This window comes from Roseomonas sp. WA12 (assembly GCF_054165765.1).
In genome coordinates this window covers 3,595,480-3,817,149 of the sequence record NZ_CM135108.1, presented here as the reverse complement: position 1 = coordinate 3,817,149, position 221,670 = coordinate 3,595,480, and the positions used below count along the sequence as shown (strand labels likewise).

203 protein-coding genes and 1 pseudogene (1 of these 204 only partly in view) are annotated in these 221,670 nt (G+C 70.4%); 113 read left to right on the top strand and 91 right to left on the bottom strand.

The window, feature by feature from the left end; all coding sequences use genetic code 11:
- Nucleotides 1–10: 10 nt before the first annotated feature.
- From ACVBD7_RS18180 to ACVBD7_RS18165, 4 genes are read right to left on the bottom strand one after another with little or no spacing between them, the layout of a single operon-like run.
- Nucleotides 11–2,083, bottom strand: a complete 2,073-nt coding sequence (locus ACVBD7_RS18180) for an acetate--CoA ligase family protein (protein ID WP_458094650.1) — start codon at nt 2,081–2,083, stop codon at nt 11–13.
- Nucleotides 2,080–2,886 (bottom strand): enoyl-CoA hydratase/isomerase family protein, encoded by an 807-nt coding sequence (locus ACVBD7_RS18175; protein WP_458094649.1) that lies wholly within the window; start codon nt 2,884–2,886, stop codon nt 2,080–2,082. Before ACVBD7_RS18175 ends, ACVBD7_RS18180 begins: the two co-directional genes overlap by 4 nt.
- Before the next feature lie 11 nt (nt 2,887–2,897).
- Entirely contained in the window at nt 2,898–3,854 is a 957-nt protein-coding gene (locus ACVBD7_RS18170) for a D-2-hydroxyacid dehydrogenase family protein (RefSeq protein WP_458094648.1), read from the bottom strand.
- Between the two features lie 10 nt (nt 3,855–3,864).
- Nucleotides 3,865–4,833 (bottom strand): Bug family tripartite tricarboxylate transporter substrate binding protein, encoded by a 969-nt coding sequence (locus ACVBD7_RS18165; RefSeq protein ID WP_458094647.1) that lies wholly within the window; start codon nt 4,831–4,833, stop codon nt 3,865–3,867.
- Between the two features lie 182 nt (nt 4,834–5,015).
- Here ACVBD7_RS18165 and ACVBD7_RS18160 point away from each other — a divergent pair, with 182 nt between their 5' ends.
- On the top strand, nt 5,016–5,894 hold the full coding sequence (locus tag ACVBD7_RS18160; RefSeq protein WP_458094646.1) for a LysR substrate-binding domain-containing protein: 879 nt from the start codon (nt 5,016–5,018) through the stop codon (nt 5,892–5,894).
- Between the two features lie 274 nt (nt 5,895–6,168).
- On the opposite strand, the gene ACVBD7_RS18155 is transcribed toward ACVBD7_RS18160, so the two are convergent.
- Genes ACVBD7_RS18155 through ACVBD7_RS18145 form a run of 3 tightly spaced genes read right to left on the bottom strand, consistent with a single transcriptional unit; the run spans nt 6,169 to nt 8,750 of the window.
- Nucleotides 6,169–7,143 carry a pirin family protein gene (locus ACVBD7_RS18155; RefSeq protein ID WP_458094645.1) on the bottom strand — a complete coding sequence of 325 codons (975 nt, stop codon included), beginning with the start codon at nt 7,141–7,143 and terminating at the stop codon, nt 6,169–6,171.
- 13 nt (nt 7,144–7,156) lie between these two features.
- Nucleotides 7,157–7,774: an alpha/beta hydrolase gene (locus ACVBD7_RS18150; RefSeq protein WP_458094644.1), complete on the bottom strand. Its 618-nt coding sequence runs from the start codon at nt 7,772–7,774 to the stop codon at nt 7,157–7,159.
- Between the two features lie 52 nt (nt 7,775–7,826).
- The gene (locus ACVBD7_RS18145) at nt 7,827–8,750 is read right to left on the bottom strand and encodes a ring-cleaving dioxygenase (protein ID WP_458094643.1); all 924 of its coding nucleotides are present in this window, start codon (nt 8,748–8,750) and stop codon (nt 7,827–7,829) included.
- Between the two features lie 197 nt (nt 8,751–8,947).
- Between ACVBD7_RS18145 and ACVBD7_RS18140 the strand changes: the two genes are divergently transcribed.
- From ACVBD7_RS18140 to ACVBD7_RS18130, 3 genes are all read left to right on the top strand, one after another.
- Nucleotides 8,948–9,385, top strand: coding sequence for a DoxX family protein (locus ACVBD7_RS18140; RefSeq protein ID WP_458094642.1), 438 nt, complete (start codon nt 8,948–8,950; stop codon nt 9,383–9,385).
- 76 nt (nt 9,386–9,461) lie between these two features.
- Complete coding sequence (locus tag ACVBD7_RS18135) at nt 9,462–10,382, top strand: LysR family transcriptional regulator (protein WP_458094641.1); 921 nt, start codon at nt 9,462–9,464, stop codon at nt 10,380–10,382.
- A gap of 301 nt (nt 10,383–10,683) precedes the next feature.
- Nucleotides 10,684–12,003, top strand: a complete 1,320-nt coding sequence (locus tag ACVBD7_RS18130; RefSeq protein ID WP_458094640.1) for an NtaA/DmoA family FMN-dependent monooxygenase — start codon at nt 10,684–10,686, stop codon at nt 12,001–12,003.
- Nucleotides 12,004–12,044: 41 nt separating this feature from the next.
- Here ACVBD7_RS18130 and ACVBD7_RS18125 read toward each other — a convergent pair whose 3' ends face one another.
- On the bottom strand, nt 12,045–12,917 hold the full coding sequence (locus ACVBD7_RS18125) for a manganese catalase family protein (RefSeq protein ID WP_458094639.1): 873 nt from the start codon (nt 12,915–12,917) through the stop codon (nt 12,045–12,047).
- Here ACVBD7_RS18125 and ACVBD7_RS18120 point away from each other — a divergent pair.
- The gene (locus ACVBD7_RS18120; protein WP_458094638.1) at nt 12,916–13,251 is read left to right on the top strand and encodes a hypothetical protein; all 336 of its coding nucleotides are present in this window, start codon (nt 12,916–12,918) and stop codon (nt 13,249–13,251) included. The genes ACVBD7_RS18125 and ACVBD7_RS18120 overlap by 2 nt on opposite strands.
- Before the next feature lie 43 nt (nt 13,252–13,294).
- Here ACVBD7_RS18120 and ACVBD7_RS18115 read toward each other — a convergent pair whose 3' ends face one another.
- The gene (locus ACVBD7_RS18115) at nt 13,295–14,083 is read right to left on the bottom strand and encodes a DUF2243 domain-containing protein (RefSeq protein ID WP_458094637.1); all 789 of its coding nucleotides are present in this window, start codon (nt 14,081–14,083) and stop codon (nt 13,295–13,297) included.
- A 217-nt stretch (nt 14,084–14,300) separates the two neighbouring features.
- Between ACVBD7_RS18115 and ACVBD7_RS18110 the strand changes: the two genes are divergently transcribed.
- The gene (locus tag ACVBD7_RS18110; protein ID WP_458094636.1) at nt 14,301–14,501 is read left to right on the top strand and encodes a hypothetical protein; all 201 of its coding nucleotides are present in this window, start codon (nt 14,301–14,303) and stop codon (nt 14,499–14,501) included.
- Between the two features lie 24 nt (nt 14,502–14,525).
- On the top strand, nt 14,526–15,641 hold the full coding sequence (locus ACVBD7_RS18105) for a patatin-like phospholipase family protein (RefSeq protein ID WP_458094635.1): 1,116 nt from the start codon (nt 14,526–14,528) through the stop codon (nt 15,639–15,641).
- A gap of 6 nt (nt 15,642–15,647) precedes the next feature.
- Here ACVBD7_RS18105 and ACVBD7_RS18100 read toward each other — a convergent pair whose 3' ends face one another.
- From ACVBD7_RS18100 to ACVBD7_RS18090, 3 genes are read right to left on the bottom strand one after another with little or no spacing between them, the layout of a single operon-like run.
- The gene (locus ACVBD7_RS18100) at nt 15,648–16,310 is read right to left on the bottom strand and encodes a DUF2161 family putative PD-(D/E)XK-type phosphodiesterase (protein WP_458094634.1); all 663 of its coding nucleotides are present in this window, start codon (nt 16,308–16,310) and stop codon (nt 15,648–15,650) included.
- A gap of 59 nt (nt 16,311–16,369) precedes the next feature.
- Complete coding sequence (locus ACVBD7_RS18095) at nt 16,370–17,638, bottom strand: hypothetical protein (protein WP_458094633.1); 1,269 nt, start codon at nt 17,636–17,638, stop codon at nt 16,370–16,372.
- On the bottom strand, nt 17,635–18,774 hold the full coding sequence (locus ACVBD7_RS18090) for a hypothetical protein (RefSeq protein WP_458094632.1): 1,140 nt from the start codon (nt 18,772–18,774) through the stop codon (nt 17,635–17,637). The genes ACVBD7_RS18095 and ACVBD7_RS18090 overlap by 4 nt, the downstream gene beginning before the upstream one ends.
- Before the next feature lie 510 nt (nt 18,775–19,284).
- On the opposite strand from ACVBD7_RS18090, the gene ACVBD7_RS18085 reads away from it, so the two are divergent.
- On the top strand, nt 19,285–20,502 hold the full coding sequence (locus tag ACVBD7_RS18085; protein WP_458094631.1) for a family 1 glycosylhydrolase: 1,218 nt from the start codon (nt 19,285–19,287) through the stop codon (nt 20,500–20,502).
- 387 nt (nt 20,503–20,889) lie between these two features.
- Here the strand turns inward: ACVBD7_RS18085 and ACVBD7_RS18080 are convergent, their stop codons facing one another.
- Nucleotides 20,890–22,281, bottom strand: coding sequence for a glycosyltransferase (locus tag ACVBD7_RS18080; protein ID WP_458094630.1), 1,392 nt, complete (start codon nt 22,279–22,281; stop codon nt 20,890–20,892).
- A gap of 232 nt (nt 22,282–22,513) precedes the next feature.
- On the opposite strand from ACVBD7_RS18080, the gene ACVBD7_RS18075 reads away from it, so the two are divergent.
- Nucleotides 22,514–22,771, top strand: coding sequence for a hypothetical protein (locus ACVBD7_RS18075; RefSeq protein ID WP_458094629.1), 258 nt, complete (start codon nt 22,514–22,516; stop codon nt 22,769–22,771).
- A 340-nt stretch (nt 22,772–23,111) separates the two neighbouring features.
- The gene (locus ACVBD7_RS18070) at nt 23,112–24,635 is read left to right on the top strand and encodes an alkaline phosphatase D family protein (RefSeq protein ID WP_458094628.1); all 1,524 of its coding nucleotides are present in this window, start codon (nt 23,112–23,114) and stop codon (nt 24,633–24,635) included.
- A 4-nt stretch (nt 24,636–24,639) separates the two neighbouring features.
- On the opposite strand, the gene ACVBD7_RS18065 is transcribed toward ACVBD7_RS18070, so the two are convergent.
- On the bottom strand, nt 24,640–26,529 hold the full coding sequence (locus tag ACVBD7_RS18065) for an ABC transporter ATP-binding protein/permease (RefSeq protein ID WP_458094627.1): 1,890 nt from the start codon (nt 26,527–26,529) through the stop codon (nt 24,640–24,642).
- Between the two features lie 313 nt (nt 26,530–26,842).
- Here ACVBD7_RS18065 and ACVBD7_RS18060 point away from each other — a divergent pair, with 313 nt between their 5' ends.
- A complete protein-coding gene (locus tag ACVBD7_RS18060; protein ID WP_458094626.1) occupies nt 26,843–27,055 on the top strand; it encodes a hypothetical protein in 213 nt (70 codons plus the stop codon).
- A gap of 47 nt (nt 27,056–27,102) precedes the next feature.
- On the opposite strand, the gene ACVBD7_RS18055 is transcribed toward ACVBD7_RS18060, so the two are convergent.
- On the bottom strand, nt 27,103–28,041 hold the full coding sequence (locus ACVBD7_RS18055) for a LysR family transcriptional regulator (RefSeq protein WP_458094625.1): 939 nt from the start codon (nt 28,039–28,041) through the stop codon (nt 27,103–27,105).
- A gap of 111 nt (nt 28,042–28,152) precedes the next feature.
- Between ACVBD7_RS18055 and ACVBD7_RS18050 the strand changes: the two genes are divergently transcribed.
- A complete protein-coding gene (locus tag ACVBD7_RS18050) occupies nt 28,153–29,172 on the top strand; it encodes an amidohydrolase family protein (RefSeq protein WP_458094624.1) in 1,020 nt (339 codons plus the stop codon).
- A gap of 57 nt (nt 29,173–29,229) precedes the next feature.
- Nucleotides 29,230–30,201 (top strand): tripartite tricarboxylate transporter substrate binding protein, encoded by a 972-nt coding sequence (locus tag ACVBD7_RS18045; protein ID WP_458094623.1) that lies wholly within the window; start codon nt 29,230–29,232, stop codon nt 30,199–30,201.
- A 3-nt stretch (nt 30,202–30,204) separates the two neighbouring features.
- Here ACVBD7_RS18045 and ACVBD7_RS18040 read toward each other — a convergent pair whose 3' ends face one another.
- The 3 genes from ACVBD7_RS18040 to ACVBD7_RS18030 all read right to left on the bottom strand — a co-directional run bounded on the left by ACVBD7_RS18040 (nt 30,205) and on the right by ACVBD7_RS18030 (nt 33,048).
- Complete coding sequence (locus ACVBD7_RS18040; RefSeq protein ID WP_458094622.1) at nt 30,205–30,549, bottom strand: AtuA-related protein; 345 nt, start codon at nt 30,547–30,549, stop codon at nt 30,205–30,207.
- The gene (locus tag ACVBD7_RS18035; protein ID WP_458094621.1) at nt 30,546–31,925 is read right to left on the bottom strand and encodes an acyclic terpene utilization AtuA family protein; all 1,380 of its coding nucleotides are present in this window, start codon (nt 31,923–31,925) and stop codon (nt 30,546–30,548) included. The genes ACVBD7_RS18040 and ACVBD7_RS18035 overlap by 4 nt, the downstream gene beginning before the upstream one ends.
- Before the next feature lie 142 nt (nt 31,926–32,067).
- Nucleotides 32,068–33,048: a Bug family tripartite tricarboxylate transporter substrate binding protein gene (locus ACVBD7_RS18030; RefSeq protein WP_458094620.1), complete on the bottom strand. Its 981-nt coding sequence runs from the start codon at nt 33,046–33,048 to the stop codon at nt 32,068–32,070.
- 107 nt (nt 33,049–33,155) lie between these two features.
- Here ACVBD7_RS18030 and ACVBD7_RS18025 point away from each other — a divergent pair, with 107 nt between their 5' ends.
- Nucleotides 33,156–34,091: a LysR family transcriptional regulator gene (locus tag ACVBD7_RS18025; RefSeq protein WP_458094619.1), complete on the top strand. Its 936-nt coding sequence runs from the start codon at nt 33,156–33,158 to the stop codon at nt 34,089–34,091.
- Nucleotides 34,092–34,211: 120 nt separating this feature from the next.
- Here ACVBD7_RS18025 and ACVBD7_RS18020 read toward each other — a convergent pair whose 3' ends face one another.
- From ACVBD7_RS18020 to ACVBD7_RS18010, 3 genes are all read right to left on the bottom strand, one after another.
- Nucleotides 34,212–35,198: a Bug family tripartite tricarboxylate transporter substrate binding protein gene (locus ACVBD7_RS18020; RefSeq protein WP_458094618.1), complete on the bottom strand. Its 987-nt coding sequence runs from the start codon at nt 35,196–35,198 to the stop codon at nt 34,212–34,214.
- 61 nt (nt 35,199–35,259) lie between these two features.
- Entirely contained in the window at nt 35,260–35,688 is a 429-nt protein-coding gene (locus ACVBD7_RS18015; protein ID WP_458094617.1) for a cupin domain-containing protein, read from the bottom strand.
- 40 nt (nt 35,689–35,728) lie between these two features.
- Nucleotides 35,729–36,718, bottom strand: a complete 990-nt coding sequence (locus tag ACVBD7_RS18010) for a Bug family tripartite tricarboxylate transporter substrate binding protein (protein ID WP_458094616.1) — start codon at nt 36,716–36,718, stop codon at nt 35,729–35,731.
- Between the two features lie 108 nt (nt 36,719–36,826).
- Here ACVBD7_RS18010 and ACVBD7_RS18005 point away from each other — a divergent pair, with 108 nt between their 5' ends.
- From ACVBD7_RS18005 to ACVBD7_RS17995, 3 genes are all read left to right on the top strand, one after another.
- Entirely contained in the window at nt 36,827–37,630 is an 804-nt protein-coding gene (locus ACVBD7_RS18005) for a GntR family transcriptional regulator (RefSeq protein WP_458094615.1), read from the top strand.
- A 67-nt stretch (nt 37,631–37,697) separates the two neighbouring features.
- Complete coding sequence (locus ACVBD7_RS18000; protein ID WP_458094614.1) at nt 37,698–38,693, top strand: amidohydrolase family protein; 996 nt, start codon at nt 37,698–37,700, stop codon at nt 38,691–38,693.
- Nucleotides 38,694–38,696: 3 nt separating this feature from the next.
- Nucleotides 38,697–39,773 (top strand): Ldh family oxidoreductase, encoded by a 1,077-nt coding sequence (locus ACVBD7_RS17995; protein WP_458094613.1) that lies wholly within the window; start codon nt 38,697–38,699, stop codon nt 39,771–39,773.
- 20 nt (nt 39,774–39,793) lie between these two features.
- On the opposite strand, the gene ACVBD7_RS17990 is transcribed toward ACVBD7_RS17995, so the two are convergent.
- Both ACVBD7_RS17990 and ACVBD7_RS17985 read right to left on the bottom strand, forming a co-directional pair.
- Nucleotides 39,794–41,842: a TonB-dependent receptor plug domain-containing protein gene (locus ACVBD7_RS17990; protein ID WP_458094612.1), complete on the bottom strand. Its 2,049-nt coding sequence runs from the start codon at nt 41,840–41,842 to the stop codon at nt 39,794–39,796.
- 2 nt (nt 41,843–41,844) lie between these two features.
- A complete protein-coding gene (locus ACVBD7_RS17985; RefSeq protein WP_458094611.1) occupies nt 41,845–42,444 on the bottom strand; it encodes a YfiR/HmsC family protein in 600 nt (199 codons plus the stop codon).
- Nucleotides 42,445–42,714: 270 nt separating this feature from the next.
- Here ACVBD7_RS17985 and ACVBD7_RS17980 point away from each other — a divergent pair, with 270 nt between their 5' ends.
- The gene (locus tag ACVBD7_RS17980; RefSeq protein WP_458097720.1) at nt 42,715–44,553 is read left to right on the top strand and encodes a putative bifunctional diguanylate cyclase/phosphodiesterase; all 1,839 of its coding nucleotides are present in this window, start codon (nt 42,715–42,717) and stop codon (nt 44,551–44,553) included.
- Nucleotides 44,554–44,632: 79 nt separating this feature from the next.
- On the opposite strand, the gene ACVBD7_RS17975 is transcribed toward ACVBD7_RS17980, so the two are convergent.
- Nucleotides 44,633–45,628, bottom strand: coding sequence for a Bug family tripartite tricarboxylate transporter substrate binding protein (locus tag ACVBD7_RS17975; protein WP_458094610.1), 996 nt, complete (start codon nt 45,626–45,628; stop codon nt 44,633–44,635).
- A 226-nt stretch (nt 45,629–45,854) separates the two neighbouring features.
- Here ACVBD7_RS17975 and ACVBD7_RS17970 point away from each other — a divergent pair, with 226 nt between their 5' ends.
- From ACVBD7_RS17970 to ACVBD7_RS17930, 9 genes are all read left to right on the top strand, one after another.
- Nucleotides 45,855–47,624, top strand: a complete 1,770-nt coding sequence (locus ACVBD7_RS17970) for an IlvD/Edd family dehydratase (protein WP_458094609.1) — start codon at nt 45,855–45,857, stop codon at nt 47,622–47,624.
- 8 nt (nt 47,625–47,632) lie between these two features.
- A complete protein-coding gene (locus tag ACVBD7_RS17965) occupies nt 47,633–48,763 on the top strand; it encodes a LacI family DNA-binding transcriptional regulator (RefSeq protein WP_458094608.1) in 1,131 nt (376 codons plus the stop codon).
- On the top strand, nt 48,760–49,725 hold the full coding sequence (locus ACVBD7_RS17960; RefSeq protein WP_458094607.1) for a sugar kinase: 966 nt from the start codon (nt 48,760–48,762) through the stop codon (nt 49,723–49,725). Before ACVBD7_RS17965 ends, ACVBD7_RS17960 begins: the two co-directional genes overlap by 4 nt.
- Nucleotides 49,722–50,360, top strand: a complete 639-nt coding sequence (gene eda, locus ACVBD7_RS17955) for a bifunctional 4-hydroxy-2-oxoglutarate aldolase/2-dehydro-3-deoxy-phosphogluconate aldolase (protein ID WP_458094606.1) — start codon at nt 49,722–49,724, stop codon at nt 50,358–50,360. Before ACVBD7_RS17960 ends, eda begins: the two co-directional genes overlap by 4 nt.
- A 377-nt stretch (nt 50,361–50,737) precedes the next feature.
- Complete coding sequence (locus ACVBD7_RS17950; protein ID WP_458094605.1) at nt 50,738–51,727, top strand: Bug family tripartite tricarboxylate transporter substrate binding protein; 990 nt, start codon at nt 50,738–50,740, stop codon at nt 51,725–51,727.
- 95 nt (nt 51,728–51,822) lie between these two features.
- Nucleotides 51,823–52,800, top strand: a complete 978-nt coding sequence (locus ACVBD7_RS17945) for a D-2-hydroxyacid dehydrogenase family protein (protein ID WP_458094604.1) — start codon at nt 51,823–51,825, stop codon at nt 52,798–52,800.
- A 179-nt stretch (nt 52,801–52,979) separates the two neighbouring features.
- Entirely contained in the window at nt 52,980–54,695 is a 1,716-nt protein-coding gene (locus tag ACVBD7_RS17940; RefSeq protein ID WP_458094603.1) for a methyl-accepting chemotaxis protein, read from the top strand.
- A 96-nt stretch (nt 54,696–54,791) separates the two neighbouring features.
- Nucleotides 54,792–56,093, top strand: a complete 1,302-nt coding sequence (locus ACVBD7_RS17935; protein WP_458094602.1) for a hypothetical protein — start codon at nt 54,792–54,794, stop codon at nt 56,091–56,093.
- A 4-nt stretch (nt 56,094–56,097) separates the two neighbouring features.
- On the top strand, nt 56,098–56,568 hold the full coding sequence (locus ACVBD7_RS17930; RefSeq protein WP_458094601.1) for a TadE/TadG family type IV pilus assembly protein: 471 nt from the start codon (nt 56,098–56,100) through the stop codon (nt 56,566–56,568).
- Nucleotides 56,569–56,580: 12 nt separating this feature from the next.
- On the opposite strand, the gene ACVBD7_RS17925 is transcribed toward ACVBD7_RS17930, so the two are convergent.
- Nucleotides 56,581–57,024 carry a TadE/TadG family type IV pilus assembly protein gene (locus tag ACVBD7_RS17925; protein ID WP_458094600.1) on the bottom strand — a complete coding sequence of 148 codons (444 nt, stop codon included), beginning with the start codon at nt 57,022–57,024 and terminating at the stop codon, nt 56,581–56,583.
- Nucleotides 57,025–57,310: 286 nt separating this feature from the next.
- Between ACVBD7_RS17925 and ACVBD7_RS17920 the strand changes: the two genes are divergently transcribed.
- The 10 genes from ACVBD7_RS17920 (at nt 57,311) to ACVBD7_RS17875 (ending at nt 66,144) form a co-directional block, all read left to right on the top strand.
- Nucleotides 57,311–57,481, top strand: coding sequence for a Flp family type IVb pilin (locus ACVBD7_RS17920; RefSeq protein WP_458094599.1), 171 nt, complete (start codon nt 57,311–57,313; stop codon nt 57,479–57,481).
- An 83-nt stretch (nt 57,482–57,564) separates the two neighbouring features.
- Complete coding sequence (locus tag ACVBD7_RS17915; protein ID WP_458094598.1) at nt 57,565–58,062, top strand: prepilin peptidase; 498 nt, start codon at nt 57,565–57,567, stop codon at nt 58,060–58,062.
- A 6-nt stretch (nt 58,063–58,068) separates the two neighbouring features.
- Complete coding sequence (cpaB, locus tag ACVBD7_RS17910) at nt 58,069–58,908, top strand: Flp pilus assembly protein CpaB (RefSeq protein ID WP_458094597.1); 840 nt, start codon at nt 58,069–58,071, stop codon at nt 58,906–58,908.
- Entirely contained in the window at nt 58,905–60,464 is a 1,560-nt protein-coding gene (locus ACVBD7_RS17905; RefSeq protein ID WP_458094596.1) for a type II and III secretion system protein family protein, read from the top strand. The genes cpaB and ACVBD7_RS17905 overlap by 4 nt, the downstream gene beginning before the upstream one ends.
- Nucleotides 60,464–60,739, top strand: a complete 276-nt coding sequence (locus ACVBD7_RS17900) for a hypothetical protein (RefSeq protein WP_458094595.1) — start codon at nt 60,464–60,466, stop codon at nt 60,737–60,739. The genes ACVBD7_RS17905 and ACVBD7_RS17900 overlap by 1 nt, the downstream gene beginning before the upstream one ends.
- Nucleotides 60,729–61,961 carry an AAA family ATPase gene (locus ACVBD7_RS17895; protein ID WP_458094594.1) on the top strand — a complete coding sequence of 411 codons (1,233 nt, stop codon included), beginning with the start codon at nt 60,729–60,731 and terminating at the stop codon, nt 61,959–61,961. The genes ACVBD7_RS17900 and ACVBD7_RS17895 overlap by 11 nt, the downstream gene beginning before the upstream one ends.
- Nucleotides 61,962–61,971: 10 nt before the next feature.
- A complete protein-coding gene (locus ACVBD7_RS17890; RefSeq protein WP_458094593.1) occupies nt 61,972–63,387 on the top strand; it encodes a CpaF family protein in 1,416 nt (471 codons plus the stop codon).
- Between the two features lie 3 nt (nt 63,388–63,390).
- Nucleotides 63,391–64,344, top strand: coding sequence for a type II secretion system F family protein (locus tag ACVBD7_RS17885; protein ID WP_458094592.1), 954 nt, complete (start codon nt 63,391–63,393; stop codon nt 64,342–64,344).
- Between the two features lie 8 nt (nt 64,345–64,352).
- The gene (locus ACVBD7_RS17880; protein ID WP_458094591.1) at nt 64,353–65,297 is read left to right on the top strand and encodes a type II secretion system F family protein; all 945 of its coding nucleotides are present in this window, start codon (nt 64,353–64,355) and stop codon (nt 65,295–65,297) included.
- Nucleotides 65,284–66,144 carry a tetratricopeptide repeat protein gene (locus tag ACVBD7_RS17875; RefSeq protein WP_458094590.1) on the top strand — a complete coding sequence of 287 codons (861 nt, stop codon included), beginning with the start codon at nt 65,284–65,286 and terminating at the stop codon, nt 66,142–66,144. The genes ACVBD7_RS17880 and ACVBD7_RS17875 overlap by 14 nt, the downstream gene beginning before the upstream one ends.
- 13 nt (nt 66,145–66,157) lie before the next feature.
- Here the strand turns inward: ACVBD7_RS17875 and ACVBD7_RS17870 are convergent, their stop codons facing one another.
- Nucleotides 66,158–66,724 carry a DNA-3-methyladenine glycosylase gene (locus ACVBD7_RS17870; RefSeq protein WP_458094589.1) on the bottom strand — a complete coding sequence of 189 codons (567 nt, stop codon included), beginning with the start codon at nt 66,722–66,724 and terminating at the stop codon, nt 66,158–66,160.
- Nucleotides 66,725–66,911: 187 nt separating this feature from the next.
- Between ACVBD7_RS17870 and ACVBD7_RS17865 the strand changes: the two genes are divergently transcribed.
- Genes ACVBD7_RS17865 through ACVBD7_RS17820 form a run of 10 tightly spaced genes read left to right on the top strand, consistent with a single transcriptional unit; the run spans nt 66,912 to nt 78,218 of the window.
- A complete protein-coding gene (locus tag ACVBD7_RS17865; RefSeq protein WP_458094588.1) occupies nt 66,912–67,583 on the top strand; it encodes a cytochrome c3 family protein in 672 nt (223 codons plus the stop codon).
- 24 nt (nt 67,584–67,607) lie between these two features.
- Nucleotides 67,608–70,415 carry a 4Fe-4S dicluster domain-containing protein gene (locus ACVBD7_RS17860; RefSeq protein WP_458094587.1) on the top strand — a complete coding sequence of 936 codons (2,808 nt, stop codon included), beginning with the start codon at nt 67,608–67,610 and terminating at the stop codon, nt 70,413–70,415.
- Nucleotides 70,412–71,734 (top strand): NrfD/PsrC family molybdoenzyme membrane anchor subunit, encoded by a 1,323-nt coding sequence (nrfD, locus tag ACVBD7_RS17855; RefSeq protein WP_458094586.1) that lies wholly within the window; start codon nt 70,412–70,414, stop codon nt 71,732–71,734. The genes ACVBD7_RS17860 and nrfD overlap by 4 nt, the downstream gene beginning before the upstream one ends.
- Nucleotides 71,731–72,270, top strand: coding sequence for a DUF3341 domain-containing protein (locus ACVBD7_RS17850; protein WP_458094585.1), 540 nt, complete (start codon nt 71,731–71,733; stop codon nt 72,268–72,270). Before nrfD ends, ACVBD7_RS17850 begins: the two co-directional genes overlap by 4 nt.
- A complete protein-coding gene (locus ACVBD7_RS17845) occupies nt 72,267–72,680 on the top strand; it encodes a c-type cytochrome (protein ID WP_458094584.1) in 414 nt (137 codons plus the stop codon). The genes ACVBD7_RS17850 and ACVBD7_RS17845 overlap by 4 nt, the downstream gene beginning before the upstream one ends.
- Complete coding sequence (locus ACVBD7_RS17840) at nt 72,677–73,597, top strand: hypothetical protein (RefSeq protein WP_458094583.1); 921 nt, start codon at nt 72,677–72,679, stop codon at nt 73,595–73,597. The genes ACVBD7_RS17845 and ACVBD7_RS17840 overlap by 4 nt, the downstream gene beginning before the upstream one ends.
- Nucleotides 73,598–73,625: 28 nt before the next feature.
- Entirely contained in the window at nt 73,626–74,345 is a 720-nt protein-coding gene (locus ACVBD7_RS17835) for a cytochrome c oxidase assembly protein (protein ID WP_458094582.1), read from the top strand.
- On the top strand, nt 74,342–75,331 hold the full coding sequence (gene coxB / locus ACVBD7_RS17830; protein WP_458094581.1) for a cytochrome c oxidase subunit II: 990 nt from the start codon (nt 74,342–74,344) through the stop codon (nt 75,329–75,331). Before ACVBD7_RS17835 ends, coxB begins: the two co-directional genes overlap by 4 nt.
- On the top strand, nt 75,328–77,853 hold the full coding sequence (locus ACVBD7_RS17825; RefSeq protein ID WP_458094580.1) for a cbb3-type cytochrome c oxidase subunit I: 2,526 nt from the start codon (nt 75,328–75,330) through the stop codon (nt 77,851–77,853). Before coxB ends, ACVBD7_RS17825 begins: the two co-directional genes overlap by 4 nt.
- Nucleotides 77,853–78,218 carry a hypothetical protein gene (locus ACVBD7_RS17820; protein WP_458094579.1) on the top strand — a complete coding sequence of 122 codons (366 nt, stop codon included), beginning with the start codon at nt 77,853–77,855 and terminating at the stop codon, nt 78,216–78,218. The genes ACVBD7_RS17825 and ACVBD7_RS17820 overlap by 1 nt, the downstream gene beginning before the upstream one ends.
- A gap of 3 nt (nt 78,219–78,221) precedes the next feature.
- Here ACVBD7_RS17820 and ACVBD7_RS17815 read toward each other — a convergent pair whose 3' ends face one another.
- From ACVBD7_RS17815 to ACVBD7_RS17800, 4 genes are all read right to left on the bottom strand, one after another.
- A complete protein-coding gene (locus tag ACVBD7_RS17815; protein WP_458094578.1) occupies nt 78,222–78,683 on the bottom strand; it encodes a c-type cytochrome in 462 nt (153 codons plus the stop codon).
- Nucleotides 78,684–78,771: 88 nt separating this feature from the next.
- Nucleotides 78,772–78,957 carry a hypothetical protein gene (locus ACVBD7_RS17810; RefSeq protein WP_458094577.1) on the bottom strand — a complete coding sequence of 62 codons (186 nt, stop codon included), beginning with the start codon at nt 78,955–78,957 and terminating at the stop codon, nt 78,772–78,774.
- The gene (locus tag ACVBD7_RS17805; protein WP_458094576.1) at nt 78,954–80,375 is read right to left on the bottom strand and encodes an amidase; all 1,422 of its coding nucleotides are present in this window, start codon (nt 80,373–80,375) and stop codon (nt 78,954–78,956) included. Before ACVBD7_RS17805 ends, ACVBD7_RS17810 begins: the two co-directional genes overlap by 4 nt.
- Entirely contained in the window at nt 80,372–81,064 is a 693-nt protein-coding gene (locus ACVBD7_RS17800) for a hypothetical protein (protein WP_458094575.1), read from the bottom strand. Before ACVBD7_RS17800 ends, ACVBD7_RS17805 begins: the two co-directional genes overlap by 4 nt.
- Nucleotides 81,065–81,082: 18 nt before the next feature.
- Between ACVBD7_RS17800 and ACVBD7_RS17795 the strand changes: the two genes are divergently transcribed.
- On the top strand, nt 81,083–81,760 hold the full coding sequence (locus ACVBD7_RS17795; protein ID WP_458094574.1) for an EAL domain-containing protein: 678 nt from the start codon (nt 81,083–81,085) through the stop codon (nt 81,758–81,760).
- Between the two features lie 21 nt (nt 81,761–81,781).
- On the opposite strand, the gene ACVBD7_RS17790 is transcribed toward ACVBD7_RS17795, so the two are convergent.
- The 15 genes from ACVBD7_RS17790 to ACVBD7_RS17720 all read right to left on the bottom strand — a co-directional run bounded on the left by ACVBD7_RS17790 (nt 81,782) and on the right by ACVBD7_RS17720 (nt 98,065).
- Complete coding sequence (locus tag ACVBD7_RS17790) at nt 81,782–82,651, bottom strand: metallophosphoesterase (protein WP_458094573.1); 870 nt, start codon at nt 82,649–82,651, stop codon at nt 81,782–81,784.
- Nucleotides 82,652–82,805: 154 nt separating this feature from the next.
- Nucleotides 82,806–85,208, bottom strand: a complete 2,403-nt coding sequence (locus tag ACVBD7_RS17785; RefSeq protein WP_458094572.1) for a putative bifunctional diguanylate cyclase/phosphodiesterase — start codon at nt 85,206–85,208, stop codon at nt 82,806–82,808.
- 85 nt (nt 85,209–85,293) lie between these two features.
- Nucleotides 85,294–85,614 (bottom strand): cupredoxin domain-containing protein, encoded by a 321-nt coding sequence (locus ACVBD7_RS17780; protein WP_458094571.1) that lies wholly within the window; start codon nt 85,612–85,614, stop codon nt 85,294–85,296.
- On the bottom strand, nt 85,611–86,627 hold the full coding sequence (locus ACVBD7_RS17775; RefSeq protein ID WP_458094570.1) for a catalase family peroxidase: 1,017 nt from the start codon (nt 86,625–86,627) through the stop codon (nt 85,611–85,613). Before ACVBD7_RS17775 ends, ACVBD7_RS17780 begins: the two co-directional genes overlap by 4 nt.
- Before the next feature lie 186 nt (nt 86,628–86,813).
- Nucleotides 86,814–87,407: a DNA polymerase III subunit epsilon gene (locus ACVBD7_RS17770; RefSeq protein ID WP_458094569.1), complete on the bottom strand. Its 594-nt coding sequence runs from the start codon at nt 87,405–87,407 to the stop codon at nt 86,814–86,816.
- 310 nt (nt 87,408–87,717) lie between these two features.
- Nucleotides 87,718–88,680, bottom strand: a complete 963-nt coding sequence (locus tag ACVBD7_RS17765) for a Bug family tripartite tricarboxylate transporter substrate binding protein (protein WP_458094568.1) — start codon at nt 88,678–88,680, stop codon at nt 87,718–87,720.
- A gap of 172 nt (nt 88,681–88,852) precedes the next feature.
- Nucleotides 88,853–90,694: a molecular chaperone HtpG gene (htpG, locus tag ACVBD7_RS17760; protein WP_458094567.1), complete on the bottom strand. Its 1,842-nt coding sequence runs from the start codon at nt 90,692–90,694 to the stop codon at nt 88,853–88,855.
- Nucleotides 90,695–90,778: 84 nt separating this feature from the next.
- A complete protein-coding gene (locus ACVBD7_RS17755; protein ID WP_458094566.1) occupies nt 90,779–91,753 on the bottom strand; it encodes a TIGR03885 family FMN-dependent LLM class oxidoreductase in 975 nt (324 codons plus the stop codon).
- Between the two features lie 198 nt (nt 91,754–91,951).
- Nucleotides 91,952–92,656, bottom strand: coding sequence for a 4-carboxy-4-hydroxy-2-oxoadipate aldolase/oxaloacetate decarboxylase (locus tag ACVBD7_RS17750; RefSeq protein WP_458094565.1), 705 nt, complete (start codon nt 92,654–92,656; stop codon nt 91,952–91,954).
- A complete protein-coding gene (locus ACVBD7_RS17745) occupies nt 92,653–93,375 on the bottom strand; it encodes a PIG-L deacetylase family protein (protein ID WP_458094564.1) in 723 nt (240 codons plus the stop codon). Before ACVBD7_RS17745 ends, ACVBD7_RS17750 begins: the two co-directional genes overlap by 4 nt.
- Before the next feature lie 11 nt (nt 93,376–93,386).
- Entirely contained in the window at nt 93,387–94,253 is an 867-nt protein-coding gene (locus ACVBD7_RS17740) for an amidohydrolase family protein (RefSeq protein ID WP_458094563.1), read from the bottom strand.
- A 2-nt stretch (nt 94,254–94,255) separates the two neighbouring features.
- Nucleotides 94,256–95,227: a Bug family tripartite tricarboxylate transporter substrate binding protein gene (locus ACVBD7_RS17735; protein WP_458094562.1), complete on the bottom strand. Its 972-nt coding sequence runs from the start codon at nt 95,225–95,227 to the stop codon at nt 94,256–94,258.
- Between the two features lie 19 nt (nt 95,228–95,246).
- Nucleotides 95,247–96,128: a DUF1932 domain-containing protein gene (locus tag ACVBD7_RS17730; RefSeq protein ID WP_458094561.1), complete on the bottom strand. Its 882-nt coding sequence runs from the start codon at nt 96,126–96,128 to the stop codon at nt 95,247–95,249.
- 10 nt (nt 96,129–96,138) lie between these two features.
- Nucleotides 96,139–97,023, bottom strand: coding sequence for an ABC transporter substrate-binding protein (locus tag ACVBD7_RS17725; RefSeq protein WP_458094560.1), 885 nt, complete (start codon nt 97,021–97,023; stop codon nt 96,139–96,141).
- Between the two features lie 34 nt (nt 97,024–97,057).
- Nucleotides 97,058–98,065 carry a LysR family transcriptional regulator gene (locus ACVBD7_RS17720; protein WP_458094559.1) on the bottom strand — a complete coding sequence of 336 codons (1,008 nt, stop codon included), beginning with the start codon at nt 98,063–98,065 and terminating at the stop codon, nt 97,058–97,060.
- A gap of 123 nt (nt 98,066–98,188) precedes the next feature.
- On the opposite strand from ACVBD7_RS17720, the gene ACVBD7_RS17715 reads away from it, so the two are divergent.
- The 3 genes from ACVBD7_RS17715 to ACVBD7_RS17705 all read left to right on the top strand — a co-directional run bounded on the left by ACVBD7_RS17715 (nt 98,189) and on the right by ACVBD7_RS17705 (nt 101,683).
- On the top strand, nt 98,189–99,205 hold the full coding sequence (locus tag ACVBD7_RS17715; protein ID WP_458094558.1) for a Bug family tripartite tricarboxylate transporter substrate binding protein: 1,017 nt from the start codon (nt 98,189–98,191) through the stop codon (nt 99,203–99,205).
- Between the two features lie 127 nt (nt 99,206–99,332).
- Nucleotides 99,333–100,313: a Bug family tripartite tricarboxylate transporter substrate binding protein gene (locus ACVBD7_RS17710; RefSeq protein ID WP_458094557.1), complete on the top strand. Its 981-nt coding sequence runs from the start codon at nt 99,333–99,335 to the stop codon at nt 100,311–100,313.
- A 92-nt stretch (nt 100,314–100,405) separates the two neighbouring features.
- The gene (locus ACVBD7_RS17705) at nt 100,406–101,683 is read left to right on the top strand and encodes a hydroxymethylglutaryl-CoA reductase, degradative (RefSeq protein WP_458094556.1); all 1,278 of its coding nucleotides are present in this window, start codon (nt 100,406–100,408) and stop codon (nt 101,681–101,683) included.
- 235 nt (nt 101,684–101,918) lie between these two features.
- Here the strand turns inward: ACVBD7_RS17705 and ACVBD7_RS17700 are convergent, their stop codons facing one another.
- The 6 genes from ACVBD7_RS17700 to ltnD all read right to left on the bottom strand — a co-directional run bounded on the left by ACVBD7_RS17700 (nt 101,919) and on the right by ltnD (nt 108,525).
- Nucleotides 101,919–103,307 (bottom strand): aminotransferase-like domain-containing protein, encoded by a 1,389-nt coding sequence (locus ACVBD7_RS17700; protein WP_458094555.1) that lies wholly within the window; start codon nt 103,305–103,307, stop codon nt 101,919–101,921.
- Nucleotides 103,308–103,369: 62 nt separating this feature from the next.
- Nucleotides 103,370–104,290 (bottom strand): L,D-transpeptidase family protein, encoded by a 921-nt coding sequence (locus ACVBD7_RS17695; protein ID WP_458094554.1) that lies wholly within the window; start codon nt 104,288–104,290, stop codon nt 103,370–103,372.
- Nucleotides 104,291–104,717: 427 nt separating this feature from the next.
- Nucleotides 104,718–105,350, bottom strand: a complete 633-nt coding sequence (gene otnC, locus ACVBD7_RS17690; RefSeq protein ID WP_458094553.1) for a 3-oxo-tetronate 4-phosphate decarboxylase — start codon at nt 105,348–105,350, stop codon at nt 104,718–104,720.
- A gap of 27 nt (nt 105,351–105,377) precedes the next feature.
- Nucleotides 105,378–106,337 carry a D-erythronate dehydrogenase gene (gene denD, locus ACVBD7_RS17685; RefSeq protein WP_458094552.1) on the bottom strand — a complete coding sequence of 320 codons (960 nt, stop codon included), beginning with the start codon at nt 106,335–106,337 and terminating at the stop codon, nt 105,378–105,380.
- A gap of 23 nt (nt 106,338–106,360) precedes the next feature.
- Complete coding sequence (gene otnK, locus ACVBD7_RS17680; RefSeq protein WP_458094551.1) at nt 106,361–107,614, bottom strand: 3-oxo-tetronate kinase; 1,254 nt, start codon at nt 107,612–107,614, stop codon at nt 106,361–106,363.
- 2 nt (nt 107,615–107,616) lie between these two features.
- Complete coding sequence (gene ltnD / locus ACVBD7_RS17675) at nt 107,617–108,525, bottom strand: L-threonate dehydrogenase (protein ID WP_458094550.1); 909 nt, start codon at nt 108,523–108,525, stop codon at nt 107,617–107,619.
- Between the two features lie 214 nt (nt 108,526–108,739).
- Here ltnD and ACVBD7_RS17670 point away from each other — a divergent pair, with 214 nt between their 5' ends.
- The 5 genes from ACVBD7_RS17670 (at nt 108,740) to ACVBD7_RS17650 (ending at nt 115,102) form a co-directional block, all read left to right on the top strand.
- The gene (locus tag ACVBD7_RS17670; RefSeq protein WP_458094549.1) at nt 108,740–109,807 is read left to right on the top strand and encodes an ABC transporter ATP-binding protein; all 1,068 of its coding nucleotides are present in this window, start codon (nt 108,740–108,742) and stop codon (nt 109,805–109,807) included.
- 43 nt (nt 109,808–109,850) lie between these two features.
- Nucleotides 109,851–111,179: an ABC transporter substrate-binding protein gene (locus ACVBD7_RS17665; RefSeq protein WP_458094548.1), complete on the top strand. Its 1,329-nt coding sequence runs from the start codon at nt 109,851–109,853 to the stop codon at nt 111,177–111,179.
- A gap of 57 nt (nt 111,180–111,236) precedes the next feature.
- A complete protein-coding gene (locus tag ACVBD7_RS17660) occupies nt 111,237–112,196 on the top strand; it encodes a carbohydrate ABC transporter permease (protein WP_458094547.1) in 960 nt (319 codons plus the stop codon).
- Nucleotides 112,189–113,061, top strand: coding sequence for a carbohydrate ABC transporter permease (locus ACVBD7_RS17655; RefSeq protein WP_458094546.1), 873 nt, complete (start codon nt 112,189–112,191; stop codon nt 113,059–113,061). The genes ACVBD7_RS17660 and ACVBD7_RS17655 overlap by 8 nt, the downstream gene beginning before the upstream one ends.
- Nucleotides 113,062–113,146: 85 nt before the next feature.
- Nucleotides 113,147–115,102, top strand: coding sequence for a glycosyltransferase (locus ACVBD7_RS17650; protein ID WP_458094545.1), 1,956 nt, complete (start codon nt 113,147–113,149; stop codon nt 115,100–115,102).
- Between the two features lie 17 nt (nt 115,103–115,119).
- Here ACVBD7_RS17650 and ACVBD7_RS17645 read toward each other — a convergent pair whose 3' ends face one another.
- The 8 genes from ACVBD7_RS17645 to ACVBD7_RS17610 all read right to left on the bottom strand — a co-directional run bounded on the left by ACVBD7_RS17645 (nt 115,120) and on the right by ACVBD7_RS17610 (nt 122,762).
- The gene (locus ACVBD7_RS17645; protein ID WP_458094544.1) at nt 115,120–115,872 is read right to left on the bottom strand and encodes a hypothetical protein; all 753 of its coding nucleotides are present in this window, start codon (nt 115,870–115,872) and stop codon (nt 115,120–115,122) included.
- A complete protein-coding gene (locus tag ACVBD7_RS17640) occupies nt 115,872–117,152 on the bottom strand; it encodes a hypothetical protein (RefSeq protein WP_458094543.1) in 1,281 nt (426 codons plus the stop codon). The genes ACVBD7_RS17645 and ACVBD7_RS17640 overlap by 1 nt, the downstream gene beginning before the upstream one ends.
- A 111-nt stretch (nt 117,153–117,263) precedes the next feature.
- Nucleotides 117,264–117,812 (bottom strand): hypothetical protein, encoded by a 549-nt coding sequence (locus ACVBD7_RS17635; RefSeq protein WP_458094542.1) that lies wholly within the window; start codon nt 117,810–117,812, stop codon nt 117,264–117,266.
- A 106-nt stretch (nt 117,813–117,918) separates the two neighbouring features.
- Entirely contained in the window at nt 117,919–118,170 is a 252-nt protein-coding gene (locus tag ACVBD7_RS17630; RefSeq protein WP_458094541.1) for a hypothetical protein, read from the bottom strand.
- Nucleotides 118,171–118,269: 99 nt separating this feature from the next.
- On the bottom strand, nt 118,270–119,400 hold the full coding sequence (locus tag ACVBD7_RS17625) for a DUF4892 domain-containing protein (RefSeq protein ID WP_458094540.1): 1,131 nt from the start codon (nt 119,398–119,400) through the stop codon (nt 118,270–118,272).
- 150 nt (nt 119,401–119,550) lie between these two features.
- On the bottom strand, nt 119,551–120,531 hold the full coding sequence (locus tag ACVBD7_RS17620; RefSeq protein ID WP_458094539.1) for a Bug family tripartite tricarboxylate transporter substrate binding protein: 981 nt from the start codon (nt 120,529–120,531) through the stop codon (nt 119,551–119,553).
- Nucleotides 120,524–121,852 carry an FAD-dependent oxidoreductase gene (locus ACVBD7_RS17615; RefSeq protein ID WP_458094538.1) on the bottom strand — a complete coding sequence of 443 codons (1,329 nt, stop codon included), beginning with the start codon at nt 121,850–121,852 and terminating at the stop codon, nt 120,524–120,526. The genes ACVBD7_RS17620 and ACVBD7_RS17615 overlap by 8 nt, the downstream gene beginning before the upstream one ends.
- A 148-nt stretch (nt 121,853–122,000) precedes the next feature.
- On the bottom strand, nt 122,001–122,762 hold the full coding sequence (locus tag ACVBD7_RS17610; protein WP_458094537.1) for an SDR family NAD(P)-dependent oxidoreductase: 762 nt from the start codon (nt 122,760–122,762) through the stop codon (nt 122,001–122,003).
- 390 nt (nt 122,763–123,152) lie between these two features.
- Here ACVBD7_RS17610 and ACVBD7_RS17605 point away from each other — a divergent pair, with 390 nt between their 5' ends.
- The 6 genes from ACVBD7_RS17605 (at nt 123,153) to ACVBD7_RS17580 (ending at nt 128,983) form a co-directional block, all read left to right on the top strand.
- On the top strand, nt 123,153–124,349 hold the full coding sequence (locus tag ACVBD7_RS17605; protein ID WP_458094536.1) for an ABC transporter substrate-binding protein: 1,197 nt from the start codon (nt 123,153–123,155) through the stop codon (nt 124,347–124,349).
- A 16-nt stretch (nt 124,350–124,365) separates the two neighbouring features.
- Complete coding sequence (locus ACVBD7_RS17600) at nt 124,366–125,235, top strand: branched-chain amino acid ABC transporter permease (protein WP_458094535.1); 870 nt, start codon at nt 124,366–124,368, stop codon at nt 125,233–125,235.
- 4 nt (nt 125,236–125,239) lie between these two features.
- Nucleotides 125,240–126,229, top strand: a complete 990-nt coding sequence (locus tag ACVBD7_RS17595; RefSeq protein ID WP_458094534.1) for a branched-chain amino acid ABC transporter permease — start codon at nt 125,240–125,242, stop codon at nt 126,227–126,229.
- Entirely contained in the window at nt 126,226–126,978 is a 753-nt protein-coding gene (locus tag ACVBD7_RS17590; protein ID WP_458094533.1) for an ABC transporter ATP-binding protein, read from the top strand. Before ACVBD7_RS17595 ends, ACVBD7_RS17590 begins: the two co-directional genes overlap by 4 nt.
- Nucleotides 126,975–127,706 carry an ABC transporter ATP-binding protein gene (locus ACVBD7_RS17585; protein WP_458094532.1) on the top strand — a complete coding sequence of 244 codons (732 nt, stop codon included), beginning with the start codon at nt 126,975–126,977 and terminating at the stop codon, nt 127,704–127,706. Before ACVBD7_RS17590 ends, ACVBD7_RS17585 begins: the two co-directional genes overlap by 4 nt.
- A gap of 95 nt (nt 127,707–127,801) precedes the next feature.
- Nucleotides 127,802–128,983 carry an aminotransferase gene (locus ACVBD7_RS17580; RefSeq protein ID WP_458094531.1) on the top strand — a complete coding sequence of 394 codons (1,182 nt, stop codon included), beginning with the start codon at nt 127,802–127,804 and terminating at the stop codon, nt 128,981–128,983.
- A 116-nt stretch (nt 128,984–129,099) separates the two neighbouring features.
- On the opposite strand, the gene ACVBD7_RS17575 is transcribed toward ACVBD7_RS17580, so the two are convergent.
- Nucleotides 129,100–131,403, bottom strand: a complete 2,304-nt coding sequence (locus tag ACVBD7_RS17575) for a penicillin acylase family protein (RefSeq protein WP_458094530.1) — start codon at nt 131,401–131,403, stop codon at nt 129,100–129,102.
- 90 nt (nt 131,404–131,493) lie between these two features.
- Here ACVBD7_RS17575 and ACVBD7_RS17570 point away from each other — a divergent pair, with 90 nt between their 5' ends.
- The 9 genes from ACVBD7_RS17570 (at nt 131,494) to ACVBD7_RS17530 (ending at nt 142,257) form a co-directional block, all read left to right on the top strand.
- Entirely contained in the window at nt 131,494–132,597 is a 1,104-nt protein-coding gene (locus ACVBD7_RS17570; RefSeq protein ID WP_458094529.1) for an ABC transporter ATP-binding protein, read from the top strand.
- Nucleotides 132,594–133,460 (top strand): ABC transporter permease, encoded by an 867-nt coding sequence (locus ACVBD7_RS17565; protein ID WP_458094528.1) that lies wholly within the window; start codon nt 132,594–132,596, stop codon nt 133,458–133,460. Before ACVBD7_RS17570 ends, ACVBD7_RS17565 begins: the two co-directional genes overlap by 4 nt.
- The gene (locus ACVBD7_RS17560) at nt 133,457–134,293 is read left to right on the top strand and encodes an ABC transporter permease (RefSeq protein WP_458094527.1); all 837 of its coding nucleotides are present in this window, start codon (nt 133,457–133,459) and stop codon (nt 134,291–134,293) included. The genes ACVBD7_RS17565 and ACVBD7_RS17560 overlap by 4 nt, the downstream gene beginning before the upstream one ends.
- Nucleotides 134,290–135,003: a GntR family transcriptional regulator gene (locus ACVBD7_RS17555; RefSeq protein WP_458094526.1), complete on the top strand. Its 714-nt coding sequence runs from the start codon at nt 134,290–134,292 to the stop codon at nt 135,001–135,003. The genes ACVBD7_RS17560 and ACVBD7_RS17555 overlap by 4 nt, the downstream gene beginning before the upstream one ends.
- Before the next feature lie 25 nt (nt 135,004–135,028).
- Nucleotides 135,029–136,078: an extracellular solute-binding protein gene (locus tag ACVBD7_RS17550; RefSeq protein ID WP_458094525.1), complete on the top strand. Its 1,050-nt coding sequence runs from the start codon at nt 135,029–135,031 to the stop codon at nt 136,076–136,078.
- 64 nt (nt 136,079–136,142) lie between these two features.
- Entirely contained in the window at nt 136,143–136,487 is a 345-nt protein-coding gene (locus ACVBD7_RS17545) for a hypothetical protein (RefSeq protein WP_458094524.1), read from the top strand.
- On the top strand, nt 136,484–138,739 hold the full coding sequence (locus ACVBD7_RS17540) for a N,N-dimethylformamidase beta subunit family domain-containing protein (protein ID WP_458094523.1): 2,256 nt from the start codon (nt 136,484–136,486) through the stop codon (nt 138,737–138,739). The genes ACVBD7_RS17545 and ACVBD7_RS17540 overlap by 4 nt, the downstream gene beginning before the upstream one ends.
- 34 nt (nt 138,740–138,773) lie before the next feature.
- Nucleotides 138,774–140,942, top strand: coding sequence for an alpha-ketoacid dehydrogenase subunit alpha/beta (locus tag ACVBD7_RS17535; protein ID WP_458094522.1), 2,169 nt, complete (start codon nt 138,774–138,776; stop codon nt 140,940–140,942).
- Nucleotides 140,943–141,009: 67 nt separating this feature from the next.
- A complete protein-coding gene (locus tag ACVBD7_RS17530) occupies nt 141,010–142,257 on the top strand; it encodes an aminotransferase class III-fold pyridoxal phosphate-dependent enzyme (protein WP_458094521.1) in 1,248 nt (415 codons plus the stop codon).
- A gap of 72 nt (nt 142,258–142,329) precedes the next feature.
- On the opposite strand, the gene ACVBD7_RS17525 is transcribed toward ACVBD7_RS17530, so the two are convergent.
- From ACVBD7_RS17525 to ACVBD7_RS17510, 4 genes are all read right to left on the bottom strand, one after another.
- The gene (locus tag ACVBD7_RS17525; protein WP_458094520.1) at nt 142,330–142,983 is read right to left on the bottom strand and encodes a class II aldolase/adducin family protein; all 654 of its coding nucleotides are present in this window, start codon (nt 142,981–142,983) and stop codon (nt 142,330–142,332) included.
- Nucleotides 142,980–144,233, bottom strand: coding sequence for a 3-oxo-tetronate kinase (otnK, locus tag ACVBD7_RS17520; RefSeq protein WP_458094519.1), 1,254 nt, complete (start codon nt 144,231–144,233; stop codon nt 142,980–142,982). The genes ACVBD7_RS17525 and otnK (ACVBD7_RS17520) overlap by 4 nt, the downstream gene beginning before the upstream one ends.
- A gap of 8 nt (nt 144,234–144,241) precedes the next feature.
- A complete protein-coding gene (locus ACVBD7_RS17515; protein WP_458094518.1) occupies nt 144,242–145,813 on the bottom strand; it encodes an ABC transporter substrate-binding protein in 1,572 nt (523 codons plus the stop codon).
- A 366-nt stretch (nt 145,814–146,179) separates the two neighbouring features.
- Nucleotides 146,180–147,862: an NADPH-dependent assimilatory sulfite reductase hemoprotein subunit gene (locus ACVBD7_RS17510; RefSeq protein WP_458094517.1), complete on the bottom strand. Its 1,683-nt coding sequence runs from the start codon at nt 147,860–147,862 to the stop codon at nt 146,180–146,182.
- A 140-nt stretch (nt 147,863–148,002) separates the two neighbouring features.
- Between ACVBD7_RS17510 and cysG the strand changes: the two are divergent.
- A pseudogene (gene cysG, locus ACVBD7_RS17505) lies at nt 148,003–149,280 on the top strand (siroheme synthase CysG); the annotation flags it as partial.
- A gap of 143 nt (nt 149,281–149,423) precedes the next feature.
- Here the strand turns inward: cysG and ACVBD7_RS17500 are convergent.
- The 4 genes from ACVBD7_RS17500 to ACVBD7_RS17485 form a co-directional block, all read right to left on the bottom strand.
- Nucleotides 149,424–150,686 (bottom strand): hypothetical protein, encoded by a 1,263-nt coding sequence (locus ACVBD7_RS17500; protein ID WP_458094516.1) that lies wholly within the window; start codon nt 150,684–150,686, stop codon nt 149,424–149,426.
- A gap of 98 nt (nt 150,687–150,784) precedes the next feature.
- A complete protein-coding gene (locus ACVBD7_RS17495; protein WP_458094515.1) occupies nt 150,785–151,474 on the bottom strand; it encodes a response regulator in 690 nt (229 codons plus the stop codon).
- Nucleotides 151,471–154,107: an ATP-binding protein gene (locus ACVBD7_RS17490; RefSeq protein WP_458094514.1), complete on the bottom strand. Its 2,637-nt coding sequence runs from the start codon at nt 154,105–154,107 to the stop codon at nt 151,471–151,473. Before ACVBD7_RS17490 ends, ACVBD7_RS17495 begins: the two co-directional genes overlap by 4 nt.
- Before the next feature lie 9 nt (nt 154,108–154,116).
- Entirely contained in the window at nt 154,117–154,530 is a 414-nt protein-coding gene (locus ACVBD7_RS17485) for a hypothetical protein (RefSeq protein ID WP_458094513.1), read from the bottom strand.
- A 209-nt stretch (nt 154,531–154,739) separates the two neighbouring features.
- Between ACVBD7_RS17485 and ACVBD7_RS17480 the strand changes: the two genes are divergently transcribed.
- From ACVBD7_RS17480 to kdpC, 5 genes are read left to right on the top strand one after another with little or no spacing between them, the layout of a single operon-like run.
- Nucleotides 154,740–154,865 (top strand): hypothetical protein, encoded by a 126-nt coding sequence (locus tag ACVBD7_RS17480; protein WP_458097761.1) that lies wholly within the window; start codon nt 154,740–154,742, stop codon nt 154,863–154,865.
- A 5-nt stretch (nt 154,866–154,870) separates the two neighbouring features.
- Nucleotides 154,871–154,957, top strand: a complete 87-nt coding sequence (gene kdpF, locus ACVBD7_RS17475; protein ID WP_458097719.1) for a K(+)-transporting ATPase subunit F — start codon at nt 154,871–154,873, stop codon at nt 154,955–154,957.
- A 4-nt stretch (nt 154,958–154,961) separates the two neighbouring features.
- Nucleotides 154,962–156,659: a potassium-transporting ATPase subunit KdpA gene (kdpA, locus tag ACVBD7_RS17470; RefSeq protein ID WP_458094512.1), complete on the top strand. Its 1,698-nt coding sequence runs from the start codon at nt 154,962–154,964 to the stop codon at nt 156,657–156,659.
- An 11-nt stretch (nt 156,660–156,670) separates the two neighbouring features.
- Complete coding sequence (gene kdpB / locus ACVBD7_RS17465) at nt 156,671–158,740, top strand: potassium-transporting ATPase subunit KdpB (RefSeq protein WP_458094511.1); 2,070 nt, start codon at nt 156,671–156,673, stop codon at nt 158,738–158,740.
- A gap of 3 nt (nt 158,741–158,743) precedes the next feature.
- Nucleotides 158,744–159,298, top strand: a complete 555-nt coding sequence (gene kdpC / locus ACVBD7_RS17460; RefSeq protein WP_458094510.1) for a potassium-transporting ATPase subunit KdpC — start codon at nt 158,744–158,746, stop codon at nt 159,296–159,298.
- 88 nt (nt 159,299–159,386) lie between these two features.
- Here kdpC and ACVBD7_RS17455 read toward each other — a convergent pair whose 3' ends face one another.
- Nucleotides 159,387–160,553 (bottom strand): acyl-CoA dehydrogenase family protein, encoded by a 1,167-nt coding sequence (locus ACVBD7_RS17455; RefSeq protein ID WP_458094509.1) that lies wholly within the window; start codon nt 160,551–160,553, stop codon nt 159,387–159,389.
- 182 nt (nt 160,554–160,735) lie between these two features.
- Between ACVBD7_RS17455 and ACVBD7_RS17450 the strand changes: the two genes are divergently transcribed.
- The 4 genes from ACVBD7_RS17450 to ACVBD7_RS17435 all read left to right on the top strand — a co-directional run bounded on the left by ACVBD7_RS17450 (nt 160,736) and on the right by ACVBD7_RS17435 (nt 165,506).
- Nucleotides 160,736–161,086: a hypothetical protein gene (locus tag ACVBD7_RS17450; protein ID WP_458094508.1), complete on the top strand. Its 351-nt coding sequence runs from the start codon at nt 160,736–160,738 to the stop codon at nt 161,084–161,086.
- Nucleotides 161,087–161,351: 265 nt separating this feature from the next.
- Entirely contained in the window at nt 161,352–161,741 is a 390-nt protein-coding gene (locus ACVBD7_RS17445; RefSeq protein ID WP_458094507.1) for a DUF4280 domain-containing protein, read from the top strand.
- Nucleotides 161,742–161,778: 37 nt separating this feature from the next.
- Nucleotides 161,779–164,814, top strand: a complete 3,036-nt coding sequence (locus tag ACVBD7_RS17440; RefSeq protein WP_458094506.1) for a type VI secretion system Vgr family protein — start codon at nt 161,779–161,781, stop codon at nt 164,812–164,814.
- Between the two features lie 89 nt (nt 164,815–164,903).
- On the top strand, nt 164,904–165,506 hold the full coding sequence (locus tag ACVBD7_RS17435) for a hypothetical protein (protein WP_458094505.1): 603 nt from the start codon (nt 164,904–164,906) through the stop codon (nt 165,504–165,506).
- A gap of 55 nt (nt 165,507–165,561) precedes the next feature.
- On the opposite strand, the gene cysK is transcribed toward ACVBD7_RS17435, so the two are convergent.
- The 4 genes from cysK to ACVBD7_RS17415 form a co-directional block, all read right to left on the bottom strand.
- The gene (gene cysK / locus ACVBD7_RS17430; protein ID WP_458094504.1) at nt 165,562–166,476 is read right to left on the bottom strand and encodes a cysteine synthase A; all 915 of its coding nucleotides are present in this window, start codon (nt 166,474–166,476) and stop codon (nt 165,562–165,564) included.
- A 357-nt stretch (nt 166,477–166,833) separates the two neighbouring features.
- Nucleotides 166,834–167,448: a helix-turn-helix domain-containing protein gene (locus tag ACVBD7_RS17425; RefSeq protein ID WP_458094503.1), complete on the bottom strand. Its 615-nt coding sequence runs from the start codon at nt 167,446–167,448 to the stop codon at nt 166,834–166,836.
- Complete coding sequence (locus ACVBD7_RS17420) at nt 167,445–168,383, bottom strand: PDR/VanB family oxidoreductase (protein WP_458094502.1); 939 nt, start codon at nt 168,381–168,383, stop codon at nt 167,445–167,447. The genes ACVBD7_RS17425 and ACVBD7_RS17420 overlap by 4 nt, the downstream gene beginning before the upstream one ends.
- A gap of 5 nt (nt 168,384–168,388) precedes the next feature.
- Entirely contained in the window at nt 168,389–168,874 is a 486-nt protein-coding gene (locus ACVBD7_RS17415; protein ID WP_458094501.1) for an MOSC domain-containing protein, read from the bottom strand.
- A gap of 158 nt (nt 168,875–169,032) precedes the next feature.
- Here ACVBD7_RS17415 and ACVBD7_RS17410 point away from each other — a divergent pair, with 158 nt between their 5' ends.
- The 3 genes from ACVBD7_RS17410 to ACVBD7_RS17400 all read left to right on the top strand — a co-directional run bounded on the left by ACVBD7_RS17410 (nt 169,033) and on the right by ACVBD7_RS17400 (nt 171,878).
- Nucleotides 169,033–170,130 (top strand): TRAP transporter substrate-binding protein, encoded by a 1,098-nt coding sequence (locus tag ACVBD7_RS17410; RefSeq protein ID WP_458094500.1) that lies wholly within the window; start codon nt 169,033–169,035, stop codon nt 170,128–170,130.
- A 98-nt stretch (nt 170,131–170,228) separates the two neighbouring features.
- Entirely contained in the window at nt 170,229–171,104 is an 876-nt protein-coding gene (locus ACVBD7_RS17405; protein WP_458094499.1) for a tripartite tricarboxylate transporter substrate binding protein, read from the top strand.
- 96 nt (nt 171,105–171,200) lie between these two features.
- Complete coding sequence (locus ACVBD7_RS17400; RefSeq protein WP_458094498.1) at nt 171,201–171,878, top strand: TetR family transcriptional regulator; 678 nt, start codon at nt 171,201–171,203, stop codon at nt 171,876–171,878.
- Nucleotides 171,879–171,887: 9 nt separating this feature from the next.
- Here the strand turns inward: ACVBD7_RS17400 and ACVBD7_RS17395 are convergent, their stop codons facing one another.
- Complete coding sequence (locus ACVBD7_RS17395) at nt 171,888–172,793, bottom strand: shikimate dehydrogenase (RefSeq protein ID WP_458094497.1); 906 nt, start codon at nt 172,791–172,793, stop codon at nt 171,888–171,890.
- Between the two features lie 93 nt (nt 172,794–172,886).
- On the opposite strand from ACVBD7_RS17395, the gene ACVBD7_RS17390 reads away from it, so the two are divergent.
- From ACVBD7_RS17390 to ACVBD7_RS17380, 3 genes are all read left to right on the top strand, one after another.
- Nucleotides 172,887–173,879 (top strand): Bug family tripartite tricarboxylate transporter substrate binding protein, encoded by a 993-nt coding sequence (locus ACVBD7_RS17390; protein WP_458094496.1) that lies wholly within the window; start codon nt 172,887–172,889, stop codon nt 173,877–173,879.
- Between the two features lie 141 nt (nt 173,880–174,020).
- Nucleotides 174,021–175,904, top strand: a complete 1,884-nt coding sequence (locus ACVBD7_RS17385; RefSeq protein WP_458094495.1) for a bifunctional sugar phosphate isomerase/epimerase/4-hydroxyphenylpyruvate dioxygenase family protein — start codon at nt 174,021–174,023, stop codon at nt 175,902–175,904.
- Between the two features lie 225 nt (nt 175,905–176,129).
- Nucleotides 176,130–176,732 carry a hypothetical protein gene (locus ACVBD7_RS17380; protein WP_458094494.1) on the top strand — a complete coding sequence of 201 codons (603 nt, stop codon included), beginning with the start codon at nt 176,130–176,132 and terminating at the stop codon, nt 176,730–176,732.
- A gap of 278 nt (nt 176,733–177,010) precedes the next feature.
- Here the strand turns inward: ACVBD7_RS17380 and asd are convergent, their stop codons facing one another.
- Entirely contained in the window at nt 177,011–177,898 is an 888-nt protein-coding gene (gene asd, locus ACVBD7_RS17375; protein ID WP_458094493.1) for an archaetidylserine decarboxylase, read from the bottom strand.
- A gap of 28 nt (nt 177,899–177,926) precedes the next feature.
- On the opposite strand from asd, the gene ACVBD7_RS17370 reads away from it, so the two are divergent.
- A complete protein-coding gene (locus tag ACVBD7_RS17370) occupies nt 177,927–179,603 on the top strand; it encodes an aminotransferase class III-fold pyridoxal phosphate-dependent enzyme (RefSeq protein WP_458094492.1) in 1,677 nt (558 codons plus the stop codon).
- Between the two features lie 197 nt (nt 179,604–179,800).
- Here the strand turns inward: ACVBD7_RS17370 and ACVBD7_RS17365 are convergent, their stop codons facing one another.
- The 4 genes from ACVBD7_RS17365 to ACVBD7_RS17350 form a co-directional block, all read right to left on the bottom strand.
- On the bottom strand, nt 179,801–180,442 hold the full coding sequence (locus ACVBD7_RS17365) for a hypothetical protein (RefSeq protein WP_458094491.1): 642 nt from the start codon (nt 180,440–180,442) through the stop codon (nt 179,801–179,803).
- Nucleotides 180,442–181,185, bottom strand: a complete 744-nt coding sequence (locus tag ACVBD7_RS17360) for a class I SAM-dependent methyltransferase (protein WP_458094490.1) — start codon at nt 181,183–181,185, stop codon at nt 180,442–180,444. Before ACVBD7_RS17360 ends, ACVBD7_RS17365 begins: the two co-directional genes overlap by 1 nt.
- Before the next feature lie 309 nt (nt 181,186–181,494).
- Nucleotides 181,495–182,256, bottom strand: coding sequence for an SDR family oxidoreductase (locus ACVBD7_RS17355; RefSeq protein WP_458094489.1), 762 nt, complete (start codon nt 182,254–182,256; stop codon nt 181,495–181,497).
- An 84-nt stretch (nt 182,257–182,340) separates the two neighbouring features.
- Nucleotides 182,341–182,760: a hypothetical protein gene (locus ACVBD7_RS17350; protein ID WP_458094488.1), complete on the bottom strand. Its 420-nt coding sequence runs from the start codon at nt 182,758–182,760 to the stop codon at nt 182,341–182,343.
- A gap of 262 nt (nt 182,761–183,022) precedes the next feature.
- Between ACVBD7_RS17350 and corA the strand changes: the two genes are divergently transcribed.
- The 7 genes from corA to ACVBD7_RS17315 all read left to right on the top strand — a co-directional run bounded on the left by corA (nt 183,023) and on the right by ACVBD7_RS17315 (nt 188,746).
- Complete coding sequence (gene corA, locus ACVBD7_RS17345; RefSeq protein WP_458094487.1) at nt 183,023–183,991, top strand: magnesium/cobalt transporter CorA; 969 nt, start codon at nt 183,023–183,025, stop codon at nt 183,989–183,991.
- A gap of 10 nt (nt 183,992–184,001) precedes the next feature.
- Nucleotides 184,002–184,694 carry a hypothetical protein gene (locus tag ACVBD7_RS17340; RefSeq protein WP_458094486.1) on the top strand — a complete coding sequence of 231 codons (693 nt, stop codon included), beginning with the start codon at nt 184,002–184,004 and terminating at the stop codon, nt 184,692–184,694.
- Nucleotides 184,695–184,815: 121 nt separating this feature from the next.
- Entirely contained in the window at nt 184,816–185,217 is a 402-nt protein-coding gene (locus ACVBD7_RS17335) for a DUF4112 domain-containing protein (protein ID WP_458094485.1), read from the top strand.
- 115 nt (nt 185,218–185,332) lie between these two features.
- Nucleotides 185,333–186,568, top strand: coding sequence for an MFS transporter (locus ACVBD7_RS17330; RefSeq protein ID WP_458094484.1), 1,236 nt, complete (start codon nt 185,333–185,335; stop codon nt 186,566–186,568).
- Between the two features lie 67 nt (nt 186,569–186,635).
- The gene (locus ACVBD7_RS17325) at nt 186,636–186,845 is read left to right on the top strand and encodes a hypothetical protein (protein WP_458094483.1); all 210 of its coding nucleotides are present in this window, start codon (nt 186,636–186,638) and stop codon (nt 186,843–186,845) included.
- A gap of 49 nt (nt 186,846–186,894) precedes the next feature.
- Complete coding sequence (locus ACVBD7_RS17320; RefSeq protein ID WP_458094482.1) at nt 186,895–187,134, top strand: hypothetical protein; 240 nt, start codon at nt 186,895–186,897, stop codon at nt 187,132–187,134.
- 415 nt (nt 187,135–187,549) lie between these two features.
- Nucleotides 187,550–188,746 (top strand): MFS transporter, encoded by a 1,197-nt coding sequence (locus ACVBD7_RS17315; protein WP_458094481.1) that lies wholly within the window; start codon nt 187,550–187,552, stop codon nt 188,744–188,746.
- Nucleotides 188,747–189,073: 327 nt separating this feature from the next.
- On the opposite strand, the gene ACVBD7_RS17310 is transcribed toward ACVBD7_RS17315, so the two are convergent.
- Entirely contained in the window at nt 189,074–189,418 is a 345-nt protein-coding gene (locus ACVBD7_RS17310; protein ID WP_458094480.1) for a hypothetical protein, read from the bottom strand.
- A 391-nt stretch (nt 189,419–189,809) separates the two neighbouring features.
- On the opposite strand from ACVBD7_RS17310, the gene ACVBD7_RS17305 reads away from it, so the two are divergent.
- Both ACVBD7_RS17305 and ACVBD7_RS17300 read left to right on the top strand, forming a co-directional pair.
- Nucleotides 189,810–190,892 carry a DUF2218 domain-containing protein gene (locus ACVBD7_RS17305; protein ID WP_458094479.1) on the top strand — a complete coding sequence of 361 codons (1,083 nt, stop codon included), beginning with the start codon at nt 189,810–189,812 and terminating at the stop codon, nt 190,890–190,892.
- Between the two features lie 45 nt (nt 190,893–190,937).
- Nucleotides 190,938–192,086: an ABC transporter substrate-binding protein gene (locus tag ACVBD7_RS17300; RefSeq protein WP_458094478.1), complete on the top strand. Its 1,149-nt coding sequence runs from the start codon at nt 190,938–190,940 to the stop codon at nt 192,084–192,086.
- A 38-nt stretch (nt 192,087–192,124) separates the two neighbouring features.
- Here ACVBD7_RS17300 and ACVBD7_RS17295 read toward each other — a convergent pair whose 3' ends face one another.
- Complete coding sequence (locus ACVBD7_RS17295) at nt 192,125–194,284, bottom strand: TonB-dependent siderophore receptor (RefSeq protein ID WP_458094477.1); 2,160 nt, start codon at nt 194,282–194,284, stop codon at nt 192,125–192,127.
- Between the two features lie 271 nt (nt 194,285–194,555).
- Here ACVBD7_RS17295 and ACVBD7_RS17290 point away from each other — a divergent pair, with 271 nt between their 5' ends.
- The 5 genes from ACVBD7_RS17290 (at nt 194,556) to ACVBD7_RS17270 (ending at nt 199,641) form a co-directional block, all read left to right on the top strand.
- Entirely contained in the window at nt 194,556–195,695 is a 1,140-nt protein-coding gene (locus ACVBD7_RS17290; RefSeq protein WP_458094476.1) for an ABC transporter ATP-binding protein, read from the top strand.
- Nucleotides 195,688–196,602 (top strand): carbohydrate ABC transporter permease, encoded by a 915-nt coding sequence (locus tag ACVBD7_RS17285; RefSeq protein WP_458094475.1) that lies wholly within the window; start codon nt 195,688–195,690, stop codon nt 196,600–196,602. The genes ACVBD7_RS17290 and ACVBD7_RS17285 overlap by 8 nt, the downstream gene beginning before the upstream one ends.
- Nucleotides 196,595–197,428: a carbohydrate ABC transporter permease gene (locus tag ACVBD7_RS17280; protein WP_458094474.1), complete on the top strand. Its 834-nt coding sequence runs from the start codon at nt 196,595–196,597 to the stop codon at nt 197,426–197,428. The genes ACVBD7_RS17285 and ACVBD7_RS17280 overlap by 8 nt, the downstream gene beginning before the upstream one ends.
- An 8-nt stretch (nt 197,429–197,436) precedes the next feature.
- Entirely contained in the window at nt 197,437–198,732 is a 1,296-nt protein-coding gene (locus ACVBD7_RS17275) for an ABC transporter substrate-binding protein (protein WP_458094473.1), read from the top strand.
- A 69-nt stretch (nt 198,733–198,801) separates the two neighbouring features.
- Entirely contained in the window at nt 198,802–199,641 is an 840-nt protein-coding gene (locus ACVBD7_RS17270; RefSeq protein WP_458094472.1) for a metallophosphoesterase family protein, read from the top strand.
- Between the two features lie 56 nt (nt 199,642–199,697).
- Here ACVBD7_RS17270 and ACVBD7_RS17265 read toward each other — a convergent pair whose 3' ends face one another.
- The gene (locus ACVBD7_RS17265; protein ID WP_458094471.1) at nt 199,698–199,931 is read right to left on the bottom strand and encodes a hypothetical protein; all 234 of its coding nucleotides are present in this window, start codon (nt 199,929–199,931) and stop codon (nt 199,698–199,700) included.
- Nucleotides 199,932–200,094: 163 nt separating this feature from the next.
- On the opposite strand from ACVBD7_RS17265, the gene ACVBD7_RS17260 reads away from it, so the two are divergent.
- Both ACVBD7_RS17260 and ACVBD7_RS17255 read left to right on the top strand, forming a co-directional pair.
- Nucleotides 200,095–200,361 (top strand): hypothetical protein, encoded by a 267-nt coding sequence (locus ACVBD7_RS17260; protein WP_458094470.1) that lies wholly within the window; start codon nt 200,095–200,097, stop codon nt 200,359–200,361.
- Between the two features lie 127 nt (nt 200,362–200,488).
- Nucleotides 200,489–200,659, top strand: coding sequence for a hypothetical protein (locus tag ACVBD7_RS17255; protein WP_458094469.1), 171 nt, complete (start codon nt 200,489–200,491; stop codon nt 200,657–200,659).
- Nucleotides 200,660–200,713: 54 nt separating this feature from the next.
- Here ACVBD7_RS17255 and ACVBD7_RS17250 read toward each other — a convergent pair whose 3' ends face one another.
- On the bottom strand, nt 200,714–202,102 hold the full coding sequence (locus ACVBD7_RS17250; RefSeq protein ID WP_458094468.1) for an ATP-binding protein: 1,389 nt from the start codon (nt 202,100–202,102) through the stop codon (nt 200,714–200,716).
- Nucleotides 202,099–202,818 carry a response regulator gene (locus tag ACVBD7_RS17245; protein ID WP_458094467.1) on the bottom strand — a complete coding sequence of 240 codons (720 nt, stop codon included), beginning with the start codon at nt 202,816–202,818 and terminating at the stop codon, nt 202,099–202,101. Before ACVBD7_RS17245 ends, ACVBD7_RS17250 begins: the two co-directional genes overlap by 4 nt.
- A gap of 154 nt (nt 202,819–202,972) precedes the next feature.
- Between ACVBD7_RS17245 and ACVBD7_RS17240 the strand changes: the two genes are divergently transcribed.
- Together ACVBD7_RS17240 and ACVBD7_RS17235 are read left to right on the top strand one after the other, a co-directional pair.
- A complete protein-coding gene (locus tag ACVBD7_RS17240) occupies nt 202,973–203,761 on the top strand; it encodes an MlaA family lipoprotein (protein WP_458094466.1) in 789 nt (262 codons plus the stop codon).
- 113 nt (nt 203,762–203,874) lie between these two features.
- Nucleotides 203,875–205,131 carry a fumarylacetoacetate hydrolase family protein gene (locus ACVBD7_RS17235; protein WP_458094465.1) on the top strand — a complete coding sequence of 419 codons (1,257 nt, stop codon included), beginning with the start codon at nt 203,875–203,877 and terminating at the stop codon, nt 205,129–205,131.
- Between the two features lie 45 nt (nt 205,132–205,176).
- Here the strand turns inward: ACVBD7_RS17235 and ACVBD7_RS17230 are convergent, their stop codons facing one another.
- From ACVBD7_RS17230 to ACVBD7_RS17215, 4 genes are all read right to left on the bottom strand, one after another.
- A complete protein-coding gene (locus ACVBD7_RS17230; RefSeq protein WP_458094464.1) occupies nt 205,177–205,437 on the bottom strand; it encodes a hypothetical protein in 261 nt (86 codons plus the stop codon).
- Nucleotides 205,438–205,553: 116 nt separating this feature from the next.
- Complete coding sequence (locus ACVBD7_RS17225; protein WP_458094463.1) at nt 205,554–207,101, bottom strand: sensor histidine kinase; 1,548 nt, start codon at nt 207,099–207,101, stop codon at nt 205,554–205,556.
- Nucleotides 207,102–207,106: 5 nt separating this feature from the next.
- Nucleotides 207,107–207,373, bottom strand: a complete 267-nt coding sequence (locus tag ACVBD7_RS17220) for a hypothetical protein (RefSeq protein WP_458094462.1) — start codon at nt 207,371–207,373, stop codon at nt 207,107–207,109.
- Nucleotides 207,374–207,466: 93 nt separating this feature from the next.
- A complete protein-coding gene (locus ACVBD7_RS17215; protein WP_458094461.1) occupies nt 207,467–208,168 on the bottom strand; it encodes a response regulator in 702 nt (233 codons plus the stop codon).
- A 121-nt stretch (nt 208,169–208,289) separates the two neighbouring features.
- Here ACVBD7_RS17215 and creD point away from each other — a divergent pair, with 121 nt between their 5' ends.
- The gene (gene creD / locus ACVBD7_RS17210; protein ID WP_458094460.1) at nt 208,290–209,639 is read left to right on the top strand and encodes a cell envelope integrity protein CreD; all 1,350 of its coding nucleotides are present in this window, start codon (nt 208,290–208,292) and stop codon (nt 209,637–209,639) included.
- A gap of 63 nt (nt 209,640–209,702) precedes the next feature.
- On the opposite strand, the gene ACVBD7_RS17205 is transcribed toward creD, so the two are convergent.
- On the bottom strand, nt 209,703–210,110 hold the full coding sequence (locus ACVBD7_RS17205) for a hypothetical protein (protein ID WP_458094459.1): 408 nt from the start codon (nt 210,108–210,110) through the stop codon (nt 209,703–209,705).
- Nucleotides 210,111–210,949: 839 nt separating this feature from the next.
- Here ACVBD7_RS17205 and ACVBD7_RS17200 point away from each other — a divergent pair.
- From ACVBD7_RS17200 to ACVBD7_RS17175, 6 genes are all read left to right on the top strand, one after another.
- Entirely contained in the window at nt 210,950–212,194 is a 1,245-nt protein-coding gene (locus tag ACVBD7_RS17200; protein WP_458094458.1) for an NAD(P)/FAD-dependent oxidoreductase, read from the top strand.
- Between the two features lie 55 nt (nt 212,195–212,249).
- Entirely contained in the window at nt 212,250–213,227 is a 978-nt protein-coding gene (locus ACVBD7_RS17195) for a tripartite tricarboxylate transporter substrate binding protein (RefSeq protein WP_458094457.1), read from the top strand.
- A 35-nt stretch (nt 213,228–213,262) separates the two neighbouring features.
- A complete protein-coding gene (locus ACVBD7_RS17190; protein WP_458094456.1) occupies nt 213,263–215,296 on the top strand; it encodes a hydantoinase/oxoprolinase family protein in 2,034 nt (677 codons plus the stop codon).
- Nucleotides 215,293–216,894 (top strand): hydantoinase B/oxoprolinase family protein, encoded by a 1,602-nt coding sequence (locus ACVBD7_RS17185; protein ID WP_458094455.1) that lies wholly within the window; start codon nt 215,293–215,295, stop codon nt 216,892–216,894. The genes ACVBD7_RS17190 and ACVBD7_RS17185 overlap by 4 nt, the downstream gene beginning before the upstream one ends.
- Nucleotides 216,891–217,871, top strand: a complete 981-nt coding sequence (locus ACVBD7_RS17180) for a Bug family tripartite tricarboxylate transporter substrate binding protein (RefSeq protein WP_458094454.1) — start codon at nt 216,891–216,893, stop codon at nt 217,869–217,871. Before ACVBD7_RS17185 ends, ACVBD7_RS17180 begins: the two co-directional genes overlap by 4 nt.
- A 90-nt stretch (nt 217,872–217,961) precedes the next feature.
- Nucleotides 217,962–219,548, top strand: coding sequence for a sensor domain-containing phosphodiesterase (locus ACVBD7_RS17175; protein ID WP_458094453.1), 1,587 nt, complete (start codon nt 217,962–217,964; stop codon nt 219,546–219,548).
- Between the two features lie 65 nt (nt 219,549–219,613).
- Here the strand turns inward: ACVBD7_RS17175 and ACVBD7_RS17170 are convergent, their stop codons facing one another.
- Together ACVBD7_RS17170 and ACVBD7_RS17165 are read right to left on the bottom strand one after the other, a co-directional pair.
- On the bottom strand, nt 219,614–220,492 hold the full coding sequence (locus tag ACVBD7_RS17170) for a 3-keto-5-aminohexanoate cleavage protein (RefSeq protein WP_458094452.1): 879 nt from the start codon (nt 220,490–220,492) through the stop codon (nt 219,614–219,616).
- A gap of 58 nt (nt 220,493–220,550) precedes the next feature.
- Nucleotides 220,551–221,670, bottom strand: the 3' portion of a protein-coding gene (locus tag ACVBD7_RS17165) for an aldehyde dehydrogenase family protein (protein ID WP_458094451.1). It continues 305 nt past the right edge of the window; 1,120 of the gene's 1,425 nt are visible here — the last part of the coding sequence; its start codon lies beyond the right edge, outside the window; it ends in the stop codon at nt 220,551–220,553.

Here is a 221,670-nt window from a genome sequence, read left to right as displayed (position 1 = left end):
CACCCAGGGATCAGGCCAGCACGGCAAGCCCATCCGCCGCGCGCACGCCCTGGCCTTCCGGCAGGACGAAGAGCGGGTTGATCTCGGCCTCCAGCAGCCGCTCGCCCATTGCCTCGGCCATGGCGGAGAAGGCGAGGATGGCGTCCACCAGCGCCGGCACATCGGCCGGCGGGGCACCGCGATAGCCGGTAAGGAGAGGCGCGGTGCGGAGTTCGGCGACCATTCCCTCCGCATCGGCGCGGGTGAGGGGCGGGAGCCGGAGCGCGGTGTCCTTCAGCAGCTCCGCCGTCACCCCGCCCATGCCGAGAAGGATGACGGGGCCGAGCTGCGGATCGCGGTGTAGGCCGAGGATCATCTCCACCCCGCCGCGCACCATTTCCTGCACGAGGAAGCCCTCCGGCTGCGGCGCGCCGGCCTGGCGCAGACGGTCCAGCATCGTGGCGGCGGCAGCGGGCAGCTCGGAGGCGGTGAGGCCGAGCTTCACCCCGCCGAGGTCGCTCTTGTGCAGGATCTCGCGGGACAGGATCTTCAGCACCACGCGATCCCCCAGGCCGACGGCAGCGGCCTCGGTGCCTGCGGGGTCCGTGGCCACGGCCTCGCGACCCGCGGGCAGGCCGAAGCGGGCGAAGAGGGCCTTGCTCTCGGCCTCGTTCAGCGGGCCGGAGGGAAGCGCCGAAAGGGCTGCACTGGGGGCGGGCGGCGGGGCGGCGGCCGGGGCGGGCGCGGGGCGCGGCTGCAGGGCCGCGAGCACGGCGGCGCAGCTTTCCGGCGCGGTGAAGGCCGGAATGCCCTGAAGGTTCAGCAGCCGCGTCACAACAGGCGCATGCGGGCTGACATAGGCGAGGATAGGCTTGGCCGTGCGTGCCTGGCACTCGACGATCGCGTCGGCGACGAGATTGGGCTGGGCGAGCGCCGAGGAGCCGACGATGACGACCGTGGCGTCGTAGCTCGGGCTTTCCGCCAGCGCATCGATGCAGCCGCGGAAGATCTCCGGCTTCAGCCCGGCCAGCGTCACGTCCACCGGGTTGCGGGAAGCGGAATCCGCCTCGCCCGTCAGCTCGGCGATGCGGCCGGCGGTGGCGGCGTCGGGCAGCGGCACCTCGAAGCCGGAGAGGCCGAGGCTGTCGGAGACAAGGGTGCCCGCGCCGCCGGTGGAGGTGAGGATGGCGACGCGCCGGCCCTGGGGCCGTCGGCCGGCCGCGAGGGCGGCAGGGATGTCGAGCAGGTCGGCGAAGGTCTCGGCGCGGATCACGCCGCATTGCCGGAACAGCGCGTCGAAAGCGCGATCCTCGCCCGCCAGCGCGCCGGTATGGGAGCTGGCGGAGCGCGCGCCAGATTCCGAGCGGCCGACCTTGAACACCACGATGGGCTTGCCGAGCTCCGCCGCGCGCCGCGCCACCTGGCGGAAGCGCTCGGGGCGGCGCAGGCCTTCGAGATAGGTGGCGATGACGCGGGTCGCCTCGTCCTCGATCAGCTGCTCGATGAGATCGGTGCTGTCGAGATCGGCCTCGTTGCCGGTGGAAACCAATTTGGCGAAACCGATGCCGCGATCGGCGGCACGCGACAGCATCGAGCCGAGGATACCGCCGCTCTGCGAGACGACGGAGATGTTGCCCGCCGGCAATTCGCCAACTTCCAGCGCGCCGGTGGCGGAGAGGGTGATGCGGTCCGTCAGGTTCACCAGCCCGATGGTGTTCGGGCCGAGGAGGCGCATGGAACCGGCCGCTTCCTTCAGCGCGGCCTGGCGTCGCGCGCCCTCCTCGTTCGATTCGCCATAGCCGCTGGCGAGGACGATGGTGGCGGCCGTGCCGCGGGCAGCGAGGTCGCGCACCGCGGCCTCCGCGCGATCCGGCCCGAGCAGCACGATCGCGGCGTCCGGCGCTTCGGGCAGGGAGGCGATGTCGGGGAAGCAGGGCATGCCGCCGATCTCGGCGGCGCGCGGGTTCACGGGATAGATCTGGCCGTTGAAGCCGTGCTTGCGGAGATAGGCGACCGGGCGACCGGTCATCTTCGTGGGATCGGCGGAGGCGCCGACGACGGCGACGCTGCGCGGGCGCAGCAGGCGGGCGATGGCGTCGCTCACGACTTCGCCTCCTTCCGCGCGGCGCTGCGGGCGAGGAAGGCGGCGACCGAATCCAGATGGTCCTGCGAGGAGTAGCAGATGCCCTGCGCCTGGCTGCCGAGGGAGAAGACCTGCTCGGCGGTGAGTTCGAAGGACTGGTCGAGGATGGTCTTGCTCAGCGCGATGGCGCCGGGCGCCATGCGGGAGAGCTCGGCGGCCCAGGCCTGGGCATCGGCGACCAGCGTGTCGGCGGGGGAGACGCGGTCGATCATGCCGATCCGCAGCGCCTCCTCCGGCGCCACGTTGCGGCCGGAGAAGATCAGCTCCTTCGCGCGCGACAGGCCGACGCGGCGGGGCAGGAAGTACATGCCGCCGCCATCGGGGATGAGGCCGCGCAGCACATAGGTCATGGCGAGCGTCGCGCTATCGGCGGCGACGACGAAGTCGCAGCACAGGGCGAGGTCGCAGCCCAGGCCCGTGGCCGCGCCGTTTACCGCGGCGATGGTGGGCTTGGGCAGGGTGTGCAGCGCCGAGATCATATGGTGCGTGCGGTGCTGGCGGCGCCAGCCGTTGATGGCCACCTCGCCGGGCGGGACACTGAGGCGCTGCTGCATGCCCTTCACGTCGCCGCCGGAGCAGAAGCCCTTGCCCGCCCCGGTGATGACGAGGGCGCGGATGGCGTCGTCGCGCGAGACATGGTCGAGGGCTGCGATCATCTCGTAGCGCATCGCGTCGTCGATCGCGTTGCGCACCTGCGGCCGGTTGAGGGTGAGGGTGGCAACCGCGCCCTCGGTGGTGAGCGTGATGGCGTCGTAGGCGGGCATGATCGGGTCCTTCATGACAGGGGGCGCGGCAGGGGAAGCCCGGCGTTCCAGGCGCGCAGGGCTTCCACGGCCCCCTCGAAATACAGGCGGTAGTTCTCGGCGGTGACGTAGCCGAGATGCGGGGTGAGGATGGTACGCGGCGCGTCCAGCAGCGGGTGACCGGGCGGCATCGGTTCGGTGTCGTGGACATCCAGCGCGGCGCCGCCGAGATGGCCGGATTGCAGGGCGGCGATCAGCGCGTTCTGGTCCACCAGCCCGGCGCGGGCGGTGTTCACCAGCAGGGCGCCAGGCTTCATGGCGGCGATCTCGGCCGCGCCCACGACGCCGCGCGAACGCTCGCCCAGCACGAGATGCAGGGTGACGATATCGGCCTGGCGGAACAGCGCCTCCTTCTCCACCCGGCGCGCGCCGGCGGCCTGCGCGGTTTCGTTGGTGAGGTTCGCGCTCCAGGCGATCACCTCCATGCCGAAGGCGACGCCGAGTGTGGCCACCTGCCGGCCGAGCTTGCCCAGCCCCACCACGCCCAGCACCGCGCCGGAGAGGCTGCGGCCGAGGCCGGTCTGCCAGTGCCCCTCGCGCAACGCGCGGTCCTCGAAGGGCACGCGCCGGGCAAGGCCGAGGATGAGGGCCCAGGTCATCTCCACCGTCGGTGTCTCGAGGGAGCGCGTACCGAGGACGGGGATGCCGCGCTCGGCGCAGGCCTCCAGGTCGAGCGTGCGGTTGCGCATGCCTGTGGTGATCACGAGGCGCAGCGCCGGCAGCCGCTCGATCAGCGAGCGCGGGAAGGGCGTGCGCTCGCGGATGAGGATGACGGCGTCGTACCCCGCCAGCCGCTCGGCCAGCGCATCCTCCGCGAGGTGGTCGGGGAAGAAGGTGACGGGCAGGCCGGACCAGTCGGCGCAGCCGCGCGCGGTGCTGCCGAAATCATCCAGCACCGCGATGCGTGCGAGTGGCGCTTGGGGGGACATGCGCGGCCGCCTATTCGGCGCGGATCCCGGCGCGGCGCACCACATCGGCCCAGCGCTCGCGGTCCTCGGCCAGGAAGCGGCCATAAGCGGCGGGGGTTGCGCTCGGCTCCACCTCCACGCCCTCGTCCAGCAGGCGCTTGCGGGTGGTCTCGTCGGCGAGCGTGGCGTTGAGCGCGGCGTGCAGCGCCGACACGCGATCCGCCGGCATGTCCTTGGGCCCGACCAGCCCGTACCAGGTGGAGGAGACGATGCCCGGGAAGCCCTGCTCCGCAGTGGTGGGGATGTTCGGCATCACGGCGGAGCGCGTAGGCGCGGCCAGCGCGATGGCGCGCAGCGAGCCGGATTCGATATGCGGCTTCAGCGGCGCGAGCGCATTGGTGATCATGGTCAGCCGCCCCGCCAACACGTCGGTCAGCGCCGGGCCCGTGCCGCGATAGGGCACATGCTCCAGCTCCACGCCGAGGGTGAGGGCAATCATCGCGGGCAGCACATGCCCCGTGGTGCCGACGCCGGGCGAGCCATAGGTGAGCGGCGGGTTGGCGCGCTTCGCCACCTCCTGCAGCTCCGCCATGGTGCGGATGGGCTGGGACGGGTTGACGGTGATGACGTTGGGCGCCTGCCCGACGAAGCCAACTGGGGTGAAGTCGGCCAGCACGTCATAGGGCACGCGCGGCTGGACGAGGCTGCTGATGAGGAAGCTGCCGCTGCCCGCGAGAAGCAGGGTGTATCCATCCGGCCGGGCCTTGGCGACGACGTCGTTGCCGAGGATGCCGCCGGCACCACCGCGGTTCTCCACCACCACCGTCTGGCCGAGGCGCGAGCCCAGGCCTTCGGCGATCAGGCGGCCCACCACATCGTTGCTGCCGCCCGTGGCGAAGGGGATGACGAGGCGGATCGGGCGATCGGGGAAGCGGTCCTGCGCCTGGACGAGGCCGGGCAGGATCAGGGCGGGCAGTATCAGGGCGGCGCGGCGTAGCATCAGGCGTTCCTCCTCGCCCGGGCAGAGAGCCCGGTGCGTTCTCGCCCGGGCAGAGCCCGGTGCGTCCGGCCGGCCTGGACGCCGGCGGTCCCGTTTCATGGGAGGAGGCAGCATGGCGCGGCGGGCGCCGTGGCACGAGGCTGGAATTCTTGCCCTACCCCAACCCTCGGTTATGCTGGGCCATGGACGACTTGCCGCCTCTCGCCTCGCTGCGCGCCTTCGTGCTGGTGGCGGAGACAGGCAGCCTGAGCGCCGCGGCCGCGCGGCTGAACGTGACTCAGCCCGCCATCAGCAAGCGTTTGCGGGAGTTGGAGGCGCGGCTGGGCGTCGCGCTGCTGCAACGCGGCCCGAACGCGGCGCGGCCGACCGAGGCGGGCGCCGCCTATGCCGCCGCCCTGGCTGGTGCCTTCGCCCGCATCGGGGAAGCGACCGCCGCCCTGCCCGGGCAGGCCAGGCCGATCCGCGTGCTGGCCTACACCACCTGGGCGCTGCGCTGGCTGATCCCGCGCATGCCGCGCTTCCGCGCCCTGCATCCCGGGCTGGAGGTGGAGGTCTCCACCTCCACGGATACGGGCGCCTTCGCCGCGAGCGGGGCGGATGTGGCCGTGCGGACCGCGCCGGCCGACCAGCCGCCCGTGCCGGGCGCGCTGCAGCTGCAGCCTGTGCTGCTCACCCCCTTCGCTGCGCCCGGGCTGGCGCGAGAGGGCGGCCGGGCGCGTCCCCTCTCGTCCATGCGGCTGCTGGCGAGCCGAATTCGCCCGAGGGATTGGGCGCGGTGGCACGCGGCACACGGGCTGGAACCCGCCGCGGCGCCCCTGGTGTTCGAAAGCACCACCCTGGCCATCCAGGCGGCGCTGGAGGGCATGGGCGCGGTGATCTGCCCGCCCGCCTTCGTGGAGCGGGAGGTGAGGCGCCGCAGCCTGCGCCGCCTGGCTCCCGACACGATTCCCTCGGGCGACCATTACTGGCTGATCCTGCCCCCCGGCGTGCCGCGGCCGGGAGTGACGGCCTTCATTGAGTGGCTGCGGCGGGAGGTCTCGGCCGTTGAGACGTCGGCCTGATCGGGTGCGCGGGTAACCCCAAGGAGGCTTTGCCTCCCTGGACCCTCCACCGGGGTGGCAACGGCCACCCCGGACCCCGCGTCAAGTTTGAGAGGCGCTTGGTGATCGAGGGCTGCGCCGCGGGCTATTCTCCTGGTCGCGAGGGCTGACATGGGCGGGCGCCGAGGGTCGTGGACCCTAGGCGGAACCCCAGAAAACAGATGGTGGGGTCCGGGGAGCCTCAGGCTCCCCGGTGCAGGGTCCAGGGAGGCAAAGCCTCCCTGGGGCACCCGCCTCAGCTCGTCGGCGACCCGGCCGAGGTCGCCTGCACGGCGGCGCGCACCTTCACGCGCTCCTCCGGCAGGGGGATGAACTCCTTGTCATCCCCGGGCACCAGGCCGAAGCGGCCGGCCTTCCAATCCTCCTTCGCCTGCTCGATCCGCTCGCGCGAGGAGGAGACGAAGTTCCAGAACAGGTGGCGGGGGCCGTCCATGGCCGCGCCGCCGAGCATGAGCAGGCGGGCGCCGTTCGGGCCGGCGCGAAGGGCGAGGCCGTCGCCGGCGCGGAAGACGAGCATGCGCCCGGCCTCGAAGCGGTCGCCCGACACGGTCACCTCGCCTTCGACCACATAGGCGCCGCGCTCCTCATGGTCCGGGAGGGGGAGGGAGGCGCCGGGGGCGAGGACGGCGTCGGCGTAGAACAGCTCGGAGGGGGTTTCGACGGGGGAGCGGAGGCCCCAGCCATGGCCGGCGATGAGGCGGAGGCGCGTGCCGCCATCCTCGATGACGGGCAGGGTGGCGGAGGGATGGTGGACGAAGCCGGGGGCGGTTTCCTCCTGTTCCTTGGGCAGCACGACCCAGGACTGGATGCCGTAGAGACGGTTGGAATGGCCGCGGAGCGACTGGTCCGTGCGCTCGGAATGGGCGATGCCGCGGCCGGCCGTCATCCAGTTCACGTCGCCCGGGCGGATCGCCTGGTCGGAGCCCAGGGTGTCGCGGTGCTGGATCTCGCCGTCGAACAGGTAGGTGACGGTGGAGAGGCCGATATGCGGGTGCGGGCGCACGTCGATCCCCTTGCCGGTGAGGAACTCGCCGGGGCCCATCTGGTCGAAGAAGATGAAGGGGCCGACCATCTGGCGCTCCTTCGCGGGCAGGGCGCGGCGCACCTCGAAGCCGCCGATGTCGTGGGTGCGCGGCAGGATGACCTGGCCGATGGGGCTGCCGGCCGGGCATTCGGGCATGACGCCCGCGGGGTCGTTCTCGACGCTCATTGTCCGTGTGTCCTTAAAGGGCCGCGAGCCAGTTGCGGGTGAGGGCGACATCCATCTGCGACAGGCCGTGGCCGACGGGCAGCTCATGCTGCGTCACCGCCGCGCCCTTGTCTTGAAGCATCCGCACCAGGGCGGCGCTGTTCGCGGCCGGCACGATCGGGTCGGCGGTGCCGGAGAGCAGCAGCACATCCGTGCCCTCCAGCCGAACGGTTGGCGGGTCGCGGAACGGCACCATGGCGCGCAGCAGGGCAGCGCCTCGCAGCAGGCCGGGGTGGCGCAGCAGCAGGCTGGCCGCGATGTTCGCGCCGTTCGAGAAGCCGAGCGCGACGGGTGCGGCGACGCCGTGTTCCGCCTGGGCCTCGCGGATGAAGGCGGCGAGATCGTCGGTGCGGCGGCGCAGGTCGTCCTCGTCGAACACGCCTTCGGCCATGCGGCGGAAGAAGCGGGGCATGCCGTTCTCCAGCACCTGTCCGCGCGGGGAGAGCAGGGCGGCGCCGGGCGCGACCATGCGGCCGAGGGGCAGCAGGTCATTCTCGTCACCACCCGTGCCGTGCAGCAGCAGGAGCGGCGGGAGCGCGGCGTCGGTGGCGGGTTCGAAGCGGTGGGTGAAGCGGGCGGTGGTGGTGGTCATAGTCGGGTGCTCCGGGGGCCGCGCCGGGAGGCGACGGCCCCGCATCGGGTGTTCAGGCAAGGACGGGAAGCGTCGCCTCGATCTGGTCGCGGTGGCGCTCCAGGAAAGCTGGCAGCTTCAGCGCGGTGCCGAGCTGACCGGCCGGCTCATCCACGTCGAAGCCGGGGATGTCGGTCGCGATCTCGAACAGCACATGGCCGGGCTCGCGGAAGTAGACGGAGCGGAAGTAGTCGCGGTTCTTCTGCTCCGTGGTGTGCAGGCCGTGATTGGCGGCCAGCTTCCGCGCCATCTCCATCTCCGCCGCATCGTCCGCGGCGCGGAAGGCGAGGTGGTGGACGGAGCCGCGGCCTAGGCGGGCGGGAAGGAAGCCGCCCACCGCGCGCAGGTCCACGATGCCGCCGATCGCCGTACCCTCGACGGCGTAGCGGGTCGTGTCGCCCTCGCGCGCCAGTTCCCTGAAGCCGAACACGTCGGTGAGGATGGCGCCGGTGGCCTCGGTCTTCTCCAGCATCAGGCTGACGCTGTGGAAGCCGCGGATGGCGCTCTCCACCGGGATCTCGCCGTTGTCCCACGCCGTCTCGGCCTCGATGCCGGGGATGCCGACCAGCGCCAGGCGGAGCCCGTCCGGGTCACGGAAGGTGAGCACCGTCTCGCCGAAGCGCGTGCTGCGCTCCAGCTTGTGGTTCACCAGCCGCGTGGTCCAGTAGCCGATCGCGCTCTGGGGGATGCGGAACACCGTCTCCTGCAGCTCGCCCGCGCCGGCACGGCCCTCGGCGGCGTGCTCCCAGGGGAAGAAGGTGAGGATGGTGCCGGGGCTGCCGGCCGCATCGCCGTAGTAGAAGTGGTAGGCGCCGGGATCGTCGAAGTTCACGGTCTTCTTCACCAGCCGCAGCCCGAGGGTGCGGGTGTAGAAATCGAGGTTCCGCTGCGCGCTGCCGGCGATGGCGGTGACGTGATGGATGCCGTTGCGGGTCATGGTCGGGTTCTCCGGGGAGGAGCGTCTGCCGCTCCGGTGGCCCTAGAGAAGGGGAGGAAGGGGCGCCACGGCTAGGGCAAAGCGATTGCACGGATGCAATCGAACCCTTGCGTGCTTCGGAATGGCATTGCGGCCCCAAGGGGGACAGCCTCCGGCCAAACGATCCCGCCACGGGGTCCTCAGCCGGAGCAATTCCCATGATCGATCCTCGTCTTGCCCCCTATGCTCTCCTTCTCCTCCGCGTCTCGCTGGGTGTGATGTTCATCGCTCATGCCTGGCTGAAGATCGGCGTCTTCACCGTGCCGGGCTTTGCTGGCTTTCTCGGCCAGGTCGGCCTGCCCGGTTTTCTGGCTTGGCCGATCGTCCTGGCGGAGCTGATCGGCGGCGCGGCCCTCATCCTCGGCCTCTACTCCCGCGCCGTCTCGGTGGCGCTGCTGCCGGTGCTGCTTGGTGCATTGATGGTGCATGCCGGCAATGGCTGGGTGTTCAACGCCCCTAATGGCGGCTGGGAATACCCCGCCTTCCTGGCGATCGCTGCCCTGGTACAGGCGCTGGCCGGCGATGGCGCCCTGGCGCTGCGCACCACCCCCGTGCTGGTTGCCAAGGCGGGGCCGGGCCTCGCCGCCGCCGCCTGAACCGCCTAGCATCCCGCGAATTGACCGGCGGCACGGTTCCCCCGTGCCGCCGGTTCCGCGTGTTCGGGACACCGCCTTGAAGGAACCTGCCCGCACCCTCGCCTGGGACGACTTCCGCCTAGTCAACGCGGTGGCCGAGGCGCGCAACCTACCGGCCGCCGCCGCGCGGCTGGGCATCGACCATTCCACCGCCTTCCGCCGCCTCAGAGCCGTCGAGGCGCTGCTGGGCACGCCGCTCTTCGAGCGCCACCGCAGCGGTTATGCCCTAACCCCGGCCGGGGAGGAGGTGGCCGCCCTCGCCGCGCGGGTGGACGAGGACATCACCGCCGTCACGCGTCGCCTCTCCGGCCAAGCACCCATTCCCTCGGGCGAGGTGCGGATCGCGACCAGCGACAGCCTGCTCTCGGACCTGCTGATGCCCCTGCTGGCGCGGTTCCGACAGGACAACCCGGCCATTCGGCTCGACCTCGTGACCGGCAACGCCGCCCTGAACCTCTCCCGGCGCGATGCTGACGTGGCCGTTCGCGCCACCGATAGCCCGCCCGACACGCTGGTCGGCCGCCGCGTCGCACGCATCGCCTGGGCGCTCTACGGCGCCGAGGGGAAGGCGCCCGGGGATCCGTTCGCCGAGGCGGACTGGGTGTGCCTGGGCGAGAACCTGGCGGCACTCAAAGTGGTGCGCTTTGCCCGTGCTGCCGTGCCCGCCGGGCGGCTGGCAGGGCGGTTCGACACGGTGCTCGGCCTGGCCCATGCCGTGGCGGCCGGGATTGGGGTGGGGCACCTGCCCTGCTTCATCGGAGACGTGTGGCCGGGCCTGGTGCGGCTGGCCCCGCCGGAGCCGGACTACGCCTCCGACCTGTGGCTGCTCACCCATCCCGATCTGCGGAACACGCCCCGGGTGCGCGCCCTGCTCGATAGCTTGGCCGAGGGAATCGCGGGGCAGCGGGCGCTGATCGAGGGGGCGCTGCCGCGGGGAGTGGATCCTGCGCGGCTTTGACGGTGGCCCTGCCCCAGGGGAGCGCCGCTCCCCAGGATCCCGCGATCGGTTGAGGGAGATTCAGCGATCAAGGGCAGCGCCGCAAGCAGAGGCTTCAGTCACCCGAACCCGCCCTGACCCTCGGCGCGAACCCTGAAACAGATGCTGGGGTCCGGGGAGCCTCAGGCTCCCCGGTGGTCGGTCCAGGGAGGCGACGCCTCCCTGGGGTGTCCGCGATGGCGGGGATGTTGCAAGGCCGCGCTGCCCGGGGAAGCCTGGGGGCCTCCCGCAGTGGCGGGGCATGCGCGATCGGAGACGAAAGATGACGGTGCGACCCTTCCATCTCGGCTGGTTCCTGCAGGGTTCCAGCGCGCAGGCCTGGGGCGAGCCCTGGACCGGCACGATCGGGCAGGATTGGATGCAGCCCGACCTGTTCGTCGACATGGCCCGCGCGCTGGAGCGCGCCTGCTTCGACTACATCCTGGTCGAGGATAGCTCCTATGTCGGCGAGGCCTATGGCGGCTCGCGCGAGATCTATCTGCGCAACGGGTTGTCCGTGCCGCGGCAGGACCCCTCCATCGTCTCGACATTGCTATTCGCGGCGACGAAGCGAATCGGTGTCGCCACGACGCTCGCCACCTTCACCCATCACCCGTATCTGCTCGCGCGCATTATCGCGACGCTGGACCAGGTCTCGGCCGGGCGCGCGGGATGGAACATGGTGACCGGCAGCAGCGACATGGCGGCGCGCAACTACGGCATGGATGGGCTGCCGGAGCACGACCTGCGCTACGACATGGCCGACGAGTACATGGCCTGCGTGAATGCGCTGTGGGACAGCTGGGAACCGGGTGCGCTGGTGGCGGATCGCGAGAGCGGCTTGCTGGTGGATCACACGAAGGTCCACACGGTGGATTTCAAAGGCAAGTGGTACTCCTCGCGCGGGCCGCTGAACTCGGGGCCCTGCATCCAGGGGCGGCCGGTGATCGCGCAGGCCGGCGGCTCGCCGCGCGGGCGGCAGTTCGCGGCGACGCATGGCGAGACGGTGGTGGCCAATCCGAAGGGTCTGGCCGCAATGAAAGCCTATCGCGACGACATCCGCGCGCGCGCCATGGCAACGGGACGTGACCCGGACAGCATCAAGGTGCTGTTTCTTATCAACCCGATCATCGGCGAAAGCGCGGAGCATGCAGAGATGCGGCGGCTGGAGCGCCTCGCGAATGCGGATCGCAAGATCGCGCAGCGGCTCGCGCATTTCAGCAAGGTGACGAATATCGACTTCGGCGGCATGGATCTCGACAAGCCGATCGACGAGACGCTGCACACAAACGGCCACCAGCAAAACCTGGAGACACTGAAGCGCATGGGGGCGGGCGGAAAGACGCTACGCCAGGCCTTCACCGAATACAGCGGCACCGGTCTTTCGGTTGATCTCTGCGGTACGGTGGATACGGTCGCCGGGCAGATGGCCGAGGTGATGCAGGAGGTCGGCGGAGACGGCTTCCTGTTCTCGATGGGCGATGTCAGCCGGCGTGTGGTGGCAGAGGTGGCGGACGGGCTTGTGCCGGCGCTGCAGGCGCGCGGGCTGGTGCGCAAGGCCTATGGCCACGCGACCTTCCGCGAGAACCTGGTGGAGTTCTGAAGGTAGCCGGGAGGTCCCGCGAGGGACCTCCCGTGTCGTCGTCAGGCGAGCGGGGCGGTGGGGCTGCCCATGGCGCCGGCCAGCGGGTCCGTCGTCGTCTGCTCGGCCTGGGCTCCACCGTCCGGGCGGGCCGGGGCGAGCTGCGGCATCTGGCCGAGCGGCTTGGAGATCATCGCCTCGAACTGGCCCTTGCCATCCACCGAGGGGCCTTCGGTCCAGCGGCCCTGCGGCGCGGTGCCGTCGGCGCTGTGCACGAAGTAGGCATAGGCGAACTCGTTCTTCTGCTGCGATTCCGGGAAGCTGTTCGGGATCGGCAGCTGCGCGGGCGCGCCGCCCAGTTCCTCGATCACGGCGAGCCACTGGTTCTGGTGCATGGTATCGCGCGCGATGAGGAAGGAGAGCATGTCCTTCATCCCTGCATCATCCGTCATGTTGTACAGGCGCACGGCCACGGCGCGCCCGGTCGCCTCGGCCGCGACGTTCGAGTACATGTCCGCGGCGATGTTGCCGCTGGCATAGACGTGGCTGGCGTTGAACGGCACGCCGTTCGAATCCTCAGGCGTCGCGCCCAGGCCGGTCGAGAGGATGTGGCGCAGGTTCATGCCGCCCAGCACGGCGCCTGCGATCGGGTCGGCCGCGGCCTGCTCCTGAAAGGAGAGCGGCGCGCCCTCAAGGTTCAGCGCGACGGCGGTGGCGAGCATCTCAATATGGCCGATCTCCTCTGTACCCGTGTTGAGCAGCATGTCCCGGTACTTCATCGGGCCGCGCGAGCCCCAGGACTGGAAGAGGTACTGCATCATCACGCGGATCTCGCCCTCCACGCCGCCAATCGCCTGCTGCAGGGCGCGGGCGAAGACGGGGTTCGGGGTATCGACGCGGACGGGATACTGAAGGCGCGGGTTGGCGAGAAACATGGTGTCTCCTGTGCTGTCGGCCGGCTTCTTGGCCCCGCGCGGTGTCTACGAGCGGGGCACGGAGAAACCGTCTAACCTGCGATGCACCACACGTTTGTTTGAGGGCTACGCCAAGCAGCTGCTGACCACAGGCAAGGTCGCGGTCGCCAGCATCATGGGCGACAGCGCGACGCTGCCGGCCATGCGCTCGAACGAGGAGGATACGGTGACGGCCTATGACCGCGCCTCCCGCCACGAGGTGGCGACAGCGGAGGCGTTGCCGATCTTTCAGCGCGCCCTAGCGGACGAGCTTCGCCACCGCGAGTGGATGTCCAGCACCGCAGCCAATGGCTGAGCGGCCCAGCACGGCAACGGCGCCGGGCCCTTTGGTGCGCGGATCAGACCGGCACGCGCGTCCAGCTCAGGCACCCGCCGGTGATGGCGAAGCGGCCGACAAGCAGCGCGCCGCGGCGATAAAGTTCCAGCACGGATCCCCCGTCGCGCAGGTCGACCGCCAGCATCCCGGCGGAGGGATCGGTCCAAGCGACGCGCCCGCCTGCCGCGATGGCGGCGGCGAAGGCCTCCTCCGGCCTGACATCGGCACGGAACAGCACGAGGGCCGTGGTCGCACCCGCCGGCGGAAGCGCCGCGGTCGGCGCGGCGGCCAGCACCAGCGCGGCCAGGGAGGCCGCCACGGCCACGCCGCCGTTGCCCCCGCTCGATGGCGGGGACGTGCGCCGCAGCAGCCACAACCCCGCGAGGAGTGGCGGCATTCCCGTCACCACCAGCCAGCCGATATCCCAGGTCAGCGGGTCCGGCACGTCCACGCGGATGCGGTGGATGCCGATGATCCAGTGGAACACCACGACGTCCACGATCTGCCAGACAGCAAAGCCGAGCAGCGCCGCACCCAGCAGCCATCCGCCCGCACCGAGTTCCCGCCTTGCGCGCCAGAGCAGCCAGAGGCCGGTCGCCGCGATAAGATAGACGGCGACATGGAACATGCCGTCCGCCAGGATCTGCGCGCGGATGTCGCGAAGCGCCTCGCCCGGCACGAGGGAGAGGAAGTGGTGCCATTGCAGCACCTGGTGCAGCAGGATGCCATCGAAGAAGCCGCCCAGCGCGAAGCCGAGCACGCCCCCCGAGAGCAGCAGGCGCCGCGTGGGATGATCGGGCTGCATCGTCATCCCCGCCTCGCCAGGGCGGGCCGGGCGCCCGGCAGTGATCTTGAGCTGGGCATGACGCCTCCGCAAAATGAGATTGCGCAGGCTCCCACGCGTCGGAACGACTGCGCGCTAACCTGCATTACCGCGCGCGCACTTCGCGCATGCTTGATTGTGTCCCGCACCAGAACCGTCGCTGCCATGCGGCGTTTTCGGGATGCATCCCAACGGGAGACGACGCATGACAACGGCGAAGAAGGCGAACGAGCATGCGGAGAAGACCGGGTCCGGCAAGGGCGGCACCAGCAACGAGGAAGGCCCGGGCGCCGGTGCCGGCCGCGCACCATCGCAGGAGGCTCGGCACGACAACCAGCGCGATATCCGCGGCACCGGTTTCGCCAAGGCGGATCGCGGTCGCCCCGGGCACAAGACAGGTGGCTGAGCGGTGCGGGCCGAAGGCTCGGGCATGACGGGACGCGATGGCCGGGGCCTGTCGCTCCTGCTCTCCGGCGGAATCGCGTTGGGGGCCTATGAGGCCGGGGTCTATGCGGCGCTCGCGGAAGCGGGCGGGCCGCTGCCCGACTGGCTGCTAGGCGCCTCGGCCGGCGCGATCAACGCCGCCATCATCGCGGGCAATCCGCCGGAGCAGCGCGTGGCGCAACTCCGGCGCTTCTGGGACTCCACCGCTCACGACCCCACGCCCTGGACCTCCTTCTGGCTTGGCCCGCCACCCGCATCGGGGGCGTGGCGCAGCCACTACAACCAGTTGGCCGCGCTGCAATCGCTCCTCCTCGGTCGCCCCGGGCTGTTCGCCCCGCGGCGGCCCGGCGCGGGCGAGGCGCCGGCACTGTTCGACCTGGAACCGCTGCGGCGCCGCCTGCCGGACTGCACGGATTTCGAGCGTATTAACCACCCTTCCGCCCCGCGCCTGACGGTCGTCGCCACCGATGTCGTGGCCGGGGAGCGCGTGGTGTTCGACACGGCGCACGGGGCGCGGATCGGGCCGGACCACGTGCTCGCCTCGAGCGCGCTGCTGCCGGTCTTCGCGCCGGTAGAGGTGGAGGGGCGGTTGCTGGCCGATGGCGGCTTCTCCTCCAACCTGCCGCTCGACCTCGTGCTCGACGAGCCAGAGAAGGGCGAGCGGCTCTGCATCCTTGTGGAGCTCTTCGCGCGTCGCGGCAGCGTGCCGCGCAGCCTTGGCGCCTCCATCGCCCGCGCAGGCGATCTCGGCTTCGGCAACCAGACGCGCCGCATCCTTGATGGCTGTGCGCGGGAGTTCCGGATGCGGGACGTCGTGCGACGCCTGGGCGAGCACCTACCCCCCGCGCTGCGCGAGGACTCGGAGGTCGCGCCCCTGCTGGCCGAGGGAGGGGAGCGGGCGCTGACCGTGCTGCTGCTCGGCTACCGCGCCGCGCTGGACGAGGCCGGCCCGGGAAAGGCCTTCGACTTTTCGGAGGCGACGGTTGCCGAGCGATGGCAGTCCGGGCTGGAGACGGCGCGGAAGGGGCTGGCGCTGCTGGGCGGGGCGGAGCCTGGTAGCCCCCTGGCGCCCGGGCTGGTGCTGCACGAGGTGGAGGGCTGATCGTCGTCAGCCCGGAGCGTTTTCCGCCGCCTGCCGCCCGGCCTCGCTGAGGCGGTACATCCCGCGTCCCTCCCGCTCGAACCAGCCATGGACGTTGCGCAGCAGGATGCGCCCCGCATCCGGCGCCAGCGCGGCCATGTCGCGCGGCCGCGCCGGCCCGGCGACCAGGACGCGGGCGCAGGCCAGGGCGCGCTGGCGGTAGGCGGTCATGATCGGCTGGCGGGTGGTGCCGCCGGGGCTGGGGTCGCCCTGGCGCAGGTCGTGCTCCCGCAGCAGCCGGCGCCTCCGGCCGGAATCCGGGCGGGGGCGGTAGGGGGCGGGCTCGGCGATCACCTCGACGCCCGCTCCGCCGGGACCGACGGCGAGGAGGCCGAAGCCGAGCAGGCGGCAGAGCTTCCTCACGCGCCGGTCCCGGTCCCGGCCGCGGCGGGAGGCGCGGACGGCAAGCCAGACCTCATCCGCGGCCGCCAGCCGGTCCACGCCCTGCAGCAGCAGCTCCAGCGTGAAGCCCAGCTTCATCTCGGTGATGACGAGGAAGGGTGGTTCGCCCGCGCGCACAGCCACGATGTCGCAGCCGCAAACCTCGCCCTTGGCGGCGTAGCCCAGGGATTCCAGATGCGCCTTTACGGCAGCGTAGAGCGAGGCCTCGGAGGGCAGGCCGCGGGCCATCAGGCTTGATGCCCCCTATCCGCCGCTGGCGGATAGGGGAGGACGCGGGAACGAATGGCTCAGCCGATCCCGCACAGGGCCTGGAACAGGCGCTGCTGCTCAGCCAGTTCGGTGGCCAGCGCGGCATCCACCGGCCGCTTGTCGCCCTCCTGCCGCAGCTCGAACAGGCCGTTCGGGCAGTAGCGGTCGTCGTCCCAACCGGGATGCGAGAGCACGGGGTAGAGGCAGATCCCTTCGATCGGCACGCCGGCCTCGATCGCGGCACGGATCTCCTCGCCGATATAGCGCAGCCAGGGCGCGCGCTCCTCGCCCTCAATGCTCGTCTCGGCCAGGAAGATCGGGCGGCGGTAGCGCTGGTACACGTCCTGCAGCAGCAGGCGCAGCGGGCGATGGCGCGGGTCGGAAGGCGTCAGCGCCTCGCGCTCGCCGCCATGCAGCCACTGGTTGTTCCAGTAGTAGTTCACGCCCACGATATCGAGGGTGTCGGAGGAGCCGCCGAGCTCGGGCGCGATGCGGCCGGCGATCATGTCCCAGGCGTGGTACTGGCCCTCGTTGCGGTCGGCGGCATCGGCCGGGTCCTGGTCTGGGCGGGCCACGATGTTGATCATCGGGTCAATCACCACGATGCGCGCGCCCGGCGCCGCTTCCCGCACAGCGCGGGCGCCGGCGATGGTGGCGCGGACGAGCTGGGTCTTCAGATCGTCGCTCCGGCCGCGATCGGTGAGGAAGGGATTCATCAGCCCGGCCTCTCCGCCTGCCCAGGAGAAGAAGGAGATCTCGTTCACCGGGCAGACCATCGGAGGCTCACCCATCTCCTCCAGATGGAGGCGGGCGAAGGCGCCGGAGAAGGCGGCGAAGCGTTCCACGAATTCGGGGGAGAACACGTCCAGGTCGTCCGGCCAGCCATAGTGGCACAGGTCCCAGGCCACCTGGGTGCCGGTCTTCTTCGCGGCGCGCAGGGCGGGCAAGACCGAGGACCAGTCGTACTGGCCGGGGGAGGTCTCCACCAGGTGCCAGCGGATGCCGTCCCGGGCTGCGCGCATGCCGTGCTCGGCGAGCTGACGGTAGTCCTCCTCCACCAGCTCGTCATGCCGGGTGCTCTTCAGCACATCCAGCCGCCGGCCGTCGCGGCGCCGATGGGTCGAGCACTCGAAGCCGCCCATGAAGAAGCTGCGGAACAGGCTCGGCCGGAAGCGCGCGCCCTCGCTGGGCGGCGCCTCCGCGACGCGGCTCGACAGCGGCGCGCCCGGCGCACCGGCCGGCCGCTCCTGTGTCTCGGTCATCGCGGCATCGGCCTCACCCGTGTCCGCAACAGCCGCATTCTTCATTCCGCTCGCTCCAAAGGGGACAGGGTCGCGCGGGGATCGCGTGCCCGCCGCTTCGCGCCGATCTCCAGCACCAGCCGGGCCGCAGCCTCGACGCCGCCGCCGCCAGTGACAAGGGACAGGGCGCGTGCCGTTGCTGCCTCGGTCCGCGCGGGATTGTCGAGGATGGTGCGGAAGGCGGCGGCCATGGTATCGGCCGCGATCGCCTCGGGCGGGAAGCTCGGGGCGGCGTCGTGCCGCGCCAGGGCCTCGGCCAGCAGCAGGGTTTCCGAGATGGGGCCGGGCGTCAGCACCATCGGCGTGCTCAGCGCTGCGGCCTCGTGCATGGTGCTCGTGCCCTCGCCGATCACGATATCGGCCGCCTTGATGTAGAGCAGCGCATCGGGCTGCGGCACGACGCCGCCCGTGATCACCCATTCCGGCAGGGCGTCGATGCCCAGGGCGCTCCGCAGCTCGCCCTCGTCCGGCACCGCGAGGAGATGCAGGCGGAGACCGGGGTGGGTGCTGTGGCGCAACTGCTCGGCCGCGCCGTAGAGGCCGCGCAGAACCTTCGTGCCGAACTCCCGCCCGAAGGGGAAGCTGCGCACGGCGTAGAGGATCATCGGATCGCCCGGCACGATGCCGAGGCGCTTCCGTGCTTCCGCCTTACCCGGGACAGCCTCGAGGTCGAGAAAGGGGCCGGTCTTGGTGATCTTGTCGGCGACGAGTGACATCTCGGCCGGCATGGTGACGAGCGGCGCGTAGGCCCAGATGATGGCATCCATCTGCGCCATGAACGGCCAGTCGCCGAACAGCTCGTCCCCGACCGGCGGGATGGGGATGGAGACCCAGGCCGCCTGCGGCACGCAGGCGCGCAGCGGCAGCAGGTATCGCGCGGTGTCGTCCACGATCACATCCGCATCGCCGAAGCAGGCGCGGGTGACGGCATCGCGGTTGGCGCGGCTGATCGGGGGCAGAAGGCGCGGGCGGTAGCCCATGCGCATCGTCATCTCGACGTTGAGCGGACGCAGCCGGCAGGTGTCGAGCACGAACTCGATCTCGACCGAGGGATCGATCCGGCGCAGCGCTTTGGCCAGGGTCGCTGTGCGGGAGACATGCCCGATGCCGCCTTCCACGCAAGGAAGCATGACAATCTTCACGTCAGCCCACCCTCGCCGGAGACGCCCCGTCTCGTGAGACCTGGCTCCATGCGCCCGGAATCCTTCCTTGCTGGTATCCGCCGGCGGGCAATGCCCCGGCGATGACATCGATGTCCAGAGGGTGCTGTCCCGGCCGGCCCGGACCTGTCGCCCATCTCCGCGCGGTTGTTCGGGACCACACCGGACATTCGGCATCATGCCTGCAAATCCGGGCATGATCGTGGCGGAAGCGCAGGGTTCCTGAGGGCATCAGCCCGTCTGGAATCGCGGGTTGCACAGAGCTTTCCGGCACGGCAATAACACAGTTGAATTTTCAGCGATGACGCAGAAGTTCCGAAACTTTGCCCCTGGAGACGGAAACAAAGGTGGGGAATCTGCGCTAGCAAATCTGACCTGCCACGAGCACCGGGCTACGATGCCCGGCGGAGAGCCTGACGGATGACGAGCCTGGAGATGTGGGGCGGTGTCGAATGCACTGTTCTTCGCGCCAGAGAGACATGGCGTGACCAGATGCGCGAAACCGGCCATCACGACCGCCCGGGGGACCTGGATCTCATCGCTTCTCTTGGGATTCGCAAGCTGCGCTACCCCGTGCTGTGGGAGCGCGTGGCGCCGAACAGCCTCGACGAGCTCGACTGGGAATGGTCCGACGCCCGGCTCGCGCAGCTACAGGCGCTGGGGATCGATCCGATCGTCGGCCTTGTGCATCACGGCTCGGGGCCGGTGTACCGAGACATGCTGGATCCCGGCTTCCCGGAGGCGTTGGCGGAATACGCCGCGCTCGTTGCCGCGCGCTATCCCTGGGTGCGCGACTGGACACCGGTGAACGAGCCGCTGACCACCGCGCGCTTCTCCGGCCTCTACGGCCACTGGTACCCGCACGGGACAGACGGCCGCACCTTCCTCACCGCGCTGATGAACGAGTGCCGCGGCGTTGCGCTGGCCATGCGGGCCATTCGCCGGGTACGGCCGGATGCGCGGCTGATCCAGACCGAGGATCTCGGCCGTGTTTTCTGCACCCCGCCGCTGCGCGACCAGGCAGCGCATGAGAACGAGCGGCGCTGGTTGAGCCTCGACCTTCTCTGCGGCCGCGTGAACAAGGATCATCCGTTCTACGGCATCATGCTGGCCGAAGGCGTGCCGCAGGCGGATCTGGACGCGATGGTGGCGGAGCCCTGCCCGCCGGATATCATCGGCATCAACCACTACGTCACCAGCGACCGCTTCCTGGACCATCGCACGGCGCTCTATCCGCCGGAGACGGTGGGCGATGCGGATTACGCGGATGTCGAAGCGGTGCGGGTGCCCTGGGTGCCGGGCGAGGACATCGGCCCGGAGCCGCGGCTGCGCGAGGCCTGGGAACGCTACGGGCTGCCCATCGCCGTCACCGAGGCACATCTCGGCTGCAAGGAGACGGAGGAATCCGTCCGTTGGCTGATGGAGATGTGGAACGCCGCCGGTCGCTTGCGGAAGGAGGGCGTGGATCTGCGCGCCGTGACGGTCTGGTCGATGTTCGGCGCGATGGACTGGTGCTCGCTGCTGCGCTGCCAGGACGGTGAGTACGAGCCAGGCGTGTTCGACGTGCGCCACACCCCACCGCGCCCGATGCCGGTAGCCGAGGCGGTGCGTGCGCTGGCGACAACTGGCCGCTACGACGACCCGGTGGCCGCGCTCCCGGGCTGGTGGCGGCGGGAGGATCGCTTCGTGGTTGAGTCCAAGGCGGCGTAAGCGATGTGGGGCCGCCTGCCCGCACTGGGGCAGGCGGCTCGCGATCTGCGACACCACGACCTAAATCCTGCTGGCACCGGCGATCAGTTTGCTACTGCTCGGCGTGATTCCGAGTCGTTTGGCCTGGACCGGACGTTGCGATCTTTGGCCTGCCCACTTCGGAGGGGCTGACACGCGATTACCTGCCCACGCTCGGCATCCGCGACATCTCTTTTGGGGACCAAGACATCGTGCTTGCCGTCCTATCCGGACGGTGTGCCGTGGGGACCGGCTACCGGTGACAGTGCTGATCCCCGCCGGCGACATCGCCCGGCTGCTGGCCGAACGCAGCCTGTTCGGGCCGGAAGCCTCGCCGCTGCACCTGCTGGTGCATGCGGCGAGCGGTGCTTAGGTGGGCTGCACCGGGCTGTGGGCGCTGAGCATGACGCCGGACATCGATTCTGCCGGGACCTGACCCACCGAGGACTGGCTGGACGAGGAGATGCCCACCATGGACTGGCTCACCGCGGTGGTGGTCTGGCCGATAGAGGGTTGGCTCACCGAACGCCCGATTGCAGGGCGCTGGACGCGGTGCGCGACGGAGGCCGTCGTGCCGCGCTGCTGCGCGGACATGGTGGCCGCCGGGATATCCCGGCTCGGCGCCGCGCGCGGTGCCTCGGCCGGGGCCGAATGGCGAGCGCCGTCGATCAGCGCGCGCATGGCAACCCAGGTCTTGTCCCAGGAGATGCGGGAGAGGTGCTGGTCCACCTTGGCCAGCCAGGGCTCGACAGGGCGGGCCATGACGCGCTCGATCGCGGCAACAGCCTCGTCCGCATCGCGCACGATCTCGACCAGTCCTTCCTCACCCCAGGGGCGCACCACGTCCTTGATGGCCGTGGACACTACCGGCACGCCGGCCGCCAGGTATTCGGGCGTCTTGGTCGGGCTGATATACCGTGTGGCTTCGTTCAGCGCGAAGTTCATGAGCCCCACGTCCCAGTGCGCGAGGTAGGAGGGGAGCTGCGCATAGGTGCGGCCGCCGATCCAATGGATGTTCGGGCGCTGCGGCAGATCCGCCGGGTCCAGCTTCACCACCGGGCCGATCATCACGAAAGACCAGTCGGGGCGGAGATCGGCGCAGGCCTCGAGCAGTTCGAGATCCATCCGCTCGTCCACCACGCCGAACCAGCCGATTCGGGGATGCGGCAGGGCGGCCAGCTCGGACGGCTCCTCGATGCCGGGCAGGCGCGCCTTGGCGTAGTGCTTCGCATCCACCGAGGAGGGGAAGCAGTGCACATCCGCATGCAGGCCCTGCTTCGCCTCATACAGCGACTGTCCGCCGGTGAAGACGAGGTCGGCGCGGCGCAGCAGGCGGCGCTCCTCGAGCAACAGCTGCGGCGAGGCGCCTTTGAAAGCAGCCAACTCGTCCATGCAGTCGTACACGGTCACCCTGGGCGTGAGGTGTCCGGCGAAGGACTGCGCCAGCGGCGTGTAGTACCACACGACGTCCGGCTGCCCCTCGTCGGCGAGCATCGCGTCGAGCATCGGGCGCTGCATACGTTCCACGCTGCCGGGAATTCCATCCCAGTAGGGCAGCACGGGCGTGACCACCTCGACACCCTCGGCCACCATGCGCCGCTGTAACCGCGGCAGATCATCGGCGGGCGGTTCGAAGCGAGGCTCCTCGAAGAAGACCACGCGCCAGTCGCGGACGGCGCGGGTGAGGAGGTGCTGCGGTCGCTGCAGGACAAGGTCCCAGCGCAGATGCGACAGGCAGAGGAGGAGGGGGCGGCCGCTCACGGCGTCGATTCGGGTCGTCACTTGCCTGAAGTGCTCCCTACACGCGTGCAGTGCAATAATGTTTGTTTCTTGTAGTCATGAACTGTTGGTGTGCAGAACGGCGCGAGCGTTTGCCCAACTGCTGACACGCTGTGGCGAGAATGAGGCATGTCCCTCTCCGCAATGACAGGGGCGCAATCCACATGCTCTGCGGAACGGCGCTTTCTTCTCTACGTAACGGGCGGAGGGCCGTGTGGATGCGTTCCTGTCAGTCGTGACAGAACACACGACCAGCGATACAGGCATCGTCGCTGATACTCACGACGGTGATAGCCGCACATGTCGCGAAGCCTTGCGCTCGGTTAAGGCATTCGATGACACAGTTGAAATCTACAACGGTAGAAAAGGTGAATCGACGAGCCCGGCGTCGACGCTGTCCAGCGTCCGCATGTCGGTGAGCAATGCTCGAGTGGTGGGTTGCATTCAGGCGTTTCGTCAATCGCAGCACTGAAGTGCTGTATCTCCTCATGTGTCGGCGATCCATCATGCGTACGAGAGACGGCTCAGAAACCAGTGCAGTCATCGATACTGTGCTGTGCGTGCTCGGTGGTCAGCGCGTCTCCTTTTTGACGCTGGTGTTGCGCGATACAACCATCGCGTGTCTTGATTGAACCTTTAGCAGAAAACTGACGCGACAGAGGGCTCTGATGCAAACATAGGTTACAGTCTGCTCACTCCTCGGCGCGTGTTATTGGTTTGATTGAGCGCGACCGGCCATGTCGGATGGAGGCACTGTTGACCGACCAGCAATCGCACGTTCCATCCGACAGCCCCTGCGAGATTGAGGCGTGATGCTGCTCCTGCCGCGCCGAGGCTTGCTACGTGCCGGCCTCGCCATGCCCGGGCTCGCGCTCCTCGGCCAGGTCCGTGCCCAGGGCGCCGACCCCTTCCTGCTCGGCTTGGCCTCGGGCGAGCCGGGACCGGATTCCGTGGTGCTCTGGACACGGCTGGCCCGACGGTGGCGCGACGGCGGCGGAATGCCGCCCGAGCCGGTGCCGGTGGATTGGGCGGTGGCGCGCGACGAGGGGATGCGTCAGGTCGTGCGCACGGGCCGGGCCATCGCCGTGCCGGAGGATGCGCACTCCGTCCATGTGGAACTCTCAGGGCTGGAGCCTGACCATCTCTACTGGTACCGCTTCACCGCGCTCGGCGCAGAGAGCTCGATAGGGCGCACGCGCACAGCGCCGCGGCCCGGGACGGTTCCGCCGCGGCTGCGCTTCGCCGTCGCCTCCTGCCAGCAATACGAGCAGGGCTTCTTCGGCGCCTATCGCCACATGCTGGCCGAGAACCCGGACCTCATCGTCTTCCTCGGCGACTACATCTACGAGGCGAGTTGGGGCCGCGATCTCGTCCGCAGCCACGAGGCGCCGAGCGCGCGCGACCTGGCCGGCTACCGCGACCGCTACGCGCTGTACAAGACCGATCCCGACCTGCAGGCGATGCACGCCGCCTGCCCCTGGCTCGTCACCTGGGACGATCACGAGGTGAGCAACGACTACGCGGACGACCGCGGCGAATACGAGAGGGAGGCGCCTTTTCTCGCGCGCCGCGCGGCCGCCTACAAGGCGTTCTGGGAGCACATGCCGCTGCCGCTCTCGGCACGGCCTTCCGGCGTCGCGGCCCGGATCTACCGCAGCGCCGGCTTCGGCGATCTCGCGCGCTTCCACATGCTGGATGACCGCCAGTATCGCGGCCACCAGCCCTGCCAGCCGCCGGGACGCGGCGGCGGCGGCTGGGTGACGCGGGAGGAATGCGCGGCGCTCGAGGATCCCGCGCGCAGCATGCTGGGCGCAGCGCAGGAGGCCTGGTTGCAGCAAGGCCTGCGGGATGGCCGCGCGCGCTGGACAATCCTCGCGCAGCAAACGCGAATGGCGCGGCTGGGCTCCGCACGCACCCCGCCCAGCTTCTGGACCGATGGCTGGGACGGCTACCCGGCCGCGCGGCGACGGCTGCTGGAAACGGTGGCGGAGAGCCGCGCATCCAACCCGCTGGTGATCGGCGGTGACATCCACGCGCATCTGGTGGCGGAGCTGCGACCCGATTTCGCGCGGCCGGAAACGCCCGCCGTGGCGGTGGAATTCACGGGCACCTCCATCACCAGCCAGGGCCGACGGATGCCTGCACACTTCCCGAACGACCCGCACATCGCCTACGCGAATGGCAGTTCGCGCGGCTACATCATGATGACGCTGACGCCCGAGGCGGCCACGGCCGAGTTGCGCGCGCTGGACGACCACCGCGACCGCGACACGGGCATGAGCACGCCGCGCCGCTACGTGGTGGAGGCTGGGCGGTCCGCCCTTCTGCCGGGCTAGCGGGTCAGCCCCGGCCCGGCCGCCCCCCGCGCAGGATGCGGGCGACACCGCGCCGGGCCGCACCCACGGCCGAACCGCCCGCGCGGCGCCGGCGCGGGCCGACCACGCGCTGGATGTTCGGCGAGGTGAGCCTGGCGCCATCGGGCGACCGCACGAGGGTGAGGGTGCGGTCGTGGAACAGGTCCAGCCCCGGTCGATGACCGATGGAGATGAGCGCGCTGCCCGCCAGCTCCTCCCCAAACAGGCCCATCATCGCGTCCTGGTTCGCCTCGTCGAGCGCGGCGGTGGCCTCGTCCATGAACACCCAACGCGGGCGGTGCAGAAGAAGGCGGGCGAAGGCGAGGCGTTGCTGCTCGCCGAGCGAGAGCATCCGGTCCCAGCGCGCCTCCTCATCCAGCCGCCCCGTGATATGCGCCAGCCCGCAGCGCTGGAGAGCCGCGATCACGGCGGCATCGGGGAACTTCTTGGGCGCTGCAGGGTAGGCGATGGCGCCGCGCAGCGTGCCCAGCGGCAGGTAGGGGCGCTGCGGCATGAACATCATGTGGTGGCGTGGCGGCACCCGGATGTCGCCCGATCCCCAGGGCCACACGCCGGAGATGGCGCGGAACAGGGTGGACTTGCCCGTGCCGCTCTCGCCGATGATCAGCACCTTCTCGCCGGCCTGGATCTCGGCATTGGCTTCGCCGACCAGCACGTTGCCGTCGGCCTGCGCGATCTGAAGGTTGTGGAAGGACAGCACCTCCCGGCCGTCGGGCAGCGGTCCCTCGGTCACGTTGATGCGGGACTCGGCCTTGTCCAGCATATCCGCGGTGTCGAGGCTGTCCTCCAGCGCCACCACGCGCTCCATATGCGAGCGCCAGTCGGCCAGGCGCGGGAAGTTGTCCACGAACCAGTTCAGCGCACGCGTCACCTCGCCGAAGGCCGAGCCAATCTGCATCAGCACGCCAAGGGTGATGGCGCCCGCGAAGTAGCGCGGGCTGGCGACGAGGATGGGGAACACGCCCGCGATCATCCCATAGGCGGAGGTGAGCCACATCAGCCGCCGCTCGGTCCGCATCAGGTCCTTCATGACCGTGACGACATGACCGAAGGAGCGGCGAAGCCCGCGCTCCTCATCCGCCTCGCCGCGGATCAGGGCCACGCCCTCGCTGCTCTCGCGGATGCGGATGAGGGCGAAACGGTGGTCGGACTCCGCCTCGTTGCGGCGGATGTTGATGTCCACCATCGGCCGGCCGATGAAATAGGTCAGCGTCGAGCCGATCACGGCGTAGATCAGCGCCGCGAAGACCATGTAGCCGGGGATCTCGAACTGGTTGCTGCCGAAGGCGACCTGCAACGGCCCGGACAGTGTCCAGAGGATGCCGACGAAGGAGATCAGCATCACGGCGGACTGAAACAGCCCCACCGCCATGTCCACGGCCATCGCCGTGGCCCAGCGCGTGTTCTCGCTGATCCGCTGGTCCGGGTTGTCCGCGCTGTCGGGCAGGAAGTTCATCTGGTAGTGGCGGCTGCCGGCCAGCCAGCGTCCCTGCAGGCGGAAGACCAGCCATTCGCGCCAGCGCAGCTGCAGCAGCTGGCGGACGTAGAGCTGGAAGACGGCGACCACCATGCTCGCCGCGGTCAGCAGCAGGAAGGTGCCCATCTGGCCGAAGAAGGCGCCACGGTCGCGCGCTTCGAGCGCGTTGAAGAAGTCGCGGTTCCAGAGATTGAAGCGCACCTGGATGCCGATCTGCACCAGGGTCAGCCCGATCACCCCGGCGGTGAGCATCCAGGCAGTGCGGCGCTCCTCCCCGGCATAGTAGCCGCGGGCCAGGCGCCAGAAGCGCCGGATGAACCCCTCCTGGCCGATGGCCTCCTCCTCGGGCGTGGCCTGGGTCTGCACCGACTCGTTCATCGGGCAGACAGGCCCGCGAAGGGCCGGGCAGGGCCCGACATGCCCCGTTCCCCGGGCAGCGCCGGGCGGCCAGGCTGGCCAAGGGGCGTGACGGTCATCGTTTGCTCAACTCTTTGGTTCAGGCCGGGAACGCGGGACGGGCTCTCCGGCTTCATAGGATGCTTCATAGGTTATACCGCCGCCAGCCCTGCCGGGCTGAGCGCCGCCTCCGGCCCGCATCTGGCGTCTAGGCCGGTCCCGGCCATGCCGCCATGCAACCGCCTCCCGGGCCGCCGCGCTCCTCTTGGGTCACCATCATGCGGCGGAGCTGAGCATGGCAGGGCAGAACAGCGACAATCCCGGCCACGACCCCGGGGACTCCGTGCCGCCGGGCGTCGCGCCCAGAGACCCGGCCCCGCTGACCGGGGAGGACCGGGCGGTGAAGCGCAAGCTGGAGGAGCTCGGGCACAAGGCGGGCCAGGAACCCGGCAAGGGCCAGCCCCAGGGCCGGACGGAGACGACGGGCCCGGAGGATCGGGAGGACTGAGCCGGCCTGTCGGCGCAGCGTCCCCTGGGGCCGCTGCCCGACAGGATTCAGCATGGGGCCTCGCCGCCTAGCGCCTCCCACCCCAGCCCGCCGGCCCGGATCCGCTCCTGCACGAGGGACCGCAGCGTCTCCCCCAGCGGAAGCGCCAGGGTCTCGGCCAAGCCGGGCCGGGTCAGCAGCGTCAGGGTGCGGGAGATGCGGGGCCGCACCACACGGCGCGCCGTGAGCCGGCCGGCCCTGATCTCATCAAGGAACAGGCCGTAGGGCACGAGGGTGGCGCAGCCGCCATGGGCTTTCATGACGGCGCGCTTCATGTCCACCGGCCCGATCTCCAGGCTAACCGAGAGCGCCACGCCCTCCGCACTCGCCAAGTGCTCGATCATGCGGCGCGTGGCGTGGGCGCGCCCTTCCAGCAGCAGGGGAATGCCGGGCAGGTCGGTGAAGGCGATGTCGTCGGGCGGTCCCAGCAGGGTGCGCGGGCCGACGAGGAACAGGTCCTCGGCATAGAGCGGCAGGGCGGTGCCGATCCCGGAGAGAGGATCGTAGCAGAGGGCGGCGTCCAGCCCTCCGGCCGCGACCTCGGCGCCCAGCTCGTCGCTCATGCCCTGTCGCAGCGTGAGCTGAAGGGGGGTAGGGCCCAGGGCGAGTAGACGCAGCAAGTCCGGCACCAGCGCCTGGCCGGGGGTGGGGCTGACGCCGAGGCGAAGGCTACGCGGGGCGGCGCCGCGGAAGCCCTCCATCGCGCGCTCGGCCGCCTCGGCTGCGGCCAGCACCGCCTGTGCGCGGGGCAGGAAGGCGGCACCGACGGGGGTGAGGCGGATGCCGCGCGCATGACGCTCGAACAGGGTCACGCCCAGATGCTCCTCCAGCCGCCGCACCTGCCCGCCCAGCGCGGGCTGCGAAAGGTGCAGTCGGGCGGCGGCGGCGGTGAAGGAGTGCGCGCCCGCCACGGCAAGGAAGCAGCGGATCTGGCGCAGGAGCATCATCGGGCATCCCGGGCGAGCGGTAAGCTTTCCTTATAGCACCGTGCCGCAATCTGTATTGGTCGGCACCCGTGCACGCGCGGATAAGTCCCGCAACACGGGAGGACGCCGCCGATGCGCTACATCGATGCCTTCAACCATTTCTTCCCCAAGGCCCTTTGGGACCGGATGCTGGCCTCGGAGGGCGCGGCGCGGGACATCGGCAGCCGGATGCGCGGCATTCCCGCCATCTACGACCTGGACGAGCGCTTCCGGGTGATGGACGGGTTCAGCCAGCACGACTACTCGCAGATCCTCTCGCTCGGCATGCCGCCGCTGGAGGCGCTGGGCACGCCCGAGCAGTCGCTGGAGCTGGCGCGGCTGGGCAATGACGGCATGGCCGAGCTGGTGCGCGACCATCCCGAGCGCTTCGCGGGCTTCGTCGCCTCCCTGCCGATGAACGGGCCCGATCTCGCGGTGCGCGAGGCCGAGCGCGCCTTCACGGAGCTGGGCGCGAACGGGCTGCAGATCCACAGCAACATCAACGGCGCCCCGCTCGACGAGGAGCGCTTCTTCCCGATCTTCGAGATGGCCGCGCGCCACGGCAAGCCGGTGCTGCTGCACCCCTCGCGCGGGTCGAACATGCCGGACTACGCGACGGAGGATAAGTCGCGCTACGAGATCTGGTGGACCTTCGGCTGGCCCTACGAGACGAGCGCGGCGATGGCGCGGCTGGTGTTCTCCGGCTTCATGGACCGGCTGCCCGAACTGAGGGTGATGGCGCACCATCTCGGCGCCATGGTGCCGTATTTCGAGGGGCGCGTCGGGCCGGGCTGGGACCAACTGGGCAAGCGCACCACGGATGAGGACCTGTCCGGAGTGCTGACGCGGCTGAAGCGCCGCCCGGCCGACTACTTCAAGGACTTCTACGCGGACACCGCCGTGTTCGGCTCCCGCCCCGCCACGGTTTGCGGGCTGGAGTACTACGGCGCGGATAAGGTGCTCTTCGCCTCGGACAGCCCCTTCGATCCCGAGCGCGGCCCCGGCTATATCCGCGACACCATCGCCATCCTCGAATCACTGGACCTCTCCCCCGAGGCACGGGACAAGATCAGCTTCCGCAACGCCCAGGCCCTGTTCGGCCTGACGCGCTGAGGCCAAGCGAACGGCCGCGCAAAGCGGCTGTCCCGGAACGGGACGGAGGAAACAGTCATGGTCACCCGCAGACAGCTCGCGGCCGCGGCCGCCGTCCTGCCCCTGGCCGCCGCACGCCCCACGCGCGCGCAGCGCGGGGTGGACGGGCCCGTGACGATGATCGTGCCCTTCACCCCGGGCACGGGGCACGACATCCTGGCGCGCCTGCTCTCGCCCTATCTCACCGGCAGGCTCGGTCAGCCCGTGGTGGTGGACAACCGCGCCGGCGCCAGCGGCAATATCGGCAGCCAGGCGGTGGCGCGTGCCGCACCCGACGGCCGGGTGCTGATGCTGCAGGGCGACGCCTTCGTCATCAACCCGAGCCTGTTCGGCCAAGTGCCCTACGATCCCGTGGGCAGCTTCTCCCCGATCGCGAAGCTGACCACGGCGGAGATGGCGCTCGCAGTGCAACCAGACTTCCCGGCGCGGGATGTGGCGGGCGTGGTGGAGTATATCCGCGCCCATAAGGGAGAGGTGGATTACGCCTCGCCGGGTATCGGCACGCCGCAGCACCTCTCCATGGCCCTCTTTGCGCTGACCGCGGGGGCGGAGCTGAACCATGTGCCCTACCGCGGCTCGGCGCCCGCGGTGCAGGACCTGATCGGCAAGCGCGTGGGCATGATGTTCCTGCCCGTGCACACCGCGATGCCGCTGGCCCAGGGCGGGCAGATCCGGATGCTGGCCGTGGGCGGCGCGCGCCGGGCAGAGGCGGCGCCGTACCTGCCCACCATCGCCGAGACCGGCCTGCCCATGCCGCCGGTGGCGCTGTGGTACGGCCTGCTCGGCCCGGCTGGGATGCCGCCGGAGCTGGTGGCGCGGCTGAACGCCGAGTGCAACGCCTGGCTGGCGGATCCGGCGACGGCTGTGGTGCTGAAGGCGCAGGGCATGACCGCGGCCGGCGGCACGCCTGGTGACTTCGCGCAGCTGATCGGCACGGACCTGCGCCGCTGGGCCGGGGTGATCCGCGAAGCGAAGATCACCGCGCAATAGGCGTCAGCCGGAGGACAGCGCCTCCGGCACGCGTAGCGTGAGCGACAGGAGGCGGAAGGACAGCGTCTTGCCGTGCCCGTCGAGGTTCAGCGCGCCGTTGACGCCGCCCTGCAGCACGTCATCCACCACGAAGTTGAAGCCATCGAGATTGGGCAGGTCGTAGCGCCGCACGCGGGTGGCACCGCGATGAGCGAAGAGCTCCATCACGCGCGCCTCTGTCACCTGCTCCGCGATCAGTGGCCAGATCTCGGGCCGGTAGGCGAAAAGGCCGAGATTCAGGCGGTTGCCCTTGTCGCCCGCGCGCGCATGGGCCAGGCGGTGCAGCGGCAGCTCCACGATCGCGCTCATGCGACGTCCCCCATTTCCAGCATCGTGACGCGCGGATGCACGCGGTCCCGCGGGACCATGAAGGAGAGGGTGCGGATGCGGTCCACCACCCGCGTGCGCGCGCCGCCGCCGCCAGCTGGGCCGCAGCAGAGCAGCGACAGCACCTCGCGCGCCGCGCGCTCCGCGGCGTCCTTCGTCTCGGTCGCGACCGATAGCCGCAGGCGGACATCGGCCGGATCGGTCACGAAATCCGCCTCGCCCAGCGCGCCGGCATCGCCGTCGAACACGCTGACGACGCCGATCAGGTCCACGCGCACCCGGCCCTCGATGCCCAGCATCGGCAGCCGGTCGCGCAGCGTGCGGCCGGCCAGCGCCGCGCGGGCGCGGGCATTCGGCCCGGCATAGGAGATCTCGCCCTCGCCCAGCCAGCCGCCGGGCAGGCTTACCGTCGCCTTCAAGCGTTCGGGGCGCGCCACGCCGCGGGCGCCGAGCACGCGCACGCGGTCCGGCCCCTCCTGCGCCAGCATCACGCCCGTCACGTCCAGCGTGACGTCCGGGGTGAGATAGGCGGCGGGATCGTGCAACTCGTACAAGAGCTGCTCCTTCACCGTGCGCAGATTAACTACCCCACCCGTGCCCGCGGGCTTGGTGATGGTGAAGCCGCCATCCGCGTCCATCTCGGCGATGGGGAAGCCGATCTCGTGCATCCCGGGCACGTCCTTGAAGCCGGGGTCGGCAAAGTAGCCGCCCGTGACCTGCGACCCGCATTCCAGCAGATGTCCGCAGGCCGTGCCGGCCGCGAGCCGATCCCAGTCACTCTCCCCCCAGCCGAAATGGGCGATCATCGGCCCGAGCGCCAGCGCCGGATCCGCCGCGCGGCCGGTGATCACCACCTGCGCACCGCCGCGCAATGCTTCCGCGATTGGGGCCGCGCCAAGATACACATTGGCCGCGATCACCTGCACCGGGTCGAGCACCGCGCCCTCGTCGCCCTCCCAGGGCTGCAGGTCGTCCAGCGCATCCGTGCCGCGCACGTCGTCGCCCTCCACCACCGCCACGCGCAGCGCGGGAAGGCCGAGGTCCGCCGCCAGCCGCAGCACCGCGCGCGCCGCACCACGCGGATTGGCCGCACCGCCATTGGTGACAATGGGAATGCCGTGCGCCGCGCAGCGCGCGAGGATAGGGCGCAACAAGGCCTCCAACGCCGGCTCGTAGCCGCCATCGGGGTTGGCGCGGCGGTCGCGCTGGGCCAGGGCCAGGGTGCGCTCGCCCAGCACCTCCAGCATCAGCGCGGCGGGGCCGCCGGCGGCGATGAGGGCATCCACCACGGGGCCGGGGGCGTCGGTGCGGTCGCCGGAGAAGCCGGAGCCGCAGCCGATGCGGAGCATTTGGTTCATGTCGGGCAAAAGGCCGGGGGGAGGTATCCCCCCGGGCCCCCTTCTATTTTTGTGGTGTTTGCTGGCGCGCCATCGTCACTGTCCGCGGCAGCCTTGAAGAAAAAGAGGGGGGTCTGGGGGAGTTCACTCCCCCAGCCTTCTCTCAATCCGCCCGAGCCCCTGAGACACGCACCACTTCCGCCCACTTTGCGATATCGCCCTGCAGAAAGGTCCGGAACTCCGCCGGCGGCATGCCCACAGGCTCCAGCCCCTGGTCCAGCAGCTGCGGCCGCAGATCCGGCGCCTCCAGCGCGCCCTTCAGCGCGGCGTAGATCGCGTCGCGGATCGCGTCCGGCGTGCGGGCGGGGGCGAAGAGGCCGTGCCAGGCGGAGACGTCGAAATCGGCGATGCCCTGCTCCATCGCGGTGGGCACGTCGGGCGTCCAGGGCAGGCGGCGCGCGGAGGTGGCGGCCAGGGCGCGCATCTTGCCCTCGCGCACGAAGGGCAGCACGGCGGTGACCTGATAGATCGTCATCGGCACATGCCCGGCTACCACATCCGTCAGGGCCTGGGCGGCGGCGCGATAGGGAACGTGCTCGAGCGGTGCGCCGGTACGCAGCTTCAGCAGCTCGCCCGCGAGATGGGAGGATGTGCCGTTGCCGGCGGAGGCATAGGTGACGGAGCGCTGTGACTTCGCCCAGGCAATGAACTCCGGCAGCGTGTGCGCGGGGACCTGCGGGTTGATCACCAGCAGGTTCGGCGCGTTGGTGACGAGCGAGATGGGCACGAAGTCCCGCAGAACGTCGTAGGGCATGCTCGGCATCAGCGAGACGTTCACGGAGTGGGACGCGATGGATCCCATGACGAGGTTGTAGCCGTCCGGCGCGGACTTCGCGATCGCGTCCGAGCCGACGATGCCGCCCGCACCGGGACGGTTCTCCACCACGATGGGCTGGCCGAGCGTCTGCGACATGCGGGGGGTGACGAGGCGGCTCATGATGTCGGTGGAGGTGCCGGCGCCGAAGGGCACGATCATGCGGATCGGCTTGTTGGGCCAGGCGCCCTGGGCGGCCGCGAAGCGCGAGAGGGCGGGTATGGCGAGGCCGCCGAGCAGCAGGCGACGGGGGAGTGCGGTGCGGGGCATGGGCGGTTTCCTCGTCTGCGCGTCGTCTGGCGCCGTTGCCGCGCATGCTGCACGCGGCCGGTCATCAGGCAATGGAAAGTTCTCGATGCGTCCAATAGTGTTTCGTTATGGATGTCAGCATTCGACAGGCGCGTGCCCTGGTGGCCGTGGTGAGGCTGGGCAGCTTCACCCGGGCTGCCCGGGCGCTGGGCGTGTCACAGCCCACCCTCACCGTGCAACTGCGCGGGCTGGAGGAGGCGCTGGGCCTTGTCCTGCTCGACCGCGGCGTGCGCGGCAGCCTGCCCACGGCCGAGGGGCTGCGACTGGCCGAGGCCTTCGGGCGGCTTGTGGGCGATTTCGACCTGCTGGTGGGCGAGGCGCGGGAGGTGGCGGGGCGGCGTGCGGGGTTGGTGCGTCTGGCAGCCTTGCCCTCCGTCGGGACCACGGTGCTGCCGGAGGCGTTGGCGCGGCTGGGGATATCGAGTCCCGGGATCCGGGTGCTGATCCGGGACGCGGTGGCGCACCGGATCGCGGCGCTGGTGAAGGCGGGGGAGGTGGAGCTGGCGATCGGCACCGATGTGGGGCCGGAGCCGGAGCTGCAGGCCGAGCCGCTGTTGCGGGACCGCATGGTGGCGGTGCTGCCCGCCGGCCACGCGCTCTGCGGCGCCGGGCCACTTTCCCTGGCGGCGCTGGCGGGCGAAGCCCTGATTCTGACCGACCCGCAGAGCAGCGTGCGGACGCTGGTGGACCGCGCCTTCGCGGCCCGCGGCCTCTCCGCCGTGCCGCGGTATGAGGTGACGTATATGAGCACGGCGATCGGGCTCGTGCGCGCCGGGCTGGGGGTGGCGGTGCTGCCCTCCTCGGCGGTGAGTGCCGATCTGGGGCCGGCGGTGCCGATCGATGCGCCGGAGCTGGAACGGGAGGTCCTGCTGATCCGCCGAGCCGGGCGGTCGCTCTCCCCCGCCGCGCAGGCGCTGGTGGAGGCGTTGCGGGCCGTGGTCGGGGGTACCCCGGGAGAGGGCACGCAAAAAGAAGGCGGTGCCCGAGGGCACCGCCGAGTTTAGGGAGGAAACGTCCAAGAAAACGGCGGGGCAGCGAGGCCGCCCGGCCGCCAAGGCGATGATTACACCCTTTTTGCTGCACTGCGAAGAGCGGTTTCGCCGTGGTGCCGAAGTTGGCATTGGCTAATTCAGCGTGATCCCGAACTCGCGGGTCAGGGCTGTCCAGCGGGCGACATCCTCGGCCACATAGGCGGCGAAGGCGGTCGGGCTCTCGCTAGGGGTCGCGCGCACGGCCTGGCGTCCGAGATTGGCGAGCACCTCCGGGTCCCGCAGGATGCCGGTGACATGGCGGTGCAGCGTCTCGACGATGCCGGCCGGGGTGCCGACCGGGGCGAAGAGGCCGTTCCACAGCGTCGTCACCAGATCGGGGAAGCCCGCCTCGACCGTGGTCGGCACATCCGGCAATTGCGGCATGCGCTGGCGGGAGACCACGGCCAGGGGCCGCAGCCGGCCCGCCTGGATGTGTGGGAAAGCGGCGGAGAGATTGAACTCCGTCAGTTGCGCGTCTCCGCGCAGCATCACTGGTACCATCTCCCCCGCGCCGCGCAGGGGCAGGTGGGTGAGGGTGATGCCGGCCCGCCGAGCGAAGGTCTCCAGGTCGATGTGCTGGTAGGAGCCGACGCCGGCCGAGGCATAGACCAGCGGCGCGGGGGCCGCCTTGGCCCGGGTGACGAAATCCGCCAGCGACGTTGCCGGGAAGTCCGTCGGGGACATGAAGAGCTGCGGCGCCTCGATCAGGTTGGTGATGGGGAGCAGCCCGCGCACGGGCACCAGCGCGCGGTCCGGCCCGGCCATGGCGGAGTTGATGCCATGGGTGGAGACGTTGTTGACGATCAGCACATGCCCGTCAGGCCGCTCGCGCATTACGTAGTCATTGGCGATCCAGCCATTTGCGCCCGGCCGGTTCTCCACCACCACATTCGCCCCGATGAGGCGGGAGAGCGGGTCGGCGATCACGCGCGCGATCAGGTCCGTGGTGCCGCCGGGCACGAGCGGCACCACCAGCCGCACCGGTCGCGAGGGCCAGGCCTGGGCGAGGGCAGGGCGGGAGAGGCCGGGCGCGAGGCCGGCAAGCGCGGCGGCGAGGACGCGTCGGGTGATGGCCGGCATAGGGGTTTCCTCCCTGGAAGGGTCGGCCCGCCGGCTCTTCGGCCGGTTGCGGGCCTGCGATTCAGACGGCCGGCGGCCGCATGATCTTGTCGGGCGCATGCTCCGCCGCCACGGGGCGCGTCTCGCCGGTCGTGACCAGCGTGCGGGTCGCGGTGACGGAGGCGTAGGTCCAGAAGATCCGCATGGGCGCCTCGGCGCTGGCGTTGCGGAAGAAATGCGGCAGGTTCGCCGGGATCCAGGTGGTGTCGCCGGCGCCCAGCCGGTGCTCCACCCCGTCGAGCACGGCGACGGCGTCGCCCTCCAGCACCATCACGCTCTCCTCGCAATTGTGGAGATGCTCCCCGATGGCGGCGCCGGGATCGAAGATGGTGATGCCGTTCAGCAGCTGGGTGGAGCCGATGCCCGGCGTGACGAGCGGGATGGTGCGCGCGCCGCCGCCGCGATCCGCCATGGGGCGCTCAGCGGGGCGGAGGACGGCGGGTTGGGCCATGATGCGGTTCAGCCTGTGCTGGAGGTCGGGAAAGGGCGCGCTATTCCATGCGAATGCCGGCGCTGCGGATGATCTCCGCCATCGCCTGGTGGTCCCGCGCCAGGGCCTGGGTGAACTCCTCGGGCGTGTTGCCGACCACCTCGTAGCCCAGCCCCTCCAGCCGCTCGCGCACGGCCGGCACCGCCAGCGCCTCGCGCAACGCGTCGTTCAGCCGCGCGATGACGCCGGGTGGGGTGCCGGAAGGGGCGAGGAGGGCGCCCCAGGTGAAGAAGGCGAAGCCGGCCATGCTGGCATCGGCCTCGGCGATGGTGGGCGCATCGGGGAAGCTGTCGATCCGCGTGGGGCCCGCGGTGCCGAGGATGCGGAGTTGGCCGTCGCGGATGAAACCGTTCGGGGTGGGCAGGCCGAAGAAGCCGAAGGGCACCTCGCCAGCCGTGACGGCGGTGAGCGCCGGCGTCGCGCCGCGATAGGAAATGTGGTTCATCCGCACCCCTGCCTTCTGCAGGAAGCTTTCCATCGCGACGTGCTGCGGGCTGCCAGCGCCGCCCGAGGCGTAGTCGATCATGCCCGGCCGCGCGCGGGCGGCGGCAATGAGGCCGGGGATGTCGCGCGCGGGCGCGTTGGGATGGGCCACCAGCGCCCAGCGGATGCGCGCGATCTGCCCTATCGGGGCGAAGTCGCGCAGCGGGTCGTAGCCGACCTGGGAATTCATGTTGGGCAGCATGGTCAGCACGGCGTCGTTCACCGCAACGAGCGTATAGCCATCGGGCGCCGAACGGGCCCCGGCGCGCATCCCCACCATGCCGGAGGCGCCTGTCTGGTTCTCGATCACCAGCCGCTGGCCGAGGAGATCGCCCATGCGGTCGGTGACGATGCGGGCGACCACATCCACCGCGCTGCCGGCCGCGAGCGGCATGATCACGCGGATGGGGCGGCTGGGGTAGGACTCCTGCGCCACGGCGCAGCCGGGCAGGGCGGCGGCGCCTGCGAAGAGGGCGCCCATGGTGAAAGCGAGAAGCCGCCGGCGCATCGCGCATCCTCCCGTGCCGCGGTATCCCGCGTGTCACTTGCATTAAGACGATACAGGACATATCCGTCCGGCCCGGCTGTCAAGCCGGAGGATCGAAGGGGTCGGTGCATGGCGTTGGAGGCACGGGCGGAGGGTGGCGCGCCGCGGCTTCGGCCGCTGCGGGGCGGGCCGGTCATGCCGCTCTGGCTGCAGCTGAAGCATGCCCTGCGGGACCTTATTACCTTCGACCTCTCCCCCGGGGACCGTCTCGCCACCGAAGCGGAGCTCTGCGCTCATTACGGCCTGTCCCGCATCACCGTGCGCCAGGCCGTCACCTCGCTGGTGGAGGAGGGGCTGCTGCACCGGCAGCAAGGGCGGGGCACCTTCGTGCGTCTGGCCCGGCGGGACGCGCCGCTTCTTCATTCCGGCCATTTCCTGGCCGGCCCCTTCGAGGACGGGCCGCCCGGCGCCGTTCGGCTGCACGCCGCCGAGACGGTTCCGGCGCCGAGCTGGGTGGCGCAGCGTCTCGGAATTGCTGCCGAGGCCCAAGTGCACAAGCTGCGCCGCGTCCTGCACCGGGACGGGGCGCCGGTGGCCATCCGCACCTCCTTCGTGCCCGCGGCGCTGGCGCCGGACTTGCTGGGCACCGGACTGGCGCAGCCCCTGCACCAGGTGCTGGAGGGGATCTTCGGCCTTGTGGCGCAGGAGGCGCAGGAGCGGATGGAGGTGATCCGGGCCGATGCCTTCCGCGCCGGGCTGCTGGCGATCGCGCCGCATGAGCCGCTGGTGCTGACCGAGCGCGTGGCGGTGGATGCCGCGGGGCAGGCGCTGGAATACGCGCGGAGTTACTACCGGGCCGACAGCTTCTCCTTCACCCGCACGATGCGCCGGGGCGAGTTGCGGGCGATGCGGGTGCCGGCCGGGGAGGCTTGACCGCTTCCCCGCATATTGTCTTATGACGTCATAAGGCTTGGCGACCGACCGGGCCGGGAGAAACGCCGTGGCCGTGATCGACGCGCACACCCATGTCCTTACCGAGTCCATGATCGCGGCCATCGCCCGCGACGTTCCCTCCCTCGCGCCGAAGCTGACGCGCCTGGATGACGAGGCCGGGGTACTCGAGATCCTGGATGTCCGGCAGAACCCCTTCCCCCGTGCCGCCTGGGACCTGGAGCGGCGCTTCGCCGATATGGCGGCGCAGCGGGTGGACATGCAGGTGGTCTGCAACATCCCGCACACCTTCCTCTACGAGGCGGATGCGGGCGCGGCCGATACGGTTTCCGAGATCCAGAACGAGGCGATTGGCGCGCTTTGCCGGCAGTACCCGAACCGCTTCCTGGGCCTGGCCACCGCCGCCATGCAGGACCCGGCGCGCGCGGCCGCGACGCTGGAGCGTGCCATCACCGCGCACGGGCTGCGCGGGCTGCATCTCGGTTCCAATATCGGTGGGAGCAACCTCGACGACCCCGCGCTAGACGCCGTGTGGGCGGTGGCGGAGCGGCACCGGCTGCTCGTGCTCGTGCATCCGCACAAGGTCGTCGCGGCCGAGCGGATGCGGAGCTACTACCTGACCAACCTGATCGGGAACCCGCTGGAGACGACGATCGCGGCCACCTCCCTCGTCTTCGGCGGGGTGATCGAGCGGCATCCGAACATCCGCTTCCTGCTCTCCCATGCCGGCGGCTTCGTGCCCTTCCAGGCCGGCCGCTTCCGCCATGGCTGGCGCGTGCGGCCGGAGCCGAAGGCGCGGCTGAAGGGCGATCCAACCGAGAGCCTGGACCGCCTTCTGTATGACAGCATCACCCACGCCCCGGGCGCGCTGCGCTTCCTGCTGGAGGAGGTGGGCGCCGAGCGAATTCTGTTCGGCACCGACTATCCCTTCGACATGGGCACCACAACTGGCGTGGAGGATGTGGAGGCGGCGATCCCCGATCTCGCCGCGCGCGACGCCATCCTGTCGGGCAATGCCCGCCGTCTCCTCGGGCTGGAGGGTTAGTCCATGGCGTCCGAGGAGCATGCGGGCCCGCGCCACCGCGCGGAGGTGATGATCGGCTTCGCGGCCGACATCCTGGCGGCGCAAAGACTGCGCGAAGCCGATGCGCGGCGCGCGGCCGAGCTGATGGTGGAGGCCGACCTGACCGGCGCCGACGCCCATGGCATCTTCCGCCTGCCCCAGTATGTGCGCCGCCTTCGCGCGGGCGGCGCCAATCCACGGCCGGACATCACCGTGCGTCGCCTGGCGCCGGCGGTGGCGATGGTGGAGGGCGATAACGGCCTCGGGCACCTCGTCATGTCGCAGGCGGGCGAGACGGCGATCGCCATCGCGCGCGAGAACGGCATCGCATGGGTGGGCGCGCGCCGGTCGAACCATGCGGGATCGGGCGCGGTGCATGCCTGCCTACCACTCGCGGCGGGGATGGTCGGCATCTACACGGTGGTGGCGAGCGCCAACCACATGGCGCCCTGGGGCGGCACGGAATCGCTGCTGGGCACCAACCCGCTGGCCATCGCGATCCCGATGGGCGAGGCCGATCCGGTCGTGCTCGACATGGCCACCACCGTCGTCTCCTACGGCACGGTGAAGGGCCATGCGATGGTGGGCAAGCCGATGCCGGAGGGCTGGATGATCGATGCCCGCACCGGCGAGGCGCTGACCGACCCCAACCGCAGCCATGAGGGCATTCTGCTGCCCGTCGGCGGCTATAAGGGCAGCGGTCTGGCGATGATGCTCGGGTTCCTGGCCGGGACGCTGAACCGGGCGGCCTTCGGGCGGGACGTGGTGGACTTCAACGCCGATGACCGCACGGTAACAGAGACGGGCCACGTGCTGATTGCGCTGGATGTCTCGCGCTTCCTCGACCCACGAGACTTCCAGGCGGAGGTGACGCGGCATCTGGACGAGTTGCGGAACTCCGCGCGGCTGCCCGGGGTGGACCGTATCCGCACGCCCGGGGAGTTGCGCGCGGAGCGGCGGCGACAGCGCGCAGCGCAGGGCGTTGCCTTGTCCGCACCGCTGATGGCCCAGCTCGACCGCCTGGCCGGCGAGGCGGGGGTGGTGCCACTCGGCCAGCGCTGAAGGCGCCAGCGCGGCCCCGGTCAGAAGTCCATCCGCAGCGAGACATAGATCCGGCGCTCCGCTTCCGCCCCGATCCCCTGGCGCTGCCGCTCATGCAGGAGGCTCGATCCCTCCAGCGCCAGGGTGGCCTTGTCCGTCACGCGATAGCCGATCCGTGCGGCCAGCGAGGCATAGTCCTCCACCCGCACCGGCAGGATGGCTTTCTCGGTCGTCCGGTAGCCCTCCATCGTGGTGGAGTAGCGCCCGAACAGATCCAGCCGCAGCGGCCCCTGGCCCCAGCCCAGCCGCGCCGAGACCAGGTGCCGGGGCGAGGCGTGCCCCAGATTCAGGAGGCTCGGCCGCTCCCCCTCCTCGACGACGGCCAGGCGGTACTCGACGCCCCAGTCGAAGGCATCGAACGCTTGGCCGGCGGCGGAGAGCTCCACCCCGTAGGCGTGCGAGGGTTCGAGGTTGTAGGGGATGATGACCGGCAGCGTCGGCAGGGCCGGAAGCGTCGTCGGGGCGGAGCCGAGCGAGGCGCTGATGCCGCGGCTGACCTGGTAGAACCCTGTCGCACCGATGCGGCCGCGGATCGCCTCGATCTGGCGGCTGTAACCGATCTCATAGTCGTCCACCGTCGACGGTTTCAGCAGGGGTGACCCGACCGTCGCGATGCCCAGGGTGGAGGAGATGGTCCGCGTCCCCATGTCGAAATAGCTCGGCACGCCAACGCCGCGCGCTACCGAGGCGCGCAGCGTGTCGGCCTCCGTCGCCCGCCAGACCAGGCCGGCATTCCAGGAGACGGTGCCGTAATCGCGGCGATAGTCGCGGTCGCCGAAGGGGAAGACCGGGCTGTCGTAGCCGCGGGCATTGATCCAGATGTGGTCGTATCGCAGTGCGCCCGTCCATTCGACATCCGGCGTGACTGCCCAGTTCCACATGGCACCGGCTGCCGCGACGTCGTAGCCGCCCGACAGCCCGCGCAGCAGGGCGGTGTTCAGCACGCTGCCCCCGCCCGTGCCGCCATCGCCGCTGATGGTATTGTGCCGGTACTCCAGGAAGGGGCGCAGTGTGTGCGAGGCGCCAATCTTCACCGTGTCGCTCAGCTGCGCGACCGTCACGCCTTGTTCCAGCAGTGGCGTGCCGAGAAGGCGGGCCTGCAGGGCGTTGTGGTACAGCGCCGCCCCGATCGTGCCCAGGCCCGTCTCGGCCGTGATGCGCCCGCGCACGCTCCAGGTCTTCACGTCCCAGGGCGGCAGGAAGCCGGGCAGCTGCATCTCGGCACCGATGGAGCGGGAATAGCTCGCATCGAGGCCGGCCTGCACCGTGTCGCTCAGGCGGAAGGAGGAGTCGGCGGCAACCTGCCCGTGCGACACGTCCCTGTCCGCGCCCAGCGCCCGCTCGAAGGGCTGGTAGCCGCGGCGCCAGGCGTCCTGGTTGCGGAGCCCGGCCGAGAGCCGGATCCCGGAGCCCTCGCCGAGCGGGGCGGTCGTGACCCCCGACAGCTCTCCGTAGCCACCCGTGCCGCCGCGCATCACGAGGCTGCTGACGCGATCTCGCGCCGGATCGAAGGTGATGATGTTGATCACGCCGGCAGCGGCGTTGAAGCCGAACAGCGCGCTGTTGGGGCCGCGCACCACCTCGATCTGCCGGATCTCGGAGAGCTGGACCGGCAGGTTATCCCAGGAGGTGCGGCCGAAAGCGTCCAGATAGACCTGGCGGCCATTGACCAGCACCAGAACGCGCTGGGTGTTCGGGGCAGCGTAGCCGCGGGCACTGACCGAGAAGTCCTCCGGCCCGTATTGCTGCACGTCGAGCGAGGTATAGCGGGCGAGTACGGCCGGGATGTCGCTCGCGCCCGAGCGACGGATCTGCTCGGCAGTGATGATGTTCATCGCGACAGGCACGTCCGAGGCGCGCTGCGGCTTGCCGGTGGCGCTGGTCGTGACCGGCTCCCCGAACAGCTCCTCCAGCGCGCTGTGGTCGATGCCCTGCGCCGCCACCGGGCCCGGGAGGGCGAGGGCGAGGAGGCCGGCAAGGGAGGCGATCCGCCGGGCGGGACATCCGCCTCGAGTCTTGCGTGCGTTCACGATCAACGCTCCTGGATCATCATGCGGAAGGCGGCGGCGAAGTTGACGCCTGCGGTCTGCGCGGCGGCCCGGTTCACGAGGATCTCGACCCGCGGCTCGCTCCGGACGACCATCACGACCGAGCCGGCATCGATCAGCCCGCGGTCGGAGCTCACGGTCAGGACGGAGCGGCCGGCGACGACCCGGGCCACCATGGCCGCCTGGGCAGCTGCCGCATCGGTCAGGAGCAGCGCAGCCGGCCCTGCCTCACCCACCTTCTCCAGCGTCACGAGCCTGGGGCGCACGAGGAGGTTGCCGGCTCGCAGCCCATCGCCGAAGAAAGCGGCGATCCGGTTCGCCTCGGCCATGCCCGCTGTGGATTGCTGGGGATAGACGATGCCGATCTCGGCCGCGCCGCTCGGTGGGCGCTCGAGAAAGCCGAGCGCGCGAGCAAGGACCTGGAGGTCGCGCAGCGTCGGCTCTGCAACGGCGGGCCGCGTTGGCCCGGCAAGTGCCAACAGAAGCGGGAGGGCGGACCAGAAACGGGCGGGCAGGCCCCTTGTCGCGCGCGCCCGCGTCCGAAGCCGGGATGGCGGAAAGCCGCACTGCTCGAGAGGGATCATGCGCGGCAAACGGGTCGCCCCATGCTGGAAATTCGCCAAGGGGACAGGGCATGTCCCCGGCTGGCCGGCCGATGCCGGTTTCGGCGATGGTGGCCGTACAAGCTGAAGAAAAAGCGAATGCGGCCGGAAAGATCCTCGGCGCCATCTTGAGGATTCGTTTGCGAAGTCGGGCGCAACATCCTGGCGATGTCGTTCAGCATGCTCACCGACTCCGGTCCGATGATGCAGCTCCGGGCCCACATGGCCTGGGCCAGAGGCTGTGTGCGCGCCATGTTGACGGCCGGTACGGAGGAGGCATCGGCCCCGAACAGCGCAGTGACCCTCACCGTCACCACCCTGGCGGGGCTGGCCGCCCTGGTGATCGCGGCGACGATTCCCGTGACCTATCTCTCGGCCGCCCGCTACCGCGTCCTTGGCGCGCTAGAGGCGAGCGCGACGCTGCACGCGGCCGAGATCGGGGAGATGGCGCGGGTGAACCCGGCCTTCTGGGAGTTCGAGGGCCTGCGCGTCTCCGCCCCGTCCCAGGGGCGGGCCTCGGCGGAACTCCGCCGCGTCCTCGACACCGGGGGCCGGCTCATCATCGAGTCGGTACCCGGAGAGGAGCTGGCATGGCCGGTCCTCACCCATCGCGAACCGGTCATGGAAGGGGAGCGCCTGGTCGGACATGCCGAGGCCGCGCGCTCCATGCGCGATGCGCTGGAGACGACGGCGCTGCTGGCCTTGGGGTCGGCCATGCTGGGCGGTCTGATCTTCACGGTACTGCGCGTGCTGCCGCTCCGCCTGCTGAACCAGGCGCTGACGCGGGCGAGCTATCTTGCAGCCCATGACCTGCTCACGGGGTTGCCCAATCGCAGCCTCTTCGGCGACCGGCTGCACCAGGCGCTCGCCATGGCGCGGCGCGAATCAACGCCGCTCGCGGTGCTCTGCCTCGACCTGGACCGCTTCAAGGAGGTGAACGACACGCTCGGCCACGCGGCGGGCGACCGGCTACTGAAGATCGTTGCGGCCCGCATGGTGGGCGTGCTGCGAGAGAGCGATACGCTGGCCCGGCTGGGCGGGGATGAATTCGCCGTGGTGCAGCCTCAGGCCGTCCAGCCCGAGGCCGCGGACGGGCTGGCGCGCCGGCTGATCGCGGTTCTGGAAGAGCCCGTGGACCTCGATGGCCACTGCGTGACCGTCGGCGTCAGCATCGGCATCGCCATGGCGGAACGGAGCGGCTCGGCCGATCCGATGCAGCTGATGCGGGACGCCGATCTCGCGCTCTACCAAGCGAAGGAGAGCGGGCGGGGCGGCTACTCCTTCTTCGCGCCGGAGATGAACCGCAAGCTGCGCGAGCGGCGGGCGCTGGAGGCCGATCTCCGCACCGCGCTGGCGCAGGGCGACTTCCGGCTGGCCTATCAGCCGCAGGTTCATCTCGACACCGGGGAGGTGACCGGGGCGGAGGCGCTGCTGCGCTGGGAGCGGCCCGGCGTGGGCAACGTGCCGCCGGACCAGTTCATCGCGCTGGCCGAGGAGACCGGGCTGATCGGGCCGATCGGCACCTGGGCCCTGCAGGAGGCCTGCCGCGAGGCGGCGGGGTGGCCCGGGCACATCACCGTTGCCGTCAATGTCTCGCCCGTGCAGTTCCGCCAGACGGGCCTGTTCGAGGCGGTGGTGGCGGCGCTGGAGGCCAGCGGGCTGGCGCCCGAGCGGCTGGAGATCGAGATTACCGAGGGCGTGCTGCTCAAGGACACGGATGGAACTCTGGCCACGCTGCGCCGTCTGCGCGAGGTCGGGGTGAAGATCGCGATGGATGATTTCGGCACGGGCTATTCCAGCCTCGGCTACTTGCAGAAATTTCCGTTCGACAAGGTGAAGATCGATCGCTCCTTCGTCCGCCACCTTGGCGATGACCGCAGTGCCGAGGCGATTGTCCGGGCGGTGGTGGGAATGAGTCACGCACTGGGCGTGCGCACGATCGCCGAAGGTGTGGAGACCCAGGCGCAGGCGGAGATGCTGCGCCTCAAGGGATGCCAGGCCGTTCAGGGATACCTGTTCGGCCGGCCGATGACGGCGGGAATGCTCGCCCGGTTGTTCGTCGGGGAGGAACCGGCTCAGGGCGCCGCCTGAGCGGGAGCGCTGGTGCAGCCCCATGAAAAAGGGGCGCCCCTGAAAGGGCGCCCCTCTGTCCGTGCAGCCGGTGTAAGGCTCAGGCGGCGGTGATGTTATTCGCCTTCACCACCTCGCCCCAGCGGGCGTGGTCGCGGCGGACCATGGTGGCAAATTCCTCCATCGTGCCGCTGCCGGGCTCGTCGCCCTGGCTGGTGATGCGCTCCCGCAGGCCCGGATCCTGCAGTGCGGTGTTCTGCGCCGCATAGATCTTGCGGAGGACGTCGTCGGGCGTGCCCTTCGGCGCGAAGAGGCCGATCCAGGCGGTGAAGGTGAAGTCCGCAAGTCCCTGCTCAGTCGCCGTGGGGATGTCGGGGAAGGCGGGCGAGCGGTTCGGGCCGGTGACGAGGATGCCGCGCAGCTGGCCTGCCTTGATGAAGGGCGCCATGACGGAGGCAGCGTCGAACATCGCGCTGAAACGGTTGGCGATGAAGTCCTGGATGGCCGGGCCGCTGCCGCGATAGGGCACGCTCTCCATCTCCGGCTTGCCAATCCGCTCGCGGAACAGCTCCATCGCGCAATGCGACAGGCTGCCGGCGGCGGGGGAGCCGTAGTTCACGCCGCCGCGCTGCGCCTTGATCCAGGCCGTCAGCTCCTGGACGTTGGTGGCCGGCACGGAGGGATGCACGCAAAGGATGAGCGAGCTCTGCAGCGTCAGCCCGATCGGAACCAGGTCGAGCGGGTTGATGGTCATGCCCGGGAAGGTGTGCGGGTTGATGGCCATCGGGCTCGAGTTGCCGGCGAGCAGAGTGTAGCCGTCCGGCCGGGCGCGCAGCACGGCTTCCGTGCCGATATTGCCGCCAGCGCCGCCGCGGTTGTCGATGACCACCGGCTGGCCGAGGGCGGCACCGAGGCCGGGCTGCACCACACGCGCGGCAAAGTCGGTCTGGCCGCCCGGCGGGAAGCCGACGATGAGGTTCACGGGGCGGTTGGGGTAGGCACCTTGGGCATGAACCGCGGAGGGCAGGGCCAGGCCGCCGGCCAGGCCACCCAGGCCGGCAAGCGCCATGCGGCGCGTCAGATTCTCGATCGTCACGTCTGTCGTCTCCCTCGCGGTGCTCCGGTTCTCGGTCGGAGTCGGCGGGCCGGACGCTAGTTTGGACTGATCCAACCGACAAGGGACTTCTCCGGCCGGATCGATCCGGTCAGATGCTCATCAGCCACATCGAGTTGACGGACAAACCGGCCGCTCGTATCGACATCGTTGGATCAGTCCAAAACGAGCGGGATCACGCCCGCCGCGCGGGAGTGGGAAAAACGCCATGGTCAAGCTTCGCAGCCAGTCCTGGTTCGACGATCCCCACGACCCCGACATGACCGCGCTCTATCTCGAACGCTACCTGAATTACGGGATCACCCGCGCCGAGCTGCAATCCGGCAAGCCCATCATCGGCATCGCCCAGACCGGCAGCGACCTCGCCCCTTGCAACCGCCATCACCTCGTACTGGCGGAGCGCGTGAAGGCGGGCATTCGCGAGGCGGGCGGGATCCCGATGGAATTCCCCGTCCACCCCATCCAGGAGACGGGCAAGCGGCCGACCGCCGCGCTGGACCGCAACCTCGCCTATCTTGGCCTGGTGGAGGTGCTGTTCGGCTACCCGCTGGACGGCGTCGTGCTCACCACCGGCTGCGACAAGACCACGCCCGCCTGCCTGATGGCGGCGGCCACGGTGAACATGCCGGCCATCGTGCTCTCGGGCGGGCCGATGCTGGACGGGCACTACAAGGGGCGGCTCGCGGGTTCCGGCACCATCATCTGGGAGGGGCGGCAGCGCCTGGCGGCCGGCGAGATCACCTACGAGGACTTCATGGACATGGCCGCGGCCTCGGCGCCGAGCGTCGGCCATTGCAACACCATGGGCACCGCGCTCTCGATGAACTCGATCGCGGAGGCGCTGGGAATGAGCATTCCCACCTGCGCCTCCATCCCCGGGCCGTATCGCGAGCGCGGGCAGATGGCCTATCGCACCGGACTCCGCATCGTGGACATGGTGCGCGAGGACCTGACGCCGCGGAAGGTGATGACGAAGGAGGCTTTCGAGAACGCGATCATGGTCGCCTCCGCCATCGGCGCCTCCACCAACGCGCCGCCGCATCTCATCGCCATCGCGCGCCATGTCGGCGTGGATCTCACCCTCGATGACTGGCAGCGCGTGGGGCATGACGTGCCGATGCTGGTGAATTGCCAGCCCGCCGGTGCCTATCTCGGCGAGTCCTTCCACCGCGCGGGCGGCGTACCGGCTGTCATGCACGAGCTGCTGGAGGCCGGGCTGCTGCATGGCGGCGCGCTGAGCGTCACCGGGCGCAGCGTGGCCGAGGAGATGGAAGGTGCGGTCTCGCAGGACCGCGACGTCATCCGCGCCTTTGAGGCGCCGCTGGTGCCGCAGGCCGGGATGTTGGTGCTGCGCGGCAACCTCTTCGATTCCGGCATCATGAAGACGAGCGTGATCTCGCCCGAATTCCGCGAGCGCTACCTGTCCAACCCCGATGATCACGATGCCTTCGAGGGCCGCGCGATCATCTTCGAGGGGCCGGAGGACTACCATAAGCGCATCAACGAGCCGGGGCTGCAGATCGACGAGTTCTGCATCCTGTTCATCCGCAATTGTGGCCCGGTCGGCTATCCCGGCTCGGCAGAGGTGGTGAACATGCAGCCGCCGGACGAGCTCATCCGCCGGGGCATTCATTCCCTGCCCTGCATCGGCGACGGGCGGCAGAGCGGCACATCCGCCAGTCCTTCCATCCTCAATGTCTCACCCGAGGCGGCGGTGGGCGGAAACCTGGCCATCTTGCGCATGAACGACCGCGTGCGCGTGGACCTTCGCGCTCGGCGCGTGGACCTGCTGGTGTCGGAGGAGGAGATCGCCGCCCGCCGCGCCGCGCTGAAGCTTCCCGAGTTGCGGAATCAGACGCCCTGGCAGGCGCTGTACCGGGAGACGGTCGGCCAGCTCTCGACCGGCGCCTGCCTGGAAGATGCTGTGCCCTACCAGGATCTGGTTCACACGGCGGGCCTGCCGCGCCACTCGCACTAGGCGCGGATATGGCCCACCCGCCCGACCTCTCGCCGGGCCGGCACGGGCCCGCCCCGGCGCGGCCGATTCCGGCGGCGCGCGCGCGGCTGACGCTGCGCGAGGTGGCGGCGCGCGCGGGGGTTTCGCGCGCGACCGTTTCCCTCGTTCTGCGCGAGAGTCCGTTGGTCGCGGCCGAAACGCGGGCGCGGGTGCGGGCGGCGGTGGATGCGCTGGGCTACACCTACAACCGCGGCGCCGCGATGCTGCGGGCCAGCCGCAGCCAGACCATCGGCCTCATCGTTACCGATATCACCAACCCCTTCTTCGGCGAGATGGCAGTGGGCGTGGATTCCACCATGGACCCGGCGGGCTATGTCTCCTTCCTCGTCAGCACCGGCGAGGATCTGGAGCGGCAGGATCGCTTCCTGCGCCGCATGCGCGAGCAGGGCGTGGACGGGGTGGTGCTGTGCCCCGCCGCGGGCACCCCGCCCGAGCTGATGCGCCGCCTGCACGAATGGCGGCTACCCTGCGTGCAGGCGCTGCGCCACGTCTCGGCGCGGGACGGGGAGGCGGAGGACCATGCGACCGCCGATAACGGCTTCGCGCTGGAGCAGGTGGTGGAGCACCTGGTGCGGCTCGGCCATCGCCGCATCGCCTATCTCGGCGCCGAGCTCGCCCATTCCGTCAGCCGCGCCCGGCGGCTGGGCTTCACCGCGGCCATGCGCCGCCACGGGCTGGAGACGGGGCTGATGCTGAAGGTGGCGGTCTCGCGCCGCGCCGGGGCGGAGGCGATCGGTGCGCTGCTGGACGGGCCGGCGCCGCCCAGCGCCGTGGTGTGCTTCAACGACGTGGTCGCGCTCGGCGCCATGCTGGGACTGGAGCGCCGGGGCCTGCGCCCCGGGCGCGACATCGCGGTGACGGGGGTGGACGACCTGCCCGAGGCCGCGCTGTGCGAGCCCGGGCTCACCACCGTCTCCACCCTGGCGCGGCTGGTGGGCGAGGAGGCCGGGCGCCTGCTGCTGCGCCGGATTGCCGAGCCTGAGGGAGCGCCCGAGCAGGTGATCCTTCCCGCACGGCTCGTGGTTCGCGGCTCCTGCGGCGCGCCCCGCGGTGGGGCTGCCTATATCCGGGCCGCTGCCCCGGCGGAGACTGTGCTGTGACGCGTACCGCCTGGAAGGTCGCCTGCATCGGCGAGTGCATGATCGAACTGCGCGAGCGGCCGGATGGGCTTCTCTCCCGCGCCTTCGGCGGGGACACGCTGAATACCGCCATCTATCTCGCCCGCGTCGGCGGGCCGGGGCTGGCGGTGGATTACGTCACCGCGCTCGGGGACGACGCGCATAGCGAGGAGATGCTGCGCGCCTGGGAGGCGGAGGGCGTGGGCACCGGTCTCGTGCCGCGGCTGCCCGGCCGGGTGCCCGGCCTCTACCTCATCCAGACCGATGCCAAGGGGGAGCGGCGCTTCTCCTACTGGCGGGGCGAGGCCCCCGTGCGCCAGCTCTTCGACCTGCCGGAGACGCCTGACATCGAGGCGGGGCTGGCGGCGGCCGATCTCGTCTATCTCTCCGGCATCACCCTCTCCCTTTTCGCGGGCGCCGCGCGGGAGCGGCTGTTCGGCGCGCTACAGGCGGTGCGCGCCGCCGGCGGACGGGTGGTGTTCGACAGCAACTTCCGCCCGCGCGGCTGGCCGGACCCGGAGGAGGCGCGCCGTGCCTTCGCCCGCGCCATCGCGCTCAGCCACACCGTGCTCGCAGGGGTGGAGGATTTCGCGCTGCTGGAGGACGGTGCCACGCCCGAGGCGCTGGTCACGCGGCTGCGCGACGCCGGCGTGGCCGAGGCGGTGGTGAAGCGGCCGGAGCCCGGCTGCATCGTGCTGTGCGGCGACCGCGAATGGGACGTGCCCCCGCCCGAGCCTGTCACGCCCGTGGACACCACGGCGGCCGGGGACAGCTTCGCCGCCGCCTTCCTCGCCGCCCGCCTGGCCGGGCTGCCGCCCGACGCCGCTGCCCTGGCCGGTCATCGCCTGGCCGGAGCCGTGATCCGCCATCCCGGCGCGATCATCCCGCGCGAGGCCATGCCATCAGGCATCCTCGACCACCCCGACGCCCCGGAGGCCGCATGACCGTGCCCAACACCACCGCCGATCTGCTGCGCGCCGCCCGGATCGTGCCGGTGCTGACCATCCATGATGCCGCGACCGCCGTGCCGCTCGCCCGTGCGCTGGTCGCCGGCGGAGTGCGCACGCTTGAGATCACGCTGCGGACCGAAGCCGGTGCGAAGGCAGCGGAGGCGATCATCGCCGGGGTGCCGGATGCCGTGGTCGGGCTGGGTACGGTGCTGACGCGGCGCGACCTCGCCCTTGCCCGCTCGATCGGCGCGACCTTCGCCTTCTCGCCCGGCGCGACGACGGAGCTGCTGGACGCGGCCGCGGAGGACGGTATCCCCTTCGTGCCCGGCATCGCCACGGCCTCCGAGCTCATGGCCGCGATGGCGCGCGGCTTTTCCACGGTGAAGCTGTTCCCGGCGGCGCAGATGGGCGGCATCGGCGCGCTGAAGGCGCTCGGCGCACCCTTCCCGGAGGCGCGCTTCTGCCCCACCGGCGGCATCGGGGAGAAGGAAGCGCCGGACTACTTGGCGCTGCCGAATGTGGTCGCGGTGGGCGGGTCCTGGCTTGCACCGGCGGCGGAGGTGGCAGCGGGGAACTGGGAGGCCATTAAGGGCCGGGCGAGGCGGGCTATGGAGTTGGCTGGAGCCTGAGTTAGGTCGGGCGGGTTGCCCCCGGGAGGCTTTGCCTCCCGGACCCTCCACCGGGGAGCCACCGGGCTCCCCGGACCCCGCGTCAAGTTCAACGGGCCGCCCAGCGGTCAGGGGCAGCGCCGCAGGCAGGGGTTTCAGACGCCGGGACCGGCCTTCTCAGTCGCCGAGGGTCATCGACCCTCGGCGTGACCACTGAGGTTCAGATGGTGGGGTCCGGGAAGCCTCAGGCTTCCCGGCGGAGGGTCCAGGGAGGCGGCGCCTCCCTGGGACCCCGAGCGCACCAGATTCCACTACCTCTGCCACCGACCTGCTCGCCTTGCCACGTCTCCGGAGCTGCGATCTACTTCGCGCAAAGAAGCCCCGGGGAAACGCATCCGATGAAGCCTTGGACCCGGCGCCCGCTGCTGGCCGCGCTGACCGGCGCGCTCCCCCTTCCGGCCCTGGCGCAGACCGCAGCGCCGGAGGCCGCCTGGCCCGCCAGCCCCATCCGCATCGTGGTTCCCTTCGCGCCCGGCGGCTCGACCGACGTCGTGGCGCGCCTTGCCGCGCCCGGGCTGCAGCGCGCGCTGGGCGTGAACGTGGTGGTGGAGAATCGCGGCGGTGCGGCGGGCACGCTGGGCACGGATGTGGTGGCCAAGGCGCGGCCGGACGGGCAGACCTGGCTGCTGACCTTCGACAGCCATGCGGTCATGCCGGCGCTGGTGCCGCGCCTGCCCTTCGATCTCAAGGGCGACCTCGATCCGGTGACGCTGATCGGCGGCGCGCCCTATGTCGCGGCCTGCCGGCCCGACAAGCCCTTCCAGGATCTGGCCGGCGTCGTCGCGGCGGCGAAGGCGCGGCCCGGTGGCGTCACCTTCGCGACGCCTGGCAACGGCACGCTCGGTCATTTGGTGATGACGCAGCTGGGCGGCCGCGCCGGCGTGCAGTTCCAGCACCTGCCCTATCGCGGCGGCGGGCCGGCGGTGAACGACGCGGTGGCGGGCCATGCGGACATGGTGGTGGGCAGCGCGGCGCTCGTCGCGCCGCAGATCGCGGCGGGCACGTTGCGCCCGATCGTGCAGTTCGGCCCGCAGCGGCTGCCCGGCCTGGCCCAGGTGCCGACGGCGGAGGAGTCCGGGTATCCCGGCCTGCTGGCGGAGGCCTGGTGGGGCGTTTTCGCACCGGCGCGCACCCCCGCGCCGGTCGTCGCCCGCTTCCACGAGGCCCTGGTGGCAGCCTTCCGCGAGGAACGTGTGACGCAGCAGATTACCGAGGGCCAGCAGGCCCGGCTGGTGCTGGCCGGCCCGGCGGAGCTGGGCCGCTTCCTTGACGGGCAAATCGAGACCTGGAGCCGGGTGGTGCGCGAGAACGAGATCAAGGCAGACTGAGTCCATCCCGCCGGGCGCGGAGCCTCCGCCCCGGCCCGCATCGTGGAACCCGTCCGCGCTGCCATTCCTCTCCACGCGCTCAAGGAGCGAACCCAATGCGGATCGCAGTGCTCGACGACTATGCGGATGCCTTCCGCGCCGCCCCCGCCTCCGCGCGGCTGGCCGGGCATGAGGTGACGGTGTTCCGCGAGACGATGAAGGACCCGGAGGAGCTGGCCGCGCGGCTGCAGGATATGGATGCGGTGGTGCTGACCCAGCAGCGCAGCACCTTCCCGGCCGCGGTCGTGGAGCGGTTGCCGCGGCTGCGGCTGATCAGCCAGACCGGGCGCAACTTCAGCCATCTCGCGGTTGATGCCTGCACGCGGCAGGGGGTGGTGGTCTCGGCGGGCGGCGCCGGTGGGCCGGATTCCACGGCGGAGCTGGCCTGGGCGCTGATCCTGGCCGCGCTGCGCCACATCCCCGAGGAGGCGCAGCGGCTGAAGGACGGGCTGTGGCAGGGCTCGGTCGGCACGCGGCTGAAGGGGCGCGTGCTCGGGGTGTATGCCTATGGGCGGATCGGATCGACCGTGGCCCGGGTCGGGCGGGCTTTCAACATGCGGGTCGTCTGCTGGGGGCGCGAGGGCAGCACCGAGCGGGCGCGGGCGGATGGCTACGAGGTGGCGACGAGCCGCGAGGCCTTTTTCGCCGAGGCGGACGTGCTGAGCCTGCACATCCTGATGAACGAGGCCACGCGCGGTATCGTCACCGCGGCCGATCTCGCGCTGATGAAGCCGACGGCGCTGCTGGTGAACACCTCGCGCGCGCAGATCGTCGAGGCGGGCGCACTCGTCGCGGCGCTGAAGGCCGGGCGGCCCGGATTCGGGGCGGTCGATGTGTACGAGGAAGAGCCGGTGCTGGGTGCGGCGCATCCGCTGATCGGCATGCCCAACGTGCTCTGCACGCCGCATCTCGGCTATGCCGAGCGGAGCGTGTTCGACGCGATCTACGAGGTGGCGGTGGACCAAATCCTCGCCTTCGCCGCCGGGGCGCCGATCAATCTTGTGAACCCCGAGGCGGTGCGCGCGGGGGGCTGATCCCGAAAGGGATGGCCGGCGCGAGCGGCCCCGGCCGCTCGCGCTGACGGGACCGCAGGATGGGAAGATGCGGCCGGCAAGGCCGCATGGAGTTCCGTCCGGGCAAACTGTCTTCAGGGTTTGTTTGCGTTGTGCCACGACAATGAGCGCCCAACATCCGATCAGGGGCGCAGACGCCGATGTTCACCCGTGGCCTCTTCCGCGACCGCAACCGCGCCCTTGTTGACGCGGCGAGCCGGTCGCAGGCCATCATCGAATTCGCGCTCGACGGCACGATCGTCGATGCGAACGAGAACTTCCTCGGCGCCATGGGCTACACGCTCGACGAGATCCGCGGGCGCAATCACAGCCTGTTCGTGGACCCGAAGGACGCGGCCAGCCCCGAATACCGGGCCCTCTGGGACGAGCTACGGCGCGGCGAGTACCGCTCCGCCGAGTTCCGTCGCCTGGGCAAAGGCGGGCGGGAGGTGTGGATCCAGGCCTCCTACAACCCCGTGTTCGGGCGGGGCGGCAAGCCGGTGGGCGTGGTCAAGTTCGCGACGGACGTGACCGCGGCCAAGCGGCGCGCGAGCTCGGACGGTGCGCAGATCGCCTCCATCCGGCGGTCCCAGGCGGTGATCCACTTCCTGCTCGACGGCACCATCACCGACGCCAACGATATCTTCCTGAACATGATGGGCTATGAACGGGGCGAGATCGTCGGCAAGAACCACCGTCTCTGCGTCACGCCGGAATATGCGGAGAGCGCCGAGTACCGCACCTTCTGGGAGAGGTTGCGGCGCGGCGAATACCAGGCAGCCGAATATAAGCGTCAGGGCAAGAGCGGCCGCGAAGTCTGGATCCTGGCGACCTACACCCCGGTCCTCGGCCTCGACGGCCGGCCGGTCGAGGTCGTGAAGTTTGCCACCGACATCACCGCGACGAAGGTTCGCAATGCGGATTTTGAGGGGCAGATCGAGGCCATCAACAAATCCCAGGCCGTTATCCACTTCACCATGGATGGCACGATCCTCAACGCCAACCAGAACTTCCTCAAGGCGCTCGGCTACAGCGCGGAGGAGGTACGCGGGCAGCATCACAGCCTGTTCCTGGAGCCGGGATATTCCAGCTCACCGGAATACGGGGATTTCTGGGCCAAGTTACGCCGCGGCGAGTTCCATTCGGCCGTCTACAAGCGTATCGGCAAGGGCGGCCGGGAGGTCTGGATCACTGCCACCTACAACCCGATCCTCGACCTGAACGGCAAGCCCTGGAAGGTGGTGAAATACGCGAGCGACATTACCGCCCGCATGGAGGCTCGCGCCAAAGCCATCGGCTTCGCTGGCCAGACGCTGAGCAACGTGCAGTCCGTCGCCGCCGCCGTCGAGGAGATGAGCGCCTCCGCCGCGCAGATTTCCGAGACGATGCGGCGGTCGCATGCCGTAGTTCAGGAGATCACGAAGCAGGCGGGCGATGCCAACACCGCCACCCAGCGCCTGCGCGAGGCGGCCGGGGCCATGGACCGCGTGGTGCAGCTGATCCGCACCATTGCCTCCCAGATCAGCCTGCTCTCGCTGAATGCCACCATCGAATCGGCACGGGCCGGCGAGGCGGGCAAGGGCTTCGCGGTGGTGGCGCATGAGGTGAAGCAGCTGGCCAACCAGACCACGGCCGCCACGCAGCAGGTTGCACAGGAAATCGAGTCGATGCAGCTCGTCTCCTCTGAGGTGGCGAATTCCCTGAGCGAGATCGGCAACTCGGTGGAGACGCTGATCCAGTTCGTCAGTGCTGCGGCCGGCTCGGTGGAGGAGCAGAGCGCCGCCACGCTCGAGATCTCGTCGAACATGCAGGCGGCCTCGATCGATGTGGCCGGGATCAGCCGCAGCCTGCACGAGGACACGGAGCTGGTGGCGTGAGGCAGTTCGGGCCTCGGGTGAGCGTTAACGAAGGGTTCATCGCCCCTGCTTAGGCCATGTCCTCTCGGCGCAGAGGCGGGAGGCGAGGCCAGCACCGTGAACCCGCTCCACATCATGCCGGCGCGCCACTGGCGGGGCCGCGCGCGCGCCGCGCTCCGCAGCCGTTCGGGCGCGACCGCGGCCGCGATTGCCGTCAGCGGCAGCGTCCTTCTCGGCATGGCCGGCTTGGCTGCCGAGGGAACGCTGCTGTACCTCACGCGGCGGGATGCACAGAACGGCGCCGATCTCGCGGCCATGGCGGCGGCCTCCGCCTATCAGTTCCGCGGACGCGGCGCGGCCCTGGCAGCCGCGACTGAGATTGGGATCCGAAACGGGTTCACCTCGCCGGCCATCACTGTCCGCAATCCCCCCGAGACGGGCGCAATGGCGGGGAACAGCAATGCCTTCGAGGTACGAATCACCGGCCAAGTGCCGATCACCCTGGGCCGCGCCTTCACCGATCGCGACCACGGGACTGTTGCTGCGCGGGCGGTGGCCTTGCTGCATGGCACGACGCCGGCCTGCCTGCTGGCGCTGACCGGCGGCGTGACGATTCAGAACTCAAGCTCCTTCGAGGCGGTGGGCTGCGCCGTGGGGTCGAACACCCCGGGCGTTTCGGTCACCATTCCGCAATCGAATTCCTCGGTTCGGGCCCGCGCAGTGGTGGCATTCGGGACCTGTAGCGGCTGCAACAACACGCGCTGGACCCTCGCCGAAGGCTTTCAGGAACACGCGGCCCCGCTCAGCAACCCGTATGAGCAGCTGGACCGCAAGCCCGTGCCGCCCGGCTGCATGCCGCCCCCGACCATGGATGCCGCGGGTGCTATTCCGGTGACCGGCGTGACACGGGCCTATTGCGCGGATGTCGAGGTGGGCAACCGATCGTCGATCACCTTCCGGCCAGGCACCTATGTGTTCAAAGACGCAGCTCTGCGGGTGGGCAGCACCGCATCCTTCGCCTGCAACGGATGCACCTTCATCTTCACGGGTACCAGTCCGCGCAACTTCAATCTTTCCAACATGGCCAGCATTACCATCTCGGCGCCTTCCATGAATGCCGACGACTCGGATTACGACGGCATCGTGATCCACCGCGGCAGGGGTGCTGTCGGGAATGCCGGAAACCCGAACCTGATCATGCAGAGCTCGGCCAGCTTCAATATCAAGGGCGGGATCTATGCGCCGGACAGCTACGTTCGGGTTGGTAGTATTTCTTCGAACACAACGACGAGCTGCCTCGCTCTCGTTGGTGGCACACTTGAGATTGGCAGCCTCAGCAGCTTCCGGTTCAATACCTCGGGCTGCGCGGACCTGCGCACGCCAGTCCCGATGGCGCGCGTTGCGCGTCTGGTGGAGTAAGTCGGTGGAAGTACGCCCCGGTACCCTGCGCCGCGCGCTGCGCGACCGGTCGGGGATCGCAGCCAGCGAGTTCGCGCTCGCACTGCCCGTCCTTACCCTCATGCTCTTCAGCCTCTACGATGTCTCCAACGCCCTGTGGCGCCGGACACGGCTGGAAATGGCGGCGCGGGCCGGGGCGCAGTATGCTTTCTCTCGCCCTCAGGACAGCGCAGGGATCGCCAGTGTGGTGCGCGGCCAGCTGGCGGGTTGGACCGACATTACGGTCGCCCCGGCCACCATGAGTTGCAAATGCGACAACGGCACCGCCGCGGACTGCACGACGGGCCTGTGCCAATCGGGCGCCGTGGTCAATGCGCCGATCGGCTATGTCTCGATCACGGTGACACAGCCCTATCGCTATGCCTCGCCCATCACCGCGGCGCTCTTCCCCTCGCTGGCGACACTTCGCGGCAATGCCGAGTTGCGCGTGCACTGAACGTCCGGGCGGTCAGAAGATCGTAGCCATTGCCTGTTCTCGCAGCAGCATCCTACCCGCTGTGATCCGCGGGACCAGATGGTTGAACGGGTAGGTAACCGTCACTGTCACGGAGGTCATGCCGCCGGCTGTCGCGCAGTCGCTCAGGGTGACTGATAGGTCGGCAAGCCGCAGCATCGGGCCGCCGCGCACCGCGCTGCCCAGGCTTCCGGAAAGGTTCTGGCACGGGGCTGCACCGCTGTTCATGTTGGCGGAGCCGCGCAGGGTGGCCAGTCGCACGGCATCCGCTGTCACGCTCCGTACGGCCTCCCGCGTGATCATGTATCGCCCGACCTCGATGATACCGATCATGAAGACCATGAGCAGGCCGCCCACCAGGGCGAACTCCACGGCTGTCGCGCCGCGGCGAGTCCGCAGAATGCGACCTGCGCGGATGATCAGCCCGTCGTCAATCAAGGGAAGGTGATGGAGGGGTGTCGCAGCCGCAGGTTCTGGAAGCGACCGCCTTGAGGGCTGCACGAAAGCTTTGATCCCAACAGGATCTGACAGTTGGGGCGAGCGCTGAACAGGGCGCATGGGACAGGTCCTTGGAACCGTCCGGGAAATTAGGCCCGTGCCATGAAGGCAGCATTAACCATTCGGGCGCTTCGATACCTGCGACCCGCGGCGCCGATCCCCGGCCGCCGATGGTCCGGTTGCCCGACCCGACCCGGGCATCCGAGTCCCGCCGCACGGAGGTTCCATGTTCGACCACATCATCCCGCTCGCCGTCGCCACCTTCCGCAACCGCAAGGGCGTCACCGCGGCCGAGTACGCCATCCTTGCTGTCGCCATCGTCGGTGCCGTGGGCGCCGCGGTAACTGCTTTCAAGCCGCTGCTGGTAGCCAAGTTCTCCGAGCTGCTCGGCTCGTGACGTGGCGAGGCTGTCCGCGCTTTGCCAAGGAGCGTGGATGGCCCCGTCGTCCCCGCACAGACCATGCTCTGGATGCTGATCCCATGCAGAACGTGCTGCTCGTCCTCGTCCTCGCCCTCCTCGCCCATGCGGCGTGGCGCGACATCTCCACGCGCCTGATCCCCGACCAGAGCTCGTTGGCGCTCCTCGCCTGCGGTCTGGCCCTGCGCGCGCCGTATGGACCGACCGCGCTCGCCGCCTCCTTCGCCGTGGCCGCGCTGCTCTTCATCCTCCTCTTCATTCTCGCCATGGGCGGCCTGCTCGGGGGCGGAGATGTGAAGCTTGCCGGCGCCATCGCCACGACCCTGCCGGCGGCCACCATCCCTGATTTCGTCATCGCGACCGCTATCGCGGGCGGCCTGCTCGGTGGGGGCTATATCCTCGCCGCTCGTGTCGTGCCCCCCATGGCCGCGGGGCCGCGCCTTGTCACCCGCGTGATGGCAGTCGAAGCCTGGCGGATCCGCCGCCGTGGGCCGCTTCCCTATGCCGTCGCCCTGGCGGCCGGCGGTACCTTCGCCCTTATGTCCGGTTCGGGTGTCTGAATCGGGATGCTGCGCGCCCTCGTCATCTTCTCCCTCATGCTCAGCGCCTTCGGGCTGGGCACGCTCGGCCTTTACGCCCTGGGTGGCGAGACGCCCGCCCCGGTTGCCGCGACTGCGCCTGCCCCGGCGGAGCCTTCCCGCGCCCGAGTGCTGGCGGCGGCGCGCGCCCTGCCGCCCGGCACGCTGCTGAAGGACGAGGACTTGACCGTGCGCGAGATGGCGCCCGATGCCGTCCCGCCCGGCGCCGCGCCCGAGACGATGCGTGGAGAGCTCCGCGGTGGCCTGCTGCGCCGCTATGTCGAGGCTGGTGAGGCGATGCCAGCCGCCGAGGTTCTGCGGACGCGGGACCGGGGCTTCCTGGCCGCCGTGCTGCGCAGCGGCCATCGCGCCATCTCGGTCGGGGTGGATGTCGTCACCGGCACCGCGGGGCTGATCTGGCCCGGCGACCAGGTGGATGTGATCCTGACCCAGGAGTTGACCGCGGGCGAGGCGCCGCTCGGCCGCCGCGTGATCGGCGAGACGGTGCTGTCCGATCTGCGCGTCATCGCCGTGGACCAACAACTCACCCAGGGCACCGCGGGCGCCGAGACCGCCCAGGGCCGCGTCGCCCGCACTGTCACGCTCGAGGTGACGTCGGAGCAGGCGGAGCGCGTGGCTGTTGCATCTCGCCTTGGTCGCATCGCCCTGACCGTGCGCGCCATCGAGCCCCCGAGCGACGCCTGGCCTGTCGGCGCCCCGGTCTTCGGCGGTGATGTCTCGCCGGCTCTGGCCGGATCGACCGTTTCCCAGGGTACGCGGATGCGCGTGATCCAGGGCGAGCAACAACAAGAGGTTGTTTTTCGATGATCCGTGCAGCCCGCCTCGCGGCCATGGCCCTGCTTCTCCTGCCGGGGGCGGCTGTAGCGCAGTCCACACTCCCACGAGCGCCGGCCTCCGCGCGTCCGGCCTTTTCCGACCTGCAGACGCCCGCCCCGGCCGCGGTGGTGCCGCCGGTTGCCCCGGCCATGGTGGTGACGATGGAGGCAGGGACCGGGCGGCTGCTGAACCTGCCCCGCCCGGCATTGACCGTGCTGGCGGCCGATCCGCGCGTCGCGCGCATCCAGCCCGCCTCGCCCACCAGCCTCTTCCTCATGGCTGTGGCGGCCGGGCGCACCACCATTGTCGCCACGGCCGAGGATGGCGCGCCCGTCGCGCAGTACGACGTCACGGTCTCGCCCAGTCAGGCGGCCGCTGCTGCCACAGCCGTCTCGATGCCCGCTTCCGGTCCCGCCCCCGGCACCACGGCACCGCAGCCGCCGCCCTCCGCCTCGTCGGTGGAGGGGATGATCCGCCGCATGGTCAAGGGTGGGGAGGGGGTGCGCGTCGCTGCCGCCGGGCGCAACGGCTACGTCATGTCGGGCGCGGTGCCGACGGCGGCGGACTCCCAGCGCGCCGAGGCCATCGCCCGCGCGGCGCTGGGCACCGGGCCGGAGCTGGTGAATTCGCTCTCCCTGCTCTCCTCGGTGCAGGTGAACCTGCGTGTCCGGGTCGCCGAGATTTCCCGTCAGGTCACGCGAGACCTCGGCTTCAACTGGCAGGCCCTGGCGAGCGACGGGACCAACTTCATGCTCGGCCTGCGCACCGGCGGCGCGGGGACGCTGCTGAACGCGATCACCGCGGGCAGCGCCTCCTTCACCGACAGCGGCGTGGGCCGCGTCGGCGGACGGTTCGTCTCCTCGCGCTTCGATATCAACGCGGTGGTGGACGCGCTGGCGACCGACCAGCTCATCACCATCCTCGCGGAGCCCAACCTCACCGCCCAGTCCGGCGAGGTGGCGAGTTTCCTTGCAGGTGGCGAGTTCCCGGTGCCCGTCGCCGCCAATAACAGCAGCAACTCGATCTCCATCGAGTTCAAGCAGTTCGGCGTCTCGCTCGCCTTCATCCCCACCGTGCTCGGGCCAGAGCGGCTGAACCTGCGCGTGCGGCCGGAGGTGAGCGAGCTGTCGGATAACGGCTCGATCTCCGTGCCGCTCTCCAGCGGGGTGGTGAAGATCCCGGCGCTCACGGTGCGCCGCGCCGAAACGAGCGTGGAGCTGGGCAGCGGGCAGAGCTTCGCCATCGCGGGGCTGCTGCAGCGCAACTCCAGCGTCGCGAACACCGGGGTGAACGGGCTCGGCGACGTGCCCGTGCTCGGCGCCCTGTTCCGCTCCGACCGCTTCCGACGCAACGAGACGGAGCTGGTCATCATCATCACGCCCTATCTCGTCCGGCCGGTCTCCGATCCGCACGCCCTCGCCGCGCCCACCGACAACATTCGCCCGGCCTCCGATCTCGACCGCGTGCTGCACCGGCGCCAGATCGCGCAGGGCCGACCCGTCGAGCCGCTGCGCGGTTCGGTCAATGCCGGGTTCCTGGTGGAGTGATGCGCCGCCTTTCTCTCATTGCACTGCTCCTACTTGCGGGCTGCCAGCCGGGCGGCGACTTCGCTCGCCCGGGAACCTGGCAGGCGACCGGCGTGAACGACCGCAATCTCCGGTCCATGCTGGCCGAGCCCGCCCATGCCACGCGCGGCGTCGCGGCGCAGGAGGAGCGCGGCTCAGCGGGGTCCATGCCGGTCGGCCGGCTGCTGCGGGACGAGCGGCGAGCGCTTCCGCCACCTGGCCGCGGATTCGGACCGGGAGGCGGCGATGGGCGCTGAGCGCGTCGCCCCACCGGCCGAGGAGGCGCGCCTCAGCCCGGCTTCGGCAAGGCAGCGCCCGCCCTTTCTCGCCTTCGTCACGGATGAGGAGAGCGAGGCGGCGCTGCGCGGCGGGCTGCTTGATCTGGGCGATGCCCTGCAGCTTCGCCGCGGCAATGCCGACGCCGCTGCACGCGCCCTGGCCCAGGAGCCGACGCCGGCCGTGCTGCTGGTGGACGTCTCCGGCATGCCCGATCCGCTGGAGGCGCTGGACGCGCTGGCGCGGGTGTGCACCCCCGATGTCCGCGTGCTCGTGGTCGGGGAGGCGGCGGACCTCACCCTGTATCGTCGCATGACCCGGGACCTGGGCGTCGCAGACTACCTGGACAAGCCGCTGACGCGCGATGCCGTCGCGCGGCTCTTCGCGCCCCACATCGCCGGGCGGGACGGGGCCGCGGGCGGGGAGCGCGGCGGCCGCGTCATCACCGTGTTGGGCGCGCGCGGCGGCTGCGGCGCGACCACGGTGGCGACGAGCCTCGCCCTGCACCTCGCGGAGGTCAGCCACGGCCATGTCGCCCTGCTCGACCTGCATCTGCGCGGCGGCACGACGGGGCTGCAGCTCGGGGTACGTTCCGGCACGGGGCTACGCGTCGCGCTGGAGGAACCGGACCGGACGGACGCGCTGTTCCTGGACCGCTCCTCCGTTCCGGTCACTGAGCGCGTCCGCCTGATCGCGGCCGAGGAGGCGATGGACTCCAACCCGCAACCGACCGAGGTGGGGACGAAGCGGCTGCTGGAGCTGCTCGTCGCCCGGTTCAACTTCGTCGTGATTGACACGCCGGCGCCACCGGGCCTGGCGGAGCGCATCGCCATCTCCGCGGCCCGTCACCGCGTGCTCGTGCTCGGCCCTGACATCGCCGGCATCCGCGACACGCTGGCCCTCCGCAAGGCTCTTGCGGGCGCTGGTGCCGGGCAGGTCCTCACGGTGCTCAACCGGGCGGGGGCGCCGGGCGGGTTGAAGACGAAGCTCGTGGAGGAGGGGCTGGGCGGCGCGCCGGACGCGGTGATCCCGGACCTGCCGCGCCACGTTCCGCGCGCCGTCCATCTCGGCCGGCCCGCCCTGGGCGAGAGCGCTGCGCTGCGCCGCGCCCTGGCGCCGCTGACGCAGGAGGTCGCCGCGGTCCGCACCGCCGGCCCCGCGCGCTCACGCCTTGCGCGCCTGCTCGGCCGGGTGCCGGCCTGAGATGGAGGCGTTGACGCCCTTCGAGGGACGCGCGGCCAGGCCGTTCGGCCGGCGTTGGGACGACGTGGTTCCGCAGGTGGAGGAGGTGCCCCTGGCGCCGCCGCCCGCCGAGGCAACCGTCTCCAATCCACCGGCCGTTCTTGCCGCCCCCTCGAGCTCGGGCGCGGTGTCCGATGCTGCCATCCGCCGCCTGCGCGCCCAGGTGCTGGAGCGGGTGGATCCGCTGGTGGCCGGTGAGCTGACTGGTGCCGCCCTGCGCGCGCAGCTTCGCACCCTCGTGCACGATGTGGCCAACCGCGAGCGCGTCGAGATCTCCGGGCGCGACGAGGCCCGGATTGCCGAGGAGCTGGCCCACGACATGGTCGGCTACGGCCCGCTGGAGCCTTTGCTGCAGGATGACAGCATCAGCGACATCATGGTGAACGGCCCGGACCGCGTCTTCGTGGAGGTGCGCGGCCGCGTTCACCTGACCGATGTGCGCTTCCGCAGCGCGGCGCAGCTGAACGCCATCGCGCAGAAGATGGCCGCAACCGTCGGCCGCCGGGTGGACGAATCCAGCCCGCTGGTGGATTGCCGCCTGGCTGATGGCAGCCGCGTGAACGTGGTGTTCCCGCCGCTGGCCATCGACGGCGCCTGCATCTCGATCCGCAAGTTCGCCAAGCGCAAGGCGGGGTTGCAGGAGCTGGCGGCCGGCGGGTCGATGTCCACCCCGCTCGCGCGCGTGCTGGAGATTGCCGCGCGCTGCCGGCTGAACGTGGTGATCTCGGGCGGCACCGGCTCGGGCAAGACCACGATGCTGAACGCGATGAGCCAGATGATCGACCATGGCGAGCGCGTCGTCACCATCGAGGACGCGGCCGAGCTGCAGCTGCAGCAGCCCCACGTCGTCAGGCTGGAGACACGCCCGCCGAATCTGGAGGGCAAGGGCGAGATCAATCAGCGCGACCTGGTGAAGAATGCCCTTCGTATGCGCCCCGACCGCATCATCGTCGGCGAGGTGCGCGGGGCCGAGGCCTTCGACATGCTGCAGGCCATGAACACCGGCCATGACGGCTCCTATTGCACCGTCCATGCTAATACGACCCGCGACGCGCTCATCCGCATCGAGAACATGGTGCAGATGGGCCAGACCAGCCTGCCCAGCCGCGCGATCCGCACGCAGATTGCGAGCGCGGTGGACATCATCGTCCAGGTGCAGCGCATGCGTGACGGCGGCCGCCGCGTCTCCCAGGTCTCCGAGGTTTGCGGGCTGGAGGGGGAGGTGATCACGATGAACGAGGTCTTCACCTTCGAGTATCTCGGCGACACCTCCGAGGGCCGCATCACCGGCCGCTGGACCAGCCCCGCCGCCCGCCCCGGCTTCCTTGAGCGGTTGGACTATTTCGGCCTTGGCGAGGCCTGGATGCGCGCGGTGCGGGAGGCCTGAAGCGTGGGCAAGGCGCCGCTCCTGCTCCTGGCCGTGTCGCTCCTGGCAGGCCTGCTGGTGGGCGCGCTGGCGCTGGTGCAGCTGCGCCGCGCAAGGCAGCTACGGGAGCGGGTGCTCGGCCTGGGTGGGCCGGCGCTTCCCGTCGCCCTCGTCGCGCCGAGCATCCGTCTGGCGGAATCCCGGCACGGCGCCTTCCAGCTTCGCCTCCTGCGCCTTCTCCGCTTCGAGGCCGAGGTGCCGGAAGCGCGGATCATTCCCTGGCCGGTGGTGGCCGCCATCGGCACGGCGGTGGGACTGCTGAGCTTCTACCGCCTGTCCTCCATGCTCGGCACGCCGCTCGCCGTGCTGGGCGGAATGGCCGGTGCCGTCTTCGCGGCGCGCGGGGTCTTCTCCTGGCAGATGTCGCGCTACCGCGACGCCGTCTTTCAGCAGATCCCGGACGCGCTGGGCCTGATGGTGCGTGCAATCCGCGCCGGCCTGCCGCTCGCCGAGGCAATGCGCGGCATCGCGCGGGAGGGCGTCTCCCCCATCCGGGGGGAGTTCGCGCGCGTGGTGGGCGATGTCGCCATCGGCCGCCCGGTGGATGCGGCGCTGATGCGGCTGCACGACCGCACGGGGCTGACCGAGTTCTCCTTCCTCGCGGTCACGCTCGGCCTGCAGGCGCAGACCGGGGGCGCGCTGGCCGAGACGCTGGACAACCTGGCCGACATGGTCCGCAAGCGCGTGGCCATGGCCAAGCGGGCCAAGGCGCTGGCGGCCGAGGGGCGGATGCAGGCGGGGCTGCTCGTGGTGCTGCCCTTCATCGCGGCGGCAATGATGTCCTTCATCCAGCCCTTCTACCTGCGCACCTTCACGGGCACCGCCACGGGCCAGCGCCTCGCCCTGACCGGCTTCGGACTGATGGCACTGGGGATGCTGACCATCCGCCGGATGATCCGCGCGGCCGGGCGGGACTGATGGGGGCGGTGCCTGTCTGGCTCCTGGCGACGGCCGCGGCCGGGGGCGCGCTGGGCCTGGCCATCCTGGCCGCCATCCTGCTCGCCCGCTTTGCCGAGGAGCGCGACATGGCCGCGCGGCTGCGCGCGGTCACCTCCCCGGCGCAGGCCGTCGCAGCGCCGCGTGCGCGGGACCGCGCCGCCTCCGCCCTGTTCCGCCCCGTGCTGCGCCTCGGCGAGGCGATCCGCGACAGCGCGCTCATCTCGGAAAAGGAGGTGGTGGAGTTCCAGCGCGCCGTGGCTGCGGCCGGGCTTGATCCCCGCCAGGCCGTGCCCATCTTCCTGGGCGCGAAGGCGATGTTCCTGATCGTTGCGCCGCTGGGCGGCCTGTTCCTCGCCCTCAGCCTCGATCTCGAGATGGTTCAGGGCGGCTTCGCGGTCTTCGCCGGCGTCGCCGCCGCGATCTACGTACCAAACACCGTCATGGGCTGGCTGCGGCGGCCCTTCCACGACCGGCTGCGGCGCGGGTTGCCGGATGCGCTGGACCTTCTCGTCGTGGCCGCAGAGGCCGGGCTGGGGCTGGAGACCGCGATCGAGCGGGTGGCGCGCGAGATGGAGCGATCGAACCGCGCCATCGCCATCGAGATGAACACCCTCGTGCAGGACATGCGGATGCAGACCGACCGCCGTATCGCCTTCGAGCGGCTGGGCGAGCGGACGGGGATCGAAGGCTTCAAGCGGCTCGGCAGCACCCTGTCGCAAACACTCCGCTTCGGCACGCCGCTGGCCCAGGCGCTGCGCGTGCTGGCCACCGAAATGCGGCAGGAGCGCATGCTGCGTATCGAGGAGAAGGCGATCCGCCTGCCGGCCCTGCTGGTCGGGCCGTTGATCCTGTTCATCCTGCCCGCCTTGTTCATCGCTCTGATCGGCCCTAGCGTGATTGAAATGGGCAAGATGTTTAATGCAGGACCGTAAGAGACGGCTTTTCCCTGTCACCCGGTCCCAGCTCCGGGGGCTGATCAGGCCGGGCCTGCTGCCCAGTTTCCGTCCTATTCTCATCGGCGCCCTGTTCGGCGGCCTGGGTGCCTGTGCCTCCTCAGGCGGTAATGCCGCCGGCGGCCCACGTGACCCGGACAGCGCCTCCCGCCTCCGCGTCGCCGCCGCCGCTGAGGCTTCCGGCCAGACCGAGGTCGCGCTCTCGCTCCTCGCCTCCGCCGCAAGCGCGGATCCGGGCAATGCCGAGGCCCAGGCCCGCTTCGCCGGGGCCCTGTCCCGCTCCGGTAACACCACGGAAGCGCAGGCGGTGCTGCAGCGGGCGTTGGAGCGCCGTCCGAACGATCCTGCCCTGCTGGACCAGCTCGGGCGGCTGGAACTGCGCGCGGGCCGGTCGGAGGAGGCGCTCGCCATTTTCGACCGGCTGCTCGTCGCCGCGCCGCGGGACGTGCGGGCGCTCGATGGCCGCGGCGTCGCGCTCGACATGCTCGGGCGGCACGCGGAGGCGCAGGCGGCCTATCGTACGGCCCTGGCCGTCTCCCCGACCGCCATGGGGCCCTCGAACAACCTGGGCATGTCGCTGCTCCTTTCAGGGCGGGCGCAGGAGGCGCGGACGGTGCTCGAGCCTCTCGCACGCCGCCCTGGCGCGCCGCCGCGCGTGGCCACCAATCTCGCCGTTGCCCGCGCCGTGCTCGGCGAGCGGGACGCGTCGCGCGACCTGCTCGGCCAGGGTGCGAACCAGGCGGATGTCGATGCGATGCTGCGCGAGCTGGGGACGCAGTCCGCCGCCCGGCCGGGCGCCACGGCGGCGGGGCTGGCCGCGGAGTAGCGCCGGGTTCCCGTCAGCGCGGGAAGGGGCGGCTGAGGAAGCGCGATCCCTCCAGCCCGTAACGCCAGGGCGCCTCGATTCCGCGCGTGATCCCGATCCGGGGCCCGGCGACGATCGGCGGCTCGTCCCGGCGCGCCTCTAGCACGAAAGGCGGGCGGTCCAGGGGCAGGCCGTCCAGCGCGCCCGTCACGCCCAGCGCCTGGCACAGCCGGCCCGGGCCGCTGCACAGCAGCCGCGTGGACTCCATCCCCCGCCGCCCCTGCATCGTCTCCAGCCCCGTCACCGGCTCCAGCGCGCGGATCAGCACGGCGCTGCCGCCGCGCCCGTCCCCACAGACAAGGTTGAGGCACCAGTGCAGGCCGTAGGAGCGATAGACATAGGCGTGACCCACCGGGCCGAACATCGCGGCGTTGCGTGGCGTCGGCCCGCGAAAGCTGTGCGAGGCCGGGTCGTCGGGGGCATAGGCCTCGGTCTCGACGACAAGGCCGCCTACACCGTCCACGAGCAGGGTCATGCCGATCAGGTCGCGCGCCACCTCGGGCGCGGTTCGCTGGAAGAAGGCGTTGGGAAGGACGGTCACGGCTTCGCCTCGATACAGGCAGAGCCGGCGCGCGGAAAGGGAACGGTAAGGCCCCGGCCCCGCGGTCCTCTGCTTCGGTCTCGGACAGGGTGCCGCTGCCTCTTGCCGTTCGGCCGCCCCGGCCGCATGAACGGCAGGTAACCTGGCTGCAACCCTCGCGTTGCCGTCCCGGTCGGTGCGGGAATCCATGGCGCAGCTGTTTTCCAGACGGGCGGATACAAGGCTTCGCCTCGCTATCGGCTTCGTGGTCGCCCTGCTCTTGCTGGCGGGCGGGACAGGTTTCGCGCTGGTGCGGTCCGGCCAGACCTGGGCGATCGGCGTCCCCGCAGAGCAGCCGATCCCCTTCAGCCATGCCGTCCATGCCGGCGGCCTCGGCCTGGACTGCCGCTTTTGCCATGCCGGGGTGGAGCGGGCCGCGGATGCCGGGATGCCCAGTGCGGAAACCTGCCTGGGCTGCCACGACCGGGTCTGGAACGTCGCCGCACAATTCGCACCCTTGCGGGCCGCGCTGGCCGGAGGGACGGCGGTGGAATGGGCCTCGGTCAGCCGCCTGCCGGATCATGTCCGGTTCGACCATGCGGCCCACACCACGGCCGGGGTCGGCTGCGGCTCCTGCCACGGGGCGGTGCAGGAGATGCCGCGCACCGTGCGCGCGGAGACGCTCTCGATGGGCTTCTGCCTGGACTGCCACCGGAACCCCGCCGCCAGCCAGCCCGAGGCGGTGGCGGCCACGACGGGCGGGCTTCCGGCGGGGGAGGCGGTGTTCGCGCCGCGGCCGCACGGGCTGCGCGCCCTGCGCTACGAGCATTTCGGCGTGGAGGTCTCCCCGATGACCCGCTGCTCGACCTGTCATCGGTGAGGGGTCATCGATGAGGCACCACCCATGAGCGCTCCCCCCCGCCGCGGCCCGGATCCCGCCCCCGAGCCCCCGCAGCCCGCGGCCCTGGCTGCTGGCGCGCATGCCCCCGTGGAGCGGCGCGACGCGCTACTGCTGGCGGGCGCCTCGCTGGCTCTGGCCGCGCTGGGCGGCTGTGATGAGGCACCGGAGCACGGCCACCCCCTGCACGCCCCCGCCCGCGCCGCCGATGGCGCGGCGGCCTCGGCCGATTACGCGACGGTGCTGGAGCTGGACGGTCTGGCTCGCGGCGTGGTGGTCCGCACCCGCGGCGGGCACGCGGTGAAGCTGGAGGGCAACCCCGCCCATCCGGCCAGCCTGGGCGTCACCGACATCTTCGCGGAAGCCGCCGTGCTGTCCCTGCACGACCCGCACCGCTCCCGCCGCATCCGGCGCGACGGCCGCCCGGTGCCGGGGCCGATGCTCGACGCCGCCCTGGCCGGCGCGCGGGAGGAGCTGGCGGCGCGCGGCGGCCGTGGTTTGCGGATCCTCACCGGCCCTGTCTCCTCCCCGACCCTGGCGCGGGTTATGGGGGAGGTGCTGGCCGCCTTCCCTGAGGTCGTCTGGCACCAGCACGACCCGCTGGCCGCCGATGGCGCGTTGGAGGGTGCGGTGCGCGCCTTCGGCCGGCCCCTGGCCGTGGTGCCGGACCTAGCCCGCGCGCGGGTGGTGCTGTGCCTCGGCGCCGATCCGCTGGGCGACATGCCCGGTCACCTTCGCCATGCGCGGGACTGGATCACGGCGCGCCGGGATGGTCGGGCGGCGCGGCTGATCGTGGCCGAGGCCGCGCCGAGCATCACCGGTGCCCGTGCCGACCGCCGCATCCCTCTCCACCCCGCCGAGGCCGAGGCGTTTGCCCGCGCGGTGGCCCAGGCCCTCGGGGTGGAGGGGCTGGCCGCTTCCGGCACGCATCCGGCGGCGGCGGAGATCGCGGCGGAGCTGACGGCTGCGGGGCCGGACGCGCTGGTCCTGGCCGGGCGCGGGGAGGGGGCGGCGGTGCACGCCCTGGCCCATGCGATGAACGCCCGGCTGGGCAGCGCCGCGTTGCGCCACATCCCGCACCCGCTGGCCCGGCCGGAGCCGATGGCGGCCTCCCTCGCGGCGCTGGCCTCGGCCATGTCGGCGGGGGAGGTGACGCATCTGCTGATCCTCGGGCCGAACCCGGCCTATGACACGCCGGCGGTCCTGGGCTTCGCGGCGGCGCTGCGCGGGGTGCCCTTCGCGCTTCATCTCGGGGCCCGGCAGGAGGAGACGGCGCGGCTCTGCGCCTGGCATGTCCCGATGCCGCATGATCTGGAGTCCTGGGGCGATGCCCAGGCCTTCGACGGCACCCCCTCCATCCGCCAGCCCGTTACCGCCACCCTGGCCGATGAGGCGCGGGGACCGGTGGAGCTGCTCTCGACGCTGCTCGGCGCGCCCGCGGCGGCCCGGGCGGCGGTGGAGGCGACCTGGCGCGCCCGCTGGGCCGGGCGCGATTTCGACGCGGCCTGGGCCGAGGCGCTGGAAACGGGCGTGGCGGGAGAGGCACCGGCTCCTCTGTCCGTCGCCCTGCGGGAGGGTTGGGACCAGCCCTCGCCGCCGATGCCGGCCGGGCTGGTCGCGGCCTTTGCGCCGGATCCGGGCACGCGCGGCGGGGCGGAGGCGCATGAGGCCTGGCTGCAGGAACTGCCCCGGCCGCTGACCAAGATCACCTGGGGCAATGCCGCGCTGATGGCGCCCGCGACCCTGGCCGAACTTCGCCTGCAGCCGGGGGACGAGGTGGAGCTGGCGCTGGAGGGGCGGACGGTGCTCGCCCCTTGCTGGCCGGTGCCGGGCCACGCGCCGGGCTGCGTCACCCTGCCGCTGGGCGGTGGCCGCCGAGCCGGCGGGCCGGTGGGAGAGGGTCGCGGCTTCGATGCCTACGCCCTCCGCCCCGCCTCAGGCGCCTGGGCCGTGCCGGGCCTGTCCCTGCGCGCGACGGGGCGCCGGATGCCGCCGGTGACGACCGATTCCCATCATCGGATCGACCCCATCGAGGCGGTGCGCAGCGTCGCGCCCGGCGGCGCCCTGCCGCAGCCGGAGCGGGACGCGTCCCTGCACCGGGACTGGCCCTATCCCGGCCATGCCTGGGGCATGGCGATCGACCTGGATGCCTGCATCGGCTGCAACGCCTGCGCCCTGGCCTGCCAGGCGGAGAACAACGTGCCCGTGGTCGGCCCGCTGGCCGTCAGCCAGGGGCGGGCGATGCACTGGCTGCGGGTGGACCGCTACCATCACGGCGCGGAGGAGAACCCCGCCGCCAGCTTCCAGCCCGTGCCCTGCATGCATTGCGAGCAGGCGCCCTGCGAGCCCGTCTGCCCCGTGAACGCCACGCTGCACGACCATGAGGGGCTGAACGTGATGGTGCATGCGCGCTGCATCGGCACGCGCACCTGCTCCAACAACTGCCCCTACAAGGTGCGCCGCTTCAACTGGGCGGATCACCGCCGCAGCCTCGACACGCCGGCGCGCAACCCCGAGGTATCGCTGCGCCCGCGTGGCGTGATGGAGAAATGCACCTACTGTAGCCACCGCATCACGGCCGCGCGGAGCAACGCGGCGAATGAAGGCCGCGCCTTGCAGGATGGCGAGATCGAGACCGCCTGCCAGCGCGCCTGCCCGACCCGCGCCATCACCTTCGGCGACCTGAACGATCCCGCCAGCGCTGTCTCCGGTGCGCGGCGGGACGGGCGGCATTACGCGATGCTCGGGCAGCTCGGCACGCGGCCGCGCACCACCTATCTCGCTCGCGTGGCGCCTGACGGGGAGCCGTCGTGAGCGACGACACCATCCCCGTCGCCGAAGCCGCGCTGCGGCCGGGCGCCTGGGGCTTCCGCCTCGCCATGGCCGGGGCGGCGGCAGGGGTGGTGGTGCTGGCCGCCTCGGTCGCGGCCGTGCTCGTCCGCGGGGTGGGGGTGTGGGGGAACAACATCCCCCATGTCTGGGGCTTCGATCTGATCGCCTATGCCTGGTGGATCGGCATCGCCAATGCCGCGAGCCTGTTCGCCGCCGTGCTGGTGCTGCGCCGGCACGGGCTGCGGACGGCGGTGAACCGCTTCGCCGAGGCCGCGGCGCTTGCCGCCATCCTTGCCGCCGCCGCCTACCCGATCCTGCATCTCGGCCGGCCCTGGCTGTTCCTGTGGACGCTGCCCTACCCGGCCTATACCGGCCTTTGGCCGCAATTCGGCAGCCCTCTCGTCTGGGACTTCTGGGGCATCATGTCTCATGTCGTCGTCACCTCGCTGTTCTGGTTCATCGGGCTGATCCCGGACCTCGCCTCCATGAGGGACCGGGCGGCGCGGCACGGTCGGGTCGGGGCGGCGCGGGCCTATGGGTTCTTCGCACTGGGCTGGCGCGGCTCGGTCGCGCACTGGCACCGGCACCAGGCGGCGTATCGGCTGGTCGCGGCGCTGGTGCTGCCGCTGCTGCTCTGGGCGCAGACGGTGGTGGCGCTGGAATTCGCCACCACCCTCGTGCCGGCCTGGCATCAGGCGCGGCTGCCGCTGCATGTGGTGGTGACCGGCCTACCCTCGGGGCTGGGCGTCGTGCTGGCTTTGGCCGCGGTGCTGCGCCACGCCCTCTCGCTCGAGCGGTACGTGGACGAGCGGGACATGGATCTGCTGGCCTGCCTGCTCGCCTCGGCCGGGCTGGCGACGGCCCTGGCCTATTCGCACGAGCTGCTGGTCGGATTCCTGGAGGAGGATTCCACCACTCGCGACGCGCTGGCCGCCCGCGTGTTCGGCGGCGGGGCGCCGGCCTACTGGGGCGCGGTGCTGCTCTCGGCCGCGCTGCCGCAGCTGCTCTGGTTGAAGGCACTCCGCACGCGCGCTCTGGCCGTGGTGCCGATCGGCGTGCTGGCAGCGGCGGGGGTGTGGCTGGATCGCTGGTCCATCGTGGTGGACGGGCTGCTGCGGGACCACATGCCCGCGGTCGGGCCGGGATACACGCCGAGCGTCGCGGAATGGGGGCTGCTGGGCGGCTCGGTGGCGCTCTTCGCGATGGTGCTGCTGCTGTTCGGCCGTCTGGTGCCGGCGGTGTCCATGTTCGAGACGCGGCATGAGGAGAGCGAGGCCGAGGCCGAGGAGGAGGAGCGGTGACCGAGCACCCCACCTTCGGCCTGATGGCCGAGTTCGACGACCCCGAGCCGCTGACGGTGGCGGTGCGCGCCGCGCGCCAGGCCGGGTGGCGGCGGCTGGAAGCCTATTCACCCTTTCCCGTGCCGGAAGCGGCCGAGGCGCTGGGGGTGAGCGCCGCGCCGATCGGCTACATCGCGCTCGGCGCCGGCGCGGTGGGGGCGGCGCTGGCGGCGGGCACGGCCTGGTATACGTCGGTGCATGTGTACCCGGTGAATGTCGGCGGGCGGCCGCTGAACGCCTGGCCGGCCTTCATGCCCACCACCTATCTCGTCGCCATCCTCTGGGCCTGCGCGGCGGCGCTGCTGGGGATGCTGGCGCTGAACGGGTTGCCGCGGCTGCACCACCCCGCCTTCTTCGCGCGCGGCTTCCACCGGGTGAGCGAGGACCGGTTCTGCCTGTTCCTCTCGGCCGAGGACCCGCTCTACGAGCTGGAGGATACGACGCGCTTCCTGCGCGGCCTGTCGCCGCTGCGCGTCTCGGAGGTGCGGGGCGCGTGAAGCGGCTCCTCCTTCTTCTCCTGCTCGCGGGCTGCGATGCCTGGCCGGAGAGCCCGAAACCGCCGGCGCCGCTGCCCCCGCCCGAGGGCGCGGTCTCGCGCGGGGCGGCGGCGCGGGCGCGGGCCCTGGCGGTGCCCGGTCCGCCTGTCGATGCCGCGCTTCTGGCCGAGGGGGCGGGGCGCTACGCCATCTTCTGCACGCCCTGCCATGGCGCGCGCGGGCTGGGGGACGGGGTGGTGGTCTCCCGCGGGCATCCGCCCATCGCGCCGCTGCCGGGCGACCCGGCGCGGAGCATGGCCGCGATCGCGGGGAACCATCTGGGTGCCCACCCCCTGGCCGATCGGCTCGATGCGCGGCAGCGCTGGGCGGTGGCGCGGCATGTGGAGGCGCTGATGCGCGCCGCGCCATGACCGCCTTCGCGGAGGCCTGGCTGCTCGCCTTCCTGCTGGCGGCGACGCTGGGGGCCGGGGCACTGGCCGTGCTGGCGGCGGGGATCCTGATGCAGGAAGCCTGGGTGGATCCGCTCCGGCCGGTGCTGGTGCCGGTGGTGCGGATGACTTGGCTGCTGCCGGTGCTCGCCCTTCCGCTGGCCGCCATGGCGGGGGAGCTCTATCCCTGGGGTGGCCGGAAGGCGCTGGCCGTCGGCCTGGCCTCGGCGGCGATCCTGCTTCTCTGGGCGGGGATCGGGCGGGTGCTGGCGCGGCCGGGCGCATCGCGCGCGGTGGCGGGGCTTTGCCTGATGCTGGTGCTGCTCTCGTCGACCATCGGCCTGGAGGATTGGGCCCTTTCGCGCGATCCGGGCTGGACGGGTAGCCTTCTCGGCCTCGCCCTGTTCGCGGGCGGTGCCGCGGCCTCGCTCTCCCTGGCGGTGCTGCTCCGGGGCTGCCCGGAGACGGACGCGGCGCGGACGGGGATGGAGCGCGCCCTGCTCACCTTGGGCGTCCTCATGCTGTGGTTGTGGTTCGTGCAGTTCCTCACCGTCTGGGCCGCCGACCTGCCGCCCGAGGCGGCCTGGTACCTCCGCCGGCAGGAGGGCGCATGGTTGTGGGTGAAGGTGGCCGTCGCGGCGCCGGCGCTGATGGGCGCGCTGGCGCTGGCCGTCGTGCCGCAGTGGCGGCCCTGGCGGATGCGGATCGTGTGCGGGTTGCTGATCCTGGGCCATGGCGCGCTGCTGGTCTGGACGGTGCGGCCGGACGCGGCGCTAGCGCCGGGCGCGGCGCGGGGGGAGCCGCAGGGCTGGCTGGACGCGATCGTGATCGTCGCGGTGGCGCTGGCGGTGCTCCTGGCCGCGCGGGTGGCGAGCCGCGCCGGGCGGAATCCTGTATGATCCGTCATCTTCGAGGGGAGGGGCGCGCGTGACCGGAACGGAGCTGGTGCCCTTCTGCGGCCTGCCGCCACGGCCGGGCGAGCTGGGCTGGAATTTCGACCCGCTGCTGCTGGCCGCCCTTCTGGCCGGGCTGGTGCCGGGGCGCTGGGCGGCGGATCGGCGCGCCTTCCTGGCGGGCTGGAGCGTGCTGACAGCGGTGCTGGTCTCGCCGCTCTGCGGGCTGGCGGTGGCGCTGTTCTCGGCCCGGGTGGGGCAGCACCTGCTAGTGGCGCTCGTGGCGGCGCCGCTTCTAGCCGTGGCCTTCCGTGCGCGGGCAGCCTCGGCTGGCGGGATGGCGCTCTCGGCCGCGGCCTTCGCCGTCGTAATGTGGCTGTGGCACCTGCCCGGGCCCTATGCGCTCACCTTCGTCTCCGATGCCGCCTGGTGGGCGATGCATCTCTCGCTGCTGGGCACGGCCCTGTGGCTGTGGCGGGGCGTGCTGGGGGAGGGCCGGGCGGATGCCGCGCTGCTCTCGGGGCTGGGCACGGCGGCGCAGATGGGGGCGCTGGGCGCTTTCCTGACCGTGGCGCCGCGTCCTCTGTTCTCGCCGCACGCGCTCACCACCCTTCCCTGGGGGCTGACGCCGCTGGAGGACCAGCAGTTCGGCGGGCTGCTGATGTGGGTGCCGGGCGGGGTGGCCTTCGCGGCGCTCGCGCTGCTCGCCCTGTCGCGGGCGCTGCGCGGTACGCCGGATCATCGCCCGGCGTGACAGGGATCGTGAGGCCGATCGCGCCGTTCCTTCTGCTGGGTGCCCTGGCCGGGTGCTCGGGCGCGCAGACGCCGCTCGATCCCTGGGGGATCCAGGCGGATCGGATCGCGACGCTGACGCATGTGCTGTTCTGGGGTGGGGCAGTGGTGTTCCTCATCACCATGGTCGCGCTCGCCATGGCAATCCTAGCGCCGGCACGGCTGCGCGAGGCGATGGGATCCCGGCGCTTCCTCATCGGCATGGGAATCGCGTTTCCCGCGACCGTGCTGACGGTGCTGCTTGGCTATTCCCTCGGCGTCTCCCGCGCGCTGACGCAGCCGATGTCGGACGCGCCGCTGCGGATCGAGATCATCGGGCGGCAGTACTGGTGGGAGGTGCGCTACCCCGATCTCGGCGAGGGGGCGGTGACGGCCAATGCGCTGCACCTGCCGCTGGGGCGCGAGGTGGAGCTGAACCTCACCTCCGGCGACGTGATCCACAGCGTCTGGGTGCCGAACCTGCACGGCAAGCTGGACATGATCCCCGGCCGCGTGAACCGCCAGCGCCTGCGCGCGGACCGGCTGGGCACGCTGCGCGGCCAGTGCACGGAGTTCTGCGGCCAGCAGCACAGCCTGATGGCCTTCGATGTCGTCGTGCAGGAACCGGCCGAGTTCGACGCCTGGATCGCCCGCCAGCGCGCGCCCGTGCCGGAGCCGGAGACGGAGGAGCACCGGCGCGGCAAGCAGGTGTTCGGCGAGGCCGGTTGCGGCGCCTGCCACGCCGTGCGCGGCACGCCCTGGGCCGCGCGCATCGCGCCGGATCTGTCGCGCGTGGGGTCTCGCGCCACGCTTGCCGCCGGTGCGCTTCCGAACACCCATGGAAACCTGGCGGGCTGGATCGCGGCGCCGCAGGACATCAAGCCCGGGAACGCCATGCCCGCCTATGCCCGAGCCCTGGAGGGTTCCGACCTGCTCGCCATTGCCTCCTGGCTGGGATCGCTGCGTTGAGCGATCTGCCGAATTCCTCCTTCCCGAATCCGCTGCCGCGCCCGCCCGAAGAGCTGGGGCGTCTGCAGCGCGCCTGGGCCTTCCCGCCCGGCTTCCGCGTGGTCACCGAGATCAACAACAACCTCATCGGGCCGCTCTTCCTCGGCACCTCTCTGATGTTCCTGCTGCTGGCCGGGCTGCTGGGCGTGCTGATCCGGCTGCAGCTCGCCTTTCCCGGCCTCACGATCCTCGACGCGAACACCTACAATCAGGTCTTCACCACCCATGGCGTGGTGATGATGTTCCTCTTCGCCGTGCCTGTGGTGGAGGCGGTGGGGATCACGCTGCTGCCGGCCATGCTGGGCACGCGGGAGATGCCGACGCCGCGGCTTGGCGCCTATGCCTACTGGATCTACCTGATCGGCGGCAGCGCCTTCTTTCTCTCGCTGTTCTTCGGCGCGGCGCCGGATGGTGGCTGGTTCATGTACCCGCCGCTGACGGGGAAGGCCTACTCGCCCGGCATCAACACCGACATGTACCTGCTGGGCATCGGCTTCATCGAGATCTCGGCCATTGCCGGCGCGATCGAGCTGATCACGGGCATCCTGCGCTGCCGCGCGCCGGGGATGACGCTGGGGCGGATGCCGATCTTCGCCTGGGCGATGCTCGTCTTCGCGGCCATGGTGGTCTTCGCCTTCCCCGCCGTCATCATCGCTTCCACCCTTCTGGAGATGGAGCGGGCCTTCAACTGGCCCTTCTTCCTGCCCGAGCGCGGCGGCGACCCGATGCTGTGGCAGCACCTGTTCTGGTTCTTCGGGCACCCCGAGGTCTACATCATCTTCCTGCCGGCGGCCGGCATGGTCTCGATGATCGTGCCGACCATGGCGCGTGCGCCGCTGGTCGGGCATTCGCTCGTCGTGCTGGCGCTGGTGGGGACGGCCTTCCTCTCCTTCGGGCTGTGGGTGCACCACATGTACGCCACGGGTATTCCCGGGCTGAGCCTGGCCTTCTTCGCCTCCGCCGGCTTCGCGGTTTCCGTGCCCTCGGGCCTGCAGGTGTTTGCCTGGATTGCCACCTTCGCCTCTGGCCGGCGCGTGCGGATCGCGACGCCGACGCTCTTCGTGCTCGGCTTCCTGTTCATCTTCACGCTGGGCGGGCTGACGGGGGTGATGGTCTCCGTCACGCCCTTCGACTGGCAGGCGCACGACACCTACTTCATCGTGGCCCATCTGCACTACGTGCTGATCGGCGGCATGGTGTTCCCGATCCTCGCCGCGCTCTACTACTGGGCGCCCTGCATCGGCACGCCGCTGTCGGAGCGGCTGGGGCGGTGGGTGTTCTGGCTCACCTTCCTCGGCGTGAACATCACCTTCTTTCCCATGCACATGTCGGGTTTCCTCGGTATGCCCCGGCGCATCTACACCTACCCCGCGGGGATGGGGCTGGAGATCTGGAACCTGATCTCGACGATCGGTGCGCTGGTCGTGCTGGCAGGCGGCGTCGTGCTGTTCGTGGACCTCGTGCGGAATTTCCGCACCACGGGCGGCAGTGGCAATGCCTGGGATGCCGGCACGCTGGAATGGCTGCCGAACGAGGATTACGGCCCGCGCAGCATTCCCGCCGTGGACGGGCGTTACCCGCTCTGGCGCCATCCAGGCCTATCCGAGGAGGTGGCGGCGGGCGCGCACTACCTGCCCGGCACGATCACCGGGCTGCGGGAAGGGCTGGTGGTCAGCCCCGCCGAGGGCACGCCGCAATATGTCGCCGTCCTGCCCGGGCCGTCCTGGGCGCATCTCGTGGCCGCCATCGGCACGGCGGGCTTCTTCCTCGTGCTGACGGTGGAGTGGCTGGTGCCGGCGGTCGCCTTCGCGGTGCTGGCGCTCGGCGGCTTCCTGCGCTGGCTGTGGACGGGGACCGATCTCGGTCCGATCGGCGAGGGCCGCGGCGATATCGGCGGCGGGATCGTGCTGCCCACCTATGTCACCGGCCCGCTCTCCACCTCCTGGTGGGCGATGAGCGTGCTGATGCTGGTGATGGGGTCCTGCTACGCCTGCCTCATCGGCAGCTACCTGTTCCTCTGGCTGGTGAACGGGGACGGGATGTGGCCGCCCGCTGGGCTCGGCCTGCCGCGGGTGGAATGGGGGACGGCGGCGCTGGTGCTCTATCTCCTGGCCGGGGCGGTGTTGCCGCTGGCCGGGCGCCTGCTGCGACGGTCCGGCCGGATGCCGTTCTGGGCGATGCCGCTCGCCCTGCTGCTCCTGCTCGCGGGTTTCGGCGCCGACTTCACCGCGTTGCAGGCCGCGGGGCTGCGGCCGGAGAGCCATGCCCATGCCGCCATCTCCTGGGCGATCCTGTTCTGGCAGGGGGTGATCGTCGCCGTCGCGGTCATCATGGCGCTCTACACCCAGGCGCGGTCCTGGGCGGGGATGATCGACGGCACGCGGCGGCTGACCTTCGACAACACGATGCTGTTCTGGGTCTACGCGGCCGGGCAGGGGGTGGTGGGGCTGGTGCTGCTGCACGGCTTCCCGCGGCTGCTGTGATGCCGGCCGCCTCCGTCACGCGTGCGGTGATCCTGCCCTCGGCCGGGTTCCTGGTCTGGGCGGCGCATTTCGGCGCGCTCTACGCCGTGCATGCCCATGCCTGCGAGCGCGACATGGCGGCACGCCACCTGCTCGGCATGCCCTGGGTGGCGGTGCTGGTGGTGGGCGCCACCGTGCTCTCGCTGGCGGTGCTGGCGGTGCTGTTCCGGCTGACCTGGCCGGGGACGGGTCCGCGCGGGGCGACCGAGGCCAGGGAGGCGGAGCCGGACTTCACCCGCTGGTTCGGCGCCACCGCCTGCGTCATGGCAGGCTTCGCGGTGGTGTTCGAGGCGGTGCCGGCGCTCGTGCTGCCGGCCTGCCGCTAGGCGTCAGCCGCGCGGGCGGATCCTCGGCTCCTCGCGCGGCCCGGCCCCATCCGGGCCCAGCGGCATCCCGGCGGGGACGGGCGGCAGGCGTGTCGCGCCAAGGGTGAAGAGGTAGGCGGCCGTGTCGCGCGCCTCCGCCTCCGTCAGCCCGAGATTGGGCATGGCAGTGCCGGGCACCATGGCCTGGGGGTCTCTCAGCCAGGCGATGAGGGTTTCCGGGCGGTTCGGGAAACGCCCGGCCAGATAGCCGCGCCGGGCCCATTCCATCAGTGGCGGCCCGGCCCAGGACTGCGCGCCGCGCACGCCGGGGATCACATGGCAGGCCCCGCAGCCGCTGGCCTGGGTGACGGCACGCCCGCGCTCGGGGTCGCCGCCCGCCACGCGCAGCGAGGCCGGGGGTGCGTCGTCGCAACCGGCGAGCAGCAGCAGGAGAAAGGGGACGGCGCGGATGGGGCACCTCCGCATCGGGGCCGCCGGGCGAACGCCGGGGCAGCGAGCGGGTTGCGGAAAGCTGTGCGATGGCCCGCAGGGCTGGCGGTCGCTACGGGCGGATTCAGGCTTTCCGCGGCAGGACCAGAACGCTGGCAGGCTCCGCCGAGACAGGCAGCGGTGCGCGCAGCACCTCCGCCGCCAGGTCGAGCATGGCCACCAGCTCGGCCAGCGGGACGAGATCCTCGGCTGGCATGGTGAGGCCGATCGCGCGCAGGCGGTCCTCGATCATCGGGCTCTCCGTGCTCATGCCGCGACCGTCTCCAGCACCGGGCGGCGGGTGCGGGTGCCGAGCGCGCGCTCCACCGCATCGCCCACGCGCAGCACCACATGGTCGTCGAAGGGCCGCCCGGCGATCTGAAGGCCGGTGGGCAGGCCCTCGGGCGAAAAGCCGTTGCAGACGGACAGCGCCGGCCCGCCCACCAGGTTGAAAGCGCGCGCGAAGAAGGCGACCGGGCTGGCGGGGGAGAGCGTGTCCACCCCCATCGGCTCCGCCGTGCCGCGGGCAGTGGGGAAGACGATGGCGTCCACATCCGCCATCGCGGCCAGGGTGCGCGCGATGAGCTGCGCGCGGCGGCGCTGGGCCTGCACGAGGTCGCCGGCGCGAATGAAGGCGCCGGAGGCGAGGCGCTGGCGGCCATAGGCGCCGTAGCGCGAGGCATCTGCCCGCAGCCAGGGTTCGTGGATGGCCCAGGATTCCGCGCGGGCGATGATATGGGCGGGGGCCGCGTACTCGCCGAAGGCGGGGAGGGTGACGTCGTGCAGCTCAGCCCCCAGCTCGCGCATCACGCGGAGGGAGTCCTCCATGGCGGCGAGGACGGGCGCGGTGCAGGGCACGTCCACCTCGTAGAAATGGCGCACCACGCCGATGCGCAGCCCCGCCAGTCCGTGGCGACGGCTGGCGGCGATGGTACCGGCGAAATCGGGGATGGGAACTTCGGCACTGGCCGGGTCCTGCGGATCATGGGCTGCCAGCACGCCCATCATCATCGCGCAGTCCTCGGCGGTCCAGGCCATGGGACCGGCATGGTCGAGCGACCAGGAGAGCGGCAGCACGCCGCGGCGGCTGACCAGCCCATAGGTCGGCTTGTGGCCGGCGATGCCGCACCAGGCCGCCGGGTTGCGGATGGAGCCGCCAGTGTCCGACCCCATAGCGCCCGGCAGCAGCCCCGCGGCGACCGCGACCGCCGAGCCGGAAGAGGAGCCGGTGGGATCGCGCGTGCGGTCCCACGGGTTGCGCGCGGGCGGCCAGGGCAGGTCGAAGGAGGTGCCGCCGATGGCGAACTCCCAGGTGGAGAGCTTGGCCGGGATCACCGCGCCGGCTTCCCGCAGCAGGCGCACCGTGGTGGCGTCCTCCGCCGGCACATAATCGCGCAGCACGGCGGAATGGGCCGTCGTTGGGATGCCCGATGTCTCGTAGATGTCCTTCAGCCCGATCGGGATTCCGTGCAGCGGGCCGCGCAAGTGGCCGGCCGCGATCTCCGCCTCCGCCGCGCGGGCCTCGGCCATGGCGCGCTCCTCGAGCAGGAGGAGCACGCTGTTCAGCCCACCATCGAGCGCCTTGATCCGCGCCAGGCAGGATTGCGTCAGCTCGACGGGGGAGAGGACGCGCGAGGCGATCAGCCGGGAGAGATCGGCGAGGCTCGTCTCGTGCAGGGGTGCCGTCATTGCAGGTCCACCGTGGTCAGGTCCTGAAACCAGGATTGCGCGGGGGTGAAGCCCGTCACGCGGCGGGTCATGGCGCGCGGGTTGAGGTCGTGGACCACATAGAGCCAGGGCGCGCCATCCACCAGCCGCTCATGCGCGCGGGTGACGGCGGCGTTGATGGCGGCCGGGTCGGCCGCGGCCTCCACCTGATTGAAGGCGGCATCAAATTGCGGGTCCACCCAGTGGCCGGCATTGGAGCCGCGCGGGGAGACATTGGCGCCAAGGAACCAGCGCGCCATCTGCGACGGGTCCGAGGAGACGAGGGAGATGTTCAGCGCATCCGCCCCCAGCCAGGCCGGCTGGTCGGGCGACGCGCGCAGCCCGCCGAGCAGCGTATTCCACTCGACGACGCGGAACTCCACCTGCACACCGCAACGCTCGCGCAGCGACTCCTGCAGCGCCTCGTTCATTGGCTGCGGCAGCATCTGGCCGGAGCCGGAGGTGGAGATGCCGACGGTGAGCCGCAGCGGCCGCTGCGGGCCGTAGCCGGCTTCCGCCAGCAGCGCCGCACGCGGGCATCCGGTCCCTTCAGGCTGGCGGAGCTGGGGCTCAGCCGGTTTCAGCCCGCGCAGCGTGAGGAGGCAGCGGAGCAGCGCCGGCTCGAGCAGGATCTCGGCCTGGCGCTCGCGCGCGGCGAGCTGATGGTGCACTTCCAGACCCGCGTATGCATGCGGTCCGGCCGCACGGTCGGGGCGGAGGCGCTGCTGCGCTGGCGGCATCCCCGGCGTGGCATGGTGCCCCCTTCCGCCTTCATCGCGGTGGCGGAGCACTGCGGCCTGATCACGGAACTGGGCGGCTGGGTGTTAGGGAAGGCCTGCGCGGAGGCCGCGCTCTGGCCCGATAGGATCGGGCTGTCGGTCAATGTCTCGGCCCGGCAACTCGTCGATGCTGCCCTTCTGCGGCAGGTCTCGGCGGCGCTCGCCGGTTCGGCTCTGGCGCCCCGGCGGCTGGAGGTGGAGCTGACGGAATCCATGCTCGTTAGCGCGAGCATCGAGAACCTGCTGACGCTGTCCGCCATTCGCGACATGGGGGTGGGCATCGCGCTCGACGATTTCGGCACGGGCTATGCCAGTCTCGCCAGCCTCAGGCACCTGCCTCTGACCGCGCTCAAGCTTGACCGCTCCATGATCAGGGGCATGCTGGACGAGCCCGAGAACCTCGTCATCATCCGCGCCATGATCCAGATCGGGCACGCGCTCGACCTGAAGGTGGTGGCGGAGGGCGTCGATACGCCGGAAGAGCGCGACGCCCTGGCTGAACTCGGCTGCAACGAAGGGCAGGCCTATCTGTTCGGTCGCCCGATGCCCGGCGAGGCGCTGCGAGCGCGATTGGCCGAGGAGGGCTGATCCAGTCTCCCGTGCCCTCGCTTAACCGGAGCTCGGGTGCGCGGCTTTCGGCGGTGCCGAAATGGCGGCGTGGGTGCGGAACCGGCCATGCCGGAACTCCGCCATCAGCAGCCGGCCGGTCCGGACGCAGCCGGCGTCAAGGCCGATGCGATGGCCGAGCACCACCGGCGCCGTCTTCTCGATAGTGTGGCCGTGCACGACAAGCTGGTTACCGGGCAGGGGTCGCGGCCAATCCAGGAACTCGTCGCGGATCCAGTAGGGGCTCATCGCCCCGGTTCGCAGGCCGTAGTCCCTCCAGCCCTGATCGAGGAACCGATCGGGGTCGATTACCGGGTTCAGCCCGGCATGGACGAAGACCAGGCCGCCTTCCAGCACCACGGCGGTCCGCAGCGACAGGAGAAGGTCGATACGCTCCCTGCCGAGAAATTCCTGTAGGAGCGGCCGGAGGAGGCGCAGCTGCCTGGCCTCCGCGAGCTCGGGTTGGACGCCCAGGCGGAGGCACAGGGCGCGCCCGCCATTGTTGAGCCAGACGCGGGCGGCGTGACCGGCGATCTCCCGGTCCTCGGCCAGAAGGGTGTTGAGCAGGAGCTGCTCGTGGTTGCCGAGCAGGTTCACCTCCTCGACATCCGGGAGGCCGAGCCCGTCGCGGACGAGGTCGAGCGCGCGCAGCGTATCCGGGCCGCGATCGATGTAGTCACCGAGGCGGATAAAGAGCGGCCGCGAGAGGCCCTCGGCCGTGATGCTGTGGCGGGCGGCGCTGTGCAGGGCTTCCAGATGCCTGTCGCAGCCATGGACATCCCCGATCGCGAAGACAGGGCGGGACACGGAGCGCCCGCCGGGCAGGATCTGCCAGGCGCTGGTCGTGACGGCCGGGAGGATCGGGTCGGGCATTGCGGCAATCATGCCTCGTTCTGCTCTACAAATCCTTGATTCATGCACAGGAGATGTAATCGCGCGATGAGGGCAAGGCCACACGGCTCGGGCTCCCGGTCGCGAGGGTACCGGCCGAGCCGGACTCCCGCCTTCCCCACGTGCTGGCAGGGCGCTAGGCGGCGGTGGTGAGTTCCGGCGGTCGCGACCCTGCATGCGTGTTCAGGAGCATCGCCGCCACGTCCCGCACCGGCCTGGGATGGCTGAACAGATAGCCCTGCAGCTCGTCGCATCCCTCTGCGCAGAGCGCTACCAGCTGCTCGGGCGTCTCGACCCCTTCGGCATTCACCGTGATGCGAAGGGCGCGGCCCATGCCGACCACGGCCCGGATGATGGCGGAACAGTGCTCGTCCCGGCCGAGGCCGCGGACGAAGGACTGGTCAATCTTGATCTTGTCGAAGGGGAAGCGCTGCAGGTAGCTCAGCGAGGAATAGCCGGTGCCAAAGTCGTCCATGGCGATGCGGACACCCAGGTCCCGCAGCGCATGCAGGGTGGACAGCACCGAGGCATCGTCCATCAAGAGCAGCGATTCCGTGATCTCGAGTTCCAGCCGGTGTGCGGCGAGGCCGGATCCCTGTAGGGCATCCGCCACCTCCGCAACGAGGGAACCGCCCGTGAACTGGGCCGGCGAGAGGTTGACCGCCACCTTCAACGCCTCGGGCCAAGCGGCTGCAGCCGTGCAGGCCGTGCGAAGCACCCAGGCGCCGATCGGGCGGATAAGCCCGATCTCCTCGGCCATGGGGACGAACTCCGCGGGCGAGACCATGCCGCGTTCAGGATGTTCCCAGCGCAGCAGCGCCTCGAAGCCGCTGACCTTCCGGCCCTCGGCATCGATGACCGGCTGGTAGTGGACCTCGAACTTCTGCTCCTGCACCGCCCTGCGGAGATCCCGCTCGAGCTTGCTGCGCGCCTGCATGAGGACGTTCATCTCCGGCTCGAAGAACCGCCAGGTTCCGCGGCCGTCGCCCTTGGCGCGGTACAGCGCCAGGTCGGCCCGCTTCAGGAGCTCGTCCGGGTCGTTGAGCCCCTCCTCGCCGAGCGCGATGCCGATGCTGGTCCCGATCGTGACCTGCTGTCCCTCGATCAGGAAGGGCTCGGCAAGGGCCGCGAGCAGCCGCTGGGACAGCGCCGTCGCGTCATCGGGCTGGCCCGTCGCCTCCTGCACCACGGCGAACTCGTCTCCCCCGAGGCGTGCGACGAGGTCGGTGCTCCGGGTGCAGTTCTGCAGCCGGTCGGAAACAAGGCGAAGCAGCGTGTCACCGGCGGGATGTCCCAGCGTGTCGTTGACGGCCTTGAAGCGGTCGAGATCCAGGGTCAGCACGGCGGCCCCGTTGCCCCGCGAGGCGCCGCCGAACAGGTGTTGGACGTGCTTGTGGAACAGCGTCCGGTTCGGCAGTCCGGTCAGGGAATCGTGATGCGCCATATGGGCGAGCTTCGCCTCCGCCCGGCGCCGATCGGTCACGTCCTCATAGGTGGCGACCCAGCCGCCGCCCTCCACCGGACGGTGCGCGACGGTCAAGGTCCGGCCGTCGGGCAAATCCCGGGAAGTCTGCGATTCGTCGCCGGCATGCCGGGACAGCAGCTCGGCCAAATGCCGCTCGGGGAAGACCTCGCCGGGCGGCGCGTGAAGCTTGGGGGCGCCAAACATCTCGACGAAGCGCCGGTTCACCACGGCCAGCCTGCCATCCGGCCCAAACAGGCAGAGGCCCTGGATCATATTGGACAGCGCCGCGTCGAATCGCGCCACTTGCCCGGCCAGTTCGCCGGCATGGCTGGATTCCTGTGCGGCGATCAACGCCTTCAGGCTGGCCTGCATGGCCGAGAGCGCGTGCAGGAGCTGGGCGGTCTCGCTCTGTCCCCGCCCCTCGGTCGCGATGGCGTTGTCGAGCTGGCCTGCGGCGATCGAGCGCGCGACTCCGACCGCCGCCCGGATCGGCGGCACGATGGATCTGGCCAGCGCCGCCGTGATCACGAGCGCGACCGCGAGCGAGACCGCGATCGCCATCCAGCCATGCCGCTCCGTCGTCTCGATCAGCTGCGCGACGCTTCGGCGCTGGCGGAAGCCGTCTGCGGCGTAGATCTCGACCAGCCGGTCGAAGCCGGTGCCCAGGTCGTGAAGGCTGGCGGCCACCTCCGGGGTGGAGGGAAGGCCGCCCGGCGCCTGCAGGGCGGCGAGCCCCGCGGCGAGCCGTGTTGCCGCCTCGCGTCCGCCGGGTGAAAGCGCCCGCTCGAGCGCGACGTTCAGGTCGTCCGCAATCTCGGGCAGGGTGCCGAGGAGCGTGCCCCGCGCGGCCGCCTCCGCTGCCGCGATGCTGCCGGAAGCCTGGAAGGCCACCTCGGCGCGGGTCAGCCCGTTCTGGGCGGAGCGGAGATAGCTCATCGCCAGGAAGGTCTCGTCGTAGAGCGAGACGGCGATCCGGCCGAGCTCGCGCTGGGCGCCGCGGTTGAAGGTGCCCAGGAGTACCGTCACCGCTGCCAGCGCGAGACAGCCGAGGAGGAGCTTCAGGCGGATCGTCATGCGCCGATGTTGCGGGGTGAGGCTTTACGGCCGGCTAATTCGCCGGTGGATTAAGCCTTCTGGCGCCTTGGTGATGCGCGGCGGGTCAGCGAACCTTCACGCTCATCCGCATCCGGGGATGCACGCCGCAGCGCACCTCGAAGAGGCCCGCACCGGGGAAGGCCAATTCGGTGAATCGCTCTGCCTCGATAAGGTCGGAGTCGTAGGCTATGCCCGGGCCCTGGACCGAGATCTGGTGCGGATAGTCGTCCTCGTTCGTGAACCGCACGACCGTTCCCGGCGTGATGCTCACCTGCGGCACCGAGAAGTTACGGTCCCGCTGCACCACGGTGACGAGAGCGGTGGCGGCAGCGGGCAAGGCGGCCAGGAGAAGCCCGGCCACGGCCAGCCAGGATGGCGTCCTCATGGTGCTGGCATCCGCCGGTCCGCGGAGATGCGGTAGGACTGCGTCCGCGCCGTCAGCATCGGATCGGCCGAGGGCGCGATGCCGCCGACCAGGTTGGTGGGCACGAAGGTCAGGTCGCGCTGCCTCTCGTCCCCCTCGGGTACGGCGTGCAACAGCGCGAGGGTGCCGATCTCCACTTCCGGCCGGCCTTCAGGCCAGGGCTGCGAGCCGTCATCCACGGGGTCGCCTTCCTGCGCGAGCTGCACGGCCAGGCGGAACAGGACCGGCCCCTGGCCGAGTCGGCTTTTCAGCTCGGTAGGCAGATAGGCGGGTGGGCGTGCGGCGGCCTGCTCCGGGGTGAGATGCGAGAGATCGGCCAGGGGCGTGATGCGGTATCGCCCGTGCCGCAAAACGCCGGCCGCATTGGTGAAGTGGAGGGCACTGACGCCGAAGAAGGCCTCGGTGGCGTAGCTCTCGGGCGCCGGCTTCGGATGCTCCAGGAACGCCCGAGCCGCGCTGTGCTCCGCGGCGAAGGCGGCGCGCTGCGCGTGATCCGGCAGCGCGCGGAGGAAGGCGAGGAACTCCTCCGGCGTGGCGGCCGGGAAGCCGTCATAGGAGTGGGCGACGATGTCGGTGTCGATGCCGCCGGGCAGGAGGAACTTGATCGCCATCCCGCGCGGGCTGGCATCGGGGTGGCCGTCTGGCAGGCCCGGCACGGCGGCGAAGTTGGAAAACCGCACGAGCACCGGGATCTCGGGGCCGCCCAGATGCGGGGCGCGGGAGAGCTGAGACGCCCCGGGCGCGGGGGTAAAGCGGCCCTCCACCAACGGGCCGAAGGCGTGCACCGCCCGGCGTCCGGCATATGGGCCGCTGAACAGGGCGTCGAAGGCCCCGACCACCGCCGCAGGCACCGAGGGGGGGGAAGGACCAGCGCCGGGTGCCTGGGCCGTGGCGGCGCCCGGCGCGGCCAGCACCGCCGCGAGAAGGGCTGCCCGAAGGCAGGCGTGGTGCGGTGGCGCGCGGCGTCTTGGCATGGCGAGGGCTCTCACACGGTCGGCTGTGCCTGAGCCTTCCATGGGGCAGCCCAGTGTCACGGGCGCAGAGTGCCAGCACGGGATTACCAGGACCTTGCCGGCGCAGGCGGGCGAGACGGGACCGTTGTGGGCCGGCTTTGCCGTTCTGGTCCGGTGCTGGGCCAGGCCCGGGGCGTAGAGCCGGTGTCAGCCCTGCTCGAGGAGCTGCCCGGCAATGGCGAGCCCCAGGAGGTGGGCGTAGCCGCGGGCATCATCGAGCGGACAATGCGAGTGGGCGTTCTCGCCGAGCCAGTGGTCCGGATAGGCGTCCCGCCGGCACTGGCGGAAGTCCCGGCCCGTGCGGCCCATGACGAGGGAGGGGATGTCCAGCCCGTCGAACCGGCAGAGGCCAGGATCGCGCGGCCGGTCGAACAGGCGGCAGTCGGCAAAGCGCTGGAGATAGGCATCCATCCAGGCGCCGTCGAAGGCGACCGGATGGGCGGCGAAGACCGGGGCGCCGGGAAGGGCGCGGACCCATTCCGCCCAGGAAAGGATGGCGGTGGCGGGGTCTTGCGGGTCGCGCGTGCTGCTGTCCCAGGCCTCGGGATGCTGCTTCCACCAGCTCATGGCGCCGGCATCCTGCGCGGCGCCGGGCAGGGGGGCGAGATTGACCGTGAACTCGCCGTGCTGGCTGCCATCCGCACCCAGGGCCACGGAGCCGAGGCTCAGCATGGAATGGCGCTCCGGATCGGGCCCGTCCGCCTCAATATCCGTGACGATGAAAATGGTCGGCTGCGTCATGAGGCAACAGGTTCCGAAAATGTGCCGGCACGCCGGTGCCGTGGGCGAGCGGGACGCTTGGCCGCTGCCGCGCTGCATTGCAACAACCTGGGCAGGGAGGAGGGTGAGAAGCTGGCTGGGCGACTGCCTGGGACGAGGGCCGGCCAGATCGGCCCTGGGCTGCGTAATGCGTGCCGGCCCCGATTTGGTGGCCGGTGGTGCCGGCAGGAGGCGCGGAGAGACGCTGCTACAGCGGGCGGAGCCGGTCTCTGCCCGGAGGCGTGATCACGCGGCGGTCCGAAGGTCCGGACCGCCGCGTGAGGAGAACGGCTCAGGCGAGCCGCAGGCGCTCGATCAGCGGACGGAACAGGGCGCGGTCGCGGGCGATGGCGGCGTCGAAATCCGCGGCCTCGGCAAAGTTGAAGCCGAGATTCGCCTTTGCCATGGCCTCGCGGAAGCCGGGTTCGGCGGCGGTGGTGCGGGTGATGGTGGTCAGCGCGTCGACCACGGGCTGCGGGGTGGCCTTCGGCACGGCGAGGCCGCGCCAGGTGCCGATCGCCAGGTCGTGGCCCAGCTCCTTCAGCGTGGGGACGGAATCGTAGGGCGCCATGCGGCGATCTGACATGATCGTCAGCAGGCGGAGCTTGCCGCCCTGGACATGGGCGCTCACCTCGGCAGGGCTGGTGCACATGGCCTCCACATGGCCACCCAGCAGCGCGACGATCCCCGGCGCGGCGCCGGGGAAGGGGACATGCAGGAAGCTGGCATCCGCCTTCTCGCCCATCGCGGCCGCGGAGAGGTGCCAGATGGAGCCGACGCCGGAATCGCCCACCGTCAGCTGCCCGGGGCGGCGGCGCGCATCGGCCAGGAACTCCTCCAGCGACTTCCAGGGTGCCTCGGTCCGCACCACGATCGAGGCGGGGTCGGCGTTCAGCCGCGCGATCATGCGGAAATCATCCGCCGAGAAGCGGATCTGATTCAGGAAAGGCAGGATCGCCAGCTCGGCGATGACGACCGCCACCTTGTGGCCGTCGGGCCGGGAGTTGAGCACCTCGCCCATCCCGACCGCGCCGCTGGCACCCGGGCGGTTGAGCACGACGAAGGGCTGGGGCGAGTGGCGGCGCACGTTGTCGGTGAAGGCGCGGGCGAGGGAATCGGTCCCACCGCCGGCGGAAGCGGGCACGACAAGCTCCACGCTGCGCGTCGGGAAATCGGCCGCGCGTGCCGGGGAGATAAGGCGTGAGGCGGCAGCGAGGGTGGCGAGCCCGAGCAGGTCCCGGCGAATGGGAGGCATGGTGACGATTCCTCAGATTTGTTTCGTGTCTGAGGCGAGGGTAATGCGCCGTACGGCGGGCCGAAAGGCCGAAGACGGGCCCCGGGGCGCCGCTGATTGCGCCTCCCCGGCATGGGCGACCGTGTCACCCACGCGCTGGCGGACAGACCGCCGGAGCGGCCCGTCCTTCGGATCAGCCCAGGCTGGCGGCCAGCGCGGCCGTCACCCGGCGGGCGAAGCCGGCGGGATCGCGCGGGCTGGCGCCGTCCTGCACACGGGCGAGGTCGAGCAGCAGCCCGGCCGCATCTCCCAGGCCCGCCTCCGTCTCCGCACGGGCGGCGAGGCCGCGGATCAGCGGATGGCGCGGGTTGATCTCCAGCACCGGCTGGTCGGCGCCGAAGCCGCGCCCGGCGCGTTCCAGCAGGCGCCGCATCTGCAGGTCCGGCCCGCCCTCGGCGGCCGCGAGGACGACGGCGCTGTCCACCAGCCGGTCGGTCGTCCGCACCTCGGCCACATCCTCGCCCAGTGCGTCCTTCAGCAGCGGGATGAGGCGGGCGACATTGGCGGGTTCCTCGCGCGATGCGTCCTCCGGGGCCGCGACCTTCGACAGGTCGATCGAGCCCTGGGTGATGCTGCGGATCGGCTTGTCCTCGAACCGATCCAGCCGCTCCGGCCAGAAGGCGTCGATCTGATCAGACAGCAGCAGCACCTCCACGCCGCGGGCGCGGAAGCCCTCCAGCTGGGGCGAGTTCGGCAGGGCTTCCGGGTTGTCGCCAGAGAGGACGTAGATGGCCTCCTGCCCCTCCTTCATGCGGGAGACGTAGTCGGCCAGCGAGGTCCAGCCCTCCACGGCGGAGGAGCGGAAGCGCAGCAGGCCGGCGAGGTCCTTGCGGTGCTCCGCATCCTCCCACAGCCCCTCCTTCAGCACGGGGCCGAAATTCTCCCAGAAGCCGGCATAGGCTTCGGCATCCTTGGCGCGGGTCTTCAGCTCGGAGATGACGCGGTTGGTCACGGCGCGCCGGATGCGGGCGAGCACCGGCGTGGACTGCAGCATCTCGCGCGAGACGTTCAGCGGCAGGTCCTCGGTGTCCACCACGCCCGTCACGAAGCGCAGCCAGGGCGGCAGCAGCCCGGCCTGATCCGTGATGAACATGCGGCGGACATGGAGCCGCACGCGGCTCTCCCGCTCGCCCTCCACGGGCTGGAAGGGCTTCATGCCCGGGATGAAGAGCAGCGCGGTGAAGTCGAGCGCGCCCTCGGCCCGCCAGTGCAGCGTGGCCCAGGGCGCATCGAACATGTGGCCGAGATGGCGGTAGAACTCGGTATAGGCCTCCTCGGTCACCTCCGACTTCGGCTTGCGCCAGAGCGCCGTGCCCTCGTTCGCCGGCTCCTCCCGCCCGTCCTCGGTGATGGTGATGGGGACGGTGATGTGGTCGGCCCATTTGCGGATGATCGTCCGCAGCCGGATGGGCTCAAGGAACTCATCGGCCTCGGGCCGGATGTGCAGGACGATGTCAGTGCCGGGCTCGGCGCGCTCGGCGGGGGCGAGGGTGTAGTCGCCACGGCCCTCGGAGGCCCAGCGCCAGGCTTCCTCCCCATCCGCGCGGCGCGAGGTGACCTCGACGCGCTCGGCCACCATGAAGGCGGAGTAGAAGCCCACCCCGAACTGGCCAATGAGGCTGGGGCGGTCGTCGGGCTTGGCCTCGGACAGCGACTGGGTGAAGGCGCGGGTGCCGGAGCGGGCGATGGTGCCGAGATTCTCGACCAGCTCGGCCTTGCTCATGCCGATGCCGGGATCCGACAGGGTGATGGTGCGGGCGGCCTTGTCGGGGATGATCCGCACAGCGGCGCCCTCGGGCAGGGCGGGCGCTGCGCCGGTCAGCGCCTCGAAGCGGCGGCGATCCACGGCATCCGCCGCGTTCGCCACCAGCTCGCGCAGAAAGATCTCCCGGTCCGAGTAGAGGGCGTGGACCACCAGATCCAGTAGGCGCCCCACCTCCGCGCCGAATTCGTGCCGCTCCACCGTCTCGCTCACGCGCATCCTCCAGGCCAGAAAGGAACCGGAGGGGCGATATGCAAGCAGCCGGGCCCGCCTTCAAGATGGGCCTTCAAGACCGGCCTATGCGCCGCGCAGCGCTGGCAGGACCCTTTCGCCGAAGATGTCGATGAAGCCCCGCTGGTCGGTGCCGACCTGATGCAGGTCGATGCTCTCGAAGCCCAGCGCGGCGCATTCGGCGAGCTGAGCGGCGTGCCGGGCGGGATCGGCGGAGATATGCACCGTCTCGTGCATGTCCTCCGGCCGGATGAAGCGCGTGGCGGTCTCGAAGTCCTCGGGCGAGCGAAGGACCCAGTTCACCTCTCCGCCCAGCAGGTTGAAGCGCCATTGCGCATGAGCCTGGTGCAGCGCCTCGGCCTCGGTGGCGGCCCAGCTCAGATCGGCCTTGAGGTAGATGGGCTTGCCCTCGCCGCCGCCGCGGCGGAAGGCCTCGATCGTGCGGCGTAGCTTTTCCGGCTTCGTGCCGACCGTCAGCAGCCCGTCGGCCCAGCCGCCCAGCCATTCCGCCGTAGCCTCCGTCGTGGCGGCACCGACGAGGCGCGTGGCCGTCTCCGGCCGCGACCACAGGCGTGCGCCCACCACGGTGACGCGGCCGCGATGGGTGACGGTCTCGCCCGCCAGAAGGGCGCGCATGATCTCCGCCCCCTCCTGCAGCCGGGCGTTGCGCTCGGCCTTGTCGGGCCAGGGCTGGCCGGTGACCGCCTCGTTCATGGCCTGGCCGCTGCCCAGCGCCACCCAGGGAATGCGGCCGGGGAACATCTCGCCGAGGGTGGCGACGGCCTGGGCCAGCACCGCCGGGCTGTAGCGCCAGCCGCCGGGGACGCTGATCGCGCCGAAGCGGAGGCGTTCCGTGGCCTGCATCGCCGCGCCGAGCCAGGCCCAGGCAAAGCCGGACTGGCCCTGGTCCGGCGACCAGGGCTGCAGGTGGTCGGAGGAGAAAGCGGCGTCGAAGCCAGCGGCCTCGGCCTGGCGCACCAGGCCGAGGAGGTCGCGCGGGGAGAACTGCTCGTGGGAGACGTGGTAGCTGAACAGGGTCATCGCGCGCGGAGCGTCCGACCATCGTGGCGGGAGTGAATGGCGGCAGGTGAACGTGGCAAGGCGGAGCTCCCCGATATCGCGGGACTTCCGCGACGCGCCCCTCTTCTCACGAACTGGAGGCACGGCGCCTCTAACCCTTGGCAGGTCTCTGCCGCCTGGGCTCCCGTCTCGCCGAACCGTGATCCCGCCGGCCGGGGTTCAGCCCCCTGTCAGATCCTCGAGCCGGTCGACATAGCGCAGCCCCGCCGTTTCCAGCGCTGGGCGCATGTCATAGAGGTCGAGGCCGAGCACGCCCGAGGCCAGCTTGGACCGCTTGCTCTCCTCATTCGCCTGGCGCTTCTCGGCGGCGGCGAGGGTGGCGGCAATGTCGGCGGCGGGAACGACGACCACGCCGTCATCATCCGCCACCACCACGTCGCCGGGACGGACCGAGACGCCTGCGCAGACCACGGGGATGTTCACCGAGCCCAGCGTCGCCTTCACCGTGCCGCGGGCGGAGACGGCGCGGGACCAGACGGGAAAGCCCATCTCCCGCAGCACCGCCACGTCGCGCACGCCGGCATCGATGACCAGGCCGCGCACGCCGCGTGCCTTGAGCGAGGTGGCGAGCAGGTCGCCGAACATGCCGTCCGTGTTGTCGGTGGTGCAGGCAACGACGAGGATGTCGCCGGGCTGGCACTGCTCCACCGCCACATGGATCATCCAGTTGTCGCCGGGCTGCGCCAGTACCGTGACGGCGCTGCCCGCGGCCGAGGCGCCGGCCCAGGCCGGGCGCATATACGTCTTCATCAAGTTGGGCGCGCGGCCGCTCGCCTCATGCGTGGTGGAGACGCCGAGCGGCGTGAAGCGGTCGATGGTGGCGAGATCGGCGCGCGGGTTGTGGCGGATGACGACGGGGGTCATGCCAGCACCTCCACCGCATCCGGAAAGATGGTCTGGTAGGCCTCGCCGTACTTCATCGCCTTGCCGGAGTTACGGCCGCCTTGCATGCCGCGGTTCAGCGCCACGCGTTCGTAGTAGTCCCAGAGGTGGCGCTGGGCGGGAAGCTGCTCGAAGGCCTTCCACTTCCTCTCCCACACCTCGGTGATGTTGAGGATGCGGTTCGGCTTGAAGTCGCACTGCTCGGGCTGGTGCGGCTCGAACTGGAAGACCTGCGGGGCGGAGTAGGTGACGCCCTTTGGGCCGGGCTTGTGGCCGGCAGCCTGGGCGACGATGCGGGCCTCCTGCGCGATGCGGGATGCCTCGGGGTGGTCCACGTTGTACGGGTCCTTCACCGCATGGGTGAGGACGAAGGACGGGTTCACCTCGCGGTAGATGTCGATCAGGCGGTCCATCATGGCGGGGGTGATGTGCAGCGGGTAGTCGCCGGCATCGAAGAACTCGATCTCGGCGCCAAGGATGCTGGCAGCCGCCTCGGCCTCGGCGCGGCGGCCGGCCTTGCAGGCCTCCAGCGTCATGCCCGGCTGCTTCCAGGCGCCCTGGCTCTCACCGCGCTCCCCATAGGACATGCAGACGATCTTCACGTGGTAGCCCATCTTTGCGTGCAGCGCGATGGCGCCGCCCGCGCGCCAGACGAAATCGCCGGGATGGGCGGTAACGACGAGGCCGGATTTCTGGGACATGGCGTCCTCCTCTAACGCGCCCAGTACAGGCGGCTGGGGTTGTCGATCAGGATCTTGCGGCGCACCGCCTCGTCCTCCACGGCCAGGGCCAGGATATCCACGAGGTCGCCGTCATTCGGCATGTCGCCGGCGATGTTCGGATGCGGGAAATCGGTGCCCCACAGCGTGCGATCCGGCGCCACCTCGGCGAGCCTGGCGGCGAATGGCACGGCATCGTGGAAAGGGCTGCCGGCGGAGGAGACGCGCTCCGGCCCGCAGATCTTCACCCAGGCCAGCTCGTTCCGCATCAGCTCCAGCAGACGGCGAAAGGGCTCCTGCTCCAGCCCGTTCTTCGCCTGCACACGGCCCATATGGTCGATGACGAAGGGCACCCTGATGCGGGCGATGCGATCCGCGTGCTCCAGGATGTCGCCGGCATCGAGATGCAGGACCACATGCCAGCCCAGCGGCTGGATCCGGTCCAGCACGCGGTCGAACACGTCGAGATCCTGCGTGCCGCCGAGATGCTTGACGAAGTTGAAGCGCACGCCGCGCACGCCGCCCGCGTCCAGCTCCTCCAGCCCCTGGTCGGTGACCGTGCCGTCCACGATGGCGACGCCGCGATAGGCGCCGTTGCTGCTCCCGATCGCGTCGATCATCGCGGCGTTGTCGGTGCCGTGGCAGCTCGCCTGCACGATCACCGCGCGCTCCACGCCGATGGCGGCGTGCACGCGGCGCAGGTCCTCCACCGGCGCGTCGGGCGGGGTGTAGGAGCGGTCGGGCGCGTAGGGGAACTTACCCGCAGGGCCGAAGACGTGGCAGTGGGCGTCGCAGGCGCCCGCGGGCAGACCGTAGGCGGGGGTTTTCGGGTTGGGGTCCGGCGCCTTGCAGGTCTTCATGCTCACTGCCTCTCGATTCCGGCGCGCTCGATCACCGCGCGCCATTTCTCCGCCTCGCCTGCCATCAGCCCGCCGAGATGGGCGGGGCTGTCGCCCCTGGCCTCCACCCCGGCCTCCAGCAGCTTCGTCCGCACCGCCGGATCGGCCAGCACGGCGTTCAGCTCGCGGTTGAGGCGCTCGATCACGGGCGCGGGCGTGCGCGCCGGGGCGACGATGGCATTCCAGGAGGTCACGTCGAAGCCCGCCAGCCCGGCTTCTTGCAGCGTGGGCACGTCCGGCAGGTTCGCCGCGCGCTGGGCGGAGGTGACGGCGACGGCGCGCAGCGATCCGTCGCGGATCTGGCCCATGATCGGCGCCACGATCTCGAAGGCGGCCGTCACGTCGCCGCGCAGCAGGCTGGTGAGCAACGCAGGCGTGCCGGAGAAGGGCACGGTGGTCGCCTCCAGCCCCGCGGTGGTCTTGAACAGCTCGGCCGCCAGGTTCTGCGTGCTGCCGACACTGATCGTGCCGATGTTGCTGCGGGCCGGATCGCGGCGGAGCTGCGCGATCAGGTCCTGCGCTGTGCGGATGGGAGAGTTAGGCGCCACCAGGATGGCGATGGCGAAGGTGCCCATCAGCCCGACCGGCGCGAAATCCCCGATGGGATCGAAGGGCAGGGAGCGGAAGAGCGACTTGCTGATCGCGTTGGCGTTGGTGGCCACCATCAGCGTGGCGCCATCGGCCGGTGCCGAGAGCAGCGTCTGGCCCGCGACGATGCCGCCCGCGCCGGGGCGGTTCTCGATCACCACGGGTTGCCCGACGCGCGGGGAGAGCGCCGCGCCCACCGTGCGCGCTGTCAGGTCCGCGACGCCGCCGGCCGCGTTGGGAACCAGCAGGCGAATGGGTTTGTCGGGCAGGGTGGACTGGGCCCAAGCCGCCCGGGGAAGGGCTGCGAGACCGCCGAGCCACAGGGCGTCGCGGCGCCGGATCTGCATGGGCGTGTTTCCTCTCCGGCTATTCGGCCGCGGCGCGGTGGTGCATGGCGGCCGCGATCCCATCCAGCAGCGTGTCGAGATCGGTGGTGCCGAGCAGCGCGGGGCCCATTTCGCGGCCGCGCGCGGCGGCCCAGTCCTGGCGCTCGGCGATGGAGCGGCTGAGCAGCGGCTCCACCCCGGCTTCCTCCACCGTGCGGGCGACCTCGCGCACCTCCTCCGCCCGGCGCTTGCCGTGGATCAGGGCGCGGCTGATGACGTAGCGGGCCAGGCCGCGCCAATCCTCATGCGGCAGCGTGTCCGAGAGGGAGGCGAGCACCTCCTTCTCCACGCCGTAGTGGCGGGCTGCCAGCATGCACTCGGTGGTCAGCGCCTCCAGCCCCTTCACCATCACGCTGCGGCACATCTTCACGCTGCTGGCCTTGCCGATCTCCGGGGAGAAGACGGTGAGGTCCATGCCGAAGGGCGCCATGATGTCGATGAAGGCCTGGGCGTCCGGCCCGCCGAGCAGGATGGGGGAGCGCAGGCCGCGCGGCGGCACGCTGCTCATCACCGCCGCCTCGACGTAGCGGCCGCCGGCCTCCGCGACGACGCGCGCGGCCGCCTGCTTGGCGGCGGGGGAGATAGAGTTCACGTCCACGACGAGCGGCGCGTGGGACAGCCCGCCCGCGAGCGACTGCGCGGCCGCCAGCGCCGAGCCGGCAGTGACGGAGATGAACACGACATCCGCCTTTGCGGCCGCCTCGGCGGCCGTGGCATGCGCGGTGACGCCGGCGGCTGTGGCCCTTTCGCGCGCGGGCTCGAGGAGGTCATGGGCGTGAATGGCGCGGGCGCCGCCCGCGCGCAGGTCGCGGGCGAAGATGCCGCCCACCTCGCCGAAGCCGATGATAGCGAAATCGGTCATGCGCAGGTCCTCATTCGATGCCCGGGGGAAGGCCGTCCCAGACCTCCTCGGGGGTGAGCGGGCGCGGCAGCATGTCCTGCTCGGTCATGTAGCGGAGCGCGAGCTCGAGCACGGGGCGCAGCCCGGCGCGGTCCCGCGGCGCGTCGCGCGCGCCGGGCGGCACCGCGGCGGCGGAGGTGCGGACCATGCGGACGACTTCCTGCACCTGGTCGGGATGGCTATCCGCCAGCGCGCGGGTGACGCAGAGCATGTGGTTCACCGGCACGAGCTGATGGCGTGACCAGAAAGCCTCGATCGAGGCGGCGGGGTCGGGAAAGACGGGGCGCAGGCCGGGATCCTCCGGCATGTCGTTGCCGACGATCACGGCGTCCAACTCCCCCGCGCGCAGCATGGCGATCATCTCTTGGCCCGGCGCGGCGCGCTCCGCCCAGGGCGGGTCGGCGATGCCGGCGACATGGGCGTCCTCGAAGGTGACCCAGCGGCAGTCCTGCGGCTTCGGCCCGCCTTCCTCGGCGATGATGCCGCGCAGCCACATGCCCGTGGTCTGGCTGTAGGCGCGCACGCCGATGCGGCGGCCGGCCATATCCGCAGGGCCCTTGATGTCGCTGTCCATCCGGCAAAGCAGGGCGGATTGCTGGAAGCGCGCGGCGAGCACCACGGGCAGCAGCACCAGTGGGCGGCCCATGGCGCGGGCCTGCAGGAAGGTGGCGATCGCCATTTCCGACACGTCGAACCGCAGCTCCCGCACCATCGGCGCGAAGGCGCGGCTGATGACGGGGATATCGGCGAAGTCGAGCCGGAGAAGCGGGGAGGGGTGCCCCCCTTCCTTCAGGGCGCGGGTCCGGGGCGTGGTGCCCAGGGCAGCGCGCAGCACGGCCTGGCCTTGAGATGCCATGATGGGACGTTCCTTCCCCCGGGTTCAGGGTTCCCTAGTCCCCGGACCGGCGCGGCGTCCTATCCTTTTTCCCGGGCGGCCTATCAGCTCCGGTTATAGCGGCCAGCCCGCGCTGCCCGATCTCAGCGACATGGGCGCGCAGGCAGGCCAGGAAGGCGTGGCCAGCGGGCGGCAGCGGGCGGTCGCGCGGCAGGATCAGCCCGGCGGGCCGGGGTGGGGCCGGGACGGGCAGGGGCACGACGCGCAGGGTGCCCCGCAGCAGGTCCCCCGCCATCATCAGCCGCGGCATCACCGAGATGAGGTCGGTTCCGTGCAGCATCTCCCGGATGAAGCCGTAGGAGCTGGAGCGGAGGGAGTTGGTGGGGGAGAGCGCCAGCAGCTCGAGCAGCGTCTCGATCTCCTGCCCCACGCGCTGGCTGACGGTGGGCAGGATGAGGTCGTGGCGGCGGAGCTGGTCCAGCGTCGCCACGCCCTTCGCGAAGACGGGGTGATCGGCCCGGGCCAGGATGGAGATCGGCTCCTCCCACAGCGGCTCGCGCGCGAAGCCGTCGGGGATGGCGGGCTCGTAGAGGCGGCCGACGATGAGGTCGATCTCGCCCGCGGCCAGCTTGGGCAGCAGCTCCTCGGTGCGCCCCTGTTCCAGGCGGACGGCGATGCCGGGATGCTCGATCTTCAGCCGGGTGAGCGCGCCGGGCAGCACGCCGGTGGCGGCCACGGGCAGGGTGCCGATTGCGACCGTGCCGCCCGCGGGATCGGCCAGCCCGTCCAGCGCCTCGTCCAGCCGGCCCAGCTCGGCCAGGATGCGGCGTGCGGATTGCGCGAGGAGAAGCCCGGCCTCGGTTGGCCGCACGCCGCGGGCCAGGCGGTCGAACAGGCGATGCTGCAGGATGTCCTCGAGTTCCCGCAGGGTGCGGGTGAGCGCGGGCTGGCTGACGCCGATCACCACCGCGGCCTTGAGCAGGCTGCGCTGGGCGACGATGGCCTCCACCGCCCGGAGGTGGTGCAGCTTCAGGCGCTGGGGGAGGTAGCGGCGGACCGTCATGGGGGGCCTTCGGGCGCAAGCTATCCAGTCTGCTGATAGCTCGCGCGGAAGAAAAGATGCGGCGCCGGCTGCCTCTCCCGCCTAGCCTGCGGCACCCGACGGAGAGCGGGAGGAGGACGTCCCATGCATCGGCCCGAAGCCCGTCACCCCCTGGCCGCGCCCTCGCGCCGCGCGGCCCTGGCCGGCCTGCTGGCCGCGCCGCTGCTCGCTATGCCGCGCCTCTCCCGCGCCCAGGCCACCTGGCCGGAGCGGCCGGTGCGGGTGATCGTGCCCTTCACCCCCGGCGGGTCCAGCGACATCATCGGCCGGGCGCTCGCGGCCGAGCTGCAGGCCGAGTTCGGGCAGCCCTTCGTGGTGGAAAATCGCGGCGGCGCCGGCGGCACGATCGGGACCGAGGTGGCGGCCCATGCGCCGGCCGATGGCTACACCCTGTTCGTCGGCCATATCGGCACGCTGGCCGTGAACCCCTCTCTCTACCGCAACCTGTCCTTCGACACGGTCGAGTCCTTCGCGCCCGTCATCCTGGCCGCGGTCGTGCCGAACGTGATGGTGATCAACCCGCGCAAGGTGGCGGCCACCGACATCGCCGGGCTGGTCGAGTTGGCGAAGCGGCGGCCTCGCGGCCTCAGCTACGGCTCGGGCGGCAATGGCTCGGCCGCGCATCTCGCCATGGCGGCCTTCGGCCTCGCGACAGGGACGGTGATGGAGCACATCCCCTATCGCGGCACGGCGCCGATGATGAACGACCTGATCGGTGGTGCGATCGACCTGACGCTGACGGGCGGCCCGCCCGCCCTACCGCCGGTGCGCTCGGGGATGCTGCGCGCGCTCGGCGTGTCCTCGCCCCGCCGCCTTGCCACCGCACCCGACATCCTGACCATCGCGGAACAGGGGGTGGCGGGTTTCGAGGCGACGCAGTGGTACGGGCTGCTGGCACCTGCCGGCACGCCGCGCCCGATCGTGGAGCGGTTGAACTCGTCCTCTGCCCAGGCGCTGCGGGGCGAGAAGCTGCGGCCACGACTGGAGGCCGAAGGGGCCGAGCTTGCGGCGGGGACGCCGGAGGCGTTCCGGGACTTCATCGTCGCGGAGCGCCTGCGCTGGGGCGATGTGGTGCGGCGCGCCGGGATGCAAGCCGAGTAATTGGGTTCCAACTGTCCCAATATCTGTGTTGGGACAGTACCGCCCGGAATGGTCTGATTCGCCCCTTTCGCCCCCGCACCGGTCGGGACACCCTGTCGGCAACGACAAAACACAGGGAACGCCCGATATGAAGCGCCGCATCCTCCTCGGTTCGACACTCGCCCTGCCCGCGCTCGCTCTGTCCACGCAGTCCGGGCGCGCGCAGCAGGCCGCCTGGCCCGACCGCGCCATCACCCTCGTCGAGGGCTATCCGCCCGGCGGCGTGACCGACCTGGCCTCCCGCGCCGTGGCGGAGCCGATGTCGCGCAATCTCGGCGTGCCCGTGGTGGTGGAGAACCGGCCCGGCGCCGCGACCTCCGTCGCCGCAACCTATGGCGCGCGGGCGCGGCCGGACGGCAACACGCTGGTCATGGGCACCACGACGCTGGCCATCAACCAGACGCTGCAGCCCAACCTCACGCCGAAGGACCCGGCGCGGGAGCTGGACGCCATCGGCATGGTCTTCCGCACGCCCTTCATCCTGCACGTGCATCCTAGCGTGCCGGCGCGGAACACGGCGGAGCTGATTGCGCACTGCAAGGCCAATCCGGGCAAGGTGCTGTTCGGCTCGCCCGGCACGGGTTCCGTCAGCCATCTGGCGCTGGAGCTGTTCCGCGCCCGCGCCGGGGTGGATATCGTCCATGTCCCCTATCGCGGCGGGGCGCCTGCCGCGCTGGATCTTCGCCAGGGCCGCATCCATGCGGTGTTCCAGGCGATCCAGGAGGCGAAGACGACGCTGTCCGATGGCGGCACGCGCGGCCTTGGCGTCACCGCGAGCGCGCCCGTCGCGGGCTTCCCGGAACTGCCCCCGATCTCCCAGACCCTGCCGGGCTTCGAGGTGTTCTTCTGGCAGGGCCTGTTCGCCCCGGCCGGCACGCCCGCGCCGGTGATCACGCGCGCCGCCGCCGCCCTTCGCACCGCGACCGACGACCCCGCCCTGCGCGCCCGGCTGGCCGAGCAGGGGGTGGAGCTGGTCAGCGGCGACGCCGCCATGCTGCGTGCCGCCCTGGCCGACGACACCAAGCGCTGGGGCGACGTGATCCGCGAGGGCAACATCAAGCTGGAGTAATCCGGCCCCGCTTCCGACCCGCCCTTTCGGCCCCCCTTCTGGCACGGGCTGGAAGGGCACCCCGCATCTGCACGTCCCTACCGGATACGCCCATGACCATCAGCAATCTGACCTCCCGCATCTCCGGCTTCCACCGCATGTGCACGGCGGAGCGGCTGGAGGCCGTGGCGGCCTTCTCCGGGCTGGACGAGACCACCGTCGCGCAGCTTTCCGCGCCGGGGAACATCGACCCGCATCTGGCCGACCACATGATCGAGAATGTGGTCGCCACCCTCTCCATCCCCATCGGCGTTGCCACCAACATGCGAGTGGACGGGCGGGACGTGCTGGTGCCGATGGCGACAGAGGAATCCTCCGTGGTCGCCGCCGTCTGCAACTCCGCGCGGCAGTGCTACGAGTCCGGCGGCTTCTCCACCTCCGTCTCCGGCAACCTGATGATTGCCCAGGTGCAGCTCATCGGCGTGACGGACCCCGAGAACGCGCGCCTGCGCATCCTGGAGAAGCGCGACGCCATCGCCGCCATCTGCGACGGCTGCGATCCCCTGCTCGTGCAGCTCGGCGGCGGGTTCCGGGACCTCGAGGTGCGCGTCGTTGCCTCGCGCGGCGGGCCGATGGTGGTGACGCATCTGATCGTCGACACGCGCGACGCCATGGGCGCCAACACCGTCAACACCATGGCCGAGACGCTGGCACCCTCCATCGAATCCTGGACGGGCGGGAAGGTTCTGCTGCGTATCCTTTCCAACCTTGCCGACCGGCGCCTGGCGCGCGCGCGGGCCGTGTGGACGGCGGAGGCGATCGGCGGCGAGGCGGTGCGCGACGGGATGGTGAGCGCCTACCACTTCGCCGAAGCCGATCCCTACCGCGCTGCCACCCACAACAAGGGCATCATGAACGGCATCTCCGCCGTCGTGCTCGCCACGGGCAACGACACGCGCGCGGTGGAGGCCGGGGCGCATGCCTATGCCGCCCGCAATGGCCGCTACTCCAGCCTGACCAACTGGGAGGTGACGGCGGATGGCAGCCTGGCCGGCTCCATCGAGATCCCGCTTCCGGTCGGTCTGGTAGGGGGCGCCACCAAGATCCATCCGACCGCCCGCGCCTGCCTGAAGATCCTCGGCGTGACCACCGCGGCCGAGCTGGCGCGGATCATCGCGGCCGTGGGCCTTGCCCAAAACTTCGGGGCGATGAAGGCGCTGGCCACCACCGGCATCCAGAAGGGGCACATGGCGCTGCACGCCAACAACGTCGCCATTGCGGCCGGCGCGACGGGCGAGGAGGTGGCACGGTTGGCCGCGCTGCTCGTCGAGCGGCGGCAGGTGCGGCAGGACGTGGCGGTGGCGGAGCTGGAGAAGATGCGCGGGGGCTGAACGCCCGGGTGGCTCCGGGGAGAGGAAGAAGGAATTCTTCCTCTCCCCGGACCCCTCACCATCATCTTTTTCTATCTGTTGAGGATGCTTCGCTGCCGGTGCGCCTCGGGTCCACGACCCGAGGCGACTACAACGGCAGGATGGTCCCGCGGCAGCCAGAAGGGAGTCCAGGGGCCTCAGGCCCTTGGCGGGAGAGGTCTGGAGAGGGCAGGGCCCTCTCCAGGGCGGCGCGAAATCAGGCTCCAGCACTCTCCAGGCGGGCCCGCATGAAGTCCAGGAAGCGCGGATCGCTGGCATGTGCCACGTTAAGCCGCAGCATCGGCGGTCCCGTCGCGCGCTCGGGGCTGAAGACCGCGCCGGGGGTGAGGAAGATGCTGTGCGCCGCCGCATCCCGAACGATCGCGGCTTCCTCGACGCCCTCGGGTAGGGGAGTCCACAGATAGAAGCCGCCGCCGGGCGGGCGGGGCGGTCGGAGGCCGAGCGCGGCGAGATCGGAGAGAGCGGCATCCGTCGCGCGCTCGACCCGTGTGCGCAGGCGGCGGAGGTGGCGGAGGTAGTGGCCGCCGGCGATCAGCCCCGCGACCATCCGCTCGGCATATTGGGAGGTCGCGACCACCGTCAGCAGCTTCATATGGGCCAGTGCCCGGGCCGTCTGCGGGGCCGCGGCCACGAAGCCGACGCGGAGGGAGGCGGAGAGGGTCTTGGAGAAGGTGCCGACATGCAGGACCCGCCGCAGTCCATCCAGGGCGGCGAGGCGTGGGGCGTTGGCCGGCAGGAGATCGGCAAAGGGGTCGTCCTCCACGATCTGGAAGCCGTGCCGTTCCGCCGCCTGCAGCAGCCCATAGGCCACGGCGAGGGAGAGCGTGCCGCCCGTGGGGTTGTGCGCAAGGGACTGGGTGAAGAAGAGTTTCGGCCGCGTCTGGGACAGCTTCGCCGTCAGATCCTCCAGGTCCGGCCCGTCCGGCCGGCGGCGCACGCCGACGATGCGGGCGCGGGCCAGGCGGAGCTTGCCGAAGAGCGGGTAGTAGCCGGGATCGTCCACCAGCACCGTGTCGCCCGGCTCGATCATGTGGCGGACGATCATGTCCAGCGCATGGTTGGCGCCCTGGGTGAGCAGCACTTGCTCTGGCGTGCAGGCGATTGCCCGCTCCTGCAGGGACAGCGCGATCCGCTCGCGCAGCGGCGCGTAGCCCCAGGCGCTGCCGTAGTCATGCGCCTCCCCGTTGCCGCCGAGGCGGGCGGCGCGGGCGAAATGCGCGCCGAGCTCGGATTCCTCCATCCAGGCCGGGGGCGGGCGGCCCTCGCCGGGGCGGACCGTGTAGTGGGCCTCGGTCTGCTCCCGCAGGAGGGAGACGAGGTCCAGCGCCTCCTCCACCTCGGGGCCTGGGCGCTGCACGGCCAGCCGCATGCCGGACGAGACGAAGTATCCGGCGCCCTGCCGTGCCTCAAGATGCCCGGAGGCGACGAGCTGGTCATAGGCGCCGGCCAGGGTGTTCTTGGAGACGCCCTGTTCGCGCGCACCCTCCCGCACGGAGGCGAGGCGCTCGCCGGGCTGCATCACCCCCGCCTCGATGGCGGCGGCCAGCCGGTCGACGATCGCGCGCGCTTTGAGACGGGGTGCCATGCCGGGGGATGCTGGGGGAGGGAGGCGGTTCAGGCCACCCCTCCCCTGCATTGGGGTGCGGGCTAGAGCGGATTGTCCTCGGGCGTCGCGGCCCGTGCCTCCGCTTCCGCCTCGGCGGGCGCGGGCGTGGGCACCGGCCGCGGCACCCGGCGGATCGGGACCCGGCGCGCCGCGGGCAGATCGAACCCGTAGGGGTCAGCGTGGAAGGCGAGCCGGCCGTTGCTGTCCGGCCAGGCGGTCAAATAGGCGAGGACCACCTGCACCTCCTGCTGCGGCATCAGCTCGATCGTGCGGCCGGTCGCCAGCGCTGCCTGAACCGCGAGCGGCGTACGCTCGGTTACCCAGGCCGCGAGGTCCCGGATGCGCTCCACGCGCACGCAGCCATGGGAGACCGCCCGCGACGGGCGCGCGAAGGCGGCCGGGCTGCTGGTGCCGTGGAGGAAGATGCCGTCCGAATCCAGCAGCCCGATCCGGATCGGCCCGAGAGGGTTGTTCGGCCCGGGCGGCTGGATCAGCCGCCCGTTGACGACCTGGAAGCCAGTGAGGCCCTTGGCGCGGATCTCCGGCTCGATGCTGGCGGGGACGTACCAGGGCGGGTTGCAGCGGGCCGAGGTGACGAAGGTGGTCATCTGCGGCGTGCGGGTCTTGTCCGCGCCGACCACCACCCGCGAGCGCAGGACCTCCCGGCCAGCCTCATAGGCGATGACCTCGGCCGCGGCGATGTTCACGAGGATCAGGCGCGGGGCCGAGAATTCGATGGCGAGGTCGGCCGCACGGTCCAGCGTCCGGTCCAGGTTCGTCCGGCCGCGCTGTCCGGCAGGGAGGGCCTGGCGGGCGAGGCGGAGGCGCGCGACGGGATCGAGGCCGGCCGGGGCAGCCACGCCCTGGGCCAGGGCGGTAGCGGGCCGGAGCGCAGTGCCCAGGGAGGCGGAGGCGGCCCCGAGCAGCAGGGCCCCTGTGAGGGAGCGGCGGGTGTTAAGCATTGTGGGGCCGGAATGGTTCGCCTTCATTGTAGCAGGCGATTACCAGAAATGCCCCTGGCAGAAGGCCGCTGACGCCGTTCCGTGCGCGGCTGACGCATTCGTGCATCAGCCGACCGGTCCTCGGCCCCCTCGGGACTGCGCGGCAGGATGACATTCGCCGCCAGAAGGCCACCCCGGGATCGGTCAGCGTAATCAGCTTGGCCCGGCCGCGCAGGATGGATGGCCTTGCTGGGGGCAGCGCTTTCGACCCGATCTGCCCGCCTTCGCTCGCAGATAGGCCGGGCCCGCCCCAGCCGAACCGGCCACCAAAGGCCCCATGGCCAGGATGGGCGCCGTGGCTTCCGCGTCGCCACCCACTCCGGGGTGCTGCTTTCACACCGGGCTTCGGCGCGGACAGGTCGAGAGCCTCTCGAGACGGGTCCCCGGTTCAGCCGAAGACGCGGAGGAGGTCGTCCACCTGTGCCGGCGTCAACTCGCGTGCGTTCTGGCCGCGCAGCAGCAGAGCCAGCCGGGCCGCCTCCTCCAGCTCCTCCGCGGCATTGACGGCATCGACCAGCGACGCGCCGGACACGACCGGGCCGTGGTTGGCGAGGAGCAGGGCGGGCCCGTCCTTCGCGGCCTGGTGAATGTCTCCCTCCATCGCCGCGTCGCCGGGGCGATAGTAGCGGATTACCGGCAGGCGGCGCCCGATGCGCATGACGAAATAGGGGGTGAGCGGCGGGATTGGCGCGGCGTCACCGGGGGTGGCGAGGCAGCTGATCGCGGTGGCATGGGTGGAGTGCAGATGCACGACGGCCCCGGCCTGCGGGCGGGCATCGAGCACGGCGCGGTGCATGAACACCTCCTTGGAAGGCTTGTCGCCGCCGATATGGGCCCAGCCAAGGTCGAGCTTGCTGATCCGGTCCGCCTGCAGCCGACCGAGGGAGGAGTTGGTCGGCGTCATCAGGTAGCCGTCCGGCAGGCGCACGCTGATATTGCCGGCGCTGCCCACGGAATAACCGCGCGCGAACAGGCTGCGCGCGAGATCGACGAGGAGGGCGCGGAGCTCGGCTTCACTCATGATCCGGACGGTCCTCGTTCTGCCGTGTCAGTCAACATAGGCGTCCTTATACTGGCGCACCGCCGCGTCGAAATCCCGGTCGCGCGTGAAGCCGAGGGCGAGCGGCCTGGCGACGTCGAAATCGCCGGGCCAGGAGCAGACGATGTCGATGATGCGCTGGTCCTGCTCCTGGCTGACGAGGGCGCGCGCCGCGGCGCCGCCGATGCGTTCCAGGCTGGCCAGCATCTCGGCGGCCGTCACGCAGATCCCCGGCATGTTCAACGTGCGCCAAGTGCCAATGCGCTCGCCGTCCACCGCGAGCGCATGGCGCAGGTTGGCGACCACCGTGTCGGGCGAGGAGAGCCACAGCCGCGTGTCCGGCGGCACCGGAAGGTTCGAGGCAATGCCCGCGAGCGGCTCGCGAATGATGCCGCTGGCGAAGGAGGAGGCGGCCGAGTTGGGCTTGCCCGGGCGCACGGAGATGGTGGGCAGGCGGCAGACCCGGCCATCGATGTACCCGCGGCGGGAGTAGTCGTTGACGAGCAGCTCGCCGATCGCCTTCTGCGTGCCGTAGGAGGAGGCGGGCAGCAGCGCCATGCTCTCCGGCACCACCTCCGGCATCCTGCCGCCGAACACGGCGACGGAGCTCGCGAAGATGAAGCGCGGCGCCCGGCCGGTGGCGCGGGCGGCCTCGAGCAGGGCCTGGGTGCCGCCAAGATTGACCCGCATGCCCAGGTCGAAGTCCTGTTCCGACTGTCCGCTGAGGACAGCGGCCAGGTGGTAGATGCCGATCACATCCGGGCCGATGATCTGCCGTGCGAAGGCGGGATCGCCGATATCGCCCGTGACGGAGAGAACGCGCGGGTCCTCCACGGGGCAGGGCGCGAGATCGACCGACAGGATTTCGCGGAAGGACGGCATGCCGTCCGCCTGGCCACCTACCGCCAGGAGGGCGCGGATGAGGCGGCTGCCGAGAAACCCGGCGCCGCCGGTGACGATGATCTTCATGATGGCTTTGTTCCGTTACCGGCTCAGGCAGCCACGCGCTGCGCGTCGAAGAAGAAGCGTTCCTGCCCGAAATTGCCGGATTTCAGCGCGAGCGAGAGCGGCTTGCCGATGGCCCGCACCCAGGGCACGCCCGGCGCGATCTGCGGCCCGATCTGGAAGCCGCCGACGCCCAGTGACTGCGTGACGGCGCCCGAGGTCTCGCCGCCCGCAACGATGAAGCGGCTGAACCCGGCCGCCGCGAGCCGCTGCGCGAGCTCCCCGAAGAGGCGCTCCACGGCCTCACTGGCCTCGGCCGCACCGAAGCGGGCCTGCATCTCCTTCAGCACCGCCGGTGCCGCGGTGGCATAGACCAGGGGGGCGGGACCGGCCGACGGTTGCGCCTGCACCCAGGCCGCGAGCTCGTTGGCATAGCCGGGGTCCTTCAGGCAGCGCTCGACCGAAATCGGGACCGACGGCGCCTCGGCGCGATAGGCCGCGACCTGGGCATTGGTCGCTTGCGAGCAGGAGCCGGAGAGCACCACGGCCCGCCCCTGCACGGGCGCGCCTTCCTGTGCCGCTGCGGCGGCATCCACCGTGCCGCCCCAGTGGCGCGCCATGCCATCCGCCAGGCCGGAGCCGCCCGTGACGAGGCGCATCCCTTCCACGGCCTGCCCCATCACGGCCAGATGGCCGTCGTTCAGGGCATCGAGGACGGCGTAGCGGAAGCCCTCGGCCTTCAGCGCGGCCAGGGCGGCGCGCACGGCCTCCGGGCCCCGGTCCATGATGCTGCTCGGGACGTTGCCGGTGCGTCCCTGGGACTGTCCGTCCATCAGCCGCATCAGGTTGCTGTCGGTCATCGGCGTCACGGGGTGGTCGCGCATGCCGGATTCCGCCAGCGGCACGCCGTTCACGAAGAGATAGCCGTTGTAGATCGTACGGCCGTTCACGGGCAGCGCCGGGCAGATCACGGTAAAGCCTTCGTCCAACGCGGCGAGCAATGCGTCGGTCACCGGGCCGATATTGCCCGAGGGCCGACTGTCGAAGGTGGAGCAGTACTTGAAGTAAAATCTTTCGCAGCCCTGTGCGCGCAGCCAGTCCAGCGAGGCGAGGCTCTGCGAGACCGCTTCCTCCACGGGGCAGGACCGGCTCTTGAGGCTGATGACGACGGCGTCGGCAGGCGCCTGCAGCCCGGCCGGTGGCACGCCGTTGATCTGCACGGTGCGCAGCCCGTTGGCCACCAGGAACCCGGCGATGTCGGTCGCGCCGGTGAAGTCGTCGGCGATGATGCCCAGGCGCATGCTCAACGCTCCCCGACGCCCGGGAGCGGAATGCCGGCGAAGGTCTTGATCACCGCCGCGTCGTCCTCGCGCCCGAAGCCGGCATTGCTGGCATTGGTGAACATGGCAAGCGCCGTGCTGGCGAGCGGGACAGGGAAATTCAGCGACAGGGCTGCCTCCGTCACGAGCCGCAGGTCCTTGACGAAGATGTCCACCGCCGAACGGGGGGCGTAGTCGCCCTCCACCACGTGCCGCATGCGGTTCTCGAACATCCAGCTGTTTCCGGCTGCGTTGGTGACGACCTGGTACATCGTTTCCAGCGGCACGCCGGCGCGGGCGGCCATTGCCATGGCTTCCGCGCCCACTGCGATGTGTACGCCAGCCAGGAGCTGGTGGATGATCTTGACGGTGGCGCCGAGGCCGATCTCCTCCCCGATCTCGTAGACCCTGCCGGCGACGGCATCGAGCACGGGGCGCAACCGATCGAAGGCGGCACGGGAGCCGGCGGCCATGACGGTCATCTCCCCGGCCGCGGCCTTCACAGGGCCGCCCGAGACCGGCGCGTCCAGCACAAGCAGGCCCAGCGGCTCCAGCTCGCCGGCAATGGCGCGGGAATCGGCGGCGGAGATGGTGGCGGACAGCATGACGCCGGTGCCCGGGCGCAGCTTTGCGGCAAGGCCCTCCGGCCCGAGTAGCACCGAGCGGCACTGCTCGGCATTCACCACGAGCAGCAGGACCGCATCGAGATCGCCTGCGAAAAGGGAGGCATCAGCACCGGTCGCCTCCCCGCCCGCCTGCTGCAGCGCATCGCGGACGGCGGGGTTGAGGTCGATGCCATAGGTCGCCAGCCCGGCCGCGACGCAGGACCGCGCCGCCCCCATGCCCATGGAGCCAAGGCCGACGACGCCGACCCTGTACCGATTGCTGCCCATCGAACGTCCCCGACTATGCACGCTGGCCATGGAGGAACACCGGAACGCGCGCCGTTTCAAGTCGGCCCCCGAGGTTGCACTGCAGCATGATCTGCATGGATTGAAGAAGTTGCATTGCAGAACCGAGCTTGCGTAGGCTCGCCCCAACAAGGGAGGACGGTTCGATGCGAAGGTTCCAGGCGCGCATTGCCGTGCCGGCGTAGAAGGCGCTTTCATGGCCTCGGTCGAGATACGCGACGTTCGCAAGAGTTTTGGCGGTACCCCGATTCTGCATGGCGTGAACCTGGACATCGCCGATGGCGAGTTCTGCGTGCTCGTCGGTCCCTCGGGCTGTGGCAAATCTACCCTGCTGCGCATGATCGCGGGGCTGGAGAACATCACAGCCGGCGAGATCGCCATCGGCGGCAAGGTGGTGAACGACATGCCGCCCAAGGACCGCGACATCGCGATGGTGTTCCAGAACTACGCGCTCTACCCGCATATGACGGTGCGGGAGAACATGGCCTTCTCGTTGCGCCTGGCAAAGGCGCCGGCCGCTGTGGTGGAGGCCGAGACGGGCCGCGCGAGCCGCATCCTCGGGCTGGATCCGCTGCTAGAACGCTACCCGCGCCAGCTTTCGGGCGGGCAGCGGCAGCGCGTGGCGATGGGGCGTGCCATCGTGCGCAACCCACAGGTCTTCCTCTTCGACGAGCCGCTGTCCAACCTGGATGCCAAGCTTCGCGTGCAGATGCGCGGCGAGATCAAGGACCTGCACCAGCGGCTTCGCACCACCACCGTCTATGTCACCCACGACCAGATCGAGGCGATGACAATGGCCGACAAGATCGTGGTGATGCAGGCCGGGCGGGTCGAGCAGATCGGGACACCGCTGGAGCTGTATGACCGGCCGGCCAACCTCTTCGTCGCCGGCTTCATCGGCAGCCCCTCTATGAACTTCCTGCCCGGGCAGGTCAGCGATGGCGGCTTTCGGCCTAATGGCGTGAACGGCGCGACGCCGGCCCTGCTGCCCTTGCCGGCAAAGGCCACACCGGGCGAGCCCGTTGTCTACGGCATCCGGCCGGAGCACTTCCGCCTCGACGAGCGCGGCGTGCCCGTGACGGTGCAGCTCGTCGAGCCCACGGGATCGGAGACGATGGTGACGGCGCGGATGGGCGAGACGACAGTGGTCGGCGCCTTCCGCGAGCGCATCTCGGCGCGGGTGGGCGACACGCTGCATCTCATGCCCGATCCGGCGCTGGCGCATCTGTTCAGCCAGGGAACCGGCATGCGCCTTTCCGCCTGAAGCGGCGAGACGATCAAGAAAAACACCAAGGGAGGATTGCGGAATGGAGACCTTCACCCGGCGCGGCACGTTGGCGCTCGGCGCCGGTGCCCTCGCGGCAACGACGATCGGCGGCAGGGCTGCGCGCGCCGCAATCCCGATGGGAAACGCGACGCCGCCCCAGGCCCGGATCGAGAGCGGCGCGACGCTGCGTGTGCTGCGGCCAACCAAATTCGTCGATGCCGACGAGACGATCTTCCGCGAGAATACCGCGAAGTTCACAGCCCAGACGGGCGTGCAGGTGCGCGCGGACTTCGCGGGCTGGGAGGACCTGCGGCCACAGACCGCGGTGGCCGCGAACACCGGCGCTGGCCCGGACGTCGTGGTGGGCTGGGCGGACGATCCGCATATCTACTCGGACAAGCTGCTCGACCTGACGGAGCTGGCCACCTATCTCGGCCAGAAATACGGCGGCTGGCTCGCCCTGCCGCAGCGCTTCGGCAAGAAGTGGGGCACCGACCAGTGGATCGCCATCCCCATGGGCGGCACCGGCGCGCCCTGCGTCTATCGCATCTCCTGGGCCAAGGAGGCGGGATACGACAGCATCCCGACCGACCATGACGGCTTCCTCAAGCTCTGCCAGGGGCTGAAGCGCAACGGGCACCCGGCCGGCTTCGCGCTGGGCAATGCGGTGGGCGACGGCAATGCCTATTGCAACTGGCTGCTCTGGTCGCATGGCGGCATGGTGGTTGACGAGGCGGGGAAGGTCGCGATCAACAGCCCGCAGACCTTGCAGGCGCTCCGCTACGCCAAGGAACTGTACCAGACCTTCATTCCCGGCACGCTGTCCTGGGGCGATGTGAACAACAACCGCGCCTATGCGGCGGGCGAGGTCGGGCTGACGCAGAATGGCGTCTCCATGTACTTCGCGCTGAAGGGCGACCCGCGCACCGCCGCCGTGGCGGAGGACACCGGCATGATGCGCATGCCGACCGGGCCCTCGGGCAAGATGGCGGAAAACGTGCTGTTGCTGAACGCCATGGTGTTTAAGCACAGCCGCTATCCGAACGCCGCCAAGGAGTATGTCCGCTTCATGATGGAAGCGGAGCAGTACGACCCCTGGCTGGTGGGCTGCGGCGGCTACTGGGCGCATCCGCTCGCGGCCTATGCCGAGAGCGAGGTCTGGAAGACGGACCCGAAGATCGCGGTGTACCGGGATTCCAACACCGTCGAGTTCTGGTCGGGCTACAAGGGGCCGATCAGCGCGGCTTCGGGTTCGGTCGCGGCCGATTACGTCGTGGTGCAGATGTTCGCGGCCGCGTCCTCGGGCCAGTCCTCGCCGGAGGATGCGCTCCGCGACGCCGAGCGCCGGGCGCGCCGCTACTACCGCTAGGCTCCGGGGCGCCGCGGGACGGCCCGCGGCGCCTTTCGAAAGTAGAAGAGGAGCAGCATGTCCGAAGCGACGAGCGCCGTCCCGTGGACACCCGCGCGCACCAAACCCGGCGGGATCGCCAGGCTGCTCGACAGCAAGCCGGTTCTCGTCGTCCTCTGCCTTCTGCCGGCGGTCGGGCTGTTGTTGACCTTCCTGACCTATCCGCTGGGTCTGGGACTCTGGCTCGCCTTCACGGACACGCATATCGGGCGCGGCGGCGTCTTTGTCGGGCTCGAGAACTTCGAGTCGCTCTGGTACGACAACGTCTTCTGGAACTCGGTGTTCTACACCGTGTTCTACACGACTGTAGCGACGGTGCTGAAGTTCGGGCTTGGGCTATGGCTTGCCCTTCTGCTGAACGAGAACGTGCCGTTCAAGTCGCTCATCCGTGCCATCATCCTGATGCCCTGGATCGTGCCCACGGTGCTCTCGGCCATCACCTTCTGGTGGATCTTCGACGCCCAGTTCTCGATCATCTCCTATGTGCTGGTGGATGTGCTGGGCTGGCGCAGCAGCTATATCGACTTCCTCGGCACGCCCTGGCACGCGCGCTGGTCTCTTGTTTTCGCCAATGTATGGCGCGGCATTCCGTTCGTCGCCATCTCGCTGCTCGCGGGCCTGCAGACCATCTCGCCCTCGCTCTATGAGGCGGCGCTTCTGGACGGCGCCTCCTCCTGGCAGCGCTTCCGCAAGATCACGGCGCCGCTGCTGATGCCGATCCTGTCGGTGGTGCTCACCTTCTCCGTGCTGTTCACTTTCACGGATTTCCAGCTGGTCTATGCCATCACCCGGGGCGGGCCGATCAACTCGACCCATCTCATGGCCACGCTGGCCTTCCAGCGCGGCATCCCCGGCGGGCAGCTGGGCGAAGGTGCGGCCATCGCGGTCTCGATGATCCCGTTCCTGATCTTCGCCACGCTGTTCAGCTACTTCGCCCTTTCACGTCGCAAGTGGCAGCAGGGAGGCAGCGATGAGTGATTCGACGCAGGAGGGCGCGATCCTCTCCTGGCAGTCCGGCCCGCGGCGGATGCTGACGGTCTACCTGCCCCTGGCATGCTTCATCTTCGTCCTGCTCTTCCCCTTCTATTGGATGACGATCACCACCTTTAAGCCCAATGCGGAGCTCTACGACTACAAGGCCTACAACCCTTTCTGGGTGGTGGAGCCGACGCTCGCCAACATCCGCAAGCTGCTGTTCGAGACCTCCTATCCGCGCTGGCTGATGACCACGATGCTCGTCGCGGTCTGCTCCACGGTGCTGTCGATCTTTGCCTCGGTGCTGGCCGCCTATGCCATCCAGCGGCTGCGCTTCCGGGGCGCGAATGCGGTCGGGCTCGCCATCTACATCGCCTATCTCGTGCCGCCCTCGATCCTGTTCATCCCGCTTGCGACGATGGTGTTCCAGCTCGGCCTGTTCGACAGCCCGCTCGCGCTGATCCTGACCTACCCGACCTTCCTGATCCCGTTCTGCACCTGGCTGCTGATCGGCTACTTCAAATCCATCCCCTATGAGCTGGAGGAGTGCGCGCTGATCGATGGGGCGACGCGGCTGCAGATCCTCCGCCGCATCACCCTGCCGCTCGCGGTGCCTGGGCTGATCAGCGCGGGGATCTTCTCCTTCACCCTGTCCTGGAATGAGTTCATCTACGCCCTCGCCTTCATCTCCTCCTCGGAAAAGAAGACGGTGCCCGTCGCGATCCTGACCGAGCTGGTGCAGGGCGACGTGTACCAGTGGGGATCGCTGATGGCTGGGTCCCTGCTCGGGTCCTTGCCGGTGGCAATCTTCTATTCCTTCTTCGTGGACTACTACGTCTCGTCGCTCACGGGTGCGGTCAAGGAGTAGGGGCGGGGGATAGGAGGGGGGACCCATTTGGCGCTATCCCGATCCTGGACAGCGGCGGTCAGACGCCCCAGCCTCAGGAGCCCCCTTGCCGCAAGACCACCAGGACGCCCCGGACAATCTGCTCGTTGCGGGCCGGCTGTATCAGGACGGGGCTGACGAGCCGCGGAAGGCCGGGCTCGTTCTGCAGGGCCTCCTGCTGGACCGGCCACTTGCGGTCAGGCCGCTTTACTGGACGCTTCGGCAGGCGGATCGGGCGGTGGAGGCGGACACCGAGGAAGGGCTGCTGCAGGTACCGCCCGGCGCGGTGCTCGGCTTCGACACCTATTTCAACGCCTTTTACGAGCAGAACTGGCGGCTCCACACCGGCCTCGGCGCGCTCTCCCTGCGGCTGGATCTTCGGGGTGCCTGCACGCTCCGGGTCCGGCGCCGCACCGCCATGGGCGAGCGGCTGGTGATCGAGCGGCGGCTGGACGGGGCCGGGCCGGTGCTGGTGCCCATCCCCAGGGAGACCCTCAACTTCCGCCAGCACGGGATGGTCGTCTTCGAGATCGAGGCGCTGGAACCCATGCGCGTGCTGGGCGGGGCCTGGGTTACCGAGGCCGCCTCCGCCCGTCCTGTCGGCCTGGCCCCGGTTTTCTGCACCTTCAACCGCGAGACGGACATCGCGGCCGTTCTTCTGTCCATCACCGGGGATGCGGCGGTGCTCTCCCGCCTCGCGCGCATTCATGTGGTGAACCAGGGCCGCCCGGGCCTGGCGGCGCATCCTGCCATCGCGCCTATCCTCGCGCGGCACGCGGACAAGCTGCGCATTATCGAGCAGGCGAATTTCGGCGGGGCCGGCGGCTTCGGGCGCGGTCTCCTCGCCGCCATTGACGATCCGGCCGCCACCCATGCCGTGCTGCTGGACGATGACATCCGGATCGAGCCGGACAGCCTGCTGCGCATGGCCTCCTTCTTCGCGCTGGCGACGGAGGACTTCCCTGTCGGCGGCCAAATGCTCGACATGGTGCAGCCGACCCAGGTCTATGAAGGCGGGGCGCTGCTGCGGCCGGAGAACTGGTCCTTCAACCCGCAGCATCACCGGCTGGATGCGGGCAGGCCCGAGAAGCTGACGGAGATGCTCGCTCCGCAGGCCATTCACTACAACGGGTGGTGGTGCCTGGGCGTCCCGCTCACCCTGGTGGAGCGGGAGGGAATGCCGCTGCCCTGCTTCATCCGGGGCGATGACCTGGAATTCGGGATGCGCCTGTATTTCCGCGGCATCCACACCGTCACCATGCCCGGCATCGCCGTGTGGCACGAGCCCTTCTACCTGAAGATGGGCGGCTGGCAGCTCTACTACGAGACACGGAACATGCTGGTGGCCGCGGCGCTGCATTTCGGCGTGGACGGGCGCGGCATGGCGTCCCGCATGATGCACCACTTTTTCTTTCACATGCTCACCTTCCGCTACTACAGCTCGGCCCTGATCCTGCAGGCGATCGTGGATTTCCTGCGCGGGCCCGAGATCCTGGAGGGCGACCCGCTGCCGCTTCATGCCGGCCTCGCCTCCATCCGGGAGCGCTATCCGGCGGAAGCCGTGGCGCGCGGCGTGGCGCTGCCGGAGCAACCTACACGCCCCGAGCCCAAGGGGCCGCGGCGCGGGTTGATTGCCCTTGCCCGCAACGTCCTGGAGAACGCGATCCGTCCCACGGTCCCGCACGCGGCGCCGCACCGGCTTCCCCACGAGTCCTTCGTCTGGACCCGGCTGGGCCGCGCGGACTGCCTGGCCATCGAGACCTTCTGGGATCGCAAGCTTCCGGTCTTTCGCCGCTCGCGCGAGGTCTTCCGCGCGCTCCTGCGCGACGCGATTCCCGCGCTGCTGCGCCTGCGCCGGGATGGGTCTGCGGTGTCGCAGCGCTGGCGCGATGCCTTCCCCCGGCACAGTTCCACCGCCTTCTGGCGCGACTATCTCGGCCTGGTGCCGGACGGGGATGCAGGCGCGCCCGTGACGCCCGCCGCGGTCGCGCCGGGTGACCGGGCGACGGCACCCGGGCCGTGATCCGGGGCCGGGCCCTCTCACCGGGTTCGGCGGTAGAAGCCCGAGAAGGTGACGTTCATGCCGCCACAGCCATTGTTGTCGCGCACCACCAGATACGGACCGCGCCGCAGCATCCGGATACGGCAGTCAAACTCATCGCCGGTGGCGTAGGGCAGGGTGGCGCCGTCGGGCCCCATGGTGAAGGCCAGCACGCCGCCCTCCGGCCGCGCCTCGCCGGCCATCTCGCCGATATGGACGCCACCCCGGCGCAGGCGCTCCGGATTGCCCATGCCCCAGGTCGCGTCACCCTTCACCGTCAACCGGCCGTCGCGGGCGGGGCGGATCGTGATGTCCTGCTCCGGCGCCGCCCAGTGCCCGGCCCAGTCGGCGGGCGACTGCTCCGCCTCCGGCAGGGGTGCCAGCGCGGCTGCGGGAAGCCAGCCGATGGTGGCGGCCCCCTTCGCGCCCGCGAAGCCCGCGCAGACAAAGGCGCCCTGCGTCGGGCCTGTCAGCACGACATCGCCGGGCACCAGAAAGGCCCGGGCCCGGCAGGCCGCGCTGTCATTCGGGCAGCCGCGCACGAAAACCTCGTCCTGGATAAAATGGGTTCTCGGCGCGCCGGGAAGGACGGAAGCGGCACGGGCCTCATCGCGGACGAGGTCGGACCAGACGCAGCCGGCATGGGCCGAGGCCGGCATCCCGGCCAGAACCGCGATGACCGCGCCGATGGTCCGAAGGCGTCCACCCAATCCGCGCGGCTGCGTCGTCCGCCGGTCTTCCAACCCGTCCATCACTTCCGGTCCCGCCTCAGATAGTTGTCACCATCGATCACCAGCAGCGCGTCGCCGCTGGCATCGGGCAGAATAAGGCTGAAGGTCTCGCGCCGGCCGTCATCGCCCACCAGGACCAGCCGGTAGCCTTCCGCCTCGTAGCGCCCGCTCTCGGCCGGGCGGTCCCGGCCCGTCGTGACGCCGGTGCGGCCGCCGCCCGTCTCCACCGTCGAGGACGCGCCGCTGAAGCCGGTGCGGCGAAACCGCCCGTCCCGCGTCAGCGTCAGCACCCGCTCCACCGCGACGCTGCCCGAACCGGCGGCGCTGCTGCCGGAGGAGGCAAAGAAGTAGCGCCAGGTTCCGTTGAACACCGTGCCACGCGGCAGGGGGGCGAGGCGGCGATGCACCGCATCGTCAATGCGCAGGTTCTCGCCCTCGCGCGCGAAGGGCTTCTCCGCCACCTCGATCAGGCCGTAGCGGCCGGTCATCTCGCGCAGCTCGATACGGTCCGCGCCGCGCAGCATGCCACCGCCGAGAAGCCGGTAGGTGCCGCAATCCGCTGGCTTGTCGCGGCAATGCGCGGGAACGCCGCCATCGCCCGCCGGAACCACGCGGCTGTAGAGGCCGCCGCGGTCGAACACCATGATCCGGTTCTCGGACTGGAAGTCGATACCGCCGAACACATTGGGCGTGAGACCCGTGTGGAGATGGGTGAAGCTGCCTTCCAGGCCACCCGCGCCCTCGGGCGGGGCGAATGCGGTGGGACTATCGGCCTCGTTGAGGCGGAAGGAGCGGACCAGCGCGTCGAAATCCGCCCGCGCCTGGCGTGCGGCATCCCGGCGCAAGCCCATGGTGACGAGCATGAGAATGGCGTGCCGCCGCCCGTCGCTGATCCCGACCGTCTCCGTCCCCACCGAGACGTCGTTGCGCCGGGCGCAGCAGCGTGTGTCGTAGCGGATGCGGTGGCCGGCCGCCGTCACGCCCTCGCCCCGGGCGGTCGGCCGCTTGTCCTCCAGGCCCTGCACGCTCCCCGCGAGGCGGCCGAACACCGCGTCGAACTCTCCCGCCGCGGCTGGAATGGGCCGGGCGAGCTGGATGGATGCGGCACCGCGGTCCCGGCCGTCCTCGAACCGGCGCTGAACCTGCCAGATGCCGGGGCGGGCGTTGGGGTTGGCCGTCCAGCCGGGGGGTGGCTCGAAGGCTGTGCCCTCGAAGCGGAACTCCGGGGCGGCGCGGGCGGGAAGGGACATGCCGACCAGCAGCATGGTGGCCAGCAGGATGGCGGCAGGGCGAGGCGGCATGGCGGTCCCTCCGTGGTGCCGCACCGGGATAGCGGAGGCCGCGCCGGAGGGCACGCGGCCGGCGATCAACTCGCGCGGCGCGGGGCGCCGGCCGTGGCCGGCCGGGGCCGCTCAAGGGGGGATGTTGCCCTCGGCCAGGGCGATGAACTCGGCGCGCCGTCCCTCGAACCCGGCGCGCTCGCCGACGCAGACCGTGGAGGTTCTTCCCCGAGGGGTTTCCTGGATGACGAACAGGGTCCGAATGTCGCGCGCCCGGGGCGGCATGCCCGGCCGATCCTTGAAATCGCCAATCATCACAAAGCCCTCACGCTTGCCGGGCGGCAGTGGGAAGGTCTCGGCCAGGTCATAGACGCCGGACAGGGCGGAGCGGGCCGCCTCCCGCCAGGTCTCGCCGCGCATGAGCGCGTCGATCTCGGCCTGGGAAAGGCGGTTGTTCTGCGGGGCCGGCGCGAAGGCCACCTGGCAGCCTGTGTCCTTGTCGGCGGGGGTCTTCACCTCGAAGCGGGCGGTCTGGCCGCGGCCCGGTGCGATCGCCCGGGCCGCGTAGCCATCAGGTGCGGTGATCTGCAGTCCTGAAGCCTCGTCGCGCAGCGTTTCCGCCCGGGAGACAGACGGAAGCGCCAGCGCGGCGGCCAGGGTCAGGCAGAACAGGGCTCGCATGGGTCGATCCTCCTCGGCATTCCCGTCGGAACGCTGGAGGTTCGCCGCCGTTCCCCGGGCGGGTGCCGCGGGACCGGGGTGGAGAAGGGTGTGCGGGAAGGTGCCCCTAGCGGGCGGCGTTCATCATGCTGTCGACGGTCGGCGGCTCGGGATCGGAGGCGAAGACGGATTTTGTCGTGCCGTCGGCCGCCTGGATGACGACGAAGGTCTCATGGCCATTGCGCCCGAGCTTGGACGCGACGGCGATCGCGGCCTTGGTCGCGCCGGCTTCGGACTTGTAGCCGGTATAGGCATCCTGGCCGGAATGGATCACCCACTCGTCGCCGCTCTGCACGACAGTATAGGTCATCGTCGCCATGCGCGTTTCTCCGTGAGCTACGACCCCCAATCTAGAGGAGGCCGTGCCAACTGGCGAGGCCGGTGGGTTTCGCGGGCCCGGCGCGGTGTGGCGGAAGGCTTATTGCTGCACCAGCTCCACCCGGCGGTTGCGGCTGCGCCCCTCCTCCGTGTCGTTCGTGGCCAGCGGCGCCGCCATGCCGACGCCCTGGGCTGCGAGGCGCGCGGCCGGGATGCCCTGGCCCGTCAGTGCCGCAGTGACCGCCTGGGCGCGCCGGCGCGACAGGTCGATGTTGAGGTCGAGCGTGCCCTGGTTGTCAGTATGGCCCACCACCAGGACCTTCATCGCGGGGTTGGCCCGCAGGAAGGTGACGATCTCGGCCAGCTGCGGCTGGCTTTCGGGCTTCACCTCGGCCCGGCCGGTGTCGAACAGCACGGCGTAAAGCGCCACCCTGCCGTCGCGCGCAAGGCCCTGGCCCAGGGCCTGCGCGCCCACCGTCTCCATGCGCTGCTCGCGCGGCGCGGTCTCCACCACGTTCACCAGGGCTACCACGCGGCCGATCCAGGGCTTGCAGTCGCCGGCGATGTAGGAGGCGTCGGCCACGGTGAAGGCCATCACGGCCGCCGTGCCGCCGTTGTTGCCCAGCTGCATCAGCGCGTAGCGCTGGCCGGACCGCACGATGTTCAGCGCGCAGAACACGGGGTTTCCGGGCCGGCTGGGCATCTCCACCTGGGGGTAGAGGCGCTGGAGCAGGCCCGCCTCGGACCCGCCCGAGGCGAGGGCGGTGGAAGGGCTGCCCCCGCAGGCCGTCTCGGCGCATTCCCAGGTGATGCTGCCACCGCCCTCTCGCACCGCCTGCTGGTAGCCGCGGATGACCTCCAGCGAGGAGCGGCCGGCGGGCAGCACATAGACCAGCCGCGTGTGGCGCCCCTCCACCCGCAACGGGTCGGGGGACATGTAGGAGACGTTGTTGCGCAGGTCGCGCTCCGGCTGGCGCTCAAGCCGGGCATTGGGGAAGACCATCTCGTCGAAGGCGGTGGACTTGGCTTCGAGCAGGATCGCGCCGGCGTAGCGCGGCAGGACGGCAGCGTCCCGCGCGCCGGCGGCATCCTGTGCGGGGATCTCGCCGGGAACGAAGGCGGGAGCTGCCGGCGCGGCAGGCTGCGGCCGTCGGTTCTGCGCGGCTGCTGGGTCAATGGCCGAGAGCAGGGCCAGCAGCAGCGGCAGGACGAGCGGGATGGTGACGCGCATGGGGCGTTTCCTCAGTGCAGGCGCACCAAGGCTGCCACAGCCAGCGGGTCGTTGCGAAGATGTTCCTGATAGGGTTCCGGAGCATTTGCTGGGCGTGTTGGTTGGGATGGAACGGCGCCGCTCCGCCGGTTCTCCCTGGACGAGTGGCGGCTAGTCCATCTTCAGTCCGAGCTGGCGGATAATCTCGCCCCAGTAGGTGCTCTCGGCGCGGACGAAGGCGGCCATCTCGTCGGGTGTCATGCCGCCGGCGGCATAGCCCTGCATGGCCAGGGTTTCCGAGACGCGCGCCTCCCGGGCCGTTTCCCGGGCTGCCTCGGCGAGGCGGGCAATGATGGGTTCGGGGGTGCCACGGGGGGCAAAAAGCCCCATCCAGCCGCTACCGACGATCCCCGCCAGGCCGGCCTCCGCCGCGGTGGGAACCTTCGGAAGGATGGGAATCCGCTGCTCACCGGTCTGCATCAGGGGAACCAGCGTGCCCTCGCGAAGATGGGCCTGCATCTGGCCGGGCAGCGCGATCATCGCCGCCACGCGGCCGCTGAGTAGATCGGCCAGCGCTTCCGGCGTGCCGCGATAGGGGATGTGCTCGAGGTCGATGCCCGTGCGGATCTTCAGTGCCTCGAACAGCAGGTGAGAGGCGGAGCCGATACCGGTGGAGGCATAGGACAGGCCGCTCTGCGCCCGGGCGGCCGAGAGGAAGGCGCTGAGATCCGGGCCGAGCCGCGGGCTGACCACCATCACCAAAGGAGAGATGGCGAGCATCGCGACGGGGCAGAGGTCGCGCTCGGCGTCGTAGTTCATCCGGTCATAGAGGTGCCGGTTCACGGAGATCGGGCCGTTGATCGAGACGAGCAGGGTGTAGCCATCGGGGGCGGCGCGGGCCCCGGCCTCCGTACCGATCATGCCGGCGCCACCCGATCGATTCTCCGCCACGATCGACTGGCCAAGCCGCGCGCGCATTCCCTCGGCATAGAGGCGCCCGACATTGTCGGGTGCGGAGCCGGGGGAATAGGGAACGACGAGGCGGATGGGGCGGGCGGAGGGCCATCCATCCTGCGCCCGTGCGGGATGGGGCAGCCCCGGGGCGACTGGCGCCAGCGCGCCGAGCAGGGCGCGGCGGGACGGCCTACGCATCGACGGGTGTCCGGCGGGATGGGGAGACGGGCGCCGGCATCTGCGCGGGGTCCAGGATCGCGCCCTGTCCGGCGAGAATGCGGCGGACCTCGGCGGCATCCACCCCGCCCTGGCCTGACCCCTGGCCCGCCTTCAGTGCTGCGGCGACGCCTGCGGCCTGGCCTGTGGCGAAGGCCGTGCCCATCACGCGCAGCGAGGCGCCGGCCTCGCGGTCCCCATCCGCCGTCCGGCCGGCGGCGAACAGGTTGGGGGTGTCGAGGCTCATCAGGCAGCGCAGTGGGATGTCATAGGTGCCGCCGCCCCTCTCGTCCTTGCGCGGCGGGTACATGAAGCTGCTCTGCAGCGTGGCGCGGTCGTGCCACTCCACGCCCCAGGCGCCGAGGGCGATGCAGTCCTCGAACCGCGCGCCCTCGGTCACGTCCCGCCAGGTGAGCTGCCCCTGGCTGTCGATGTGCCGGCTCTCCCGCGTGCCGAAATCCGGGCCGGTGGAGGCCAGATACGCCCTCTCCCAGCCCGGCAGCGCGCGCAGCACCTCGAGATAGGTCCAGGCCTGGGTGCGGCCGTCCATCTCGGCACGCGCCATGCTCCGGGCATCACGCGCGTCGTAATCCTCGCTTGCCAGATAGGCGATGACGTCGCCGGAGAGGGGCAGGCGGGTGACCACGCTGCGGGTCTTGCTCAGCGGCGCCACGCCGCGCGCCCTGGCGGCCTCGATGGTGGCGGTGAGGGCCTCCGCCGAGACCTCCGCATCGGGCGCGACGCCCCCGAAGCGCGTGCCCAGCGTGGCGAGGTTAACCGCGCCGTTGTTGCCGTAGCGGGTGGAGGCGCCGGCGAAAAAGGCCAGGTCGCAGTCGCCGGTCGCATCCACGAAGGCGCGCGCCTCCAGTGCATGGAGGCCGGAATGGTCGGCATAGTGAATGCGTTCCACGCGATCGCCGTTGCGGTCCGCCGCGCTGACGAAGGCGTGCAGCAGGACGTCCACTCCCGCCTCACGGCAGACCTCGTCCAGCGCGCGCTTCGCGCCCTCGGGGTCGAAGACCACGAAGACGCCGCGATGGCGTAGCGGCGGCGTGATGGCACCCCACTGGCGCAGCTTGGCCATCACCTCCTCAGCCACGCCGGCCACTGCCTGCTGCGGGTACTCCCCGAGGGTGTAGATGCCGCAATAGGTGAGCACATTGCGCATGGTGCCCGCGCCGCCGAGGCAGCCGGCTGACTCGATCAGGCCGACGCGCGCGCCCGTCTTCGCCGCGCCCACCGCCGCACCCACGCCCGCCGCGCCACCGCCGACGACCAGGACGTCATACTGTTCCGGCTTCATCCCGTTTCGTGCTCCATCTCTCATTCCCGGGCTCTCATTCCCGGGCTCTCATTTCCGGACCTTGCTGGCCGGCGCGGTAGGGCCTTCATACCCGCCTGGCCCCGGCCGTCGTATCCCGGTGCCGGGGCGTGGTGGGGGGATGCGGCGATCAGGGCCGCATCATGCTGCCGCCGTTGACGTCAAGGATCGCGCCCGCGACGAAGCTCGCCCCAGGGGAGAGAAGGAAGGCAATCGGCCAGGCGATCTCGTCCGGCGTTGCCATGCGGCCCATGGGATGGCGTGCGAGGGCCGGGGCCATGTCGTGCCGGTCCATCATGCGGGTGGCGGTCACGCCCGGGGCCACGCCGTTCACCAGAACGCCCTGCGGCGCGTGGCGCGCGGCGAGCCAGCGCACCAGCGTGTGCAACCCGCCTTTCGAGACGGAGTAATGCGGCCCGACGCCGGGAAAGGAGCCGCCGGTCGCGGCCGCGATCGAGCCGAGCATCACGAGGCGCCCCGCGCCGCGCGCCGCCATGGCGGTGCAGAGCCGGCGAGCGAGGCGGATGGGCGCGACGAGGTTGATGGCCAGCGCATCGTCCAGCGCGCGGTCAAACTCCGGGTCCGTCCAGTCCAGCGGCTCGTAGAGGCCGGCGGCGATGACGGCGCCATCCGCAGGCGCCGCCCAGTCGCCCAGGGCTGCCAGGGCGTCGCGGTCGCTCAGATCCGCGATGCGGGAGGCGGCCGTGCCTCCGGAATCGCGGATGGCGGCCTCGGTCTCGGTGGTGTCCCGCGCATCGGTCAGCAGCAGGCGCGCGCCGAGGCCGGCGCAGAGCCTGGCGGTTGCGGCACCGATGCCGCCTGCGGCGCCGGTCACCAGAATGGTCTGGCCGGTGAGGTCCCAGGGGCGGGGGAGGAGGGGTGGATGACTCATGGCCCGCCACCCTTGTCCGCGGCTGCCGCGCCGTCCAGCGCGCCGCGCCTGCTCCGCTCCGTCTCTGATCCGTCTCTGCCGCGTGCGAGGAGGCGGTTCCTGCTGTCGGGCGTCGGGCGGGAACTTGCGTTCCATTGCCGTCTGGCGGATCGCCCCTGCCCGAAGCGACGACGGCGCGAGGATCTCAGCGACACCTATCCGTGATGACCAAGCCGGAGCCGGTGCCCGGGCTGCGTTGTGGCCTGTGGAACCAACCGGGACCGCCTACCGGACCAGCACCCATTCGCGGGCGGCGGAGACCGGGATCGGCCCGCCCCCTCTTGCGCCCGGCGAGGACTTCCCGCTAGCGCGGCGCCAGACCGCCCAGATTCCCCGACGGACGAAGCATCCATGCGCGACCTCCTGCCCCTGCGCCGCCGAGACCTGTTGGCCGGCAGCGCCGCCACGACCCTCCTGCCCTTGGCCCGGACCGCGCGAGCACAGGGCGCGCGGCCGTTGCGGATCGGCATGGTCACCTCGCTGTCCGGCCCCTTCGCCGCGCTGGGTGAGAGCATGCGCGCGGGGATGCAGCTCCTGCTCTCGCAATCCGGAAACAGCATCGCGGGCCGCACGGTCGAGTTCCTGGTGGAGGATGATGCGGCGCGGCCCGAGGAGGGCGTGCGCAAGACGCGCAAGCTGATCGGGCAGGACAAGGTGGATGTGGTCTGCGGCGTCATCAGCTCCGGCGTCGCCCTGGCCATGCGCGACGTGGTGACCGAGGCGAGGATGCCGACCTTCCTGCTCGGCTCCGCCAACGATCTCGCCCGCAAGGCGGCCAGCCCCTTCATCGTCCGCCCGACCAAGACGAACTGGATGCTGGGCAGCACGGCCGGGCGCTGGGCCTATGAGAGGGTGTCCAAGGCACGGGTTCTCACCGTTGCCTCGGATTACGCGGCGGGCCGGGAGTATGTGGGCGATTTCGCGGGGGTCTATCAGGAGATGGGCGGGCGGCTGGGCCGGCAGCTCTGGACGCCGCTGGGCAGCGCCGATTTCGGGCCGCTGCTAACCACGATTGCCGCCGAGCGCCCAGAGATGGTCTATGGCTTCTTCGCGGGCAGCGATGCGGTGCGGTTCCTGCGGCAATGGAAGGAGTACCGCTTGGCCGGGCGGATCCCGCTCGTCGGCCCGGGCGCCTTCTTCGACCAGGAGGACGTGCTGCCGGTGGTGGGCGATGCCGCGCTGGGCGCGGTCAACACCTTCAACCAGTCGCCGATGGCCCCGGCCAGCGCCGCGTTCAACCGCGCCTACATGGCGAACGGCAAGCCGCTGCCGGGCGAGTTCAGCACCAACGGCTATGTCTGCGGCCAGACCATCAAGGCCGTGCTGGAGCGCATGAACGGCGACCTCTCCGACTGGGAAAAGGCCCGCCAGGCACTGTTGGACCAGCCGGTGGACACCGCTTTCGGCCGCATCGCCTTCGATCCGCGCAACGGCCAGGCCGTGCTCGACATCCATGTGAACGAGGTGCGGCGCGGTGCGGACGGGAAGATGATCAACACCGTCGTGCACACCTATGAGGCGGTGCGCGACCCTGGGCCAGGGGAATGAGACGAGGGGAGCCGCCATGGGCTATGCCGCCATCCAGGCCCTTAATGCCTTGTCCTTCTCGGCGCTGCTGCTGCTGACCGGGCTTGGCCTCTCCGTCGTGCTCAGCCTGATGAATTTCATTAACCTGGCGCATGGCTCCTTCTACCTGCTGGGCAGCTACATCGCGGTGTTCTGGTTCGGCTCGGGCGCGCCTTGGTGGCTGGCCTTTCCCGTGGCCTTCTTGGCCACGGCGCTGGCCGGCGCGCTGCTGGAACGCTTTCCTTTCCGCGGCTTCTACGCGCGCACGCATCTCATGCAGGTGCTGCTGACCTACGGCCTCTCGGTCATCTTCGCCGATCTCATGCGCTGGGGGTTCGGCGCGCAGATCCTCACGCCCGAACTGCCGGAGGTGCTGCAGGGCGTTGTCTTCATCCTCGACATCCCCTTCCCGATCTACCGCCTGTTCATCATCGCCGCCGGCTTCGTGCTGGCCGGGCTGCTCTGGGTGCTGCTGGACCGCACGCTCTGGGGGGCGGTGGTGCGCGCCTCGGTGGTGGATCGCGGCATCGTCGAGACGCTGGGCATCGACACGCGCCGCGTCCTCGCCGCCGTGCTCGTGCTCTCGGCGGGGTTGGGTGGCGTCAGTGGGGCGCTGGGCGCGGGGATGTTGGCCGCCTATCCCGGGCTGGACGAGGAGGTGCTGATCCTCGCCCTCATCACCGTGGTGGTCGGCGGGCTTGGCACCTTTCGCGGCACGGTGGCCAGCGCGCTGGTCGTCGGCTTCGCCCTCACCTTCAGCAAGGTGTGGTTCCCCGAGATCGCCAATGTGGCGGCCTTCTCCGCCATGGCGGCGCTGCTGCTCCTTCGCCCCAACGGGCTCGTCGCCCCGCGGCTGCGGCAGGTGTGAGGGCATGTCCGCCCCCCGCACGCCGCCTTCCCGGCGGCTGATGCTTCTCTGGTGGCCGGTGCCGCTGCTGCTGGCAGTGGTGGCGATGCTCGCAGTGGCCTTCCTGGCCGGGGAATTCCATCTGCGCTTCCTTGCCGAGATCCTCATCCTCGGCACGGCCGTGATGAGCCTCGATCTACTGGTCGGCTTTGGCGGGCTGGTTTCGCTGGGCCATGCCGCGCTTTTCGGGGCGGCGGCCTATGCGGCCGCGATCACGGCGCAGCACCTCGGGGGCAATGTCGTCCTGATGCTGGCCGTGGGCACGGCCTCGGGCATGGCGGTCGCGGCGGTGATGGGCGCCGTGATCGTGCGCACGAGCAGCCTGTTCCTGCTCATCCTCACCCTTCTGCTCGGGCAGATCGTCTGGGAGATCGCCTTCCAGTGGCGCGATGTTACGGGCGGCGCGGACGGGCTGCGCGGCCTTCCCCCGCTCGTTTTCGGCCCCTGGCTGCTGGGCGATGCGCGCTCGCTCTTTCTGCTCGCCGGCGCGCTGGCGATAGGCGCCCTCTGTCTCGCCCGTTCCTTTGTCGCCGCCCCGCTGGGGCGCGCGCTGGTCGGCACGCGGGAGCAGCCGATCCGGATGAGCGCGCTGGGCTACAGCATCCCGCGCATCCGTTTCCTTGCCATGCTCGCCTCGGGTGCCATCGCCGGCGCCGCGGGCTCGCTGCTTCCCTTCGTGAACCTTTATGTCGGCCCGCAGAGCGTGCACTGGACCCTCTCGGCCACGATGATCATCATGCTGGTGATCGGCGGCGTCGGCTCGCTCTGGGGCGCCTTTCTCGGCAGCGCCGTCCTCCTCACCATCCAGACCTATCTCAGCTCCTACACCGATCGCTGGCAGCTCTTCGTCGGGCTGATCTTTGTGCTCACCGTGCTGCTGCTGCCCACCGGGCTCGCCAGCGGGCTTCGCGGCCTGGCCCGGCGCGCTGGGCTCCTGCGGGAGGAGCGGCCATGACGGCGGTGCTCGAGATCTCCGGCGTCGGCAAGAGCTTCGCCGCCTTTCAGGCGCTGGACGATGTGAGCTTCGCGCTGCGGGAAGGCGAGACGCTCGGGATGATCGGCCCGAACGGCGCGGGCAAGACGACGCTGTTCAACGTCATCACCGGCTTCCTTCGCCCCGATGCCGGCAGCGTGCGCTATGCGGGCGAGGCCATCGACCATTTTTCGCCCGCCCAACGCGTCTCGCGCGGGCTGGTGCGCACCTTCCAGAAGGCTATGGTGTTCCCTGATCTGACAGTGCGCGAGAACATCGCCATGGCCGCGCGCCAGCGGGCCGGGCATGGGCTGCGCTGGTTCGGCGCGCGGCAGTTCCAGGCAGAGGCGGAGGCGCGCGCGGACCGGCTTGTGGCCGAGAGCGGCCTGGCGCGCCGGGGCGGAGAGCGCATGAGCGACCTCTCCTATGGCGAACAGCGGATCGTGGACGTGCTGATCTCCCTCGCGCTCGAGCCGCGCGTGCTGCTGCTGGACGAGCCGACGGCGGGGCTGGCGCGCGGCGAGGCGGACCGGGTGCTGGAGATCGTGCGGAACCATGACGCCCGCACCTCGGTCGTCCTCATCGCGCATGACGTGGAGATCGTCTTCGCGGCCTGCGACCGGATCGCGGTGCTGAATCTTGGCTGCATGCTCTGCATCGGCACGCCGGAAGCCGTGCGGGCCGATCCCTCCGTCCGCGCCGCCTATCTGGGGGGCCTAGCCGACCGATGAGTGCCGCCCCCACCCCTGAGGGCCAGCCGCTTGTCTCCCTCTCCGGCGTCTCGGCGCATTACGGGGCTGTGGAGATCCTGCGCGGAATCGGGCTGCAGGTGGCGCCGCGCGAGGCGGTGGCCATCCTCGGCCGCAACGGGGTGGGAAAAACGACGCTGGTGAACGCCCTGTTCAACCTGGGCCCGCGCGTCGGCGGCACGGTGCGGGTGATGGGGCAGGACGTGACCGGCTGGCCCACGCACCAAATCGCGCGGCTCGGCGTCGCGCTCGTCCCGCAGGGGCGCGGCGTCTTCCCCAATCTCACGGTAACCGAGAATCTTCGGCTGGCGACGCTGCGCAAGCGGCCGGGCGACTGGACGCTGGAGCGGGTGTTCGGGCTCTTTCCCGGGCTGGCGGAGCGGCGGACCTCCTTCAGCAGCTCCCTCAGCGGCGGCGAGCGACAGTTGCTGGCCATCGGCCGCGCCCTGCTCACCCAGCCCCGGCTCCTCGTGCTGGACGAGCCGAGCGAGGGGCTGGCGCCGATGATGGCGGAGGAGATCATCCTCGGGACTGTCGGCAGGCTGGCGAGGGAGGGGCTGACGGTGCTGCTGGCCGAGCAGAACGTCGCCCTCGCCCTCCGCCTCTGCCCGCGCGCGGTGGTGCTGGCGGGGCGGGGCGTGGTGTTCGACGGTCCGTCCGGGGTGCTGCTGGCCGACCGGGACCGGGTGCGGGAGCATCTGGGCGTCTGAGCCCCGGCGCCGCCCGATGTCATTTCTCCGGCTGACTGTTGCAGGACCATGCGCACTGACGCGCGTTGTGCGTCTTTCCCCCCGACAGGATAGTGATGCCGCCCCTGAACCCCCTCCTCCTCGACACCGGCAGCCCGCCTATCCCGGAGATCCAGGCCTGGGGCGCCCGCTACGCCGCCACCCGCGACACCAGCCAGGGCAAGGCGCTGCTGAATATGTGCCAGGCGGTGCCGTCCTATGCGCCGGCGCCGGGTATGCTCGATCGCCTCTCCCGCGCGGCGGGCGACCCCGCCTGTGCGGTTTACGGCCCGATCATGGGCGACGTGGCGCTGCGGGAGGCCTATGCCGCCGACCTCGCCGCCATGTATGGCGGCCGGCCGGACGCGTCCCGGGTGGTGATCACCGCCGGCTGCAACCAGGCCTATTTCGTGGCGATGATGGCCCTCGCCGGCCGCGGGGACGCGGTGCTGCTGCCCACCCCCTGGTACTTCAACCACCGGATGGTGCTGGACATGCTGGGGGTGGAACCCCGCCCGCTGCCCTGCCACGCCGAGCAGGGCTTCGTGCCCGATCCGGAGGAGGCGGCGGCGCTGATCGACGACCGGGTGCGGGCCATCGTCCTCGTCACACCCAACAACCCGACCGGGGCTGTCTATCCGCCCGAGGTGATCGCCCGCTTCCACGCCCTGTGCCGGGAACGAGGGATCTGGCTGGTGCTGGACGAGACCTACCGGGACTTCCTGCCCGCCGGGCAGGACCGGCCGCATGACCTGCTCTCGGGCGATGCTTGGCCCGAGGGCGTCATCCAACTCTACAGCTTCTCCAAGTCCTTCGCGATTCCGGGGCACCGACTTGGCGCCCTGGGCGCCCCGGCGGCGATCCTGCCCGAGATCGGCAAGGTGATGGACTGCGTGCAGATCTGCGCCGCGCGGGCCGGGCAGGTCGCGCTGGCCTGGGGGCTCGGGGCGCTGGGAGACTGGCGGGCTGAGAGGCGGGCGGAGATGCAGGAGAGGACAGAAACCGTCCGCGCCGCCTTCTCCCGCCTGCCGGGCTGGGAACTGCAGTCGCTCGGGGCCTATTTCGCCTATGTGAAGCACCCGTTCGGGGAGACCTCGGCCTGGACTGTGGCGGAGCGGCTGGCCACCGAGCATGGGCTGATGTGCCTGCCCGGGCCCGCCTTCGAGGGGGAGGAGGCCCATCTGCGGATCGCCTTCGCCAATGTGGACGCGGCGGGGATCGTGGCGATGGAGGAGCGGCTGCGGGCGGCTTCAGCCTGACGATTGGCGGCTCGCTCCGGGGAAGGCTTCGCCTTCTCCCGGAGCCCTGATCGCCCAGGACGCACGCTTGGCGTTCGTCCCGAGGAAGCGGGGTGCACTCCGTCTGGCGGGAGCCTTCAGGGCGTCAGGCGTTGGACGTGGCGGGCGGCCTGGCGCACCGCGTCCCAGCCATAGAGCATCGGCATCATGCGTGCCTCGGCCCATTCGGCGTGCTGGTCCATGTAGTAGGGGCTGCCCGGCCGGCCCGAGACGCCGTGGAACACCGCCCAGCGGCTATTGTCCCAGTTCCCCACATCGAAGACGTAGCGCGCCAGGGCCCCGTAGGCCGCCGCCGGGCCCGAGGCGGCCAGGAGGCCGTTCGCCATGACCGTGTCGCCGTCGCCTCCGAGCGGGAGGGCGGGCGGGTCCAGCAGGGGGGCGGCTTCCGGGAACAGGGCGGAGAGCGGGTGCGTGAAGCGTGGGCGGTGCGCCTCGCCCCAAGCCGCGGCGGGCGCGCCGGCCACCTGCTGCAGCGCCGCCGCGATCGCCTCGTCCCAGCTCCACCCGGCCAGCAGCGAGGCGTCGTTCCGCCGCAGCAGGTTCGGCAGCGTCCACCAGAGCTGGTTCATCGGCGCCACGCCGGGCGCCACGGCCAGCCAGGGGTGCGTGCCCGCGCCCTGGAGCCCGCTGCGCTCGGCCAGGATCCGCGTCAGCGCGCGCCGCAGCGCGATGTACTCCGTCGGCGCGGTGGCGCCGGCCTCCATCTTTCCGTCCCAGACCAGCAGGCGGGCTCGTAGCGCGCCCGCCTCGCCCTCCGGCGGCGCCATGGCGCCCAGGCGTTCCCGCAGCAGCAGCGCGTTGACGGAGAGCGTGTCGCCATGGATGGCATCCGCGTCCTCCGGGCCGAAGCCGGGGCCGTCCCGCAGCCGGTCCAGGATACGCTGCGCGCGATAGGGGGGGTGGCAGTCCGTGCAGAGGTAATCAGGATGGTCGTCCGCCACCACGCGGTTGTTGGCGGTGACGATCAGCCCCTCCGCCGGGTCGATCGCGCGCGGCATGTCGTCATGCGGGATCCAACTCTGCCAGGCGTGTTCGCCCGTCCATCCCGGCATTGGAAGCCAGCCGCTGTCGCGCCCGCGGCGCGGAACGCGAGCGCGCACGAGATGGCCGATATGCCCGGCCGTATCGGCCGCGACCAGGTTGTGGTCGATCAGCCCCCAGCCGCGCGTCGCCTCGAACAGGCCCTCGACGCTCTCCGCCCCCGTCATGCGCGGCAGGCAGTCGAAGGAGAGGTCCGTTTCGGCGAACTGCACGGACCGCAGGGACAGCGCGGTGCCGTCGCGCGCATCGCCCGCGATCACCGGCCCGTTCGGCGTCTCCAGCACCTCGAAGCGGCGCGTCTCGCCGCCGCGCACGGCGATGCTCTCCTCGCGCCGGCGCACCGGCACCCATTCGCCGGCCTGCATCACCTGCGCGCCACGCTCGTCGAAGCGCTCGAGGAAGAGGTCATGGATGTCCATGAAGGCGTGCGTCACGCAGTAGGCCACGCGGCCGTTCTGCGCGAAATGCGGGAAGCCCGGCACGCCCGGCACGGTCAGCCCGATCATGTCGAAGGCATCGCAGGCGACGTGGTGCTGGGTGTACATGTTCGGAATCTCGAACACGCGGTGCGGATCGCCCGCGAGGACGGGCCGCCCCGTGCTGCTGCGCGAGGGCCCCACCACCCAGTTGTTGCTGCCGCCGCCAGTCTCGTCGCCGGGCAGGCCGAGCGATTCCAGCAGCGCGCGGATGGCGGGGGCGAGTGCGGACAGATCCGCCTCATGCCGCGCCGCCGTCTCGCCGGGCGGAATGCAGAGCAGGTCCTCGCCGCCATCGTCGTAGCGCAGTTTTCCGACCTGTTCCGCGCCCACGACGGGAAGGGCTGCCGCACGCCAGAGCTTGAACCACACCGAACCCATCAGCAACCCGAGCCGCCGCATCACCGCAATGCTGTGCCAGCCCTCCCAGGGCTCCGGCTGTGCGTCCAGCAGCGTGTACTCGATGGGAACAGGCGCGCCGGAGGTGAGGAAGGCGTTCACCCCCGCGGCATAGGAGTCCAGCATCGCCCGTGCCGCCTCGCCCAGCGCCTGATGGTCGCGCCGGCAGGCCGCCTCCATCCCCAGGCGCCGGACGAGGATGTCCGCCTCCGCCGCAGGAGCGCCAAGCCATTCGGCCGCGCGGCCCAGTGCGCGGCGACGCGTCAGCTCCATCTGGAACAGCCGGTCCTGCGCATGGACGAAGCCCAGCGCGAACCAGGCATCCGGCACCGTCGCGGCGCGGAGATGCGGAATGCCATGGGTGTCGCGCAGCACCTCCACGGGGGCGGAAAGCCCGGGCACGCGCAGCTCGCCCTCGATTGGCGGCAACGCATCCTGCAGCATCCGCTCGTTCAGTGCCGGCATCGTCGTCCCCTTCCCCCATGACTTGAGAAGTGTGAAACGAGGTTGCGGCGATGTCGATATATCAAATAGCATCCTCGGGAATCGCAGCCGATGGAGCCGGATTTGGCGGGTGGGGACGTGTCGCAAGGCCGGGTGGCGGTGCAGGGGCTGGTCAAGCGCTTCGGCCCCGTGAACGCCGTGGACCACGTCTCGCTGGAGGTCGGCGCCGGCGAGTTCCTGGCGCTGCTCGGCCCGTCCGGCTCGGGCAAGACCACCATCCTGATGTCCATCGCGGGGTTCGAGTACCCGGATGAGGGCCGCATCCTGATCGGGGGCGAGGAGGCGACCTGGGCGCCGCCGAACAAGCGGAACCTGGGCATGGTGTTCCAGCGCTACACGCTGTTCCCGCATATGAGCGTGCTGGAAAACATCGCCTTTCCCCTGAAGATGCGCGGCATCGGTCGGGCAGAGCGAGAGCAGCGCGCCCGCGCGGCGCTCGACACTGTCCGCCTCGGCGGCATGGGGGACCGCAAGCCCGCGCAGCTCTCGGGCGGGCAGCAGCAGCGCGTGGCGATCGCCCGCGCCATCGTCTACCAGCCGCGCGTGCTGCTGATGGACGAGCCGCTCTCCGCGCTGGACAAGAACCTGCGCGAGGAGATGCAGATCGAAATCAAGCAGCTGCAACGCCGGATCGGCATCACCGTCATCTTCGTCACCCACGACCAGACGGAGGCGCTGACCATGGCCGATCGCGTCGCGGTGCTGGACCACGGGCGGCTCCAGCAGCTCGGCGCTCCGCGCGACCTCTACGAGGCGCCGGCGACGGTGTTCGTCGCTGGCTTCATCGGCGAGACCAATTTCTGCGAGGGGCGGCTGAGCCAGCCAGCCATGCCGGGCGAGGCCGTCTCGGTCGCGCTCGACGGTGGTGGCAGCATGCAGGCCACCGCGGCGCAGGTAATTCCGGCGGGCGCGCGGATCAGGGTCGCGCTGCGTCCCGAGCGGCTGCGTGTCCTTCCCGCCGGTGGTGACGGGCCCGGGGCGCGGGTGACGGATGCCATCTACGCGGGCAATGCCACCACGCTGATGCTGGAAGGGGAGGGCGGGCAGCTTCTCCGCGCCCGCATCCCCGCCGGCGCCGGGCTGCACGAGCCCCGCCCGGGGGAGGCCGTGCGCCTGGCCTGGCAGGCCGCCGATGCCCGGGCTTTTCCCGCGTGAGGCGCCCCTCTCCGTTCTTCCTCGGTGGCCGCCGCTACAGCCCCGCCTCAAGCCTCCTGCTCGCGGCACCTTTCCTGCTGCTTATCGCAGTCATCTTCATCCTGCCGCTCGCGACGCTGCTGCATGAGAGCCTTTTCGTCCCCGGCCCAACCACCGCGCATTACGCGCGCGCCTTCGACGAGCCCGTCTATCTCCGGGTCATGCTCCGCACGCTCTGGATCGCGGTGCTGGTCACGGCGTTGGCCCTCGTCCTCGCCTGGCCGCTGGCCTGGGTCATGTCGCGCAGCCGGGGGATCGTCCTCGCGCTCCTTGCGGCCGCCGTGCTGCTGCCGCTCTGGACATCCGTCCTCGTCCGCACCTATGCCTGGATGGTGCTGCTGCAGCGGAACGGCGTCATCAACCAGCTGCTGCAGGGGGCCGGGATCATCGATGCGCCGATGCAACTCCTCTACACGCAGGGCGCGGTGGTGCTCGCCATGGCGCATGTGCTGCTGCCTTTCATGGTGCTCCCCATCCTCTCCGCGCTGAAGGGCATCCCCGAGGACCTTTCCCGCGCCGCCCAGATGCTCGGCGCCTCCTCCTGGTCGACCTTCCGGGAGGTGATCTGGCCGCTCGCGCTGCCAGGGGTCACCTCGGGATGCCTGATGGTGTTCCTGCTGGCCCTCGGCTTCTTCGTCACCCCCGCGCTGATCGGCGGGCCGAAGCAGATGATGATCGCTACCCTTGTCTCGCAGCAGGTACGGGAAATGCTGGACTGGCCTTTCGCCGGTGCGCTGGTCGGCCTTCTCCTGCTGTTCGTGTTGGCCATCACCATCCTGTTCAAGCGGGCCGTGCGGCTGGACCGCTTCGTGGGGTCGGCATGAGCCGCCCGCAGGCCCCCAATCGCGCCGGGCGCATGGCGCTGAACGCGGCGGCCTATGCCGTCACCGTCTTCCTGTTGCTGCCCACCCTCATCATCGCCCCCATGTCGGTGGGGCCGGAGCGGCTGCTGAGCTTCCCGCCCAAGGGCTTCTCGCTCCGCTGGTACGCCGCGTATTTCGAGGATGGTGAGTGGATCCGCGCCACGCTGTTCAGCGCCGAGGCCGGGGTGATCTCCGCCATCTGCGCCACCGTGGTCGGGACGATGCTGGCCCTGGCCCTGGTGCGCGGTCGGCTACCCGGAAAGGGGCTGATCGAGCTGCTGGTGATCGGCCCGGTGATCGTCCCGCATATCGCGCTGGCGGTGGCCATGTTCCTGGTCTTCGAGCAGCTTCGCCTCACCGGCTCGCTGCTCGGCTTCGCCATGGCCCATACGGTGCTGGCGCTGCCCTTCGTGGTTTTCACCGTGCTCGCCGCCCTCTATCGCTTCGACGCGGAGCTGGAGCGGGCCGCGCTGTCCTGCGGGGCGGGGGCGTTCCGCACCTTCCGCCACGTCACCCTGCCGCTGATCGCGCCAGGTCTCGTCTCGGCCGCCCTGTTCGCCTTCATCATCTCCTTCGACGAGGCGGTGGTATCCTTCTTCATCTCGGATCTCGACCGCAAGACGCTGCCGCGGAAGATGTTCGAGGATATCGACTTCAACATCTCGCCCACCCTGGCCGCGGTCGCGACCATGCTCACCGCGCTCACCATTGCCGCGCTTCTGCTCGGCTACGCGTTGAAGCGCAGCATGGAGCGGCGGGCGCGTGCGGCCGGAACAGGATCGTCAAACCCATGACTGCCCCCGCCAAGGTTCTTGATTTCGTCGCCCCGGTCGGCCGGGAAAACCTGGCAGGGCGGGTCTATGACGAGTTGCGCACGGCCCTGTTCGAAGGCCGCATGCGCCCGGGGCAGCGGCTGAAGATCCGCGACCTGGCGGCCGCCATGCAGGTCTCGGAAACCCCGGTGCGGGAAGCGGTGGTGCAGCTTGCCCGCGAGCGCGCGCTGCGGCTGGAAGCGGCGCGGTCCATCACCGTCGCGGGGCTCAGCCTGGAGCAATATGTGGAGCTCCGCACGATCCGCGTGGAGCTGGAAGGCCTGGCGGCGGAGGCGGCCGCGATCCGCATCACCCCCGGTGACCTGGACGCGCTGGAGCACGCCAACGCCGCGCTGACCACCGCCGAGGAGGCGGAGGATCCGCTGGCCGCGAACCGCGCCAACTGGGCCTTCCACCACACTCTCTACGCCGCGGCCGCAATGCCCGAGCTGCTGTCGATCATCGAGAGCATCTGGCTCCGAAACGGCCCCATGCACGCCTTCCTCTACCCGGATGCGCGGCCGACCTATCCCGGCCGTCATCGCCATCTCGACATCATCGACGGCCTGCGCGCGCGCGACCCCCGCGCCACCCGCGCCGCCCTCTGCGCGGACCTGATGGAGGGCGGCGCCAATCTCGTCGCCCTTCTCGGCCGCATGGAGCGCGACGCGGCCTGGTCCAACCCGGGCTGACCTTCAACAACAGAGGAGACAGGGCATGGGCGTGAATCGGAGAGGGTTCCTCGCGGCGTCGGCGGTAGCCGGGCTGGCGCGGCCGGCCCTGGCGCAGCGCGGCTCGGGCGAGGTGGTGGTCTGCGCCACGGGCGGCCTGATGGAGCGCAGCCTGCAGGAGCATTTCTACCGCCGCTTCGAACAGGAGGCGGGCATCCGCGTCCGCTCCATCCCCATCGAGCTGCCGGACCAGTGGGCCCGCGCCCGCGCCGGCCAGCGCAGCGGCAACATTCCCTTCGACGTCGTCACCGCGACCCCGCCGGACCTGATCCAGCACGCCGACATCCTGGCGCCTGTGGACTGCACGACCCCGGCGATGACACAGCACGCCCTTCCCGGCGGCTGCTTTCCCACCGGCATCATTCGCACCGCCGGTGGCATGGCGATCACCTGGAGCAAGAAGGCCTACCCCAATGGCGGCCCGGCCAACTGGGCGGACTTTTTCGACGTGGCAAGGTTCCCGGGCGCGCGCTCCCTGCCGGACACGGGCGATCGCGAGTGGTGGCTGCCGCTCGCCGCACTGATCGCGGATGGCGTGCCGCGCGACAGGCTCTTCCCGCTGGATCTGGACCGCGCCTATCGCAAGCTGGACGCGATCAAGCCGCATGTGGCGGCCTGGTGGAAGAGCGGCGACAACTCCATGCAGATCCTCCGCGGCGGAGATGCTGTCATGAGCGTGCTGTACTCCTCCCGCGCTGTGCCGCTGGCCAAGAGCGGCGAGTTCGACTTCACCTGGAATGGTGCGATCCGCGACGTCGGCAACTGGGCCGTGCTGAAGGGCGGGCCGAACACGGCGAATGCCATGCGGTTCCTCGACTTCTTCGTCCAGAACCCGCGCGAGCACCTGCCCTTCAGCGACAAGGTGTCCTTCGATTCCAACAATCGCGAGACCGCGGCGCTGGTGCCGGAAGGCGAGCGCCGCTACCGCGCTTCCTGGCCCGAGAACTGGGACCGGCTCGTCATCGCGGATTACGAATGGATTGCTACCAACCGCAACGCGATGCGCGAGCGCTGGGTGACCTGGCTCACGCGCTGATCGGCCGGGGCGGGTCATCAGGGCCCACCCCGTTCTCCTCCTCCTTCGCCGGAATCTGTCCCTCATGCTGGTGAACGATCCCGAGGCGGCGCACTGGCCGGTCGACCCGGCCCGCCTCGACCTTGTCGAGGAATTCCGCCGCAAGCCCCGCGGGCCGCATACCGACGCGTTGCAAAAGCTGCTGCACCGCATGCGCTGGTCCGGCGTAGGCCGCCGCTACGTGCTGGTGGTGCTGGAACCCAACCGGCGCTGGATGCTCGGCCGCCTGCCCGGCGGACGCGGCGTGCCGGTGGAGACCTTTCCGAACCAGGTCTTCACCAGCCTCGCCGAGGCCGAGTGGGCCGTCTTTGTCATGCGCTGGGAAGCGCTGACCGGCCAGACGATCGAGAACGCCGGGGAGACCGCATGACCGACACCAACTCCGTCCTCGGCTATGCCTGGCCGCTCGTCGTCTCCCCGGGCGAGGAGGTCGCCTTCCACCTCTCCAGCGCCACGCTGGAGGGGGCCGAGGCGACACTGCTTCGCGTCCGCTGCGCCGATCCGGATCCGGACGGCCCGGGCCTGCGCTTCCATCAGCCCGGCACGCCCATCGACGGCCCGGTCGCGTTGCGGCACCAGCCTCTCCACCCCGGCTCCTGCGCCATCATCCCCGATGCGCCAGCGCTAAACCGGCCGGGGTCTCTCTCCCTCGGCCTGTTCCTCTATCCCACGGCGCCGACGGCCGGGGCGCAGACGGTGCTCTCCCGCTGGCGCGAGGACACGGCGGAGGGATGGCGCGTCGGGCTCAATGACGAGAGTCGGCTGGAATTCATCGTCGGTGCCGCCGGCCGGCTCTGGCGCGTCACGGCACCGAAGCCGGTGATCGAGCGCGAGTGGATCTTCGTCGCTGCCGTGCTCGACCCGCTTGCGGGGCACATGACAGTCACCCAGACCAGCCTGGACCCCCAGGCCGGCCGCGACACGAGCTGCAGCGCGACGGCCGGGGCGCCCCTTGCGGTGACCTGGCCCGCCGACACGGCCCTCGTCATCGCCGCCCACGCGCTGGAGCCGGGCGATGCGCCCCGCACCGCCGCGCATTTCGACGGCAAGATCGACCGCCCTCGCCTTCTCTCCGCCGTGCTCGGCACGCCCGCCCTGCGCGCCATTGCCGAGAGCCTTTCGCCCAACCCGGCTGAGCCCGATCTGGTTGCCGCCTGGGACTTCTCGCGCGACATCCCGACCGACACTGTCCGCGACCTCTCCGCCAACCGGCTGGACGGCACCCTGCGCCACATGCCCATGCGCGCCGTCACCGGCGCCAACTGGGATGGCCGCACGGTCCAATGGACGGAGGCGCCGGAGCTCTACGGCGCCATCCACTTCCACAGCGACGACATGCAGGATGCAGGCTGGTCGCCGGACCTGCGCTTCACCATTCCCGAGGACTGGCGCAGCGGCTTCTACGCGCTGCGCCTCCGCGCGCGCCAGGAAAGCGACGATCCCGTCGAGAGCTTCGTGGCCTTCTTCGTCCGCGCGCCACTCGGCAAGCCACGGTCCGAACTCGCCTTCGTCGCCAGCACCGCCACCTTCCTCGCCTATGCCAACAGCGCGCTGCGGCTGGACCAGGTGCATGCGGAGGCCATGCTGGAAGGTCTGATCGCTCTCTCGCGCGACGATGTGTACCTGCAGGAGCATCGCGAGCTCGGCCTGTCCACCTATGACACGCATAGTGACGGTAGCGGCTGGTGCTACTCCACCGCGCGCCGCCCCATCCTGAACATGCGGCCGCGCGGCGCCACCTTCAACTACGGCAACGACACGCACGTCATCGACTGGCTGGAGGAGACGGGCCAGGATTACGACATCATCGTCGATGACGACATCCATCGCCACGGCGCCCAGGCCCTAGCGCCCTATCGCTGCGTCATCACCGGCTCGCACCCCGAGTATTTCAGCCGCTCGATGATCGAGGCCTTTGATTCCTACCAGCGTGCCGGCGGGCGGCACATCTATCTCGGCGGCAACGGCTTCTACTGGCGGATTGGCTGGCACCCAACCCAGCCGCACAGCATGGAGATCCGCCGCGGCATGAACGGGCTGCGCACCTGGGAGGGGGAGGCGGGGGAAAACGCCCTGTCCTTCACGGGCGAGCCCTCCGGCCTGTGGCGCAGCAACGGCAGGCCGCCGCAGCGCCTGGTCGGTGTGGGCTTTGACGCGCAGGTTTTCACCCGGTCCTACCCCTATGCGTGGCGGGAGCCCGCGCGTGACCCGCGTATCACCTGGGCGGTCGAGGGGATCGATCTCGATGCGCCGCTCGGCGATTTCGGCCTGCGCGGAGGTGGCGCAGCGGGGCTTGAGGTGGATCGGGTGGAGCCCACCCTTGGCTCTCCGCCGCATCTTCTCTGGCTCGCCACCGCCGATCGCCTGGACTATGGCGGCGTCCCCACGCTGGAGGAGCTGCGCACGCTTCATCGCGGCACCATGGGCGACCAGAACGCGCAGGTGCGCGCCGATATTGCCTTCTTCCCGACATCCCGGGGCGGCGCGGTCTTCTCCACCGGCTCCATCGCCTGGGCCTGCTCGCTCTCCCACAACGGCTACGACAATTCCGTCAGCCGCCTGACGGGCAACGTCCTTCGCCGCTTCCTGGATCCGACACCCTTCGACGGCTTCGACACCTAAGCGCCGGAACAAGGCGCATCCGAGGAAACGCCCGATGCAGCGCTCCCCCATCACCACCGCCACGCCCTGGTTCCGGCTGGAGGTGGACGAGGCCGATTGGGCGGCGGAAGACCCCGCCGAGCTTGCCCGTTGGATGGAGCAGCTGCTGGTGATCCGCCGCTTCGAGGAGAAGATCCTCGAGCTTCACGGGCAAGGCCTCGTCCACGGCCCTGCCCACGCTTCCATCGGGCAGGAAGCCGGTGCGGTCGGGGCCATGTCGGTACTCGGCGTCGGGGACAAGCTGAACGGCACCCACCGCGCGCATCACCAGATCCTGGCGAAGCTGCTGAACAGCGCGCTGCCCGAGGATTATGACCCGCGCCGGGACGAACCGGTGGCGGAGGCGGGCGATCTTGTTCGCCGCGGCATGGCGGAGATCATGGGCCTGTCGGAGGGCTTCTGCGGCGGGCGCGGCGGCTCGATGCATATGCGCTGGGCCCCGGCCGGCATCGTCGGCACCAGCGCCATCATCGGCGGCAACCTGCCCCATGCCGTCGGCTACGGCCTGGCCGACAAGGTGTTGGGGCGGGACCACGTTTCTGTCGCCTTCTTCGGCGATGGCACACTGATGGCCGGCCAGTCGATGGAGGCCATCAACCTCGCCGCCCTCTACAACCTGCCCGTCATCTTTTTCCTTGAAAACAACTTCTACGCCGTTTCCACCCATCTCCGGGAGCAGACGCGAGAGACGCGGTTGACGACGCGGGGCGCCATGTTCGGCGTGCCCTCGGTCGAGTGCGATGGCATGGACCTCGTCGCCGTGCGGCGCGCCATGCAATGGGCGGTGGAGACCATCCGCGAGACCGGTGGCCCCGTGTTCGTGGAGGCCATTCTTTACCGCTTCCTGCACCAGAGCGGCCCGCTGCTGGGCAGCCAGCTCGGCTACCGTAGCAAGGAGGAGGAGGCTGAGTGGCGCGGGCGGGATCCGCTCCTCACCATGCCAGCCCGGCTGAAAGCCATGGGCGTGCTGGACGACGCCGGCCTGGCCGCTCTCGACGCCCGCGCCCGCCGCCTGGTGGAAGACGCGGCCGCCGCCCTCACCGAGGTTCCGCGCGAGTCCAACGCGCTTCAGATTCGTGTGGGCGCCCTGCCCGAGGTGACGGAGATCGAGAGCGGCATCCGCGGAGATCTTTCGGAGCTAGCGGGCGAACGCTTTCTTGAGGCCCCCTCCGTCCCTGCCGAGGCGCGGGTGGAGATGAAGTATATCGACGCCATCGCCGCGACCCTGCTGCGCAACATGGAGCGGGACTCCCGCATCGTGGTGATCGGCGAGGATGTGCACCGCCTGCGCGGCGGCGTCTCCGGCTCCACTCGCGGCGTGATGGAGCGCTTTCCCGAGCGCGTCTTTCCCACCCCTATTTGCGAGAACGGCTTTACCGGCATGGCGCTCGGCGCTGCCGTCTGCGGGCTGCGGCCGGTGGTGGACATCATGTTCGGGGATTTCTGCATCGTCGCGGCCGACCAGATGTTCAACGGCATCGGCAAGTTCTCGCATATGTTCGGCGGCGGCTTTGGCGTGCCGATCGTCGTGCGCGCCCGCGTCTCGCCCCAGGCCGGCTACGGGTCTCAGCACTCGATGGACCCTTCGGCCCTGTTCTCCCTCTACCCGGCCTGGCGGATCGTCTCTCCCTCCACCCCGCACGACTATATCGGCCTGATGAATGCGGCACTGCGCTGCAATGACCCCGTGCTGGTCATTGAGCATCAGGACCTGTTCCAGACCACCGGCCCCGTGCCGAGGGACGATCTGGACTACCTCATCCCCCTCGGCAGTGCCCGCACGGCGCGCCCCGGCACGGCCTGCACGGTCCTCACCTACGCCGCCATGGTCTCGGCCAGCATCCAGGCGGCCGAGACCGCCGGCATCGATGCCGAGGTCATCGACCTCCGCAGCCTCGACCCCGGTGGCCTTGATTGGGCCCTTATCGAGAGGAGCGTGCGGCGCACGAACCGCGTCCTTATCGCCGAGCAGACTGCTCGGGGCACCAGCCATGGCGCCCGCATCGCCCAGGAGATTCAGGAGCGCCTGTTCGACTGGCTGGACACCGAGATTCTTCGCGTCACCGGCGGCGAGGCCGCCCCTGTCGTTTCCCGCCCGCTCAATCTGGCCGCCCTGGGCAATGCCACCGCTATCGAAGCCGCCTTGCAACGCCTCACGAGCTGACACGAACACGCTTCCGCCCGGCATTCGTCATATGATATATCAAGACCACGAAGACGAGGAACCGTCCATGTCGCAGGCCCTTCTCCCCGAGAAGCAGACCGCTACGTCGTCAGACGCCGCCCTGCGCGCCCGTGCCCGCGCCGTAATTCCCGGCGGCCTCTGGGGCCATCTGAACGCGGCCAAGCTGCCGGAAGGGTATCCGCAATACTTCACCTCGGCCGAGGGTTGCCGCCTCCGCGATGCCGATGGCCGCGAATACATCGACTTCATGTGCTCCTGGGGGCCCGTGGTCCTCGGCCACCGTCACCCCGTGGTGGAGGCGGCCGCGCGTCAGCAGGCCGAGCAGGGCGACTGCATGAACGGCCCTGCCCCCGTGCTGGTGGAACTGGCCGAACTGCTGGTGGACACCATCCCGCACGCGGACTGGGCGCTTCTTGCCAAGAACGGCACCGACGCCACCACCGCCTGCGTGACCATCGCCCGGGCCGAGACCGGCCGCCGCAAGGTCCTCGTGGCGCGCGGCTCCTATCACGGAGCAGTTCCCTGGTGCTCCCCGTCGCTGGCCGGCGTCACCGCCGAGGACCGCGCCCATCTCGTCACCTTCGACTACAACGACACCGCCAGCCTGGATGCGGCTGTTGAGCAGGCGAAGGGCGACCTTGCGGCCGTCATCGTCACAGCCTTCCGCCATGACTTCGGCCGACACCAGGACCTGCCGACACCGGAATTCGCGCGCCACCTCCGCACCCTCTGCGACGAGACCGGCGCTGCCCTTATCCTCGACGATGTGCGCGCGGGCTTCCGCATCGACCTCGGCGGCTCCTGGGAACACCTCGGCGTCCGCCCGGACCTCTCCGCTTTCAGCAAGGCAATTGCCAACGGCCATGCGCTTGCCGCCGTCACCGGCAGCGAGCGATTCCGCCAGGCCGCGACCCAGGTCTACACCACCGGTTCTTTCTGGTGTGGCGCCGTGCCGATGGCCGCGGCCCTCGCCACCATCACTGAGCTACGCCGCATCGACGGCCCCGCCCAGATGCGCGCAATGGGCGAACGCCTTCGTACGGGCTTCGACGCCCTCTCCCGCCAGTACGGCCTGCCCATTCGCCAGACGGGCCCGGCGCAGATGCCGCTGATGATCTTCGAGGACGATGCGGACTGGGCAAAGGGCGACCGCTTCTGCGCGACCGCGCTGAAGCACGGCGCCTACTTCCATCCCCGGCACAACATGTTTCTCTCCTGCGCGCACACAGAAGCGGATATCGACCGCGCGCTCGAGGCGGCCGAAGCCGGGTTCCGCGCGGTGGTGGGACGGTAGAAAGAGGCCGGGGAGAAAGTATTCTCCCCGGGCCCCTCACTTACTTTTGGCGAGTTTGCTGTTGCCCCGGTGTCAGACCCGTGACGGGGCGGCGCTGCCATAGGTTTTGTACCGCTCGCGTGTCGCGTCCATCTGCGCGCCGTCCAGCAGGCGCGGCGTGCCGGCGGACCGGGCCAGCAAGTATTGCCGCGCCAGCGTCTCAAGACGGACGGCGGCCGAGAGCGCGGCCTTCACGTCGCGTCCCGTCACGATCATCCCGTGATTTCCCAGCAGGCAGGCGGTGCGGCCCCGCAAGGCTGCCACGGCAACCTCCGCCAGTTCGGGCGTGCCGAAGGTGACATAGGGCGCGCAGCGCACGTCGTCTCCGCCGAAGCCGGCGATCATGTAGTGGAAGGCCGGCAATCCCTCCCCGAGACAGGCCAGCGCCGTGCAGGCGTCGGCATGGGTGTGCACCACGCTGCCGGCCTCCGGGAAGGCCCTCAGGATCGCCGCGTGCATGGGCCATTCACTCGATGGCGCCGCGCTGTCCTGCGTCGCCCCGTCCAGCGTCATCAGCACCGTGTCGCCGTCCGCCGTTGCCTCGACGGTGGTGCCGGACCGCGTCACGACCATCCCGTCAGCCACGCGGCAGGAGACATTGCCGGCGCTGCCGAAATTCAGCCCGAGCCGCCCGAGCTCGCGATAGCACTGCGCAACCTGTTCGCGCGCCCGCGCCACCTCGCTCATGCGCGCATCCCTTCGAGCACCGTCCCGAACATGTCCACCGGCCCCAGCTTCCCCGATTTGAGGCACAGTGCCAGTGGCACCGGCGCCTCCGCCGCGCAGAGCCCGATCCCCGGCGAGACATAGGGTGCGACCGAGAGCCGCGAGATCCCGAGCGCCCGGATCACCGCCCCCGAACTCTCACCTCCGGCGACGAGGATGCGCCGCACGCCCCCATCCACCAGTGCCTTCGCCAGCCCGCCCAGCAATCCTTCCGCCGCGCGCGCCGCGCCATCACGCCCGAACCGCGCCTGGGCGGAGGCCACGACGTCGGGGTCTCCCGCGGTTGTCACGCAGACCGGTCCAGCCTCCAGCCGCGGCAAGGCCCATGCGACGGCTTCGCGCAGCGCCGCCTCGGGCGATTCCACCCTCGCCAGATCGACCCGCAAGGCCGGGTGCTGCGCGGCGAAGTGCTCCACCTGCTCCCGCGTCCGGTCCGAGCAGCTTCCCGCCAGCACCGCACCGTGGCCATCCGCGCTGGGGGGCGAAACCGCAGTCGCGGCGGAGAGCAACCCCTTCTCCCGCCAGATTGCCGGAAGATGGGAGGCCAGGTTCGACCCGCCCGTCAGCAGCTTCCAGTCCCAGCTCGCCCGCGCGAGCGTGGCAAGATCATCCTCCGTCCCCGCATCGGCGATCGCGAGGGTCACGCCCTCCGCCCGCAGGGCCGAGACCTGCCGCGCGACCGCCCCCTCACCCCTTGCGATCACTGGCAGGGAGATCAGCCCCACGCGCCGCGCCGTCTGCGCTGCCAGCACCTTCACCAGGTCCGGCTCGGTCATCGGCGTCAGCGGATCGAAGCGCTTCGGCGAGTTGGAGACGAGCTGCGCGCCGACGAAGAGGTGCCCCATGAACACCCGCCGTTCCGCCTTCGGGAAGCTCGGCGCAAACAGCGTGAACGCCGCACCGGCTCGTTCCATCAGCACATCCGCGCAGGGGCCGATATTGCCCGCCGGCGTGGAATCGAAGGTGGCGCAGTACTTGAAGAACAGCCGCTCGGCGCCCGCGCCCAGCAGCTCATTCGCGGCACGCCGGAACGCCTCGCGCGCCTCCTCCACCGGAGCTACGCGGGAGGGCAGGGCGACGACCACCGCGTCCTGTCCGGGTGGGACGGGGGCGTCGTCCAGCACCAGCGCCACCCGCATCCCGCCCCCGGCCAGCATCCCCGCGAGCTCCACCGCACCCGTCAAGTCGTCCGCAATCGCACCCAGCAGCATCGCGCGGCCTAGACCTCGACCTGCCAGAACATCGGGAAGCTTGAGGGAATCAGGTTCTTCAACCGAGCGCGGTAGCCTGCTGGCCGGGAGAACTGCCCCCACATCACGCTCGGCGTCAGCTCGTAGGCGGCGCGCTGGATGGTCTCGGCCACGCTCTTGCGCGCGGCCGCGTCGGGCGCCCGCACGAAATCCTGCAGCAGCGTCGTGATGTTCGCGTCGCAGCTCCGCCCCGGATAGTCCGAGCAGTTGTTGGCCACGTAGAAGTGGTTGAGCGGGGAGGCCATGTCCACGCCGTTGGCGTAGACCGGGAAGAGCGACCAGCCATCCGGCCGCGCCCGGCGGGCCAGCACCGTGCCCCAGTCCATCACCTGCTCATCCACGGTGAAGCCGGCCTTCTTCATGTTCTCGGCCAGCACCTGCGAGGCGGTCTGCGAGATGGACGCATTGACCTGCAGCATGATCACCGGCTCACCCTTGTAGCCCGTGCGCGCCAACGCCGCCTTGGCACCCTCGAGGTCGAAGCGTGCGGCCTCCGACCCCGCCGCGGTCTCCAACGGGGTGCCGCACATCCAGTAGGAGGGGCAGTTCTCCACGCGGAACTCGGCAGGAATGCCGATCGCGTCCATCACCACCTTCTGGTCCACCAGCTTCCACAGCACCTTCCGCACCGCCGGATCGGCGAAGGGGCCGCTGGCATGGTTCAGGCGGAAGTTGCCCTGGAACATGTCGAGGCCCTTGAGGCCCATCAGCCGCACCTCGCGGTTGCGCCCGAGCGGCCGGAGGAAATCGAAGGGCAGGTACTGCATGTAGTCGATCTCGCCGGCGGCGAGCGCATTCGCGCCGGTGGCGTCGTCCGCAATGGTCTTCAGCACCAGTTCGTCGATCTTGACGACCTTGCCGCCCGCCAGGAAGTCCGGCGGCTCGGCCCGGGGCAGGTAGCGCGCGTTGCGGCGGAGCACCATGCGGTCGCCCGTGCGCCACCCGTCCTGCACAAAGGTGAAGGGGCCGGAGCCGATGATCTGCGTGATTCGCCCGTCGCCTGCCGGCAGGATGCGCTCGGGCATGATGAAGGGCACGGGCGCGTTGGGCTTGCCTAACACGTCCAGCATCAGCGGGAAGGGCTCCTTCAGCGCGATGGTGAAGCTGCGCGCATCCTCGGCCCGCATCTCCCGCGTCGCCGCCGTCAACATGCGCCCGAGACTGTCCCGGGAGGCCCAGCGGCGCAGCGAGGCGACGCAGTCCGCCGCCGTCACCGGCGCGCCGTCATGGAAGGCCAGGCCGTCGCGCAGGGTGAAGCGCCAGGTCAGGCCATCCGCCGAGACGCTGTGCCCCTCCGCCATCTGCGGCCGGATCTCGCCCTTGGAATCCTGCGCAAACAGCGTGTCGAACACTTGGTAGCCGAAGCTGCGGGTGATGGCGGCGGTCGTTGCGTGCGGGTCGAGGATCACCACCTCGGATTCGAGCATGACGGTGACGGTTCCTGCGGCGCGCGCAGGGGAGGCGGAGAGGCCGGCCAGGGCCGGCACTGCGAGTGCCCCCGTGGTCAGGATCCGACGTCTGGTGGGACCGTAGACACTCATGCAAGCCTCCTTTCCCGCGCGATCGGCCGTATCGCGACCACGCCCCTCCGTCCGGCCGGTTCAGTCGGGCCAGTTGCGGCAAGGATATGATATATCAGGAGGGCCCGCCAGTTTCTTTGCGGAGGCGCAGGGAACGACCTCGCCATCTTGCCCGTGATCGGCGGGGCGGGGGCGCCGGGGTTTCGGCAGGAACCGCTTCAGAAGCCCGGAACCATTGCGGGCAGGCGGCTCAGCCCAGGAATATTCGAACGAACATCGCGATGATGACCAGCAGCACGATGATGCGGCCGGGACCGTCCACGAAGGCGACCAAACGGCGCATCTCAGGCGAACCCCGGCCCGTTGGCCCCAAGGCTGGCCAAGCTCTCACGCTCCTGGCGTAAGCAGGGCGCGCAGCACGTCCTGGCCCTGGCGGTGGCAGAAATCGCCGAAGCCCTCGCCCGCGACGCGACCTGTGGCAAAGGCAGCCAGGACTGGGGCCAGCGTCTCGCCGACCCGTTCCGTCGCGACCTTGTCTGCCAGTGGGAAGGACAGACGCGTGCCCTCGAAGTCGCCTCCGACGAAAAGGGCGTAAACCCCCGGCGAGCGGCCGACCACGCCGATGTCGCCGGCATAGGGTCGGGCGCAGCCATTCGGGCAGCCCGTGAGGCGCAAGGAGATGCGCTCGTCCAGCAGCCCGTGGCGGGCCATGGCCCCCTGCACCTGCGCGACGATCGGGGCGTGCACGCGCTCGCCTTCCGCCAGCGCCTGGCCGCAGGTCGGCAGCGCCGTGCAGGAGAGCGACCAGCGCGCGAGGGGCGACAACTCCTCGGCAAACACGACGCCGTGCTGGCGCAGCAGGGCTTCCAGCGGCGCCTGATCCTCCGGGCGCAGGTTGGAAAGGATGAGATCCTGCTGCGGAGTCGCGATCGGGTCGGCGCCGAAGCGCTGCACGGCCTCGCGCAGCGCCGTGCGCAGGGCGACGCCCGGCCGGTCCGCGATGCGGCCGGAGGGAATGGGAAGGCCAAGCCAGCAGCGACCGTCGCCCTGGTCGTGCCAGCCCAGCAGCTCCGGCATCACCAGGCGTGGAAGGGGCGGTGCGGGTGGAAGCGGCCGGCCGAGATCCTCGGACAGGCGCGCGCGCACCCAGTCCACCCCGCGCTCGGCGACGACGTATTTCAGCCGGGCGTGGCGACGGTCCGACCGGTCGCCGTGATCGCGCGACAGGCGCACGACGGCGCGCGCCATCCTCTCCACCTCGTCCGGCCCGATCACGGTGATCGGGTCGGCCAGGCGCGGGTAGGTGGCGGGCTTGTTGTGCGTCATCCCCATGCCGCCGCCGACCGTAACGATCCACCCCGTCACCTCGCCCGCCGCATCGGTCTGCGCGATGAAGCCGAGATCGTTGGAGAGGATGTCCGGCGTGTTGTCGGAAGGATGTGCGAGGGAGGTCTTGAACTTGCGCGGGAGATAGGTGGGGCCGTAGAGCGGCTCCTCCCCGTCACCCACTGGCTCTCCGTCGAGGAAGATCTCGTGATGCGCGCGCGTGCGCGGCAGCAGCGCGGCGGAGAGGTTGAAGGCCTCGCGTTCCAGCCGCGCGTGCAGCGCGTCCCGCCGCGGCGCGGGAGAGGTGGTGATGTTGCGCGCTACGTCGCCGCAGGCGGCCATGGTAGTGAGGAGTGCGGTCTCGATGCCGGCGATGCAGCGCTTCAAGTCGCCGCGCTGGACGGTGTGGAACTGCATGCCCTGGCGCGTGGTGAGGCGCATGGTGCCGTCCGCGTCGCGGTCCGCGAGTGCGTCGAGCGCGAGCCATTGCGCCGCCGTCAGCCGGCCGGCGGGCGCGCGCACGCGGACCATGAACTGCCACTCCTTGTCGAGACCGGCCTGCTTGCGCGGCGTGGCGGTGTCGCGGTCGAACTGCTCGTAGGTGCCGTGGAATTTGAGCAGCGTGTAGGACGCCTCGCTCAGCCCGCCCGGCGCATCAGCGGCTGCGAGCTCCTCCGCGATCGTGCCGCGCAGCCCTGCGCTGGACAGCTTGATGCCTTCGGCCCCGCTTGGCTGGCCCGTCATCCTGCGCTCCTCATCTCATGTTGAGAGGAAGCGGAAATCCGGCTCGCTCACAAGGGAATGGAATTCCCTATTCCTGCTGATCTTTGACCGTTTTCATCCCCTCCCGATGCGGCGGACCGGCCGGTAAGGTCGCAGATCGGATGCGTCACTTTCCTGCCTTTCTCGACCTGCATGGCCGCACTGCCTTTGTCCTTGGCGAGGGAGAAGCGGCGGACATCAAGGCGGCGCTGCTGGCGCGTGCCGGGGCGTTGCTGGTACGGGCGCCGCGCTTCACGGGCGCACTTCCCGAGGGCTGCGCGGTGGCGATCGGCGCCGGCGCGCCGGAGGGTGATCTGCAGGCGCTCTCCACCGTCTGCCAGACCCGCGGCATCCCCGTGAATATCGTCGACCGCACCGCGCTCTGCTCCTTTGTCATGCCCGCTATTGTCGACCGCGCGCCGGTCACCATCGGCATCTCCACCGGGGGTGCCGCGCCCGTGCTCGCCCGGCTGGTGCGCGCACGGATCGAGGGCGTGCTGCCGCCCGCGCTCGGTCGGCTTGCGGCATTGGCGGACCGCTTCAAAGCCGTCATCCGCGCCGCCCTGCCCGATGTCGCGGCCCGGCGCCGCTTCCTCGACGCGACGCTCACCGGGCCCATCGCCGACCTTGCCCTCGCTGGCCGGGAAGTGGAGGCCGAGGCGGCGCTGGCCTCCGCGCTCGAGGAGGCTGAGGCAAGGCCTGCCGGCATCGTCCACCTTGTCGGCGCGGGGCCGGGCGCGGCCGACCTGCTGACCCTGCGCGCGCTGCGCCTGCTCGGCGAGGCAGATGTGATCATCCATGACCGGCTGGTGGGGGAGGGCGTGCTGGACCTCGCCCGGCGAGACGCCGAGCGCATCTATGTCGGCAAGCGGCGGGCCGAGCACTGCGTGCCGCAGGAGAGCATCAACGACCTCCTCATCTCCCTTGCGCGCCAGGGCAAGCGGGTGGTGCGGCTGAAGGGGGGCGATCCCTTCATCTTCGGCCGGGGCGGAGAGGAGATGGAGGCCTGCCGTGCCGCCGGTATCGCCTGCGAGGTGGTGCCGGGGGTGACAGCCGCGCTCGCCTGTGGGGCGGCCGCCGGCATTCCGCTCACCCATCGCGACCACGCCCGCGCGGTGACCTTCGCCACCGGCCACACACGGGAAGGGCGGCTCGATCTCGACTTCACGTCGCTCGCCCGGCCCGGGCAGACGCTGGCGATCTATATGGGGGTCTCCACCCTGCCCGCGCTGCGCGATGGGCTGGTGGGCGCGGGGATGAGCCCCACCACTCCCGCTGCGCTGATCGAGGCGGGGGGAACCGAGGCGCAGCGCGTCCTCCGCGGCACGCTCGACGCCATCGTGGAACAGGCGCGGCGCTGGCAAGCGGGCGGGCCCGTGATGATTCTCGTTGGCAGCGTCACCGCGGCCGGTGAGGAGGGCCGTGCGGGCGCGTCCGCTCTCGCACCCGCCTCGCATCGCCAGGGAACGTCAGCACCCGCGGAGGACGCCCTGGTTTTGTCAGGGTGAGGAGCGGGGGCCTGCTGCGGACTGCAGGTGCCTGATCAGGCCAGCAAGCCCAGCGCGCGCAGCCGCTCGCGCTCGCCCTGCAGGAACCGGTCCCCGATATCGGCGCGCCAGCGCAGCTCGGGGGCGACGACGTTGCGGGCCCGGGCGCGGGCATTCTCCTGCGCGGCCTGTACCGTCGCGCCGGTGCCGGTGACGATCATCAGATGGCCGGAGCGGCGGTGGCCGAGCAGCTGGCCGTCCTCCCTGCGCATATCCACGAAGTGGTAGCTGCCCAGCTCCGCGCCCTCGGGGGGATGCAGGAAGAAGACGGGCGGGTCCTCCTCCGGGCGCGAGGTTTCCGTATGGGCGGGGAAGGGCGGCACGGTCAGCACAATGGCGATCGAGAAGCCCGGGCGGGTCGCGAAACCCGGCGCGCCGCCCGAGGCCATGCGGGCCATCAGGTCGCCCCAGCCATCTGGCTGCAGGGCCGCCAGGACCGCGAAGCCGGGATTGCCGAAGCGGCAGGTGAATTCCAGCGGCCACACGCCGCGCTCGTTCACGATGAGGTTGAGGTTCACGTAGCCGACATGGCCGGCCTCGGCGAACCGCGGCGCGATGCGGTCGAGGGTCGCGGCGAAGAGGGGTTCGGAACCGTCATAGGTGGCCAGCGTCCCCATCTCACCGGTCATCTCGCCCATCTCGCCGGGGAAGAATCGCTTGTGCTCGAAGTCGATGCAGGCGGGGCGCAGGAAGCGGGTGCCGTCGAAATACGCGCCGACGCCGACCTCCACCCCCTCCAGCCGCTCCATCAACAGCACCCGGCCGGTGCCGGCGCGGCGGAGCATGAAGGCCAGGTCCGCACCCTCGGGATGGTCGCCGACGAAGGTCGTGCGCGCGGTGTCGTCATGCTTGAGGACGTAGCGGCCGGGATGCTGCGCCAGCCAGGCCAGGGCCAGAGCGGGGTTCGCGAAGGAGTGGCTCTCCGCGATGGCGAGCCCCGCCTCCTGCAGGACGGACTGGCCGAACTCGCGCTCCTGCTCCAGCCGGTCGCCGAAGGCGCTGCCGCCGACGACGCGGTACCCTTCGGCCCGCAACGCGTCCTGGATCGCTCCGCGGCCGATGCGCTCGAAGAAAACAATGCCGTCCCGGCCCACCCAGTCCAGTTCCGCGCGCCAGTCCGGCACGGTGTCGATGATGCCGCCAAAGGCGCGGCGCTCCGGCGGGTCCTCGGCGTGAACGCGGACCTCGTGGCCCTCGCGCAGGAGCGACAGATACACGTCGCCGAGATAGGCGCGGGGGCCGATGGCGAGGATCCGCATGCGTGCTCGTTCTCCTGGTCCGGGCCGCCCTCGGGGCGGGCGGAGTTCATGTGAGCGGGGAGCGCGGATTGCTCAAGCCTGCCCGCGCGCCGGCCGCGTCAGTCCTCGCCGAAGCGGTAGCCGATGCCGGGCTCCGTGCGGAGCAGCGACGCGGCCTCGCCCAGCTTCTGCCTGACATGGCCGACATAAACCCGGAGATACTGCCCGTCCTCCGCATGGGCGGGGCCCCAGACGGTGGTCAGGATCTGCCGGTGGGTTACGACCCGGCCCCTCGCCTTCGCCAGGGTGAGAAGCAGGGCCCACTCCCGTGGGGTCAGCTTCACCGGGGCGCCCCCCACCCGCACCGCCCGCCGGTCCGTGTCGATCTCCAGCGTGCCGATCCGCAGCACGGGCGTCTCCTGCCCGAGGCTCGAGGCGGCGGCCCGGCGCAGCGTGGCGCGGGCGCGGGCCAGCAGCTCCGCCATGGCGAAGGGCTTCTCGACATAGTCGTCGGCCCCGGCATCCAGGGCGGCCACCTTCGCCTCCTCCTGGCCGCGGGCGGAGACGACGATGATCGGCACCCCGGACCGTGCGCGGAGCAGGGGGATGACCGCTTGGCCGTCCATATCGGGCAGGCCGAGGTCCAGCAGCACCAGGGCCGGATCGCGCGTCGCCGCGAGGTCGAGCGCCATGGCGGCGGTGTCGGCCCGGAGCGGCTCGTAGCCCGCTGCCATCAGGGCCGGCCCGAGGAAGCGATGGATCTGCGGCTCGTCATCGACGACGAGGACGCGCGGGCGGGAGCTGCTCATCGCGGGAAGTGTAGCAGCATCCGCGTTCCCCTGGTGCCGGACACCGGGCTCTCCGCTGTGATCCGCCCGCCCATGGCGTGGGTGAGGCCGCGGCAGATGGCGAGGCCGAGGCCGCTGCCCGCAGGCGCCTTGTCGCCCCGCCGCACCCGGTAGAAGGGGTCGAAGATCTGTTCGAGCTGTCCGGGCGGGATGCCCGGCCCGTCATCCTCCACCGCGATGGACACGCCGCCGCTGCGCCGGACGCGCGCGGTGACCGTGCCGCCGGGCGCGGAGAACTTCAGCGCGTTGTCGAGGAGGTTCGCCAGCACCTGGTCGAGCAGGATGGGATCCAGCGACAGCAGGGGAAGCCCATCGGGGATGTCGAGCCGGATCGGCCGGCCGGAGGCGCGCGCGGCCCGCTCGGCGGCCGTCCGCACCGCCTCGCCCGCATCCACCGGCAGGCGCTTGGGCTCGATTTGGCCTCCCTCGATGCGCGTGATGTCCAGGATGTTGGAGAGATAGCGGCCCAGCCGCACCGTCTCCTCCTCCGCCGTGCTCAGCAGGTCGTCGCGCGTCTCCTGCGGCAGGGCGGCGCCAGAGAGCCGCAGGGTCTCGAGCGCCCCGCGGATGGAGGTCAGCGGCGTGCGCAGGTCGTGGCCGAGGGAGGCGAGAAGGGCGGTGCGCAGCGCCTCGGTCTCCACCCGGGCCTGGTCGCGGGCGCGCTCCTCCATCAGCTGCGCCCGCTCGATCGCGACGGCGGCCTGGTCGAGCAGGGCATCGAGCGTGCGGTCGCGCTCGTCATCCAGCGGCCGGCTCCCCTCCGTGCCGCCGACCCGCAGGCCCAGCAGGCCGACCACCCCATGGCCCGTGCGGATCGGGCGGAACTGCCAGTGGGCGAGCGGGAGGGCATCGGTGCCAGCGCCCGCGCGGCGGCCGGTCCTCAGGGCCCAGCGGGCGGCGGCCATGGAATCCCCATCCGGCTCCGCCTCCAGCGGCACGGCGGCGCGCAGCACGGGCTCGCCATCCAGCGGCATCAGCACGCAGCTCGGGCTGCCGCTGACACGCTCGGCCTCCTGCGCCACGGCCACCAGAAGGTCGCCGGTGGAGCCGGGGGCGGCGAGGCGGCGGGCGAATTCCACGAGGCGCCGCAGCCCGAACAGCCGCGCGCGCGCCGTGGTGACGGAGCGGCCGAGGCTGCCGGTGGTGCCGGTCAGTAGCAGGGCGACGGCGCCGAAGACGATGACGCCCACGACGTCCTGCGGGCCGGCGATGGTCAGGGTGTAGCGTGGCGGCAGGAACAGGAAGTTCCAGGCCGCGAAGGAGAGCACCGCCCCCACCGCCGCGCGCACCGGCCCGAACCAGGCCGCGAGCGCCACGACGACCGCGAGATAGACCATGCCGAGCGCGCCCTCGGGGATCACCTCGTCGGTGACCAGCCCGATCCCCGTGGCGGCGGCGACAAGGGCCGGGATGGCTGTCCAGCCGACCCAGTTCGGCAGGGGCTGGGCCACACGCTGCGGCCGGGGCGGGGTGGAGGTGGCCGCGGGCAGGATGTGCAGGGTGAAGTCGCCGGCCTGGCGCAGCAGGGCATCGGCAAGGGTGCGCGAGGCGAGGCGCCGCCACAGCGAGGGCCGGCCCCGGCCGATGACGATATGGCTGCAGTTGCGTGCCCGCGCGTGCTCCAGGATGGCCTGGGGCAGGTCGCGCGCGACGGCGGTCTCCACCTCCGCGCCCAGGCTCTCGGCCAGCCGCATCGCGGGCGCAGGGTCAGCCGTGCTTCCCCCGTCCGGCAACTCCACATGGAGGGCAACCAGCGGCGCGCGCAGGGCATCCGCCACGCGACGCGCCTGGCGCACCACGCCCTCGGCTGAGGCATCGGCGCCGACCAGCGCCAGCACGCGCTCCCCCGATGGCCAGGGGCCGGCGATGGCGTTGGAGCGCATGTAGCCCGTGACATCGGCATCCGCCCGCTCGGCGGTGCGGCGCAGCGCCATCTCGCGCAGGGCGGCGAGGTTGCCCTCTCGGAAGAAGCCCTTGAGGGCGCGGGCGGCCTGATCGGGGCGGTAGACCTTGCCTTGCCGCAGGCGCTCCAGCAGCTCGCCGGGCGGAATATCGACCAGCTCCACCGCATCCGCCTCCGCCAGGATGCGGTCGGGCACGGTCTCCTGCACGCGGATGCCGGTGATGCGCGCCACCTTGTCCGACAGGCTCTCGAAATGCTGGATGTTGACGGTGGTCCAGACCTCGATCCCGGCGTCGCGCAGCTCCTCCACATCCTGCCAGCGCTTGGTGTGGCGGCTGCCCGGGGCGTTGCTGTGCGCCAGCTCGTCTAGCAGCAGCACGCGCGGGCGGCGTGCCAGCGCGGCGTCGAGGTCGAATTCCTCCAGCACTTGGCCGCGATAAGTCAGGTGCGCCCGCGGCAGCACCTCGAGCCCGCCGATCTGGGCGGCGGTCTCAGCCCGGCCGTGGGTTTCCAGCAGGCCGACCACGACATCCGCGCCCGTGGCCCGCAGCTGCGCCCCCTCGCGCAGCATCTCGTAGGTCTTGCCGACACCGGGAGCCGCGCCGAGGAAGACCTTCAGCCGCGCGCGCCCCTCCCGGGCCGCAACAGCCAGCAGCAGGTCCGGATCGGGTCGCCTCGGCTCGGTCACCATGCCCAGGGGTTACAGCACCGGCGCGCCGCGACCCAGCGCGGCTTTGTGGCGGAGGAGGCGGACCAGCGGCGGTGCCGCCGCGATGACGACGGCACCGCCAAGCCAAATCCAGGGCGCGACGGGGCCGGCGGAGGCCGGGCCGGTCAGTCCGAGCCCGAGCGAGCCGACGAAGGCCCAGGCCAGCTCCGCCACCACGATGAGGGAGAAGATGGCCTCCCCGGCCGGCGGGGCAGGACGCGCCGCGTCACCGCTGCGCTCCGGTGCGGGGTGCCCCGAACCGTCCCGCGGGAAATCCCTGGCGAAGGGTGTGGCGCGGGCCGGCATGCGCCGCTCGGCCGTCCAGGCGATGGCAAGCAGGGCGGATCCGAGAAGGGTGGCCCAGGCGAGAGAGCTGTAGGTGAGGAGAAGGTCGTGCAACGGCATGGAACGTATTGTCCGCTCGGCTTCGGTTCCCGCAGCGCGCGCCCTGACACGGGGATCGCTCGATCGGGACCGAAGCACTAGGCCGGAGCTGCGTAAAAACGCTGTATGGATTTGCTGGTGCGTGGACAGGCCCGATCCGCCCAGTCTTTGCGGATTCTTTGCACGCACGCACCCGGTCTCGTATCGCGCCTTTACACGGGCCAGGCCTATTGAACCGACCGCGCATCAGAATCACCGGCGCGGGACATCCCATGATCGACATCCTTCTGCTGGGGCTTGGCCTCGGCTTCTTCGGCTTGATGGCGGCCTATCTGTCGGCCTGCGAGCGGATCTGAACGCCATGTTCGATCTCCTCCTCGGCGGCGCCGTTTCGGCCGGCCTGCTCGTCTACCTGCTCTGGGCCCTGCTGCGGCCGGAGGCGCTCTGATCCCATGACCCTTCTCGGCTGGGCGCAGATCGCGCTCGTCCTCCTGCTCGTCGTCGCGGCCGCTGTGCCGCTCGGGCGCTACATTGCCGCCGTGGTGGAGGGCCGCGTCCGCTGGCTCGCGCCGGTCGAAGCGGCGTTCTTCCGCGCCGGCGGCGTCGATCCCTCAAACGGCCAGTCCTGGCGCGGCTACGCGCTCTCCATGCTGGCCGCCAATGCGGCGGGCTTCCTGCTGCTGTTTGCCATTCTGCGCCTGCAGGGCGTGCTGCCGCTGAACCCGCGGGGCTTCGACGGCATGTCGGCCTGGCTGGCCTTCAACACGGCGGTCAGCTTCGTCTCCAACACCAACTGGCAGGCCTATTCGGGCGAGGCGGCGGTCTCCTATCTCGGCCAGATGGCCGGGCTGACCGTGCAGAACTTCCTCTCGGCCTCCACCGGCGTCGCGCTGGCCATCGCGCTGACCCGCGCCTTCGCTCGCGGCGGGGCGAAGGACCTGGGCAACTTCTGGGCTGATTTCGTCCGCGTCACCCTCTACGTGCTGCTGCCCATGGCCGTCGTGCTCGGCTTCGCCTTCGTCGCGCTCGGCGTGCCGATGACGCTCTCCGACTACGCGACGGCGACGACGCTGGAGGGCGGCCAGCAGACCATTGCGCTCGGCCCCGTCGCCTTCCAGCTGGCGATCAAGCATCTCGGCACCAATGGCGGCGGCTTCTTCGGCGTCAACTCGCTGCACCCCTTCGAGGGGCCGGGCGCCATCGCGACCGCGCTGCAGATCTGGGGCCAGGCCGTGATCCCCTTCGCTCTGTGCCTCACCTTCGGGCGCATCGTCGGAGACATCCGCCAGGGCCGTGCGCTGCTGGGCGTGATGCTCGGCTTCGTCCTCGTCGCCACTGCCGCCATCTACGCCGCCGAGGCCGCGGGCAACCCGCTCCTCGCTGGGCTCGGCGTCGACCCCGCCATGGGCAACATGGAGGGCAAGGACATCCGCTTCGGCCTGCCTCTCGTCGCGCTGTTCACCGCCACCACCACGGGCGCGTCCTGCGGCGCGGTGAATGCGATGTTCGACAGCTTCACACCGTTGGGCGGGATGGTGCCTCTGTTCCTCATCCAGCTTGGCGAGGTGCTGCCGGGCGGCGTGGGTTCCGGCCTCTACGGCATCCTCGTCTTCGCGCTGCTGGCCGTGTTCGTGGCCGGGCTGATGGTCGGCCGCACGCCGGAATACCTGGGCAAGAAGGTGCAGGCGCGGGAGATCAAGCTGGCGATGCTTGCCGTGCTGGTCCTGCCGGCGACCATTCTCGGCTTCACCGCCGTCTCGGTGGTGCTGCCCGCGGCCGTGTCCTCCATCCAGGATGGCGGGCCGCACGGGCTGACGGAGATGCTCTACGCCTATACCTCGGCCGCCGGGAACAACGGCTCCGCCTTCGGTGGGCTCACCGCGGATACGCCCTGGCTGAACGTCACGCTCGGCCTGGCAATGCTGCTCGGGCGCTTCGCCTATGTCGTGCCCGTCATGGCCATCGCCGGCTCGCTCGGGGCCAAGGTGAAGGCACCGGCCAGCGCCGGCACCTTCCCCACCCACGGGCTGCTCTTCGGCGGGCTGCTGGCCGGCGTCATCCTCATCCTCGGGGGGCTGCAGTTCCTGCCCTCCCTCGCTCTCGGTCCCCTGGCGGAGCACTTCGTCATGCTCGCCGGCAAGACCTTCTGAGGTCATCTCCCATGCTGGACACCACCCTCAACCCCGGCGAGGTCCGGACGCGCGACGGCCGTAACGCCTCGCTGTTCGACCGCGCCATCCTGCTGCGCGCGGGCGGCGACGCGCTGCGCAAGCTCAACCCCGTGCAGCTGGCGCGCAATCCCGTCATCTTCGTCACCGAGGTTGTCTCCGCCCTCGTCACCGTGCTGGCGGCGCGCGCGGCCCTGGCCGGCGAGCCCTGGGGCTTCTTCGCGGGTATCGCGGCCTGGCTGTGGTTCACCGTGCTCTTCGCCACCTTCGCGGAAGCCGTGGCCGAGGGACGCGGCCGTGCCCGGGCTGAAAGCCTGCGCAAGGCCCGCACCGAGGCTCAGGCGAAGGTGCTGGCACGGCCCGAGGACCGCACGCGCTGGCAGCCGCGCCCCGCAACCGCCTTGCGGGTGGGCGACCTTGTGCTGGTGGAGCCGGGCGACCTCGTCCCCTCAGACGGTGAGGTGGTCGAGGGCATCGCCAGCGTGAACGAGGCAGCGGTGACGGGCGAGAGCGCGCCGGTGATCCGCGAGAGCGGCGGTGACCGCTCCGCCGTCACCGGCGGCACCACCGTGGTTTCGGACTGGATCGCGGTGCGTATCACCGCGGCCCCGGGCTCCACCTTCATCGACCGCATGATCGCGCTGGTGGAGGGGGCGTCCCGGCAGAAGACGCCGAACGAGATCGCGCTCGACATCCTGCTGGCCGGCATGACGATCATCTTCCTGATCGCGGTCGCCTCCCTTGTCGGCATCGCCTCCTGGAACGGGCAGCCGCCCGGTGTGCCGGTGCTGGCCGCGCTGCTCATCACCCTCATTCCGACGACGATCGGCGGCCTGCTCTCGGCCATCGGCATCGCAGGCATGGACCGCCTGGTGCGCTTCAACGTCATGGCCACCTCCGGCCGCGCGGTGGAGGCGGCGGGCGACGTGGACGTGCTGCTGCTGGACAAGACCGGCACCATTACCCTCGGCAACCGCCAGGCCGCGGCCTTCTTCCCTGTGACCGGCGTGGAGGAGGCGGCACTGGTCGAGGCGGCGGTGCTGGCGAGCCTGGCCGACGGCACGCCGGAGGGCCGCTCGGTGCTCGCCCTGGCGCGCGACCGGCACGGCATCACCCCGCCGACCCTGCCTGCGGGCGCGACGGTCATCCCCTTCACCGCGCAGACGCGGATCTCGGGGCTGGACATCGAGGGCGGGCAGTACCGCAAGGGCGCGGTGGAGGCGCTGCTCGCCGGCTCGGGCGCGGAGGCCGCGGCCGATGTGCGCGCGGCAGCCGACCGCGTCGGCCGTTCGGGCGGCACCCCGCTGGCAGTGAGCCGCAACGGCCGGCTGCTCGGTGTCATCGAGTTGAAGGACATCGTGAAGCCCGGCATCCGGGAGCGCTTCGCGGCGCTGCGCCAGATGGGCATCCGCACGGTGATGGTGACCGGCGACAACCGCCTCACCGCCGCCGCCATCGCCGCGGAGGCGGGGGTGGACGACTTCATCGCGGAGGCCCGGCCCGAGGACAAGCTGCGCTACATCCGCGATGCCCAGGCCGAGGGACGGCTCGTTGCCATGGCCGGCGACGGCACCAATGACGCGCCCGCGTTGGCCCAGGCCGATGTCGGCGTGGCCATGCAGACCGGCACCCAGGCCGCACGCGAAGCCGGCAATATGGTGGACCTGGACAGCGATCCCACGAAGCTGATCGAGGTGGTGGAGATCGGCAAGCAGCTGCTGATCACCCGCGGCGCGCTGACCACCTTCTCCATCGCCAATGACGTGGCGAAGTACTTCGCGATCCTGCCGGCGATCTTTGTTGCCTCCTACCCCGAGCTGCAGGCGCTGAACCTCATGCGCCTGACCAGCCCGGAGAGCGCGGTGCTCTCGGCCGTGATCTTCAACGCGCTGATCATCGTGGCCCTCGTGCCGCTGGCGCTGCGCGGGGTGCGCTACACGCCGGTGGGGGCGGCCGCGCTGCTGCGGCGCAACCTCCTCATCTACGGGCTGGGCGGCGTCGTCGCGCCCTTCGTCGGCATCAAGATCATCGACGTCATCCTCACCCTCCTGGGGCTCGCCTGAACCATGTCCGGCATCATCCGTCCCGCTATCGCCACGGTGGCGCTCTTCACCGCCCTTCTCGGGGTCGCCATGCCGCTCGCCATGACGGGGGTGGCGGGCGTGGTCCTTCCCGCCCAGGCCGGCGGCAGCCTGATCGAGCGCGATGGCCGCGTCGTCGGCTCGGCGCTCATCGGGCAGAACTTTGCGGAGGCGCGCTACTTCCACCCCCGCGCCTCCAATGCCGGGACGGATGGCTATGACGCCACCGCCTCGGCCGCGACCCAGTTCGGCCCGACCAGCGCCAAGCTGATCGATGCCGTGCGCGAGCGGGTGGCGGAGGCGGGTCCCGCGCCCGTGCCGGCCGATGCCGTCACCGCCTCGGGCTCCGGGCTCGATCCCCATATCAGCCCCGCCAATGCCGAGCGGCAGGTCGCCCGCGTGGCCGAGGCGCGCGGCTGGCCGGCGGCGCGGGTGCAGGACCTGCTGGCCGCCCATACGGAGGGGCGCGAGTTGGGGCTGCTGGGCGAGCCGCGTGTCAACCTGCTGCGGCTGAACCTGGCGCTCGACGCCGCGCGCTGAGCGAGGCGGCCTGCCGGGGGTGCTGCCCGCGGCAGGCCATGCCGAACCCGGCAGGGTGGCCCCGCGCCGGGGTAACGCGCCCCCTGGCCTAGTAGGACTTCGGCAGGCCGAGGACTCTTTCGGCAATGAAGCAGAGGATGAGCTGCGGGCTGACCGGGGCGATGCGGTTGATCATCACCTCCCGCAGGTAGCGCTCGACATGGTATTCCTTGGCGTAGCCGAAGCCGCCATGGGTCATCACGGCCTGCTGGCAGGCATCGAAGCCCGCCTCGGCCGCCAGGTACTTGGCCGCGTTGGCGGCAGGGCCGCAGGGAAGGCCGTTGTCGTACTGCCAGGCCGCCTGCATGGTCATGAGATACGCGGCTTCCAGCTCCATCCAGTTCTTCGCTAGGGGATGCTGGATGGCCTGGTTCTGCCCGATGGGCCGCCCGAAGACGCGGCGCTCCTTGGCGTAGGCCGTGGCCTTGCGCAGCGCCGCCCGGCCGAGCCCGATTGCCTCGGCCGCTACCAGCACCCGCTCGGGGTTGAGGCTGTGGAGAATGTAGCGGAAGCCCTGGCCCTCCTCGCCGATCCGGTCCTCCACGGGCACCTCGAAATCCACCATGAAGGTCTCGTTCGAGTCGACGGCCTTGCGGCCCATTTTCTCGATCACGCGGATATCCACGGTGCGGCGGTCGATGGTCGCGTAGAACAGGCTCAGCCCCTCGGTCGGGTTCCGCACCTCTTCCAGCGGCGTGGTGCGCGCCAGCAGCAGGATCTTGTCGGCGACCTGCCCGGTTGAGGTCCAGACCTTCTGGCCGTTGACGACGTAGCGGTCGCCCTTCCGCACTGCGCGGGTCTTCAACTGCGTGGTGTTCAGCCCCGTATCCGGTTCCGTCACCCCGAAGCAGGCTTTCTGCTCACCGCGCGCGATCGGCGGAAGCATGCGCGCCTTCTGCTCCTCCGTACCGAAGACGACGACGGGATGCAGGCCGAAGATATTGGTGTGAATGGCCGAGGCCCCGGACATGCCGGCCCCGGATTCCGCCACGGCCAGCATCATGGTCGTTGCCGCGCTGACCCCGAGGCCCGCGCCGCCGTAAGCCTCGGGGATGCAGATGCCGAGCCATCCATCCTTCGCCATGGCGGCGTGGAACTCATGCGGGAAGCCGCCCTCGATATCGTGCCGGAGCCAGTAGTCGTCCCCGAACCCCTCGCAGATCCGGAGCACCGCCTCGCGAATGGAGGTGAGGTCGTCGGGCAGGGAGAAGTTCACGTGTTCTGTTCCTTCCTGATGGCCCTGGTGTTGCGCCGCATCGTTCCTCCGCGGGGTGGAACCCTGCGGTGGGCTGCGGCAGCCAAGGTCCGGCCGTTAGGAACCCGTTAACCTTTTGGGAGGAGTTTACAAACCATTGACGACCGCCGCCCGCAGCGGCCCCCACAAGGAAGGAGCACAGGATGTGCTATTCGACCGGGCGTGCCGTCCCCCCAGCTCATGCAGCGAGCCCAATCCGCGCCCTGTACAGCCTGACCGCCGCCCAGGTTGCCGCCGTACGCTCGGGCCTGCGCCGGTTGCAGATACCCTGGAACCTGGACGAGCAGGAGGGGTATGATGGTGAGCTGACGCTCATCCTGGCACCGCAGGACGGGCAGTCCGACCTCTCCTTCGCGCTGTGGCGGTCCCCTGCCGGGTTTCATCTTTGCAGCCTGCGCGAGGATGAGCAGATCGGCTGCGAGATCTTCGCCTGCCTTGATGATGCCCTGAGCGAGATTTCTTCCACGCTGGGGCTGGGTTGGCACCCGGCCTGAAGCGGCCGCTTCCCGGCGTTCAAGCATCCCAGACGATGTGCGGGGCATCTTTGCCCTTGCAGCAAAAGGCTGCGCGCGCGACCGACCGTCTCAGGAAGGAGTTCAGGTCACCCTTCTTGCTCAAAACCGTCCAATGCCCTGGGTGACGATGGTTAATCGGCGACGCTGCCCGGCAAGATGGCGAGGCTGACATTATTTTGATGTCGTATGGTTACGATCCCTTCTAAGACTTGACGGCATTACGCTCGACCATCGAGGCCCCGATATGTCGAACCAGGTCGTGACCACGGCACAGCTTACGTGCAACTTCGGCACCACGCCGGTGCCGCTGACGGCGCTGCCGGCAAAGCGTATCAAGGTGGGCAACATGGATGCCGCCAACATCCTCGACCATGTGCCGGCAACGAATATCAAGTCCTTCGGCATGTGTTCCAGCCTCACCAACCCAACGACCGCCACCGCCACCAGCGCGGCATTTGGGGTGCTGACGCCCACACCCTGCGTGCCGGTGACTGCCGCGCCCTGGGTGGCGGGTTCCCCAACCGTGCTGCTGGCGAACCTCCCCGCTCTCAACCAGACGTCCAAATGCATGTGCACCTGGCTCGGCGCGATCACCATCAGCACGCCCGGCCAGACAACCACGCAGATCCCGTAGCGGCGGACCGCTGCTCATCCGCCCTCCGGGGGACGATATGACCGACAGCGTCCAGCACAACAGCAAAATCCAGATCGACACCGCGCTCGAGCGCGACGAATTCCTCGCTGTCGGCGTGGTCGGCACCGAAGCGATCTCGCGCCCCTTCCTTTACACGATCACGATGCTGTCCAAGAACTTCCACGTCACGGCCGACAGGATGCTGGGCCGCATGATCGGCCTTCGGATCAAACGCTCGAAGGACGAGTACCGGGGCTACCATGGCATTGTCCACGCCTTCACCGGCGGCGAGCTGCATCCCAAGCGGAAGGAGTTCCGCAGCTACACGGCGAAAGTGGTGCCCTGGCTTGCGCTGCTGGACCAGGGCACGGGTTATCGTATTTTCCAGGACCGGGACGTCCTGCAGATCATCGATGCGGTGCTGAAGGATTCGATCGGAAACATCTTCGCCGGCGCCAACCAGTCCCTCTACTACTCGATCCGCGTGGAATCGAGCGCGAAGTACCCGCCGCTGCAGCACTGCGTGCAGTACGACGAGACCGACTTCAACTTCATCTCCCGCCTCATGGAGCAGCACGGGCTCCACTACTTTTTCCAGCAGACCGATGTCAGTCACAAGATGATCATCGTGGACGGTCCGCCCTACCAGGTCTGCCCGGACTCGCCTTTCGCCTTCGTGCCATCACCCGATGCCCGCGGCATCGTGCGGAGCTGGACGCATAGCTTCACGCCGCAGCTACGCAGCTTCACCTACCGGGACCGCGAGTATCGCCGCAATCCGGCACTGGCGGAGAAGACCGAGAAGACCATCATCCCGGAGGTGGCAGCCTCCACCCAGGGCGATCACTTCGAGCATCCTGGTGCCTTCGCCGTGCTGAGCGATCCGTCGAACGCCAGCGCCTATGGCGCGTCGCTCGTGCGCATCCGCATGCAGGAGGAAGAGACGCGGTTCGAAGCCTTCTCCGGCAACTCCGTCCGGGTCGCGCTGGCCGCCGGCACGCGGCTGAAGATCATCGGCGTGGACGAGCAATCCAGCGATGAGCGCATCACCACCGAGGAGGAACGCGAATATCTCATCACCTCCGTTACCTTCTCGGTCACCGAGGAATCCTACACCGGGGACAAGGCAGGCGAGATCGTCCTCCGCATTCTGAAGGAGACGTTGCTCGCGGGGGCGGAAAGCGGCGCCGGCGCTCTCAGCGAGCCGGCCAAGGCGCATCTCCCCGATGTCAACAAAACCATCAACTCGCTGCCCGGGATCGTCAGCATCCTCGGCGTCTTCGGTGGCGGGGCGGCGAGCGCCGCGGCCGGGCTGCTCGCGGACCTCGCCTCGCCGATTCTCGGCGACATCCCCATCATCGGCCCGTTCCTGAAGAAGGCACCGAAGCCACCCGCCTATACCAACAGCTTCACGGGTGTGCCGATCCTGCAGGGCCGCCAGTATCGCTCCCCCAGCATCAGCCCCAAGCCCCGGGTGCTCGGCCCGCAGACGGCGATCGTGCATGGCCCGACGATCGGCGATGTCTGGTCGGATGAGCTCGGGCGCGTGCTGCTGAAGTTTGACTGGGACACGACTCAGAAGGGCGACAAGGGCGGGGAGACCACCTCCTGCTGGGTTCGAGTGGTGCAGGGCAGCGCGGGTCCCCGGCTCGGCATGCAGTACCTGCCACGGGTGGGCGACGAGGTCGTGGTCGAGTTCATCGACGGCGACCCGGACCGCCCGCTGGTCACCGGGCGCGTCTATAGCGCCGCCCACAAGCCACCCTTCGAACTCACCAAGTACCGGCTGCAGAGCGGCATCAAGACGCGCTCCGTCCCGCTCGAGGAGGGGGACAAGGACCGCTATCACATGCTCCGCTTCGATGATTCGAACGGGAAGGAGCAGCTTCTGCTGCGGTCGCAGAAGCGGATGGATGTTCGCGCCTTCGGGTCGCTCTTCGAGACCACCGGTGGCAACCGGCACGAGATCGTCGGCTTCAAGGACCCCGACAGCGACAAGCAGGGCGGTGACTACGACATCACTGTCGGCAACGACTACCAACTGCACATCAACGGTGGTCACTATCAGCGCATCGAGAAGGACCGGAACCTCACGGTCGTCGGCAAGACCGTGATGGACCTGCAATCGGACGCGACCGTGATGGTGAAGGGCACCGCCGCGCTGAACGCGGCCAAGATCGTGCTGGAGGCGAAGCAAAAGATCAGCCTGAAGGTGGGCGGCAACGCCATCATCATCGATCCATCCGGCGTCACCATCATCGGCACGGTCGTGAAGATCAATTCCGGCGGGGCCGGCGAGGAAACCCCGGATGCCAGCATCGAGGATCCGGAGGATGCCGCCGCCTCCGATACCGGCGAGCCCGGTTGGCTGGAACGCCACAAGGGTGGGCCGGGCGGCGGAAGGAAACGGCGCGGGCTGAAATCCCAGCACGCTATCGCTCCGCCGCGCCCGGGTGAATCCGCGGCGATGACTGCGCTGCGCAACCGGCTGAACCAGACGACCAGCGGGCGGAACGCGATGAACGTGTATGACCGCAACAACGTCATCCCGGTGGTCGGCGTACCCGGCGGCGGCACCTTCTACACGCCCCCCTATAGCAACGGCCTTGGCAACACCGTTACGCTCGACCCGACCTCCTCGGTGCCCGCTTCCGACTTCGTCCATGAGATGAACCATGCGGATGCACCGAACAGCGGCCTCACCCCGGACATCAACACGGTCAGCCGCCAGGACTACATCAACCGCATGCTCGCCGAGGAGGCCCATGGCGAGGTGCTGGGGCAGGAGGCGCATAATGAGCTCGCCGCGATCGGCGACCCGGAAGCCGGGTCCCGCAACGTGTTCACCGGGCCGGTCTATGACGCCGCTTCCCAAGCCGGTCAGGCGAGCTACCGCGCCGCGCATCCCGATGCGACCGAGAGCGACGTGGTCGAAGCGGGGCGAGCGGCCGGGGAACAGGCCATGCTGAATTCCTTCCAATCCGGAAACGTGCCCACATCGAACAGCGGCCAACCCTATCCTGCATATTACGGCTTCGAGTGGGACAAAGTGCATCCGCCGGCGCGGCCATGACGGCCGTCGGCCGGCGCGAGGCTGCCGCGGCACTCTTTCCGGGATGGTGCGGGGCATCGCGAATGGCTGCGGCGCAAGGGAACACACAGATGGACGATCGATCGAGCCTTGCGATGCTGCTGGACACGGTGCAGCCGGAAGCGGCCCGCATGGTGCGCGACAGCAGGACCACGGTCCGTCGCGTCCCGACGCCCTTCCTCCGCAACGGACTGATCTTCCGGGCCGATCATGCCTTGCCGCAGCGGACGGTGGCCTTCACCGTCGGCTACGCACGGCCGGAGAATTTCATCGTTCTTTTGTCCGACAACGTCCCGGGCTTCCAGACCCTCGTTGCGCGCGCGGGTGCGCTGGTGGACACCCATGAGCAGCGCCTGGCCTATGCGCTCGCCTGGATCGAGACCACGCGTCGCTTCGACCGCAGCTTCGTCGTCCTGAAGAGCTTTTCCGATCTGCGGCCCATGGCAAATCCCAGCCCGGATCAGAGGCAGGCGTTGCAGGCGCTTCGGGCCAAGTACGAGCCGCTGATCGCCCTTCCCCCGCCTCTTGGGGCTGCGCCCTGGGTGCTGCCAATCTACGCGCTGGACGAGAACAGCCTCGTCCTCCTGACCGTCACGATCCAGGCGAGTGGCGCGGGCAGCCTCTCGCGCGCCGTGATGGACGCGAACACGCCCCTGCTGCCCGCCATGCGCTGATCGCCGCCGCGCACGGCCCATGTGCAACGGGCCGTGCTGTCCTCGGCGGCAACCCTTACTCCGGCAGGAAATCCGGCACGGAGAGGTAGCGCTCGCCGGTATCGTAGTTGAAGCCGAGCACTCGCGCCCCGGCCGGCAGTTCCTTCAGCTTCTGCGCGATGGCCGCCAGCGTGGCGCCGGAGGAGATCCCCACCAGCAGCCCCTCCTCTCGGGCCGAGCGGCGCGCATACTCCTTGGCGTCCTCCGCCGAGACCTGGATGACGCCGTCCAGCAGATCGACATGCAGGTTCGCGGGAACGAAGCCGGCACCGATGCCCTGGATGGGGTGGGGTGAGGGCTGTCCGCCGGAGATCACGGGCGAGGCCTCGGGCTCCACCGCAAAGACCTTCAGCCCAGGCCATTTAGCCTTCAGCACCTGTGCGCAGCCCGTGATGTGGCCGCCCGTGCCGACGCCGGTGATCAGCGCGTCGATCCCCTCGGGGAAGTCCGCCAGGATCTCCTGCGCAGTGGTGCGCGCATGCACCTCGATATTGGCGGGATTGTCGAACTGGCCGGGGATCCAGGCGCCCGGCGTCTCGGCAAGCAGCTCTGTGGCCTGGGCGATCGCGCCCTTCATCCCCTTCTCGCGCGGGGTGAGATCGAAGCTGGCCCCATAGGCCAGCATCACCCGCCGCCGCTCGATGGACATGCTCTCGGGCATGACGAGGACGAGCTTGTAGCCCTTCACCGCGGCGGCCACGGCGAGGCCGATGCCGGTGTTGCCCGAGGTCGGCTCGATGATCGTGCCGCCGGGCTTCAGGCGGCCATCGCGCTCCGCCGCCTCGATCATGGCGAGCGCGATGCGGTCCTTGATCGAGCCTCCGGGGTTGGACCTCTCGGACTTAATCCAGACCTCCGCATCGCCGAACAGGCGCTGCACCCGGATGTGCGGCGTGTTGCCGATCGTGGACAGAACGCTGTCAGCCCTCATAGCCGCCGCCTCCGCGCATGGAAGCAGGACGCCCGGCCATGATGGCGGCGCCCCGCTCGTGATTTGCTGAACGGATCCAACCGATCCCGGGATCGCGCGCCCGGCGCTCCGTGAGATCAACCGGATCCTCAGCACCGAAGTGGATCACACCGACCCCGATCGAACAACCATCGCCGAGCGGCGGCCGAAGTGCGGCGTCGATGCAGCAGACCGCGCATGCGGGCGCCTTGGGCCGGGACGGAGCCGGCGAGTTTCTGGTTGCGCAGGAGACCCCCGAGCCGCCCATCCAGCACGATGCCCACTGCCGCACCGCGCCGTGAGCCCCGGAGACACGGCCTCAGCGGTCCTGAGCCGCCGTCAGCCCGCCCTGCCTCTCCGCGCCTCCGCAGGCCTGGCAACAGCCACCAGGGCCGAGGCCGGGTCGAGCCCGACGCGGCGAATGCGGTGGGGAAGATGGCCGGAGAACTGCGCGCAGTCCCCCGCTTCCAGAACGAAACCCCGGTCGGCGAAGCGCAGCTCCACTGTGCCCTTCAGCACGAAGAACAGCTCCTCCCCGGCATGCTCGGCATGGCCCTCCGCGCTGAACTCGGCGGCGGGGTGCAGGACGAAGGCCTCCAGCGCGGCGCCGTCGCGGCTCAACGCCTCGATGCCATGCGCCGAGGCGCCGGCGGGCGAGACGGAGAGGCGGTCCGGCGCGCGGGTGACGCGCACGGCGTGCTCGGCCAGGCGTTCGCCGAACAACTCGGCCACCGGCACATCCAGCGCCTCCGACAGGCGCAGCACCGTGGCGATGGAGGGGTTCTTCAATCCGCGCTCGAGCCGGGAGAGGTACCCCTTGTCCAGGCCCGCCATTTCGGCCAGGGCTTCCAGCGTCAACTCGCGGTCCTGGCGCAGGGCCCGCAGGCGGGCGCCCAGCTCGGCGGTGCGGGCCGCATCCCGCGGCGCCGCGCCCTTCGGGGCGGTGGCGCTCATACGTCGAGAACCAGCCGATCGGAGGCGCAGCCGGCGACGCAGGCCATGAGGTGGGTCCCGCGCTCGGCGGGGGTCAGCACCCGGTCGCGGTGGAGCGGTTCGCCCTCAAGCCAGCCGACCTTGCATGCGCCGCAGATTCCGCCCTCGCAGGACGCGTCGACCTTGGCACCGAGGGCCCGCAGCGCCACCAGCATGCTGCCGCCGGCCGGCACCTCGGCCGAGGCGCCGGTGCCGGCCAGGACGAGGGTGTAGGGGCGCGCTGCGGGGTCCGGCGGCAGGACCGGCGGCACGAAATGCTCGGCGCGGGCTGTGCCGGCGGGCCAGGCGGCCGTGGCTGTCTCGAAGGCGTCGATCATCGCCATCGGGCCGCAGCACAAGGCCTGCAACCCCGGCTGATAGGGGCCGAGCAGCGCGCTTAGGGAGGGGCGGAGAATCACCGCCGTGTCATGCGCGACGGCACGGCCACGGGCAAGCCAGGGGGCGAGGTCGTCGGGGCAGGGCAGGGCGCCTCGATGCAGCAGGTGCAGGGTCCAGTCCGCCCCCGCGCGTTCCAGCGCCGGCGCCATGGCGAGGAAGGGGGTGACGCCGATTCCGCCCGCAATCATCACATGCCGCGTCGCGCCCTCGGCCAGCGGGAAGGTGCAGCGGGGCATGGAGGCGGCAACGGGATCGCCCTCTCGCAGCCCGTGCACCCAGGCGCTGCCGCCGCGCGATTCCGCCTCCCGCTTCACCGCCACCGTCCAGGCATCCTGCACCGCCGGATCGCCGCACAGGCTATAGGCGCGCGGGCCGACACCCGGCACGTGCAGATCCAGATGCGCGCCGGGCTTTACCCGCGGCAGTGGCCAGCCATCCGGATCTCGCAGGGTGAGGCGCAGGATGCCGGGGCCCGCTGTACGGGCCTCGGCGACGCGCAGCTCGATATGGCGGGCCATGGGTCCTAGAGCGAGCGGACAGTGTCGCCCACGCGCAGCGTCCCGCCCTCTAGAATCCGGCAGTTCAGGCCAGAGCGGTGGACCATCGGGTCGAAGACCGGCTTGCCCAGGATCTCCTCGATATGGCGGCAGGGGATGGAGAGGCGCGTCGCCTCCACCAGGCACTCGCCAAGGCGGAAACGCTTGCCGACCAGCTGGTTCAGCGGCACGCCAGTTGTGGTGACGTTGCGGCGGTGCTCCTCGGGCAGGATCTCCATCTTGTAGTCGCGCAGGATGGTCTCCAGCACCTCCGCCTCGAACAGCGTGATCTGCCGGCCGTCCTCGGGCTTCTCCGAGTAGAAGCCGGTCTCGGTGCCGATGCGGTAGCGGTCGCCGACGATGCCCTCACCCGCCACCAGCTCGATCGCCTGCTGCGCCTGCATCGGCAGGAAGGCGCGAGGGGTGATGTGGAGGTGGGACACCACGCCGTTCCAGGCCGGGGACACGCTCATCTGTTTCTGCTCCGGTTTTAGGCAACTTGTTGCCCAGAGATCATCACTCTTACTGGGAAACCGAATTTCGGCAAGCAATTCGCGGATTTTCGCTGGGCAACAGCTTGACCCGGGTCTGTAATGTCCTGACCCGCCCCGAGCAGCCAGGAGCATCCCCGATGCGTCGTCGTCACCTCATGGCCGCGGGCTCCGCAGCGCCCGCCCTGGTCCTCCCCGCCCTTGCCTCCCCGGCGCTGGCGCAGTCCGCGCCCGAGATCCGGTGGCGCATGACCAGTTCCTTCCCCAAGGCGCTCGACGTCACCTACTCCGCCTGCGAGTACCTCGCGCGCGTTGTCGGCGAGATGACGGACGGGCGGTTCCGCATCACCCCTTTCGCGGCCGGCGAGATCGTGCCCGGCCTGCAGGCGCTGGACGCGGTGTCCTCGAACAGCGTCGAGATGGCGCATACCGGCGGCCTGTTCTTTACGGGAAAGGACCCGGCCTTCGCCTTCGCCACGACGGTGCCCTTCATGCTGAACCCGCGCCAGCAATCGGCCTGGCTGCAGCACGGCGGCGGCAACGACATGCTCAACCGGCTGCTGAGCGACTATAAGGTCTACGGCCTGCCGCTCGGCAACAGCGGCAACCAGATGGGGGGCTGGTACCGCAAGGAGATCCGCTCAGTCGACGACCTGAGGGGCCTCAAGTTCCGTGTGGCAGGACTGGCCGGCAACGTCATGGCCAAGCTCGGTGTGGTGCCGCAGCAGATCGCGCCCGGCGACATCTACGCCGCCCTGGAGCGCGGCACGATTGACGGCGTCGAGTATGTCGGCCCCTATGATGACGCGAAGCTCGGCTTCGAGAGGGTCGCGCGCTACTACTACTATCCCGGCTGGGGCGAGGGCGGTGCCATATTCCACGCCTTCATCAACCTCGATCGCTGGAACGAGCTGCCGAAATCCTACCAGAGCGTGCTCACCACCGCTGCCGCCGCCGCAACGCAGTGGATGCTCGCGCAGTACGACTGGAAGAATGTCGAGGCGTTGTACCGGCTCGTCGCCAACGGCACGCAGCTCCGTGCCTTTCCCAATGAGGTCATCGACGCGTTCTACCGCACCACGCAGGAGGTGTTCGCCGAGATGTCGGCGCAGAGCCCGCGCTTCAAGGAAATGCTGGAGAGCCAGATGGCATTCCGCGACCGCTCCTACGGCTATCACCAAGTGGCCGACTACGCCTTCGACAGCATGATGCTGCGCATCCGGCGGGCTGCTCGGTGAGGAACTTCGTGAGGCGGCGCGGTCTTCTTGCGGCAGGCCTCGCCGCAGCACCCTGGCATCCTGCTGCGGCGCAGGCTTTCCCGTCCCGGCCCGTGCGAATGATCGTGCCCTTCGGGGCGGGCGGGATCAGCGACGTCGTCGCCCGCATCGTGGCCGAGGCGGTGGGACCGATCCTCGGGCAGCCTGTGGTGGTAGAGAACCGCACCGGCGCCGGCGGCAACATCGCGGCGGAGGCCGCGGCGCGCGCGCAGCCGGACGGGCACACGGTGCTGTTCTGCAGCGTCGGCCTGCTGGCGGTGAACCCGGTCCTCTACCGCCGCCTGCCCTTCGACCCCGCCAAGGACTTTGCCACCGTGGCGCCGCTGGCGAACACGCCGCATGTCCTGGTGGTGCGCCCCGGGCTGCTGCCCAGTGGTGCCGGCCTCGACGCCTTCCTTGAGATGGCGAAGGCCAGGCCGGGCGCGCTGGCCTGGAGCACGGCGGGCGCAGGGAGCTCGCCGCACCAGACGCTCGCCCTGCTGCAATCGCTCGGCGGGGCCGAGCTGATGGCCGTGCACTACCGCTCGGGTGCCGCCGGAGTGCAGGCCGTGCTGGCCGGCGAGGTTGCCGCCACGGCGGAGGCGACGCCCGTGGTGGTGGAACATATTCGCGCCGGCACGCTGCGCGCCCTGGTCGCCGCCGCGCCGGAGCGGCTGGCGCTGCTGCCCGAGGTGCCGACGGCCGCCGAGGCCGGAATGCCCGGGCTGGTGAACGGTTCCGCCGGTGGCCTCGTGGTGCCGCGCGCGACGCCCGAGCCGTTGCGTGCCGTGCTGGAAGCCGCCTTCACCCGTGCCATGGCCTCGCCCGAGCTGCGGACGACGCTCGCCGCGCAGGGCACGGTGGCGATGACGGGCGGCGCGGCGGCTTTCGACGCGATCGTCGCCTCGGAGGCTGCGCGCTGGCGTGCCGTACTTGCCGGGATGACGTTGGACTGAAGGGCGCGGTCGCAACTCCCCCGTGGTGAAGCGGCGCCATCTGCCCTAGAGACCGGCAGTGCGCCCGATGGCGCGGGCTGAGCAAGAACCTGAGGAATGGCGACCCCAGACAACACGGAGCCGGGCGCGCCCGCCTCATCCCCGCCGCGCGAGATCCGCCAGCGCGACCCCGACCAGACGCGGCAGGAGATCCTGGAGGTGGCGACGACTGTCTTCGCTGAACGGGGCCTCGCCGGCGCGCGGGTGGACGACATCGCCGGCCGCACCCGCACGACGAAGCGCATGATCTACTACTATTTCGGCTCGAAGGAGGGGCTGTACGGCGCCGTCATCGAGCGGGCCTATGGCGGCATCCGCGATGCCGAGCGCGGCCTGCAACTCGATGCGCTGCCGCCTGCCCAGGCCATGCGCCGCCTGGTGGAAAGCACCTTCGACTACCACAACGCCAACCCCGCCTTCGTGCGCCTGGTCTCGGTCGAGAACATCGAGGAGGCGCGGCATGTTCGCGTCAGCGCGACGATCGCGCAGCGGAATGCCGAGGTGGTGGTGACAATGAGCCGGCTGCTGGAGCGCGGGGTAGCGGAGGGCTGCTTCCGCACCGGCGTCAACCCGCTGGACCTGCACATCCTGATGAACGGGGTGAGCTTCCACCGCGTGAGCAACCGCCACACGCTGCAGGCCATCTTCGGGCGCGACCTGCGGGACGCCGGGGTGACGCGGGCGCAGCGGGAGATGCTGGTGCAGGCGGTGCTGGCCTTCCTCCGGCCGGACTGAGCGCCGCGCCTAGACCGCGGACCTCTCGCCCAGCGCCGTGAAATGCGCCTCCATGCGCGCGGCATCGGGTTCCAGCCCGGTGAAGAGTCTGAAGGCATGGACGGCCTGGAACACCGCCATTCCGCCGCCATGCGCCGTGCGGCAGCCCAGGTCCCGCGCCGCCCGCAGCAGCGCCGTCTCGAGTGGGAAGTAGACGATCTCCGAAACCCAGAGGCCCGGATGCAGCATCGCCGCCGGCAGGGGCAGGCCGGGATGGGCGGCGGTGCCGGTCGGGGTCGCGTGGACCAGCCCGTCCGCCACCGCCATTGCCACGGCAAGGTCGGGCGGTGCCTCTGCCCGGCCAGCACCGAAGCGCTCGCACAAGGATTGCGCCAGGGATGCGGCGCGGAGGGGATCCTGGTCGAAAACCGCCAGATGCCCGGTGCCCATCGCCAGCATCGCATGCGCAACCGCCGAACCGGCGCCACCGGCGCCAAGCTGGACGACGCGGCCCAGCGGCACGTCCGGAAGCTGGCGGCGGAAGCCCTCGGTAAAGCCGGAACAATCGGTGTTGTGGCCAATCAGCCGGCCGTCCCGCAGCACCACCGTGTTCACGGCATTCAGCGCCGCCGCCTCCTCCGACAACTCGTCGAGCAAGGGGATCACGGCCTGCTTGCAGGGGAAGGTGATGTTCAACCCCGTGAATCCCATCCGCGCGGCCGAGGCCAGGAGATCCGGCAGCGCCTCCGGCCCGAGGCCGAGACGGGTGAGGTCGATTAGCCGGTAGACGCAGCGCAGGCCGAGCGCCTCCGCCTCCGCCTCGTGCAGCGCGGGCGTGCGCGACAGCCCAATCCCCGCCCCGATCAGCCCGAGAAGAGCGGAGTCGCCGCGCGTGTAGGGAGCGGCTGCGGGGGATCGCCCGGCAGGGATCAGCATTGGCGCCTCCATTTTTTCTCTTGAGGGCGTAATGTACCAACTAGTACATTCGGGTTCAACGCGCTCCCAACGAGCCGGAAGGAGGAATGTCCAATGACCATCACCCGCCGCATGATCGCGGGCGGCCTCGCCGCTGCGACCGCATCCCGTATTGTCCCCGCCCAGGCTCAGGGGCAGGCCCAGGCGGATTATCCGAACAGGCCCGTCACCCTCGTCATCGGCTGGGCGCCGGGCGGTTCCACGGATTTCGTGGCCCGGCTGCTCGCCCAGGGGATGAGCCGCACGCTCGGCCAGCAGATCGTGGTCGAGAACCGCCCGGGCGCTTCGGGCACGATCGGCCACGCCTCCGTCGCCCGCGCGCGGCCCGACGGCTACACCATCCTGCTCGGGGTGAATTCCACCTACGCGATGGCCACCCACCTGTTCCCGAATAAGGGCTATGACGACGCCCGGTCCTTCACCCCCGTCGGACGGGTGGCGGAGACGCCGATTTTCCTGTGCACGACGCCGGCCACAGGGGCGAAGACGATCGCCGAGCTCGTCGCCCTGGCGAAGCGGCAGCCCGGGAAGATGTCCTACGCCTCCTCCGGCGCCGGTTCCTCCGCCCATCTGGCGACGGAGCTGTTCCTGCGGATGGCCGAGATCGACGTGCTGAACGTCACCTATCGCGGCGGCGCGCCCGCCGTGCAGGCGCTGCTGGCGGGCGAGGTGCAGATGGCCTTCGTCGATGCCGTGACAGCGCTGCCGCTGATCCAGGCAAAGAGCGTGGTGCCGCTGGGCGTCTCCAGCCAGCAGCGCTCTCCGCTCGCGCCCGAGGTGCCGACCATCGCGGAATCCGGCCTAGCGGGCTTCGAGTGCTCCTCCCAGTTCGCGCTGCTCGCCCCGGCCGGCACGCCCGCGGCGGTGACGCGCAAGCTGAACGAGGCGATGCTGGCGACGCTGAAGGACCCGGACATCCTGGCGCGCCTGCAGGCCGCGGCGAACACGGCGACTCCCGGATCGCCCGAGGAGTTCCCCGCCTATCTCGCCGCCGAGAGCGGAAAGTGGGGCGAGGTGATCCGCACGCGCGGTATTACCGTAGAGTAGGCTGGACCGGCGGCCTGCCGCGACGCGGATTTCTCAGCCGCGGCAGGTTCCGGTTCCGAACTGCCCGTTCCCCGCCTCGCCATTCTGGCGATGAATCCGTGCGTTCTGATGCGGCCTCGGGCCGGGTAGGGAGACAGGCAAGTGACCACGCCAACCGCGCCGCTTCCCAAGTCGATCGCCACCGTCTGCCTCTCCGGCAGCCTGCCCGACAAGCTGGAGGCGGCTGCCAATGCCGGGTTCCAGAGTGTGGAGATCTTCGAGCAGGATCTCCTCACCCATGACGGCCCGCCCGAGGATATCCGGGCGATGGTGGCGGAGCTCGGGATCGGGATCTCCATCTTCCAGCCCTTCCGCGACTTCGAGGCCATGCCCGAGCCGCAGCGCCGGCGGAACATGGACCGCGCCGAGCGCAAGTTCGACGTCATGCAGGCGCTGGGAACCGACCTGATCCTGGTCTGCAGCAATGTGCAGGCCACCGCGATCGACGACCCCGCACGGGCCGCGGCCGACCTGCGCGAGATGGCCGATCGGGCCGCGGCCCGCGGGCTGCGCGTCGGCTACGAGGCGCTGTCCTGGGGCCGCCATGTGAACCGATGGCGGCAGGCCTGGGACATCGTGCAGCGCGCCGATCACCCGGCGCTCGGCCTCATCCTCGACAGCTTCCACACCCTTGCTCTGGGGGACACGTTGGATGGGCTGTCGGGGATGGTGCCGGGGGAGAAGATCGCCTTCGTGCAGCTGGCGGACGGGCCACGCCTCTCGATGGATGTGCTCAGCTGGTCCCGCCACCACCGGAACTTCCCGGGGCAGGGAGAGCTGGACGTCGCGGGCTTCACGCGCGAAGCGCTGGCGGCCGGCTACCGGGGCCCGCTCTCGCTCGAGGTGTTCAACGACGAGTTTCGCTCCGCCGCGGCCCGGCGCATCGCACGGGATGGGCACCGTTCCCTGATCTGGCTGGACTCCGTGCTTGCTGCACCCTCCGTGCCTGCCGCGCCTCTGCCTCCGGCACCCGAGCTGGGCGGGGTGGAGTTCCTTGAATTCGCGGTGGACGAGGCGCGCGGCCGGAAGCTCGGGGGGTTCCTGTCCACGCTCGGCTTCCACAAGGCGGGCGAGCACCGGTCGAAAGCGGTGGAGCTGTGGCGGCACGGCCGGGTGAACCTCGTGCTCAATGCCGAGCCGGACAGTGCCGCGGCCGGGCATTTCGAGCTGCACGGCGCATCGGTCTGCGCGACCGCGCTGCGCGTGGACAATGCGGACCGCGCCATGGCACGGGCGGAGACGCTGCTCTGCTCGGTCTGGCGGGAGCGGATCGGGGAGGGAGAGCGGCGCATCCCCGCCATCCGGGCGCCGGACGGAACGTTGATCCTTCTCGTCGAGGCTGGCGCGGAGGGCGCCAGAGGATGGGAGAGCGATTTCCGCATGTTGCCGGCCGGTCCGCAGCCCGCGGTACCGCTGGATGCCGTGGACCATGTGGCGCACGCGCTTACGGAAGGGCAGATGGACGGTTTCGTGCTGTTCCACCGCTCCGTCTTCGGGCTGGTTCCCAACGAGCCCATGGACCTGCCCGATCCCAAGGGCCTGGTGCGGAGCCGCGCCATGTCCGACAGAACAGGGCAGGTGCGGATGCCCCTGAATGTCTCGGAGAGCCGGAACACGGCCACAGGGCGCTTCATCTCCGCCATCGCCGGGGCCGGAGTGCATCACATCGCCTTCTCGACCGCGGACCTTGCCGGCTTCGTCGCCGGACGGGCAGCGCCGATGCTGACCATCCCCGAAAATTACTATGAGGATCTCGGTGCCCGCTTCGGGCTTGAGGACGGGAAGCTGGCCGATCTCGAGCGCGGGCACCTGCTCTATGACCGCGACAGCAGCGGCGGCGAGTTCCTTCACGCCTATACCCTGCCCTTCGAGGACCGCTTCTTTTTCGAGATCGTGGAGCGGCGGGGCGGCTACGCGGATTACGGTGCGCCCAATGCGGGCGTGCGCATGGCGGCTCAGGCACGCGTGAGGAACGATCCGGACTGACGGGGTGTCAATTCCCTCAGGGTCGCCCGGTCAGGGCCCCAGATGGCCCGCAGGGCCGTTTGTCGGCCTAGCTTGCGCAGAGGGGAGAGAAGCCTCCTGGTCACCTCTTCGCGAACTGCTCGACGGGGCCGGCCTGCGCGACCCATGTCAGGGGCAAGTAAGGTCTTTCCAGGGCTTTGCGCGATGCCGCTGGCAGGCACATGCCCGATGCGCGAGACTTGTCGGATGAGCACCGCCTACCCCCTGCTTGCCCATGAAATGGTCGCCGCGAATGCCCCTTGCGGGCTGCCGGGCCATGCCGGGCTGAGAGGATACCGGGGCCGCGGGTGCGCGGCGCTGCTCGGGGCGCTGTCCGGCCTGTTGCTTGCCTTCTCCGGCCCGGCCATGGCGCAGCAGCGCGGTGGCGGCGCCATTATCGAAATCGCCCCCCGCCCGGCTCCCCGTCCGTCCCCGCGGCAGGGCGAGGACCGGTCCGGCAAGGCGCGGCAGGCCCAGGCTGCGGTGCTGAGCGACCCGGCCCTGGCCTCCGCGGCGGCGGTCGGGGTCAGCGGGATCCTGCCTCCCGGCACCACGGCCCGGGTGCAGAACCTGCAGAACGGACGCTCCACCCTGGTTCAGGTTCGTGGAGGTGGTCCGGCGAGCGCGGGCCGCCTGCTCGACATCACGCCACCCGTCGCGCGCGCCCTGGGAGTAACCGGCAGCAGCGCGGAGATCATGGTCGCTCCCCTGGCCGTACCGCAGCCTGATGGGAGCATCCGGCTGGGGGAAGGGACCCGCTTGGCCGGAACCCTGGCCGCACCGGCGCTCAGCGAGCGCCCGCAGGACTGAACCGTCCCGTGCTGACCGGTGCCGTCTGGTGCGCGGGGCTGCACGAGGGGAAGGACGCGCGCACGACCTCGCACCCTGCGATGGAGGGCAGTGCCGCGGCCCTGCCGGTTCGTTAACAGCATCACACAAGGTTCATGCCGGGGCCTTCTGCCCCTGCGTAAGGACAGTCGCAGACCGTGCGAGGTGCGATGCGGCTGCCCGACCCGACCCCCAAGCCGCCAGGATGGCGAGATGCCCGCCATTCCCTTGCTGCGCCGGCGGCAGCCTCGCTTCGCGTGTCAGGCCGCCCGACTGTCCTCCGGCAGGCGAAGCAGCGGCTGCCCGGCGCGGATCGTGCCGCCCTCCCGCACATACTCATGCAGGCGGAAACCTGCCGGCGCGAAGAGCACGATCGTCGAGCCGTGCTGGAACCACCCCATCTCCTCGCCCTTGCGCAGGGGCACGTCGCAATCGATGCGGCGCGGCCCGCCCTGGCGCAGGTCCAGCGCCGGATCGAGGAAGCCCAGGCGGATGCTGGCCACCAGGATGGCCGCGACCGGGACGAGGGTGATGAGATGGCCGGTGCCGGCGAGGCGTGCCCGGATCGGCGCGCGCTCGTTCTTGCAGAACAGCTGTTCGATGCGCTTCAGCGCGATGGGGTTCACGTTCCAGGTGTCGCCGGAGATGTAGGTCACCGCCTCAACCCGGATGTCGTGCGGCGCGTGAAAGCGATGGTACATCGCCGATGTGAGGCGAAGTGTGACGTAGCTGCCGCCCTCGTATCGGGCCGCCTCCTTCTCATCGCCCAGCAGGTCGCGCAGCGGGTACGGGAACCCCTTCACCTGCAGCACCTGCCCGCTCTCCACCGTGCCGAAGGCACCGACGATCGCGTCCGACGGGCTGGCCAGGATCGCGGGGTCGGGATCGACGGGTCGCGCGCCCTCCTTCAGCCGACGGATGAACAGGTCGTGCAGGCTGCGGAACCGCGTCTCCCGCGCGTCGCTCAGGTCGAGATCGGCGAAGAGTTGCCAGGTACGGATCGACAGGTCGCGCACCAATGGGTGCTCGATCTTGCTGAACCAGCCGATGAAGCGCGTCGCCAGGCGGCGCGGGATACGGTTCGTGAGGAGGAAGTTGAGATCCTCCTGCTGCGCCACCCGGGCAAGGGTGGAACGAAGTGTCGGCATGATATCAGCCTCGTGACAGGACCATAGGATGGTGATGACTCAAATCGGCGCCCTTGCGGCCGGCGCCAGCGCGATGGCGGCGCTCTTCGTCAAGGGGCGCGCGCGGCTCGCCTTGTCCCGCGCGAAGCACCGGTCGCTGACCGGGCACGCGCGCATGGCGCGCCGCGTCGCCTCGATGATCCCCTTCTACGAGTTCGGGGAGGAGCAATTCTTCAACTCGGACGGCGCGGCGGAGGAGGTGGTCGCGCGCCGCCGCGAAGGATTCCATCGCCTCTCCGACCTCTACCGGCAGCGCTTCGCGCGCACGGCGGCCCTGACCGAGGAGGCAAAGGCGGGGCTGTCCGACTTGCAGTTCACTGCCGCCTACCGCGTGCCCTTCCAGTACAGCAACTACCTGCGCCGGCATCTCGCGGGCGGGTCCTTCCTTGCCTCCTCCGCAGGGGTGACGGTGACGGACCTCGATGGCAACGTCTTCCTCGACCTCACCGGTTCCTACGGCGTGAACCTGCTGGGCTACGACGCGTACAAGGAGTGCATCGAGGAGGGTGCCGCGCGGGTTCGCGAGCTCGGCCCGGTGCTCGGCGCCTACCACCCTGTCGTCGCGGAGAACGTCGCCCGGCTGCGCGGCATTTCGGGGATGGAGGAGGTGTCCTTCCACATGTCCGGCACCGAGGCGGTGATGCAGGCGGTGCGCCTGGCGCGCTACCACACCAAGCGCTCGCATCTCGTGCGCTTCTCCGGCGCCTATCACGGCTGGTGGGGAGACGTGCAGCCAGGCATCGGCAACCCCGTGCCGGCGAACGGCACCTACACCCTGGCCGAGATGTCCGAGCGGACGCTGCATGTGCTGCGCACGCGGGGGAATATCGCTTGCGTTCTGGTGAACCCGCTGCAGGCGCTGCACCCGAATGCGGGGGCGCCGGGGGATTCGTCCCTGGCCGATAGCGGCCGGCGAGCGGGCTATGACCGCGCGGCCTATGCCGAGTGGCTGCGCAAGCTGCGCGCGGTGTGCACCGAACGCGGCATCGTCCTCATCTTCGACGAGGTGTTCGTCGGCTTTCGCCTGGCACCGGGCGGTGCGCAGGAGTATTTTGGCGTGCAAGCCGACCTGGTCACCTACGGCAAGACGCTGGGCGGCGGGTTGCCGATCGGGGCGCTCTGCGGGCGGCGCGCACTGATGCGCCGGTACCGGGACGACAACCCCGTGGACATCTGCTTTGCCCGCGGCACCTTCAACTCCCACCCCTATGTCATGGGCGCGATGGATGCTTTCCTGCGGCGTCTGGAAAGCCCGGCGGTGCAGGCCCTGTATGACGGGCTGGAGGAGCGCTGGAACGGCCGCGCCGCTGCGCTGAACGCGCGGCTGGACGGAGAGGGGGTGCCGGTCCGCCTGGCCAATCTCTCGACCATCTGGACCGTCCTCTACACCCGCCCGTCCCGCTACAACTGGATGCTGCAATACTACCTTCGGGCTGAGGGCCTGGCGCTGAGCTGGGTGGGGACGGGGCGGCTGATCTTCAGCCTGAACTACGGCGATGCGGAGTTCGAGGCCGTGACGGAGCGCTTCGTCGCTGCCGCGCGGGCCATGGAGCGGGACGGCTGGTGGGACGGGCCGGAGACGACGAACAAGGCGATCAAGCGCGGGATCCTGCGCGAGATGTTCCGCCACCGCGGCGGGCGAGGGGCCAAGCCGGAAGCGGGCTGACAGGTCCGGGAGGAAGAAGGAATTCTCCCTCCCGGACCCATCCTCGTCTTTTCCTGAAGGGCTGCCGCGAGATGCCGGGCAGGGGTCTCGCAGATGAGCGGTAAGGTCCGGCGGGAGGTGGCGCCGCTTTCTGGCTGTCGCGTCCACGCCGGTCACCAAGGGGCCGCGGCGCCCGGGCTGCCCCGGGCGCGTCGGGCTCAGGCCTTGCGCTCCTCGGCCTCCCACTCGTCCCCATGGTGATGGCGGCCATGGGTGGGATCGATCAGCTGGCCCTGCAGCAGATAGCCGGGCGCGCGGTGGTACAGCTTGATGTCGTGGAACGGGTCGGTGATGATCTTCGTCGCCCAAACCAGCGCCGTGCGCACGTCGCGGATGAAGCAGAGCTGCACCACGCGGAACAGCAGCCCGGTCGCGCCGAGGAAGAGCCACAGATAGCCCATGTTCCGCACGAAACCGCCTGCCGTCTCGTGCGGCTCCACTGTGCCGAGCAGCGACGGATCGAGTACCAGCAGCAGCGGCGACAACGCCCAGAGCGACATCAGGACGATCTTGCGGAACAGGTTGTAGCCGACCTTGATCTCCTCCTTGTGCTCATGCGTCGCGTGGTTCACGGCATCGTAGCCCTTCGGCTCAAAGAACAGGTGGCCGATCTGGCGGCTGGTCATCGCCACGAGCCAGCCGATCAGCGCGGCCACCGCGGGATCCTTGAACAGCAGCATGTAGGCGCAGACGAAGCTGACGGCGCTGAGCAGGTGAAGGCTCTGGTTGATCCGGCTGTGGTGGTAGTAGCGGTGATCGTCCCAGCGCTGCTCCCGCAGGTGCTCGACAAAACCGTTCATCACGACTCCTTCTCGGTTGACGAGACCAGTTGGTGAACCATCGGCCGTCCGGCCCTGGACGCGGGCGTGGCGGATGCATCGGCGAGCGCGCGAGCGCTGTCCGGTGCGGCCTTGGTGAGACGCACCAGCGAGAAATGACCGAACGGCGGAAGCGGCCGCCGTTCGATCAGGCGCGCGCCGGGTGCGCCCGCGACCCAGTCGGCGTAGCGGCGCCACGGGAACTCGGTCCGCCAACCCAGCCGGCTGGTCACCGGCATCAGCAGGCGTTCGATCTTGCCGCGCAGCCCGCCCTCGGCGCCGACGCGGGTGGTGATGACGATCTCGCCGCCCGGACGCACCACGCGCAGGAACTCGTCCAGCGCCCGCTCCGGATTCGGCACGGCGGTGACGACGTACTGGGCGACGATCACGTCGAAGCTCGAATCATCGAAAGCGAGGCGCTCGGCATCCATCACGGCAAGGCCGCCGACATGCCCCAGCCGCTGTTGCGACACGCGGCGGCGCGCCTTCCAGAGCATGGGTGCGGAGATGTCCATGCCGAAGATGGTGTTCTCCCGCCGGTAGCCGGCGAGGGATAGCCCCGTGCCGACACCCACCTCCAGAATCCGCCCGCCGACGCGCTCGGCAGCCTCGGTCGCCACGCGGCGGCCCTCGCGGAAGACCGGCCCGAAGACGAGGTCGTAGACCGGGGCCCAGCGGTCATATGCAAGGGCGACGCTGTCGGCCCCAGGCTGTTCCGTCAACTCGTCCACCCTCAGCAGCCAATGGCGCGTGCTGGCATCCGGTGCTGCCCCTGCATCAAGCGCCGCCTGCGTCGGGAACCGTCGTGAAACGGCGCCCGGTCACGCCGGAGGGCAGCATCATGCGGGGGCCGCTTCGGCCAACCGTCTCCAAACGGGTGGACGAAGTGTCACGGAACGAGATGGGTTACCAGAGACGGAATTCGGGCAGAACCATTGCGGCTCCATGACGGCTTGAAGGGACGCCGCGCTCGCCTTCCGGGTTGGCGCGCGCGGCGTCAAGACGGGCCGGAAAACGCCTTCCCTTGCCCCCTACAGCTTCCGCCCGAGCGCCGCGACATAGGCCCGGTTGTGGGTGGGCGTCAGCCAGACCTCGTTCATCGTCACCCCCGGCGGCAGCGTCGCGACGTAGAGGATCAGCTCCGCGCAGTGCTCCGGCTGCAGCATGCGGTTCAGCTCGTCCTGGCTCAGCGGGTTGGGTCGCTTCTTCAGGATCTCGGTGTTCACCTCGCCCGGGCAGAAGGCGGTGCTGCGAATGTTGTGGACGCACTCCTCCATGTTCAGGCTGTGGCTCATGGCGACGACGCCGTGCTTGGCGGCCTGGTATCCGGGGCCGCTCATCACGCCGAGATTGCGACCGGCCATAGAGGCCGTATGAATCATCACGCCGCCGCCCTGCGCGCGCATGACCGGCAGCACGGCCCGCGCGACGTAAAAGGCCGAGGAGAGATTGCCTTGGACGAGCTGGTCGATCCCCTTCGTCGTGAGGTTGGACCAGCTCCGCTCCGTCACGTTCAGCCCGGCATTGCTGACCAGCACGTCGAGTCTCCCGAACGCGCTGCCGATCCAGTCGGCGACGCCTTGCACCTCGTCTGCCGCCGTCAGATCCGCGGGCTGTACCTCGGCCGTGCCGCCCTTGCCCCGAATGCGCTCCGCGACACTCTCCAGCCGCTCCCGGCGGCGGCCGGTGAGCACCACCGTCGCCCCCTCCGCGCCGAAGCGCTCGGCCACCGCTTCGCCGATGCCGCTACCCGCGCCCGTGACCCAGGCGATCCTGCCGTCGAGCCTGCCCATGGAGTCCTCCCCTGCTTGTCCGTCCAGGCTAGGGCAGCGGAGGGTCCGGTGTCAGCTGAGCGGCTGACGGCGAGGGCGGGTCCGTCAGCGCGATGCGGCCATCCCCTCCGCACCGACCAGCTCCAGAGGCATGTCGGTGTCCTCGACCAGGGCGATGTCGTTGGCCGGCTCGGCAATCTCGGTGGCGACGAACTCCACCGCCGTCACGACCTGCGCCATGTTGACAGTTGCCAGCGTCGCCCCCGGGACCGGCGCGCCGAGATAGTGCTTCGGCTGCCAGGCGAGATCGATGCCGTCGGGCGCCCCGGCATGGTCGAGCAGCACGTCGAGCAGGATGGTGCCGTCGGACGAAAGATTTGCCGCCGTGATGGAGGTGATGCGCAGCACGTCGCCGGTGGTGAGCAGGAGCCCGAATCTTCCACGCGCCCCCACCATTCGCGCGGCAACCCAGGCGGGCAGGGAACGGGCAGCCTCGTCGGCGTCGATAACGCGAGTCCAGGCCATGGGATCAATCCTCTTGCTCCGCGCATCAAGCCACGAAAGCCCCCATGCCGTCAGCAACCGTTGCCGCGGGTGCAGGCGCAATCGCGTGTTCGTCCCCGGCCTTGTGGCCTGCAGCCACATCCGGCCGGACGACTCCGGGCGCGCCGGCTTCGGCCCGCCTGGCTGGGCGGAGCGTGAAAGCGGTGTAATGCGTTGAACAGGATGGCACTCCGCCCGCCATCCGCGCGTTGGCCCCGATGTTCGGAAGGGAACGAGGGCAGGGATGACGGTTGTCGCGGCGCAGCTTTACCGGGAGGGGGAGCGAGTCAGCGCCCTCGACATCGACCAGCCAAATCCCTGCTCCGGCCATGCCTCGGAATTCGCCTGGATCGGGCTGATCGACCCGACGCCGGAGGAGCTGAAGCGTCTGCAGGAGACCTACGGCCTCCACCCGCTCGCCGTCGAGGATGCGTTGAAGGCGAACCAGCTGCCGAAGGTGGACGTCTATGGCGAGCAGCTTTTCGTCCTGGCCCGCACGGCCCAGTTCGAGGCGGGCCAGATCACCTATGGCGAGACGGCCATCTTCGTCGGGCGCAATCACATCATCACCGTTCGCCACGGCTCGGGGCGCGGCCATGCCGACCTTCGGGCCCAGCTGGAGGCAGCCCCCAGGCTGCTCGCCCATGGCGTGGACTACGTTCTCCACGGCGTGCTGGACTTCATCGTCGATGGCTATCTTCCGATCGTGGAAACCATCGAGGAGGACGTGCTGGAGATCGAACAGCGCGCCATCGACGCCTTCCTGGACCGCGAGCAGGTCACGCACTTGTTCCACCTGCGCCGGCAGCTGACGCGTTTCCAGCGGGTGCTCGGGCCGATGAGCGAAGTCTGCTCGAAGCTGGTCCGCCTGGACTTGCCCTGCGTCGACGCCGAAGCCCGCCCCTATTTCAGCGACGTGCTGGACCATGTCCGGCGCGTCCAGACCATGGTGGACGCCCTGCGGGAGGTGCTGACCTCGGTCTTTGAGGTGAGCTCGCTGCTCGAGCAGAAGCGGCAGGGCGTCATCACGCGGCAGCTTGCCGCCTGGGCCGCCATCCTGGCGGTGCCCACGGCAATTGCCGGCATCTACGGGATGAACTTCGAGAATATGCCGGAATTGAAGACGCAGTACGGCTACTTCATCGTCCTCGGCGTTATTGCCGCGCTCTGCATCACGCTCTTCCTGCGTTTCAAGCGCGCCCGCTGGCTGTAGGATCCCTGCCATGAACAGCATTCCCCGAAGCGAGACGGCAGGGCGCGAGCTCCGGCATGGCGGCTTCCTTGCCGGGGATGCCGTCACGGCGCCGACACCGCAGGGCCGGAATGCCGCCATCCTCGTGGCGCCCTCTCCGCCGATGACATCGGCGAGGAAGCCTGCCTTGCGCCCGACCAGGGACATTCTTGCAGTGGGGGCGCTGGGCCTGTTGCTGGCAGGCTGCGTGCCGCCGCCCGCCTATTACTACGACAATGCACCGGCCTACGCGCCCTATGGCCGCGCGCCCGCTCCGCAGTCCTACACGCTGCCTCCGCCGGTTCCGCCCGGCGGCTACGCGATACAGCCCTCCTACGAGGCCGCACCGGGCTATCGCTCCTACGGTCCCCCTCCAGGCTATCCCCCCGAGGACGGCCGGCTGGGCAGGGGGCAGGACTACGGTGCCCAGGAGGACCCGCGCCAACAGCCGTGGCCGCCGGGTGGGCCCGGGGGCTGGAACGCCGGCTACGGGCGCGAGGACGCCCCGGCTTACCGGCAGGATGAGGGCGCGGCTTATCCTCGGCCGCTTCGCAACCGCCTCGACGACCCGGAGCCGGACGGCACGCCCTATGGCCGACCTTACGGCAGTGGTGACGAGCCGCGGGAGGAGCCGGGCCGGGCCGGAGGCGGGCCGTCCGGCCTCGGTCAGCCGGTCTGGCGGTGAACCACGGATGCGGCAGTGACATGGGCGCGGGCAGCCCAGGCCGGCGCGCCCGCCATACCCACCTCTCCAGGCTGGCCCCATCTTCCGGAGGCCCGGGAGTCGGCCCGTGCGGAGGAGCGGCATGCGTGATCTGATCCCGGCAACCGTCCCGGGCGACGATCGCATGGCGGGCCACGCCGGGCATCTTCGCCTTCAGCGGATTGCGCGGCTGCTCGACAGCAAGTGGCACATTCCGGGCACCCGAATCCGGTTCGGGGCGGATGCCGTCCTCAGCCTGATCCCGGGCGTCGGGCCCATAGTCCCGACTGCGGTGTCGGCCTATCTCATCTGGGAGGCGCGCCGGCTCGGCGTGCCTGCCGGGACCCTGTTGCGCATGGCCGCCAATGTCGGCCTCGATGCGGTAATCAGCGCGGTGCCCGTCGCGGGCTCGATCGGGGACGTCTTCTTCCGCGCCAACCTCCGCAACATGGAGCTGCTGCGGCGTCACATGGAACAGCAGGAACGCTCGCCAGGCGGACGCTAGCCGGTCGCCGCACGGCAATGGCCGCATGCCTCCCGGAATGGCGTGAGCCCGATGGACCAGTGGCAGGGCAGCGCCGGGGCTACACACACCGCCCCTCCATGCATAACCTCGCCATGTGCTGCCGAATCAAGTTCCCGCCCTGGCGTCCCCCCCGCGGCTGGTGGTCGTCTCGGCCATCGGCATCGCCCAGATCCTGGCCTGGGGTTCCTCCTACTATCTCCTCGCGGTCCTCGCCGGGCCGGTCGCGGCGGATACCGGCTGGTCGCTCACCTGGATCATGGGCGCCCTCTCGGTGGGGATGCTGGTCTCGGGGCTCGCCTCCCCACGCATCGGGCACCTGATCCACGGGCGGGGCGGCCGCCCGGTCCTGGCGGCGAGCGCGGTCCTGCTCGCGGCGGGGCTGCTGATGCTGGGTCTCGCGCCGAACCTGTCCGTCTTCGTCCTGGCCTGGGTCGTGATCGGGCTGGGCATGGCGACGGGGCTCTACGATCCCGCCTTTTCGTCCCTCGGCCGCCTCTATGGCGATGAGGCCCGCAGCGCGATCACCCATGTCACCCTGTTCGGCGGCTTCGCCAGCACGGTCTGCTGGCCTCTGAGCGCCCTTCTCGTCGAGCAGCTGGGCTGGCGCGGCACCTGCCTTACCTATGCGGCCATCCATCTCGCGGTCGTGCTGCCCCTCTACCTCCTCGGCGTCCCGCGGGAGGCGCGGCGCGCGCCCGATGCGGCGAAGGGCGATGGCATGGCGGCCGGGCAGGTAAGGCCGGAGCAGCGGCTGGCCTTCGTTCTGCTGGCCGGGGGCTTCACCTTGGCGGCCGTGGTGATGACCGTCGTCTCGGTGCACCTGCTGACCCTGCTGCAAGCGCGTGGGGTCGGGCTGGCTGCTGCGGTCGCGCTCGGGGCCCTGATCGGCCCCAGCCAGGTCGGCGCGCGAATCCTGGAGATGCTGGTCGGCCGCAGGGCGCATCCGGTCTGGAGCCTGGTGGCCTCGGCCGTGCTGGTCGCGATCGGGCTGGGGCTGCTGGCCGGCGGCGTCACGGCGGCGGGCGCTGGAATCGTCCTTTACGGTGCAGGCAGCGGCATCCGCTCCATCGCGCGCGGTACCGTGCCGCTGGCCCTGTTCGGCCGTGAGGGTTACGCCGTGCTGATGGGCCGCATCGCCATGCCGACGCTGGTGGCGCAGGCCGCCTCGCCCTCCTTCGGGGCCTGGCTGCTGGACGGCTTCGGGCCCAGCACGACACTTGCCGTGCTGTTCGGCGGGGCCGTGCTGAACATCCTTCTGGTTCTGCCGCTGGTGCCGATCGCGCTCCGGCGCGGCGGACAGGAAAAGGTTTCGGTGCCACCGCCGCGCTAACCTTTCGGAAACCACCCCGACCCTAACCATCCCCTGTCGAGCGACCCCAAAACAGGTGGATGTCTCCATGCGCAAGAATGCGGCATTGGCCGATGTGCAGATCGTCGTCGAGCGCCGCGGGCGCGGCACTGCCGCGTGGTGCTGGCGCTTGGTCGAGGACGTGCCGGGCGCCGACCTGCGGCCGCTCGGTGCCGGGCCGCGCGCCTATCCCAGCGCGCAATGCGCCTATGATGCCGCAAGATTGTCACTGAGAGATCTGCGGCATGTCGGCCGCTGACGCGCCGGGCGGTAACCACTGCTGAACCGGGACCGATTATGCGTGCCCCATGCTCATGCCGCTGCAAGCCGATCTCTCCCTCGCCGATGCGCAGATCGTGGTCGAGCGGCGAGGGCCCCCGTCACGAAGCTGGTGGTGGAAGCTCGTGAGGGATGAGCGGCCCCTGATCGAGGGGCGGCACGCCTACCGCGGCGCGGAAGAGGCCTATGAGGCCGCGCGCGCCGAACTCCGGCGCGACACCGGTGCCCCGATCGCAATGGGCCGGCCGGCCGTGCTGTTCAGGGACTGAGGTCCCGTCAGGTTCCGTGAACCCTTGGCAATTGCCGCGGGACGTTTCGCGTTCCGGTGTCCCGCCTCTTTCGGGGCGGGCCGGCATGCGAGGATTCCCGTCGCCATGCCGGCCCTGGCTGCCGCCGCGCCTGCGGAGGTCGCGGGAGAGCCTGTGCGCATCCTGCCCATGGTGCCGTTAAGGCCGGGTTGCCGCGGTGGCACGCAGAGCGAATGGCCCGGCATGGAAGGCATGGGGAGCTGGTTCCTATTGCCTCGTGAAGGCGAGGACGCTTCGGGCGAGGGGGTGAGTGGCGGGTCTTCAATTTTCTACGCGGCCCGGCCGCGGGGCCTGGACCCAGCCGATCGTTGCGCGCCTACTGCCCGGGCGGCGCTGGCTGAGTCTGCGGCACACGCAGGAAGGGAGGAGCCGGGTGGTGAAGAACCAGAGCGTTTGGGCTGTGGTCATCGCCGCGGCGGTCGCGGCATCCATGGCCATGGGGATACGCCAGACCTTCGGGCTATTCCTTCTTCCCCTCGGGGCCGAGACGGGGATCTCGCTCGTCACCCTTGGCCTTGCCGTCGCTCTTCACAACCTGACCTGGGGGCTCGCCCAGCCCATCACCGGTGCGCTTGGCGATCGCTACGGCGCCGGGCGTGTCGCTGCCGTGGGCGGGCTTCTCTACGCCGCCGGCCTCGGCCTCGTGGCGGTTTATCCCTCCCCGGTCACGGTTCTTCTGGGCATCGGGATCATGACGGGGCTGGGCGTTGGCTGTGCCGGAACGGGCAGTGTCATCGCCGCGGTGGGGCGCGCCGCGCCGCCCGAGCGGCGGGGCAGCCTACTGGGGATCGCCGCGGCCGGCGGCTCCGTTGGGCAGGCCCTGCTGGTGCCCTATGCGCAGATCGGCATGGGCTGGTTCGGCGCGGTCGCGACGCTGGGGGCGATGGCGCTGATGGCGCTGCTCATCCTGCCGGCCGCGCGCGTGATGGAGTGGTCGCCCCGCAACGCCCTGGCGCCGCGCCGCCCGCTGTCGGACCTGCCGGCGCTGGCCCGGAGCGCGCTGCGGGAACGCGACTTCGCGCTGCTCACCCTCGGCTTCTTCGCTTGCGGCTTCCAGCTCGCCTTCCTCACCACCCACTTGCCGGCGCATCTGGCCCTGTGCGGCATGCCACCCTGGCTCGGTGCCACCTCGCTGATGCTGGTGGGGCTGTTCAACATCCCGGGCTCCTGGCTCTGCGGCAGGCTGGGCGGTGTTATCCGGCCGGAGGTGGCGCTGGGCGGGGTGTACCTAGTCCGGAGCGTGGCCATCGCGCTCTTCGCGGCGCTGCCCGTGACGGAATGGGGCACGCTGCTTTTCGCTGCGGTCCTCGGCTCCATCTGGCTCGGCTCGGTGCCGCTGACGGCGGCCGCGATCGCTCGGCGCTTCGGCGTGGCCGATCTGGGGGCGCTCTACGGGGTCTGCTTCTTCAGCCACCAGATCGGCGGCTTCCTGGGCGCGGGCGCGGGCGCGGTCCTGGTGGATGCCACGGGAAGCTACGCCGCTTTCTGGCCGGTGATGGTGCTGGTCGGGCTGGGCGCGGTCGCGGCGAACTGGGCCACGCGCGGGCCGATCCGCGCGACCGCGGCAGCCTAGGCCTCCGCTCCGGGATCGCTCGCCCGCGCTTCGGCAGGGTTGATCCGAGGACCAGGGCCAGCCGGCTCCGCATCGCGGCAGGGGCCTTGCCGCCCGTCAGTCGCGCATTGCGATTCGCGTCCGGGGTGCCGATGGTCTATAGGCTGTTCCAAGCCGTCGCGTGCTCCTCCAAGCACCGGCGGTTAGGGCCGGCTTGAGGCGCCCGCCCGCGCCTCGCCGGCCCGCCTTCCCCAAATACTACGCACAAGCTGGTTCAAGCCGCTGCTCTCGGATCGGGAGCGCCGCGCGGGAAGCGAGCCCCGGCTGCGGGCAGCCGAGGCCATTCGATCAGCGGGCCGAGATGCCGCGCTGCGTCGCCACGATCTCGTTGGTGCTGCAGATGTCGATCCGCCGGAGCTCGGCCGTATCGCCGTTGTCCCACACCACCCTGAAATCCTGCGGCCCGCTCTGCGCGGTACGGAAATCCTGGGTGCGGCCCGGCGACAGCACGTTCTCACCGAGGCGGTCACGGCCCCAGTTCGGGTTGCTGCTGGACCCGAAATAGAACTCGTTCACCTGCACGCCGGAGCTGTTGCGCAGCGTGAAGCGGGTGTCGCACTGGGCGGAGGCCGAGGCCGCCGAGGCGAGGAGTGCGGCGAAGGCGAGGGCAGGGGCAAGGCGACGGAACAGCATGGGAAGGATCCTTGAAGGAGGCTGAGGGCCGACGCATCGCGCTTTGGTCCGAACAGGATCGACGCGCATCCGGGCCGGAACCGCCGCGGTGGCGGGCAGCCGCATCCTGCACGGGGGTTCGTCACGGGATCGTTAAGGTCGGCGCTATCGGTGGCTGAACGAGCACCGGTGTGGCCGCCCGAACAGATTCCCGATTGCGAGGCAGTTGCATCTGTGGCAAGGCCAGCTCTGGCTTGTTGCGAGACATTCGCATGGCGTTCCCATCGCTCCGTTACCCGTCGATCGTGTCCGCGCCCGGCAGGCCCTCGGTGCCTCCGGCCTTCCTGTGTTCCCTCGTCCCGGCCGAGGCGCCGTCGGTGCGCCGCGGACGGCACCTGGAAGGCCAAATCACATGACTGCCCTCATCGCTGAAGCCCGCGCCCGGGCCACGATCCCCCTGGTGCTGATCTCTCGCTTCCGGGAGTGCATGGCCGAGAACGGGCTCAACGTGACCGGCCCGGTCGCTGACTCGCGGATCATGTTTCCCGGCGTGATCGCGAGCCTGCGGGCCGAGCCGGGCTCCGTCGCGCTGCGCATCGAGGCCTCGGATCCCGACCGGCTCGCTGATGCCAAGAACGTCGTCTCCGGCCAGCTGGACGCCTTCGCGCCGGAGGAAGCCCTGGGCATCCGCTGGTCCGGGGATGGCGCCGTCTCCGGCCCGGACGCGCGGCCGCACAACTTCCGCGCCCTGCAGGTCGTCCGCACCCTCGACGTGACGCCCCGCCTGCGCCGCATCACCCTGCGGGGGGAGCGGCTCGAGCGCTTCGCGCCGGCCGACCAGATGCATGTGAAGGTTCTCATCCCCGCGGCCGGCACCCGGCCGGGGCAGGAGCCGGCCTGGCCGCGCGTGAGCCCGAGCGGCCAGCCGATCTTCGACGATGCCGCCCTGCACCGCCGCAGCTACACGATCCGCCGCCTGGACCCTGCCGCGGGCACGCTCGATATCGACTTCGTCCTGCACGGCGACGGCAGCCCCGGTTCCCGCTTCGCCACCCATGCCGCCGCCGGCGACTGGCTCGGCATCATGGGACCCGGCGGCGGTGCCGTTCCGATGGAGGGCTGGGTCCTCCTGGCCGGGGACGAGACGGCGCGGCCCGCGATCGCACGCGGCCTGGAGGAGATGCCGGCGGATGCGCGCGGCCTCGTGCTGCTCGAGGTGGAGGATGCCGCGGAGGAGGAAGACCTCCGCTGCCCGCCCGGCGTCGTCGTGAGATGGCTGCACCGGAACGGCGCGCGGCACGGTGCCCGGCTGGAGGCGGCGGTCCGCGCGGCCGAGTGGCCCTCGGATGAACCGGTCTCGGCCTGGGCGGCCTGCGAGGCGCAATCCGCGCGGGCGATCCGCGAGCACTGGTCCCGAGAGCGCGGCCTGCCGAATGGCCGCTGCCGCGCCGTGGGCTACTGGCGGCGGGAGGGCGGGGATGGCGAGGCCCACTGAACGGCCTCTCCTCTCGATCACCATTACCCGGAGCCAGCCCGGCCCATGACCCGTCCGGGCCTCTCGCGTCGTGCTGCCCTGGCGTCGCTCTCGGCTATGGTGCCGGCGGCAACGCTTCGTCCGAAGGGCGTTTCCGCGCAGCCGGCGTCAGGCTGGCCGCGGCAGGTGACGGACATCCTGGGGCGCCGGATCACCCTTGCCGCACCGCCGCGCGCGGTGGTCCTGGGTGAGGGGGCGCATCTGCCCAACCTCGCGCTGATCCACCCCGATCCGGTCTCGATCCTGGTGGGGATGGGCGGGGAGTGGAAGCAGGTCGACCCGGTCGCGGAGGAGGCCTACCGGCGCCGTTTTCCCTCGCTGAACGCCGTTCCGGCACTGACATCGGCGGTCGGCCAGAGCCTTTCGGCGGAGAGGCTGCTGGCACTGAAGCCAGACCTCGTGCTCCTCGGGACATGGCAGGCGAACTCCCCGGAGATGCGCCGCGCGGTCGAGCTGCTCGATGCATCGAGGGTACCGGTCGTTTATATCGATTTCTTTCAGCAGCCCGGGCGCAACACGCTGCCAACGATGCGTCTGCTCGGCGCGGTGCTGGGCTGCGAAGAGAAGGCCGAGGCCTATGCCCGCTTCTACGAGGAACGGCGCGAGCGGATCGTCCGGCACGTGGTGGAGACGGGCCGCCCCGGCCCGCGCGTGCTGTTCACGGCTTATGCCGGGCGCTGGCCTTGTTGCTGGTCACCGGGCGTGGAGGGAAGCGGCGGGGAATTCCTGGATCTGCTCGGCGCACGGAACGTCGCGGAGCGGGCGCTGCCCAATGCGCAGGGCGGTGTCCTCGCGGTGGAGCAGGTGATCCTCTCCGGCGCCGAGGTCTTCGTCGGTACCGGCATCCATCTGCCGGGCGACGCTGCGGGAATCCAGCTCGGGGCGGGCGCCCCGGCCGAGGCCGCGCGATCGAGCCTTGCCGCCGTGCTCCGCGCGCCGGAGCTGGCCGCACTACCCGCGGTGCGAACGGGGCGAGCGTACGGCCTGTGGCACGCCTTCAACAGCGCGGCTATCAACATCGTGGCGCTGGAGGCAATGGCGCGCTGGATCCGGCCGGAGCTGTTCGGCGGGTTGGACCCGGCGGCCACGCTGGCCGAGATCAATGCGCGCTTCTCAGCGGTGCCCTATGAGGGCACTTACTGGACGGGGCTCTAAGAGGCGAGGCGCCGCCTTCGCGGACGGCGCCCTGGGCCTTACCAGCGGTAGGAGATGCTGCCGATCACGTTCAGCCGGTTGCCGTAGAAGCAGCCGGTGTCGCCGGCGCAGCGGCTGACGTAGCGCGTATCGGCCAGGTTGCTGGCGTTCACCGCGAGCGTAAGGCCCTTCAGCGTCGTCGCCAGCTTCGACAGGTCGTAGCGCATCGTCGCGTCGAACAGCGTGGTGGAGGGCACGACGTTGCCGGCCGCATTCGCTGTCGTTGTATTGCCCAGGTAGCGAACGCCGGCACCCAGTGTGAGGCCGGACAGCGCGCCAGCCGCCTGCACGAAGGTGTACTCTCCGTAGAGCCCGGCATTGTGGCGCGCGACGCCATTGGGGCGATTGCCGATCTCGGCCGCATTGGTGCTCTTCGTGACCTCCGGGTCGAGCAGCGTGTAGGAGCCGGTCAGGCTGACGCCGCCGCCCAGTTCCGCCACGGCTTCCAGCTCCAACCCGCGCACGCGGATTTCGCCGACAGAGACCTGCTGAAACGCGTTCAGCGGGTCGGGCGTCAACGTGTTCTGTTGGGTCAGGTTGAAAAGGCTGGCCTGCACGAAGCTGCGCATCCCCGGCGGCTGGTACTTCAGCCCCACCTCATACTGCTCGCCCTCGAGCGGGTCCCAGGAGAAGCCGCGGCTGTCGGTGCCGATCTGCGGCTGGAAGGAGCGCGCATAGGAGGCATAGGGTGCGAAGCCGTTGTCGAAGAGGTAGAGCGCGCCGGCGCGCCAAGTGAAGGCGCTGTCGTTCTGGTAGCGACGGGTGTTGCCGGCGTCCCGGTCGTTCACATCCGAATACGCCCAGTCCTGCCGGATGCCGCCGAGCAGGACCAGCCGGTCGAGGCGGATCTGGTCCTGCAGGTAGAGGCCGTACTGACTGTTGACCTGGCGCACGCTGTCATAGGGCGTCGTGAGCGCCGGGACGGGGCTGCCATAGACCGGCGCGAAAAGGTCCAGCCCCGCCGCATTCGCGAAGTACTGGGCGTTGCGGTAGTTAATCTGGCTGTAGTCGAAGCCTGCCAACACGGTGTGCGAGAGCGGGCCGGTGGTGAAGTCGGCGCGCAGCTGATTGTCCACCTGGAAGGTGCCGACATTGATGTCGGCGCGGTAGGCGAAGCGGTTCAGAGTGCGCCGATCGTCCTGCAACCCGCCGCCATAGACCTGGCGCCAGTTGATGTCCGTCTGGCTGTAGCGAAGGTTCTGTTGGAAGGAGAAAACGCTATTGAAGCGGTGGTTGAACTCGTAGCCTAGGCCGTACTGCGTGCGATTGAACCGGTCGTAATCCGTCTCGCCGGTAAACAGGTCGCGGCTGACGCGGCCGAAGGGCGTGCGCCGGACGGTGGCGTCATAGGGAAGGAACTGGTTCCCCGAGGTCCGGTCCGCCTGATAGTAGCCGAGCACGGTCAGCGAAGTGTTCGGATCCGGCCGCCAGGTGAGCGCGGGGGCAATGAAGGCGCGGTCGTCATGCACCTCGGACACCGCCGTCTGGCTGGCGCGGCCGAGCGCGGTGAGATTGTAAGACCACACCCCGTCCGCGGTCAGCGGCCCGCTCGACGTGCCCTGCACCTGCGTGCGGCCGTAGCTGCCCGCCGTCAGCCGCACCTCGCCCTGTGGCGAATCTGTCGGGCGGCGCTGCACCATGTTGACGAGGCCGCCCGGCGCGATCTGGCCATAGAGCACCGAGGTCGGGCCGCGCAGCACCTCGTAACGCTCGAGGCCATAGGTCTCGAACACGCTGCCGGCGTAGCCGGTGTTGTAGCGCAAGCCGTTGAGGAAAAGCCCATTGTCCTGCGCGTTAAAGCCGCGAATCTGGAACCAGTCCGTGCGGCTGTCCGTGCCGTAATTCTCTCCGCGCACGCCGGCGGTGTAGCGCAGCGCCTCGCCTAGCGTCTGGGCCTGGCGGGCGTCGATCTGGTCCCGCGGCACTACGGAGATGGATTGCGGGTTCTCGATCAGCGGCGTGTCGGTCTTGGTGCCGGTGATCTGCTGCTGGGCGACGAAGCCGCGCACCGGGTCCAGCGCGCGCTCGGCCGCGCCCGTCACGTCCACGGAGGGCACGCTCACTGCCCCTTGTTCCTGAGCCAGGGCCACGGGGGAGAGCGCGGTCGCGCTCAGCAGCCAGGCAGCGAGCTGGGCGGCTCGGGGATTGAGGGAATGCATGCTCTCTCCGGGTGCGATCGCGTCTGCCGACAATTCAGGGCAGTCGCTCACTTCTATACAATTGATAATCACTTGCAAGATAGCGATGAAACCTTTGCGGCACCGGGGGCAGTCCGTGGCGCCATTGCCTCAGTTGGGCCAGTCCTGAAATGGAAGCCTCCGCGCCCGGACACCCCGCGCCCGTCTGGCCTGCCATGCTGCATTCACGCGGTTGCAACGCGATCGTCATCGGCAGCCCCTAAGGCCCCGCCCCGTGATCAGGGGCTTGAGAGTGGACGGAATAGCGATCGAGGGGCTGGCCAAGCGGTTCGGCGGCACGGATGTGCTCCGCGGGATATCGCTGCAGGTTGCGGCCGGTGAGTTCGTGGCGCTGGTCGGCCCCTCGGGGTGCGGCAAGTCCACACTGCTCCGCTGCATCGCCGGGATCGAGTCGGCCGATTCCGGGCAGATCCGGATCGGCGCCCGCGAGGTGACCGGGCTACGCCCGTCGCAGCGTGACGTGGCCATGGTGTTCCAGTCCTACGCGCTCTACCCGCATCTGACGGTGGAGGAGAACATCGCCGTTCCGCTGGCCATGCGGCGGCTGAGCGCGGCCCAGCGCCTGCCCTTCCTGGGCGCGGTGATTCCGGGCACGCGGGCGGTGCGGGACGGCATCGCGCGCGATGTCCGGCAGGCCGCGGAATCCATCGGCCTGGGCGCGCTGATGTCGCGCCGGCCCGGTCAGCTTTCGGGCGGGCAGCGGCAGCGCGTGGCCCTGGCCCGGGCCATCGTACGCCGCCCCGCCGCCTTCCTGATGGACGAGCCGCTGTCCAACCTCGATGCCAGCCTGCGCGTGCAGACGCGGCGGGAGATCGTGGCCATCCACAAGGCGGCCGGGGTCGCCACCGTCTATGTCACGCATGACCAGTCCGAGGCGCTGACCATGGCGGATCGGGTGGCGGTGATGCAGGCCGGCGAGATCCTGCAGGTCGCCTCTCCGTCCGAGATCTATGCGAACCCGCAGGACCTGCGCGTGGCGGCCTTCATCGGCTCGCCCCGTATCAACACCTTGCCCGCCGAGGCCGATGCGGACGGCGTGCTGCGCGTGGCCGGCCAGGCGGTGGGCCTGCGTGTGTCGGGCGCCGGCGCCATGACCCTGGCGCTGCGTCCCGAGGACCTGCAGCCGGCCGGTGCCGGCCTTTCGGCCAGGATCGAGGCGGTGGAGTTCCTGGGCGAGAGCCTTCTCGTGCATCTGCGACACGCGCCGACCGGCACGCCGCTGGCCCTGCGCCTGGCGCCGGAGGAGCGCGACAGCCTGCCGCCCGGCGGCGAGGTGACGCTGGGCTTCCCTCTCTCCCGCGCGCTCGTCTTCGATGCCGCCGGCCGCCGCGTGGCGGTGCGTGCCCTCTCGCCGGAAGCGGCCCTTGTCTAGCGCCACCCTCTCGGTCACCTCGGCGCCCCGCCTCTCCACCGGGGAGGCGCTGGCAGGATGGATGCTGACCGCCCCTGCCGCCATCGCCTTCATGGCGATGCTGCTGCTGCCGACCCTGGCAAGCATCGCCCTGGCCTTCACGGATTACGAGCTGGGCGCGGCCGGGCTGAACTGGATCGGTCTCGACAACTTTGCGGAGCTGCTGCGTGACCGCGGCTTCGGCATCGCGCTGCGCAATACCATCCTCTACGTCGCGCTCGTCGCGCCGCTCTCCGTGTTGGGCGGGCTGGGGCTGGCGCTGCTGATCGAGGCGGGAACGCGCGGCAAGGCGCTATTCCGTGCGGTGTTCTTCCTGCCCGTTATCTCCCTGCCCGTGGCGATGGCGGCGGCATGGCAGTACCTGCTGCACCCGACGATCGGGCCGCTCAACGCCGCACTCCGTGTGGTGGGCATTGAGGGTCCGGCCTGGCTCTCCTCCTCCGACACGGTGCTGATCTCGCTCGCGGCCATCGGCGTGTGGGAGAACATGGGGTTCAACCTCGTCCTCTTCCTCGCTGGGCTGACAGCAATCCCCCGCGAGCTCTATGCCGCAGCTGAGGTGGATGGAGCGGTAAGGGGCTGGGACCGGTTTCGCCTCGTCACCTGGCCGCTACTGGGGCCGACCACGCTCTTCGTCGTCACCATTACCATGACGCGGGCCGTGCGCGTCTTCGACAGCGTGGCGGTGCTCACCCAGGGTGGGCCGAACAAGGCGTCCGAGGTGCTGCTCTACGCGATGTACGAGGAGGGCTTCACCTATTTCCGCCTGGGCTACTCGGCGGCGATCACCCTCGTCTTCCTCGCCATCGTGCTCGCCCTCGTCTGGCTGCAGACGAAGGTGCTGGAGAAGCGGGTGCACTATGCGTGAGCGCTCGCTGATCGCGGACCTGCCGCGGCTCGCTCTGCTGACCCTGCTCGGGCTGCTCGTGCTGATGCCCTATACCTGGATGATCTCCGCCAGCCTGAAGCCGCTGGACGAGATCTTCCGCGCCTCCCTCGCCCTCATCCCCGAGCGCTTCCACGCGATCGAGAACTACGGGAAGGTCTTCGCCCGCGTGCCGGTGTGGCGCTACCTGTGGAACGGCGTCGTCGTCTGTGGTGGAATCCTGGTGTTCCAGCTGATCTTCGCGGTGCCAGCGGGCTATGCGCTGGCGAAGCTGCGGTACCCCGGCAGCGGAATCGCCTTCGGCGCGGTGATGCTCGGGTTGCTGGTGCCCTATCACGTGCCGGCGCTGCCTCTCTATGTCGGCTTCAGCCAGCTCGGCCTGCTCAACAGCTACACCGCGCTGATCGCGCCCGCGACGATCTCGGTCTTCGCCATTTTCCTCTTCCGCCAGTTCTTCAAATCACTGCCGGATGACCTGATCCATGCCGCGCGGATGGATGGGCTGGGCGAGGCGGAGATCGTGTGGCGCATCGTGCTGCCGAACGCCTGGTCGGCCGCGACCGCCTTCGCGATCTTCTCCGTCGTCGCGCATTGGAACGACCTGTTCTGGCCGCTGATCGTGGTCAGCGGCCCGGGCTACGCCACACCCGCCCTCGGCGTCCTCTACTTTCGCTCGGACGAGGCGGGGGACGATTTCGGCGCGCTCATGGCGGCTGCGGTGCTGATGACCGCGCCCCTCGTCATCGCCTTCCTGCTGGCCCAGCGCCGCTTCATCGAAGGCATCGCCACCACCGGCCTCAAGGGTTGAGGCCCATCATGGAGACCACCATGCTCACCACGACCACCCGCCGCGTCGCGCTGACGGCACCTGCCGCCATGCTCTTCGCGCCGCGCGTCCTGCGCGCCCAGGCGGGGACCGAGATCACCGTCCACTACGCGCAGCCCTTCATCTACAAGGAGGCCTATGACGCGATCCTCGCCGCCTTTGCGCGCCGCGAGCCGAACATCAAGGTCAACATCGTCACCACCCCGAACTACGAGGAGGGCGCGCAGCTCATCCTTCGCCAGTCGGCGACGAACCAGCTGCCCGATCTGTCCTACCAGGGCTTCAACCGCCTGCGCGTTTTCGCCGAGCGTGGCATCGCCCAGGACCTGACGCCGCTGCTCAAGGCCGAGGCGGCCGACCCCGCCACCATCGGCTACACGCCGAACCTGCTGCAGCTCGCCCATTTCGGCGGCTTCCAGTCCGGCCTGGCCTTCGCCGCCTCCAACCCCGTCACCTACTACAACGCGGATCTCGTGCGCCGCGCGGGCAGCGACCCCGACAACTTCCCCACGGACTGGAACGGCGTGCTGGAGCTGGCCGGGAAGATCGACCGCCTCGGTGACGGCAATGAGGGCATGTGGTTCACCTGGAACGGCGACGACTGGATGTTTTCCTCGCTGCTGTTCGGCCATGGCGGCCGGATGCTGACGGAGGATGAGCGCGATGTCGGCTTCGCGGGTCCTGAGGGGCTGGGCGCCATCCGCCTGATCGACCGCATGGTGAAGGAGGGCGGCATGCCCAACCTCTCCGCCACCGCGGCGCGCCAGGCCTTCACCGCGGGCAAGCTGGGCATGATCTTCCAGACCACGGCGCTGGTGCGCGGCATGAAGGAGGGCGCGGGCAACAACTTCGTCATGCGCACCACCGGCATGCCGGTGATCGACGCCGGGAAGGGCCGCCTGCCGACCGGCGGCGCGGCGGGCATGCTGACGGCGAAGGACCCGGCGAAGCGCGACGCCGCCTGGAAGTTCCTACGCTTCTCCACCGGGCCCGAGGGCCAGGCGCTGATGGTCCGGAACACGGGCTACCTACCCTGCAACCAGATTGCCATCGACGACCCCGGCTATCTCGGCAGCTTCTACCGCGAGAATCCGCTGTTCCTGGCCTCGGTGAAGCAGATCCCGCTGTCGATCCCCTGGTACGCCTTCCCCGGCACCAACAGCGTGCGCGTGACGCAGACCATGGTGGACAACCTGGCCCGCATCGTCGAGCAGCGCGCGACGCCGGAGCAGGTGCAGGCCGACATGGCCGCCGAGGTGCGCCGCCTTCTGCCGCGCCGTGGCTGATCACCTTGCGGGCGCCGGCCTTCCTGCCGGCGCCCGCTTCCCGCCCCCTACTGCTTCAAGGACGGCCCGATGAGCTTCCGCCTGACCCAGATCAGCGACACCCATCTCTCGGCCCGGGTTCCCGGCTTCGCTGCCAATTTCGACCTGCTGGCAGGACATCTGCGGGAGTCCCGGCCAGATCTGGTGGTGAACACGGGCGACCTCTCGCTGAATGGCGCGGACGATGCAGCGGACCTCCTGCTGGCCCGCAGCGCGCATGACGCGCTCGGCCTGGACTGGCTGGCGGTACCTGGCAACCACGATGTGGGCGACGACCCATTGCCTGGCTGCCGCCAGCCCGCCGATGCGGCGCGGCTGGCCCGCTGGCACGCTCATCTCGGGGCCGACCGCTTCGTCAGGGACGTGCCGGGCTGGCGACTGATCGGGCTGGACAGCCAGATCACCGACACTGACCTGCCGGAGGCCGAGGCGCAACTGGAGGCCCTGGCCGCAGCGCTCGACGGCGCGGGCGGCCGCTCGATCGCCCTTCTCATGCACAAGCCGCTCTGCGAGGAGCGGATGGACGAGACGGACAGCACCTACTGGTGCATCCAGCCCGCACCTCGCCGGCGCATGCTGGAGCTGCTCTCGCGCCATCACCCGGCCTTCGTCGCCTCCGGCCATGTTCACCAGTGGCGCGATCGCGGCGTCAGCGAGGGACTGCGCCAGATCTGGGCGCCTTCCGCGGCCTTTATCGTGGGGGATGCCTATCAGCGCACGGTAGGCGAGAAGGTGGTCGGCTTCGTCGAGCACATCCTGCATCCCGATGGCGGCTTTGAGAGCCGGATGGTGCCGCTCCCCGGCCTCCTCCTGCACGATATCGGGGAAATGCCGGAGGTGTACGGCCCGCAGAAGCGCCTCGCCGCCTAGGCTGGGCGGCTTGGCGCACCGAACGAAGGGCCGGGCCGCCGCGTGCCGCCCGGCACCTACCGGTCAAGCTCCTCGCTCACCTGGCGGCATGCGCGGGCGAGACCGCCCAGGGATCGCCGCAAGGCGCCGCCTGGAAACTCGATCTCGTAGCGGTCGTGCGGCTGGAGGCGAATCGTCGCTGAGCGGAAGACATAGGTTGGCCCGCCATGGGCGCCGATGCGCTCAACTAGGCGAGCCCCGGCCATGTCGGGCCGCGCGGCAAGTTGTGAGGCGGTACTCTGCGAGAGCATGCGCTGTGATCCAGCCGGGTGCACTCTCCGTCCTGGAGTCGGACAGCCTGTTTGGTGCGGCGCTGGTGAATCAACCGTTAATGGCCCGCAGTTTTGGACGGGTGGGCCCACGTCCATGCCCGGTTCGCCACCCTAGCCGTTTTATTAAGGATTGCCCGGCGATATGCGGAGCATGGATCCCGGCTCCCGCCCTGCGAGGCAACTCCGCAAGGTACACGACCAGGGGCCGCATGGCGGCCCGACCTACGGCTATCGAGGCGCGGTCATCAACGCCAGCCGAAGGGGAACGGTGTTCACCTTCCGCATGAAGGGCTTCCCCAATGGCGGCTGGACCGGTGCCCGGGACCTGGGCTTCATCGTGCGGCTGGTCGATGTCTGGCTCGATGCGGCCGGCCGTGGCGCGGCCAGACGAACCGGGAAGTCCGCCTGACCGGGCCGGAGCGCGGCCGCCCTGGCTGGGGAAGGGCGGCCGGCCTGATTGCGCTTCCGACGGCATGGCCGGCTGAACCCACGCCGCCGATCCGCGTTGAACGCGAAATCCACTGTGGAGGTCCTCGATGTCGAAGGCAGGCATTTTCGCGCGTCCGGTCGATGCGGACGGCAAGCATCACCCCCACTCCACCCGGACGGAGGGGCAGGACAGCCCCCGCTGGTCCGATGCCGTGCACAAGGTCGCCGATACCGTTCGCGGCTGGCTGCCCGGTGCGGCGGCCTCGAAGGAGAAGTAGGCGGCCTTCGGCCCCGCTCGTCAGCCAGCTTTCTGTGGGAGCGTGGCGGGCGGCTCAGGGCTGCCGGACCTGCCGCCCCTGGGGCTCGTAGGGGAGGGCTACCGCGACCTCCAGGCCACCATCAGGGCAGTTCCGCAGCGTGACGTCGCCACCGTGCTCACGGATGATGGAGCGCGCGGTGGTCAGCCCGAGCCCCACCCCGCCCGTCGCCCTGTTGCGGGAGGGGTCGAGCCGCTGGAACGGCAGGAAGACCTGCTCCAGCTTCGCCTCGGCGATCCCGGCCCCATGGTCCCGGATGGACACATCGGCCCCCGCCGGGCCCATCTCCAGGGTAACCAGCGGCGGCGTGGCGTACTTCACCGCGTTGTCGACGAGGTTGACGAAGGCGCGCCGCAGGGCGAGGGGGCGGCCGAAATGCACGGCGTGGTCCGGCCCGGCATACTGCACAGCAAGGCCCTGGTCGCCGAAATCGTCCACGATCGACTTCAGCAGCTCTGGTAGGTCGAAGCCCGTCGCGGGCTCGTGGCTGGCGTCGTCCCGGAAGAAGGCCAGGGCGGAATCGACCATGCCCTGCATCTCGTCCACGTCGCGGAACAGCTTGGCCTGCATCAGCGGGTCCTCGATGAGTTCCGCGCGCAGGCGCATGCGGGTGAGCGGCGTCCGGAGATCGTGCGAGATGGCCGCCAGCATCATCGTACGGTCCTGCACGAAGCGCGCGATGCGGGCCTGCATGGCGTTGAAGGCCCTGATCGTCTCTCGCAGCTCCGCCGGCCCCTGGAGCTTGATCGGCGGCGCCTGCGGATCCGTTCCGAACCGCCGGACGCCCTCCGCAAGGCGCTCCACCGGCCGGGCGAGGCTCCTGGCGGTGATGGTGGCGAGGACCAGGATCGACACCGCGGCGAAAAGGCCCTTCAGCGTCCGGCGCGTGGCCGGGGACATGCCCCAGCGCCTCTCGGGCACGGTGAAGACGAGCCAGCTCCGGTCGCGCAGCTCCACCGCCATGAAGTAGGTGGAGCTGTCGCGATCCGGGCTGAAGCCCAGCCGCGCCGTCGAGATTTCCGGGCTGTCCGCGTCGAAGAAGAGGGCCGTGCGCCTTTCGTCCCGCAGCAGTGCCCTGAGCTGATCCAGCGCCTCGGTGTTGTTGCTCTCCAGCCGGGCGGACGGCTCGATCGGCGCGCCGTCCGCATACCAATCGACGCGGTAGTTCGGCGTCTCCGCGGCCGCGACGATGGCGCGCCGGACCTCCGGCGGCTGGGCTTCGGTCACGCGGATGATGGCTGCCGCCTCGTTGATCAGCCCGGTCTCCGTGATCGGCGGATTTCCCCAGACGCCCGAGACGGAGACGAACACGGCATTCATCGCGGCGGTCGCGGCGAAGGCGAGGATGATCGTCAGCACGAAGCGGCGGGCGATCGTGTCACCCATCCAGCGCCGCGTGTTCATGAGCGGGTCACGTTCGCCGCCAGCATGTACCCGCCGTTCCGCACGGTCCGGATGATCTCGGGGTTCTTGCGGTCCGCCTCGAGCTTGCGGCGGAGGCGGCTCACCTGCACGTCGATGCTGCGATCGAAGGCCGTGTAGGAGGTGCCGCGGGCCAGGTCCATCAGCATGTCGCGCGTCAGCACGCGCTGCGGGTGCTCCGCGAAGGCCAGGAGAAGGTCGAACTCCGCGCCGGAGAGAAAGACGAGCGTGTTCTCGGCCGAGCGCAGCTCCCGGCGGGTCACGTCGAGCCGCCAGTTGCCGAAGTTCAGCATCGGCCGCGTCTCCTGCGGCCGCGGCTCGGGGCCCGTCTCCGCGCGGCGCAGCACGGCCTTGATCCGCGCCAGCAGCTCGCGCGCGTTGAACGGCTTGGTGATGTAGTCGTCCGCCCCGATCTCGAGCCCGACCACGCGGTCCGTGTGGTCGCCCATGGCAGTCAGCATGATCACCGGCAGCGAGGAGGTCGCGCGCAGCCGCCGGCACAGGTCGAAGCCATTCTCCTCCTGCAGCATGACGTCGAGCACCACGACATTGACCGGCGCCGCCTCCAGCGCCGCGAACATCTCGCGCCCTCCGCGTGCGACCGTCACGGTACAGGCGTGGTTACGCAGGAACTGCGTCAGCAGGGAAAGGATATCCTCGTCGTCATCGACGATCAGCACGTGCGGCATCGGTGTCATCCCCTGTTCTAACCCGGGAGAGGGCAGTCCGTATGACAGGTCTTGCCGCCAAATGTTTCCACCTGGATACATCGTGCCAGGACCGATGCAACCGGCACATCATCGGGCAAAACCGGGCTCCTAGGGTCGCTCCCGCCGAACAGGAGCCACCGACATGCCCGCCTCCGCATCCTCCCGCCGCACCGCCTGCCGCACATCCTGCCTGGGCACCGCCCTCATTCTCCTCAGCGCTTGCAGCTCGACCGGCGCCTCCACCAATGCCGACGACCCGGCGGAGCCGGTGAACCGTGGCGTCTTCGCGGCCAACCAGTTCCTCGACCGCAACCTCGTCGCCCCCGTTGCCCGCGCCTATCGTGACAGCCTTCCGCAGGTGGTGCGCAGCTCCGTCGGCAACTTCGCCGGTAATCTGCGCGAGCCGATGACGCTGGCCAACGACCTGCTGCAGGGCAACACGACGCGCGCCTGGAACACCACCCAGCGCTTCGTGGTCAACTCAACCGTCGGGGTGGCGGGCCTGATGGACGTGGCCAGCGATCTGGACCTGCCGCGGCACAGTGCCGATTTCGGCCAGACCCTGGGCGTCTGGGGGGTGGGGCCAGGGCCGGCGGTGCAGCTCCCGCTGCTCGGCCCCTCGAATGCGCGGGACACCATCGGCACGGTCGTCGGCTTCGTCGCCAACCCGCTCTCCTTCATCCCGGGCGGCGCGATCGCCGTGATCGGCCAGGTCGGCACGGGCGCCCGCCTGATCGACGGGCGGGCGGAGCTGCTCGACACCACGGATCAGCTGGAGCGCACCTCACTCGACTACTACGCCACGCTGCGCAGCGCCAACGCGCAGCGCCGGGCCGCCCTGGTGGAGGAAGGCATCCGCGGCGGGACTGGAGCCTCGGTGACGGTCATCCCCGGCGGCGCGGAGACACCCGCCCGGCCTGCTACGCCGTGACGGGCAAGGGGGATGCCGTGCCAATGGCGGGCTGCGGCCGCCCGCCGGCGTTGGACGCCGCCATGCCCCCTGCAGCCGCAAGCGGCTGTCGGGCATCCGGTCAGAGGGCCATCATGCGTGTCTTCTCCAGGGGCGCCGCGCTCTGCCTCGCCCTCTGCCTTCTTGCCTGCGACGATCCGGAACGGGGCAATGCCGCCAGCACGGAGGCGAGCCCGCTCGTTCCGGCCGTCGCAGCGCCGGGGGTGGCCCATACCTTTGCCCAGACGCACACCACCGACGGAAGGGTCGCCACGCTTCTCGTCGCCTCCCTGGCCGGGGAAACGGTGGAGGCGATGGACCTGACGGCCATCGGCGCGCCGCTGGATGCGGATGTCTTCGAGGTGCTGTCGGCGCTGGGCGAGCTTCGCCTGCAGGAGGCGCTCGCCGGGCCGTCCCTGCGCCGGAGCTACCGGGTCGCCGATCTGCTGCCAGCCGCCGGCACTGCGGAGCGGCACCTGGCATCCGGCACGAACTTCCCGGAACATGCACGCGAGGCGGCCATCGGTGAGGTGTTCAACTTCCCCAAATTCGGCCCTGCCTCGCCGGCACGGACGACGGTGGAGCTGCGGCCGGGCGCCCTTCTCGACTATGAGGTCGAGATCTGCACCCGCTTCGACCGCGACATCCGTTCCGTGGCGGATTTCGACGCGGCCCGGAAGGGTTTCTTCCTATGCGGGGACTTCAGCGAGCGCGCGACGCTGATGCGGATGATCGACCCCGACGATGTCGCATCGGGCCAGGGCTTCAGCGACGCCAAGAGCGGAGCGGATTATTTCCCGACGGGTCCGTTCCTCGTCGTCCCCCACGATTGGCAGGCCTTCGTGGGGTCGGAGCGGATCACCACGCGGGTCAATGGCCGGATCCGCCAAGACGCGCGCGGGGGCGAGATGATCCTCGATTTCCGGGCACTGGTGGAGAAGGCGCTGACCCATGGAGGAAGCGGCCAGTACGTCTATCGCGGGGCACCTGTGCCGCTGCTCGAGAACGAGACCATCCCGCGGGGCGCGACCGTGATGTCCGGGACCTCGGAGGGCGTGATCTTCATGCCGCCCGGGATCACCGACCTCATCGCCGGTGGGATGAACCACCTCTTCACCGGGCCGCTGTTGCGGGGAGAGCGGCTGGCCCGGACGGTCGTCAAGACCTACATCCGCCGGGAGCAGAGGTCAGGCCGCTACCTCCGGGCGGGCGATGTGGTCGAGCACGCGTCATCCTCGATGGGCGATGTGAGGATCCGCGTCCTGCCGCCCGCGCCCGCCCTCGCGCGCATCGGCCGCCGGGACATCGTCCGGCTGTGCTGCGCGCCGGGTGCGGAGGACAGCGCGCATTGAGAGGCTGCCCTCGCCTGATCTGCGAGGGCAGCCCTTAAGGGCAGTTTAGCCTGGGGATGCGGCAGAGCCCGCGTGCTTGCTGGACATCGCAACGGCCGCAGGTTGCGTTCGTGCGGCCTGCCATTGCCGCTGAACCTCCTCGTTCACCTCCTCGGCCGTCTTCCCGGGGCGGACGATCACCTCGGCGCCGTTCAGCTGGAAGCGGTGTGGCACGCCGTCCCGGTTCGCCTTCTCGACGCACCGGGCGATGACATGCGGCAGGTAGTCGGTTTCGGTCGTGGGATAGTCCCGAACATTCTGCACCAAGGCTGCCTCCCGTTGCTGTCGCGGAGAAGCTTAGGGAAGGACGAAGGCGAGGTCATCCGGATCATGTTGCCAGCTGCGTGATCGGGCATCCTGCTGCAGCGCAGCGAGAATGGCCGCTAGAGATCTGCCGGCCGCAGCGGCAGGAGGACCTCGAACGCCGCTCCCTCTTCCCTCGGGACGTAGCGGATGGTGCCGCCGGTTCCCTCGACCAGCGAGCGCGCGATGGCGAGCCCGAGCCCCGTTCCTCCCTGCTCCCGCGCCGTGGTGAAGAAGGGGTCGAAGGCGCGCACGGCGTTGGCTGCGGACAATCCCGGCCCGTCATCCGCAACCAGCACCGCTGCCATGCCGTCCCTCTCACCGATTGTCACTGTCACGCGGCTGGCCGCGCCGGCATGGGCCAGGACATTGCCCAGCAGGCTGTCGAGCACCGTGGCCGCCGCCTCCGGCGCGATCGCGGCCTCGGCGTCGCCCGTGACCGCGACCTGGAGTGTGGGGAAGCGCCTTGCCGCCGTCTCGGCCAGAGGCCGAAGCGCCGACCGGCCGCCCGCCGCGGCCATGTCGGCGCGCGCCAGATCGAGCAGGCCGCGCACCAGCCGGTTCAGCCGTGCCACGCCGTCCTCGATCGTGCCGGCAAAGCGGGCGCGCTCCTCGGCCGACATCGCCTCGCCATGGTCGGCCAGCAGCTCCGCCGCGCCGCGCATGGCGGCCAGGGGTGTCTTGAACTCGTGGCTGACATGCGCGGCCAGGCTCCGCACGTAATTCGCGCGTCCCTCGAGCGTGGCGGTCATGCGGTCGATCGCTTCCGACAGCTCCGCCGCCTCGCGCGCCGCGGTGCGCGGCACCGGCGGTAGCGGCGCCTTGCCGCCGGCTGCTACCTGCCGCGCCGCCGCGACGACGGCATCCAGCGGACGGGTGATCAGGCGGGAGGCGAGCACCGCGAGGGCGGCCACGAGCAGCAGCAGCAGCAGCGCGACCGCCGCTATTTCCGGCACCTTGCCCACGACCGTCTGCATCACCGTGGCGGGGGTGCGGGAGAGCAGCACCACCGCATCCACCCGCGTGCCGTCCAGCACGGGCGTGGCCAGGTGCACGCGCAGCCCCGCCGTCCGGCTGATGCCGTTCGGAACGTCGGTCGCGATCTTTTCCCGACGGCGCAGCACGGTCAGCGGGCGCCCGGCCCGGGCGGCCTCCACCTCCTCCAGCCCGGCGAGGGTGAGGCCGGTGTCGGTTCCGGTCGAGGCCACCACCACGCCCTGCGCGTCGAGCACCCGCAGTGCGGCGAGGGTCACCGCCTGGGTGTCCAGCAGCACCGGCCGCAGCTGCGCCCCGGCCTCCGCCGTCTCCGGCAGCGGCGGCGGGCCCGGGCGCGGATCGGGGGCGAGGGGCAGGACGGGGTCATGCGCCAGGTCCAGCCCGCGCCGCCGCGCCGTCTCCAGCGCGCGGGGCGTCAGGCCGTTCGCCAGGCTCTCCCCGGCGATGCCGCGGGCCGCGCGCCAGGCGCCGGCCAGGACCGCGGCCTGGGCGCGCAACTCCGCCTCCGTCTGCCGGACCAGCGCGCTCTCATAGAGACGCAGCGCCCAGAGGCCGGACAGCGGCAGGGCCAGCACGACCAGGTTGCTCAGCAGCAGCAGGGTCCGCAGCCGGGGCCGCTGGAAGCGGGGCATGGGCGCTATGTCAGAGTCCTCTGCTCTCCCCGTTTGGCGCTGCGGGGTTGGCGCGGCTCCTCGGCCGTGCTGATCGGGCCCTTGCCGAAAGGTGGCGGCGCCGCGCGGATTTGCATCGGCAGACCCTGTCTGTAAGGGCGCGCGGGCTTGCCGGGCGCGCCGCTGCGGTTCCAGCGCAGGCCCAGGATGAGGACGGCCACGGTGGCGACACCTAGGGTGACCGCAATGCCCCGGTCGACCTCCGGCCCATCCATTTGGTGCAGCACGATCATGGGCAATATCATGGCCGGGAAGGCGATCCAGGTGCCCCACCCCCGGCCCTGCCAACTGATCAGCATGCGGCGTCCTCCATCAGGCAGCCCGGGCTACTCGCAGGAGCCGAGCCGGTAGCCGAAGCCCGGCAAGGTCTCGATCGGCGCCGCGCCCAGGGCGGCGAACTTGGCGCGCAGGCGGCGGACATGGCTGTCGATGGTACGGTCGGAGACGGTCCGCTCGACCGCATAGGCGCCATCCATCAGCGCGTCCCGGTTCAGCACGCGGCCGGGGCGGCGCAAAAGGGTTCGGAGCAGACCGAACTCGGTCGCGGTCAGGACCACCTCCTGCCCGTCCCAGCTCACCCGCGCCGTTGCGGGATCGAGGGTGAGGCGCCCATGCCGCAGCGCTGTCTCGGCCGGCGGGGGAGGGGGCGCGGCCGGTGCCCCGCGGCGCAGCACGGCCCGCACGCGCGCTACCAGCTCGCGCGGGGAGAAGGGCTTGGTAAGATAGTCGTCCCCGCCGATTTCGAGGCCGACCACGCGGTCTACCTCGTCGTCCCGCGAGGAGAGGAACAGCACGGGAATCGCTGCGGCGGGGCCGCCGGAGGCCCGCAGCGCGCGGCACAGCTCGGTGCCGTCCATCTCCGGCAGCATGACGTCCAGCACGATGAGATCCGGGCGCGTCTCGCGGGCCGCCGCCAGCCCTGCGGCGCCGTCCGCGGCCTCCTGCGTCTCGAAGCCGGCACGGGACAGCGCGAAGCGGACGACCTCGCGGATCGCCGGGTCGTCGTCCACGATCAGTACCTGCGGCATGGTCCTCTCGTTCCGCCTGCACCGGATTTGCACCGTCCCGGCACCGGCTTTCCTCGCCCGCGTCATCCGTCCGGCATGGCGCGGGCGGAGGATGACGGCCTCAACCCAGGAGGCCAAGCCCGTGAGCGACACCCCCCACCCCACCATACCCCCAGGCCTACTGCCGCGCCCGCCATTCCGGCTGAGCCGGGCCGGCAAGCTTGTCGCCATCGGCGGACTGCTCCTGCTGCTGCTCGTGCCGCATGTGATGATCGAGGGCGTGATCGAGGAGCGCCAATCCTACCAGGAGAGCGTGACGGAGGGCATCGCGCGGGCCTGGGGACCGGCGCAGTCGGTGCTCGGCCCCGTGCTGGTCGTGCCCACCCGCATGCCCATGCAGCGCACGCCGAACGAGGTGGGACCGCTGCGCTGGGAACGCGGGGCCGTGGCGGTGCTGCCGGCCCGGCTGGAAGCCGACGCCCGCCTGGCGCCGAGTCGCCGCCGCCGCGGGCTGTTCGAGGCGGTGATCTACGACGCGGAGATCGGGATGACCGCGGAGCTTGTAGTGCCGGAGATCGGAGCCGAGCCGGGCACGGATCTGCTGTGGCCGGAAGCCTTCCTCGTGACCGGCGCGACCGATCTGCGCTCGGCCACCGCCGGGGCACGGCTCTCGGTGGACGGGCGCGACCTCGCGGCGCGCGACGTGGCCGCGGCGGGTTGCGTCGGGACCGAGCTGATCCGCTGGGACCTGGGCCTCACCGGCCCGCCCGATACCGGGCGGACCCTGGCGGTCTCGGCCGGGCTGTCGCTGCGTGGCACGGGCCGGTTCGGCATGCAGCCCCTCGCGCGCCGCACCGAGCTCCATGTCGCGGCCCCCTGGCCGACGCCGAGCTTCACCGGCACGGGCTTGCCCGTGCAATCGGACATCACCGCGGAGGGCTTCGACGCGACCTGGCGCGAGGGCACCGGCCAGGCCCTGGTGCGCCACCTGGGCGCCAATTGGTGCAGCACGCTTCCCTATGCAGAACAGCAGGTCGGCGTCGATCTGCTAGAGGCCGTGCCGACCTATCGGATGGTCACCCGGGCTGCGAAATACGGCGCCATGTTCCTGGCCCTCGCCTTCCTCGCCTATGTGCTGTTCGAGCTGGTCGCGCGCGTCCGGATTCACCTCGTTCAGTACGGGCTGCTGGGCCTTTCCGTCGTGCTCTTTCCCCTGCTGCTGCTGGCCTTCGGGGAACCGCTCGGGTTTTCCGTGGCCTATGCGATCAGCACCGCGGCGGTGGTGGGACAGGCCTCTGCCTATACGGCGGCGGTGACGCGACAGGCGCGGTTGACAGCAATTTTCGCGGCCCTGCTGGCTGGCCTGTTCGGCTTTCTCTACGTCGTGCTGAGCCTTGAGGCCTACTCGCTGCTGGCCGGTGCCGTCGCGCTGTTCGCTGCGCTCTCAGCGGTGATGGCGATCACCCGCCGCGTGGACTGGGCCGCCGACTGATGGCCCTGGTCCGTGCTGTCCGGTCCGGCTTGGCACGGGCCGGGCGGCGCGGGCCTGCCGCGATCAGGGGCTGTCCAGCACCGTCCGCAGCACATCCAGCTGTTCGCGCCTCACCATGACCTCCCGCCCGGGATCGTTATCCGCGGCGACATCGGCCAGTTCCCCTACCGTGAGCAGGGCCAGGCCGATGCCCTCGAGTCGGCGGGCGTGTTGGAGGCCGGCCTCGGAACGAAGGGAGACCTTGATCCGCCGCGCCTTGCTCCGCGCTTCGGTCAACACCGTCTTCGCCCGCGCGCACATTGCGGCGAGGTCGCCGGCGGGAATCCGCAGCTGCAGGACATAGGAGGTCGCGATCGTCACGCTGAGGTCGGATCGCTCCTCTTCCAGCGTGGCGTTCAGCTCCTGCGTAAATTCCTCGGCAACCTCATGCATCACGGTCGCGAGCATGGCCCGTGTGCGGAGGTCGGACATGGCGTCGGCACCGGACGATGCGTTCGCGAGAACGTCGTCCAGTTCCGTCCGGATACGCGCCAGGACCTCTTGTCTCTCGCGGGCCGTCCTGGCCGTTGAAAGCTGCGCGCGTAGGCTTTGACGCATGGCGGCAGCAATGGCCTGCCGCAAGGCGGAGTCTGGATTGGGCACCCGCACTCTCCAGCGGACAGCACGGCCGAACCGTGCTCGCGTTTGAAGAGGCGCATGTTTAGGCCCGTCACAGGACAGTCTGCAAGACCACTGGATTGCGAAACGACAACAAATTCGGGCCGATGCGACAAAGCCTCGCTTGATCCATGGTCAAGAACAACGCGCTGCCCCCATAGGACCCAAGAGCTGAACAGTTTCCAACCAGTTGGTTGAGGCCGAAGGTGGCCGCAGCTTGTGACGGGCCGAGTGACGGTTTCGTCACTCGTCTCAGCGAAGTCAGGGATGTTCTCGATTCGATCGGGTCTGATCACCATCGCTAGCGATGCAGGCCGACGTCAGGCTTCGATGAGAGGCAACACACAAGGAGTGGATCAACGTCAGCAGACAGTTCCACAACTATTCCGCGATAGGAAACGTACTGCGCAACCTATTGCGCAGGTTCTGCCTCGCTTGGCTTCCCCAAAGGCGCAACGTTACCCTCCCAGGATGCGCGAACGATGGGAAGCGCCTTCTCGCAACATGGCACGGGCCATGCAGGCCAAGGCAGGAAACCTGCGGCACTGCCGTTCCATCAGACTGGGCTGCAGCATCCGGCCACGCGGCCGCCGGGAGATTGAGGCACGGCGTATCGGCCTCAGAACCCTGTCAATGAGCAGCAAGGGGCCGTCATGAGGCTTGCGATCATCGGGAACGGCATCCTCGGCAGCTGCTGTGCCGCTTGGCTTCAGCGTGACGAGCACGAGATCGTCTTCATCGATCCGCTCGGTCCGGCCGAGGCCACCTCCTTCGGCAATGCGGGCTCGCTCTCACCTTCCGCCTGCCTGCCCGTCGGAATGCCCGGCATGTGGCGAAACGTGCCGCGCTGGCTGCTGGACCCGATGGGTCCGCTCTCCGTCCGGTGGCGCTACGTGCCGGTGGTGGCGCCCTGGCTGATGCGCCTCCTGCGCGCCAGCGAGCCGGCGGAGGTGATCCGCATCGCAACCGCCCTGCGCGGGCTGCTGGAGCCGATCTTCGAGTGCTACGAGCCCCTTCTGCAGCGCGCTGGAGCCATCGGGCTGATGCGAAGGAGCGGATGCCTCTACGTGTACTCCTCGCCCGAGATGGCGCGGCGGTGGCAATGGGGCATGGACCTGCGCCGTTCGCTCGGCGTCGCGCTGCACGAGGTGGACGAGGAGGAACTCGTCGCCCTGGAGCCAGACCTGAAGGGCCGCTTCCGCTTCGGCCTGCTGGCGCCGGAGAACGGATCGGCGACCGACCCTGCAGCGTTGACCCGCGCCATCTACGACCGCTGTGTGGCGGATGGCGCGACGGCGATACGCGCCCTCGCCACAGGCTTTCGCCGCCGCGGCACGGAAGTTGCGGCGGTGCGGCTCGAAGGCGGGCAGGAGGTGGCATGCGATGGCGTGGTGCTGGCGGGAGGAGCCTGGTCGGCGAAGCTGGCGCGCCAGCTCGGCCCGGCGATCCCGCTCGAGACGCAGCGCGGCTATCACGTCACCGTCGGCAGCAACAATCTCGCGCTACGCCACACCGTCATGGCGGTGGAGCACAACATGATGGTGAACCCGATGAGCATGGGCCTTCGCCTTGCCGGCTCGGTGGAGTTCGCCGGGCTCTCCGCAGCCCCGGACTACGGGCGGGCCGATGTGCTTCTCGCGCGGGGGAAGGAGATGTTTCCGCATCTGGATACCTCCAGCACCACGCAATGGATGGGCCATCGTCCCTGCCTGCCGGATAGCCTGCCGGTGATCGGCCAGGCGCCGCGCGCGGGCAATGCGTGGTTCGCCTTTGGTCACGGCCATGTCGGCATGTGCGGGGCGGCGAGCACGGGGCGGGAGGTGGCCAATCTTGTTGCGGGCCGTGCGCCCGAGATCGACCTCGCGCCCTTCTCCCCGACACGCTTCGGCGCCTCCTGACCGCGTCCGGACGCTCCTTAACCCGACCCCGTCACCCCTTGGGAGAGACGCCTGCATGAGCCCCATGATCGCCCGCCGCGCCCTCGGCCTCAGCGTGGTCGGTCTGGCAGGGGCGGCCCACGCCCAGGCTCCGGCCTGGCCGAGCCGGCCCGTGCGCATCGTCGTGCCCTTCCCACCCGGCGGCAGCACCGATGCGCTGGCGCGGCGCCTGGCGGAGCGGATGACGCCCGCGATCGGCCAGCCCGTGCTGGTCGAGAACCGGCCGGGCGCGGGCGGCACAACGGGGGCGGACCTCGTCTCGAAATCCGCGCCGGACGGCCACACCCTGCTCATGGGCGTCACGGGCAGCAACGCCATCGCGGGCAGCCTCTTCCCCAACCTGCCCTATGACCCCGTCGCGGGCTTCGCGCCGATCTCCCGCGTCGTCTCCGCCCCGCTCGTCATCGCTGTCAATCCGGAGATCGGCCTGAGCGATCTCGCGGGTTATATCGCGTCCGCGAAAGCCACGCCGGGCAGCATGACTTATGCGACACCGGGCAATGGCACCTCCATGCACCTCACCGGCGTCATGTTCGGCCTCGCGGCAGGGGCGGAGCTGACGCATGTGCCCTATCGCGGCACCGCCCAGGCAACGACGGACCTCATCGCCGGGCGGGTCAGGTCCAGCTTCGGCGATCTCCTGATCCTCCTGCCGCATCTTCGCGCCGGCACGATCCGGGCGCTGGCGGTGACCGGCGCGCAGCGCCACCCGCTGCTCCCGAACGTTCCCACCGTGTCCGAGGCGATGCTCCCCGGCTTCGAAGCGGAATCCTGGCAGGGCGTCTTCGCCCCGCCCGGCACGCCGCCCGCCCTGCAGGCCCGCCTGCACCAGGAAGTGGCGAAAGCGATGGAGGCGCCAGACATCCGCGACTCTTTCGCCCAGCAGGGCTTCCGCGTAGAGGCGACGAGCCCTACCGATTTCGCCGCCTTCGTGCAGGGCGAAGTCACGAAATGGGGCAAGGTGGTGCGCGAGGGCCGGGTGCGGCTGGACTGAGCGCGCTGCTACTGAACCAAGAGGAGCCGGACGGCTTGGATATCGACACTGGCACCGAGATCGGCATCGACATCGGGGGCACCTTCACCGATGCGGTGCTGCGCGGCGCGGACGGCGCGCTGCGCTCCCTGAAGGTGCCGAGCACGCCGGACGACCCCGCCCGCGCCGTGGGCCACGCGCTGCATCGCCTGCTGGGCGAGGACGGCGCCGCGGGCGTGCACCGGTTCCTGCACGGCACCACGGTCGCTACCAACGCCATCCTGGAGAACACGGCCGCGCCGGTCGGACTGATCACAACGCGCGGCTTCGCCGATGTGATCGAGCTCGGCCGCATGACGCGCGCTTCCAACTACGACCTGCTCTTCGGCCCGCAGACGCCGGTGACACTGATCCCGCCCGAGCGCCGGATGGAGGTGAGTGAACGCATCGGTGCGGACGGCACCGTGTGGGAGCCGCTGGATGAGGTGGAGGTGGCCGAGGCCGCGCGGGCGCTGGAGGTGACGGGCGCCACGGCCGTGGCGATCTGCTTTCTCTTCGCCTTCCTCGACCCGACGCATGAGCGGCGCGCGCGGGAGATCGTGCGTGCCACCTGCCCGGCAATGGCCGTCTCCCTCTCCTCCGAGGTCGATCCCGCACCGCGCGAGTACGAGCGCACCTGTGCAACCGCCTTCGATGCGGCGCTGAAGCCGGTGATGAGCGATTATCTCGGGCGGATCGAGACGATCCTCGGCGAGGCGGGGCTGAGGGCGCCGTTACAGGTCATGCACTCGCGCGGCGGGCTGCTCGGCAGCGCCGCGGCGCGGAACCGGCCGATCCGCCTGACCCTGTCCGGCCCTTCGGCCGCCGCGATCGGTGCGGCCGCGGTGCTGCGGGAAGCAGGGTTCCCGGACGGCGTCTCGATCGATGTGGGCGGCACCAGCGCGGATGTGGCGGTGATCCGCGGCGGCGCACCGGCGCTGCGGATGGACGGGATGATCGGCACCTTCCCCGTGCGCGTGCCCACCGCCGACGTGCTGGCGGTCGCGGCGGGCGGCGGCTCCATCGCCTGGATCGACGATGCGGGCGGGCTCCGGGTCGGGCCGCGCTCGGCCGGTGCCGCGCCCGGCCCCGCCTGCTACGCCCGGGGCGGCACGCGCCCGGCGGTGCTGGACGCATCCGTGGTGCTGGGGCTGGTGGACCCGTCCCGCTTCGCCGCGGGGCAGCTGCCGCTGGATGCGGACGCGGCGGCCGAGGCGATCGGGCGCGACATCGCCACTCCCCTAGCCATGGGCGTGCGGGAGGCCGCAGTCGCCATCCACCGCATCATCAACGCCACCATGGCGGAAGCCGTGCGCGCCGTGACGGTGGCGCGCGGCGTGGATCCGCGCGAGCTGCCCCTGGTGGCTGCGGGCGGTGGCGGCGGGTTGCACGCCTATGCCATCGCGGAGGATCTCGGCCAGACCCGCATCGTCATCCCCGCCGCGCCCGGTGTGCTGGCCGCCACCGGCCTGCTGGACGCGCCGCTGGAGCATGACGCTGCCCGCGGTTTCGGCCGCGTGCTGGACGAGGTGACGGAGGACGACCTGCGCGTCGCCATCGCCGCGCTGGTGGCCGAGACCCGCGCGGCCATGGCGGCGGAAAGCGTCGATCCCACGGGGGCGGAGACGGTGCTGACAGCCAGTGCCAGCTTCGTGGGCCAGGGCCACAGCCTGGAGGTGCCACTGTCCCCCGAGATAGCCGACTTCCGCGCCGCGATCCGGGACGGCTTCATCGCCCTGCACCGCGCCACCTACGGCCACGCGCGGGAGGCCCCGGTGCGGCTGATCGCCATCCGCGCCGTGCAGCGCCTGCGCGCGGTGCCGGTCGCTCCCCGTGCCGCCATCGGCATCGATGCCGCCCGTACCCGCCGCCTCGCCGTGATCGGCGGCCTGGCCGGGGAGGTGGATGTGGTGCCCCGCGCCGCGCTGCGCGCCGGAGAGGTGCTGACCGGCCCGGCCATCATCGAACAGGACGACACGACAGTCGTGGTTCCCGCCGGCTGGCACATCACCGCCCATCCCGCCCACCTGCTGATGGAGCGCGCCCCGTGAACGCCCCTCACCTGAACGCAGGGCGACTTGACCCGGCAACGGTCGAGATCGTCCGCCGACGCCTGGAGACTATCGCCGAGGAGATGCAGGCGGTCATGCTCCGCTCCGCCGTCTCACCGATCGTACGAGAGGCGAACGACGCATCCGCCAGCCTGTTCCTGCCGGATGGCACGCTGATCGCGCAGTCCATCTCCCTGCCGCTGCTGCTGGGCGCGCTGATGCCGGCGGTGCGGCGCATGCTCCGGGAGTTCCCCGTGGCGGAGATGCGCCCCGGCGATGTGCTGTTGATGAACGACCCCTATGACGGCGGCACGCATATCCCGGACGTATCCGTGATGGTGCCTGTCTTCGCGGAAGGGCGTGTGATCGCGCTCGCGGGGGCGATTGTGCACCACCAGGACCTCGGCGGCATGACGCCGGGCTCTCTTCCCACCACGGCGACGGAGATTTTCCAGGAAGGGCTGCGCCTGCCGCCGCTGCGGCTGCGGCGGGACGGCGTGACGGACGCGCAGATCATGCGGATCATCGCCCTCAACACCCGCACGCCTGAGGCCTTCGCCTGGGACCTGGACGCTCAGATCGCCTGCTGCACCCTGGCCGCAACGCGGATGGAGGAGCTGGCCGGGCGCTACGGCGCCGACCCGCTCGCCACCATGATGGCGGAGTTGGTGCGTCGGGCCGAGGCGGCGACGCGCGCCGCCATCCGCGCCATCCCGGACGGCAGCTGGACCTATGAGGACGCGCTGGACAATGACGGGGTGGAGCTGGACCGCCCCGTGCCCATCCGCGTGCGCGTGACGGTGGCGTGCGACGAGATGCGCTTCGACTTCACCGGCACCGCCCCTCAGGTGCGCGGCCCGGTGAACGCGGCGCCCGCCGGCGTCATGGCCGGCTGCTTCTTCGCCCTGCGAGCCGTGACGGGGCCTTCCATCCCGAACAACGGCGGCTGCGCCATTCCGCTGACGGTGGTCCTGCCCGAGGGATCGCTGCTGAACCCGCGCATGCCCGCCGCGCTGAACGCGCGCACGGGCACGGTGAAGCTGGTGACGAACGCCATTCTCGGCGCCCTGGCCCAAGCGCTGCCGGACCGCATCCCCGCTGCGAATTCCGGCTGCTCCACCGTCATGGCGCTCTCGGGCCGCCGGGCGGATGGATCGGCCTGGGTGGTGACGGAGGTACTCTCCGGCGGCAGCGGGGGATCGATGCACGGGGCGGGGGTGAACGGCGTCTCGACTGATGTCGGCAACACCATGAACCTTCCGGTGGAGGCGATGGAGACGGATGCCCCGGTGCGCGTCCACCATTTCCGCGTGCGCCGCGGATCCGGTGGCGCCGGGCAGCAGCCGGGTGGGGCCGGGATCGACCGGGAATACGAGGTGCTGCGTGGCCCGCTCACCCTCACTTTCCGCGGCGAGCGGCACTACCACGCGGCAAGGGGCAGCGCCGGCGGCGAGGATGGCCGCGTGGCGGAAGCCCTGGTGATCCGCGCGGACGGCGCGCGGGAGGAAGTGCGGTCGAAGCTGACCACGGTGTTGAACACGGGCGACCGGCTGCGGATGGGCACGGCCGGCGCCGGAGGCTGGGGAGCCCCGACATGAGACGCGCCTTCGCATCGCTGACCCTCGGCACGCTGGTCCTGGGCTTCGCGCTCGCGCCGCCGGCCGCGGCGCAGCTCGACCCCACACGCACGGTGCGGGTGATCGTGGGCTATGCGCCCGGCGGCTCCTTCGACGTGAACGGCCGCATCGTGACCGATGCGCTGCGCGAGCAGCTGGGCATCACCGCCATCGTGGAGAACCGCCCGGGTGCGGGCGGTACCATCGCTTCCGACTACGTGGCCAAGGCGCCGCCGGACGGCTCCGTGCTGCTGGTGGGTGGGGCGGGCTCCCACGGCGTGACGCCCGCCATCCGCCGCAACCTGCCCTTCGACGCAGCACGGGACTTCACCGCGGTCGGGCGTATCGCGGAGTTCGCCAATGTCATGGTGGTTGGCGCGGAGTCGCCGGCGCGCACCGTGCAGGACTTCATCGCGCGCGGGCGCACCAGGCCCGACGGCATCAACTTCGGGTCGCAGGGCGCCGGCACCTCCATCCACCTGACCGGAGAGATGTTCCGCCTGCGCTCGGGCCTGGCGATGACCCATGTGCCCTATCGCGGCAGCGCACCGGCAGTGCTGGACCTGCAAGCCGGCCGCATCCAGGTGATGTTCGACAACCTGCCCAACGTCTTCGGCCAGATCCAGGGCGGCGCGCTGCGGGCCCTGGCAGTGACGAGCCGCGACCGCCTGCCCTCCCTTCCGGACGTGCCGACCATGGCGGAGGCGGGGGTGCCCGACTTTGTGGTGACGAGCTGGGTCGGCATCTTCGGGCCGGCCAGGATGAACCCCCGCACGGTGCAGCAGCTCTCCGAGGTGATCGTGAAGGCTGTCAACGCGCCCGAGGGGCAGGCCCGGCTGCGCACCATCAGCGCCACTCCCGCGCCGGCCTCCGCGGCCGAGTTCGACACGGTCTGGCGTGCCGATATGCGGCGCTGGGCCGAGGTGGTGCGGGACGCGAAGGTGGAGGTGGAGGAATAGCCCGAGCCAGGGCTTGCGGGACGAGAACGGCGTAAGCCGGGACAGCATGGCGTTTACTCTTCCTCAATGAGGAGGGCGTAGACAGGTGCCATGCCGATCGCTGCCCCCACCGGAGATGCGCGCGACCTTCGTGATCGGTTCCTGGCCTTTGCCTTCGCCGCAGCCGACCTGCTGGTGGAGGCGGATGCCGAGGGCCGCGTGACCTTCGCCGCCGGCGCCTTCCACAGCCGGCTGGGTGAAGCGCCGGAGACTTTCGTGGGCGGCCCGGTGCAGGCGCTCGTCGCGCCCGAGGACCGGGCCGCACTCTATCTGGCCGTGCGCAGCCTTTCCGCTGTCGGCCGCCTTCCGCCGACCGCGCTCCGGCTGAATGACCGGCGGCGAAGCGATGTCGTTGTCTCCGGCCTGGCGCCACCAGGGCCGGGGATGCGGCTCTTCCTCACCTTCGGCCCGCATCCAGGCCCGCGCCCAAGCAGCGGTGCCATCGCGCCCGAATCGCTGTCGCTCCAGGCGGAGGGCCAGGTCCGGGACGGCTCGGGCGGCACGCTCGGCCTGCTGGAGCTGCCAGGTGGCGCAGATGTGGCGCTGGCCCGCGCGCCGGCTCTCAGGGATGCGCTCATCGAGGGGCTTGGGAATGCGGGGGAACTGGCCCCCGGGCGCTACGGCATGCTGACGGCCGGCGAGGATGCCCTGGCTGCCCTCGCAGGCACGGTGGAGGAGATCCTGGCCGCCCATGGCGTGCGGGGGCCCGTCGCCACCCGCTCCCTGTCCCTGGAAGCCGGATCCCTCACCACGCTTCAGGCCACGCGCGCCCTGCGCCACGCCCTGGCAGCTTTCGCGCGGGAGGGCGTCGCGGGCGCCGATGGAGCCGGTGTTCCGGCCGGGCTCGGAGGCGCCGTCGCCCGGCTCGCATCGGATGCCGCGGCGGTTCGGCGCGCCGTCTCGAGCCGCCGCTTCGGGCTTGTCTTCCAGCCGATCGTCCGGATCGCGGACGGCGTGGTCCATCACCATGAGGCCTTGCTGCGCCCGCCCGCCGGCCTGCCGGAACCGCTATCGCGAGCCGACGGCTTCGTGCGCTGTGCCGAAGCCGTCGGCATGACCGAAGCGTTGGACCTTGCCGTCGTCGAGATGGCCCTTCGCGCATTGGCCGGCTCTCCCGCCGCATCCGTCGCCGTGAATCTGTCGGGCCTTTCCGTGCAGAGCCCGGAGTTCCGCGCTGGCCTGTTGGCCATGCTCGACGAGCACCCCGCCTCCACGAGCCGCTTGCTGATCGAGGTGACGGAATCGGCCGAGATCGAGGACGAAGGGGAATCGGTCCGCACCCTCGATCGGCTGCGCGAACGCGGCGTCGGTCTTTGCCTTGACGATTTCGGTGCGGGTGCCGCGGCCTTCCGCTATCTCCGCGCTTTCCGGGTCGATTGGGTGAAGATCGACGGACTCTATGTTTCCAACGCCGTGCATTCGGAACGGGACCGCGCCTTCATCGCCTCCATGGTCGATCTGTCCGCCGCGGTGGGAGCGAATGTCATTGCCGAACGGGTTGAGACCCAGGCGGAGGCCGCAGCCCTGCGCGAGTTGGGCGTAGCCTTCGCGCAGGGTTGGCTTTACGGCCGTCCCGGCCCACTCCCCCGAACGGGTGCGACCGCGCGCCGCGGCACCGGCGCGGAGGTCTGGGCCTAAGGGCAGCCGGGAGTGGGCCTCGGGGCCAACAAGTCCGGCGGATCGGCCCAGCCTGGCGCCCATGCTCAGGCCGGCATACGTAGCCCAAGAATGGTGCGCGCCTCGGCCGCGCTGGCCAGCTCCCCGCCCATGTCGTCCACAATCCGCGCCGCGCGCTCGCAGAGCTGGGCGTTGTCCCGCGCCAGCTCGCCACGGCGGAAGTAGATGTTGTCCTCCAGCCCCACACGGACATGGCCACCCAACGCCCAGCTTTGCGCGACGGCCGGGAAGGCCCAGCGGCCGATGCCGAAAGCGGCCCACATGGCGTCTCTCGGCAGCAGGGAATGGGCATAGGTGAGGGTCTGCGGCGCGGTGTCGAAGCCGTAGCGGATGCCCAGGACGATCTGGAAGAGCGGCGGCCGATCCAGTGTGCCATCTTCCAGCAGCGCGCGGGCCAGGTGGATGTCGCCGCTGTCGAACACCTCCAGCTCCGGCTTGGAGCCTGCCTCGCGCATCGCCTGCGCCATGATCCGCACGTTGTCGGGCGTGTTGATCACCACCGAGCTGCCGGCGAACATGGTATTGAGGTCGAGCGTGCAGATCTCCGGCTTCAGGGCGACGACATGCTCCACGCGCTTCAGCGGGTGCATCAGCGTGGTGCCCGGTGCGGCCCTGCTCGGGTCGTCCGCGGCCGGGACGAAGCGCTGGCCCGGGCCGGTGGTGAGATTGATGACGATGTCGGTGCCGGAATCCCGGATGCGCTGCATCACCTCGCGGTAGTGCTCCAGCTCCATGCTCGGCCGGCCATCGGGATAGCGGACATGGATATGCGCGATGGCGGCCCCGGCTTTCGCGCTTTCGACCGCGGCCCTGGCGATCTGCTCCGGCGTGCAGGGCAGGCCGGGGTGCTGCTGCACCGTGGTGATGTTGCCGGTGACCGCCACCGTCAGGATCGTCTTCGCCATGCCTGCCTTCTCCGATCAGTCGTGTGCCGCACGGCCCCTGCAGAGGGTGCGGGTGCCGCTAGTGAGGGCTTCCGAGGATCGCCTTCACCTCCAGGTACTCCTCGAGGCCGAAAACCCCGAACTCCCGCCCGTTGCCGGATTGCTTGTAGCCGCCAAAAGGCAGGCTGCGGTCGAAGGGGGCGCCGTTCAGGTAAACCCGCCCCGCTCGGATCCGGTTGGCGACGGCGCGCGCGCGTTCGGGATCTCCCGATTGGACGAAGCCGGCCAGCCCAAAGGGCGTGTCGTTGGCAATGCTGATCGCCTCCTCCTCGGTGTCGTAGCTCATGATGGACAAAACGGGGCCGAAGATCTCCTCCCGCGCGATGCGCATGCCAGAGGTGACATCGCCGAAGACGGTGGGGCGAACATAGTAGCCACGATTTGGTTCGACCGGCCGCCCCGGCCCGCCCGCGACCAGCGTTGCCCCCTCCTCGATGCCCGACTGGATGAGGGCCTGGACCTTCTCGAACTGGCCATGGCTGACCAGCGGCCCCATCGTGGTGGTGGGATCGAGCGGCTCACCCAGGCGGATGGCACCGACCGCCTCGCGCGCGGCATCGAACGCGGCCTGCCGTCGAGCGCGAGGGATGAGCATGCGGGTGGGCGATTGGCAGTTCTGCCCGGCATTCGTGTAGCAGGCACGGACGCCCTGGTTCACCGCCGCCGGCAGATCGGCGTCGTCCAGGATAATGTTGGCGGACTTGCCACCCAGCTCCTGCGCCACGCGCTTCACCGTCTCCGCTGCCAGCTTCGCCACGCGCACGCCGGCCGCTGTCGATCCAGTGAAGGACACCATGTCGATTCCGGGATGGGAGGCGATCGCCTCGCCCACTGTGGGGCCATCCCCGTTCACGAGGTTGAAGACGCCGGGCGGAAGGCCGGCCTCGTGCACGATCTCGGTGAACAGCATCGCGCTGAGCGGCGCGATCTCGCTGGGCTTCAGCACCACCGTGCATCCTGCGGCCAGGGCCGGCGCGACCTTGGAGGCCACCTGGTTCAGCGGCCAGTTCCAAGGGGTGATCAGGCCGCAGATGCCGATCGGCTCGCGGCGGATGATCCCGGCGCCCATCCGCTCCTCGAAGCGGTAGTTGGCCAGCACCCGCGCCGCCTCCTCGAAGTGGAACAGCGCGACCGTCGCC

What these genes read in the sequence shown, in the direction of transcription:
- ACVBD7_RS17995 (WP_458094613.1), top strand. Translation starts at nt 38,697, where the DNA reads ATGGCGTCCGAGGAGCATGCGGGCCCGCGCCACCGCGCGGAGGTGATG.
- ACVBD7_RS17550 (WP_458094525.1), top strand. Translation starts at nt 135,029, where the DNA reads ATGGGCGTGAATCGGAGAGGGTTCCTCGCGGCGTCGGCGGTAGCCGGG.
- ACVBD7_RS17525 (WP_458094520.1), bottom strand. Translation starts at nt 142,983, where the DNA reads ATGAGCGAGGTGGCGCGGGCGCGCGAACAGGTTGCGCAGTGCTATCGC.
- ACVBD7_RS17745 (WP_458094564.1), bottom strand. Translation starts at nt 93,375, where the DNA reads ATGTCCCAGAAATCCGGCCTCGTCGTTACCGCCCATCCCGGCGATTTC.
- ACVBD7_RS17900 (WP_458094595.1), top strand. Translation starts at nt 60,464, where the DNA reads ATGCGCCGCCTTTCTCTCATTGCACTGCTCCTACTTGCGGGCTGCCAG.
- ACVBD7_RS17245 (WP_458094467.1), bottom strand. Translation starts at nt 202,818, where the DNA reads ATGACACCGATGCCGCACGTGCTGATCGTCGATGACGACGAGGATATC.
- ACVBD7_RS17400 (WP_458094498.1), top strand. Translation starts at nt 171,201, where the DNA reads ATGGCGACCCCAGACAACACGGAGCCGGGCGCGCCCGCCTCATCCCCG.
- ACVBD7_RS17980 (WP_458097720.1), top strand. Translation starts at nt 42,715, where the DNA reads ATGTTGACGGCCGGTACGGAGGAGGCATCGGCCCCGAACAGCGCAGTG.
- ACVBD7_RS17500 (WP_458094516.1), bottom strand. Translation starts at nt 150,686, where the DNA reads ATGCGGATCCTCGCCATCGGCCCCCGCGCCTATCTCGGCGACGTGTAT.
- ACVBD7_RS17200 (WP_458094458.1), top strand. Translation starts at nt 210,950, where the DNA reads ATGAGGCTTGCGATCATCGGGAACGGCATCCTCGGCAGCTGCTGTGCC.
- otnC (WP_458094553.1), bottom strand. Translation starts at nt 105,350, where the DNA reads ATGAGTGAAGCCGAGCTCCGCGCCCTCCTCGTCGATCTCGCGCGCAGC.
- kdpF (WP_458097719.1), top strand. Translation starts at nt 154,871, where the DNA reads ATGTTCGATCTCCTCCTCGGCGGCGCCGTTTCGGCCGGCCTGCTCGTC.
- ACVBD7_RS18160 (WP_458094646.1), top strand. Translation starts at nt 5,016, where the DNA reads ATGGACGACTTGCCGCCTCTCGCCTCGCTGCGCGCCTTCGTGCTGGTG.
- ACVBD7_RS17515 (WP_458094518.1), bottom strand. Translation starts at nt 145,813, where the DNA reads ATGAGTGTCTACGGTCCCACCAGACGTCGGATCCTGACCACGGGGGCA.
- ACVBD7_RS17790 (WP_458094573.1), bottom strand. Translation starts at nt 82,651, where the DNA reads ATGCCCGACCCGATCCTCCCGGCCGTCACGACCAGCGCCTGGCAGATC.
- ACVBD7_RS18015 (WP_458094617.1), bottom strand. Translation starts at nt 35,688, where the DNA reads ATGGCCCAACCCGCCGTCCTCCGCCCCGCTGAGCGCCCCATGGCGGAT.
- ACVBD7_RS17575 (WP_458094530.1), bottom strand. Translation starts at nt 131,403, where the DNA reads ATGCCGGCACTGAACGAGCGGATGCTGCAGGATGCGTTGCCGCCAATC.
- ACVBD7_RS18010 (WP_458094616.1), bottom strand. Translation starts at nt 36,718, where the DNA reads ATGCGCCGGCGGCTTCTCGCTTTCACCATGGGCGCCCTCTTCGCAGGC.
- ACVBD7_RS17235 (WP_458094465.1), top strand. Translation starts at nt 203,875, where the DNA reads ATGCGTGTCTTCTCCAGGGGCGCCGCGCTCTGCCTCGCCCTCTGCCTT.
- ACVBD7_RS17655 (WP_458094546.1), top strand. Translation starts at nt 112,189, where the DNA reads ATGAGTGATTCGACGCAGGAGGGCGCGATCCTCTCCTGGCAGTCCGGC.
- ACVBD7_RS17785 (WP_458094572.1), bottom strand. Translation starts at nt 85,208, where the DNA reads ATGACGATCCGCCTGAAGCTCCTCCTCGGCTGTCTCGCGCTGGCAGCG.
- ACVBD7_RS17950 (WP_458094605.1), top strand. Translation starts at nt 50,738, where the DNA reads ATGAAGCCTTGGACCCGGCGCCCGCTGCTGGCCGCGCTGACCGGCGCG.
- ACVBD7_RS17635 (WP_458094542.1), bottom strand. Translation starts at nt 117,812, where the DNA reads ATGCGAGCCCTGTTCTGCCTGACCCTGGCCGCCGCGCTGGCGCTTCCG.
- ACVBD7_RS18030 (WP_458094620.1), bottom strand. Translation starts at nt 33,048, where the DNA reads ATGCCCCGCACCGCACTCCCCCGTCGCCTGCTGCTCGGCGGCCTCGCC.
- ACVBD7_RS18005 (WP_458094615.1), top strand. Translation starts at nt 36,827, where the DNA reads ATGGCGTTGGAGGCACGGGCGGAGGGTGGCGCGCCGCGGCTTCGGCCG.
- ACVBD7_RS17630 (WP_458094541.1), bottom strand. Translation starts at nt 118,170, where the DNA reads ATGGCGACGATGACCTATACTGTCGTGCAGAGCGGCGACGAGTGGGTG.
- ACVBD7_RS17180 (WP_458094454.1), top strand. Translation starts at nt 216,891, where the DNA reads ATGAGACGCGCCTTCGCATCGCTGACCCTCGGCACGCTGGTCCTGGGC.
- ltnD (WP_458094550.1), bottom strand. Translation starts at nt 108,525, where the DNA reads ATGGGCAGCAATCGGTACAGGGTCGGCGTCGTCGGCCTTGGCTCCATG.
- ACVBD7_RS17620 (WP_458094539.1), bottom strand. Translation starts at nt 120,531, where the DNA reads ATGCGTAGGCCGTCCCGCCGCGCCCTGCTCGGCGCGCTGGCGCCAGTC.
- kdpA (WP_458094512.1), top strand. Translation starts at nt 154,962, where the DNA reads ATGACCCTTCTCGGCTGGGCGCAGATCGCGCTCGTCCTCCTGCTCGTC.
- ACVBD7_RS17695 (WP_458094554.1), bottom strand. Translation starts at nt 104,290, where the DNA reads ATGCTTAACACCCGCCGCTCCCTCACAGGGGCCCTGCTGCTCGGGGCC.
- kdpC (WP_458094510.1), top strand. Translation starts at nt 158,744, where the DNA reads ATGTCCGGCATCATCCGTCCCGCTATCGCCACGGTGGCGCTCTTCACC.
- ACVBD7_RS17485 (WP_458094513.1), bottom strand. Translation starts at nt 154,530, where the DNA reads ATGCCGTTGCACGACCTTCTCCTCACCTACAGCTCTCTCGCCTGGGCC.
- ACVBD7_RS17195 (WP_458094457.1), top strand. Translation starts at nt 212,250, where the DNA reads ATGAGCCCCATGATCGCCCGCCGCGCCCTCGGCCTCAGCGTGGTCGGT.
- ACVBD7_RS17260 (WP_458094470.1), top strand. Translation starts at nt 200,095, where the DNA reads ATGCGGAGCATGGATCCCGGCTCCCGCCCTGCGAGGCAACTCCGCAAG.
- ACVBD7_RS17350 (WP_458094488.1), bottom strand. Translation starts at nt 182,760, where the DNA reads ATGGCCTGGACTCGCGTTATCGACGCCGACGAGGCTGCCCGTTCCCTG.
- ACVBD7_RS17985 (WP_458094611.1), bottom strand. Translation starts at nt 42,444, where the DNA reads ATGATCCCTCTCGAGCAGTGCGGCTTTCCGCCATCCCGGCTTCGGACG.
- ACVBD7_RS18020 (WP_458094618.1), bottom strand. Translation starts at nt 35,198, where the DNA reads ATGCCGGCCATCACCCGACGCGTCCTCGCCGCCGCGCTTGCCGGCCTC.
- ACVBD7_RS18055 (WP_458094625.1), bottom strand. Translation starts at nt 28,041, where the DNA reads ATGATGCTCCTGCGCCAGATCCGCTGCTTCCTTGCCGTGGCGGGCGCG.
- ACVBD7_RS17780 (WP_458094571.1), bottom strand. Translation starts at nt 85,614, where the DNA reads ATGAGGACGCCATCCTGGCTGGCCGTGGCCGGGCTTCTCCTGGCCGCC.
- ACVBD7_RS17580 (WP_458094531.1), top strand. Translation starts at nt 127,802, where the DNA reads ATGCCGCCCCTGAACCCCCTCCTCCTCGACACCGGCAGCCCGCCTATC.
- ACVBD7_RS18130 (WP_458094640.1), top strand. Translation starts at nt 10,684, where the DNA reads ATGACGGTGCGACCCTTCCATCTCGGCTGGTTCCTGCAGGGTTCCAGC.
- ACVBD7_RS17750 (WP_458094565.1), bottom strand. Translation starts at nt 92,656, where the DNA reads ATGACCCCCGTCGTCATCCGCCACAACCCGCGCGCCGATCTCGCCACC.
- ACVBD7_RS18150 (WP_458094644.1), bottom strand. Translation starts at nt 7,774, where the DNA reads ATGACCACCACCACCGCCCGCTTCACCCACCGCTTCGAACCCGCCACC.
- ACVBD7_RS17735 (WP_458094562.1), bottom strand. Translation starts at nt 95,227, where the DNA reads ATGCAGATCCGGCGCCGCGACGCCCTGTGGCTCGGCGGTCTCGCAGCC.
- ACVBD7_RS17860 (WP_458094587.1), top strand. Translation starts at nt 67,608, where the DNA reads ATGAGCGCTCCCCCCCGCCGCGGCCCGGATCCCGCCCCCGAGCCCCCG.
- ACVBD7_RS17615 (WP_458094538.1), bottom strand. Translation starts at nt 121,852, where the DNA reads ATGAAGCCGGAACAGTATGACGTCCTGGTCGTCGGCGGTGGCGCGGCG.
- ACVBD7_RS18140 (WP_458094642.1), top strand. Translation starts at nt 8,948, where the DNA reads ATGATCGATCCTCGTCTTGCCCCCTATGCTCTCCTTCTCCTCCGCGTC.
- ACVBD7_RS18050 (WP_458094624.1), top strand. Translation starts at nt 28,153, where the DNA reads ATGCGCTACATCGATGCCTTCAACCATTTCTTCCCCAAGGCCCTTTGG.
- ACVBD7_RS18155 (WP_458094645.1), bottom strand. Translation starts at nt 7,143, where the DNA reads ATGAGCGTCGAGAACGACCCCGCGGGCGTCATGCCCGAATGCCCGGCC.
- ACVBD7_RS17625 (WP_458094540.1), bottom strand. Translation starts at nt 119,400, where the DNA reads ATGCGCGTCACCATCCCGCTCGTCCTGCCGCTGCTGCTGGCCCTGCTC.
- ACVBD7_RS17170 (WP_458094452.1), bottom strand. Translation starts at nt 220,492, where the DNA reads ATGGCGAAGACGATCCTGACGGTGGCGGTCACCGGCAACATCACCACG.
- ACVBD7_RS17740 (WP_458094563.1), bottom strand. Translation starts at nt 94,253, where the DNA reads ATGAAGACCTGCAAGGCGCCGGACCCCAACCCGAAAACCCCCGCCTAC.
- ACVBD7_RS17920 (WP_458094599.1), top strand. Translation starts at nt 57,311, where the DNA reads ATGTTCGACCACATCATCCCGCTCGCCGTCGCCACCTTCCGCAACCGC.
- ACVBD7_RS17220 (WP_458094462.1), bottom strand. Translation starts at nt 207,373, where the DNA reads ATGATCGTGCTGCACCAAATGGATGGGCCGGAGGTCGACCGGGGCATT.
- ACVBD7_RS17820 (WP_458094579.1), top strand. Translation starts at nt 77,853, where the DNA reads ATGCCGGCCGCCTCCGTCACGCGTGCGGTGATCCTGCCCTCGGCCGGG.
- ACVBD7_RS17600 (WP_458094535.1), top strand. Translation starts at nt 124,366, where the DNA reads ATGGGCTATGCCGCCATCCAGGCCCTTAATGCCTTGTCCTTCTCGGCG.
- ACVBD7_RS17240 (WP_458094466.1), top strand. Translation starts at nt 202,973, where the DNA reads ATGCCCGCCTCCGCATCCTCCCGCCGCACCGCCTGCCGCACATCCTGC.
- ACVBD7_RS17420 (WP_458094502.1), bottom strand. Translation starts at nt 168,383, where the DNA reads ATGGCCCGCCATATCGAGCTGCGCGTCGCCGAGGCCCGTACAGCGGGC.
- ACVBD7_RS17555 (WP_458094526.1), top strand. Translation starts at nt 134,290, where the DNA reads ATGACTGCCCCCGCCAAGGTTCTTGATTTCGTCGCCCCGGTCGGCCGG.
- ACVBD7_RS17380 (WP_458094494.1), top strand. Translation starts at nt 176,130, where the DNA reads ATGAGCACCGCCTACCCCCTGCTTGCCCATGAAATGGTCGCCGCGAAT.
- ACVBD7_RS18165 (WP_458094647.1), bottom strand. Translation starts at nt 4,833, where the DNA reads ATGCTACGCCGCGCCGCCCTGATACTGCCCGCCCTGATCCTGCCCGGC.
- ACVBD7_RS17610 (WP_458094537.1), bottom strand. Translation starts at nt 122,762, where the DNA reads ATGAGTCATCCACCCCTCCTCCCCCGCCCCTGGGACCTCACCGGCCAG.
- ACVBD7_RS17595 (WP_458094534.1), top strand. Translation starts at nt 125,240, where the DNA reads ATGTCCGCCCCCCGCACGCCGCCTTCCCGGCGGCTGATGCTTCTCTGG.
- ACVBD7_RS17545 (WP_458094524.1), top strand. Translation starts at nt 136,143, where the DNA reads ATGCTGGTGAACGATCCCGAGGCGGCGCACTGGCCGGTCGACCCGGCC.
- ACVBD7_RS17770 (WP_458094569.1), bottom strand. Translation starts at nt 87,407, where the DNA reads ATGACGCAGCCGACCATTTTCATCGTCACGGATATTGAGGCGGACGGG.
- ACVBD7_RS18060 (WP_458094626.1), top strand. Translation starts at nt 26,843, where the DNA reads ATGGCAGGGCAGAACAGCGACAATCCCGGCCACGACCCCGGGGACTCC.
- ACVBD7_RS17535 (WP_458094522.1), top strand. Translation starts at nt 138,774, where the DNA reads ATGCAGCGCTCCCCCATCACCACCGCCACGCCCTGGTTCCGGCTGGAG.
- ACVBD7_RS17875 (WP_458094590.1), top strand. Translation starts at nt 65,284, where the DNA reads ATGCAGGACCGTAAGAGACGGCTTTTCCCTGTCACCCGGTCCCAGCTC.
- ACVBD7_RS17280 (WP_458094474.1), top strand. Translation starts at nt 196,595, where the DNA reads ATGCGTGAGCGCTCGCTGATCGCGGACCTGCCGCGGCTCGCTCTGCTG.
- ACVBD7_RS17915 (WP_458094598.1), top strand. Translation starts at nt 57,565, where the DNA reads ATGCAGAACGTGCTGCTCGTCCTCGTCCTCGCCCTCCTCGCCCATGCG.
- ACVBD7_RS17605 (WP_458094536.1), top strand. Translation starts at nt 123,153, where the DNA reads ATGCGCGACCTCCTGCCCCTGCGCCGCCGAGACCTGTTGGCCGGCAGC.
- ACVBD7_RS17665 (WP_458094548.1), top strand. Translation starts at nt 109,851, where the DNA reads ATGGAGACCTTCACCCGGCGCGGCACGTTGGCGCTCGGCGCCGGTGCC.
- corA (WP_458094487.1), top strand. Translation starts at nt 183,023, where the DNA reads ATGACGGTTGTCGCGGCGCAGCTTTACCGGGAGGGGGAGCGAGTCAGC.
- ACVBD7_RS17410 (WP_458094500.1), top strand. Translation starts at nt 169,033, where the DNA reads ATGCGTCGTCGTCACCTCATGGCCGCGGGCTCCGCAGCGCCCGCCCTG.
- ACVBD7_RS17570 (WP_458094529.1), top strand. Translation starts at nt 131,494, where the DNA reads ATGGAGCCGGATTTGGCGGGTGGGGACGTGTCGCAAGGCCGGGTGGCG.
- ACVBD7_RS17510 (WP_458094517.1), bottom strand. Translation starts at nt 147,862, where the DNA reads ATGACGGGCCAGCCAAGCGGGGCCGAAGGCATCAAGCTGTCCAGCGCA.
- eda (WP_458094606.1), top strand. Translation starts at nt 49,722, where the DNA reads ATGACCGTGCCCAACACCACCGCCGATCTGCTGCGCGCCGCCCGGATC.
- ACVBD7_RS17205 (WP_458094459.1), bottom strand. Translation starts at nt 210,110, where the DNA reads ATGTCCGACCTCCGCACACGGGCCATGCTCGCGACCGTGATGCATGAG.
- ACVBD7_RS17905 (WP_458094596.1), top strand. Translation starts at nt 58,905, where the DNA reads ATGATCCGTGCAGCCCGCCTCGCGGCCATGGCCCTGCTTCTCCTGCCG.
- ACVBD7_RS18035 (WP_458094621.1), bottom strand. Translation starts at nt 31,925, where the DNA reads ATGAACCAAATGCTCCGCATCGGCTGCGGCTCCGGCTTCTCCGGCGAC.
- denD (WP_458094552.1), bottom strand. Translation starts at nt 106,337, where the DNA reads ATGAAGATCATCGTCACCGGCGGCGCCGGGTTTCTCGGCAGCCGCCTC.
- ACVBD7_RS17645 (WP_458094544.1), bottom strand. Translation starts at nt 115,872, where the DNA reads ATGGACGGGTTGGAAGACCGGCGGACGACGCAGCCGCGCGGATTGGGT.
- ACVBD7_RS17270 (WP_458094472.1), top strand. Translation starts at nt 198,802, where the DNA reads ATGAGCTTCCGCCTGACCCAGATCAGCGACACCCATCTCTCGGCCCGG.
- ACVBD7_RS17765 (WP_458094568.1), bottom strand. Translation starts at nt 88,680, where the DNA reads ATGCCTCCCATTCGCCGGGACCTGCTCGGGCTCGCCACCCTCGCTGCC.
- ACVBD7_RS17450 (WP_458094508.1), top strand. Translation starts at nt 160,736, where the DNA reads ATGTGCTATTCGACCGGGCGTGCCGTCCCCCCAGCTCATGCAGCGAGC.
- ACVBD7_RS18145 (WP_458094643.1), bottom strand. Translation starts at nt 8,750, where the DNA reads ATGACCCGCAACGGCATCCATCACGTCACCGCCATCGCCGGCAGCGCG.
- ACVBD7_RS17945 (WP_458094604.1), top strand. Translation starts at nt 51,823, where the DNA reads ATGCGGATCGCAGTGCTCGACGACTATGCGGATGCCTTCCGCGCCGCC.
- ACVBD7_RS17755 (WP_458094566.1), bottom strand. Translation starts at nt 91,753, where the DNA reads ATGACCCTGTTCAGCTACCACGTCTCCCACGAGCAGTTCTCCCCGCGC.
- ACVBD7_RS17590 (WP_458094533.1), top strand. Translation starts at nt 126,226, where the DNA reads ATGACGGCGGTGCTCGAGATCTCCGGCGTCGGCAAGAGCTTCGCCGCC.
- ACVBD7_RS17265 (WP_458094471.1), bottom strand. Translation starts at nt 199,931, where the DNA reads ATGCTCTCGCAGAGTACCGCCTCACAACTTGCCGCGCGGCCCGACATG.
- otnK (WP_458094551.1), bottom strand. Translation starts at nt 107,614, where the DNA reads ATGCGCCTGGGCATCATCGCCGACGACTTCACCGGCGCGACCGACATC.
- ACVBD7_RS17560 (WP_458094527.1), top strand. Translation starts at nt 133,457, where the DNA reads ATGAGCCGCCCGCAGGCCCCCAATCGCGCCGGGCGCATGGCGCTGAAC.
- ACVBD7_RS17395 (WP_458094497.1), bottom strand. Translation starts at nt 172,793, where the DNA reads ATGCTGATCCCTGCCGGGCGATCCCCCGCAGCCGCTCCCTACACGCGC.
- ACVBD7_RS17720 (WP_458094559.1), bottom strand. Translation starts at nt 98,065, where the DNA reads ATGACGGTCCGCCGCTACCTCCCCCAGCGCCTGAAGCTGCACCACCTC.
- ACVBD7_RS17300 (WP_458094478.1), top strand. Translation starts at nt 190,938, where the DNA reads ATGACCCGTCCGGGCCTCTCGCGTCGTGCTGCCCTGGCGTCGCTCTCG.
- ACVBD7_RS17175 (WP_458094453.1), top strand. Translation starts at nt 217,962, where the DNA reads ATGCCGATCGCTGCCCCCACCGGAGATGCGCGCGACCTTCGTGATCGG.
- ACVBD7_RS17660 (WP_458094547.1), top strand. Translation starts at nt 111,237, where the DNA reads ATGTCCGAAGCGACGAGCGCCGTCCCGTGGACACCCGCGCGCACCAAA.
- ACVBD7_RS17640 (WP_458094543.1), bottom strand. Translation starts at nt 117,152, where the DNA reads ATGCCGCCTCGCCCTGCCGCCATCCTGCTGGCCACCATGCTGCTGGTC.
- ACVBD7_RS17725 (WP_458094560.1), bottom strand. Translation starts at nt 97,023, where the DNA reads ATGGCATCTCAAGGCCAGGCCGTGCTGCGCGCTGCCCTGGGCACCACG.
- ACVBD7_RS17700 (WP_458094555.1), bottom strand. Translation starts at nt 103,307, where the DNA reads ATGGCACCCCGTCTCAAAGCGCGCGCGATCGTCGACCGGCTGGCCGCC.
- ACVBD7_RS18040 (WP_458094622.1), bottom strand. Translation starts at nt 30,549, where the DNA reads ATGAGCGCGATCGTGGAGCTGCCGCTGCACCGCCTGGCCCATGCGCGC.
- otnK (WP_458094519.1), bottom strand. Translation starts at nt 144,233, where the DNA reads ATGCTGCTGGGTGCGATTGCGGACGACTTGACGGGTGCGGTGGAGCTC.
- ACVBD7_RS17940 (WP_458094603.1), top strand. Translation starts at nt 52,980, where the DNA reads ATGTTCACCCGTGGCCTCTTCCGCGACCGCAACCGCGCCCTTGTTGAC.
- ACVBD7_RS17815 (WP_458094578.1), bottom strand. Translation starts at nt 78,683, where the DNA reads ATGCGGAGGTGCCCCATCCGCGCCGTCCCCTTTCTCCTGCTGCTGCTC.
- ACVBD7_RS17495 (WP_458094515.1), bottom strand. Translation starts at nt 151,474, where the DNA reads ATGAGCAGCTCCCGCCCGCGCGTCCTCGTCGTCGATGACGAGCCGCAG.
- ACVBD7_RS18115 (WP_458094637.1), bottom strand. Translation starts at nt 14,083, where the DNA reads ATGACGATGCAGCCCGATCATCCCACGCGGCGCCTGCTGCTCTCGGGG.
- ACVBD7_RS17445 (WP_458094507.1), top strand. Translation starts at nt 161,352, where the DNA reads ATGTCGAACCAGGTCGTGACCACGGCACAGCTTACGTGCAACTTCGGC.
- ACVBD7_RS17970 (WP_458094609.1), top strand. Translation starts at nt 45,855, where the DNA reads ATGGTCAAGCTTCGCAGCCAGTCCTGGTTCGACGATCCCCACGACCCC.
- ACVBD7_RS17490 (WP_458094514.1), bottom strand. Translation starts at nt 154,107, where the DNA reads ATGGTGACCGAGCCGAGGCGACCCGATCCGGACCTGCTGCTGGCTGTT.
- ACVBD7_RS17250 (WP_458094468.1), bottom strand. Translation starts at nt 202,102, where the DNA reads ATGAACACGCGGCGCTGGATGGGTGACACGATCGCCCGCCGCTTCGTG.
- ACVBD7_RS18100 (WP_458094634.1), bottom strand. Translation starts at nt 16,310, where the DNA reads ATGGCCCGCGGCCTGCCCTCCGAGGCCTCGCTCTACGCTGCCGTAAAG.
- ACVBD7_RS17320 (WP_458094482.1), top strand. Translation starts at nt 186,895, where the DNA reads ATGCTCATGCCGCTGCAAGCCGATCTCTCCCTCGCCGATGCGCAGATC.
- ACVBD7_RS17895 (WP_458094594.1), top strand. Translation starts at nt 60,729, where the DNA reads ATGGGCGCTGAGCGCGTCGCCCCACCGGCCGAGGAGGCGCGCCTCAGC.
- ACVBD7_RS17415 (WP_458094501.1), bottom strand. Translation starts at nt 168,874, where the DNA reads ATGAGCGTGTCCCCGGCCTGGAACGGCGTGGTGTCCCACCTCCACATC.
- ACVBD7_RS17715 (WP_458094558.1), top strand. Translation starts at nt 98,189, where the DNA reads ATGCATCGGCCCGAAGCCCGTCACCCCCTGGCCGCGCCCTCGCGCCGC.
- kdpB (WP_458094511.1), top strand. Translation starts at nt 156,671, where the DNA reads ATGCTGGACACCACCCTCAACCCCGGCGAGGTCCGGACGCGCGACGGC.
- ACVBD7_RS18110 (WP_458094636.1), top strand. Translation starts at nt 14,301, where the DNA reads ATGACAACGGCGAAGAAGGCGAACGAGCATGCGGAGAAGACCGGGTCC.
- ACVBD7_RS17710 (WP_458094557.1), top strand. Translation starts at nt 99,333, where the DNA reads ATGAAGCGCCGCATCCTCCTCGGTTCGACACTCGCCCTGCCCGCGCTC.
- ACVBD7_RS17705 (WP_458094556.1), top strand. Translation starts at nt 100,406, where the DNA reads ATGACCATCAGCAATCTGACCTCCCGCATCTCCGGCTTCCACCGCATG.
- ACVBD7_RS17340 (WP_458094486.1), top strand. Translation starts at nt 184,002, where the DNA reads ATGAACAGCATTCCCCGAAGCGAGACGGCAGGGCGCGAGCTCCGGCAT.
- ACVBD7_RS18070 (WP_458094628.1), top strand. Translation starts at nt 23,112, where the DNA reads ATGCTGCTCCTGCCGCGCCGAGGCTTGCTACGTGCCGGCCTCGCCATG.
- ACVBD7_RS17390 (WP_458094496.1), top strand. Translation starts at nt 172,887, where the DNA reads ATGACCATCACCCGCCGCATGATCGCGGGCGGCCTCGCCGCTGCGACC.
- ACVBD7_RS18045 (WP_458094623.1), top strand. Translation starts at nt 29,230, where the DNA reads ATGGTCACCCGCAGACAGCTCGCGGCCGCGGCCGCCGTCCTGCCCCTG.
- ACVBD7_RS18065 (WP_458094627.1), bottom strand. Translation starts at nt 26,529, where the DNA reads ATGAACGAGTCGGTGCAGACCCAGGCCACGCCCGAGGAGGAGGCCATC.
- ACVBD7_RS18095 (WP_458094633.1), bottom strand. Translation starts at nt 17,638, where the DNA reads ATGAAGAATGCGGCTGTTGCGGACACGGGTGAGGCCGATGCCGCGATG.
- ACVBD7_RS17670 (WP_458094549.1), top strand. Translation starts at nt 108,740, where the DNA reads ATGGCCTCGGTCGAGATACGCGACGTTCGCAAGAGTTTTGGCGGTACC.
- ACVBD7_RS17775 (WP_458094570.1), bottom strand. Translation starts at nt 86,627, where the DNA reads ATGCCAAGACGCCGCGCGCCACCGCACCACGCCTGCCTTCGGGCAGCC.
- ACVBD7_RS17805 (WP_458094576.1), bottom strand. Translation starts at nt 80,375, where the DNA reads ATGACGGCACCCCTGCACGAGACGAGCCTCGCCGATCTCTCCCGGCTG.
- ACVBD7_RS18105 (WP_458094635.1), top strand. Translation starts at nt 14,526, where the DNA reads ATGACGGGACGCGATGGCCGGGGCCTGTCGCTCCTGCTCTCCGGCGGA.
- ACVBD7_RS18170 (WP_458094648.1), bottom strand. Translation starts at nt 3,854, where the DNA reads ATGTCCCCCCAAGCGCCACTCGCACGCATCGCGGTGCTGGATGATTTC.
- ACVBD7_RS17540 (WP_458094523.1), top strand. Translation starts at nt 136,484, where the DNA reads ATGACCGACACCAACTCCGTCCTCGGCTATGCCTGGCCGCTCGTCGTC.
- ACVBD7_RS17365 (WP_458094491.1), bottom strand. Translation starts at nt 180,442, where the DNA reads ATGAACGGTTTTGTCGAGCACCTGCGGGAGCAGCGCTGGGACGATCAC.
- ACVBD7_RS18125 (WP_458094639.1), bottom strand. Translation starts at nt 12,917, where the DNA reads ATGTTTCTCGCCAACCCGCGCCTTCAGTATCCCGTCCGCGTCGATACC.
- asd (WP_458094493.1), bottom strand. Translation starts at nt 177,898, where the DNA reads ATGCCGACACTTCGTTCCACCCTTGCCCGGGTGGCGCAGCAGGAGGAT.
- ACVBD7_RS17325 (WP_458094483.1), top strand. Translation starts at nt 186,636, where the DNA reads ATGCGCAAGAATGCGGCATTGGCCGATGTGCAGATCGTCGTCGAGCGC.
- ACVBD7_RS17305 (WP_458094479.1), top strand. Translation starts at nt 189,810, where the DNA reads ATGACTGCCCTCATCGCTGAAGCCCGCGCCCGGGCCACGATCCCCCTG.
- ACVBD7_RS17965 (WP_458094608.1), top strand. Translation starts at nt 47,633, where the DNA reads ATGGCCCACCCGCCCGACCTCTCGCCGGGCCGGCACGGGCCCGCCCCG.
- ACVBD7_RS17435 (WP_458094505.1), top strand. Translation starts at nt 164,904, where the DNA reads ATGGACGATCGATCGAGCCTTGCGATGCTGCTGGACACGGTGCAGCCG.
- cpaB (WP_458094597.1), top strand. Translation starts at nt 58,069, where the DNA reads ATGCTGCGCGCCCTCGTCATCTTCTCCCTCATGCTCAGCGCCTTCGGG.
- ACVBD7_RS17355 (WP_458094489.1), bottom strand. Translation starts at nt 182,256, where the DNA reads ATGGGCAGGCTCGACGGCAGGATCGCCTGGGTCACGGGCGCGGGTAGC.
- ACVBD7_RS17225 (WP_458094463.1), bottom strand. Translation starts at nt 207,101, where the DNA reads ATGCCCCGCTTCCAGCGGCCCCGGCTGCGGACCCTGCTGCTGCTGAGC.
- ACVBD7_RS17370 (WP_458094492.1), top strand. Translation starts at nt 177,927, where the DNA reads ATGGTGATGACTCAAATCGGCGCCCTTGCGGCCGGCGCCAGCGCGATG.
- ACVBD7_RS17440 (WP_458094506.1), top strand. Translation starts at nt 161,779, where the DNA reads ATGACCGACAGCGTCCAGCACAACAGCAAAATCCAGATCGACACCGCG.
- ACVBD7_RS17310 (WP_458094480.1), bottom strand. Translation starts at nt 189,418, where the DNA reads ATGCTGTTCCGTCGCCTTGCCCCTGCCCTCGCCTTCGCCGCACTCCTC.
- ACVBD7_RS17730 (WP_458094561.1), bottom strand. Translation starts at nt 96,128, where the DNA reads ATGACCGATTTCGCTATCATCGGCTTCGGCGAGGTGGGCGGCATCTTC.
- ACVBD7_RS18025 (WP_458094619.1), top strand. Translation starts at nt 33,156, where the DNA reads ATGGATGTCAGCATTCGACAGGCGCGTGCCCTGGTGGCCGTGGTGAGG.
- ACVBD7_RS18085 (WP_458094631.1), top strand. Translation starts at nt 19,285, where the DNA reads ATGCGCGAAACCGGCCATCACGACCGCCCGGGGGACCTGGATCTCATC.
- ACVBD7_RS17530 (WP_458094521.1), top strand. Translation starts at nt 141,010, where the DNA reads ATGTCGCAGGCCCTTCTCCCCGAGAAGCAGACCGCTACGTCGTCAGAC.
- ACVBD7_RS17795 (WP_458094574.1), top strand. Translation starts at nt 81,083, where the DNA reads ATGCGGTCCGGCCGCACGGTCGGGGCGGAGGCGCTGCTGCGCTGGCGG.
- ACVBD7_RS18120 (WP_458094638.1), top strand. Translation starts at nt 12,916, where the DNA reads ATGGTGTCTCCTGTGCTGTCGGCCGGCTTCTTGGCCCCGCGCGGTGTC.
- ACVBD7_RS17335 (WP_458094485.1), top strand. Translation starts at nt 184,816, where the DNA reads ATGCGTGATCTGATCCCGGCAACCGTCCCGGGCGACGATCGCATGGCG.
- ACVBD7_RS17255 (WP_458094469.1), top strand. Translation starts at nt 200,489, where the DNA reads ATGTCGAAGGCAGGCATTTTCGCGCGTCCGGTCGATGCGGACGGCAAG.
- ACVBD7_RS17295 (WP_458094477.1), bottom strand. Translation starts at nt 194,284, where the DNA reads ATGCATTCCCTCAATCCCCGAGCCGCCCAGCTCGCTGCCTGGCTGCTG.
- ACVBD7_RS17840 (WP_458094583.1), top strand. Translation starts at nt 72,677, where the DNA reads ATGACCGCCTTCGCGGAGGCCTGGCTGCTCGCCTTCCTGCTGGCGGCG.
- ACVBD7_RS17865 (WP_458094588.1), top strand. Translation starts at nt 66,912, where the DNA reads ATGGCGCAGCTGTTTTCCAGACGGGCGGATACAAGGCTTCGCCTCGCT.
- cysK (WP_458094504.1), bottom strand. Translation starts at nt 166,476, where the DNA reads ATGAGGGCTGACAGCGTTCTGTCCACGATCGGCAACACGCCGCACATC.
- ACVBD7_RS17810 (WP_458094577.1), bottom strand. Translation starts at nt 78,957, where the DNA reads ATGAGCACGGAGAGCCCGATGATCGAGGACCGCCTGCGCGCGATCGGC.
- ACVBD7_RS17215 (WP_458094461.1), bottom strand. Translation starts at nt 208,168, where the DNA reads ATGCCGCAGGTACTGATCGTGGACGACGACCCGGCGATCCGCGAGGTC.
- ACVBD7_RS18175 (WP_458094649.1), bottom strand. Translation starts at nt 2,886, where the DNA reads ATGCCCGCCTACGACGCCATCACGCTCACCACCGAGGGCGCGGTTGCC.
- ACVBD7_RS17585 (WP_458094532.1), top strand. Translation starts at nt 126,975, where the DNA reads ATGAGTGCCGCCCCCACCCCTGAGGGCCAGCCGCTTGTCTCCCTCTCC.
- ACVBD7_RS17405 (WP_458094499.1), top strand. Translation starts at nt 170,229, where the DNA reads ATGATCGTGCCCTTCGGGGCGGGCGGGATCAGCGACGTCGTCGCCCGC.
- ACVBD7_RS17275 (WP_458094473.1), top strand. Translation starts at nt 197,437, where the DNA reads ATGGAGACCACCATGCTCACCACGACCACCCGCCGCGTCGCGCTGACG.
- ACVBD7_RS17425 (WP_458094503.1), bottom strand. Translation starts at nt 167,448, where the DNA reads ATGAGCGCCACCGCCCCGAAGGGCGCGGCGCCGCGGGATGCGGCCCGC.